Below are 180408 nucleotides of genomic sequence, written 5' to 3'. Positions count from 1 at the left end.
GGGGCTACTGGCGCTACTGGTGCTCAAGGACCTCAAGGCGTTCAAGGGCCAGCAGGGGCTACTGGCGCTACTGGTGCTCAAGGACCTCAAGGCGTTCAAGGGCCAGCAGGGGCTACTGGCGCTACTGGTGCTCAAGGACCTCAAGGTGTTCAAGGGCCAGCGGGGGCTACTGGCGCTACTGGTGCTCAAGGACCTCAAGGTGTTCAAGGACCAGCGGGGGCTACTGGCGCTACTGGTGCTCAAGGACCTCAAGGCGTTCAAGGGCCAGCAGGGGCTACTGGCGCTACTGGTGCTACTGGTGCTACTGGTGCTCAAGGACCTCAAGGTGTTCAAGGGCCAGCAGGGGCTACCGGGGCTACTGGTGCTCAAGGTGTTCAAGGACCTGCAGGGGCTACTGGCGCTACTGGACCTCAAGGGCCTCAAGGTATTCAAGGGCCAGCAGGGGCTACTGGCGCTACTGGACCTCAAGGGCCTCAAGGTATTCAAGGGCCAGCAGGGGCTACTGGCGCTACTGGTGCTCAAGGACCGGCAGGCGCAACAGGTGCTACTGGTGCTACTGGTGCAACCGGACCAGCGGGTACACCAATTCCTGTAACAATCGCGGCAATCGGAAACTCAAATCCACAAACTATATCACCTGGAACAAACCTTCAATTCAATCAAGTGTTTGAATTAACTAATATCTCTTTCAATGATACTTCAGATACTTTAACAATTTTAGAAACAGGCGTATATGATATTAGTTTCTCAGCGTCTACAACTTTCCCAGGGTCTTCACCATTTGGATTCGGTATTTCATTCAATGGTCAACCACCTACTCGTAATTTCTCAACTAACGTTATCGGTAGTGCTGTTTCTTTCTCTACAATTGTTACTTTACAAGCTGGTACAACGATTGCTATACAGCCTACAGCAAACACTATTTCTATTCCTAACACAGGCGATACAACCGCAACACTATCTGTATTCCGAATTTACTAATTTTCGCTTAAAAAGTATATTTATAATAATATGTATCGTTTAACCGTGCATTAAATCTCTCTTTATATAGAAAGGAGCACTTATTTGGGAGGATAAGTGCTCCTTCTTTACGTTTCTTTACCTCAAATTTACTCTATCTTAATCCTTATTTTGTATGATAAATAGTGAAGTCAAAGATATGAAAGAGGGATGAAAATGAGAGTTATGTCACTAATACGTATTTGGTTTGCACTTATGGTATGCATTATTTTATGTGTAGGATTTTTCTTAACTCTAAAATATTCCACTATATCAAAAGCAGAGAAAAAAACTACTCCATACAAACTTCTATATACGAAACAAAGTAACATCCCTTATTCCAACGCCACAAAGAATGAAAAAAAAGTTATAAAAGGAATGCTTATTACGAAAGCTTCTAGTTCCGAGGCGTTGCTCCAGATTGCTGAAACGATTAAAAATCAGTATACAAATAAAAAAATCGATGAAATTACACTTTCTATCCACAATGAAAATAACGGTAATTACGAAGAAGAATTACCTTACGAACCTATTAGTAAAGGCAAAATAATTGTAACATACGATTCCGAATCCTTTGGCAGTACTAATATTGTACTTAACGAGTAATCTCATGTATCTCAACAGATATGGATTAATAGCTAATTAAGATAGACAAAAATCTCTACCGATTAAAATTTTATTTTGTTTTCATACAAAATAAGAGGCGAATTTTTTTATTCGCCTCTTTCTTTTACCAAAATGAAGGAATCCATTCTTTCACTTTATCAAGCCACTCTTGTTGCTCTTGTTTTCGTTGTTGTTCCTCTTCTTTCCTTCTCTTCTCTTCTTCTTTTCTTCGTTTTTCCTCTTCTATTGTAGTCAATTGTTTTTTATAATCAGCCTCAGATATGAGCGATAACTGGAATGCTTTTTGAGCTGGATTTGCGTTCGCTTTTTTCATAATATCCCGGAACATTGTCGTCGTAATTTGACTACCACCCGGAACATAATGATCGCTATCGGTTTTATCATATCCTACCCAAATCGCACCTACTAAATCTGGTGTGTATCCAACAAACCATGAGTCCTTTGCACCGGTGCTCGGGCCATTTACAATTTGAGTAGTTCCTGTCTTACCTGCCGTATCAACATTAGTAACTTTTGCCTTTTCGCCCGTTCCCTTTTCGACAACACCTTTTAATAAATATGTCATTTTTTGAGAAACTTTCTCACTCGTCACTCGTGTCTCTTTCTTATACCACTTTCCAAGCGTTTCACCTTCAGCATTTTGTATCTCCCTAATTGCATGAGCTTCCACTTGGACTCCGTCATTTGCAAATGTACTGTATGCTTGAGCCATTACAAATGGAGATGTCCCCACATGCATACCGCCTAAAGCAATCGGATACGTACGATCTTCTGGCACTAATGGAATACCAAATCGCTCTAAAGATTTCAATCCTTTATCTAATCCAATTTGTTCTAATAGCCACACAGCTGAAACATTATACGACTTTGCTACGGCTTCATACATTGTCACATCACCGTGAAAAGTATGATCGCTATTTTGTGGTTTATATTCTTTAATGTTAAATGGTTCATCTTTTAATATATCGTATACTTCATATCCTTGTTCTAACGCTGGTACATATACAGCCAAAGGTTTTAACGTTGAGCCCGGTTGTCTTTTTAATTGGGTTGCATGGTTAAACTGTAAAAACTGATACGGCCCTCTGCCTCCAACTAAAGCTGGTATACCACCTGTTTTGGGATTCATAAGAACTACACCCGTTTGCATGAGTTGGTCTGAGCCACTATCTTTGAAATAACTATCATTATTCACAACGTCTTCTACGGCCTGTTGTTTTTTCGGGTCAAGCTCTGTATAAATACGATAACCACCTGCTAAAATTTCATTTTGTGTTAATTCGTACTTGTCCATCGCCTCTCTAACAATATAATCTACATATTGAGAGTATTTTCCCTTGTATTTATCATCAACGCCACGTTTTAACACAAGTCCACTCTCTTTTTCTTTATTATACTGTTCGTCCGAAATATACCCTTGCTCTTTCATTAAACTTAATACGACATTACGTCTTTCAATTGACTTGTTAAAGTTTTTATAAGGTGAATACGCAGATGGTGCTTTAATCAAGCCCGCAATCGTTGCTGCTTCTGAAATTGTTAAATCTTTTACATCTTTATCAAAATAAGATTTAGCTGCTCTTTTTATACCCCAAGCACCTTCACCAAAATAAATTTGGTTCATATACATTTCAATGATTTCATCTTTCGTATACGTACGCTCTATTTTTTTTGTTAAAAAATATTCCTTAATTTTTCGAGAGTATGTGCGGTCTTGTGTCAGAAATACATTTTTCGCAAGTTGTTGTGTAATTGTACTTCCCCCTGCTACAACTTCTCCTGCTGTAATATTTTTAAAAACTGCACTTATAATTCCACTATAGTAAATCCCGTGATGGTTAAAAAATTCCTTATCTTCTACTGCAACAATGGCCTGAACCATAATATCAGGAATATCTTTCTTTTTTACGCCTTCTGTTTTAGAAGAAGCTAATTTAGTCGCAACTTCATTATTTGCATCATAAATTAAGGTCGGCTGCGGAACAGCTTGCTTTAATTCAGATATGTCTTGAATAGAAATTATTATATTTATAGCAATAAATAGAGTAGCGAGCAAACTTCCTAATACAATTAATGAATTACGAAGCTTCTTCCTCTTGTTGAACCACTCCTGCATTTTTTTTAAGTGAGTGTTCTTCAATTTCATTCGTTCACTTCCTTCGTTTGTTTACACTCTTCTTTTCAAAAGGAAGAATATACCTCCTTTTAAATTTATTATAATAACGTAGTCTTTCCTGTAGTGTAAAGCTTTTCTTTCACATTCATACTTTTTGCAAGAAAAGGACATTCTACAAGTAAGATATTCAATATTGATTATTAATATTATTAATACAACAATAAGAGTTATGTTAAGTTTTTGTAAACTTTTCGATAAAATGTTTTAAAAAACGACAGTTTTTTGTTAGAATTGACTAGCCAATATATTTTACATATATTACTTTTGTGGGGGTAACTAATAATGGTCTTTAAATCAAAAAAAGATAAATTTTCTGAAATGTTAATGAATGTTTCCGAAAATTTAAAAGAAGGCGCGCAGTTTTTCGTGGAGTATAAAATTAAAAATGCTAGCGATTTAAAAGAGTTTTCTATGCGCATGAAAGAGTATGAGTCAAAAGGTGACTCATTTATTCACGAAATCATTATGGAGCTAAACAAAGCGTTTATTACTCCTATTGAACGTGAGGACATCCTACAGCTTGCAATGAGTATGGATGATGTATTAGACGGATTAGATCATAGTGCTGGTCTATTCGAAATGTATTCTATTACAGAAGCTGATGAATACATGATTAAATTCGTAGAAGCAATTAATCAATGTGCGATTGAAATTGCAAACTCTGTTGAATTAATGTCTAACAAAAAATTAGTCGACATTCGTACAAATGCGATTAAGATTAAAGATTATGAATCACAATGTGATGATATTCGCCGTCACGCGATTAAGCACTTATTCTCTCGTGAAAAAGATCCAATTAAGATCATTCAATACAAAGAGATTTACGAAGAGCTTGAAGAAGTAGCGGATAGCTGCCAAAGCGTTGCAAACGTATTAGAAACAATTATTATGAAGAACGCGTAAGGAGTTTGATCATGGATACACTCTTGATACTGACCGTTTTAGTAGTCATTTGCGCTTTAGCTTTTGACTTTATTAATGGATTTCACGATACAGCAAACGCTATTGCAACGGCTGTTTCAACGAAAGCTCTAAAGCCTAGACATGCAATTATTATGGCAGCTATTATGAACTTTTTAGGTGCGATGACATTTACAGGTGTAGCAAAAACGATTACGAAAGATATCGTTGATCCGTTCGCTTTACAAAATGGTTCTCTTGTAATTTTAGCCGCTTTACTTGCAGCAATAGCATGGAATTTGATTACTTGGTACTACGGTATTCCAAGTAGTTCTTCGCATGCAATCATTGGCTCCATCGCAGGTGCAGCTATCGCTGCTGCTGGTTTTAGTTCATTAAACTTTAAAGGATTCATAAAAATTATTGAAGCTTTAATCATTTCACCAATTATCGCATTTGTTATTGGTTATATCGTATACAGTATTTTTAAAGTCGTCTTTAAAAACTTTAATTTAACGAAGACGAACAAAAACTTCCGTATATTCCAGATTTTCACTGCTGCATTACAAGCTTATACACATGGTACGAATGATGCGCAAAAAGCAATGGGAATTATTACAATGGCTCTTATGGCGAATAGTTATCATACTTCTAGCGACATCCCGTTCTGGGTACAATTATCTTGTGCCATTGCAATGGGTCTTGGTACTTCTGTCGGCGGATGGAAAATTATTAAAACTGTCGGTGGACAAATTATGAAAATTCGTCCTGTAAATGGTGTAGCTGCTGATTTATCATCATCTCTTGTTATTTTCGGGGCAACATTCATTCACTTACCAGTTAGTACGACGCACGTTATCTCCTCTTCTATTTTAGGGGTTGGTGCTTCTCATCGTGTAAAAGGTGTAAAATGGGGAACTGCAAAACGCATGTTAATTACTTGGGTTATCACACTTCCTATTTCAGCTTCATTAGCTGCTTTATTTTATTCTTTATTACACTTAATCTTTTAATTAAAAGTCGTCTTCCTTATTTTTCTAGGAAGACGACTTTTTTGTGAACAAAGCTTTTTCTCATGAAAAAGCGTGTATAATAATTGGTGGATAAGTTATATAGAGGAGTTGGCAATTTTGGAATACATCATGTTACTTTTCATCGGGCTAATCGCCGGGACAGTCGGGAGTCTAGTCGGACTTGGCGGCGGAATTATTATTGTTCCGTTATTAATCGGATTACATAGCCTGTCACCACAACTTGCAGTAGGAACTTCAATGGTAACAGTCGTTTTTACGGGACTATCTTCCACCCTTACTTATATGAAGCATAAACGAGTAGATTACAAAAGTGGACTTATTTTATTTATCGGGAGTGGCCCTGGTGGTATCATCGGCTCGTGGGCGAATAAATTTTTAAACCAAGATACATTTTCTTTATATTTTGGGATTTTTCTTATTTTTGTCTCCATTCTTCTTATGTTACGAGACAAATTAAAACCCCTTTCTTTATCAAATATGACTGTAATCAAGCGCTCTTTTACAGATAACGAAGGAAACACTGTACACTATCAATTCCCACCGCTTCTCGCTATCTTTATCGCCTTTATAGTTGGTTTTATATCTGGATTATTTGGAATTGGTGGCGGTGCTTTACTTGTTCCAGCAATGATGCTACTTTTTGCATTCCCAGCACATATTGCTGTAGCAACTTCGATGTTTATCGTATTTCTATCAGCAATTGTAAGTTCTGCAACTCACATCTCCCTTGGAAATGTCAGCTGGATTTACGCATTAATTCTTATTCCTGGTGCATGGATTGGTGGAAAAATCGGGGCATATATTAATACAAAATTAAGCGGTAACGCCGTAATTAATTTATTGCGTATCACATTAATTATTCTTGGGACTAGATTAATCATTACTTCTTTTTTATAACGCGTTCTTTTTAGAATGCGTTTTTTTTATACACATGAATATAAAAATCCTCCTAAGAGAACAAATAAAATTAGACAAACACATAATAACATGTAATTGGAAATATGTACTTTCTTCACGTTGACCACTCCTATGACTGCGACTGTTATCTTTATGATAGCGAAAAAATAATTCAGTTGCAGTTACAAAGTGCTAACAATGCAAAATCATTTATTACAAATTTTATCCTTATATTTCATTTCTTTGTATATTCTATCGGTTTAATAAAAAAAGATGTCATATTGACATCTTTTTTAATGAAGAAGTGACCATCCCATAAAATCTTCATGTACTTGGCACGCCCTCTTATCGTTTCGATCATATAATTCAGCATAACTATCTGTTTCTTCATCATAAGCCATCGTATAAATAATTTGGCCGTCTACTTCAACGGATAACACGACTCCACCTTTCATCTCTTCTACATGAATGATGGCATTCGCTGGAATTCTCATATCCGTCATTTTTATCGCATCTAACAATATACTAAACCCCCTACAGCGTATTCATTGCTAGTACTATTACACACTAAATAGTATACTACTGTAATAGCATATATTTCGTCAATGAAATTGCTGTTGTAAAGTATATTATCTTTATACATATACGCTAAAATAAAAGAAATAGAGATGTTTAAATGGGGGGCTAACATTGATTTTACACAAAGGAGATGTACTATTCCGTCAAGGTGAGGACGGTCCTTTATATTTTATAAAAACAGGTTTATTAAAAGTAGTAAGGTTAGAAGAAAATGGAACACCATTTCTATTCAATATTATCGTTCCAGGAGAAACGATACCTCACCATTCTTTAATTTCACCGAAGGAATATCACGGTACAGCAATCGCTTTAATGAAAACAGAAGTTGAACCTATAATGAGTAATGAATGGTATGATCAACTTCAAGCGGATCCTGCATCATATGCAAATATCGCTATGCAATTACAGTCAAAATTAAGAATGATGCAGCAACGTATCGACCAATTGACGACCGTCTCTCCGAAAGAACGCCTTCATCGCTTACAAGAATGGTTCACACTATATTTAGGTGACATTCCTATATATGAAATATTAACGCAAACTGAAATTGGTCAACTGATTGGTATACGCCGTGAAACAGTAAATCGACTATTACGAGAACAAATAAAAAACGAGGTAAAATAACACCTCGTTTTTTTTGCTTCTTAAAGCTCAATTTATTGTAAACTTGCTGCTGGACCGAAAAATTCATAATGAATATGTTCTTGTTTCACACCTAAATCAGTTAGTACAGCATTTATATGTTTCATAAATGGTATTGGACCACAGAAATAAAACTCTGCTTCAGTTGTCGGAATAATAGTTTGTAACCATTCTCTTTCAACAAAACCTTCTTTATCAAAGTTCTTCATTTCTAAATCTTTTTCAGTTGGTGCAGAATAACAAGTATATGCTTTAACTTGTTCATATTCATTATCTACTGCCTCAACGTGTTCTTTCATTGCATGTGTATTACTATTTATCGCTGCATGAACAAAACATACATTACGTTTTGAATCTTGTTCAATTAACGTATTTAGCATACTCATCATTGGTGTAATACCTACTCCACCACTAATTAAGACAACTGGTAAAGTTGAATCCATATTTAATACGAAATCTCCTGCTGGTGCACTTACTGGTAACATATCGCCTTCTTTTACATGATCATGTAAGTAATTAGATACTTTACCATCCGGCGTATCTATACCTTTTTCTTTCTTTACACTAATACGATAATATTCTTTTCCAGGAGCATCTGATAAGCTATATTGACGATTATGTGTATATGTTTCACCTTCGATATTTATTTGAACCGTTACATATTGTCCTGGGATGAATGAAGAAACTTTCCCTCCATCTTCAGGTTTTAAATAAAATGACGTAATAACATCGCTTTCCTTCACTTTTTTAACAACTACAAAGTTACGGAAATCTTTCCATCCACCTTCTTTATGTGCCGCTTCTTCATACATCTCTGCTTCAATGCTAATGAATGCATCAGCAATGACACCATACGCTTCTCCCCATGCGTTTAATACTTCATCAGGTGCACCTGCGACCTCTTTAATTGCACGTAATAAACATGTACCTACAATCGGATAATGCTCTGCTTTAATACCTAAACTTCTATGCTTATGACCAATTTGTTTTACAACTGGAATAATAGCTTCTAAATTATCAATGTACGTTGCAGCTGCATAAACAGCATTCGCTAACGCTTGTTGTTGTCTTCCCTTTTTCTGATTTGTATGGTTGAAAATATTCAATAACTCCGGATGTTCCGAAAATAAAATTTCATAAAATCTCGTTGTAATTTCAACGCCTTTTTCCTGTAATAATGGTACTGTTGACTTTACGATTTCAATTGTTTTTTCACTTAACATTGTATCCCACTCCTCTATTTCCTTAACTGTTTTTAGTTTAACTGAATTGTATAATACAGATTGTGATTTTAATCACTATTAACACGGTGTTTTTGTGAAAAATATATGAACATTGAACTTACAAAATAAAATAAGCCAACTAGAATGCTAGCTCGCTTATTATTTAGACTGTATCGCTTGTTCAATTACCCTTATATCTTTCCCATCTCCAACTTCTGTATACCCCCAGATGTTCGTTTCACCCCTATATTTATTTACAATAATGTCTAAATCATGGTATACGCGATGTGCATACACTACATACTCAATATTTTGGAGCTCCACACCTTTTTTTACAATTTCATAGCTTCTATTTACATCACGTTTTATTTTTTCATTCTTTATGTCTGTATGTATATTTTTTAACGATGATTCTTGTTGTTGAAACCATTGTTTAAATTGGTTCCAGTCCCCTTCTGTATAATTCTCTGCTTTACCATAATTTAAGAAATTATTATAACTTTCATGTGTCATACGAATAAAATCTAGTACTTTTGTCTCTTCTTGCACATCTTCTATTTCAGCTGTTGTACTTACCTCAGCGGGCTTATTCGCATAATGTAATAATACTTTCATAAGACTATAGCTCGCAATGATCATTACGATAATAATCACGAATACATTTAACAATTTCTTCATATACAGAACTCCTTCTCTACTAAAGATATTACAATGTATGACTATACTTGTAACATTCTCTCGTAGAAATATAATTCCTGTATAAATTCTTCCTATCATTTCGACAATATTCTTTTATACATTTCTCGTTGGCAAATGTTCTTGTAAAACAATATATCCTTCATAAGCTGCGTAGCCAAGTATAGCCATTAATCCGATATAACAAGCAAATACCGTCCATTTCGTTTTTGTATCCACTTTATAGTAGTTTTCCTGTTGTCTCTTTTCCGCATCCCATTCCTCTAATTTTCTTTCTGACATTTCAAATGCTTCTCTTATATGAATGGTATGTGTTTCTTTTTCATCTTCATACGGGACATAATCCAGTGGCTCAAACTTCGGTAACAAATACTCTAACACTTCAATCTTTTGAAATTCTCCTGTTTTTAATTCTTTCTCTCTTTCTTTTTGCCTTAATACATTTATTTCATGTTGCATCATATATATATTTCGATGCACAGCACCAGTTTCTTTTAACTCCTCTTCAAGCCTTGCAACATATTCTTTCATTCCATCAATTTTATATCCTAATTCCTTAATTGGCTCATCTCTTTTTATTACTCTATACAATTCCATACAGCCGATAATAACAATAAATCCTCCCAAAATACTTTTAAAATAAATTGAATACCCAAGTAATAAAACAAGCCCCGCTCCCCAAATTTTCGTACTTACAACTGAAATAATCCGTCCCCCGTCTAACGGAGAAACCGGAATTAAATTAAAGAAATTAATCATACTTCCGAGTAAAATAATGAGCGCCCAAAACGGCTCTTTCGTTATCATATAAAGTGGAATAGCCGGTAAAAATGAAAATAATCCGAAAAGAGGTCCCATATAGGCAATATATGCTTCATCTTTTGCATTTTTAGGCATCTCTTTCATCCCAATAAGAGCCCCCATAAATGGAATAAATATTGCTGGCGATGTTGGTATACCTTTCCTTTTCGCAGCCCATAAATGGCCCATTTCATGAATAAACAACAAATAAATGAGCGCTACCCCAAATTTCCAACCATATATAACCGCGTACGCACCAAGTGATAGAAACATACTAAATACCGTTGAAAACTTTGCTAATTTAAAAATTGCAAATACCCACTTTAACTTAGAAAGTAAAAATAGCCCTATTGCAACAAGAATTCCCCATAATCCTTTTTTATTATTTTTCATATTCCTCTCCTTTATCTTTCATTAATGAATCATATACATTCATCAAAGCTTGTTCTTTTCTCTATTATGACATATTTTTTTCTATTGTTAGAAATAATGTTTATATAATCCATTTTTAGCCAAAAATATAAATAAAAGGAGGTGCACACAATTGAATTTACAATCTCTCATAATAGGCGCTCTATCGTTTTTAGCTTCAACTCTTATTTTTTATACTGTTAGTTACGTATTATTATTAGATTTGTTGCCCAATCACGTATTTATTGCCCTTATCATCCTTTCCGCTCTTATGATTTCTTTTCTTATTACACGAAAATCAATGAATGAGCCATCTGCAAAAGCAAAGTAATAGAGAGGGGCGTCCCCTCTCTATTATCATTTCCTAGGAAAGTACATATAAAATTGACAAATTTTTATTCACCCCAATCCGTAAAAACTAAATAAAGATTCACTTTACCTTTGTAAATTCATTTTTTCACCATACTCTTTAACAATTTGAATAATATTTTGAAAAACACCTATTTTTTCTTGTTTACTATTTAATATTTTTAAATCATAATTTTCATAATATGTTTCTAATGACTTTAATTGTGATTCTGAAGCACCTTGTACCAGAACAGTAGCATGCAATTCATACTGTTTATATCCTTCCTTTACCTTTTCTCCTAAGATTTTTTCACTCTCTTTTGCTCCAATTAATTTTTGAACTTTTTCTGGAAAAATAACCTGCAAATAGTATTTTTGTTCCTTCTCTAACTTGTTGTATAGTGATTGTGAAATCGTATACCGTACTGTATAATTCACTTTTTGATCGCCCGCTTTAATATGAAACGCGGTAATCTGCAAATCTTTTTTCGTTACTTCCGTTAAAGGACCTACTTGTATCTCATCTTCTTTTTGTTCTGATACATTTGGAAATATAGCCAAAAGCTTTTCTGTATCTTTTTTATTCAGCATATACATAGCTTTCTTATGTTGTATCCATCCTCGTCTATCCTCTCCTCTTAGCCATGCATAATATGTTTCCTTTTTCCCATCTCTACTAATTTGTATTTCATATTCAGGTTCACCGAAGCTACCTGTTATTTCTTGTTTTTCAGCTTTATCTATAATGTCTATTACTACATTAGCTTCAGATTCCTGTAACTTTTTCTCTTTATCTTTTTTTTGTATAACGGTTACCTCTATTGTTTCTTTCACTTCATTCACCGTCTCTTCCACTTTTTTTGTTTCTTTTTTTTGCTCAACTTGACTACAAGATGCTAGTAACATAGCAAATAACAACAATACATATTTCCTTTTCAACTGAATCCTCCTTTTACAATAAGAAATTCTTATAATCTTCATATAAAAAACAAAAACGTGACACACTATAAAATACGCTATACTAAGCATTGAAAGGAGGTCTTTTTCATGCCCATTAATTTTCACGATGCAAATAATAAATACACATACGCACAGCGAAACGCCCATATTTCTTGGAGAGAAATGATAAAAAATATTACAGACATACAAAACAAACGAATAATTGATATCGGCTGTGGTGGCGGGATTTATACGAAAGAACTTGCTCTTATGGGAGCAAAAAGTGTTGTTGGGCTTGATTTTTCAAAAGAAATATTACAAGCTGCAAAAGAAAACTGTAATGGATTTTCAAATATTTCATTCATTCACGGTGATGCACATAGTACTCCATATCCTAACGATACATTCGACATTGTTATTTCGCGTGCGGTTATTCATCATTTGCAAGACATTCCTACATTTCTACGTGAAGCTTCTCGTATATTAAAGAAAAACGGTGTACTTATTGTACAAGACCGAACCATTGAAGATTGTACAATTCCTGGAAGCCCTGAACACATTCGTGGATATTTTTTCTCTATATTTCCGAAACTTATCGAAATAGAATCAAAAAGACGACCAAAAACCACCACGATACAACAAGAATTACAAAAATATTTTCTTCACGTGTTCCCCACTCAAACACAATGGGAAGTACGAAAAATACATGAGTCTGTCGAAGCATTATTGCAAGATTTATCCCCCCGAACAGGTCGATCCATTCTATACGAATTAACAGATTATGAACTTTCTCAACTTCTACAACAAGTACAGACTGCCTTACAAAACGTCTCTCCTATTATCGAAAGGGATAGGTGGACCATTTGGAGCGCCATGAAGTTGTAAGGAAGGAAGCCTCACAAAATAATGTGAGGCTTCCTTCTTTCATAATCTAATTTTGCAACACTCTTGATACCCTCCACTTCTGGCCTGTGCACTTCCACACTTCGGACATACTAAATATCTAGACTGATTTGTCAACAAACTACCTTTTTGAAAGAGTAAAACTTCTGCTTGTTTAAACGAACGCGAATAATATAACCACATAAAACCAATTATAGCAATAATGCCAAATAATACTCCCATCGCAAGCATTCCAGTCACCTCTTTTGGTTTGTTCTTTCCAGCAAGTGGATTGTTGTATTATTCTCTGTAAATTCAAATAATCCCTTCTTTACTCCTATAAATATCAACTTTCTCCGCAAACTTTACAATTCTCTACAACTTTTTACTCCCATTTTACAATCCAATTTACATCCCCCTTTACCTCAAAAAAAGAATATTATCTCAAATAATTCCGCATATAAATATATCTTTTCCAAAAAAATATTGACTTTCAAAAAAAAACATGTAACAATACTGTCAGAATACTTGAATAAAAATTCATTGACGAGAACGAGTACGTTATAGGACTGTCCCCCAGAGAGTTGGCGATTTGCTGAAAGCCAACGTTCAGTGCATAACCGAAAATCATCTCCGAGAAGTAGAACCGAATGTTATAGTAAGTTCTTACCGGCTGTCCCCCGTTACAAGGAACACGTATCATGTTGTACGTTGTAAAGCCGTATACATATAGACTCATTTCTACATGTATAAATTAGGGTGGTATCGCGGGTAAATATAACTCGTCCCTTTCTTTAGGGACGAGTTTTTTGTGTTCTTACAAATGAATGTAAAAAAGGAGGAAAAACAATGAACACTGTATCAAAAAAACATATTTTTTTCACGGGTCTTATGCTATTTTCTTTATTTTTTGGGGCAGGTAATTTAATTTTCCCTCCCATGCTTGGACAAAATGCAGGTGAAAACTTTTGGCCGGCAATGATTGGATTTTTACTAACAGGAGTCGGTTTACCACTACTAACTGTTATCGCAATTTCTCTATCAGGAAATGGTATGCAACAACTTGCAAGTCATGTTCACCCATTATTCGGAATATTCTTTACGGTAGTTGTATACATTGCCATTGGTCCTTCTATGGGTATTCCACGCGTTGCAAATGTCGCTTATGAAATGGGTGTAAGTTCTTTCTTACCAGAAACAATCCGTTCTAGCAGCCTAGTGCTATTTGTATATACAATCATATTCTTTGCTATCGTATATTGGCTGAGCTTGAATCCATCTAAACTTGTAGATCGCATTGGAAATATATTAACACCTATTTTATTACTCTCTATTTTCTTATTGTTTGTTAAAAGTGTATTTACACCACTCGGGCAATCAGGACCAGCGATGCAAGAGTATCAAACTTCCCCGATCTTCAAAGGATTTATGGAAGGATACTTAACGATGGATACCATTTCAGCACTTGCATTTGGAATTATCGTTGTAAATGCTATTCGCTCTAAAGGTGTGAATGATCGTAAATCCATTGCCATCGCAACAGCAAAAGCAGGACTTATTGCCGCTACTGGTCTCGTACTTGTATATGGTGCGCTTGGCTGGCTCGGTACAACTAGCGTCTCGCTCGGATATGCAAAGAATGGTGGACAATTACTTACTGTTATCGTACAACAATTATTCGGTCCATACGGCTTACTTCTACTAGCTCTAATCGTTACACTCGCTTGCTTAACGACATGTGTTGGACTCGTATCTGCATGTAGTCAATATTTCTCAACATTATTGACTAAATTTTCATACAAAACATTCGCAAGTATCATTTGTGCTTTAGGGTTACTAGTTGCTAACTTAGGTTTAACAAAAATCATTGCCATCTCTGTTCCAATTCTACTCGTTGTATATCCAATTGCAATCGTACTTGTTCTACTATCGTTACTTCATAAATATTTTGGTGGATATCGTTCTGTTTATGTAGGTGCTTTAATTGGAGCAGCTATAGTGAGCGTATTTGATGGATTAAAACAAGGAGGTATTTCAGTTTCATTTATCACATCATATTTTGAATTTATCCCTTTATATAATGAAGGCATAGGCTGGCTAGTACCTGCATTAGCTGGAGCTCTTATTGGCCTTGCAATCGCTAAGCTAAGTGGCGCGAAAAAAGTTCCCTTACTAACCGAATCTCGTGAAGTAAAAGCATCCTAAAAAAACTCCCAAAAGGGAGTTTTTTACTTTTGATAAGCAGTATGATTAAAACTGCTTATTTTATACGCTTTCGTATAATAGTCGATATTTGTATCCACTGTTTCTACTTTGACAACATCGTAGCACTCTTCTTGCTTTATTAAAAATAAATAGTACTCTTCTGTCGCCTCAACAATTGCAATTTTATCTGTTTCAACATTATATTGTTCACAAAGCGCTTGTAATGCGTTCACATAATCCCCTAATTTTTTTGATTTATCCATGCCAAATATCGTTTGAACTAGCATATACATTCTCCCCTTTGTATGTACTGTTAACAACTAAATGATAACGCTTACATTTATTAGCGTCAATAAAAAGATTTTGTACAAACTAATAACCAGTGGGGACCACCCCACTGGTTAAAATTTCACTTTCTCATTTCGTCAATTGATGTCGAAACGCATAAATAACTGCCTGTGTGCGGTCACTTACATTTAGCTTATTTAATATATTGCTCACATGTGTCTTTACTGTTTTGAGGGCAATAAACAACTCGTCTGCAATCTCTTGATTACTTTTCCCCTCTGCAATTAATAACAAAATTTCAGACTCTCTTTCTGTTAACTCCTCATGCAAAGGTTGTTCTTTCTTCTGACGCATACGAGACATCATTTTACCAGTAACTTTCGGCTCTAATACCGTTTCTCCATCATAAGTAGCTCGTACAGCGTCTGCTATATCACTCGCTCTTGATGTTTTTAATAAATAACTTGTCGCTCCGGCCTCAATAACAGGATACAATTTCTCATCATCTAAAAAGCTCGTTACAACTACAATTTTTGCTTCTGGCCATTCTTGAATAATAGCACGTGTTGCTTCAACACCATCCATCTCATCCATGACAAGGTCCATCAAAATAATATCCGGCCTTAATTGCAAAGCTAACTCTGAACCTTTTCTTCCATTTTCAGCTTCTCCAACTACTTCAATATCTGGCTGCGTTGATAAATATGCTGATACACCCATTCGAACCATTTCATGATCATCCACTAGTAATACTTTAATCATGATTCTCCCCCTCTCTCAATCATAATCGGTACTTTTACTTCTATTTGTGTACCTTTATTTGGAAAACTAAGTACCTTTAATGTCCCACCAATTTCATGAACACGCTCTTGTATTGACCTTAATCCGTAAGAACCAGCCTTATTCACTCCTACTTTAAAACCTACACCATCATCAATAATTTTCAATATTGCATATTGATCAATTTTTCGAAGACGCACTTCTGTTTTCTTTGCCTTCGCATGACGTAAAGTGTTAGATAGCGCCTCTTGTACAATGCGGAATAAGTGATCTTCTACACCTTTTTTTAATTGAATCGGTTCAATTAACCATTCAATTTTCATATGTTGCTTTCTAGATAGTTCTGTTAATAATTCTTCTATACCTTCTGTTAGTTTCTTACCTTCTAACTGTACTGGGCGTAAATGAAGAAGCAATGCTCTCATCTCTGATTGTGCATTTACAACCATATTTTCAACAAGTTGCAACTGCTTTTTCGTCGTTTCTGGAAATTCAGCTACTTGTTCATTAATAGCCGACATCATCATCGACATTGCAAAAAGCTGCTGACTTACAGAATCATGCAGCTCCCTCGCCAATCGATGCCTTTCTTGGGAAATCGCTTCTTGTCTCATCTCTTCATTCCAATGAGCTCGTTCATTCGTTACTTTTTGAAAGAGTCCAGCTTGCTCCTCTAATCGACGAGCCAGACCGATTACTTTTCGTTCCACTTCATGAAATTCATCATCTGCAGTAAACGAAACATCGCTTGGAAAATTCCCTCGCTCCACTTCAAATAGAAACGTATTTAACCCTTGTATACGCTGCTCTATATAGTAACCGATTGCATATCCTACAATTCCCCCGATAAGTAAACTTGTAGTCATAATAAACAAGCCAATTGGAACAGAAGCGATGGATTCCTTCCATAATAAATCATATACTTGTTGCTCACTTTTCCATACATATACAATTGTACAAATGAGTGCGATACTAACTGAGGACAACATAGAATAACGAATATACATCCACGAAATATTTTTTTGTTTCTTCATTATACTTTCCTCACTTCCGTATCGCCTACGACAAGCGAAGAAATAATTTTAATACGACGAGGAGCCTCTTTATACTGCTCTGTTCTAAATGTAACATTGCGGTTAAACCCTGTCTCCTCATGACCTGGCAAGAGCACACGTCCGACAATAACAGAATGATTTAAAGACAGTTCAATATCATATGGCACATATAAACGAATATTACCAACGACACCCCGAATAACAATTACCGTTTCTCCTTCTGGAATCATGGCAGTTGTTAAATCTATTTCCACATCACAAGCACCATATTGAACATTTATATCCTCAAGTTCATAAATATGATCCATCATTCGTACATTGCCTACAAACATATTTTTCAAATATGGTTCTGTACGATATATTTGCTTCTCTTCGTCTATAATCCCTTTTTCTTTAATTTCAACCTTCATTGCCTTTTGCTTATGTCCTTGTTGAATCAATTGATAACCAATTAAAGCTAAACAAGCAAATACGACAAGAACAAATGCTGCTGATGAAAATAAGAAGAATAAAAATACGATACCACCAATAAATAAAAATACATTTCCCCGTACATAACGATTCTTTTTACGATAATGTCTTCCAAACATAAGCATAATAAATGCAAAAATGAGACCACCTGGTTCAAAATGTCCAAGTATCATATCAAGAAAAAGACCGAATCCAAATATGATGAGGAGCATCCCCATTAATTGTGTCTTTGAAAAATGTTTCTTCATTTCAGCTCCCCCCTTCTTGTCACATATACATAGAAGAAAAGGCATTGCTTTCCAACACCTTTTCTCCTATCACTATATCATAAGCCTGTTTTATAATATACTACTATTATTTTGTTAACTCTTTCGTTAACGATACATCATTCTTTTCTTTCATTTCACGCTCAAGCTTTGCAATCTTCATATCAAATGTATCACGTTCATGCTCCTCATTCATACGAGTTTCTAAGTCGCGAATATGATCTTCAATTTCTTCAAAGCGTAAGAATGGATTATTTTCATCCATTTTATGCATCGCAGTATTCATACGACGATTTGCATGTGCCATATTTTCACGTGCCATTAATTCCATACGTTTTGCGTGCATTTCTTTTAATTTATTTTTCATTTCAGAAAGACGACGCTCTAACTCATCAATTTGTTCTACAACACCTGTATACATTTCTTCTAATCGAGTTACTTGCCCTTCATAATAAGCTACTTCTTCTAATGCACGCTCATGTAGTTGTAATTCGCCTGCTTCTTGAGCGATGATCGCTTGCTTAGATCTTTTATTCACGAAATAACGTGCTTGCTCAAGCTCACGGGCAAAGTTAGATTTTAATGTTTTATGACGCTGAATTAACTTCTCAATTTTTGTTATTTCACGCTCACTATCACGTAAATATTGGTTTAACATAGCAATTGGATTTTTTCTTTCTTTCTCATCTAACACATTATGAAAATCTGCTAAAATTGCATCGCGTACACGTCCGAATAAAGATTGTTTCATTATAATCTTCCTCTCTTCTACTTTATAAATTTGATTGATTTTATATTAGTTTTTCATTAACTTGTTCCACTCATCTTCAAAGTTGCTATATGGTTTAGAACTTTCTGGAGCAGAATCAACAACTACATCTTTTTCTTTTTTCCACTCACGGTATCCGTAGTATAAAACTACTAATGCTGCAATACCAATTAATGCTGGGGAATGAGAAAGGGCGATGGACAAGCCGATCAAACCAACAATACCCCAAGCTAACTTTCCAAAAAATGATTGTGCTCGCACAAATGATTTATAGCTCCAGTACACAACTCCTGCTCCGATTGCGAATCCTACAATACCAGCAAGACTACCAAGAGCAATTAAAGCTAAAATACCAGCCGCGATAAACGTTAGAAATTGTTTCATCTTGTGCTTGCCTCCCTTCGATTTGATACTCTTATCTTAACTATTTTTTCTTTTTTCCATAACGAGCTTAAGAACCGTTTTTAACTCAGACTTAAGACCGAGTTGCATTCAGCCTTTTGTAAAAACATACGGTAGCATGGGATCATTCACTCTTTTCCCGCACATAAAAAGCCGTACAGAGAACATTCTCTGTACGGCTTTCGTTACTTTTCATACACTTCATTTTCATTATGCTGTTTTATGATACTCTTTCTTTTCCGCTACTTTAGAAAACCTCGGGAAACCAATTAATATAGAAATGATTCCACATACTCCAACTAAGATTGGATAAAACGCATATGGTAACAGTTCAATTGGAGATAACGCCGCAAATCCTGCTGCTGTTAACATTTGCGCACCATACGGAATTAACCCTTGCACACAGCACGAGAAAAGATCTAATACACTCGCTGATTTACGAGGATCAATTTCATATTGATCTGCAATGTTTTTCGCAAGCGGACCTGTAAATATAATAGAAATTGTATTATTCGCTGTACACATATTCGTCATACCTACTAAACCAGCTATACCGAACTCTGCTCCTTTTTTTGAACGAATGTTACGCGTTAAAATATTCATTAAATATTGAATGCCACCATTATATTGAATCAATTCGACCATACCGCCAATTAAAATAGCGAGTAATACTAACTCCATCATACCGCCCATTCCAGTCGTTACACTTTTAAAGAAACTCTCTAACGTATAACTTCCATCTAAAAGACCGATAACCCCAGATAGTACAGTTCCACCAGTTAACACGATAAGTACATTCCAACCAAGTAGCGCTGTAATAAGTACTCCTGCATACGGTAAAATCTTTATCCAGTCAAAGCTATGCGTTTTAATCTGCGTATCACTTCCTAAAGTAATGATTACTAATAGTACGATTGTAATAATAGCCGCTGGTAATACAATTAAAAAGTTCGTTTTAAACTTATCTTTCATTTCTGTTCCTTGTGAACGTACAGCTGCGATTGTTGTATCTGAAATAAATGATAAATTATCACCAAACATCGCTCCGCCAACAACAGTAGCCATCGTAAGTGCAATTGAGATATCAGTTTGCCCACTAATACCTACAGCAATTGGTGCTAATGCAGCAATTGTTCCCATTGAAGTTCCCATCGCTAATGAAATAAATGCTCCTATAACGAAAATGCCAGCTACGATAAATCCTTGTGGTAAAATTGATAGCGCTAAGTTAACTGTAGAATCAACGCCACCCATCCCTTTTGCTGTTTCAGAAAATGCTCCTGCCAGTACAAAAATTAGAACCATAATCATAATGTCTGGGTTCCCTGCACCTTTAGCAAATCGTTCCACTTTTACATGAAAACTTTCTTTACGATTCATTGCTAAAGCGACTCCTACAGCAATTGAAATTGCTACAAGTATCGGCAATTTATAGAAATCACCTGTAATAATTCCAGAACCAATAAATAGCGCCAAAAATATCCCAAGTGGTAATAATGCCAAACCATTTCCTCTCGTTTCTTTCAAAGTACCATCTCTCCCTAGTTTCAACCTTTTTCTAATGAATAACAAAAGACCTCTTCCAACGAGAAGAGGTCTTATACATCTATAAGAAACGCTCTTCTCATCTTTCAAGCATATGCTTGCTGGATTTGGCACAGCACTCTGAAATCGAGTCCGCTGCCGAGGCATCGTAGGGCCAGTCCCTCCGCCTCTCTTTATAAGAAGGTTTCATATTTATTTTTTAATAATAATTTCTTCCCTAACTTTACTCGCTTACAAAACAAAAGTCAATTATTTTTTGTATAGATTTTTTTGGTAATTATACAAAAATTTGAATACAATAATCATTTTAACTTTTTGATTTCTTCTTCCAATATTGAAATCCAATAAAATTCATTATTTTTTATTGCAGCTATAATCCACTTTGTAGTGTACCAAGCTAACTCATACTCTTCTTTTGTAACATCGCCACTTTTATAAGCATCCTCTAACTCATCTTCATCCAATACATAGATTTTACCATTCGGTAATAATACTACATCTAAATATAAATCATCAAAATACGGTAAACCACGCTCGTCTATTTCATAGTCTTTCGCCACATCGATATAATATTGCACTAATTCCTTTTGATCATCTAACATAGCGGTAATCGCAAAGTTTTTCTCGTCTATGAAATATTGAATCCACGTATACTGATTGCCAGCAATACATAGCTCTTTACCGTCATATTCTTTACAACTAGGTTCTCTCACCTTTTTTATTTCCAGTATTCCTAGCATTCCTTCTTCTATTTGCTTAACAGTATAATCCTTCTCTAGTAGTCGCTTCCACGAAGAACCGTCACCATATTTACGTTTCATTACGTCTGCTCCCCTTCTATATAGAAAAGCCCCCACATATTATGTGAGAGCTTGTTCAAATTATAATTAAGCTGCTTGCTTATTAGAAATTTCTTTCAAGTAGGCTTGTCCTTTTTCAGCGTCATATTGACCTTCCCATTTAGACATAACTACAGCTGCTAAAGAGTTACCTACAACGTTAACTGCTGTACGAGCCATATCTAGAATACGGTCAATACCTGCAATAAACGCTAAACCTTCAGGTGGAATACCTACTGTACCAAGTGTCGCTAATAATACAACGAACGATACGCCTGGTACACCTGCGATACCTTTTGATGTAACCATTAATACAAGCAATAATGTAATTTGTTGTGTAATGGATAAATCAATACCGTACATTTGCGCTAAGAAAATAGCCGCAATTGCTTGATATAAAGTTGATCCATCTAAGTTAAATGAATAACCTGTCGGAATAACGAAAGATGTAATTGCTTTCGGACAACCGAACTTCTCCATCTTCTCCATGATTTTCGGTAAAACTGTTTCTGAACTCGCTGTAGAATATGCTAAGATCAGCTCGTCTTTTAAAATCTTAAAGAATTGGAAAATGTTAATTCCAAATATTTTCGCTGTAAGTCCTAAGACAACTACAACGAAGAAAATCATTGCCCCGTATACTACAATTAATAATTTCCCTAATGGAATTAACGAAGCAAGACCAAATGTAGAAACTGTAACTCCAATTAGTGCAAACACACCAAATGGTGCAAATTTCATAACTTGATTTGTTACGTAAAACATCGCATCAGCTACACCTTGGAAAAATTGAAGAACCGGTCTTCCTCTTTCACCAATTGCTGCTACACCTAAACCAAATAATACAGAGAAGAAGATAATAGCAAGCATATCTCCGTCAGCTAATGACTTTACAATGTTTGTTGGAACAATATTTACAAATGTATCTGCAAACGAATGACTTTGTACTTGCTCTGTCGTATGTGTATATTTTGAAATATCTGTCTTTGTTAACTGCTCCATATTTACGCCTTTTCCTGGTTGGAAAATATTCGCAATTAATAGACCGACAATAATTGCAATTGTTGTAATAATTTCAAAGTAAATAATTGTTTTTCCGCCTAGTCGACCTAATTTTTTAACATCGCCAACACCAGCAACCCCAACAACAATACTTGCTACAACAATCGGTACTACAATCATTTTAATTAGTCGGATGAAAATATCACCAATTGGTTGTAAGTAACTCACCACTGCTGGATTGCCAAAGAAAATCGCACCAACCGCAATACCAAGCACAAGTCCTATTAATATTTGCCATGCAAGTCCTATTCTTTTCATATTTGTTGTAACCCCCTCTTCGATGTGTCACTCTACCTCTCATTCTATATCTATAAAACTTGAAATTAAGAGTATTACATATTATTCGACAATTCACTACATTTTGTCCCTGTTAAAAATCATAAATCAAAATTTAAAATCTGACAACAAAATAAGTTTGCCCGAACGCAAATAATTTTCTTGACAAAAATAAAACCCATGTCAGAAAACCTAACATGAGAACGATTCCTTACTAGTATTTTATTGAGTTTCCAAATTAAATTTCACTACATAAAATAGACCTATTTATTCCTTTATTTAACAAAACGTAATCCAGAACACACCTTTGTTACACAAATTAAGAAAGAGAATCACCATTACAATTACCGTAAAAAAATGATAAATTCCGACAAAACTTAGTAATTTTATAAAATTTTCTTTACATTATGGTTACAACGATAGACACTCTTCTTCTTATGATATATAACATTCATAGGGAAAGGAGCCAGACAACCATGAAAAAGAAATTTGTAGCGTTCAGCGTTTTAGCAGCAGGAACGATTTTTGCTTCCCCGTTACTTTCACCCGCATACGCTGAAACGAATCAAGATAAATTATCTAATATTCAATCTGAATTAGAAGGAAAACAAAATGACTTACAAAATAAATCAGCCGAGAAAGAACAAATAGAAAAAGAAATTCAAGAATTACAAAAGAAAATCGACGATTTAACTACTTCTATTAATAAAAACGAAGCTGAATTAAACGATACAAAAAAAGAAATTAGTAAGACACAACAAGTAATTACTGAAAAAAAGAAACATATAGAGCAATTACAAACAAACATAGATACGCGTCAGGAAGTTATTAAGCAACGACTGCAATCTATGCAAGAAAAACCTCGCACAAATATCATTACGGAAGTATTAACAAATTCTGCAAACATTGCTGATCTTGTTGATAATATGTACTCTGTCAGTTTAATTTTAAATAATGATACTGATATTGTGAAAAAACAAACAAATGACCAAGATGCTGTGACGAAAGAAAAAGAGGCTGTTGAGAAAAAAGAGCAACAACTGAAAGAATCCGAGCAAAAATTAGAACAAAAACAACAAGAATTACAAAACAACCAACAACAGCAACAAACTCTTATTAGCGATCTACATACGAAAGTAGCAAAAGTAGATTCAGAGATTGAAGGATTAGAAGAATCTAAAGGCATTTTAGAAAATCAGCGTCAAGCTGTTCAAAAGGCAATTGAAGAAGAAAAACGCGCAGAAGAAGCTCGTAAAGCTGAGGAAGCTCGCAAGGCGGAAGAAGCTCGTAAACAAGCTGCTACATCTGCTCAAACAGCTCAAGCGGCCCCAACACCACACGATACAAACATCGGAGGATTTATTAAACCAGCAGCTGGATCAAAAACTTCTGGTTTTGGCGTACGCTCTATAGATAACCATAAAGGAATCGATATCGCTGCTTCAGGAACTGTTCCAATTATTGCCGCTGCAGATGGCGTTGTTATTCGCTCAGAATTATCATCTAGTTACGGAAATGTTGTGTACTTATCTCACCGTATTAACGGAAAAACATATACAACAGTATATGCTCATATGAGTAGCCGTTCTGTATCAAATGGACAAACTGTAAAACAAGGAACTCAACTTGGATTTATGGGGAATACTGGCCAATCATACGGACAACATTTACACTTCGAACTTCATCTGGGAGAATGGAATGTCGGCAAGACAAACGCAGTTGATCCATCTCCTTATATAGGATTATAAAAAAAACTCGGTGCATACCGAGTTCTTTTATTTCCACTTCACACACTATAGGCATTCTACATAGACTATAACTAAATGCCTATAGTTTACGGGGTGAATTATATGAATACACAATTACAGCAAGAAATACAAGAAGCTAGAGAGACTTTTATTGGCCGGATATTTACATTTGGTGGCTCAGTTTTATTTTTAATCGGATCATTCCTCGCAGTCATCACAGCCTACAAAGCATATAATCGCTTACTAAATACACCTACAACATAATAAAAAGACGGAGATTTCTCCGTCTTTTTATTATGCAAACATTTTAAATACACCTATCACATTTAAAAATACAATAATTACAGTTACTGGAATAACATAACGAAGTAAGAAGAACCAAATATTAAATAATGTTTTCCCTTTCGTTTCCGTAACTTCTAATTCTTTCATTAACATTTCTTTACTCATTTTATTTGGTACGAATAGCGAAATAGCTAGTACCCCTAACGGCAGCAATACGTTACTTACTGAGAAGTCGACTAAGTCAAAGAATGTTTTCCCAAATATTTTCACATCACTCATAATACCAAACGATAACGCTGACGGAATTCCAACCGCAAAAATTAGAATACCAATTAATAATGATGCTGACGGACGCTTTTTCTCATTATCTTTCGCAACAGATGCTACTACAATTTCAAGCATGGAAATCGCAGATGTTAGCGTTGCAAAGAAGAATAACACCAAAAACATAATGAAGAAAAATTGTCCAAATGGTATTTTCGCAAATACCGCTGGAAGGACGATAAATAGTAACCCCGGTCCTTCAGTCGGCTTAACACCTAATGCGAAAATCGCTGGAAAAATCGCTAATCCTGCAAGTACTGTAATAAAAACAGTTAAACTTACAATAGATGTTGCTGATTTTGCTAAATGTTCTTCTTTCTTCAAATAAGAACTATACGTGACCATTACCGAGGCCCCAACTGTTAGCGAGAAGAATGATTGTCCCATCGCGTATAAAATCGTATCTGCTGTCAGCTTTGAAAAATCTGGTTTTAAGAAGAACTCTACCCCAGCAAAAGCACCATCCAGTGTTAACGCACGAACAATAATTGCAATAAACAAAATAAATAATAGCGGCATCATATACTTACTTGCTTTTTCTATCCCTTTCTCTACACCTTTACTTACAACAAAAATCGTACAAAGCATAAAGACAAATTGCGCTCCAATCGCGCTTACTGGATTTGAAATCGTCTCACCGAATAATTGCCCATAATCAGTCACTCCATTCCAGAAACTTCCTGTCACACTATAGTATAAGTAAAGTAAAATCCATCCACCTACAACACTATAAAAAGATAGTACACTAAAACAAGTAACAACTCCCATACGACCAATCCAAGGATATAACTTGCTATTTGGCACCAATACTTTATACGCTGTAACTGCCTCTTTTTGCGTACTACGTCCAATAACAAATTCAGCTAAAAGGAGTGGCATACCTATAAATAAAGTTAATAGTAAAAATACAAGGAAGAATGCGCCTCCCCCGCCATTACCTGCAACATATGGAAATTTCCATATTGCACCAAGACCTACTGCGGCTCCGGCTGCTGCGAGTACAAAGCCTATTTTCGACGTCCATTGCTGTGTTTCTTTCATCATAAATTCCCCTTTTCTGAATATTTAAACTTTTATCAATTATACACTTTCATTTCATACTCGCACACCTCCTTTAGAAAATAAAAAAGTCCCCTACACGCAAATATGCATGTAGAGGACGATATATGTAATGTTAATACCGTGGTACCACCTCAATTGGATTGATAAATCCCACTTGTTCAAGTACAGGAAAAACTCCGATACTCTATCCTTTTAACGGCGGAACCCGGGTTGCCTACTACAATGTTCAACATACCTCTCGCAAGCCCATTCTGTATATCTTATCGTACCGGGCTCACACCTTACCCCAGCTCTCTGAACGTATCAAATATACATACTCTTCTTGCTCATCGATTTCATCTATTGAAGTTACTTGTGATTATAAATTATATTTTTATAGTTGTAAAGTACAATTTACTCATTATCCTATATGAACTCTTCTCTCTAATTCTTGTAAAAACAATTCTCTTTTTTGTTCATTTTGAACATATATCGACTTCAATACCTCTTGCAACAATATATTTTTCTCTCTTTTCTCTATTTGTAATTCTTTCACCTTTATTCTAACTTCGTATAAAAAATCAAGATACGATTCATACGTCTCATCATATTTATTTGCGATATCATCTCGAATTTTTTTTGCAAGTTTTGGGCTCGCTCCGCCAGTAGAAACAGCCACATTCAGTAATCCACGATGAATCGCTGCCGGAAAATGAACATTACCACTTTCCGGATTCGTAATAACATTTACTAATTGATTCTCTGCGACATCTTCAGCAATTTGTTCATTCAATACAGCATCACTACTCGCTGCAACAACTAAAAAGGCGTCTTTAATATCACTTTTTTCATACTCCCTTTGATACCAACGAATTTTCTTTTCTTCTACAAGTTTCACTAAATTTGCATCCAATTCAGGACTTACCACGACTATATCTGCACCTTGTTTGAGTAAAGGAATAATTTTGAATCCCGCGACTTTCCCTCCACCAATGACAACAACACGTTTCTTCTCAACTCGCACTGTAAGTGGATACATATTGATCTCCCTTCAATAATTTCTTCGTTTTCTGAATTAACATATACTGAAACGCTTCATTCTTCCCTAAATATGGACTTATTTTTATCTCATCTAGCTCATATTGGCGTACTTCTTTTTCAATATGCTTCATAAGCAAACCTGTAAATAACAAGTAAGGCAGTACAACGATATTCTTTTCTTTTCGTTCTACAACTTCCTTTAACTTCTCCTCAAATTTCGGCTCGGCAGCTGCTAAATAACAAACTTCTACTTTTTTAATTTTCTCTTCCGTTTGAAATAAAGAAGCGATCCAGTTTATATCTTTTAGTACTTCAGGATCACTGCTCCCTCTTGCAACGAGAAGTAACGTCACTTCATTCTTATCTTCCTGTTCAATGCCACTTCCGCTATACACCGATTTAACAAGTGTTTCTGATACACCAAACGGATTACCATAGGTCACTTTAACATTCAAAAATTGATTAGTTAACTTTTCCAATTCAAACGGAATATCTTTTTTCACATGACCTGCCGCTAATAAAAAAACTGGAATAACAATAATCTCTGTAGCACCACGCTTCACACATGTACGGAAGCCTTCATCAATAGTTGGACTCGCTAACTCTAAAAAACAAATTTCTTGAATACTTGCCTCTACACGGTTCATACATGACGTAATAAATGCAACCGCTTCTTCTTTCGCTGCTTTCAAGCGACTTCCATGACATATATATAAGATGGCTTTCATTTTATAACACTCCACTTACTTGATACGTACTTTCTGTCTGTTTCTCAAACCAATGAATTTTTTCTCTAAAACGGACGACTTCTCCAATTACAATCATGCTTGGATTTTGGATTTGTTCTTTTTTCGCAACATCTACAATTGTTCCTAACGTCCCAACAACTGTGCGCTGCATAGATGTCGTTCCCCGCTCAATAATAGCAGCAGGCGTACTTTTATCTTTTCCATGCTTTATCAGTTGCTCACATATGTAGGGTAAATTGCTAACCCCCATATATACAGCTAAAGTCTCTACACCTTTCGCTAAATTTTCCCACTTCACTTCCTCTTCAGCATCTTCTTTTCTATGCCCTGTCACAATAGCAAAACTTGCACTTGCATCACGATGTGTCACTGGGATACCCGCATAAGCAGGTGCAGCTATTCCAGCTGAAATACCAGGAACAATTTCAAACGGTACACCTTGCTTTGCTAACGCTTCGGCCTCTTCTCCCCCTCTACCAAATACAAATGGATCCCCACCTTTTAGCCTCGTTACAATTTTTCCTTTTTTCGCATATTTGATAAGAAACGTGTTAATTGTCTCTTGCTTCATCGTGTGATAATTTGGTAGTTTTCCGCAATAAATTAAATCCGCTTCAGGCTTTGCATAAGAAAGCAATTCTTTATTCACGAGACGGTCGTATAAAATAACATCTGCTTTCTCAATGCATTTCAATCCTTTTACAGTAATTAAATCTGGATCACCAGGGCCCGCTCCAACGATATATACTTTTCCCATCATCTCTCCTCATTTCTACTATTAAAGTGAAACTTCCATCCTTATATAGGAATGGAAGTTTTCATTTCTTCATATTTCAATGTTCCTTACTCATGAATAACAAAGGCTGCGCTTTTTCGAATCTTCTTTTTTTCAAATAAAGCAATCTCCTTTACTTCTGGTAACGGTAAAAAATGTTTTTCAAGTTCAATCTCCGCCATCTTAAATGCCTTTTCTTCACTTTCAGCAACAACAACAATTGGAACAATACTATTCTCTAATACAGCTTCAAATCGATATAAATCCATATTGTCCCTCCTAAGACGCTATTACTTCTTCTAACACGTTATTTAACGCTGTTTGTAATGTCTCTACACCAACACGGCCTACAAAATCATAAAACGTTTCAGCTGGTAATTTATTTTCTTTGAAATAACTTATAAATGATGCGAGTACATCAGGTAGATCCTCGCCATCTATTTTTCCTTTTAACTTTTGATTATAAGCACCACCATCTAACAACGTTCCACCTACATATATTTCAAAGGCTTCAACAATTCCTTTTTCCTTCGTTTTCATTTTTACACCTTGTAATCCAATGTCAGCAATTTGACGTTGACCACATGAATTCGGGCATCCTACCATATGAATACGAATCGGAACATCGAGTGCAATTTGCGTATCTAAGTATTCGGCAATTTTTCGTAATCTTTCTTTCGTTTCTACTAAAGCAAGATTGCAATATTCAATACCAGTACAAGAAACCGCGTGACCAATAAACGATTTCGGATTTGCTGATATCGCTTCAAACAACGGCTCATTTAGCAAGCCAGTTACATTTTCTGGCGGAACATTCGGAATAATGAAGTTTTGTGAATTACATGTACGAATTTGTCCATTTCCATATTGTTTAGCAATTCTTGCAATCTCAAACATTTCTTCTGCATGTAGGCGTCCTACCGGCACATTAAAACCTACATATTTTAGTCCCTCTTGTTTTTGGTCTTGGACACCATAAAAGTATCCCGCATTCCAGCCTTTAAGAGCACTTTCTCCTTTACTTTGTAATGGTCCTGTATATTCTATTAGTTTCTCTTTAAACTTCTCTGCTCCCCAGTCTGCAACAAGAAATTTCAAACGAGCTAAATGACGTTTTTCACGATATCCAAAATCACGGAATATCGTAGCAATTGCAATCGCTACCGCTTTGACTTCTTCTGGCAAAACGAATACATCTAATTCATCAGCTAAATATGGACGAGCCGATAACCCACCGCCTACTTTTATATGAAAACCAACTTTTTTCTCACCATCTATTTCTTTCGTAGCAGGTGTAAATGCAACACAGTTAATCTCTGCGTTTGCTGCGTTATAAATGTTAGAACTAATAGACATTTTAAATTTACGTGGTAAGTTAGAAAACTCTTCATTATGTTGGAAGTAGTCATATACCTCTTTCACAATATGCGTTGTATCAAATAATTCATTTGCATCAATGCCAGCAAGTGGATTTCCCGTAATATTACGCGTTATATCACCACACGCCCCAGCTGAAGATAACCCAACTCTTGCTAACCTTTTAAAAATATCTGGAATTTGATGAATTTCTAACCAATGAAACTGAATCGCCTGTCTTGTCGTAATATCGATTACGTCACGTCCATAATCCTCAGCGATAGAAGCAAGCACTTCTGCCTGTGCATTCGTAATAATTCCAGAAGGAATATTTACGCGCATCATAAAATAACCCGCTTCTTTCGGTCTTTGCAAATACAACCCTGCCCATTTGAATGCGTCCCACTCTTCTTTCGGAATAGATTCGAAGCCATTCTCTGCATAGTAAGGAATATCATTAAAGATTTCCAATCCATCTTTTTTTAATTTATTTTTCTCAGTTTGATTTAATTTTTCATTGTTAGCCCATACTTTTTCATAACTCATTTTTTATCCCCCTATATAAAACTACGCTCTTGTAAGTATTTCACGATTTGTTCTGCACATTCTTCAATAGAATACTTATTCGTTTCTACAATTAATTCCGCTTTTTCTGGTTCCTCATACGGTGAATCGATACCTGTAAAGTCTTTAATATCACCTTTTCTTGCTTTTTTATAAAGCCCTTTCGGATCACGTTTCTCACACTCTTCAATTGGACATTTTACAAACACTTCTATAAATTCATCTGCAGCTAATAGATCTCTAACTTGTTTTCGGTCTACTCGAAACGGTGAAATAAACGCTGTAAGAACAACAGTCCCTTGATCTACAAATAACTTCGCCACTTCGCCAATCCGTCTTATATTTTCCATACGATCACTTTCAGAAAAGCCTAAGTCTTTATTTAAACCGTGGCGTATATTATCTCCATCAAGTACATAGTTTCCAATATTCTTTTCAAATAGTTTACGAGCAACCGCGTTCGCTACTGTAGATTTACCCGAAGCTGATAAACCAGTAAACCAAATTACAAAACTATGATGCCCATTCTTCACTCTTCTCTCATCTTTTGAAACAGAAGTTGTATGCCAAGTAATATTCGTATCCATCTCATTCTCTCCCTATTCTGTTACTACTTCTTTTTTCAAACCTTTAATTAGTACCTCTACTACCTCTTTACGACTAAATGTACTTGGCGGAATCTCACCGTTTCTTAATAGTTCTCTTACTTTCGTACCCGATAAAATAACATGATCTTCTTTTCCGTGCGGGCATGTTTTTGTCGAAGCCATCGCTTCACATTTCGTACAGTAAAAACTATGTTCAAAAAATAACGGTGTAATCCCTAACTCTTCCACTGTAAAGTTTGTAAAAATTTCTTGTGCTTCATAAGTTCCGTAATAATCTCCTACCCCAGCATGATCGCGCCCTACGATAAAGTGGGTACATCCAAAATTCTTTCTAACTAACGCATGGAATATTGCTTCCCTCGGTCCTGCGTAACGCATTGCCGCAGGAAATACACTTAAAAAGACACGATCTTTCGGATAATAGTTTTGAAGTAATACTTCATAGCTTTCCATCCTTACATCAGCTGGAATATCATCCGACTTCGTTTCCCCAACGAGTGGATTTAAAAAGAGTCCATCTACAATTTCAAGGGCAGATTTTTGAATGTATTCATGGGCACGATGCACCGGGTTCCTCGTTTGAAATCCTACTACTGTTTTCCAACCACGTTTTTTAAATTCTTCTCTCGTTTCAATTGGGTCTAAATGATAAGCAGGAAACGGATTATTTCCAAAGCGTTTCGTAAGAACAATAGCCCCACCGACATAAACGTTCGGTCGTTCATATAATTTTTTCACTCCCGGATGAGCCTCATCCGTCGTTTTATATACTAGTAACGCTTCTTTTTCCTTATCAGGCACAAAAATATCTTCTATTTGAATGACACCATATACATTTCCACCGTTAACAAGTTTTACTTCCTCTCCAACTTTTAGCGTCTCTGCTACTTCTTCTGTTACTGGTAATGTAATGGGTATACTCCAAATGCTCCCATTAGCTAAACGAAGCGTTTCTACAACCGAATCATAATCTTTCTTTCCTAAAAAACCAGTAAGCGGGCTATATCCCCCTGTCGCTAATAGTTCTAAATCACTTAACGCAATGTTATCTAGCCCAATTTCTTTTTCAATTTGTAATACGTCATATGTCTCGTCTACACGGTTTACTAATTCGTTTACTGTACTCATGTTCTATATCCCCTCTTAGTTTTATTTCAAGATTCATCTTATTGATAATGAAGACCACATTCAGTTTTCACTTTCCCAGCCCATCTACCATCTCTTGAATCGCCACCCTCTCCTACAGGCAACGTACACTTCTCACACCCAATACTTGGATATCCAATATCATGTAATGGGTTATACGGCAAGCTATGCTTGTATACATATCGCCATACCTCTTTCCACGTCCAATGAATGAGCGGACAAACTTTAATAGATTGAAAGCGATGATCTTGATTTATAAACTTTGTATGCTTACGCGTTTCTGATTGTTCCCTCCTCAACCCCGAGATCCACGCTTTTTCATTCGCTAATGATTCTTCTAACGGTAAAATTTTCCTAATCTTACAACAAAGATTAGGATTGCTTTCCCATAGCTTGTTACCATGCAATTTGGCTTGTTCATCAAGTGTAAGTTTTGGCTGTTTTTCTATAATATTTAATGAAGGAAATCGTTCCCGCACTTTTTGAATTAATTCATACGTTTCTTGAAAATGTACGTTAGTATCTAAAAAAACAACTTTAGCAGATGGATTTACTTGGTTAATAAGATGCAGCAGTACCATCCCTTCCACTCCGAAGCTACATGCGTATACAATTTCATTTTCATATTCTTTATACGCCCAACTTAATACTGATAGCGCGCCTTTCGTTTCATCTTCTTCTGAAAATGAAACATCATTTTCTTCCCACGTTTCATACGTCAACATGTTTTTTCCCCCTGTAAAAGCAAAAAGACGGTTTTAACCTAATAAAATAGGTTAAAACCGCCTCTAGTTTTTCTAGTCAGCGCTTTTTACTTTAAACGTACTTTTTCACTTTTCTCTAATTGAATGACTTTTCCATCTTGCACAACAATTGTAATTGAACCATATTTCATATCAGCAAGCATCGCTTCAATTTTCTCAGATACTTCCTCAAAATGTTCCCGTACGCTCACGCGAACAGCCCCCCTTTTTATTCATAAAAAAAATCTTTCCCATTTCGAAAAGACTGTTCGGTAATATATTTTACCTTATCTTTCAAAATGGATTCCATTTTGCTGGATTTAGCACCTTGCTTTCTATAAGCAGGTTGCCGAGCTTCGCCGGGCCAGTTCCCTCCGCTTCTCTTGATAAGCTTTGTATTTGTATTTTATCACAATTCTGATTTTTTTCAATCCTAGTTTTCCGATATATTTTAATTATTTTATTTTACAAAAAAGGAATTGCCCATCCGAACAACTCCTTTTTCCTCATTTAAACAAGTTCTTTAATACGTATGCGATCGTTCCCAATAATATTTTCATATGTTTCGCGCTCTACAACAATTTGTGATGTACCGCCTTTCACGAAGACGACAGCTGGTCTACGAATCCGATTATAATTATTCGCCATCGAGTACCCGTATGCCCCTGTACAAGAAATCGCTAGTAAATCGGCAGAGGCAACTTTCGGTAAAGTAATATCCCAAATTAACATATCTCCACTCTCACAGCATTTCCCTGCAATCGAAACAACTTCCTCGTTCTCATCATTCCCTCGATTCGCTAACATCGCTTCATAACGAGCGTTATATAAAGCAGGTCTTAAATTATCAGTCATCCCACCATCCACTGATACATATTTCCGAATACCCGGAATGTCCTTCACAGATCCGACTGTATAAAGTGTCGTTCCAGCATCACCTACAATGCTACGGCCTGGTTCAACCCATATTTCTGGCAATGGATAATTACATAACGTAAATTGTTCTCTCACCGCACTTGTTACAGCTCGCACATACGTCTCAAGAGTTAATGGTGTATCGGACTCTGTGTAGCGTATTCCGAATCCTCCCCCTACATTTAGCACTTTTACTACATAGTTTGTTCGCTCTCTCACTGCTTCTAAAAATTGACGAAGAACTTCAATCGCTCGCACAAAGCCAGCCGTTTCAAATATTTGTGATCCGATATGTGAATGAATTCCTAACACGTTATAATTTGATTTTTGTAAAGCAAGCTCAATTGCCTGCATCGCTTGACCATTTGACACGCCAAATCCAAATTTTGAATCATCTTGACCTGTTGTAATATATTCATGTGTGTGCGCCTCTACTCCGGGCGTTACACGAATTAATATGTTCACAAATTTCCCATGTTGCACTGCTAAATCATGCAAAATTTCTAATTCTAAGAAGTTATCTACGACAAAACAACCAATATTCGCCTGAAGAGCCATCACAATTTCTTCATCTGTTTTGTTATTGCCATGAAAATGAATGCGCGATGCAGGAAATCCTGCTTGTAGTGCAGTATATAATTCTCCTCCTGAAACAACATCTAATGACATATTCTCTTCACGAGCTACTCGGCACATCTCCATGCACAAGAACGCCTTGCTTGCATATGCTACTTGATAAGAGAACCCACTTTCTTTAAAAGCACGATGAAACGCGCGGCACTTTCCTCGAATTGACTCTTCATCGTATACATAAAGTGGTGTTCCATATTGTTTTGCTAGCTGCGTCGTGTCGCACCCTCCAATTTCTAAGTGTCCTTGCCCATTGATTCGGCTTGTGCCGTGTAAATACATTTGAATTCCTCCCTTATTTCCTCTAAAACTCATAACCCCAATCTTCTATTCATTGCAGCACGCTTTTAGATAGACAAAAAACGCGCGGAACAATGTTCACACGCGTTTCTTATTAGGAAAAATATATATTGAAAAAATAAACGAGTTGTTATCTCCTCAAAATAAGAAACCGCATCAACATCTCCAAATAGCTCTCCATAAAATAAATCTTATGACAGTACTACATTTATTCAATGCAGTCCCAATATATGAATAAGATGGTTATTCTTATATTTCGGCAATAGTCCCTTTCAACCTATGATCACAGATTCCATTAAATCTCCCATAGCTTACTCTTTCCTATCGCGGCCTCTACCTTTGAGAGTAGATGAGGTAAGTCTATTTAATTTTCAAACATCTAATTGTTGCTATTAACAATACCAAAGGACCATTTTATTTGTCAAACAATTTTTTATATTGCTTTTTGACAGTTTAGTTTCGTATCGTTTGGTAAGCGCTTTACTGAAACCTTTGTCACTTCCCATTCACCTTCTTCGTTATTAAATGTAATCGTTACCTTCTCAAATGGTGGCGCAATTTTCCCTGCAACACGTTCATACTTAGTCACTTCAATACTCGCTTGAAATAAATATGTACCGCTATACACTTTTTTTAAACTAATAATTTTCGGGCATTGATAAGGCTTCAAGCTCCCATATTGTTTTTCGATTGCTTTATTTATTTTCGGAAATAACACAGAATAAAGGGCATCTTCCATAAGAGGTGCATCATACTCTGCTACCGACACACTTGGTGAAGCAAAAAGTATAACACTACTGCATACTATAAAATATAATAATTTTCGCATTATAACCTCCGTATTGTTACACGATTCTTTCCGCGCACGATAATAATCATACATAGACACTTCATTTTATTGTCTCCTACTGCCCTTTTTCTACTCAATTGTTATAAAAAAGTCCACAACTCTCTTTTATTTTCGTATAATGATACTCATAGTATAATAAACATAATAATAAAGGACTGTTCGTATATATAAAATGAGGCGCTAATCAAATAGGCCCACAAGAACCGTCATGCTTTTTAGGAGAGGAGTATATTATGCTACAACGTCTGTTTCCAAAACTTCGATTCGCACTCGTTGCAGTCGTTTTATTATGGATAAAAACATATATTGTGTACAAGCTAGCGTTTGATATTAAAATTGATAATTTCTTTGAAGAATTTATGCTTTTTATGAATCCACTAGCTGCGTTACTTTTATTTTTCGGTTTTGCATTATTTGCATCTAAACACCGAAATCGCATTATAGTTGGAATTAGTTTTATACTGTCATTCATTTTATTTGGAAATGCAATGTTTTATGGGTTTTATAACGATTTCGTTACGTTCCCAGTATTATTTCAAACAAATAATATGGCTGATTTAGGGACGAGTATAAAAGAACTCTTTACGTATAAAACATTACTGTTATTCGCAGATGCGATCATCTTAATGTTTCTTTCGCGTAAATTCCCATCATTTTGCGACAAAACGCCGCTTTCTCGCTCTGAGAAGAGAACTTTCTTTAGCGGTGTAACAGCTCTATTAGCACTACAAATTGTTGTTTCTGTTATTTATAAACCACAAATGTTCTCACGCTCATTCGATCGTCAAACTGTCGTGAAAAATTTAGGTTTATACACATATCATCTATTTGATATTACACTGCAATCAAAATCTTCAGCTGAACGTGTATTTGCAAGTGGGGACGGGTTCTCTGAAATTAAAAACTATACAGACTCAAAAGATAAGCAAGTTGATAAGAACTTATTTGGATCTGCAAAAGGTAAAAATGTCATTTTGATTTCAATGGAATCTACACAAAGTTTTGTTATTAATAAAAAAATAAATGGAAAAGAAATTACTCCATTTTTAAACGAATTTATTAAAGATAGTTTTTATTTCGATAACTTCTATCATCAAACAGGACAAGGTAAAACTTCTGATGCTGAATTTATCGTTGAAAATTCACTTTATCCGTTAGATCGCGGTTCTGTATTCTTTACTCACGCAACAAATGAATATACAGCTACACCCGAACAATTAAAAAAATACGGATATTCTTCTGCTGTCTTCCATTCAAACGATAAAGCGTTTTGGAATCGTGATGTAATGTATCCTGCACTTGGATATGATCGTTACTTTAATTTGAATGATTACGTAGGCACAGAACAAATGTCTGTCGGTTGGGGATTAAAAGATAAAGAGTTCTTTGAACAATCTATTCCAAAGTTAAAATCCTTACCACAGCCGTTCTATACAAAATTCATTACTTTAACAAATCATTTTCCATTTCTTCTAAATCCAGAAGATCAATATGTTGATGAGTTTAATTCGGAAAGTGGCGTTGTAAACCGTTACTTCCCAACCGTTCGTTATACGGATGAAGCTCTTAAACAATTTATTAAACAATTAAAAGCAGAAGGACTGTATGACAACTCTGTTATTGTCATTTACGGAGATCATTACGGTATTTCTGAAAACCATAACGCAGCTATGGCTCAGTTCCTTGGGAAAGACGCTATTACACCATTTGATTCTATGCAATTACAACGCGTCCCTCTCATTATTCATGTACCTGGTCAAGAAGGAAAAGTCATTTCTAAAGTGTCTGGTCAAATTGATATTAAACCAACGCTACTTCATTTACTTGGTATTAAAACAAATAAATCAGTTGAATTTGGAACTGACTTATTTATTAAAGAAGAAGATCCACTTATGGTAATGCGTGATGGTAGCTTCGTTTCGGAAGATTATGTGTATACAAAAAACATGTGCTATAAACGAAACACAGGTGAAGAAGCAGACATCTCATTATGTCAACCGAATATTGAAAAAGCAAAAACAGAATTGAAACTTTCCGACAAACTCATTTATGGAGATTTGTTACGTTTCGATCCTAACAATCGGTATAAAACTGGAACTATGATAACGAACTTTGAATAATACAAGAAGAGGCTGTCCCAAAAAGTGCTTTTTAGCCAAAATCGAATAAAAAGTGAAGGGCAGAAATGTTAATTTTATAACGTTTCTGCCTTTTCAATTTCATGTGATCTTACTTCGAAAGAGACTTATGAGACAGCCCCTTCTTTTTTCACTTATTTTTCAAATCATTCTGATATGAAATCTTTCACAAATTGGGAATTTCTTTCGTGTGAAGAAGAAATTTATGGTATGATAAAATAAGTAAAATTTCATACACTAATTAAGAATTTATTACAGAAAGCAAGGGATCAGATTTTGTATAGAGCAGCTATTCCAAACTTATTTACGCTCGGAAATTTATATAGTGGATTCTTGTCAATCGGCTATGCATCTTTAGGATATTATAAATCAGCTGCTATTTTAGTACTTATCGGGATGATGTTAGATAGTCTTGATGGGCGTGTTGCTCGTTTATTACGTGTTGATTCACAAATGGGAAAAGAGCTTGACTCGCTTGCGGATGTCGTAACATTTGGTGCAGCACCTGCTGTTCTCATGTATTACACATCTTTCTCTAATTATGGAATCATCGGACTATACATAGCGGGGCTATTCCCTCTTTTCGGAGCATATCGTTTAGCACGATTTAATGTAACACCATCTTCTACTTCAATGAAATATTTCACTGGGGTACCGATTACAGCAGCGGGAGGGCTTGTTGCTTTCTTAACATTATTTTCACATACCATTCCAAAAATCGTTCTTATTACAGTATTTGTAACGTTCGCATTTTTAATGGTGAGCCGCATTCGTATCCCAAGTTTAAAAGATGTACCAATTCCACGATATAGCATCATTATTACACTATTTTTAGTGGGCATCATTATCACAATGTACCAAACAGGGTTCGGTAATTTTTCTGTTTTCTTATTCATTGCTATTCCACTATATATTTTGTACATGCTATCTCAATTCCTTAGACAAAGACCATCAAAAAGAGCAAATAAAGAAAAATAAAAAGAAACCTTCCGATTCCGGAAGGTTTCTTTTTATTTTGTAACGAATACTTTTTGATTGACAGGCGTTACAGCTTCTTCGCCATTTAATACAGCTAAAATATTTCTTACCGCCGTTTCGGCCATCGCATCACGCGTTTCAAATGTTGCATTTCCTACGTGAGGAGCAAGTACCACATTCTTTAATCCTTTTAGCTCTTCAGTAATTTTCGGCTCAAATTCAAACACGTCAAGAGCTGCCCCTTCAATTTCATTTGTTTTTAAAGCATGAGCAAGTGCCGCTTCATGCATAATTGGTCCACGTGAAGCATTTATAATATACGCTGTTTTCTTCATCATTTTGAACTGTTCTTCATCAATCATATGGTGCAATTTCGGATTATACGCACAGTTAATTGTAATAAAGTCTGCTGTTTGTAATAATTCTTCCAATGTTACATATGTTGCTTCCAGTTCACTTTCAGCTTCAGGCTTTCGATTTGGTCCTGTATATAAAACATTCATTCCAAACGCTTTCGCACGCTTTGCAACTGCCTTTCCGATTTCTCCAAGGCCGATAATTCCAATTGTCTTACCATGTACTTCGCGGCCTAAGAAAAATAACGGTGCCCATCCGTTAAATCCAGTTGTACGACATAGCGTATCACCTTCAGGAATTCTACGTGCCGCTGCTAAAAGAAGTGCAAATGTTAGTTCTGCAGTAGCTTCCGTTGATACTTTTGGTGTATTCGTTACCGCAATCCCTTTTTTTTCGGCATATGAGTAATCAATATTATCGTAACCAGCACCGTAGTTTGCAACAATCTTCAAATTAGGTGCCGCATCAATCACTTCTTTTGTCACCTTTGTAGAAAGTAGGCTTAACAATGCATCTTTGTCTTTTACACGCTCTGTTAATTCATCTAAAGAAATTAACTCCTCTTTATCGTACATTTCTACATCATGATCCTTTAATAGTTCTAATCCGATTGCTGGAATTTTCCCTGCTACTAATATTTTTGCCACTACTAACACCTCTTCTATAGAAAATAAGATCTCTCTTATCTTTCATTGTAAGAAATCCACATATAAAAACCAAGGAATTTGATTATAGTTTTGAAAATCGACACTTTTCCACAAAAAAAGAGGAGATGCAAGTCTCCCCCTCTTCTTATGCTTTTTCTTGCGATTGTTTTCCAAGCTTCACATCGATCGTTCCTTCTGCAACTGTATCACTAATTTGTTCCTCAATAACGGATTGAGATGTAGCATTCGTTTCAGAAGTATACGCTTGTTGCTGTGCACCTTGTACATTTTGTTTATTTTGCTGTTTCGACATTTCTTACCCTCCTTTTTATTCTTTCTTATTTTGAACAAAAAGATGGGTTTTCATCAAAAAATCGTGATCATTTTGAAATTGTTACTTCTTCTAGTAATCTCATCGTTCTAACTCGTTTCGTAAATGTAGCTAAGTAAGCAATATCATGATTACGTAACGTCTTTATATTCTCTTCCACATATTTTCCTAAATCATTCGGATAATGAGCATCTGAAGAGAGTGTGATCGGAACTTCGTGTTTAGCTAATACTTGTAAATATAGCGGACTCGGACACATTTCGCGCACAGGATAGCGATAGTACAATCCCGCATTTATTTCCGTTGCTGTATTTGTTTCTACTAATGCACGCGCAATTTTCTTATAGTAAGAAAGTTGTTCATTCTCATTTAATCGATAATTAAATACTTTTATGTTGTCAAGATGAGCAATAATATCAAATAACTCAGAACGAACTGCGCACTCAACCGTTTTGAAAAACGTATCATATAAAACATATAAGTCATGTTCCTTAAAATATTCTTTCGTATCTGGATTATCAAATCCCCAGCCATTTAAAAAATGAACAGAACCAATTACATAATCAAAATCTCCTAATGCGAGTAAAGATTGTAATTGTTGTTCACCACCAATAAAATAATCTGCTTCAATTCCAAGTTTAAGCGTAACACCTCTTTTACTCCACCGTTCTTTCGCCTCTTCAATTGCCTTTGTAAAATCATGTAGTGAAGCTACCCTTACTTGGTCTAACCATTCCTTTTGTAAACGTCCAAGCCCCGAATCACTAATATCAACATATGTTTCATAGTATTCTTTCGCTTCATAAAAACGATATAAATGATCGACAATACCAACTTCTTTTATCCCTTTTCGCAAAGCTTCTTCTAAATATAAATCAATCCATTTCATTGTAAATGGCCCTTCATTCACACGTCTTTGCAGGCGTTCTTGTGTTTTCACAAGCCATTCCATAGAATGTTTTTCTTCTTTTAGCGGTTCATAATGTTGTAATGATTCATTTATTTTAGCTAGCCATCCTATTGAATATGGCCCTTCTTCTAAATGAATGTGATAATCCACCTTCATACATATTCCCCCTATAATGTATCTATTTCTCTTCTGTCCCCTACTCTCGAAAGCTTCCCATTTCTTTCTGTCACTTCCTCCATAATATCTTCTAATGATATATTTTTTTCGGCTAATAAAACGAAGCAGTGATACATTACATCAACCATTTCTTTCACTAGCTCTTCGTTATCATTATTTTTGGATGCAATAATTACTTCCGTACATTCCTCACCAATTTTCTTTAAAATTTTATCTTCTCCTTTTGAAAACAAGTAATTTGTATATGATTCCGAAAGTGGATTTCTCTTTCGTTCTTTAATTGTTTCGAATAGTAATGTAAAGGCGTTTTTCATATGTATCCCCCTATATAATTTTGTAATGAAAACACGTTTTTTCTCCCGTATGGCAAGCAGGCCCTACTTGCTTTACGACAACAACAATTGCATCTTGATCACAATCTAAATAAAGAGATTGCACATGTTGGACATTACCTGATGTTTCTCCTTTATTCCATAACGACCTTCTTGAACGAGAATAAAACCATGTTCTTTTCGTTTCTATTGTTTTTTCATATGCCTCTTCATTCATATAAGCTAGCATTAAAACTTCTTTTGTATCTTCTTCAATTACAACTGCTGGTAATAGTCCTTTTGAAAAGTTAGGTTTCATAGCCGCACCTCAACATTTGCATTTCTTAACTTTCTCTTTACGTCCCCTATTGTCGCCTCACCGTAATGAAAGATTGATGCCGCTAATGCTGCATCAACTGTTGTCTTTTGAAACACTTCTATAATGTGATCAGCATGACCGCATCCACCTGACGCGATGACAGGTACGGAAACACTTTTTGAAATTTCTTCTGTTAAACGAAGGTCATATCCATTTTTCGTTCCGTCTGCATCCATACTCGTTAATAAAATTTCGCCTGCGCCTAGCTCTGTAACGCGCTTTGCCCACCCGATTGCATCCATTCCCGTATCAACTCTTCCGCCGTTCACATATACATTCCACTTATCCTCTGCTACTTTTCTAGCATCAATTGCTACAACAATACATTGTGAGCCAAAATGCTCTGCCCCTTCTTCGATTAATTTTGAATTTCGCACTGCTGCTGAGTTAATTGAAACTTTATCTGCTCCAGCTCTTAGTAAATTGTACATATCTTTCACACTTGAAATTCCTCCGCCAACTGTAAGAGGAATAAATACTTTTGAAGCCGTTTTTTCTACAACATCTATAATCGTTTTTCGTCCTTCATGCGTTGCCGTAATATCTAAAAATACTATTTCATCTGCTCCCGCATCATTATATAAAGCTGCTATTTCAACAGGATCCCCGACATCTTGTAGTCCTATAAAATTTACACCCTTTACGACTCGCCCTTCTTTCACATCTAGACATGGAATAATGCGTTTCGCTAACATAACTTTGTTACCTCTAGCACTTCTTCTAAATCAATCGTTTTCTCGTAAAGAGCCTTACCAATTATGACGCCGTATATGTTCATATCATTTAACTTTTTCACATCTTGTATAGATGCAATTCCTCCAGAAGCAATCAGTCGAGTAGCAACGTTCTTTTGTAGTAACTCCAATTGCTCTACATTCGGTCCTGCAAGTGTTCCGTCTTTCGAAATGTCTGTAAACACAATCGTTTGAACACCTATCTTCTCCATTTGTTTTGCTAAATCAATGTAAGAAATTTCAGACACATCAAGCCAGCCTCTCGTTGCTACAAAACCATTTTTCGCATCAATTCCGACGATGATTTTTTCTTTATATAGACGAACTGTCTCTTCTAAAAATGGCTTATCATAAAGAGCGGCTGTTCCTAAAATCACTTTATCTACTCCTACTGAAAATAATTTCTCTACGGATACAAGTGATCGAATTCCTCCGCCAACTTGCACTGGAATACGTACTGCCTTGCAAATTCTTTCAATGACGGACAAGTTTAACGACTCACCAGCAACTGCACCATCTAAATCAACAATGTGCAACCGTTTCGCTCCAAATGTTTCAAATATAATCGCTTGCGCAACTGGGTCTTCATTCATTACTGTTTCTTTACTAAATTCTCCTTGATACAGTCTAACGCATCTCCCTTCTTTTAAATCGATAGCTGGGAAGATTTCCATGTTTCTACCACTCCTTTAAAATTTTTCAACATTTGCATGCCAATGTCACCACTTTTTTCAGGATGAAACTGCGCACCGTATATATTTCCTTTTGCTACAAAACCAGGTACTTTCACTCCATATTCACTTATTCCATATACAATTTCATTTGGACAATCTGCGTAATAAGAGTGGACATAATATACGAAAGAACCGTCCTCTACTCCATTCCAAAGCGCTATTTCTCCTTCTTTCTTTAACTCATTCCATCCCATATGAGGAATTTTATAAGGAACCTTTAACTTTCGAATAACGCCTGGCAATAAACTTAACCCGTTACAGTCTTGTAGTTCCTCACTTTTTTCAAATAAAAGCTGCATTCCTAGGCAAATACCTAGAAGTGGTTTTCTGGAACGCCCAATTTCTTGTAACACACGTACTAAATCTTTTTCTTCCAATACATCCATTGCTTTTGGAAATGCACCTACTCCTGGTAAAATCACTCCATCACTTCTAAAAATCTCTTCTTTATCACTCGTTACGATATACGCTGCTCCAATATGCTTTAATGCTTGTTCTACACTACGAATGTTTCCCATTCCATAATCTATAATGGCAATCAATTACAACATCCCTTTCGTTGAATTTACACCAGTAATATTGGCATTTCTTTCGACTGCTTCTCTAAGCGCTCTACCAAACGCTTTAAATAACGCTTCAATTTTGTGATGTGTATTGCTTCCGTATAAAATACGAGCATGTAATGTAATATTGGCAGCATGAGCAACTGCTCTAAAAAATTCTTCCGTTAGTTCTGTATCAAAATCCCCAAGCTTCGGATTCGTTAATTCTCCTTGAAATACAATATATGAGCGTCCACTTATATCAATTGCAACAAAGCCTAAAGACTCATCCATCGGTACATATGCTGAGCCGTACCTGTTAATCCCCTCTTTACTGTGCAATGCTTCTTTCAAACAATTTCCGAGTACAATCCCAACATCCTCAACTGTATGATGTGCATCAACGAATACATCCCCTTCTGCCTCCACTTGCAAACCGAATCTTCCATGCCTTGCAAATAAAGTTAGCATATGATCAAAAAAACCAACTCCCGTTCGTACAGAAACGTTCTTCCCATCATCAAGCTGTAAACTTAATTTTATTTTTGTCTCTGTCGTCTCACGTATTTGACTAGACTCACGCATTATTCTTCCTCCTCAAATCTTATTTGAATTGCTCTCGCATGCGCATGTAACCCTTCTTTATTGGCAAGCTCTACAATATGATGTTGGACATCTCTTAATGCTTCCTCTGTATAAGACAGAAAGCTTGATTTTTTCACAAAATCATCGACTGATAACGGTGAGAAAAACCTTGCCGTTCCACTTGTCGGTAACACGTGATTCGGTCCTGCTAAATAATCCCCGAGCGGTTCTGGTGCATATGGTCCAAGAAAGATAGATCCTGCATGTTTCACATAAGCTAGAGCATTCATCGGTTCTTTTATATGTAACTCTAAATGTTCCGGGGCAATTTCATTCGATAAATTTAGCGCCTCCTCTAAAGAAGGAACGATAAAAATGGCCCCATTTCTCTTTATTGATTCACGTGCAATTTCGCTTCTTGGTAATGTTTCTAACTGCCTTTCTATCTCTTTTTCTACTTTTTTTGCTAAATCTATATTTGTTGTAATACAAATTGCTGTCGCTCTCTCGTCATGTTCTGCTTGTGATAATAAATCAGCAGCAATATATTTTGCATTGCCGGTTTCATCTGCAATAACTACAATTTCTGACGGTCCAGCAATCATATCGATATTTACTATTCCATATACTTCTCGTTTCGCTAGAGCGACGTACAAATTTCCTGGTCCAACTATTTTATCCACTTTCGGAATCGATTCCGTCCCGTATGCTAAAGCAGCAATTGCTTGCGCACCACCTATCGTATAAATTTCATCTACTCCTGCAAGACTTGCAGCAACTAAAATATGTGGATCAATTCCTCCTTCTCTTGGCGGTGTTGCCATTACAATCTTTTTCACACCAGCGAGTTTTGCTGGCAATACATTCATTAATACTGACGAAGGATACGAAGCAGTTCCGCCTGGCACATATACGCCTACATTCTCTAATGGCCGAATGATTTGTCCTCTCATGATGCCTTTACTCGCGCAATCGAACATCGATTGTCTTTTTTGCTTTTCATGGTACGAAATAATGTTTTTCTTCGCCTCTTGTAACGCTTCTAAAAATGAATTCTCTACAAACATACTCGCTCGTTTTATTTCTTCTTCACTTACACGAAACTCTTTCATCTTTACACCATCAAACTTTTTTGTATAAAAAGATAAGGCCTCATCCCTACTCTCCCTTACATTTTGAACGATTTCACTTACATTTCTTTGAACAGTTTCTTCTATTATATTAGCGTTTTCTCGTAGCAATTTTATTTTCGATAACGCCTTTTGAAAATCTTCAAAAACGATCTCCATTACAAGTCCCCCTATTTTCCTGACAAAATTTCTTGCTCCATCATATTTATAATACTGAATATTTCGTCTTTTTTAGTTTTTAATGCAGCCTTATTTACAATCATTCGAGCAGATATAGAATACATTTCCTCAAATACAATGAGTCCATTTTCTTGTAATGTTTTTCCTGTTTCAACAATATCAACAATCGCATCTGCCAATCCAAGAATAGGAGCAATTTCTACAGAACCTTCTATTTTAATAATTTCTACATCCTCTCCTTTATCATGAAAATAGTTAGAAGTAATATGTGGATATTTCGTCGCAATGCATTTCTTCCGGTAGCTCTTCGGATTATAAGTAGGAATAGAAGCGACACAAAACTTACACACGCCTACTCCTAAATCTAACATTTCATAAATATCTTTCTCGTTTTCCATTAAAATATCTTTTCCAACGACTCCGATATCCGCTACTCCATGTTCTACATAAGTAGCAACATCTACTGCTTTCACTAAAATAAATGAGATATCCGTATTTTTACTTTGAAAGACAAGTTTTCTTCCTTTATTTTTGAGCTCTGAACAATCAATTCCAATCTGCTCAAAGAGCGGAATCACATGTTTTTCTAATCTCCCTTTCGTTAACGCAATTTGAATGTTACGCATGAAGTTTCTCCTTCTTTCTGGACGACCCATTTCTCTTTCCATACATATTCCACTAATGATTCGTTCTTTGCCTCAACGACCGTTACAATTTGATTTTTTCTAGCAAATTGAAAAGTATCATTTAAATTAGAGAATAAAGATAGCGCTACTTTTTTCCCGTCCTTTTGAAGTAAATTTCGTAATCGTTCCGCTTCTGCTAATCTATTTAACTCGTAATGAATCATAATATCTATTCTCTTTCGTTCATATGGCTCTTGCTGCTCTTGCAGCGCCTTTACAATTTGATTAACTTGCACCGCGAGTCCAACAGCCGGTAACATTTCTCCAAAATTTCCAATTAACTCATCATATCTTCCGCCACTAACAATTTCTTCCCCAATTTCATATATATACCCTTTGAAAATAACACCTGTATAATAGTCCAAATGTTGAATTATTCCTAAATCAATTGATATGTAAGATCCATAGCCTAGTTTTTCAATTGCTTCATATATTTCTTTCACTCTTGTAATAGCCATTTTCATTTCATTACTTGAGGCGAGTTTTTCTGCTTCCTCAATCACTTCTAAATTCCCGAATAACCTCGGTAATTTCTCCAGTAACTTTACTGTTTCATCACATCGATCTAATTTCTTATCTCTAATAAAATTGGATAAAGCGGCATAATTTTTACTTTCAATATATGTTCTAAGAACTTTCTCTTCTTCCTCATGAATGGAGAGCTTTTTGACAATACATTTATATAACTGTACTTGCCCAATCTCTATTGTAAAAGATTGCACCTTCAACTTTTGAAGTGATTGAATGACGCTTATAACACATTCAATTTCAGCTCTTACATTATCAATACCGATAATTTCAATACCACTTTGCACGATCTCATTATATTTTCCAGTAAGGGACTCATTCGCTCGAAATACATTTCCGCTATACGTCACTTTAAGTGGTGTATCACACCTCTGCGTTCCGATCACTCTCGCTAAAGGAATTGTCATATCTGGACGCAATACGATAATCCTTCCCTTTTCATCAAAAAATTTATACATCTTTTCTTCATCTATCGGCCTGCTTTGAAAGGCGAACACATCATAAAATTCAATTGTTGGTGTCCTTATTTCTTCATAACCTCTCTCTAAAAAAGTACGCCTTAATTTTTGCTCCACTTCTTCAATTAACGTACATTCTTCGAATAAATAATCTCTCGTTCCATTTGGATTTGCCCGTTTCCATTTTGTCATCGAAATTCTCACACCTTTCCCTTTCTAATGTATGCTTATTTCATGCACCTAAACCGAAAATAAAAAGAGCCTTGTAGATAAAATATACCTACAAGGCTCTTTAGTAGCGTGTAGGTACAACGGGAATAACCCTTGCACCTACACGTTTTCACGCTAGGTTCAAGGGCTTTATGTATGATGATGTAGTTGTGTAAGCATTTTAATAGATTGCATTGTTTTCATAATACTTACTCCCTTTCTCCTCTAATTTTTACATAGTATATAATACTTAATTCTGAATGTAAATACATTTTAAATATTCCGTTATCTTTTAATATACAGCTATCCTTCTTTCATACTCTTTTATTTCTTGTTCATATTGCATTGTAATACTAATTTCATCTAAACCATTTAATAATTTCTCTTTCCACATTTTCTCGATTGTAAAATGAAACCTGTGCGTACTTGTTGTAATTACTTCATTCTCTAAATCTACTTCTATTTGTTCTCTTGCATCTGTTTTGGCAAGCTTTTCTCGCATTTCTTTATCCATTACAATTGGTAACATACCGTTCTTCATACAATTCATATAAAAAATATCTGCAAACCCTCCCGCGATAATTACGCGGAAACCATAATCAGCAAGTGCCCACGGTGCGTGTTCTCTTGAAGAACCACATCCAAAATTATCACCTGTAATTAATATACTTGCTCCTTTTCTATCTGGTGCATTTAGTGGGAAATTAGGGTTTTCGTGTCGTTCATTATCATATCGCCACTCATCAAATAAAAACTTTCCAAACCCAGTTCTTTCAATTCTCTTTAAATATTGCTTCGGAATAATTTGATCCGTATCAATGTTATTATTCATAAGTACTGCGGCAGTACCTTTATGAATACGAAATGGCTCCATCATAACTCTCCTTTCTTGTATCAACAAAATGACCATATAACGCAGCTGCTGCCGCCATTGCTGGGCTAACTAAATGCGTTCGTGCTCCTTTTCCTTGTCTTCCTTCAAAATTACGATTTGAAGTTGAAGCGCAATGCTCTCCTTCAGGTACTTGATCTGGATTCATTCCAAGACACATGGAACATCCAGGTTCTCTCCATTCAAATCCTGCTTCTTCAAATATGTGATGTAGTCCTTTTTGCATCGCCGCGTCTCTTACTCTTTTCGATCCAGGTACAACGAGTGCTCGCACACCTTCTTTTACCTTTCTCCCTTTCACAACAGATGCAGCAATTTCTAAATCAGAGAGCCTGGAATTTGTACAAGATCCAATGAAAACATGCTGAACTGGAATGTCATACGTACTTTGTCCAGGGCTTAATCCCATATAAGAGAATGCTCTTTCGTCATTTACATCATGCTTTTCTGGCAATTTCTCATCAATACGAACTCCCATACTCGGGTTCGTTCCCCACGTAACGTACGGCGCTAAATCCGTCACATCTATCGAAATATGTAAATCATAAATTGCATCTGCATCTGTATACAGTTCAAACCATTTCTTCTCGAAAGTTTCATAGTCTCTCGGTGCATATTTACGTCCTTTTACATAAGCAAATGTTTTTTCATCCGGCGCGATAATACCCGCTTTTGCTCCTCCTTCAATCGCCATATTACAAAGCGTCATTCTCTCTTCCATCTCCATAGCCCCAATCGTCTCTCCGTAAAATTCCATTACGTATCCAGTTCCAACTGCTACACCGTACTTTGAAAGGAGATGCAAAATAATATCTTTTGCGTAAACGCCTTTCTGTAATTTTCCTTTTAACTCAATTCCCATCGCTTTCGGTTTTCTTTGCCATAACGTTTGCGTTGCCAATACATGTTCCACTTCACTCGTACCAATACCAAATGCTAGCGCGCCAAACGCACCGTGCGTTGCTGTATGACTATCACCACAAACAATTGTTTTTCCTGGCTGCGTGAGCCCAAGTTCTGGTCCGATAACATGAACGATCCCTTGCTCTTCATCTCCGATATCTGCTAACGGCACCTGAAATTGTTTACAATTTTCCCGAAGTGTATCTAATTGCTGCTTCGCAATGCGATCGGTAATATTCCAAACATCTTTCGTTGGAATATTATGATCCATCGTTGCGAATGTTAAATCTGGTCTGCGTACCGTTCGATTTGTAAGCCGCAAGCCTTCAAAGGCTTGCGGTGACGTTACTTCATGAACAAGGTGCAGATCGATATATAATAAATCTAATCCATTTTCATTTGTCGCAACTACGTGTCTTTCCCAAAGTTTATCTAGCAACCTTTTCCCCATTATCTTCCTCTCCCTACTAGCGCTTGCTCTTCCATTTCTTGCATTACTGCCTTCGTAAATGAAGTTGTCGTTTCAGTCCCCCCGATATCTGCTGTACATTTTCCTAATTTAAGGACTGCTGAAATCGCTTCTTCAATTGCACACCCTTCTCTCGTTAATCCGAACGATTGTCCAAGCATCATGGCAACAGAGCGCATCATCGCAATTGGATTCGCCTTATTTTTCCCGGCAATATCCGGTGCCGATCCGTGAATAGGCTCGTATAATGAAGGACCCTTTTCCGCGTGACTTGCTGACGGAAGCATTCCTAATGATCCAGCTAATACGGAGGCTTCGTCACTTAAAATATCCCCAAATAAATTTTCTGTTACAATTACATCAAACCGTCCTGGATTCCGAATTAACTCCATAGCAGCTGCATCTACTAAAATATGTTCTAGTTCAACATCTGGATAACGAAGTGCTACTTCTTCTGTTACAGTTCTCCATAGTTTACTAGATTCTAAAACATTCGCCTTATCAATAGATGTTACTTTTTTCTTCCGTTTACTCGCTAATTGAAAAGCATAAGAAACGATACGTTCAATTTCATGGCGATGATACGTAAGTGTATCCGTTGCTACTTCGTCGGTTCGTTCTTTCGGATAAGAAAAATAAATCCCACCTGTTAATTCACGAACGACAACGAAATCAATTTCATCAGCCTTTTTTAATGGCGATAAATGTGCCGTTGCACTTTCTACCGTTACAGGGCGAACGTTCGCAAATACACCGAGCCCTTTTCTTAAAGCTAATAATCCTTTCTCTGGTCTTTCTTTCGCACTATCCCACCTTGGTCCACCAACTGCTCCTAGTAAAACCGCATCACTTGCTAAACAAGCGGCAAGCGTTCGTTGTGGTAATGGTTGCCCATTTAAATCGATAGCACTCCCGCCGAAGTACTCATCTTGCAAATGAAAATGATGACCATATAACCTTTCTACCATATGCAATACTTCCTTCGCACTTTCCATAACTTCCGGTCCAACCCCATCACCAGCTAAACAAACGATACGTTTTTCCAATTTCAACACTCCTTTTAACAGAATTTTCAGAACTTTAATTTGATAGGTGAGAATAGCCCCTCTCACCTATCAAACACTTATTTCACAAGCTGGATAAAAGATTTCAATTTCCCCGCTGCGTGGACATATGCTCTCGCCGACGCTTCCAATACGTCTTGCGCAACACCAAAACCTGATACTTGATGTGTTCCTTCTTTTAATTCAACATGAACATGAGCCAGTGCATCTTGACCTTGTGTAATAGATTGTATGCGATAATCCGCCAATTCACATTCTAATCCTAAAATTCTTTGGATTGCATTATAAATTGCTTCAATACTACCAGAGCCAGTAGCTGCATCTTCGAATACATTTCCTTCCTCATCTTTTAGTACAACTGTCGCACATTGTGTACTATTTGATACGAAATGTACTTGCAGTTGCGTAATATTATATTGCTGAGCCGCAAATGCTGCTTCACCAAGCATAAGTGCTCGTAAATCTTCCTCCGTAATTTCCTTCTTACGATCAGCTAATTTTTTAAACGCTTCAAACACTGCATCTCGTTCTTCCGTTGTAAATTCATAGCCAAGCTCTTTCATTTTTTCTGTAAACGCGTGACGTCCAGAATGTTTTCCAAGTACAAATAGGTTTTGAGATTCGCCTACTAACTCTGGTTCAATAATTTCATACGTTGTCACTTCTTTTAAAACGCCGTCTTGATGAATTCCGGATTCATGAGCGAATGCATTCGCTCCCACGATTGCTTTATTCTTCGGTACAACCATACCTGTTAATCTGCTTACTAATGTACTTGTCGCTTTAATTTCTTTTAGCGTCATAGAAGGCTCTGCTTGATAGAAATCTTTTCTAATATGAAGAGCAACTGCGACTTCTTCTAATGCCGCATTCCCTGCTCTCTCTCCAATTCCATTAATTGTTCCTTCTACTTGCAATGCTCCCCCTTCAACTGCAGCTAACGAATTTGCTACAGCCATTCCAAGGTCATCGTGACAATGACAAGAGAAAATTGCTTTTTCATATGAAGGAACGGATTCTTGTAAGTACTTAAAAAGAGAATAATATTCTTCTGGATTCGTATATCCAACTGTATCTGGAATGTTAATTACATTGGCTCCTGCACGAATCGCAACTTCTACTGCCTCAGCTAAAAAATCTCTTGCTGTTCTTGTCGCATCTTCTGCAGAAAATTGTACTGTTGGAAATAATGATTTTCCAAGTGTAACAGAACGATGAATACTATCTAACACATCCTCTTTTGACATACAAAGTTTATATTTCATATGAATATCACTCGTAGCTAAAAATACGTGTAAACGAGGAGATACCGCACCTTTCACAGCTTCATATGCTCTTCGAATATCGCTTTCTTTCGCTCTAGCTAAACTCATAACTGTAGCATTTTGAATTGTATTCGCGATACGTTTTACCGATTGAAAATCCCCTTCGGAAGCTGCTGCAAAGCCAGCTTCCATAACATGAATCCCTAGTCTTTCTAATTGCCTTGCAATTTGCAATTTCTCTTGTTCATTTAAATTCACTCCTGGTGATTGTTCGCCATCACGTAGCGTCGTATCCATGAACAAAATCTGCTTCATATTATTTCATCCCTACCTTTACTCGCGGCTGTACGAAAGGCATCATTTCACGTAATTTACGTCCAACTACTTCGATTTCGTGTTCATTCTCTTTCTCATTTGTCGCATGGAAATTCGGTCTTCCTGCTTTATGCTCTGCAATCCAACCTCTTGCAAATGTACCATCTTGAATTTCTGCTAGCACTGTACCCATCGCTTTCTTCGTATCTTCCGTTACAACGCGTGGCCCTGATACGAAGTCGCCCCACTGCGCTGTATCTGAAACTGAATATCTCATATTTTCAAGTCCACCTTCATACATAAGGTCAACAATAAGTTTCAGTTCATGTAAACATTCAAAATATGCAAGTTCCGGCTGATATCCCGCATCAACTAACGTTTCAAATCCAGCTTTTACTAGCGCAGTTACTCCGCCGCAAAGTACAGCTTGCTCTCCAAATAAGTCTGTTTCTGTTTCTTCTTTAAATGTCGTTTCTAATACACCAGCTCTCGTCGCTCCAATTCCATCGGCATAAGAAAGTGCCTTTTCAGTCGCAACTCCTGTTGCATCTTGGTATACTGCAAATAATGCAGGAACAGCTCCTCCTTCAGCAAACGTACGACGAACTAAATGTCCCGGCCCTTTTGGTGCTACTAAAAATACATCTACATTCGCTGGTGGTTTCACTTGATCAAAGTGAACGTTAAATCCGTGTGCAAAAACGAGAGAATTTCCTGCCTGTAAATTTGGCGCAATTTCCGCTTCATATACTTCTGGTTGCAGTTCATCTGGCAGCAAAATCATTACTACATCAGCCTGCTTTGCTGCTTCTGCTACTGTATATACAGAAAATCCATCTTCTTTCGCTTTATCCCAAGACTTACCTTTTCTTAAACCTACTACTACATCAAATCCGTTATCACGTAAATTTTGCGCATGCGCATGACCTTGCGAGCCATATCCAATGATTGCTACTTTCTTTTCCTTTAATACATTTACCGTTACATCTTTTTCATAATAAACTTTTGCCATTTTCATTTCCCCCTATATTTAAATGATTATTGAATTAACATTACTTGCTTATCTTGCTTTTTCATACTACGCGTAAAGGCTGTTACACCTGTTCTTGCAATTTCTTTCAAACCGTATGGACGAAGTAATTCAATTAATGCTTCTACTTTTTCCTGCGTACCTGTTACTTGCACAACTATGGAATCCTTCCCAACATCTATTACAGCGGCTCGAAACGGTTCAATTAAACTGTATAATTCTGCTCTTGCTACTGATGTTGCTACTTTAATAAGTGCGAGTTCTCTTGCAATCATCGCTTCTTCTGTAATATCTGATACTTTCAAAACATCAATTTGCTTATGAAGTTGTTTAATTAACTGCTCAACTTGCTGTTCATTTTCAACGTGTACAACAATCGTCATCCGCGATATGTCCGATGATTCCGTATGACCTACTGAAATACTTTCAATATTAAAATGTCTTCGTGTCATAACACCTGTAATTCGGTTTAACACACCACTTTGATTTCGAACTGTTGCTGTAACAATTCTCTTCACCTTTTTTCCACTCCCTCCATTTGGTGAACACCTTTCCCTGGCGCAACCATCGGCATTACCTTTTCTGATTGAAGTACACGGCAATCAATTACGACTGGCTCTTGTAATTGAATTGCATGCTGCAATTGTTTCTTTGCAAGAAGTGGATCATCTATGCGAACCCCTTTTATGCCATACGCATTCGCAAGAGCAACGAAATCTGGTTGACACGATAGTAAAGAGTGCGAATATCTTTTGTTATAAAATTCATCTTGCCATTGTCTTACCATTCCTAAAGCTTCATTATTTAAAATAAATACTTTAACAGGTAAAGAGTGTTCTTTTAACACACTTAATTCTTGCAGAGTCATTTGAAATCCAGCGTCACCAACAATTGCAATAACTAATTCATCAGGCTTTGCAATTTGGGCACCAATTGCTGCTGGAAATCCGAAGCCCATCGTTCCTAGTCCTCCTGAAGTTACCCATTTATCTGGAGTTTTCAGCGGATAATATTGGGCTGCCCACATTTGATGTTGCCCCACATCTGTTGTTACAATCGCTTCTCCCTTCGTAATTTCATATAACATATCAATTGCATATTGAGGCTTAATACTTTCAGAATTTCGTTTATAAGAGAATGGATACTTTTCTTTTCTATTCTTTAATAAAGAGATCCACTCATGATGATTTTCTTTCCTTCCTTCTGGTTGAAGTAATACTTGGAGCGCTTGCTTAGCACTTGCAACAATAGGAATTTCAGTCGGTACATTTTTTCCGATTTCTGCTGGATCAATATCGATATGCGCGACAGTCGCCTCTTTCGCAAAATAAGCTAAATTTCCAGTAAGACGATCATCGAATCTAGCGCCTATATTAATGAGTAAGTCGCATTCATATAACGCCATATTAGCTGTGTAAGAACCATGCATTCCTCCCATCCCTAGAAATAGTTCATCATCTGGTGGAAACCCACCAAGACCAAGTAATGTATGCACAACAGGAATTTCATATTTACGAGCAAAACTTGTTAATTCCTTTGAAGCTTTCGCATGCAATACACCTGCTCCAGCTAAAATTAATGGCTTGTTTGCAACCTGAATTGCTTGTAATAATTTGTTTATTTGCAGTAGATTCGGTTCATAATTAGGGTTGTATCCTGGTAAATCCATTTGCACATCACTACATCGTTCGCCTTGCTCTACTACCATATCTTTCGGAAGGTCAATAACGACTGGGCCTGGTCTTCCTGTTCTAGCAATATGAAATGCCTCTTTAATAATTCGAGGTAAATCGGAAGCCTTTCGCACTTGATAGTTATGTTTTGTCACTGGCATCGTAAGCCCCATAATATCCGCTTCTTGGAAAGCATCGCTTCCAATTAACGTTGTTGCTACTTGCCCTGTAAATACAACAAGTGGCAATGAATCAATCATCGCATCTGCTAGACCAGTAATCACATTTGTAGCACCTGGTCCACTCGTTGCAATGACAACCCCTGGATTGCCAGTAATTCTGGCATATCCTTCAGCAGCGTGAATAGCACCTTGTTCATGCCTTGTTAAAATATGCGGAATTTCACAGTCATAGAGTGCATCATAAAGAGGTAAAACAGCACCACCAGGATAACCGAAAATCACTTCTACTCCTTCCTTTTCTAGCGCTTCTAACAATAGCTGTGCACCAGTTGCCAGTTTCTCTTCCGTTTTTGAAGACATTGTTCTTATAAGCCCCCTTTTAAAAACTTTTATCAATAAAAAAAATCCTACGTCCACACTCCAGCTATGTGCTGAAGGGACGAAAGATTTCGCGGTACCACCCTTCTTTGCAAGAATACTCTTGCCTCAGTGACCCATAAAATGAGTCTAGCTAATAACGGAGCTACCGTCTAAGCCTAGACAAATGCTTCAGCTTAGCACTCAAGGGCGATGTTCGTCGACGTGAACCATCGGTTTCCAGCAACCACCGACTCTCTGTGAGGCTTCACAATCAACTACTCCTCCCTATCAACGCTTTCTTATGTTATAAAAAGTTGTTATCCAACTTTATTTTCTTCGTAAATTTTCTCTCCATCTTCTATAACTAACTTTCGGAATTCTTCTAATAAACGATTCGTATGTGGACCCGTTTGCCCTAAACCAATCGTTCTACCATCTACTGTCGTAACAGCAATTACTTCCGCTGCTGTTCCTGTTAAAAATACTTCATCAGCTACATATACGTCATGTCTTGTAAATAACTCTTCTCTAACGTCATATCCAAGTTTTTCACCAATTTCTAAAATAGCATTTCGTGTAATGCCTTCTAACGCTCCAGCAGAACTTGGTGGTGTAATTAATTTATTTCCTTTTACAATAAATACGTTATCCCCTGAGCCTTCAGCTACGTATCCTTGATCATTTAACATAAGCGCTTCTTGTACTCCAGCCAATTTCGCTTCGATGCGAACTAAAATATTGTTTAAGTAATTTAAAGATTTTACTTGAGGCGACAATACATCTGGACGGTTTCGGCGCGTTGCAACTGTTACAACTGGAATCCCTTTTTCATAATATTCTTGTGGGAATAAAGATAGTTGCTCTGCAATTACTACTACATTCGGTTTTTTACAAGAATCAGGATCTAACCCAAGATTTCCTGCTCCTCTCGATACAACTAGGCGAATGTATCCATTAGATAATTTATTTTGTCGAATCGTCTCAACAACAATATTCGTTACTTCATCTAAAGAATATGGAATTTCTAACATGATGGATTTTGCTGATTCATATAACCGGACAAGATGCTCTCTCAAACGGAAAACATTACCGCTATAAACTCTAATTCCTTCAAATACTCCATCTCCATATAAATAACCATGATCATATACTGATACTTTTGCCTCGTCTTTTGGAACAAATTCTCCATTTAAGAAAATCCATTGCTCGTTCACTGGAAAGCGCCTCCTATGTTCTATGAATTTTTTATTGTTTCCTAGTTTACTCTCCTTTCTAAATAAATCAAGTGAATTTTTAGAAAATTTATAATTTTTATTCGTACGTACATCTTTAATTATATTGATTTAACAACATTGTTAACGTTTACAAAAAGTCAAAAAAATTTTTTCGTCAATTTCCATTAAAAAAATATTTGTTTAAAAGAAGGATTTTCGTCAATTGATACGAATCTATTGTATTCAATAAACGGACGTCCGTTTTTATAAATTCGGGAATATACAACGACTTTTGCTGAAAAAGGGGGAAAATAATAAAAATAACACTGTCTAAAAATAACATTCATATTTTTCATTTCGGAATCATAATCCTATTTTTAAAAAACAATTTGTCAAAATGAAGGAGGAAATCAATATGGCGTGTGTACAAATTAAAGGAACGAGACAAGAGGTAGTAGAGATGCTTCAACTATTTGATCTAATGGATACGAAAGGTTTTTGTAAATTTGATAATTATGTAGAGGTAGAACCAAATAATAAAGAATATAACAATTTCATTGCTTCAATCGACATTCATTCAAATACTTCTTCCGCCCAAGATACTCTAAACGATCAATTCGTAAGTCAAATGCTTACTGGTGTATATAACGACTAAATAAAGTCGTACTTTAATCAGGCTACCCGTAAATAACAGATAAATATATGCTTCCTACCGTCTTTATATAAATATATACGATGAACTTGAGCATACTAACAACTAGATGGTAGGAGGTGAGAATTATGGCTAAAATTGGTGTTGAAAATTCGTTAACAGATGTCCAACAAGCTCTTCAGCAACAGGGGCATGAAGTCATTACAATTAACTCGGAACATGACGCACAAGGATGCGACTGTTGCGTTGTAACTGGGCAAGATTCTAATATGATGGGTATTGCAGATACATCAATAAAAGGATCGGTAATTAACGCCCACGGTTTAACAACAGATGAAATTTGCCAGCAAGTTGAGAGCCGCATTTAAATTCAATACAAAAAAGAAAGAGGACCCCTTTTGAAAAGGAGTCCTCTTTTTTATATTCACCTAACGGGAAAGTAACATATACTGGATGAAAGCCCTACCTCTCTCTCATCATTACGGTTCCACTGACCGCTCCTTGATTCACTAGTATACCTATAAAGCCTATAATTATAATTTATAGGGTTTGTTCACAAAAGTTGTTGGTAAAACTACCCGATCTTTCGCAAACTTTTCGTATTATATTTATAAGATTTATTTACTTTACACTAGCTGTAACCGAGACACGAATTAAAATTCTAACATCAATATAGCAACTTGTCAACATTTTTCACAAATTTAAAACAGACAATAACGGTTTGTCTGTTTTAGAATGGAGCTTTTTCTTTTATTACATATACAACAAAACCGCTTACTAACATACATAAGCCAACTACTAAGTTTTTGATATTAATCATAAATTCCTCTCCCTTATTCCACACATCATATATATTTACAGTTCAATTATTCCGATCATCCTAAAGCGCACTTTTTCTAATATATCATAATTCCTAAAAAATGCAAGTTCACCTTTAGCGACCATTTACAAATTTATCTACAGTGCTTGGTACGGTATTTAAAGCTTTTTCAATTAAATGTGTACTACTATTGAGATGCAATACTTGCACACCGTTAGAACCAACTACTAAAAAAGCAACTGGGCTAATAGAAACCCCAGCCCCGCTTCCGCCTCCAAATGGATGACTTTGCTTATTCTCTTTATGCTGCCCTTGTCCATTATTATGTTTTTCGGAAATAAATTCACCTTTAAAGTCACTTCCTCCAGCTCCAAAACCAAAGGCTACTTGAGATACTGTTAATACTACATTTCCGTCAGCTGTTGAAACTGGACTTCCAACAATCGTATTTACATCTACCATCTCTTTTAAATTTGTCATTGCTGTTTTCATTAAATTTTCAATTGGATGTTCCATTATGTATTGCACCCTTTCCTCATTATTCTTTTTTATACTTTCCAAAATAGAGGAAGTCATACTAACTTTTCCTATTTCAAAAAAACAATCTTCACCTTTTAAATGGATATTACTCCCTGTACATACTCGGATAAAAAGGAAAAAGAGATACATACTACTATTGAACCTTGTTATGAAAGGAGTCATGACTTTGACTGAGAAATTTGATGAGTATAAAAAAAGAGATAGAATAGATAGTGATTATAGTGACTATAAAGAAGAATATGCAGCTGAGGTTGCACCACAGCGCATTGATTATGATTACGATGAGAAGGAACATAAAGATGATGTAAGATCGTCCGCTGCTGGATCAACGGCTGGCTTTATCGCTCTTGCCTTATCTATCTTATCACTTTTCACCTTCCCAACATTATTCGGTCTTGTTTCTGTACTACTAGGTATTTACGCTTATAACCGCGGAGCTACTGTAACTGGTGGTATCGCTGCGATTGTCGGTGGAATTGCAGCACTCATTGCAATTTTATTCCGAGTAGCGCTTATCGGCTTATTGTTCTCCCTCTTTTAAAAAGAAAAAGGTATCTCGCTTATGCGGGATACCTTATCCTGTAAATACATCTTCTGACGGATATTTAATTTTTTGTTTTGCTGGTCGCGCTAAAGAAAATACAAGTGTTAACGGTCCGATTAATCCACAAAACATAACAAACATAATCATACATTTTCCAAACGCTGATAACTTTGCAGTAATTCCCATCGTTAATCCTACTGTTCCAAACGCTGAAATTGTTTCAAATAGTAACTGAATAAAACTGAAGTCTTCTGTAAGCATTAACATAAATACTGCTGCAAAAATAAGGATTTGACTAGCAACGGCAATTGCTAATGCTCTCGTTACTGTCGACATTTTAATTGTGCGCTGAAATAATACGATTTCCTCTTTCTTTCTAAAGAAAGAAAGAACAGATGTAACTAAAATAACAAACGTTGTTAATTTAATCCCTCCACCTGTTGATACACTTCCTGCACCAATAAACATTAAAACCATCGTAAATAATATAGATGATTCTTCCATTCCCCCGTAGTCAACTGTATTAAATCCAGCCGTACGAGGAGTAATCCCTTGGAAAAAAGAAGCCCATAACTTTTCATTTAACGGTAAATTCCCTAACGTCTTTACATTATTATATTCCAATACAAAAATCACAATCATCGCTATCACATTTAGCGCTACCGTTCCAATAATCATGATTTTGGAATGAAGCGATAGTTTTCGAAAACTCCGGCTATACCATATATCAATTAGTACGGTAAATCCGAGACCGCCTATTACGATTAAAGAGCAAATCCCAATATTAATAATCGGATCGCCTACATACCTTGTTAAATTATCCGGCCATAGAGCAAATCCAGCATTATTATAAGATGCGATCACGTGAAAAATACTATAGTATACACCTTTTCCAAAGCCAAACTCTGGAATAAAACGAAATGATAAAAAGATGACTCCAATAAACTCAATACAAATTGAAAATATAAAGACACGTTTTACTAATTTTACGAGACCACCTATATTTGTCTGATTAAATGCCTCTCCAATTAATAAGCGATGACGTAATCCGATTTTTTTACCTAATACCCAAACAATTAAAATGGCAATTGTCATAAGACCTAAACCGCCCGTTTGAATTAAAAACATAATTACAATTTCGCCAAACATCGTAAACGTACTTGCAGTATCTACTACTCCCAATCCCGTTACAGTCGCTGCTGACGTTGCCGTAAAGAAAGCATCTACCCAACTAATATGTACTTTCGTTGCGAATGGTAACTTTAATAACAAACCGCCAACCACAATTAAGCAGAAAAAACCTAATGCTAATATTTGTGGTGGATTTAATCGTATAAAACGATTATACAGCCTTTGTCTTTTTGTTACTTCCATATTCACTAACTCCCTTTTTGCCCCTCATAACTAAAGGCTTATAAAAAACCTTAAATAGCAGGATAAACCTTATATTCTTATAATATAGTTGAGCATAATCCTTTTTTTCATAGTTTTCAACTTTTATTTATACTCGAACTTCACTTCATTTATGAAAAGACTCTTTCTATTATAAATACCCTTACTCTATAACTCTCACAACAATCATTTTATATGTATCATTGCTTAAATCCTCATACCTTTCACTCTATGTTCACATAGGGGTCACATCTATCTTTTATAGTATATGTATCGGAGCTGTTCCTCCCTAATTTATAAGACATTCCCCAGTGTCTTTGAACAGCTTTCCATCCCTAATTAAATTGACATAAATTGTCCCCTTCCTTAGGCCATCATATGTGATGGTCTTATTTTTTGTCTTTCTATCTTCTATTTAAAACTCCCTCTCTCTTTCACTCTATGTTCACACCCCGGTCACATCTATCTTTTATAGTATATGTATCGAAGTTGTTCCTCCCTAATTTATAAGACATTCCCCAGTGTCTTGAACAACTTCCATCCCTAATTAAATTGACATAAATTGTCCCCTTCCCTAGACCATCCTATGTGATGGTCTATTTTGTTTTCTAAATAGTTTATTTAGCTTTTTCTGCTTACTTTAGTAAAAGCAATCTATATTTAAATAGATACTTTTTGTACTAAATATTCAGAAAATATTGTCAAAATAGGTAGTTTTTCGGTACAATTAATGTAGAAAGCTATTTTACAAAAAATAAGGGGGGATTTTATTGAAACAAACAAAAGCAATCTTAATTGCATTATTTCTCGGTTTAGTTGTCGGACTCACTTTAAATTTAGCTGCACCATCCATTTTTGAACCATTAAATCAATATGTGTTCAATCCACTTGGTCAATTGTTTATTCGCCTCATTAAAATGCTAGTTGTCCCTGTTGTATTCATTTCTATCGTACTTGGAGCTGCTGGTCTTGGAGATCCGAAGCAACTTGGAAGAATTGGTTTAAAATCAATTTCATTCTTTCTTGTAACTACAGCCGTTGCCATCTCTATTGCAGTTACATTTGCACTGATTATACAACCAGGATCTGGTGGTAATTTTAAAACCGAAGGGCTTAAATATGAAGGTGCAAAAACCGAAACATCTTTCGTCGATACATTGCTAAATATCGTACCAGATAATCCAGCAAAAGCGATGGCTGATGGAAACATGTTACAAATTATTGCCTTTGCCGTATTAATTGGACTTGGTATAGCTATTTTAGGAAAACGTGTCCAAAGTATTCATTCATTACTTGAACAGGGCAACGAATTAATGATGTATCTCGTTAATCTCGTTATGAAATTAGCTCCAATCGGAACATTTGGGTTGCTTGCTTCATCCGTCGGTAAAATGGGTCTTGCAGGCGTCGCTGCGATGTTCAAGTATATGATTGTCGTTATGCTAGTACTTATTATTCACGGTGTCTTCGTATATGGTGGCTTATTAAAAGTATTGGCAAAAGAAAGCATTGTCCGTTTCTTTAAACATTTCGGACCAGTAATGGCGATTGGATTTAGTACATCTAGCTCTAATGCATCTCTTCCATTTGCAATGAAAACCGCACAAGAGAAGCTTGGTGTTCCAAAAGCAATTAGCTCTTTTGTACAACCACTAGGTGCAACAATTAATATGGATGGTACTGCCATTATGCAAGGTGTAGCAACTGTATTTATCGCTCAAGTATACGGCGTTGAACTTACTATTTCCCAACTAGCTGTAGTCGTATTAACTGCTGTACTAGCTAGTATCGGCACTGCTGGTGTACCAGGTGTTGGGCTTGTAATGCTGACGATGGTTTTAAATCAAGTAAATCTACCGGTAGAAGGTATTGCCTTAATTATCGGTATTGACCGCATTCTAGATATGTCAAGAACAGCTGTAAATATTTCTGGTGATGCAATTTGCGCAATGATTGTCGCAAAATCAGAAGAAAAATATAATACAGATCAATCTGCCGCATCTTAAATCAAAAAAGGAGTGAAATGATTCACTCCTTTTTTGATTTACTTCCCTTTTTCGAACGATATTCTTTTCCTTTATTATCGTTACCAGTTTCAAATTCTGCACTAAACTCTTGTTGAAATTGCCCTGATTTCGGTGAGCCTTGATTTCCGCTCCCTTTACTACCATTTCGATTTGTCATATTTCTGCCCCCTTCCTTTATTAGTAGTATGTTACATATTTTCTTTTTTATAATCTTTTACATACGAAAAAAGACCTTCCTCATATAAGGAAAGTCTTCTTTTTCGAAGTGTAAGCGTTTTCTTGCTTATAATGACTTAAATAAGTTTTTTAGAAATAGATATCATTATATTCATTTCTTCTTCTGAGAGCGTAGAAAATCTTTCTTGCAAATATTGTTTTTTTGCACCTTCCATTTTTGCAACTAAATCTTTTCCTTGTTCAGTAATCTCCAAATATACAACTCGGCGATCTGACGTAGAACGTGAACGAGTTACAAAACCTTTATTAATTAATTTTTCTGTAACAGCTGTAATATGACTATTCGACACATTTAACTCATTCGCCACACGTGATACCATTTCTTTATTCGTACGATTCAATATTCTAAGGACGATGAACTCATTCCACGGTATGTAACCACCAAATATTTTTCCAATATCATTACGCAACGTGCGGAACATAGCAAAAACATTTGTCGATAGTTCTTCCATTAATTGCTCTCGATTTTGAGACAACTTTGACAGCCCCTTTTATTTCATTTGATTAAATAAAAACCTTATTAATAATTTTACATGAAATCTTACTTTTTGTCACCTTATTTTCCCATAATTCGTAGTTTTTTAATAGATATTTCATGATAAAATGAAGTTAAATTTCCAAAAAAAGGAGTTGGGATAGTGGGTGAAGAAGACAAATTTTCGAATTTCAATCTAAAAGATAAAACTTTGATCATTGGTTTTGTTATTCTGTTCCTCATTGTAATTTTTGCATTTATATTTTTTATATATGTAGGAATCTTTCATATTACTGGTGTAGAGTATCGATCGCGCACTGCCTTACTTCTATTTTTTTTATTAATTACTTTCTTAGACGGTATTATATTTTTCATCTTCGTTTTCTTCAAGGCACTGCTATATCCAATGACACAAAACATGCCAAATTGGCTTTCTATTACTCTTTTTGCAATCATTGAAATTACGCTAGATTGGTTCGTCATTCATACCGCTGACGATTGGATAGAGAGCGTGCAACTATCCAACATAGCTGAATTATGTGTCGTACTATTCTTTTTCCTATTAAGTAAATTATTAAGTGACAAGAAAGAGTAAGAATACAAGCTTTTCTATATAAAAATTGGTACAATGAAAACAAATCATACTAAAGAGGTGTTACTTATGAACTTACAAAAATGGGCTGATAAAGGTATGTCCTTTGATACATATGTGAATGAAATGAAAGTAAATCAATACGAGCTACTGCACATTTACAATAACTTTTTAATTCCAAATGAATTACTTCCTGTATTAGAAGAACGTCAAAATGATGGCTGGCGTGTTATTGTATTAACAGCTGATTGGTGTGGCGATGCTCTTTTATGCGTACCTGTTATGAAACGAATTTCTGAAGTTGCAAATATTGATATGTCATTATTAATTCGCGATGAAAACTTAGAATTAATGGATCAATATTTAACAAACGGAACAGCACGTGCGATTCCAATCTTTATTTTCATTGATAAAGATGGAAACGAACAAGCCGTTTGGGGACCACGTGCTCCAAAAGTACAAGAGTTAGTAACTTCAATGCGCGCTACATTGCCTGAAAAAGAAGATCCAACATTCGAAGAGAAACAAAAAGAAATGTACGCTAATTTCCGTGCCACATTAGCTGATGACACTTCTCTTTGGGAACATGTAATGGAAAGCATGATGGAAAAAGTAGTAAAATAAAAAAAACTGCCGAACTCGGCAGTTTTTTTATTACATAATGAAGAAATAAAATACCGCAGCTAAAATGAAACGGTAGTAAGCAAACGGTGTTAGTTTTACACGAGATAATAATTTTAAGAATGAAACAATTGCAAGCATTGCAACAACGAACGCCGTAATAAATCCTGTTGCAAATAGCGGTATATCAGCCGCACTTAATATATCCCAGCTTTTAATTAAATCTAAGCCACTTGCAGCTACCATCATTGGTACTGCTAAAATGAATGTATATTCAGCTGCCGCTGTATGTGACACGCGAGCTAATAAACCACCACTTATTGTAGAACCAGAACGAGAAAATCCTGGCCAAAGTGCTAAACATTGGAACATTCCGATTGTAAATGCTTGCTTATATGTGATTTCATCTAATGTTCTTGCTGTACTTGGTTTTGAAAACTTCTCAGCAACAATCATTAAAATACCACCAGCCACTAAGCTAATGACAACTGGGCCTGGCCCAAATAAAACTTCTTTAATCGCACTATGGAACAATACGCCAAGTACGCCGGCAGGAATCATTCCGATAATAATATGTAATAAATTTAACGATGGTCCGTCTGTTACTTTCCCTATACCTACTAAAGACCATAGACGCTTCCAAAATATAACTACAACTGCTAAAATCGATCCCAATTGAATAACAACTTCGAAAACTTTCGCTCTCTCATCGTCAAATCCAAGTAAATGACCTGTTAAAATCATATGCCCTGTTGATGAAACTGGTAAAAACTCTGTTAAACCTTCAACAGCACCCATGATTATTCCAATTAACCAATCAGCCACGAGTAGTGCCTCCTTAATAACTAATAATATGTAATTTTTTCATACCTTACCATAATACCTTATCCCCTTTCAAAGTGCATCCTTTTTTATAGTCAAACCGTAGTTTTAATAAGCTTATTCCTTTTCTATTTTTTGATTAAATTGTATGATAGTAAGAGTTTTCTTTTTTACGTAGAAAGGGGATTTTATGAAAGAAACTAGTACATTCTCACAAAAATTAAAGCAATTTGTATTACTATTTTTCCCGATTTTTGTTACGCAAATGTCATTATTTGCAATGAGCTTTTTTGATACAACAATGTCAGGACATGCAAGCCCTATTGATTTAGCAGGGGTTGCTATCGGAACGAGTATATGGATTCCAGTTAGTACGGGATTAACAGGTATTTTGATGGCTACAACTCCAATTGTTGCGCAACTCGTTGGATCCAAGAAAAAAGAAGATGTTCCCCAAGTCGTCATACAAGCAGTCTATTTAGCAATTTGCGCTAGCTTCGTCGTTATGCTTATTGGATTTTTCGCTGTTACACCCATTTTAAATGGCATGCGATTAGAAGAACCGGTAGAACGTATTGCAGCACAATTTTTAAGTATTATTGCAATTGGAATTATTCCTTTATTTACTTACACTGTTTTACGTGGATTTATTGATGCATTAGGAAAAACTCGCACAACGATGATTATTACGTTACTATCATTACCTATTAACGTAATATTAAATTATGTATTAATTTTTGGGCATTTCGGTTTTCCAAAACTCGGTGGTGTCGGAGCAGCAATTGCTTCTACAGCAACCTATTGGTGCATTTTAATTATTACCGTTATGATTATTCGTACGAAAGAGCCTTTTGCATCTTTCCATATTTTTAAACAGTTATATCGCCCTTCTCTTTCTAGTTGGAAAGAGTTCTTAAAACTTGGCGTCCCTATCGGATTTGCTATCTTTTTTGAAACGAGTATTTTCGCTGCAGTAACACTTATGATGAGTAATTTTAGTACGACAACAATCGCAGCTCATCAAGCAGCTATGAACTTCGCTTCCTTGCTATATATGACTCCTTTAAGTTTAGCAATGGCCATGACCATCTCTGTTGGATTTGAAGTTGGAGCGAAACGATATAATAACGCAAAACAATATGGATTTATCGGGATTGGCTTAGCACTTGCATTCGCCCTATTATATTCCATTCTTCTTTACTTCTTTGATGATGAAATTGCTTCTATTTATACGACAGATATACAAGTTCATCATTTAGCAAAAGAATTTCTTATATTTGCGATTTTATTTCAAATCTCAGATGCAATTGCAACTCCTGTACAAGGGGCACTACGTGGTTATAAAGATGTAAATGTCGCCTTAATTATGACATTAATCGCCTATTGGGTAATTGGTCTCCCTCTCGGTTACATATTAGCAACCTATACTGATTGGGCAGCAAAAGGATATTGGATCGGTCTTATTATCGGTCTAGCATTTGGAGCAACCTTCCTCCTTATCCGTCTCTTTCAAGTTCAGAGAAAATATACAACGCAAAACAGCCGCTCATAATATAGCGGTTGTTTTCTTTATGCATATTTTTTCTTGTAACGTATAACATAATGAAAAAGAAAGGTGGATACATATGGACGAAAAAGAAAAAAAGCAATCATTCGACGAAGAATTCGCCCCTGAAATTTCACCTGGATATCGGCAAGATGTACATAAACAACCTAAATATAAAAACACTTCGTTTTTAATGGGGATTACCATTTTTGCCGCTGTATTGCTTGTGCTTATCATTTTCGTTTATTTTTGATGGAAGGTGATTTATTATATGAAGAAACAAAATTCCAATCGTTCAAAAAGAATTGTGAAAACAGAAAAAGGGTATGCAGGTGATTCGGTTCTTACTCAGAAACAAGTCGAGCAAGGAAATTTATATATTGCTCAAAAAGAACTTGGTCAACAAAATGAAAATCTTTAAAATCCCTCAAAGAACTGGGGGATTTTTTATACCGCTATTTATGGTACTGGTTCATATTTCTCTTTATTGTACGTACTGTTTTTGTTCTAATACCTTAAATGTATGATTAACCTTTACAATTTTCATTTCATAATTCAATTTCATTTCGCTTCTCTTACCATTTTCAGTACCCGCCACGTACGCTACAGTTTGATAGAGAAAACTTCCATCCGTCACTTCACGTATCTCCTCGTTTATAAATTTATACTCTAAATCCTGAAAACGATTTGGATAATAATTTTTCATTAATTGTTCATAACCTCTATTTAAAAATAGTTCTTCACCTTTTCGTTTCACATCTTCTTTATTAGTAAACTCAAAAACTGATAGTTGCTCGGTCACAAAATGTTCTCCTACCTTTTTCATTTCATTATGAGTTAAAGTTTCTATACCTTTGTTTTTTAATTCCTTATTTAATCCGTACTGATCAATCGGTTTATAGCCCGCAAAAACCTCTTCTTTATATGACCAAAACAATCCAAAAGCGATACAGGGAGAAGTGATTAATAGTCTTTTCTTTATAACACTCCCGCCCCTCTTCATAATGATAATTATATTTTAACATATAGAAAGAAAATTCTGATATCATAAAGTGGAATAACTTAGAAACGAGGAACAATTATGGACTCTTACAAACAATATATAAAAGAAGCTTTGCCTAATCTTTCTATACATTCCTATAAACAAAATGAAGAAGGATGGGATAATGTAGCGATTATAGTAAATGATGAGCTACTGTTTCGTTTCCCGCGAAAACAGGAATATGCAATGCGAATTCCGTTAGAAAAAGAACTGTGCACAATTCTCACTCAATCACTACAAGAAATCGAAGTTCCACAATATCACCTAATTTATACAAATGAATCTGATGAGGTTCCTCTTTGTAGCTACTATACTCTCATTCATGGTGAACCGTTAAAAACAGAAATAGTTGCGAACTTAGATGAAAAAGAACGAAAAATAATTATTACACAATTAGCTACTTTCCTTGCGGCTCTACATAGCATTCCTCTAAAAAGTGTTACAGCGTTAGGGTTCCCTACCGAAAAAACACTTACCTACTGGAAAGAGCTACAAACTAAATTAAATGAGTATGTTACTAACAGTCTAACTTCGTTCCAGAAATCAACCTTAAACCGTTTATTCGAGAATTTCTTTGCCTGTCTAGCTACATCCAAATTTCAAAATACAATCATTCACGCTGATTTTACACATCATCACATTTTATTTGATAAACAAAATAAAACCATTTCAGGAATCATTGATTTTGGTGATGCTCAAATTGGAGATCCTGCCTTTGACTTTGCTGGGCTATATGATGATTTCGGACATGAATTTACTACATCAGTATATGAACAATACTGTACACTTACTTCACACCATGATCCATTACTCATTCACCGCATCACGAGTTTTTATCAATACAGTCCTTTACTACATAATATAATTTATAACTTTGAAACAAAGAATGAACTTGAATTTTTAGCTGGTATAGAACAACTGAAAGCAATACTACAGGGATGAGATTACATTCTCTCCCTATATTCTCTCTCCTCATATAACATTAACTTTTTATCCATTTCAACAATGACTTTATACAGTTGAAATGCCTGTAAAATTTGCAGTTGAATTCCAAAAGGGGCATTCTGTTCTTTTAACCATTGAAATACTTTCGTTTCATCTTTCATTGATTATTCCTCCCTTTATTAAAATCTGCTACAAATATACGGTACATGATGAAAAGCTTTTCATGTCAACAACAAAAAAGGATGCAAATTTGCATCCTTTAATGTACGATATTTTTCTTCTGTTTCGCTTCTTTCTTTACTTCTTCCCCTTGGCATTCACTACGAAATGCACAACTTATACACTCAGAACGAAAATGACGCTCTGTATAATGCTCTGGTTGCTGTAACATTTCTTTCATTCTAGATAAATGAGCCATTCCAGTTATAATATCTTCCTGTTTCGGAGTGTAGTCATACTTAGTTCCTTCTATTAAATTAATAACTTCAATTTTCCCTGGAAGAATGCCAAAAGCTTTATAACTAAATACTGTCATTAGCTTTTGACAAAGAGCAAGCATTTCCTCATCCGCATCGACAACATACTTTTTAATTACAAACGACTCAGTACTCCACTCACCAACTTCTAATGTCAATGACATGTGGACACCTAACTCTTCCATATATGTTTGAAATTTTTCATATAAAAATAACGGTGGTGTCTGACTATCATCTCTTTCAACAAACTGTAATAAGTGATCCGTTAGCTTCGCTAACACAATGTAATACTCCATCTTCGAAGCAAACATATTCACCCTTACTTTTTTCCAATACTTTTCTATTAATATTAAAAGTACAATTTTCGTTTGTTGGCCTGCCGGTAATGTGTAATATTCGTTAATAATTCGATTCACAATCATTTGTGCGATTTGTTGCCATTCAAACGAAGAAGGTTCTCTTCTTTTGATATGACGAAAATAAAATTTATGTGGACAACGCATAAAATCATACAAATGATAATCTGTCATCGTTTTAATTGCGATTTTCTCATGCACTTGCTCTTCATCTCCCTTCTGCCATTAAGAAAGGTGTTTTACAAATTCAGCTCCAAACTGTAAACATTTTTCTACATCTTCATCTTCTGGCGTTAATTCTACTTTTAATCCTTCTAACACAACTTCTGCCCCGCGTTCTTTTAGCTTTTCTATTAAAATGTCAACTGCCACGCCATATTTTGGATAAGCCGAATCACATGATCCGAATACTGCCGCTTTTTTCCCAGTTAAATCAATAGAATCCATTGCGTCATAAAAATCTAAGAAATCATCCGGAAGGTCACCATCTCCCCAAGTGTATGCACCTAAAATAATTCCATCATACTGTTCTAATATAGAAGCTTCTGGTGAATCCATAATATCAATCACTTCAATTTCATTTTCAGTTTCACGAATCACGCCGGCAATATGATCAGCCATTTCCTCTGTATTTCCACTCATACTTGCAAAAATCATTACTAACTTACTCAACTGAACCTCTCCCCTTACTTTGTATCTCTTTTTCTGTTTGAATGCTCTTCTTCTCATCTACATATTCCGAACGAATTACATTTCGTTGCCATTCCATATGCTGATCAACTTCTTTATTTTTATCTTTTAATCCCCTCCGTAGAAGGTGAAATTTTTTTCTCATTAACATGTCGCATCCATCCTATTGATAATAATTATCAATTTCAACTATTTTTAGATTAATTGATATTGATTATCACTGTCAACAACTTTTTTTAAAAAATGATTAAAATGTACAAGCTTGTCCGTTAGCTATTCATATACTATAAATGAGCATAGTTCTTTCTCAGCCCTCTCTGACGGAAAGAAATAAAAGCAACTGCGATAGAGCGCAGTTGCCTTTTTTTATCCCACTTTAATGGGCAGTAAAACCCCCACTGATTAAAGTTGCACTTTATACTTTTCTATGATTTCAATAATCTCATTGTTGTTTCTAAAAATAATTCCACTCCATAAATGAGAGCTGATTCATCTACATCAAATTTTGGATGATGATGCGGGTAGCAAGTATCTATCTTTTTATTACCAGTCCCTAATTTAATAAAACAACCAGGTGCTTTTCTTAAATATGCCGAAAAATCTTCTCCTCCCATAGAAGGTTCAAGCTTCACAACACGCTCATTTCCAAACAAATGTAGTGCACTTTCTTCTACTACTTTCGTAATATATTCATCATTAATAACCGGATCATATCCATATCGATACGAATATGTATACGACCCTCCATGTGCTTCTGTAATTCCTTTCACGATTTTCTCAATTTTCTCTTCTGCTTCCAACCTTAATGCTTGATTAAATGAACGAACAGTGCCCATTAAAGTTGCTGCACTAGGAATAATATTATCAGCCATTCCCCCATGAAACTGCGTAACTGAAACGACTCTTTGCATGAAAGCACTTGTATTTCTTGATACAATATGTTGTAGATTTGTAATAATCTGCGCTCCGATAGCAATAGGATCTATCGTTTCCTCCGGCCTCGCCGCATGTCCCCCTTTCCCTTGAATTTCAACTGTAAATACGTCTGGTGCCGCCATCATCGGCCCATACGCAATGCCTATCTTTCCGCTCTCAAGTCCTGACATAACATGTAAACCTATTACATAATCAACACCGTCCATTACACCTGCCTCAACCATTTCTTGTCCCCCGCCGGGATATACCTCTTCTGCGTGCTGAAAAAATAGACGAATCTCCCCTGCAAAATCTTCCTTTATATTTGACAGTACTTCTGCTGTCCCCAACAAAATAGCTGCGTGAGCATCATGTCCACATGCATGCATTACACCTTTATTCACAGACGTATAAGATTTACTCGTCTCCTCTTGAATTGGCAGAGCATCTATATCAGCTCGAATCGCAACTACTTTCCCTTGTTCCGTTCCTCTTTTAATTGCTAGTACACTATACTTCGTCGGTCTCGTTACTTCAAAAGAAGAAAATGTGCATAATGTATCATATATAAATTGTGAAGTTTCTTTTTCATGAAACGATAATTCTGGATACTTATGGAAATATCTTCTCCATTTCACGATATTTTCTTCCGAAATTAGATTCTTCCACACTCTATCCATGATAATTTCCTCCTTTTTAAAAGGGCTAGAAATGTAAAAGTTTACTTTGTCTCGAATGACTCATAAGCACAAATACTATATTTTACGTATTCTTCTAGTCCACTTTTATGTATTCACACAATCCACTTCCTATTTACATATCAAATCCATTACAAATTGATGCTGAATGTAATATAATTGCTAAGTTAGGGATTTTCTTTTTTAGTATTTAGTGCTAATATCAGAAAAGAGCCTTTTGACTTATTTTTACCTAAAATGTGGAATTTTGTTTTTTTCACAATAATGTAGGACATGATACCTACAAAGAGCTATTATTTCATTAAGAGAGGGAAAGACATGGAAAGATTAAAAGAGATATGGTCTCGACCACTCACACAATGGGTTGCAAAGACGGTTTATTACCTTGCAATTTTATTTGCATTACTTTGGTTGTATGGATTCCATGATACAAACACAAGTACATTTATTTACAATGAATTCTAGGGTGGGAACGTTATGAAGTTATTAGAACAAATTGAAAAGTGGGCTATTGAAACGCCTGATCAAACTGCTTTTGTTTGGCGAGATGCGAAAATTACGTACAAACAATTAAAGGAAGATTCTGATGCGTTAGCACATTGGATTTCTTCTGAGTATCCAGATGATCGTTCACCAATTATGGTGTATGGCCATATGCAACCTGAAATGATTATTAACTTTTTAGGATGTGTAAAAGCTGGACATGCTTATATTCCTGTAGATTTATCTATCCCAGCTGATCGTGTACAACGTATCGCTGAAAATTCTGGTGCGAAACTACTTTTATCAGGAACTGAAGTAACTGTAACTGATTTACCAGTTCGCATTGTAAGTGAGGACAACTTAAAAGATATTTTCTTTACTCATAAAGGGAAAACTCCAAATCCTGAACATGCGGTAAAAGGTGATGAAAACTTCTACATTATTTACACATCAGGAAGCACAGGTAATCCGAAAGGGGTTCAGATTACTTATAACTGCCTTGTAAGTTTTACAAAATGGGCTGTAGAAGATTTCAACTTACAAACGGGGCAAGTATTCTTAAACCAAGCACCTTTCTCATTTGATTTATCTGTCATGGATATTTACCCATCATTAGTAACAGGTGGTACACTTTGGGCAATTGATAAAGATATGATTGCACGTCCAAAAGACTTGTTTGCTTCTTTAGAGCAATCGGATATACAAGTATGGACTTCCACACCATCTTTCGCAGAAATGTGTTTAATGGAAGCATCTTTCTCTGAGAGTATGCTACCAAACATGAAAACATTCTTATTCTGCGGTGAAGTGTTACCAAATGAAGTAGCTAGAAAATTAATTGAGCGTTTCCCAAAAGCAACAATTATGAATACGTACGGTCCAACTGAAGCTACTGTCGCTGTAACAGGTATTCACGTTACAGAAGAAGTGCTTGATCAATACAAATCACTTCCAGTTGGCTACTGTAAATCAGACTGCCGCCTTCTTATTATGAAAGAAGATGGTACGATTGCGCCTGATGGTGAAAAAGGTGAAATCGTAATTGTTGGTCCAAGCGTAAGCGTTGGATATTTAGGAAGCCCTGAATTAACAGAAAAAGCATTTACTATGATTGACGGTGAGCGCGCCTATAAAACAGGCGATGCTGGCTATGTTGAAAATGGTCTTCTATTCTATAATGGTCGTCTTGATTTCCAAATTAAGCTGCATGGTTATCGAATGGAATTAGAAGAAATTGAGCATCACCTTCGTGCGTGTTCTTACGTAGAAGGAGCAGTTATCGTTCCAATTAAAAAAGGTGAGAAATACGATTATTTATTAGCGGTTGTTGTTCCTGGAGAACATTCATTTGAAAAAGAATTCAAATTAACATCTGCAATCAAAAAAGAACTCAATGAGCGATTACCAAACTACATGATTCCACGTAAATTCATGTATCAATCTTCTATTCCAATGACACCAAATGGAAAGGTAGATCGCAAAAAATTATTGAGTGAGGTTACAGCATGACCGCATATGGATCATTTTATTTTTTCGCTATAGTGGGCATTTTATTAATACCTACTATCATAGCTGGACTAAAAGGTAAAATGTTGCGTAAATATAATGCCGTTTTAACATTAGTCATGATTGCTATTATCTTCTCGGATAAACCGAAGCAAGCGATTATGTTAGCTGCATTTATTATTTGGCAATATGCCCTTATTAAAGGCTATTTACTTTTAAGAAAACAAAACAATAGTACATTCATGTTTTGTATAGCTGTTATTTTATCGATTTTGCCACTTATTTTGGCAAAAATCGCACCATTTGTACCTGAATTGCATTTTATTGTTTTCGCAGGTATGTCTTACGTAACATTTAGAGCTGTACAAATGGTCTTTGAAGTTCGTGATAATTTAATTAAAGAACTTTCCTTCTTTAATTTCTGGGAGTTTGTTTTATTCTTCCCTGCGATTTCAAGTGGACCTATTGATCGTTACCGTAGATTCCAAAAAGATATTCAAAAGCCGCCTAGCGCTGAAGAATATCAAAAGTTACTATATACAGGACTTAACCGTATTTTCCAAGGTTTTCTGTACAAATTTATAATCGCGCACTTAATAACAACATATCTTGTAAAGGCCGTATTCGCCAATCAAGATACACTTTTATCTAACGTGATTTTTATGTACGCTACTAGCATGCAATTATTCTTTGACTTTGCAGGTTATAGTGCGTTCGTAATTGGTATCAGTTATATGATGGGAATTAAAACTCCTGAAAACTTTAATAAACCGTTCCTTAGTCGTAATATAAAAGACTTCTGGAACCGTTGGCACATGAGTTTATCATTCTGGTTCCGTGATTTTATCTACATGCGTTTCGTCTTTTTTGCAACGAAGAAAAAGTTAATTAAGAACCGTTACACTATTTCGTATATCGGTGCATTTTTAAACTTCTTCATTATGGGAATTTGGCACATCCAAGGAAGCGCTGTTGCGCAGTATGTTATTTATGGTCTATATCATGCCGCACTGTTTATTCTATTCGATATTTTCGAACGAAAAAACAAAAAGCATAAGTTTTGGCCAAACAACAAATTTACACACGTCCTTGCGATCGTAATTACGTTCCACGTTGTATGTTTCGGTTTCCTAATTTTCTCTGGACACCTTAACAGATACTTTTAATGCACCCTTCTTATACCATTAAGAAGTTGCACATATAATATATTTCGGATATAAAGGAGATTTTAAAAATGGCAGAATTTAAAGAGCAAGTATTAGATATTTTAGAAGAAGTATGTGAAAACGATATTGTAAAAGAAAACTTAGATGTTCAATTATTTGAAGAAGGTATTCTTGATTCTTTCGCTGTAGTATCTTTATTAGTTGAATTCCAAGAGCGTTTAGATATTGAAGTTTCTATTTCTGATTTTGATCGTGACGAGTGGGCTACTCCAAACATGGTTATTAAGAAGTTGGAAGAAATCCGATGAACAAAGCAAAATTTGGTCCGATGCTTTTAGCATTGGCCCTTTTTGCTGTATTCCTACTTATTCCGACGCGCTTTCTACTCCCGCTTTTAAGTGACGAAAAAGTAGAACAAGCTGCAACTTCTTTAAAAGAAGAAAAGATTCAAAGTATGATTTTACAGCAAAAGATGTTAGCAGACTCGAAATACCTTCCGATGTATGGTTCATCGGAATTCGCACGTATGGATGCTTACCATCCATCAAATTATTTCAAAGTAAAGCCTGAAGGATTCACACCATTCCTACTTGGACGTGGCGGAACACAAGACCTTGTACATGTATTAAACTTTGCATCTACGATGGATCAATTGAAGGATAAGAAAATGGTATTCGTTCTTTCTCCGCAATGGTTTGTGCCACAAGGTATTGATGAAACACACTTTGCACCTAACTTTTCAAAGCAACAAGGTTACCACTTCATTTTCAACGATGATGTAAAACCTGAAATGAAAAAGCAAATTGCAAAGCGGTTATTGAACTTTGAGATCGTTAAGAAAGAAACTTTATTAAAAATTTCGCTTGAAGGTATCGTTTACGATGATACAAAGCATAAAGTAAAAGCACTTGCTGCTAAACCTTTCGCTTATATTTATCGTAACATTTTAGATCGTAAAGATTTATTTACAGCTATGTTTAATATTAAACCGCATAAAGAAAAACTTGACCCTTCATTAAAACAAATGAACTGGGAAGAGGCTCGTAAACATGCAGATCAAACAGGTGCAGCAGAATCTGGATCTAACAATTACGGTATTGAAGATGGTTACTTCAACAGCAAAATCAAGAAAAAATTAAAGCAACGTGAAGGCTACTTAAAAAATGATGCTTATGATCAATCGCCAGAATATGAAGATTTACAAATTGCACTTGATTTATTAAAACAATCTGGTGCAAAACCACTCTTCATTTCTGTTCCTGTAAAAGGTCCTTGGTACGATTACGCTGGCTTCCCGAAAGAACGCCGAGAATTGTACTATAAGAAAGTTCATGAGCAAATTGAGAAAGCTGGCTATCCAATTGCCGACTTCTCAAATCATGAGTATGATAAATACTTCTTAAAAGATCATATGCACTTAGGTTGGAAAGGCTGGGTTTATATTGATGAAGCCATCCAACAATTTTATAAAGCAAACTAAAGAAAAGACCGCTTGAATTATTCAAGTGGTCTTTTTCTATATACATTTTGCAATTGTTCAATTACATTATCTGCTTCTTTCATCACTCTCTCCACTACATGCTGAGCTGATTCTATTCGTGCTAATGATGACGCTTGTCCTGCCCAAAGTGACATATATTCTCCATTATTTTGCTTTGCTGCTTGTTGGCGTATTTTAGAGGTTAATACATTTTGCACCGGATACATCGGAAGGTCTTCTTCTTTCCCTTCATGCTTCTCTATAAATTCATTACGAATACCTCGTGCATATTTCCCGGAAAACGCACGAGTCACAGTTGTACTCGTATCTGTACTACGTAAAACCGCTTTTTTATACACGTCATGCGTAATACTCTCTTCACTCGTTAAAAAGGCTGATCCCATTTGAACAGCTTCTGCTCCCAGTGTAAATGCAGCAACAAGCCCTTGCCCGTTCATTACACCACCTGCTGCAACAATCGGGATATGCGGAACTGCTGCTACTAGCTGCGGAATTAATGCAAACGTACCAATCATAGCGTCCTGTTCTTTCCCGATAAACGTTCCTCTATGCCCTCCTGCCTCGCTACCTTGACCGACAATAATGTCTACTCCTAATTCAGCAAGCACTTTCGCCTCTGCCACATGAGTAGCTGTGCCGATGACTTTTATTCCACTTCTTTTCAAATCATTTATCTCTTCTTTTTCTAACGTTTGAAACGCAAAGCTAACGACTGGTACTTTTTCTTCTACTAACACTTGTAATTGTTCTTTATAACTTTTTGGAAACTTTACATGCTCTTCTTCCTCTATACCGAATTCTCTATTCACTCCGCTAAGTAATCTCTTTGCCAAGTTTATCTTCTCTTCTTCTATCTGTATCTCTTTTGTTAAAAGTAAATTAACACCGAAGGGCTTATCTGTTAGCTCCCTTATTGTATAAATTGCTTCACGAATTTGTTCTGGGCTCATATAGCCTGCTCCAAGCGTTCCTAATCCTCCGCTATTACTCACAGCTGCAACGAGTTCTGGCGTCGTAATCGCACCCGCCATACCGGCTTGAATGATGGGATACTTAATTTGTAATGTATCTATGACTCGACTTGTAAACATTGTTTCTCCTCCTATTCTCTTTATATCTTCTTTATTTGACAAACTTTTCCCTTCTTTTACAAGGATTGAACTTCCTATGAAGCGAATATATTGAAAGTGAAGGAGGCTGAAAACAATGATATATCCAAATGCATTACAACAAGGTGATACAGTAATGATTATTGCACCGTCCGGGCCACCAACAATTGAAAATGTATTAAAAGGTGTAAAGGTATTACAAGAAATGGGTTTATCTGTAGTAATCGGGAAGAGTGTTTATGAGAAATATGGATATTTAGCTGGAAGGGATCAAGTCCGGCTTGATGATATACATGAAGCATTTTCAAACCATGAGGTAAAGGCCGTTTTCTGTGCACGGGGTGGTTACGGTAGCGCTCGTCTCCTCCCTCACATTCAATATGAAATCATTCGGCAAAATCCAAAAATCTTTTGGGGATATAGCGATATTACAGCTTTACATACTGCCTTTTCACGTTATGCAAAGCTTATTACTTTTCATGGCCCAATGGTTGAAGAATTAGGGAAAGGGGTAGATTCTCTTTCTTTATCTTCTTTCAACCAACTATTTCATCCGTATTCAACCATCTTATCTGCTTCAGAATGTATCGTACCTAGCTCTTCCCGTACAGTTACAGGTCAGTTAGTTGGAGGCAATTTAGCGGTGTTAACGAGTATCATTGGCTCCTCCTACGAGATAAATACAGCCAATAAACTTTTATTGCTTGAAGACATTGGGGAAGAACCGTATCGCGTTGATCGTATGTTAAATCAGCTACTTTTATCTGGAAAGTTTCATGAATGTAGTGGTGTTATTTTTACAAGTTGTCATGACTGCACTCCTTCTAAACCATCTCAATCATTGCAAACAATACTATATGAATATTTCACTTCATATGCTATACCTGTCCTATTCGGTTTACCGATTGGACATATAAGCCCAAACATCGGAATCCCTCTTGGAGCTACAGCGACAATAAATACAAATAATAAAACACTCTCTATTTCTTCTGGCATAGCCACTCCGTGTTCAAATTAAAAAGGAAAAGCAATTCAGCTTTTCCTTTTATCCCGCTTTAATGGGCAGTAAGACCCCCACATCAAAATTCAGCGAAAGTAAAGAAGTTAGGTGGGGGTCGGGCTGCCCATTAAAGCCCGATTGGTTCAACTAATAATCAGTGGGGGATGAAGAAAACCCCCACTGATTAAAGCTTCACTTTATTTATAATAGTTAAAAATTCGTCCAGATGCGATATCTGCAATTTCTTCTGGAATAAATGTTTTACTTATATCAGTACCGACATTTAATACTGCTGTAGCATCTTTCTCAATGCTACCAAATAATTCTTTCCCACGTATCGTAATAAGGGGTGTTCCTTCTGGCAACACATCTTTTACAAATTCCATTTGTGTAAAGAACGGAACGATCCATCTACCCTCTCCTTGGAAATGACGCAAACGAAGTATCCCTTCTGTTGCACCTTCCTCTGCTTCTAATGAGCCAGCAACATAAAACTCAGTAGATAAGAGCAATTCATAAAATTCCTTTTGCTTTTGTTTGTCATCCCCTGCTACAACAAGTACTTCTTCTATTCTCTTTACCGGAATTTGCTCCATACGATGCCACCCCTATTTTTAAAATGATTGTACTTAGATTATACGAAATATTCTTATTTTTTTCTACATAATTCGCAATTATTTTCTTAAAATAATTTCAATACTTCTTTTGTCGTCATAATTGTAGCAAACTCTTCATGTAAATTTACAAGTGTCATATTATGAATATCTTCTGCACTATACTCTTTACCATCTAGACCATTACGGTTAAAAGTAGCCGTCGCATCACTCACTAAATATGTTTTAAATACTAAATTCCCTGCCATTCGTGTCGTAGTCTCCACACAATGATTTGTCGTTAATCCTACAATCACTACTGCATTACATTTGTTCTCTCTTAATTGCTCTTCTAAATTTGTCCCAATGAATGCGCTATTAACAGATTTTTGAATAACCACTTCACCTGGTAGTGGTTGCAACTCTTCTTTAAAGTTGACTGTTTCCGCTCCCTCATAAAACATCGACTGATCATTTTCTTTATTTACATGTTGAATATGAAAAACTGGTCGTTTCCTTTTTCTCCATTCTGCTAACAAAATTCTCATATTTTCTTCAGCAAAAAGATTATTTCTCTCACCCCAGTATGGTAATTGAAACGCCTTTTGTACATCAATTATAATAAGTGCTATTTGATTATTCATCATTTTCTCCTTCTTTCGGCTGTAATTGAAATAGAAAACCAAATTGTTGTGACGCAGTAATAAAACAAATATACGCACAAAGCTCTACAATTTCTTTTTCCGTCCAGTATTGTTTCAATACATGAAACATATTATCATCTATCGCCTTTTTGTCATGAATAAATGTATGCGCAAAAGTAACTGCTACACCAATTTCTTCTACCTTTTGCATATCATCAGGCCTTCCCTTCGCCATACAGTACGGGCATTCATTCCCATACGCTAATGTTCTTCTCACTTGCTCCTTTAACTCTGCTGAAAGAGTTCCTTTATTGTATAATGTATTTTCTAATGTACTCCACGAATGTAATATTTCCGGATTATGACCTAATAACCTTTGAAACTTTGTATCTCCTACATTTGATAATGAAATTCTCTCCATTATTTTTCCTCCTATTCCCTTCAGTTTTATTGTAAAATAAATAAAGTTCTCTTTACATTTCATATGAATCTTAATTTATATTTTTCCTTTACAAAAATTATCATTTTACTGGAGGTATATTTACACATGCAACTAGATCGTGTTGATCGAAAAATTTTAAATGAATTATATAATGATAGTCGCCTTTCCATGCGTGAATTGGCGAAACGAGTAAACTTATCTGCTCCGTCTACTGCAGAACGTGTTCGTAAGCTCGAAAGTGAAGGCGTTATCCAAAAATACACAATCGATATCGATTATAAAAAAGCAGGACTTGTTTTAGACTGTATTTTAGAAATCACTTTAAAAAACGGGGATACAACGCGTATGCAACAGTTTATTCAGTCTTATCCGTCCGCAAGTTTTTGTTACCGCGTAACAGGAAGCTTATGCTACATTGTAAAAATTTCTGTTCCTTCACTCGTTGAACTTGAAGAATTTATTAATGATGTTTCTTCATATGCAACGACTGTTTCTCATATCGTATTATCAGAAATATCTCTTACTCCTGATATTGAACATATCTTTCCAGAAGATTAATTAATTTTTATTCATAAAATATATAAAAACCCCTTACAATAAGAATAAAAATAATATATTATGTATTAAAATACATATAGTTCGAGAAAGGGGTTTTACATTGAAAATCTGGTTTTATGAAAAAACGGCACAATTAGATGACTTGCTTGGCATTTGGGACAATGTTCCGACTATCCCTCGAATTGGTGAAAAAGTTGAGATTTTAAAAGCAGTCCGCACTGTTACAGATATTAAATATGTAAAGAACGGCAATAATTTTCGTGTGGAAATTATTACAAAGTAAAAAGTAGCTCACAAGGAGCTACTTTTTACTTATCTATCATGCGCTTTCTTTATAACGATTTTATCGTCTTCTACAGATACTGTTACATAATCATTTTCTTCTAACCCGAGCTTATTTACAGCCTCATCTGGTAGCTCTACAGCCATCAATCTATCTGTTACAATCACTTGACTATACACTTCATTTTCTTGTGATGCACTCACTACTTTTTCCTCATTTATGAAGCGCACTGGTGGCACACCCACTTCTTTTACCGTACGCCATTGTTTCCAAACGTAAGGAATTAACCAAAGTAATCCAACAACTGTAAGACCGATACCGATCCATAAATTACTTTGCGCTTGTAATTCAGGAATTGAAATTGCGCTACTCTCTTCTCCGCCAACAAATTGCATACTTGTTGCAATTAAATTATTTAGAGCGTGTACAGCGATATTCGTCCATATATTTTGTGTCTTTATGTATAAAAGACACATAACAACACCAAACATGAACGCACCAATAACATCAAAATGTCCTAAGCCAAAAATAATGGAAGATATAATGACAGCTTTTTTAATCCCCCATTTATAAGCCATTCGCTGTAAAAAGAAGCCCCTAAAAATAACCTCTTCCATAATTGGTGCTAATACACATGCTGAAACGAAAGTAAATATCGTCATATATATGTTACTCGTATTAATAACATTTCCGTCTTCTAACATAGTAACTAAGAAATTCGGTAACGTATGTGCTAATATGTAAAATTGAATATGAGATATACCGACTGAAAAAATCATTCCCATTATCGTTGCTAATACAATTAATCCCCACGGTAAACGTCCTGACTTATCAAAAAAACTATTAAATACAACATTATTTTTATTGGTTTTTACGTATAACCAAAATAACGGAAATACAAAAAACAAAGTTATTTGTGAAATAACCTCCGTTGTATTCTCAGAAACATTTGATAGACCTAATGGGATCATCGTAAGGAACAGCCCTATGATCATCCATCCAAAAAAGCTACGTAGCCTTATACGTGAAAATGCATAGTGCATATAGAACACCTCCAAAGTTAGTAAAAGTAAATGGGCGGATAACTACATTATAATATGAATATAGTTGAACTCTTCCTATTTTTCTCAATTACTTTCAAACAACATATCTATTAAAATACTATATTACTGCTCTTCAAGTTGCACTACCTGAGCAAGTTATGTAATAAAAATCCCCGTTTTTACAAGCGGGGATTTCTTTTATTATAATACGTCACGTTTTTGGAATAATGCACTTGATGCTACAAGCAATACAACAAAGTATGCAGCTACAAGTAATAATGAAGTTGTAAACGTAAATTCTGTGAATGTAGGTTCTACTCCGCCACTAATTAATTTATTGCCATCGTAAGCTCTTAAATCCAAATGGAAGAATACTATAAACTTCGCTACGCCTTTTGCAAACATCATTAATACCATATTAATTGCTCCTTGTAAGAAGAACAGGAACATCGTAATAATTAATGGTAATACAGATTTTCTAAATACGTTTGCTAAGAAAAATGCAAGCGTCGCAAAGAAGAGCGGTGAAAGTACTTGATATAAGGTAGATTTCATTACGATTCCTAACGTTAATTCTGTTTTACTACCATCCATTACAATTAATCCAATAATCATAGCAATTAACGTACTAGCAAATATGATAAATACTATAGTAAGTAACACTGTAATATATTTAGAGAATAAAACTGTCATTCGTTTTCTTGGACGGATTAATAACTGCTTAATTGTACCTTTTTGGAACTCATCCGTAATCATACGCGAAGCAATCGTAATGCCAAAAATTGTTGCAAACAAAGTAATTAAACCAATCTCTGAACTTGCAAAATCTAAATAGGATCCTTTAAATTCACTTCCATCTCCCCATTTCAGCATCGCTAAAACTCCCAAAATCTCCAATACTGCAATAACACCAATTAAAATATACATTCCTTTTTTCGCATGCAGCTTTAAAAATTCATTTTGAATTAATTTAAACATTACGCTTTCACTCCCCCTGTAATCGCTAAGAACTCATCCTCTAACGTTTTATTTTGAACAGTAACTCCGTATACAAGCACATCGTCATTCACAAGTTTCTTTACAAGTTGCGGAATTTCTTCTTTCGTTACAGATACTACAATGACATTTCCTTGCGCCTTACCTTTAATGATTTCATTTGCTTTCTGTACTTGATCTACTTCAAACGCTACAACTACTGTCTCATCATGTTTTGCTTGTTCATGTAAGTTGTACTCTTGTACAAACTCACCTTGCTTAATAATAACGACGCGATCACACATGAGTTCAATTTCACTTAATAAGTGACTTGATACGATTACAGCAATATTCTCTTCTTTCGCTAGACGTTGTAAATAATCACGAATTTGGCGAATACCAGCTGGATCTAATCCATTTGTTGGCTCATCTAAAATTAAAATTTTCGGCTGATGTAGTAATGCCTGTGCAATTCCTAAACGCTGTTTCATACCAAGTGAATATGTTTTCACCTTTTTATGAATCGCATGCTCTAATTCAACCAGTTTTACAATTTCAGCAATGCGCTCTTTACTAATTGGTGTAATTGCCATGTTCGCAAAATGCTTTAAGTTTTGCATTCCTGTCATATAATCATATAGTTCAGGATTTTCTACAATCGCTCCAATTTGCTCTAACGCCTTTTCACGCTCCGTGCGGATACTATGGCCACAAATTGTAATATCGCCCTCTGTCATTGAAATAAGACCTGTCATCATACGAATTGTTGTCGTTTTACCACTACCATTCGGTCCAAGGAACCCGTACACTTCCCCTTCACGAACTTCAAATGATAAACCGCGAATAATTTCCGTTCCACCAATCTTTTTTCGAACATTCTCTAACTTTACTACTACGTTTCCCAATGCTGATTCCTCCTTTAGACTTCTAGTTTTTTATCGATTATGCGACCTGTTATATAAACAAGTAGAATAAATATTCCTATAGAAAAACTAAGGCTATATAAATTCATAAGTTTTTCCGGATAGAGAAACACATCCGCTCCTGATGATTCATCTATATATACTAATTTTTTTATTAGAGGTGCAGCAGGTGCAAGACCGCCCAACATTCCATATATAGTACCTAATAATTTTGTTACTAGTAAAAATAAGAAAAATACCATTGGATATTTTAACTTCTTCTTTTTCAAAGAAAACACTTTAACGCTTGCTACTGAAAAAAGTAATACTAGCAATATGCTAGATAAATTAAATACATATAACATAGTACTAAAGAGGTGCTTTAGTGGATTGAATACACTTTGAGTAAATAATACTTCATAGAGCTCTGTACCTTTTATTATTTTCATAGAAATACCATATAAAAAAATAGAACCCATTAATTCAAAAATAAGTAAATAAATTACAACGTATAACAATATTGCTAAAACAATCTTTTTACCCGATATCGATGTTAACCGAAATAATGTGCTTTCAGTCATTTTTCCAAATGCAGACACCGCCTGAATAACTATCATTGCTAAAAAAGTTATATATACTAGAATAACGAAACTAACTATAATTGTTTGTCTTACTTCTCCTGATTCTTGCTTAATATAATTCCCCAAACTTACGAAAGCTACAGCGATAACGAATATAAATGATAGCAACGAAATAATAATTTGCTTTTTATTTATATTGTACATGTATATTAAGCTCGGCTTCATCTACTAAACACCTCCTTAAACACATCTGTGACCGCTTTCCCTCTTTGAAAACGTAATTCTTCTACATTTTCATACAATACAATTTCCCCATCTTTTAAAAAGATTACTTCATCAAAAATATTTTCAACTTCATTTATTAAATGAGTCGAAATTAGGATTGTACAATCTTCTCTATAAAATTGTAGAATAAGTTCCAGTACGTGTTCCCTAGAAATGAGATCAATCCCTCCCAACGGTTCATCTAGTACGTATAACTTCGCTTTCCTCGAAAATGTTAAAATGATTTGTAGCTTTTCAACCATCCCTTTTGATAAAGCTGTAATTTTTTCTTCTAACGGTATTTTAAACTCCGCAACCGTATCTACCGCTTTTTGAATGTCGAAGTCTTTATAAAAATCGCGGTAGAAAAATATAGAATCTTTTACTGTCATCCAATCATCAAATACTGGTTTATCAGACATAAAAGAAACGATTTCTTTCGTTTCTAACCCTACCTTTTTACTAGCGATTGTAATACTACCTTCAGAAGGATGCTGCAGACCAGCAATCATTTTCAATAACGTCGTTTTCCCGCTCCCGTTATCTCCAACAAGCCCAACAATTTTCCCTTCGGTAATCTCTATGTTTAATTCACGAATCACTGCTTTTAATCCGTATCTCTTCCATAAGTTTTCTATTTTTAATAGCTCTGTCATTCGCTCTCCTCCCTTTTCTCATGTAATGAAGAACGAAGGATTGTAAGAATTTCTTCTTCTGAAAAACCTAAATTGTCCATTCCATCTATAAAAGAATGAAGTAATTCTTTCGCCATCTCTTTTCGCAGCTCCATAATTTTCTCCCCTTCATTCGTTACATATCGTCCCATTCCCCTACGTGTTACAACAACCCCATCTCGTTCTAGCTCTTGAAATGTACGCTGGATCGTATTTGGATTTACTTGTAATTCACTCGCTAATTCACGTACAGAGGGAATTTTATCACCAGGCAACAAATGTCCTGTTACGATTTCTTTTTTTATGTATTCCATTACCTGAATGTAAATTGGTGTATTTGGAGAAAATTCTATTTTCATTTCTTCCCTCCTTTTGTATTGGTGTACTAGTTAAATAATACACCGATACAAAAGGATTGTAAATACCCATTTAATTACAAAAAAGTTCTATCCATTAGCCAGATAGAACTTTCCAAACAGAAATCGTTATACAAAAATAATAATGTTATGTAAACAAATCCATAAAGAAAAGCTGCCTTATCAATGAATAAGACAGCTTTTCTTTATGATCATATATTAAAAATTAAACACAAAGTCATCATCAGATAACTTTTCAACGTTCGTTGCTTTTACGTAACCATTTCCTTTTACAGAGAAGAAATCATGGTTTTTCGTATCTGTACGTAAACCATTTAAAACGATTGGGTTAATTTCTTCTTCTTCAAACTTCGGCTCAAGTCCTAAGTTCATAAGTCCTTTATTCGCATTGTAACGAACGAAACGATTTACATCCTCTACAAGACCAATAGAAGTGTAAATTTCTTCTGTGTATGCCATTTCAATTTCATATAGTTCCATTAATAACTCTTGCGTTTCTTTTTGCACTTCTTGTTGATCTTCTGCAGAAAGTTCCGCGAAGATTTGTTGTGCTAAAATACCGACGAATACGCCGTGAATTGACTCATCACGAATTATTAAGTTAATAATCTCACCACTTGCCGTCAGTTTACCTTGACCAGCTAAGTAAAGCGGATAGAAGAATCCACTATAGAATAAGTAACTTTCTAAGAACACACTTGCTACCATTGCCATGTATAACTCTTTTTTCGTCACTTCAGGTTTTAATAAACGACGATAGTAACTCGTAATAATACCAGCCTTTTTCTCAAGTAACGGATGAGTATCTACCCAGTCAAAAATCTCATCGATTTCTTCTTCAGTAGCTAACGTCGTGAAAATATGACTGTAACTCTTCGCATGTACTTCTTCCATTGCACCCATGAAAGCTAATACACTTTTCGCTTGTAAATTTTCAAGGTGAACAAGTACAAGTGGCATCCCTTCGCCGCCTTGTTTCGTATCTAAAAGTGTTAAACCACCTAATACACGCTTATAAGCAACCTGCTCTTCTTTTGATAATTGCGCCCAAGTATTTTTGTCAGAAGACACTGCGATTTCTTCTTCTGTCCAAAACTGAGCGATGTTTTGCTTCCAAAACATTAAACTAAAATCATCTTCTTTTTTGTTCCAGTTTACCGCACGCATTCAATCGCCCCTTCTCTAAATATGATAACTAAGCATGAGCAGGGTTCAGAAAACCCTGCTCATCATGTCTCACTTTTTATATTAAACGGTACAAGCCACACACTCTTCCACGCTTAATTTACGCGTTCTCGTATAATACAGACTCTTTAAGCCTTTTTTATGTGCATAGATGTAGTAACGTGCTAATTCACGTGTTGAAATATCACTATTAACGTAAAGAATTGTACTAATCCCTTGGTCAATATGTTCTTGAATTTCTGCGATTAAATCAATTAATTTAAACTGATTCATATCGTAAGAAGATTTATAGTACCAGAACGTATCTTTTGATAAATACGGCATTGGATAATATGTTGTCGCATTCGCATACGTTCTTGATTCGATTTGACTTACGATCGGCATTACGCTTGAAGTTGCATTTTGAACGTAACTGATTGATTGTGTTGGAGCGATAGCAAGACGATATGAGTTATATAAACCATTCTTCTGTACTTGCTCTTTTAAACTTGTCCAATCTTCTTTTGTTGGAATATGAATTCCTTCAAATAATTGCTGAACTTTTTCAGTTACTGGACTGTAATCTGTCGTTTCATACTTTTCAAAGTATGTGCCGCTCGCATAATCAGATTTATCGAAGTCTTTAAATGTCTCGCCTTTTTCTTTAGCGATTTCCATACTTTTCTCAATAGAGTAGTAATTTAACATCATAAAGAATGTACGAGCGAATTCTTTCGCTTCTGCACTTTCATAAGCGATTTTATTTTTTGCTAAATATCCGTGTAAGTTCATTGCGCCAAGTCCAACGGAATGAAGCTCATCATTAGCTTTTTTCACAGTTGGTGCATTCGGAATAATCGTCATATCAGAAACAGCTGTTAAAGCTTCCATTCCCGCATGAACCGCTTCACGAATTTCTTTGTTTTCCATTACATTTACGATATTTAACGATCCTAAGTTACAGTTAATATCACGACGAATAATGTCATCTGTACCGTAATCATTTATTTCAGAAGTTTCTTGAAGCTGGAAGATTTCTGTCTCGAATGTTCAACCGAGTTCGCTACTCCTCAGTCCGTTGCTCATGCAACTGCTGTATGTCACCATACAGGACAGACTATATCATCACCTACAGCATTACCTGATTAGGTGCTCCGCTTTTCGAACGCCAATCGCTTGCGCTCTACTCCCATAAGGGATAGTCGTTAGGCTTTTACTTATCTTAATCTTTCAGAAAGTCTCTTATTACTTTATGTTGTCCCATAACTCTGCTATACAAAATAATAAGATACATTCTGAACTTTTATATTTTCATTCTAAGATAAGATTTAGCACGGTAGGTTACCTCAAATTTGAGGCTTTCCCCGTTTAACGGAGTTTTCGACTAGCATTTCTACTAGAAGGTGCTACATATTTAACACAAGTTCGACATCTTCACAGTTCCAATATCCTTCAGTGGATGTTGATTATTTGCATTTGATTTAAACATTAAGTACGGATAACCCGACTCAAGCTGAATCATAGCAATTTTAATAAGCATATCACGTGCACTAATATCTAGCGGCTTCTTCTTCACTTTCGGATTGCTCATTAATTCATCGTACATTTCATCGATATCAATGTCATCTAAATGCTTTCCGTATTCTTTATACACCGTATAAGGCGCGAAAACATGGAAAGGTTCGTTTTTCTCAGCAAGCTCAAAGAACTTACTTGGAACGATAATTCCGATTGATAGAGACTGAATACGGCTCTTCTCATCGGCATTTATTTTTTTCGTATCAAGGAATTCAATAATATCCCAATGGAAAATGTTTAAGTATACTGCGCCAGCACCTTTTCGTTGGCCAAGTTGATTCGCATATGAAAACGAATCTTCAAGTAATTTCATAACAGGTACTACACCACTTGCAGCGTTGTCGATACCTTTAATTTGCTCACCGCGTGCGCGTAGCTTAGATAAGTTTAAAGCTACTCCTCCGCCGATTTTTGATAATTGCATTGCAGTATTAATGTTAAAGCCGATTGAATTTAAGCTATCATCCATCTCTAACAAGAAACAAGACACCATTTCTCCTCTTCTGCTTCTTCCCGCATTTAAAAAGGTTGGTGTCGCTGGTTGGTAGTTTTGTTTGACAATCATGCTTGCGAATTGTTTTGCCTTCGCAACATCACCGCGTCCTAAGTATAATGACACAATTGCTACACGATCTTCATAGCTTTCTAAGTATTGTTTTTGATCATTTGTTTTTAACGCATAATCTTTGTAGAACTTAGATGCTGCCATATAAGATTGGAACTCGAAGTTTTCACCATAAGCGATGTTATATACCTCTTCTACTTCCTCCAAGTTATACTCGTCCAGAACGTTGTAATAGTAATCATGTTCTTTCATATACTCCATTCGCTCTGCCACGCTATTAAAATGAACGGTATTCTCTCTAGCTTCTTCCATAAAGACTTCTAATGCCTCTTTATCTTTATGAAGCTGATAAAAACCGTCCTGCATTTGCGTGATTTCATTATTCAGTTCAATGTGTCGCAATCTCCCGCACCCTTTCCTTAAAATATTCTACATCGTTATTTGTTCCTGATAACTCAAATTTTGATACAATAGGCACTTCATATTTAGCAGAAATTTTGTCAGCACTTGCACCGAACATGTCTCCCCAGTTACGATTGCCGCTTGCAGATACGCCTTTTAATTTTTCATTATTGCGCTCTAAAAATTCTAAAACACGTTCTGGTACATTGCCAAAACCTGTTGTATACGTAATTAAAATAAAGTCTTCATCTATTACTAGATCTTCACCAATTTGAACGGCCGGCATATTTAATTTGTGAATGAAACGCTTCACGTTTCCTGTCATAGAATCATATGCAACTAACATTTCCGACCCTCCCTTTTCAATCTATACTCTCTGTATGTTGTTTCTTGATTTCTCTATATATTGTATTACGTTTCAAAATAAGACACAAGATATATGTATAAATTCTTTCTTTTTTTAACTTTTACTTTTCGACAAGACCGTCGTTTTTTTTCAATACAATGACTATGAAACAACATTCTAAAACTCATGTCAATAAAGTGCTTTTCAAAAAAGTTGTCAACGAATTTAACCTTATTTTTAAAAAAGTTACCAATATATTTTGTCATAAAACGGCAAATGCTGGAGGAATATATTTCTCCAGCATCACGCAAAAAAGAACAGACATGAAACGATAATCTGTTCTAAAAAACGATTACATTTATCAATTTTACTTTATTAAATATTATACATATACTTTCGATTCGCGTTACATACTAAAAGATAACTATTATAGAAAAAGATTATTATTATGGAAATGCAGCTTATTTATGAAAAGATTATTCAGAGTGCTCAATACGCAAAATATCTTTTACAAATATATGATGTGGATTTTCATCTTTATCAATCATTGTACATACAGGAGCTTCTTCATCAAAGTATACAATCATTCCTTCTATGTACTGATACGTATGTTGAACTTGTACAGTTATTTTAATTTCTACAGCCTCTTCATATGCTCTTTTTATTTTCTGAAGCATTTTTGTCGAACACTTTCTTTTCTCTGGATACATGACCATTCCCATAAATCGGTTGCCGGCTCTATCTTTCCACATATAATCCCAATGCGGTAATATGCCTTGTTTAAAATCGCCCATAAATCTCCTCCCTATATTCTTCTAGTTACGAACGTGGCGTTTCTGAGTATGTATAAATGACTTGTCCGCCGCGCTGTGCGTTACCAATGAAATGTTTAAAGTCTTCTCGATTTACTAAAACTTCTCTGAACGTATAAAATACATCTTTCGTAACAACATACTCCTTTATTTCACCATTTTTCAGCTGATCCAAAATTGTATTTGCTAATTCTTTATCCATGTATTTCACCTCTATGCAATATTTTATTTTAACTTATATTCTATAGGTCAACAACTGTAAAATTATCCAGATGCTATACCTTCATTTCATTTTCATTATTTTTCAAAAGATATCTCTTAATTATATGTCCACTAAATATCATATACTAACATAGCTACTTCTCTATATCAAACATTTCGACATGCAATTATGCAAAGTTCCATACCACTATGCTACAATATATAAATAGAACTAGGAGGGATACTATGATTCGGAAAGCAAAAAAGACAGATGCGAAACTGGTAGCACCTTTATTGTATAACGCTCTGCACGAAATTGCTGAAAAAATCACAGGTAGCACAGTTGAGACAGAAGTATTACTAGGACTTGAAACATGGTTCTCAAAAGAGAGAAATCGACTGAGCTATGAAAACTGTTTTGTATATGAGCAAGACGGGGGTGCAGTTGGAGTTATTGTCGCTTATCACGGTAGTGAAGCAACAATGCTTGATGCACCAATTGTACATCACTTAAGAGAATTACATAAAGATGAATCAATTACGTTAGAAAAAGAAGCTGAACTTGATGAATATTACATTGATACATTATCTGTTTCAAATGCATATGGCGGAAAAGGAATTGGTTCTAAATTAATTGAAGCTGCTGAAATTTATGCAACTGAAAAGGAGCATAAAAAAATCGCATTACTTGTTAATTTAGAAAACAAACGTGCCTATTCACTATACGAAAAACTGGGTTACAAAAAAGATCAAATCGTTATGCTTGTAGGCGAACCTTATGCGCATCTCGTAAAACCATTGAACATCAAAATTTCTATATCTTAAAAAGAAAGCACACGATTTATATAAATCGTGTGCTTTTATGTTAAATTCGTATTTAATACATTTCCATTCATCGCCTCATGAAACGTATATGTTGTACATCCCCATGGCTCTCTGTGCAAAATAGGAGAACCAGACCATCCCATCGCTCTCAGTTCGGCACCAATCATTACATTCACATAATTATGACCTACAAGAGCAATACTTCCATGTACGAGAGCGTAACGATGTAATAAGTAAGCCGCTTGTCTCGCCCTCTCTCTTACTTCCTTATAAGACTCAACATCTTTATGGTAACCAAGTATCCATAATGTTCGTCCGATGAACATCCATACGTTAGGTTTACACTTCAACCATTTTGGAGCATAAAAGCTCGTCGGAACTGTAGCTTCTCTAAAGAGAGAATTTTGTATAAACGATAAAGAATCCATTAATTCAGCTGCTGACTGTACAGCGCACTTTTGATCACTCGTTACAATCAATTTTGCCGCTTCAACCGCTTCCCTTGTTTCCGTAGGTATTGGTACTTTTTTTGTTATAGTATGTAAGTCATATCCTTTCATCCATTCATGAAAGGATGTAACCGTCATTGGTTCTATAGTACGATCTAAGCGACCATGACGAATAAAAGAAATCTTCATTCTTTCCACTCTCCATTCATCACTTACGAACTCTATTATGTACTATTTTTACATATCATACCACGCAAAAAAAGAAAGTTATACACCTTTACATATCCCCGCCACTCTCATGTGTGACCCCAGCATGTATACCATCCATCCCATCAAAATATGTAGTCGTTTCATGATGACGAATCTTTTTTAAATGTATATAAGAAAATACAAATAAAATTAATGCTATAACACTCCCCACAAATTCAAACATCATTTTACCGCCTCTAATTTCTCCCACTTTAATAGGTTATTGTATTTCTTTATTATAACTCTATATAAAGATTTTTGCATTTCTCCTATTTTTTCTCAAAAAACATGGCTTTTCTACATATTTTCTTACAAAAAGTGAATATTTTTCGAATTTTTACTTTGAAAACATTTACAAAACAGGAAACATAGTTCAAAATAAAGGAAAATAAAAAATCCCAAATTATTCTTTTTTGGAAAAACTGTAACAAGGAGAGTTGCTTATGCAGATCGCAGAAACTGGAGATATCATTGAATTTAAAGGTGGAATGCAAGGCCGTGTTCAAAAAGTAAATCAAAACTCTGTTATTGTGGATATAACAATTATGGAGAATTTTAGAGAACTAGATATGGAACCTCTTACAGTTGTTAGTCATAAAAACTATACTGTCATTAATCAAAATGCATAATATAATAGAAAGAAAGGATCTGTATGTTATACAGATCCTTTCTTTCTATTATATATTAACGATTATCAATTGTTTCTGGATATAGATCATGGTTCATCATGCGATAGTCTGCCATTTGTTCATATTTCGTTCCTGGACGACCGTAGTTACAGTAAGGATCAATTGAAATCCCTCCACGTGGTGTGAATTTACCCCATACTTCAATGTAACGTGGATCCATTAATTTAATTAAATCATTCATAATAACGTTCATGCAATCTTCGTGGAAATCACCGTGATTGCGGAAACTAAATAAATATAGCTTTAGCGATTTACTCTCTACCATTCTTTGTTCTGGAATGTAGCTAATATAAATTGTTGCAAAATCCGGTTGACCCGTTTTCGGACATAAGCTTGTAAATTCAGGACAATTGAATTTAACAAAATAATCACGGTTTGGATGATTGTTATCAAATACCTCTAAAATTTCCGGGCTATATTCAAATAAATATTTTGTATTTTGATTTCCTAATAATGTTACATCTTTTAAATCTTCATCTAATCTTCCTGCCATTTTAAACATCCCTTCTCATTATACTCCGCGTTTATTTCCCCATACTAACGCATGAAGCTGCGGCAATACTTTTGCATTATTCATTTCTTTACGGTTAACCGCTTTTTCAATAAGCCACTCATACTTATCTAATAACTTTTTAATCAACATCGCATCATCCACAGTTTTTGTATCATCATTCCCTACTTGTAAGAAAAATGGCACATCTGGATAACGTTCGTGCATCTTAACTGCATACTCGAAATCATAATCGTCAAATACTACTACCTTTAAACTAATATCTTTTCCTGATAGTTTCTGAATAATAGCATCTAACTTCTGAAAATCAGTTTTCATTGTCGAACTTGGTGGTTTTGGAGAAATCGTTACCTCATCAATTTGAAGTAACCAATCTTGCCATTTACTCCCTTGCGTTTCGATTGCCGTTCGCATTCCATTCTCTTTTAATATAGAAAGAAGAAACTCAATATTTTTCAGCAATGCCGGATTTCCACCTGAAATCGTAACATGAGAAAAATTTTCGCCGCCAATTTCTACAAGCTCATTCCAAACGTCTTCTGCTGTCATCTGTCTAATTTGATCTTTAGCCGATCCATCCCACGTAAAAGCAGAATCACACCAAGCACAGCTATAATCACAGCCAGCTGTACGGATAAACATCGTCTTTTGTCCTACAACCATTCCTTCACCTTGAATAGTCGGACCAAATATTTCTAAGACTGGAATTTTACTCATCGAGCATCCACTCCCGTCTTACTTCCGCATAACTAGTTGGCGTCTCAAACAGACGAACAAATTCAACACGAGCTCCTTTATATTCGTTCGCACGATTGTCTTTTGTTAACGCTTCTGCCATCTTTTCATAAATCCAAACGACCATATTTTCAGCAGTTGTATTCATCGCTGGTAACGTTTCGTTTAAATAACGATGATCTAAATAAATTTCTATTTCATTCTTCCAAATTTCTTTTATATCTCCAAAGTCAATTGCAAGACCTATTTCATTTACATATCCACTAATCCCAAATACAACTTTATATGTGTGACCATGTAAGTTTTTACATTTCCCTTCATAACAGTGTAAATGGTGTGCTGCATCAAATGTAAATTCCTTGCTGACCATTACTCTTTTATTATGATATTTGAGCTGTTTACGCTGAATATCCTTGTCCATTTTTTGCAAATTTTCTACGATGCGAAATCCAAAGAAATTATCCATTAGTTGCTCGCTCCTTCGCGTTCTTGTAGGTACGTATCTAATCCTGCTTTACGAAGTTGACATGCTGGACATTCACCGCAACCATCACCAATGATTCCGTTATAACATGTTAATGTTTTTTCTCGAACAAACTCGAACGCTCCAAGTTCATCTGATAATTTCCATGTTTCCGCTTTATCAATCCACATAAGTGGTGTATGAATCACAAACGGATAATCCATGGATAAATTTAAAGTAACGTTTAACGATTTCACAAACACGTCACGGCAATCTGGATAACCACTAAAATCAGTTTCACATACACCCGTTACAATATGACGTGCTCCAACTTGTTTTGCTAATACAGCAGCAAATGACAAGAATAGTAAATTTCGTCCATCTACAAACGTTGATGGTAATTCACCTTCTTCATGTGTAATCTCCATATCCGTTCTCGTTAACGCATTTGGAGCAAGTTGATTTAATAGACTCATATCTAGTACCGTATGTTTAATTCCTAGCTCTTTTGCAATTTCCGTTGCACAATCAATTTCTAGCTTATGACGTTGATTGTAATTAAACGTTACAGCCTCTACTTCTGCAAACTGCTCTATTGCCCAAAATAAACATGTCGTACTATCTTGTCCCCCACTAAAAACAACAACTGCCTTTTCTTTTTTCATTTCACTCATTCTCCTTCTCTACTACGAATAAGAAGAAAGAACGTTCTTGAACTGTCACAATAAAAAAACAAAACAATACCTAAAGATATTGTTGTTTCCATAGTTTTTTATAGAGGGAGTTCGCGAACCTCTCCCGTGCATTGCACGGAATTCCTTCTTTCATTGACAAAGCTTATTGTAACATATTGTATACTACCAGAAAAAATTTCTGATTTTTCCGCTATTTCTCATTTCATTTCTCGCATTTTATAGTATGATTAATCTAATGTGAGAAGAGAGGAGGCACTCCGCTGAAACCCTTTATTATTTATCTCTTTTTAAATATATTATTCATCCTTGTTACAATGCTCGTATACCATTTATTTTGGAATCAAAAAGGGAAACGTTCTCCTAAATTAAATTCAACTATATTTATTACATTATGTTGCCTCGCTACCATACTATGTATTACTTTCGGAGCAAAAACAAGTTATGGATTTCAATTTGATATGCGCCATATCGTATTAATTGTCGGTACATTAACAGGAGGTCCTATTGCTGGTGGATCTATATTAGTTGTATTAAATATATACCGCTTCTTATTAGGAGGAATAGGTGTTTTCCCATCTCTTATCGGTTCTATCCTTCTATTTATAGTCCTACTATTTACATACAAAGTTTTCAATCGAACTTCTAATCGTATAAAAATAACACTTGCTATCATCTACAGTCTCACATATGGATTTAGTTGGATACCTTTCTTCCTTTCAAAGGTTACAAATAAGACTGATTATATACCACATATTATTGTGTATGAGTTATGTACAATACTTGGTACGATCCTTATTTTATATTTACTACACATATTGCAAACTCAAGTTCGTCTTCAAAACGAACTTATGAATGCTGAAAAATTTCATTTAATTGGTGAAATGGCAGCATCTATCTCTCATGAAATTCGCAATCCATTAACTTCAACGAAAGGATTTTTGCAACTTTTACAATCAAATACATGCACTGAGGAGGAGCGAAAATTATATATCGACATTGCCATCAACGGAATCGAACAAGCAAATCACGTTCTTACAGATTATTTAACCTTTGCAAAACCAAGTATTGAAAAAGAACAAAAATTACAGTTAGAAGAAGAACTATTGCATGCATTATCGTTAATTACACCGCTTGCTAATTTAACAAATGTGCGTACACATTATATAAAGCAAAGCACTTCTTTTTTTATCGCGGGAGAAAAGCAAAAACTAAATCAATGCCTATTAAATATTTTAAAAAACTGCATTGAGGCCATGCCAAGAGGCGGTGATCTTTATTTCACATTAGTTCCTGATCATAAGCATATTCAGTTATATATAAAAGATACAGGAATCGGTATGGATCAAGAACAAGTAAAACGCCTTGGATCCCCTTTCTACTCAACAAAAGAAAAAGGTACTGGTCTTGGAATGATGGTCGTATTCAGCGTTGTTCAAGCTATGAATGGAAAAATTGATATTATAAGCGAAAAAGGTACAGGTACAACCTTCTTATTAACTTTTCCACTCATACAAAAAACGTGATGAAATACTCATCACGTTTTTTCTGTTCCTTCAACTAATTCAGCAAAAGCTTTCACTTTGCCATGTGGTTTTTGATTTTCTTTACGTGCTTTCCATGCGCGCTCTTCTTCTTTCTTTTTCTTGGACATACTTTTCAACTCCTTCTTATCTTTCTCCATGTAGTATTCCAAAATAAGAAAGAAAACTATACACGTATGAAAAAGAAGTGGTCTCCCACTTCCTTCTGATTATCGCTGTAAAATTGCGTGTTTCGCCTCTTTTAACTGCGTAAGATGTCTTTGTTCGTGCAAATCAAGAAATTGAACCCACTGATACAAATTCAAATCATTAAAAACAGGATGCTTTAATCCATTTTCAAATAGGTCTTTTTCATCTATAACACTATGAAGCGCGTGTAATAGTTCTTGTCGTGAATGTTCTAGTAATTGGATTCCTTGCTGTTTTTTCATTAGCGTTTCTGTTGGTTTCATTTGCTGAGGAGCTTCTCGTTTATGTGTGCGATCCAGCGTAAGTTGGAGGTCTTTAAATGGAGTCGTGTTTCTTTCATTTTTTTGTAAGGCATATGCAAGGGCAGACGTGACAGATTGTTCAACTAAATGCAAGTGATGCAAAATTTGAATAATACTCCATTTATCACGACGTGGCTTTACATTCACTTCTGTATCATTTAACATTTCAATTTCTGATAATAGCGTGCTTCGGGTAGACTGTAATGAGTTCACCAAACTTTCTAAACTCACATCCATATTAGATTGAAGCATACTTCTTTCCCCCCTTTTGTTGGTGAAAAGAGGTGCTCCTTATTAGAAACACCTCTTTAGTATTCTGAATTTTCTTTTATTATCTCATCATTTTCTCGTTATGTCGATGTTAAACATGTGAAAAAAAGCGCATGTTTTTTACAATTTTGTGTCGTCAATTGCTTGTAGCCATGCTTCAATTTCTGTAATAACACTTTTCACACAGCCTTCAGCAAATGGTGATGTTAAATTTGCAACTTCTACTAATTCCAAGAATGATTTACTTCCACCTTGTTGGCACAGATTCACATAATCTTCCCACGCCTCTTGTCTATTATCTCTTGCACGTTTCCAAAATTGCAGTGCGCAAATTTGGGCTAACGTGTAGTCAATATAGTAGAACGGCGAGCTATAAATATGCCCTTGACGTTGCCAGAATCCACCGCGCTCTAAATAATCGTTATCTTCATAGTCACGATGTGGCAAATACTTTTTCTCTATATTACGCCATGCTGTCTTACGCTCTTCTGGTGATGCTTCAGGATTTTCATATACATAATGTTGATATTCATCAACAGATACACCGTACGGTAAAAACAGAAGTGCTGAACTTAAGTGAGAGAAGTAATATTTATCTGCATCTTCTTCAAAGAATAACTTCATCCATGGCCATGTGAAGAATTCCATACTCATAGAGTGAATTTCACACGCTTCATATGTTGGCCAATTATACTCTGGAATTTCAAATTTACGACTTTCATATACTTGGAAAGCATGGCCTGCCTCATGTGTTAATACATCAATATCACCAGATGTTCCGTTAAAGTTTGAGAAAATAAATGGTGCTTTATAATTCTCAATATATGTACAATATCCACCGCCAGCTTTTCCTTTTTTTGCAACTAAATCTAATAAATCATTATCTAACATGAAATTGAAAAATTCATCTGTTTCAGCCGATAACTCTTTATACATCGTTTTCCCATGATTAACAATCCAATCCGCATCTCCTTTTGGAGTTGGGTTACCTGTAGGAAATTCAAAGTTTTCGTCGTAATACGCTAACTTCTCTACACCAATACGTGCTTGTTGGCGTTTTCTTAATTCCGTTGTGACGGGAACGATATAATCTAGCACTTGCTGACGATAATTCGCCACCATTTCCGCATTATAATCTGTACGGTACATTCTTGCATATCCAAGTTCAACAAAGTTTTTGAAACCTAAAGATTTGGCGATTTTTGTTCTTACTTTAACAAGCTCGTCATAAATACGATCTAACTCTTCTTCATTCTCAGCTAAAAATCCGTAATACGCCTCACTTGCTGCTTTACGTTCACTTCTTTCTTTCCCTTGCATAAATGGAATAAGCTGTGATAACGTTCTTTCTTCTCCTGCAAAATCAATTTTTGCAGATGCTAATAATTGTGTATATTGTGAAGATAATTTATTCTCTAATTGTAAATCCTTCACGACTTCATCAGAATATGTTTTTAAATCACACTCCGCAAGAGCAAATAATTGCTTCCCATAATACGCTTCTAATTCTTCACGGAATGGAGAATGAATTAACGCATTATAATACTTTGTACCATATCCTTGTACAACTGGAGAGAATTCATCAAAGAAATCTTGCTCTTCCTTATAAAAAGCATCTGTCGTATCAACAGAATGACGAATGTAACAAAGATTCCCCATTGTACCAAAATCGTTACGAATTTCGTTAATTGAATGAATGACTTGTTTTTGTTCTTCTACAGTTTTTACGTTATTAAACTTCTCTAAAGCAACTGTAAACTTCTCTTTTAATTCTTCAATATTTGGCCTTTTATATTCATAGTCTTTAAATGACATGAACGAGCCTCCTCTCCATTATATGCATCCTTACTATAATTCAATGCTTACTTACAAATCTCCTCTTATTCTTCAACAAAATACGGCATATGCCGTCATAATTACATGTAAATAAAAAAAGCTTTGGATTTTTTATCCAAAGCTCCTTTGGAACATACTATTATTTTTCATACTTTCCAATTTTTTTTAATAAATCAAGTAATTCATCCTTTTCCTCTTTCGTTAACATTTCAAAAGACTGATGTATAACTTGCTCATGTCCAGGAAAAATAGAAGCAATAAAAGTCTCTCCAGACTCAGTTAATTGTGCATAAATAACACGTCTGTCATTCGGGCACGGAATTCTCTTTACTAGTCCCTTTTTCTCTAGCTTATCTACAACATATGTAATGCTGCCACTAGCTATTAAAATACGCTCACCAATTTGCTGAAGTGGTTGACCTCCTTTATGATATAGCAGTTCTAATACAGCAAACTCAGTTGGATTTAAACCGTTACTTTGTATAGATTTATTTGTAGTATCCATAACAGAACGATGTACACGAGATAATGCAATAAATACTTTTAAAGATTGAGAAATATCTTCTCGTTCATTATTTGATGTCATACAACTTTCAACCCTTCACTTAAATTCTCAGTAATAAAAAGAACAAACTAGTACTTCATATAAATTCCGAATGAGCATTCACTCATTCATTACCTCTCCCAAATATATTATGAATGATTCTTGAATAAAAACATGACAATTTTAACATAGTTTATATATAATGATAATAAAAAAGAAGGAGTACCAAATTTGAAAGTCAAATTCCACAGCATAGTTTTATATATATTGCTTGTTATCCTACCAACTATAGGGATTGGTGCTACATTTTATTCATATCATTCATATAAAATGAAACAAGAAAACAAACGAGTTGCCCATACGGTTCTCTTTTTATACAGAGACTATTTAGATCACCACCTTGGCGAAGCAATTTCTGCATTGGAAATGCTCTCAAAGGTCGTAGGAACCGAGACTGGAAATATTAATGGAATGAAAGAAATTGTACATGATACAGATGGAAACGATGCACGTTTTTCTGGTCTATATTACGCTACACCAGAAGGTATCATTACAATCGCATCAGAAGGCGACCGACCACCTGTTGATGTCTCAGATCGTAAATATATTCAAAACGCATTACAAACTAAGAAAACAACTGTATCATCCGTCATTACAGATCGTGTTCTTGGTCATCAAGCCATTATGATTGCTTCTCCTATTTTCAATAAACAGAAGGAACTCTCAGGCTTATTGTTAGCAAGTTTACGCTTTGACTACATTTCATCATCTTTAAATGCCATTAAGCCACAATACCATTTTGAAGTAACTGATAAGTATGGTGTAGTTTTTCTAAACGATGATAATAACGAAACAAGTGATGCGCATTCTAATATGCTTACTACTCCACTCCAAAGATTAGATTGGAAGGTTTCTGTTTCTCCGTTACCTATTCACCAAAAAACTTTAAACCAGTGGGTTGCCGTAGAATGTATAGCTACTTTATTTTTAATGTCAATTTTATTTTTACTCGCTCAATATATGTTGTTAAAACGACAAACAAAACTGGAAAGACAACAAAATGAACTACAAAAAATTGAATTAGTTGGAACTTTTGCAGCTAGTACAGCCCACGAAATCCGTAATCCACTTACCGGAATTAAAGGGCTTGTCGCTCTATTAAAAGAGAAATATAAAGATGAACAAGATCAGTTCTATTTTTCCATCATCGAACAAGAAATAGAACGAATTAATGAAATTGTAAGCGAATTTCTTATTCTTGGAAAGCCAACTGCAATCATTGAACAAACATATGATGTGAGAACTATTCTAAATGAGGTAGCATTAATTATTCAATCTGAGGCGAATCTACATAACATTGTATTCCATTTACATTTGCCAGACCATCCTGTTCATATCCGTTGCTCAAAAGACCATATGAAACAAGTGGTTTTAAACATTACAAAAAATGCAATTGAAGCTATGACTTCTGGTGATACACTAACTATTTCCGTAACAAACAATGCAACACACTCACAATTGCAAATTATAGATACTGGAAAAGGAATTCCAAAACATATTCAAAAACACCTCTTTCATCCGTTCTTTACTAATAAAGATACTGGAACAGGTCTTGGACTTGTCATCTGTAAACGAATTGTAGAGATGTACAATGGGCAAATTTTTATTAACAGTATAGAAAACGAAGGAACGACAGTTCATATCGAAATTCCATTACACATAGTATAATTATCCTTATCCTTAAAGGGTAATTATACTTATTTCATAAAACCCGCCACAAGCATTCGCCAAAAATTACTTGATTTCCGTTCATACCCAATTTGAAAAATAGGTACCTTTATAATTGATAACCATTTTGGTGTTTGTTTTTCTTTATAACGCTGGTACTGTAAAATAAGCTTGTCCAATTCTTGACTAACTTGAATCGTCTCCGTACTATTTAACCCACTCGTTAAACCTAATTGAATCATCTCTTCACGTTTCATATGAATATCACGTGAAAGCTTTTCTAGTGTGTACTTCCTTTTTACAGTAAACATTCATATCCCCCTTATTATACTTCCATGCTCTCTACTTCACTTCTCCATCGGACTTTTAACTGCTTAATCATATTTGAATTTGAAGAATCAGAAAATTTAACATTTTCTCCCTGTAATTTACAAATCTTTACCCTCACTTTGAGAATTATTACAAATTATTCTATCTTTGTAAATACATTCGCAATAATAGACAATTTTTTCATCTTCTTTTTTTACAAACACCAATTAAATAGCGGATTCTCTATTTTCCATATACTTTTCTTCGACATTTTTTGTTTAATTTATATAAAAAAGCAAATCATAATGATGATTAATAATATAGAAAGGAACTATTTATATGCGCAAATATACGATTGCATTGCTTATTTTGACTATGTTCTTGCCATCCTTCTTGTTTCCTGTTCAAGCCAAGGCCCATACAAACAAAGTAGCTATTGTCATTGATGACTTCGGCAATAATATGAAGGGGACTGATAAAATGTTATCACTTCCTATTCCACTAACTGTTGCTGTTATGCCTTTTCTTCCTTCCACAAAGGAAGATGCGATAGCGGCTCATAAGAAAGGACACGAAGTTATTATACATATGCCAATGGAACCGATTAAAGGTAAAAAAGAATGGCTTGGACCAAAAGCAATTACAACTGATTTAAGCGACGAAGAAATAAACAACCGACTCGAACAAGCGATTCAAGAAGTACCACATGCAATTGGGATGAATAATCATATGGGATCAAAAGTGACTGCGGACGAAAGAATTGTACGACTTATACTTGCAGCTTGTAAAAAACACGGTTTATTTTATTTAGATAGCAAAACAAATCCTAAGAGTGTCGTCCCAAAAATCGGGAAAGAATTAGGAGTGCCAATTATTGAAAATCAATTATTTTTTGATGACGTGTACACAGCGGCACATATTTCAAAACAAGCCCAATTACTCATTAAAAAACTTCAAGAAAAACCGATTATGGTAGCTATCGGACATGTTGGGCCTCCAGGTGAAATTACATCACGTGTTATAGAAACTTCTATTCCTAAAATTCGTGAACATGCAGATTTTATTTTTTTATCCGATTTAGCATTATCTCCACCTCCTGTTTCAAAATAAGATTCATGACTCAAACTAAAAAAGGAGCAATCTGCATATAGCAAATTGCTCCCTTGCCTTTTCATCTTAAATATAATCTACATGACTCACCCTGAATCCTTTTTTCTCTATTTTTTCGATTAATTGCTTTAATCTTTTTTCATTTAACTCATCTGTTATATTTACGATAACGCGGCGAATATATTGATCGCCGTTATCTAGCGTAAATAGTCCACCGATATGAAATGATTTCAACAATGTCCCAAGTTCTTTAATCGTTCCCTTACAATCTTGTGTTGCAATCGTTAATATATAACCACCCGTCCGCATACCAAATGAGTCTTCAATAACATCAAATATATTGGAATGCGTTAAGATGCCAACAAATTCATTATAATCATTTAATACAGCTAAAAACGGAAGACGACGAATAACATAAAATGCTCTGAAAAAAGAGTCCTTTTCAAAAATAAATGCAGTGGAATCTTCCAGCATATGTTCCGTACTTAATTCCTCTAATCCACCATTACACTTCTTTTCTAAAAGATCCACTTTATAAATAATCCCCATGAATTTCTTTTCATCTTCTGCTAATACAGGGATTGCTCGAAATCCCGTTTCATTCATAATTTGCAGAGCCTTCTTACCTGAATCGTTCATTTTGCAAAATGTTACTTGCTGTTTTGGCAGAAAATGATATTTAACTCGCAAAATATGTTCCTCCTTACATGTCAACATGTAATCTATATATAATAAGGAGACCTATATTTTATGAGTAAAATTATTTTTAAAACGCTTTCATTTGCTTATTGACTTGTAACGACATCACAAACATTTCATATAACAGAGCTCTTTGCACCTTTTATCATTAACAATTTTACATGGTAGTTCATTAAATATTCTATACCCTCCAACCATTTTTTCGCGTATTCTGGGGTTTTTCCCCACACAATCATGCCATAATTATGAACGAGAACTACTCCTCCACCTTCAATAAAATTCGGCACATTATTCTCTAATAAATCTGCGAATTTTTTCTCATCTTCTACAATGGGAATTGTCATTTCTGTTATACCTTCTTTTCCAAAAACACGTTCCACGGTACGTTTATCGAATGTTACTTCCCCTTCTTCTCCATACAACTCTGATATTAAATGACTATCTACAGTCTGTACTTGTAAAATACATTCTGCACTACTTTTTTTATAAATATCCGCATGCATAAATGATTCCGCAGCTGGTTTTTCTTCATTTTCAAATACTGGTTCACACATACAGTTTACAACAATAAAATCTTCTTCTGAAAATAACCCTTTATCCCTTCCCTCAACGTTTACTAAAAAAGTTAACGGCTCTTTTGACGTACAGAGTGATAAACTAATTTTTGTACCATAAAACCAATCACGAAGTGCTAGTTCAGATTTCACATCTTTTAATTCATTCCATTTCTTTAGAAAAAATAACATTTCGTCACCCCCGGCGTAATATTCATATAATGTTCGAATCCTTTCTATGTAAAAGGAGTATTTTTTGATTATTCTAAAAATTTAATTGAATTATCACATGAGAATGCCTTTTTGTCAATATAGTTTCACAGCTCTTCTTTAAAATGGGCCCTTCATATATCTATACTCCTGTCTATTGACTATTTCATTTTATACATAAAAAATACGTTATTCTTTTTCAATCAAAGAATAACGTATTTTCTCATCTTTTATTTCGTTATTGCGTTATATAAGAACTGTGCATATTGTTCACGTGTTACAAAATCATCACCTAAAAAGTTTCCTTTTCCATCACCTTTTGATATGTTATTATCCGCTAACGCTTTCACATATCCTTCTGCCCAATGACCAGTTGATATATCATTAAAGTTCACTTTATTATTTTCATCTTCTTTTAACTGAAATACTTTATATAATACTACAGACATTTCGTATCGAGTTAATACTCCATCTGGACGAAACTCACCAGTACCATCTCCTTGCATAATTCCAGCTTGCGCAACTGTAGCAATATCTTGTTCAAACATATGCCCTTTCGTATCTGTAAATCTCTCTTTCTGCTCTACTTTATTTTCTAATTTCAAGTACCTTTGTACTAAAGACGCAACTTGTCCACGAGTAATACTATCCCCAAATCCAAATTGTCCATTTCCATATCCCTTGAAAATATTTTCTTTCGCTAAATAGTTAATTGCTTCTTCTGACCAATGTCCTTTTGGTACATCTTTAAATTCTACTGCTTCTACTTTTTCATCTTCTTTAGAAGTGTTATCTCCTTGGCTTTCTACCACATTTTGAATTACAGATCCTGTGAAGAAGATTCCTGTATCCGCAAATGGATCTTTCACACCAAATTCGTATATTTTCTCGCCTGATGTACTCCACTTAACTGCATCATTACTATACGTACCACCTTCGCTCTTCAAACGAATTTTTGTAGAAATTTTACCATCTTTTTCGTATATAGGTACTTTTACTTCTTTATTTACTTCTGTTTCCTCTAAAAATACTTTTTGATTTTGAACATTGATGTAGGCTGTTTTACTTAGTTCTATCACTGGTCGAACATCACGAATTTCATTTGCAACAAAACTTAAGAATACTAACTTTTTCAAATTACTAGCTGGTGTTAAGTCTGAAATATAATTCGCTTCTAAATCAAGTTTTTGTAAGTTTACTAGACTTGATAATGGCGTAATATCCTTTAACTCATTGTTAGGTAAGTGTAATTCTTTCAACTGTGTCATCTTACTTAGCGGAGTAACATCTTTTATTTCATTTTTCCCGATCCACAATTCTTCTAATTGCTTCATTTGCTCAATGCCGGATAAATCTTTAACTTTATTACGTGTTAATACTAAGTCTGTTAAAGGTAATGAATATAACGGTTTAATATCTTCAATTTGATTACCTGCTAAAGTTAAGTATGTTACATTTTTCAACGCGCTTAATGGCGCAACATTCGTAATTTTATTATTTGCTAAATTCAAGTAATCTAGTTGTTCCATTTTCGCTAATGCTGTTACATCTTCTATTTGGTTACCTGATAGATATAAACTTTTTACATTTTTCATTTCAATTAGTGGTGCAACGTTTGTAATTTTATTATTACTCAAATCAAGAGACTCTAAATGGTCCATCTTAACAAGTGGCGTTACATCTGAAAATTCATTACCACGCAATGCTAAATGTTTCAATTGCTTTAAGCTCGTAAAGAATGATGGATCTTTTATCTTCGCATTCGCAACTGTTAAAGATTTTAAATTTGGCATATATTTTAATGCACTATAATCAAGTATCTCATTCGTATTTAAAAATAAATCCTTTACTTGTAATAACTCTTCTTTCGTAATTGGTGTATTTAAATCTTTTCTATTAAATACTTTTTTATTCACAAGTTCTCTTAATTTGTTATCTGTTATCATATTTTGATTATCAACTGGATGATCCGTTTCCGTATTGCCTGAATTAGAGTTATCATCTGGTTTCTCTGTTTCTTTGTTACCTACAGTTGGATCTTTAATTTCAAATTGAACTTGATATTTGTGATCATATCCAATAGCCGGAATAAGTATATGCATTTGCATATTGTGCTTCTTCTCAAACTCGCCAATTTCAAATTGAACTACTTTCGTTCCATTCTTCCTCTTATCTTCTGACAAAACTTTCACATCATGAAATACACCTGGCTGGTTTCTATCTTCTATTCTAAGATATTGAAAATAATCGCTATCCTGCATTGTTACAGTAACAATTTTTTTGCCAGCTGCAATCGTTACTTTAGGATCTTTTATATATTGAGAAACCATAGATGGCTCGTCTTTTTGGTCCTTATATATTTTAATCTCAGTAGCGTATGTACGTTCACTAGCTGCTACTACCGACTGATTTGCTTCAGCTTTTAGTGCTGCTAACGCTGGAGTAGAGTATGCAGCAAATGGAATTGCTAATGTTGTCGCTACTACTAGCGCCTTCATATAATTTTTTTTCAAAATAATATCCCCTATCATATATAATTTTTATAATTGATAAATGTTATCAATTATCCACAAACAAATGATAATGAATATCATTATCATTGTCAACGAGAATATTACATTAAATTTATATTTTTAAAGGTGAAAAATAAAAAAGCCCTTTATTCAAAGAGCTTTTTTACCTATCGTATGAAGAATTTCATTTTTTTCCTTCTCATTGATGACACCGATTTTTTGCAAAATATTCGCGTACAATACAAGTTTATTATATATTCGTTCTGACATATTCTCCCTTCTTTCCTTCGACCAACTTTTTTTGTATTGGTAAATTATATGAAAGAGATGAGAAAATGTGTCCACTTTTTGCATAAATACAAATCTTTTATCCCTCTGTTTGCTGGCAGTAGAACTCCCACCTTAAAATCGGGTAGGAGTTCAATGTATTTAGCAAATTGTCCATTGAATATTATGTTTTTTAACTTCCTCTTCAAAACTATAGGGCATTTTTTTATCACAAATAACATGCTGAATACGGGAAAATGCTGCTATTCGATAATTCCCTTTTACGCCTACCTTTGTATGATCACATAGAATATATGTTTTTTCCGCTAATTTCATCATCGCTTCTGACAGTTTCGCCTTTTCTAATTCAAAACTAGAAACTCCAAAACCAGGTAATAATCCATCAATCGAAACAAATGCTTTATGAAAATGAAATTGCTGGATTACTTGCTGTGAAATAGATCCTGATACGCGTGAATGTTTTGGAGATACTTTTCCACCAATAAATAAAACTTCACCGTGAAACATCTTTTTATTAATAGAAGAAATTAATTGCGTCGCTACTGGAAATGAACTTGTTACAATCGTTAAATTTTTGCGATGTACAAGATATGGTACCATTTGAAGTGGTGTACTTCCGTCATCAATCGCAATCACATCTCCATCTTCTACAAATGTTGCTGCTTTATATCCAATTCTCTTCTTCTCTTCTATATGCAGCATCTCTCGTTCCAACATTGGTGCCTCTATTCCAGCTCCCGGAAGTTGTACGGCTCCACCATACACTTTCTTCAACTTTTTTTCACGATCCAATTCTTCTAAATAACGGCGAATCGTCTCCGTTGATACAGCAAACTCTCTCGCTAATTCTGAAACTTTTACTTTCCCTTTAAACTCTACCTTCTCAAGGATAGTTCGCTTTCTTTCTTCACCTACTACAGACATAACCTCACCCCATTAATTTCTACCCCATAAACCGCCTTACTTATACAAAGTTATAACTTTCTTTGTAAGTAGAAACTTCCTCATGAATATGAATACCACGCTTTTTTAGTTCATCAAAAATAATTTGTGGTTTGACAAAAGCTTCCTCAGGTGTCACAACACCAACTTTATTTACATTCCCTTTTGCGATTAACTCTGTAGCAACCCCAAATGGAATGCCGACGTTTCTCGTATAAGCTCTTAATTTTTCCCATCCTACAACAGATCCGTCAGATAACGGGTGTGTATGATATAATACGCGTCTTTGTTTCTCATTATTTTTCATACCTATTACTTCTACATGAAGTGCATAACCGTAAATTTCTGTTTCTTGTCCTTCTTTCGATTGCAATAAATACTTCGAAATACAATCCATAATGCCAATCTCTTTCCCATTTATTTCAACCCGATCATTACGCAATATACCATAATCATATAAAGCACGTACGAGCTGCATATTTTGCTTTGGCCAAGTTCCTCTCGTCTCTATCAGTTTAACGCCTTTATTTTCTAATGCTTTTGCTAACGTAATCGTTTCAGAATGCGGTATGATATACTGCATTGCCTTACCATAAGGCGCCGGTAATTCAATTTCTCTTGGACGCGCAAACGGAGGTACTTGTTTAAACTCACCATCTTCATATACTGTACGCGATGGTAAATGTGGATCATATTCATATGTCGTTGTTTCTGTAATGGATGCAGAAAAAGCAATTGGACGATACGAGCCATGACTGACACGAACTGACTCTACAGTATCTAGCTGATTTGCTGCATGCATTGCCATCATTTGCGTTACACCTGGCGTCATACCAAAACCAGGTAAACACGTTTTTCCGTTTTGAACAAATACAGAATGAAATTCATTTTCTTCACCAAATCCATTCAAATTCACACCATGACAACCTGCTTCTGCAATACATCTAGTAGACAATCCATTTAATTTAATTGTCGTACCATCCATTACAATGTCATAGCCTTTCATTTTTGCAACCGTATCCCCGTGATTCGTTACATCTACTTTCACAAAATCAACACGAGGATCGTTGAGCCATTCTACTACTTTCAGGCCCTCTTCTTCATTAAAATCAGCTACTGTAATCGTCTCAAAAGATGAAAATTGCACTAAATCTAAAATTGCTTCACGACAAATTTTTCCTGCTCCACCTAAGCAAAATACTTTCAACCTATAACAACTCCTTTAGCGATACTATCAACTAAGCGATTAATATCTGCCTCATGTACATCACCGATATTTCCAATGCGGAATGTATCTACTTTTGAAATTTTCCCAGGATAAATAACAAATCCATAGCGTTTTAACTCGTTATATAACTGTTGAAACTCGAAGTTCCCTTCCGGGTAAATGAAAGATGTAATAATAGGAGATTGATATTTTTCATCTACGAGTGGCTTAAAGCCAATTTCCCCCATTCTATTCACTAATAGTTTTTGGTTATTGTAATATCGATTGTAACGTGCGCTTACTCCTCCTTCTTTTTCTAATTCAAGCAAAGCTTGATAAAAAGCATGTACAACATGTGTAGGTGACGTAAAACGCCATTTCCCATTTTGATTTTCCATCGTTTCCCATTGATCGTATAAATCTAAAGATAAGGAACGTGCCTGCCCTTTACACTTCAACAATTCTTCGCGCTTTGCAATAACAAATCCGAACCCTGGAACCCCTTGAATACATTTATTCGCACTACTAATTAGAAAGTCAATTTGCAACTCAGCGATATCTATTTCAATACCACCAAAACTACTCATTGCATCAACTAGTGTTACTTTTCCGTATTGCTTACCTAATTTACATACGTCTACAATTGGATTAATAATGCCTGTTGTTGTTTCACAATGAACAACTGCAATATGTGTAATATCTTTATCTTGTTGTAATATCTTTTCTACTTCTACAATATTAGTAGGCTCCCACTCTTCTGTTTGACTGACCACCACATCTATATGTAACATCTCTGCCATTTGTACAATTCGCTTACCGTACGCACCATTTGTACAAACGAGCAGCTTCCCATTTGCCGGAATAACAGAACCAATTACTGCTTCAACTGAAAACGTACCGCTTCCTTGCACTAACACTGTTGTATATCTCTCTTCTTCCTTCGTCGCTAACGATACAAGTTTAGCTCTTACTTCTTGCACCATCGTATTATATTCAACATCCCACGTACACCAATCGTATAGCATAACTTCTTTTACTGATTTTGTTGTCGTTAATGGTCCTGGCGTTAATAATAAGTAGTGATTTTCAGTCATGATCCTATTCCCCTTTTATGAAATAATAAGTTCTTGTTTTTCGATATGTTCCATTACGCTTTCGAGTTCCTGCATCGTTTCAATTGTAAAATGAGCCCCGTTTTCAACGAAACGCTTTCGAACTACTTCCATTTTTTCACGAAGTTCTACCGGATCCATAGTTTCAGCTGCCCACTCGCTTAAGCCGAGCTCACTACTACCGAGAATTACACCCACAGTCCACATACCAGCATTTCTGCCCTCTTTCATATCTGACACTGTGTCCCCGACTTTTATCATATGATTCATCGGATACACACCAAGTTCCATCGCATTTTTATAACACATCCAAGGGTACGGACGGCCTGCTGAAACATCATCTGGCGTCACAAGAACATCAGGTTTATATCCTTGTATTTCTGCTTCTTTTGCAACGATGTCCATCATTTCTCTCGTATAACCAGTTGTTGAGCCAATTTTAAGGCCTCTTTTACGTAATGAAGCAACCACTTCTTTCACCCCATCAATTGGCGTGGCATAGTGTGGCAAAATAGTAAAGAGTATTTCTTCAAACTCTTCATACATCTCGTGAATGTCTGCTTCTGTTGGTAAATGTCCGAAAACACGCTCCCACTCGTTCGCAATACGAGGCATTTCTGTTAGTGCCCTTACATGATCGATCTTTAATAATCCCATCGGTTTACGGGCTTCTTCATCTGTAATTTTAACACCACGTTTACGAAAAATTTTTATGAATACTTCCAGTGGTGCAAAACATCCGTAATCAACTGTCGTACCTGCCCAATCAAAAATAACTGCTTCTATTTTCATTCAATCCATCACCCTTCTCACTTATCTTTTTTGCCATTGTGAAGTTCGGTTACGAAGTGCTTTCGTTCCCCATTCATATACAACTCTTACTACAATATTTGTAACAACAATAAGTACACTCATTGCAGCTGCTGGCGCTACATTTCCTGCATCATCCATATTTACGATTGAGACGGCCGCTAGTTTAAAATCAGCTGCGTATAAGAATACAACCGCTGACACAGTTACCATCGAATTTACAAAATAGTACATGACCATTTCTAAAATTGCTGGTAAGCACATCGGTACCGTTACTCTAAAGAATGTTTTATAAAACGGAATGCCCATCGACTGCGAAACAAGCTCAAACTCTCGGTCTAATTTCTTTAAAGCAGTCGTTGCCGTAACGAATGTTACAGAATAAAAATGAATGATATTGACTAGTACTAACACAGCGATTGTTCCATATAAAGAATGAAACGGATTCGTTACTGAAAGTCCAAGTATTTGAATCGTTGGTTGACTAAAGAAAAAGACGTATCCCAATCCAAGTACTAGACCTGGGATTGCTAAAGGTACGATTGAGAAAAAGTAGCCTGTTTTTCGGAAAAACTTTAGCTGATCTATTTTCTCAATCGCATATGCGAACATAAATGTTAAAATTGCCCCAATAACTGCTGTAACTGCTGAGACAATCACACTATTTTTAAATGCTTCAAGCCCATCTCCTGTTAAACTCGAAAAATTAAAATGCTCAAATGTAAAACTCATATTATATGGCCATACTTTCACACTTGCCGCAATACCAACTGCCACAAATAAAAGAATAATCATAAGTGTAATCACACTACAATATATGAACGAGACTACATCTCTTTTCTTATTAGAAGTTATTCTATATGGCACCGCTTTTGAAGATAAGAAATTTGCCTGCTTTCTTTGCGTAATGCGATCAACTGCAAATGCAAATATAGCTGGAATTAATAAAATCATTCCGACAGTTGCACCCATCGGCATATTTTGTTGTCCAATTACTTGTTTGTATACATCAGTAGCAAGTACATTATATTGCCCACCAACAATTTTTGGTGCGCCAAAATCAGTAAAACTAAGTGTAAACACAACAAACATCGCACTAATTAATCCATACTTTACACTAGGTAAAGTAACAGTGAGAAATTGCTTTGTTTTACTCGCTCCCAACATATTAGAAGCTTCGTATAAACGATAATCAGAACCTTGGAAAGCAATTAATAATATAAGAAATGCTTGCGGAAATGTATACATGACTTCAGCCATTACAATTCCTACTGGTCCATATAAAGGGATTTGTATACCTTCAAATAAACCAAACATCCCTTTCGTTACTAATCCTTGATTACCAAATAAATATGTAAGTGCGATACCATGCATCATCGTTGGTGCGAATAATGGTAACAACGCGACATATTGAAATACACGCTTTCCAAATACATTCGTACGAGCGATCGCATAGGCGTAAGCGAAAGCAAGTGTCACTGCAATAATTGTTGTCGCGCCCGAAATCCATATCGTATTTTGTAATGATTGAACTAATGTTGGGGTTGTGAAATATTTACTGAAATTCGCAACACCAATGAAAGCTCCATCTTTATCATAAAAAGCTTGTGTAAACAATTGTAATAGTGGTAATACAAGCATAATCAAAAAAGCAAGAATCATACCAATAATTAATAGTCTTTGTATCCATTCTTCTTTACCGATACGTCTCTTAATCTTTTTTTTCGTACTTTCTACCTTTAAATTTTCTAACATCTCCATCTATACAACAACCTTCTTTCCATATGACAACATATGATTTTCTGAGAAAGAGATTTGAATCGGCTTTCCTTTCCTAATAGCTGTTTTTTCTACTTCTGATGCCAATATATCTACAACGATTTTCTCATTATATAGATGCGTTTTCTCATCTATAACGCGCACTTCTGTCCGGTATACAGATCCGCGAAACTCCATGCTTTCTACAATTGTTTTCATACCATTATTTTGTACGACTGTTACATGTTCCGGACGAATTGCATGTTCTTCGTTATTTTTCGAAAAGAAATTAATAGAACCAATAAAATCTGCCACAAACGGATTGGCTGGTCTTTGGTAAATCTCCTCTGGTGTGCCAATCTGCATAATTTCCGCATGATTCATTACAACAATTTTATCAGCCATCGTTAATGCCTCTTCTTGATCATGCGTGACCATAATAGTTGTCACTCCTACTTTTTCTTGCAAATCACGCATTTCTCTACGTAACTTTTCACGTACTTTTGCATCTAAAGCAGATAACGGCTCATCGAGTAACAAAATATCCGGAGACAGAGCGAGTGCACGTGCAAGTGCTACTCGCTGCTGTTGTCCACCAGACATTTGAGCAGGATATTTATCTTTTACATTCAGTAAATCAACTAGTTCTAACGCCGATAGCGCCTTCTCTTTTACTTCTGCTTTTCCATACTTTTTTGTCTTTAAGCCGTATTCAATGTTTTGAAGTGCTGTTAAATTCGGAAATAATGCATATGATTGAAACACCATTCCGAAATTCCTCTTTCCAGGAGGTAATGCTGTAATATCTTTTCCATTCACAGCTATACTACCTGTTGTCGCCTCTTCTAGCCCTGCTAAAATTCGAAGCAATGTTGTTTTCCCACAACCACTTGGGCCTAATAAACATACAAACTCATTTTTTTTCACAGTAAAAGAAATATCTTTTAACGCTGTAAATGCATCAAACTGTTTTTGAATGTGTTGAATTGATAAATATTCGCTCATTTTTTCTCTCTCCCACTCACTTACTTTTTCGGTTCTGCTTTTTGACCAAACTCTTTTTCCCATTTTTCTAAAATTTTGTCGCGATTTTCTGCTGCCCACTTAAAGTCGTTCTTTTTGTATAACTTTTCCGTCACATCTTTAGGGAATCCGTCTGGAAGTTTATAATCATTTTTAATTGTCGCAAATCCATTTTTCTCGAAGTATAACTTCATTACATCATCAGTAATTGCCCAATCTAAAAATGCTTGCGCTAATTTTTCATTTTTTTCATTATCTTTTTTAATAAGTGCGTTCGCTTCTACTTCCCAACCTAATCCTTCTTTTGGCAATACAACTTCAACTGGTGCACCTTTTTGTTTCTCTTTCAAAGCACTATAAACCATCGATACACCAACTGGATATTCACCCGCCCCCGCTAATTTCGCTGGTTTTGAACCTGAATGAGTATAAGTTGCCATATTATCATGAAGTTTCTTCATGTAATCCCAGCCTTTATCTTCACCCATAATTTGTAACCATGCAGAAACTGTTAAAAATCCTGTTCCAGAAGATGCTGGATGTGGCATAACAAGCGTTCCTTTATACTCTGGTTTCGTTAAGTCTTCGTATGATTCTGGCATCGGTAAATTTTTCTTCTTTAATTCTTCTTTATTTATAGCAACCCCCGTCATAAATGCAGTATTTCCTACCCATTTTTCTGGTTGTTTATCATCTTTAAATTGCGGTAAAACGCGATCCGCTCCTTTTGGAGAGTATCCTTTTAACATATCTTTTTTATCTAAAGCTAATAGACTTGAAGCTGCAGTTCCCCATACAACATCTGCTTGTGTATTTTTTCCTTCAGCTAGCAATTTTGCTGTAATAACTCCAGTTGAATCACGAACAATATTCAGCTTCACATCTGGATATTTCTTTTTAAAAGAATCAAGATAAATTGGTACAAGTTCTTCTTCAATTGCTGTGTAAACAGTTAATGATCCAGATAATTTATCACCTTTTACTTTTGCCCCAGCACTTTCTTCTTTCTTTGCACCACACCCCATTAATAACGAAAATACCATTCCAGTTGCTACAGCTTTAAAGATTGTTTTTTTCACTGTCTCTCTCTCCTTTTACAAATCTTATGTACAACTCAAATATAAACAACTAGTGTAAAAGCAGTATTAAACCAACATTAATCTTTTGTTTGTTGTTTGTTTTTGTGTAATACGTTGCTACTTCTATGTTTTTTCGCATTTTTCTGCTAATAATGAACACTAAATTTACAAATAATTAAAAAAACCTTTATAATCCCACAAAAAAATGAGGCGTTTGTAAAAAACGCCTCACTTTTGTTTACCTTTTTTTGAATTACGATTTGCATACTTCGCGCTATTTTCTCCTTCATACTCTAATGCAAATTCTGCATCTGGTAAGCTTTCTTTCGGAGTTTTATTATTGTTGATTGCCGCATTTTGTTTCACTTTTCTTTTTACCAATACATTCACCTGCTCTCAAAAATTCACTTTCTACTCTAGTTTGAAGCAAGCTAAAATAATTATTACTGGCAAGTGTTAACAAGTACATAAGAACTGTTAGATGGAAATACTACATATGAAGAAATCATAATAAAAAGGAGCTCTTATTTTGAAGAAGAAAGATAAAATCCAGTCACCCATTTTAGACGAAACGCTCCCGCATCAAATGAATTTCCCATCTTTTAAAGGAACAGGAAAGAAGATGCAACAACCTTTCATAAATCAATATGACGTCGTAATCGGAGACAGTAAATATGATTCCGAGAACAGTCCACTTCACAATTGGAGTGATGATGTAGATCCTGCCATTATGGCTGGAGAAGAATGGATCCATCCTACAAATGATATTGGTTGGATTTCAGAAGAAAATCAAGAGTTACTAAAAAAAGAAGGAGATAATAAGAAGGATACTTTTATGCATCCGCAATTTGGCATTAATGACTAAAAAACCATTCTACCTATGTTAGGTAGAATGGTTTCATACTATCCAATAATAATTCTCTCTTTCGGATATTTATAGCGAGGTGGCTGTTCTCTTCCGCCACTAGCTAGTATAAATGTTAAAATACCGACACGCCCGATAAACATAAGTACAATGAGTACAAGTTTACCAACAGTTGTTAAATCTGGCGTAATACCTGTCGATAGTCCTGTCGTCCCGAAAGCAGAACAGACTTCAACAATTAAACTCATAAGCGGTACATTTTCCGTAATAGATAAAATAAATAGTGCTGTGGCACATAATAAAATCCCCATTGTCATAACGACAGATGCTTTCAGCACGTCCTCTTCATGTAGCTGACGTTTGAAGACTCTAACCGTTCTCCCGCCTCTTGCAAAAGTGTATAGTGACAATATACTAACAGCAAATGTCGTTGTACGTATCCCGCCCCCAACCGAACTTGGAGATGCTCCTATAAACATTAATATACTCATAAATAAAAGCGTCGGTTGTGACAATTCAAGTATATCCATTGTAGCAAGTCCCCCGCTTCGCGTCGTCACAGATTGGAATAGTGTATAGAAAACTGTTTCATGCCATGACTTTCCTGCTAAAAAATGATTTCGTTCTAGTAAAAAAATCATAATCGTTCCAACGACCACGAGCGCAAAAAATGTTGTTGTCGTCAATTTTGTAAATAGCGAAAAACGAAATAGTTGCTGTCTCCTTTTACTAAGGAATTGTTTCACTTCCATTAATACAGGGAAGCCGATTGCTCCTAAAATAATAAGTAACATATGAATCATTTGAACAATGTAATCTTTTTTATACGGAATTAGCGATTGTCCTGTTAAATCAAATCCGCCGTTCGTAGTTGCACTAACAGCTGCAAAAAAACCGTGAAAATAAGCTTCTTGCCAAGTTGGAAAGTAAAGTAAGAATCTTGTACCTAATAATATCGCTCCAATAAGCTCTATTGAAATAATTACAATTAAAATAGAACGCATCAATTCTACAAGACCTGATAAATTCCCTTGATTATGGTCTGCCATAATGAGTCTTCTTCTCTGCAAACCAATCTTTTTTCCTGTTATAATCCAAACGAATGTACCTAACGCCATAATTCCTAAGCCGCCCAATTGTAAAATAAGGGCTAAAATAATAATTCCTGCCGTAGTAAATGTATCTGAAATCGTAACAACAGACAGGCCCGTAACACTTACCGCACTAACCGATGTAAAAAGTGCATCTATAAATGTCCATTTGACACCAGGCTTCGTAACAAACGGTAAACTAAGCAATATCACCGATACAACTACCGCTAATAAATAAAACAGAACAATGAGTTGTACAGGGCGTAATTTTTGTAAAAACTTTTTTATATCTCTCATTCCATCACTTCGCTACCTTTTTTCTATCGATTAAATAAAGAAAAATCTTTACTTTCTTTATTTGTAAATAACTGCTCAAATATTTTAGCAAATACCATTCCATACACAGTTCCATTACCTCCATATGGCAATGCATAAAATAAATTATGTATCTTATTATCTTCTTTTAAAATAGGGAGACCATCATGACTACCGCTAAATGCTGCCGCCCAATAGTAGTCTGCCTGTATATCTTTATACTGCGGGAACATCTCTTTTATAATGTTAATAAGGACATCACGCTTATGCAATAATTTCGTATCACCGATTGTTTGAATTTGCATTGCTTCATCTAATCCGCCTACAATAATACGGTTTTTATACGTTCGAAAATATAAATACGGCCGTGCTGTTTCCCAAATTAATGATCGCTCATACCAACCTTCAAACTGATCTATTTCATTTGTTACAATTGCATAAGAAGTTTCTACTATTGTATTTTTTTCTTTCTTTCCAAAAAGTGCTTCATAACCCGTCGCCATAATAATATTCTTTGCTACAATTTGATTTCCTGTTTTCGTATAACAAATTAAATCATTTTGACGTTTTTTTATATGTATGGCCTCTGTATGTTCATATATAGTAGCACCCATTTGATTTGCTTTATGCAAAAGGCTATGCGCTAATAAATACGGATTTACCTCAGCATCACCGTGTGTATATAATGCCGCTTGTTTTGTAAAAGGATACCGTTCCTTAATATCAGATGCTGTAAAATACTCAACTGGAAACTCATAATTCTGTAACGTTTTGTATTCCTCTTGTAAAAATGAGACATCTTCACTTTTACTTGCATAATATAAACTGTTTCGCGGAATAAACTGGGGATCGATATCGAGAGTCGGTACAACTTTCTCCATTGTTCGTAACGCTTCGTAACAAAGCTTATATGCTCGCACCCCTTTTTCTTCGCCAACTGTATGGATAAGTGAGGTTAACGATTTATCATGAAGAAATTGTAATAACCCTGTATTAGCAGCTGTGCTGCCACATGAAATCATATTTTTTTCAATAAGTGTAACGCACATTCCCATTTTCGCTAACGAATACGCTATTTGAGCACCCGCTTCGCCACTTCCAACTACAAGCACATCACATATCATATCATTTTCTAACGATGGATAACAAGGCATAGAAGCTCCTGTATCCCAAAACAACTTACCAATCATAAGCTTCATAATTATACTCCTAAAATATAAATTTCTCCTTTCTATGTTTTGTTATTTTACATAAAAAAATCCAACTAACATATGCTAGTTGGATTTTTTATTTTTACTTAGAGCGCTCGTCAAGCCAGTCTCCAATCGTCGGATACGTTTGTTTTACCGCTGTTCCACCGTAAACAATCGACATATGTCCCGTTGGTAAACATACATATTGTTTATCTGTGCTAGAAATATGATCTAGCAACGCTTCTACTTGGCACGGCAGGGCGATATGATCACGTTTCCCTGAAATATTTAAGACATTCGCCTTAATATTTGCAAGGTCTACCTTTTGTCCGCGAATCACAAGTTCACCCTTAACCAATTTATTATTTTGATAAAAATCACGAATCCACTGTCTGTATGATTCACCTGGGAACGGAATGCCATCGCCAACCCACTTTTGAACTAACCTCCAGCTTTCAACGAAGCGCTCATTCTCTGAACGATCTACTAAAGCAACATATGGACCAACAAAGTTCGTAATTGGTTTTAACATTTTGTTTCCGAAATCAATCATTTCTGGCGGAATATTTCCAAATGTATCAACCGCTTTATCTAGATTGAAGTATTTCTCATCTAATAAAGGGCCATATAATCCTGTTTCAGAGAAATCAAAAGGACTTGTCATAAAGATTAGGTTACGAATTGGCATGTGCGGATGAAGTGCCGCATAAATAGAAGTTAGCGTTCCCCCCATGCAATAACCAAGTAAAGAAATCTCGTCCGATTTTGCAGTTCGCATTACTTTTTTCACTGCTTTTGCAATATAATCAAACACAAAATCATCAAATTTCAAATGACTATCTTCTAAACCAAATGTGCCCCAATCAAGCATATACACATCAAAACCACGGTCCACTAAATATTCCACTAAACTATTTCCAGGAGTTAAATCCATAATATATGGTTTATTAATAAGAGCATATATTAATAGAATTGGGACTCTTTGTGTTTTTTCTTGTTTTGGAATGTAGCGATAAAGCTTCGTCTTATTCTTCGTCCAAATAACCTCTTTCGGCGTTAATCCTACTTGTGGCTCTGGTTCACGTAATAAAATTTCACTCGCCCTTTTCACTCGGCGATATGCTTTTCGGTACTCTTCTGGGTATAGCTCTAATTGCTTTTCCCATTCTGTTGCGAATGTAGTCATTTTTCTATCTCCTTTTTGGTCAATTTCCTTCTAAAAAAAGAAGTGCATTCCTGCTATGGATATGCACTTTTTTCTTACTTCATTACATATATAATCCGCCGTTAATGTTTAATTGCTGACCTGTGATATAAGCACCGTCACGGCATAGGTATACTACACCTTTTGCAATTTCATCAGCTTGACCAAAACGTTTTTTCGGGATTTTCGCAACGATTTTTTGGCGTACTTCTTCTGGTACTTCTGCTACCATTTCAGTATCAATAAACCCTGGGCAAATAGCGTTTACAGTTACATTTGTTTTTGCAAGCTCTAATGCTAATGATTTTGTAAATCCTAGCATACCTGCTTTCGCTGCTGAGTAGTTTGTTTGTCCAAATCCACCCGCTTGACCAATAATAGAAGAAATGCTAATAATTCTACCTTCTTCCGCTTCCGTTATGTATGGAAGTACCGCGCTTGTCGTATTAAACACACTGCTTAAGTTCACGTCAATTACGCGTTCCCAATCTTCACGATTTAACTTTTTGAATGTACGATCTCTTGTAATACCAGCATTATTAACAAGAATATCAACTTTACCAAAATGATTCACTGCTTCTTCTACAAGTCGGTTTGCGTCTTCTACTTTAGAAACATCTGCTTGAACTGCATAAACGTCATGTCCTTCTTTTCCTAGTTCATTTACTAAGTTTTCAGCTGCTTCTTTACTGCTGTTATAGTTAATAACAACTTTTGCGCCCTCTTGTGCTAACGCTACTGTGATTGCTTTTCCAATCCCTTTTGCCCCACCTGTTACGATTGCTACTTTGCCATTTAATTGAACCATTTCTTTTCCCCCTTAAATGAATTTGTGAACGACTATTATGAATCATTTTGGTACTCATACTATGGAGTCCCTATATAATTATGTTTCGCTGTTTATACATAGAAAAGAGATTCTCCCTTTCTCTTTCATATGTTATAAACAAGCGCTATTATCACTTTTTATTTTCTGGCTTATTCGTAGGTTTTACTTCTTCTTTTACAGGTTCTTGTAGTTTTGCTAGTACTGCATTTTGCTTTTCTAGCAATTCTAAAATTTGATCAACTTTCGTTTCTAATGTGCGAATATCTTGTTTTACTTTCGTAACATCGCGCTTTAATGTAGGAGCTTGTCCTACTGACTCTACCTTATCTTCTAGAAACTCCTCAATGTTATCCACTTTATTTTCTAAGTTAATAACAAGCGTAGCCACTCTAGCGATATCCTCTTTCGTAGGCACATTTACCTGCTCTAAATAATTTTTTGTCGTATCATTTAATGCTTTTTGATAAAACAAATTCAAATCTAGAACGCTGCCCATCCAAGCAGAATATTCTTCTGTTTTAATTGTTTCATTGAGCGCTTTTCCCCAAAATGTTTCGGTTTGTTCATAAGCATTTTTCCATGCTTGTAGTGGATCGAATTTTTGATCAATCACTTTACCTACACTCCCTTTTTCGTTTTTGAAACAATTCAACCTATTCATTATTTTCTAATATTCTGAATAAAACTTCAAGTCTATATTTTATTTTTTTCTATTTTCTAACAAATGTATTGACTTTAAAAACAGATAGGTGTAAATTGCACTTATAAGCAAAAAATTCCATCTAACTGATTCATGAGGTGATGCACAATCATGCTACATAATGAACCAGAACAACGCGAAAGTTTGGAGAACAACCAAGCAAAACAACCAAACTCCATGCCAAAAAACTTCTTAGTTCCCTTCTTACTTCTCTGTCTTAAAGACTGGAGTCTTCATGGTTACAAACTTATTCAAATGCTAATGGATATCGGCTTTTCTTCTGTTGACCAAGGTAATGTGTACAGAACACTACGCAAATTAGAAAAAGAAAACCTTATTTCTTCTACTTGGGATACAAGCGACGGAGGGCCAGCCAAAAGAATTTATTCTTTAACTGAATATGGAGAGCAATATTTAACAACATGTGCGACTTCTTTTGAGCATTATCAAAATATGTTGCGGACGTTTTTCACGTTATACACCAATGCATTCTTTCCATTTTCTACTTCTCCAGAAAAGGATGAAAAAGATTCTTCATCTTCACCTGGTGATACAGCAGAATAATCTGCGTTCACAATATGTAAAAAAACATTTGGGGGTCAAACAATGGAAACTAAACCATACGAATTAGTCGATGCATTTTGGAAAAACTGGTCTCAATCACTTTCCCTTTTCTCTTCAGCTGGGAAACAATTAGAGCAACTTACTTTAGAAACATTAAAACAACAACAAGATGCTTTGCATAAATTAACATCAGGAGTAGATGAACTAGAAAAAGAACTGCAACAATTTACTACTCAATTCAATAATCAGTATACAGATTACGTGAAGCAATTAACTGGAAACTCCTTAAATGATCAAATTAATGAGTGGCAAGACAAATGGAAAGAGCTTTCTGCTCATATGCAACAGCTAACTGTTTCTCCTACAAAAACATCTTTGTCTATCCTTACTCAAACAAGCGGTCAATTTGAAGAAACAACGAAGCAATTTATTGAACAACAACAATTACAACGTGAAGAGGCTCAAAAACAGTTAGAAGGTTTTTTGGAAGATTTCAAGACAAAACAGTTGGAACTCGCAAAAAAGTTCGAGGAAAACTCAAAAAATCTATTTACTTCCATCAAGTAAGAAAAATGTGGGAGCTAACTGCAGCACAAACAAAACTCTTTCTTCCTCCTACTACATCAAGATGGCTAGCATTTTTCGATATGGAAAAGAAGGAGGACAAAATGAATCCATTTCAAGAAGCACAAACCGTCCCGGAGCTTCGTTATGATGAGATTCAAGTCGGTGATCAAGCATCACTTACAAAAACGATTACGGATGAGGACGTTATCAATTTTGCAAAATTGACTGGAGATGTGAATCCTATTCATATTTTAGATTCTTTTGCAAAAACGACAATGTTTAAAGAACGTATTGCTCATGGTATGCTCGTTTCAAGTTTTATTTCTACCATCCTTGGAACGAAACTCCCGGGTAAAAATACGATTTATTTATCTCAAAACGTTTCATTCCGCGCTCCTGTCAAAATCGGCGATACACTTCGCGTTGTGGCAGAGGTCATCAAAAAACGTGACGATAAAAAAATCATTACGTTGCAAACAAATATATATAATCAATCGGATGATATTGTCGTGGAAGGTACAGCGACAATACTAAAAAAAGAGTAGCAAAAATTGCTACTCTTTTTTCTATCCAATAACTTCTAATCACACCGATTACTTCCGCGTATGAGCACGCCGGTTCCACATAAAATAACGGTACCAGTTCAGATACATACTTAGCTGAACTGGATTACTCATAAGGATGTGTATCATCATGGCAAAAACAAACAAATTACTAGTTCCAGGTGCTGAACAAGCACTTGATCAATTTAAATATGAAATTGCACAAGAATTCGGCGTAAGCTTAGGGTCTAATACTGCATCACGTTCTAACGGATCAGTTGGCGGTGAAGTAACAAAACGTCTTGTTTCTTTAGCTCAACAACAATTACGTGGATAACAATATAACATATGGCTTAGAGGCAGATATTCTCTGCCTCTTTCTATTTTTAACATACATAATGGTGCTTTTTCACATACTAGTAAAAGCAAACTGAAAGGAACGATATGTAACATGAAACGGATTAACATTCGCATGAGTCCTCCCCGTGTTCTTACTTTGTCTTTTATTATGTTATCAATTATCGGTACATGCTTATTAAAATTGCCAATTGCTACAACGACGTCTATTTCATGGCTCGATGCTTTATTTACAACCGTTTCTGCTTGTACGGTTACAGGGCTTGGTGTTGTGGACACCGGGAAAGTATTTACCTTATTTGGCCAATGTGTCATTTTAACACTTATACAAGTGGGCGGACTTGGCATTATGAGCTTTGCCGTTTTAATTGCGATTATGCTTGGCAGAAAAATTGGCCTTCAAAACCGAATTTTACTGCAACAAGCATTAAATCAAACGAATATAGGCGGTGTCATTCGTCTTGCCAAAGCATTATTTTTATTCTCTTTTACAGTCGAATGTATCGCTGCTTTCATTCTTTCTTTTGAATGGGTACCGAAATATGGGATTGCTAAAGGGATCTATTATAGCTTTTTTCATTCCATCTCTGCTTTTAACAATGCAGGTTTTTCTGTTTGGAGCGATAATTTAATGTCCCACTCTCACAGCATTCTTGTCAATCTCGTCATTTCCTCCCTCATTATTTTAGGTGGGATTGGTTTTACAGTAATCGTAGATATAAAAAGAAAGAAAAATTTTAAAAACCTTACATTACACTCAAAACTTATGCTCTCTTCTACTCTAATCATCAATATTATTGCGACTGTTTTTATTTTTATATTCGAGTTTCACAATTCTCTTTCTATGAGAGGCTTTACTCCATTTGAAGAAGGCATGGCTGCTTATTTCCAAGCTATTTCAACGCGTACTGCTGGTTTTAATACAGTTGATATTTCCGCATTATCAAAGCCTTCCCTTTTATTAATGATGCTTCTAATGTTTATCGGAGCCGGTAGTGCTTCAACTGGCGGTGGGATTAAATTAACAACCTTTTTAATCATGTTTTTTGGAGTATTTAAATTTTTACAAGAGCAAGATGATATTGTCGTGTTTAAAAAATCCATTAAAGATACTCTCATTGTCAAATCATTAACCATCGCTATTATTTCTATTTCATTTATTTTTTTTGCTATTTTAATTTTAAGCATTACTGAGCGAGTTCCTCTATTGATGAGTGCTTTCGAAGTATTTTCAGCATTTGGGACTGTCGGTCTCAGTATGAATTTCACACCACACTTAACGATGATTGGAAAAGCTATTATTATCTTTATGATGTTTTTTGGGAAGATGGGGCCTTTAACATTAGCTTTTTCATTTGCACGTAAAAAGAACCGGAAAATAAAATATCCGAATGAAGACCTTTTAACAGGTTGACAACCGTATAAATTATCCATATAATGAGAGTACAATAGCATATCTCCAAAGGGGAGTAGCGTCCAAGAATATTTCTTGGAAACAAAGTCGTCATTACGTAGAACTTAGTTCTTCCGGCTTTGTTGGCATTTTCATTACATATGTCTAGCAAGACCTTTGCCTATTAACGGCAGAGGTCTTTTTTGCATTCATTACCAAATTCTTCCAAAGTTAATAGGCAGGAGTATGGGGAAACTAAATAGTGGGGAAATTCTTCACTTATTTAGTACTTATAGAAATGAGAGGAGAATGTACATGGATGTATCATTATTATTGGAGTATGGTTGGGTATTACTCATCCTAATTGCACTAGAGGGGATTTTAGCGGCTGACAACGCTCTTGTTCTTGCAATTATGGTAAAACATTTACCAGAAGAAAAAAGAAAGAAAGCACTATTTTATGGATTAGCAGGGGCATTTGTTTTCCGTTTCGGATCGTTATTTATGATTTCGTTCCTAGTCGACGTATGGCAAGTGCAAGCAATCGGTGCCATTTACCTTATGTTTATCGCTGGTAATCACTTATTTAAAACGTATGTTAAAAAGAATACAGATGAAGAAACAGAAGAAAAAGAAGCAAAGAAAAAACAAGAGAACTTTTGGTGGACTGTATTTAAAGTTGAAGTTGCAGATATCGCCTTCGCAGTTGATTCTATTTTAGCTGCTGTTGCATTAGCAATGACTTTACCAAAAACAGGATTAGGTACAATTGGTAGTCTTGATACTGGACAATTCGTTGTTATCTTTGTAGGTGGACTTATCGGATTAATCATTATGCGATTTGCGGCAACTGCTTTCGTACAAATTTTAAAACGTAAACCAGGACTTGAAACTGCGGCATTCTTAATTGTAGGTTGGGTTGGTGTGAAACTAGCAGTTTATACGTTAGCACACCCTGCATTAAATGTAATTCCGCACTCATTCCCAGAATCTACACCATGGAAGCTTACATTCTGGATTGTATTAGTTGGAATCGCAGCTGGTGGTTGGTTCTTCTCAAAAGAAGTAGAAACAAAAGTAGAAAAGAATTTAGACGAAAAAGCGCTGTAATTACAGTGCTTTTTCTTTTTTCCTTGTCCCCTCTCAATGTCCAGAAAAAATTCTATTATACTATATTTTGTAAACGCTTTCTTAATATATGTATGTCCTTTTTGTGAAACATTGCACAAACTTATTGAAACTATAAAAGAATCCATGTACTTTATTCATATAAGGAGTATTTATAGATGATGTACTAAAGGAGCGTATTACTCATGCTAGAACAAGGATTAGATTATGTTGTCAAACTGGCTAAGAGCAAAAAACAAATGTTAGATACAAACCCGATGCAATATTTCATTCGTGCAGCACTTGCGGGTATTTATATCGGTTTTATTATTGTTCTATGCTTTAAATTAGGTAACTTTTTTCACATTGCAGATTCACCAGCAACTTATTTAGCTGCTTCTATGTTTTTCGGAATTGCTCTCGTACTTATTATATATGGTGGTGCTGAATTGTTTACTGGAAACACAATGTACTTCACTGTAGCAACATTAAGAAAAGAAACAACACTATCTGATACACTTCGTAACTGGTTTGCTTGTTATGCAGGCAATTTAGCTGGTGCTTTATTCTTTGCCTTACTATTTTACGCAACTGGCATTTTTGAAGCAATTGATCACGGTCATTTCATGAATAAAGTAGTAGAAGGAAAAATGAATACACCTACAATGCAACTATTCTTTAAAGCAATTTTATGTAACTGGCTTGTATGTCTTGCTTGTTTCTTACCTTCTCAAGTTAAAGGTGATACAGCAAAAATTATGATGATGATGATGCTCGTTTTCACATTCTTCTTATCTGGTTACGAGCATAGCATCGCAAACTTATCACTGTTTGCTTTATCTTTAGTTTCACCGCATCCTGAGACAATTTCTTTTGCAGGTGCTATTCATAACTTAATTCCAGTTACAATCGGTAACATTATTGGTGGGTCTGTATTTGTCGGTATGGTATACCATTACTTAACAAAGAAAGTACCTGACGTGAAACAAGAAGAAACTGAATTAGGAGCAGCTCAACAAGAAGAAATCATTCCGTTGCAAGCGCATATGAAACATTAAAAACTCCAAAGTTTTACTTTGGAGTTTTTAGCTCCCCACATATTTAACAACAAGATTAGGATTAATCTCTCCTTCTTCCTTTCCCTTATTCATTCTCTGTTTCATCTTATGCATACCGATGACATCATTCGTATGAAAGTGTATTTCATTTACATATAAACCCTCTTTACAAAAAGCTTCGACAAAATCTAATCCACTTTTTTCTCCCCATCCCATATTGAAATCAAGGGAAAGAACATTCACCTCATAATCTCGTACCATTTGCAAAGCACATTCTACTGTAGTTGCGAGCACGTAACCGTACGGACAACTTCTTTGATCATCCATATATACATTCATTTTCTATCCCCTCTCTATTTTGCATACGTGACCAACATGTAACATATTGCCCCAAGACTAATAAAAGGACCAAACGGTATTTGAGTCCTCATTTTCATACGTTTTAATACGAGACCAGCTCCAAAGAAACAAAGACTAAAGCAAGATGATAAAAATAAAACGATAAAAATCCCTTTCAGTCCCACTATAAATCCAAGTAACGAAAGTAATTTTATATCCCCTCCCCCAAGCCCTTCTGGATATATCTTTTGCATGCAGTATAACAAAATGAATATAACGCAACTACCAACTATACTATCTATCCAAGTGACTAACGGTATAAAAGCACATTCTAAAATGAGTAAACAAGCAAACCAAGCTAAAATACGATTTGGAATTAACATATATATGTAATCTGTAACTGAAATAATAAGAAGTAACGAAAAAAGTGATAAAACGATAATAAGCTCTCGTTCCACCCCAATCATATATACAGTAAGAAGGCATATCATTCCAGTTACAAGTTCAAATACTACGTACAAAATTGAAATTTTCCTCTTACAATTCGTACAACGCCCTCTTTGCATACAAAAAGAAATGATTGGAATCAATTCTTTTGGCTTTAGCACATACTTACAATAATGACAATATGAACGCGGGGTTATGATAGACTCCCCTAGCGGAACTCTCATCGCAATTACCATAAAAAAAGAACCAAACACCATCCCCGCTAACAATGCATATACATAAGTGAACATCCCTTCCTCTCCTTTCCAGAAGAACATAGCAAAAAAAGGAGAGAACTTCTACTTCATATTATCTCTATTCTATTAAAAAAGCAGGCCATTTTCTGGCCTGCTTTCCCCTATTTTATACGATGAAATATACTGCTTTTAATGGTCCATGTACTCCGACAACAAGATTCATTTCTATATCTGCCGAGTTACTAGGTCCTGTAATAAAGTTAATACAAGATGCCACTGTCTCGCCATTTTCTACACGCTTGTTCATATCCTCAACTGCTTGTGTAATACGAGGTACAAGTGTTTCACGTGGAATAATAGCAAGGTATACAGTCGGTAAAAAGTGTAAAGAACGGCCTTGGCCTTTATGACTTTGTACAACGATCGTACCAGATTCGGCTAAAGTATAATCACTAAATGCAATTCCAATATTCGTTCTTTCCGCGATACGCATATTCTCTTCTTTTTTCTCAGGATCCCATACGTTCACTTCAACATTTTGCTTTGGAAGTTCTTCTTTAAATAAAGAAGTCAATCCATAAGAATCAAAACGTTCATCTGCCGATAACATAATAGGTCCCCCGCCGTTTTCAACGATTACTTTTTGAATATCTTCACGTAAACGGTCATTTGTCGTTTCCACAACAGTTGTATGAATGTTTGTACATTGATTTTTAAATACTTCTAACAATTCTTCTTGTGAATAATTTTTTAACGTTTCTTTATTCACATTGTTTTTCCATACTGGACGTTTTACACCATCCGTTTTACGCGTGCGTCCAAGTTCTTTTGCAATATTTTCTAGAAAGGACTCACGGTTTTGAATTAATCCTGTCATTATTTGTCCCCGCCTTTCTTATGATCTTTATACCAATCACGGAATCGTTCTTTACTTGGAGCCGGGAATTCACGAATATCTGTCCAGTTTTTAAGTGGCCCAACACCTTTTGATACACGGTTACCAGATGTAAATGGACTCATTGCTGCTGGCGCCATCTTTGATCCCATTTTATATAAAGCTGCTGAAGATGCACCCATACTAAACATTTTCATTGCTAATTTTTCTGCAAGTGGAGCACGCCCTTCTTGCTCAACGATAACTTGACGATGTTTTAATAATAAATCATGCAATGGAATTTTTACTGGACAAGCTTCTGTACACGCTCCGCATAAACTAGAAGCATAAGGAAGCTCTTTGTAATCATCATATCCACCTAAAAGTGGTGTTAATACCGCCCCAATTGGTCCTGAGTATATAGAGCCGTATGAATGTCCACCAACATGTCGATATACAGGGCATACGTTCACACAAGCAGCACAACGAATACATTGCAAAACTTGACGGAATTCAGATCCGAGAATTTGAGAACGACCATTATCAACCACAACTAAGTGGAATTCTTCTGGGCCATCTACTTCCTCTTCTTGAATTGGTCCCGCTACCGTTACATAACTTGTTAACTTTTGACCTACTGCACTACGACATAGTAAACCAACTAAAACATCTAATTCTTCCATTGTCGGAACCATACGTTCCATACCCATAACCGCAATTTGTGTTTTTGGAATCGACATAACAAGGTCGGCATTACCTTCATTTGTTACTAAACAAAGAGAGCCAGTATTTGCAACAGCGAAGTTACAACCTGTCACACCAATTTCAGCATCCATAAATTTTTCACGAAGTTGTTTACGAACAAACTTTGTCATTTCGTATGGATCATCAGAATTTTCATAGCCAAGCTTTTCTTTAAATACGTCACGAATTTGCGTTCTATTTTTATGAAGAGCAGGCGCAATAATATGTGAAGGTGGATCGTTATCTACTTGCAGAATATACTCTCCTAGATCACTTTCTAACACTTCACAACCGATTTCTTCAAGCGCATGGTTCATACTAATTTCTTCTGTTACCATTGACTTTGATTTTACTACCTTTTTTGCCTGCTTCTTTTTTGCAACGTCTTGAATATACTTTGCTGCTTCCTCTTTCGTTTTCGCAAAGTACACATGTCCGCCTCTTTTGGATACATTTTCACTTAACTGCATTAAGTAATAATCAAGATTTTCTAACGTATGTTGACGAATTTCTTCACCGAGTTCACGCCATTCTTCCCAGTTTCCTAATTCATCTGCTGCTTTTAAACGATTCGTATATAAGCGTGTTTGTGCAGAAGATACTGCTCCGCGCATAAACGAATCTTGAATTCCATCGCCAACGCGATCATTAAATTTTTTCTCACTGATTTTCATAGACATAGCTTATGTTCCCCCTTCATGAGCGACTATTCAGTACCTCAGCAATATGCATTACTTTTATTTCTTTTCCTAAACGCTCAATACGTCCGCCAATGTTTAACAAACACCCACAATCTGCACCGATTAAATAATCAGCGCCTGTTTCCATTGCACTATCTACCTTTTCATCTACCATTTGCTCAGAAATTGGAGTCATCTTCACTGAAAACGTTCCCCCAAACCCGCAACAATTTTGCACATTTGGTAACTCTCTCACAGTTAACCCTTTTACATTTGATAATAAAATTCCTGGTGCCTCTGTTACTCCAAGCATACGTGTCATATGACATGATTTATGAATAGTAGCAATCCCTGGTAAACTTGCACCAACATCAGTAACCTTTAAAACGTCTACAATAAATTGTGTAAATTCATATGTTTTATCAGCAACTTTTTGTGCACGTTTAGCCCACTTCGGATCATCTTTAAAAACATGCGGATACTCATGAAACATTGTCGCACAAGAACCAGATGGCGTAACGATATATTCTGCATCTTCAAAAGTTTCAATCATATGTTTCATCGCTTCTTTTGCAGCTTCTACATGGCCGCTATTATAAGCAGGCTGACCGCAACAAACTTGTGCTTCTGGAAATTCAATTTCACAACCTAAACGCTCCAACACCTCAACTGTTGCTTTGCCGACATTTGTTTCAAACATATCGACTAAACAAGTAACAAATAAAGTAACTTTCATAATTATTACTCCCCCTTTTTACAACTCCACCAACAAACATATGGTCATCAGATGACTAAGGAGAGAAGAAATAGGCTCAACCATGGCCTATCCTCTCCCTCTTCTAAAGAAAACGCTTACTTAATCTCTCTCTATTTTATCAGAAAATTAGATTTTTAAAAGATTAAATTAAGAATTTATATCGTTGCTACCTGTGACAATATGTTCCACATTTGTTAAATGATCTAGCATTGCTTGCTGCGCTAATTCTACATCTTGCTTTAACACTGCATCATATATAACTTGATGCTCTTCTATAAGTCGTTCTGATGTTGTTTGTTCACCATATAAAATAATGCGTCTTGATTCACCAATCGTTTCAGCAATCATCTCTGAAACATGATTCATGAGTTCAAGCAAAATGTTGTTATGCGAAGACTCCGCAATTCCCATATGGAACTGAAAATCTGCTTTTTCGCCAGCCTTTTCATCTCCAATGCTCTTTGCCATTTCATCTAACCAATGCTTCATATTTTGCAAATTATCTTCCGTACGTTTTGCCGCAGCTGCTCGAACTGCCCCCACTTCAAGCACCTTTCGTACTTCTAATAAATTCAAAATATCTTCTTTCTTCATCAATAATCTATTGTTTAATGATTTTGTTAATGAAGAAGAATCAAAATTCTTCACATATGTACCTTCTCCTTGTTTCATCTCAATTAAGCCCATCGCTCTTAGCGCACTTAGCGCTTCACGAACAGCAGATCTGCCAACTTGAAACTGCTCAGCTAATTGATGTACAGGAAGTAGTTTGTCACCAGGTTTTAACGTACCATTTTTAATCATTGTTAAAATAGCTTCAGATACTTCTTCGTAAATTTTTTTCGGTTTAATAGATTTGTACTCCAGTTAAATCACCTCAGTATCTTCCAAACAACAATTGAAACGATTTATAAGAACTTTGCATCATAACCATTTTAGAACGAATTGGTAAGAAGTACAAATGTTTTGTTCATAAAATCGTCAAAATTTCGATATTTATTACATATTAATTAATACTTTTACGTATAACTGTTTTCTAAAGAAGAGCATGCCCTAAAAATTAGAACATGCTCTCCTCATCCTGTACTTTCAATTTAATACTAACCGTCGTGCCGTTCCCTTTTTCACTTTCAATTCGCCACTGTCCTTCATGTATATGAACAATTTGTCTTACAATTGCCAGGCCTAAACCTGTTCCACCATGTTGACGACTTCTCGCTTTATCAACTCTGTAAAAACGTTCACCAAGGTTTTCTAAATGCTCCGTATCAATACCGATTCCTGTATCTTTTATGTTCAATTCACAATAATCATCTATCTGCCTAAGCGTTATCATAATATCCCCGTTTTGATTTGTATACCGTATCGCATTATCTAACACGTTATGAAGCACTTGTTGCATACGATCCTCATCAATCATTACAATGATTTCTGGATTTAAATTTGTTGAAATACGAATTTTCTTTTCTATAAACTTAATCTCATACGTATCTAACACATCTTCAATTAGTTGTGAAAAAACGATAGGTTGTTTCTTTAAAGGGAAATGTTCCCCTTCTAGTTGTGCTAAATCTAATAAATCATGAACGAGACGCTGCATACGATCTGCTTCTTTATGAATGAGCTGTGTTACTTTTTCCTGCTGCGGTCCCTTCGCTACACCATCTAAAATAGCCTCGCTATACCCTTTTATATAACTAAGCGGTGTTCTTAGTTCATGCGAAACGTTAGCTAAAAACTCCTTACGCTTTACGTCTTCTGTCTCTAAAGAATTTGCCATCTTATTAAATGCTTTTCCTAATCGTCCAATTTCATCTTCAGAAGAAATTGTAATTCGTTCTGAGAAATCTCCCGTAGCCAAATGATTGGCAACTCGTTCCATTTGCGAAAGTGGTTTCGTAATAGCAATAATAATTTTTCTACCAACCCATATTGTCAGTAAAGTTATAGCAAGTGCTAACGGTGCTAAAATAAGACCCATATCATATATTAAGTCTTTTATACTTTTTAAAGGAATATAAGAATATACAATACCAACTAATTTTTTATTTTCTAAAACAGGGATGACAACCCCCATAATATTACGGTCAAAATGTTCCTCGTATCCTATCTTTGTCACAGTTTTTCCATCTAATAATGCTTGCCTGTCCCCTTCACTTATAAGAGAATGATGGTGCACATCAAATGGTAAACATGCACTTAAATCACGTGGGTTCGATACGAAAAGAACGTCTGAACTAGATATTTGATCAAATGCTCTTACTTTCTCTTCAAAAATTGATATTCCTTCGCGCTTATCATATTGCGCAGCAAGACGCTTCCCTTCCATTACTAATGAATCTTTTAAATTATCAACGTATAGTTTTTCATACGAATATAAAGATACAAAATAAAGAAAGGAAACTGTTACAAATACTGCACATACTACTGTCAGCCAAAGCTTCTGTACCATCGTAAACATACGTTACACCTCAAATTTATAGCCTACACCCCAAACAGTTTGAATGTAGTTTCCACTTTCTCCAAGCTTCAAACGCATCGTTTTCACGTGCGTATCTACTGTTCTTGTACTTCCGGCATAATCATATCCCCATACCTTTTCCAGCAATTGTTCCCGGCTAAATACTTGTCCTGTATGTTGGCAAAGAAAATAGAGTAAATCAAACTCTTTTACTGTAAGAGAAATCGTCTCACCATCCACCTCAATCTTCCTACTTTTTTCATTAATAAGGATCGGGCCAAACTGAATCTCCTCTTGTTGCTCTTGCTTTGTATAACGCCTTAATACAGCTTCCATACGAGCAATTAATTCACCAGGACTAAATGGCTTTACAATATAATCATCTGCTCCCATACGTAAGCCGTTCACCCTATTCCACTCTTCACCTTTTGCTGTTAAAAATATTATTGGTACATCTGACGTTTTTCTAATTTCTTTACAAACTGAAAGTCCATCCATCTCTGGCATCATAATATCTAGTACAACGAAATCATAATGATTTGTCTCTAATTTTTTTAGAGCTTCTTTTCCATTTTCAGCTTCTTCCCACTCGTATCCGAAATTATCTAAGTACATTCCAACAAGTTGCCTCATATCACTTTCATCATCTACAACTAGCACCCTATATTTACTCATTGTCCTTCCCTTCTCTCTCTATGAGTTGAAACGGTCCTTTTCCGACTTTAATTGTTTGTTTTATTTTCAAATTCTTCATATCCATGACGCAAACTTCATCACTATCATAGCTTGCTACGTATCCTTCTGCTCCGCTCTTCAAAAATGCAAATGGGTTTGATCCTACTTCTACAGAAGCCACCTCTTTATACGTGCTAACATCAAACTTTCTAAGCGTATTCGAACCGTGACTTAATGCATATACGTACTTATGATCCTTCGTAATATTCACAGGCATAAACGGAGCGTGTAAAGAACGTACCATTTCTCCGCTCTGCAAAGAATACACTAATACTTTCTCATTTACCTGATTTCCATCACCATGTCCGCCAATCCATATTTCTTTCCCATCTGGACTAATTGTCGCCCCCGTTGACGCTGGTGGAATCATAAAGGTTTGTATCACTTCTTTTTTCTTTGTATCAATTGTCGTTAGCTTCGTATCATAAAAGTTTAATACAGATAACTGGTTATGGTACTCTACCATCGTTATTGGCCCTTTTCCGGTTGACACACTTCCTGTCTCTTTACCTTTTATCGTAAAGAACCTTACCTTTTGGGCATTTTGATCGGCAGCAAATAATTGTTTTTTATCTTCGGATACGATTACATTTACAATACCTTTTCCAGTTTTATATTTCTCCACTTGTCTTCCTTCGACTAGTGAATATACATACATGTACTCTAACTGCTTACCATATACAAGTATGTCTTCACCATTTGGAAGTAGTAGGGTTCCTGCCATCGGCTCGTTAAGTTCCCATGTCGTAATTAACTTTTTAGTTTGCTTATCGACAAAACTAATACTGCCTTCTTTTATATTCGTTGTTATAATAACACTTTTATCTTTAGCAATCGGTGTATACGAGCTTCCTTGACACCCTACTAATAGAAATACAAAACAGAGAAGAAAAACAGACTTTCTCAAAAGATTCCCTCCATCTTCGGATGATTTCGTTATAATTGTAAAATAACAAATAAATGTGTGGAAAGTGTGAAATTTCCCTTTCCTACTTCATTTACATATATAATGTACAACAAATAGAATTTGAGGTGTGCCAATTATGCTTTTTCCTGATTTAGCAAATAAAATTGTACGAGAAGTACGCAGACTAATTAAAGAAAATATTATTATCATTAATATACAAGGCGTTATTATCGCAAGTACAGATATAGAAAGAATCGGTCAATTTCATGAAGGCGCACTCCGCTGTGCGAAACAAAAGAAAACTGTCATTATTACAAAAGAAGATGAACGACGTTTGCATGGCGTAAAAGCGGGTATGAATCTCCCTTTACTATTCCATGACGAAGTAATTGGTGTCATTGGAATTACAGGCGAACCTGAAAACATTTCCCAATACGGAGAAATATTACGTAAAATGACCGAACTACTCATTCACGAAAACTACTTTTTAGAACAGCTAGAACTTGAACACCGTTCTTATGAAGCATTTGTCTTTGATTGGCTCCAAAATACAGACTGGTCTCCAAGCTTTCTCGATCGTGCCAAAACACTTGGTATTGATTTATATAAGAAGAAACAACTTATTTTGTTCTCTATCGATCAAAATGACACGATGCTTCAGCGTAAGATTTGGCAACACGTACGCAATCTATTAACAAAGGAGCATCTATTTGTTCGCTGGGGAAATGATCGATTCATTTTATTTACAGCCACGAACTCCAAAGAGCAAACATATCAATTTTTAAAACGATTAAAACAAGACTGTGAAACTTTGTTTTCTATTCCTTTATATATCGGGATTGGCCAATCCGTTACACCAAGCAATATGAACTTATCATACGAACAAGCATTACAAGCTCTTTCCGTATCACTTGAAACGAAAAACATTGTATTTAATGAAGATTTACGTTTAGAAATGTGCTTACAAGATATTTCTGCGGAAACGCGGGAACAATTTCTAAAGCGCACCATCGAAAACTTATTATCATCGCCTGAACTTATGCACACTTTACGTTTGTTTATTGATTATAACCAATCCTATAAACAAACAGCGGAGCAATTACATATACACATTAACACATTGCATTATAGACTTAAAAAAATTGAGGAGTATACAGGACTTGATCCGAAACAATTCAAGGACTTAAATATTTTATATTTCTCGCTCCTCTTATTAGATAATCAAACAAAAAAGAATGATAAAATAGATTAATCTTTAGATGATTATACATAGAAAGAATCCCCCGACTTTTTTATCATTATAATGAAAGCACTGTGACAACGTTTTTTATTATGACTCATTACGTTAACAGTTTGAGGGGGATTTCCAATGTTAGAAAAACAAATTATTGATTCATTCGTATCCATTGTTGGCGAAGATAATGTAGATACATCCAATATGGGGCGTTTAACGTATAGTTATGATGCCACTCCAAACTTCCAAGCAATGCCTGATGCAGTCATTGCTCCTCGTAATACAAATGAAGTAGCTGAAGTATTAAAAGTATGTAACACTCACAAAATCCCTGTATATGTTCGTGGGTCTGGAACAAATCTTTGCGCAGGGACATGTCCACTTGAAGGCGGTATCGTCCTTATCTTCCGCCATATGAATAACATTTTAGAAATTGATGAAGAAAATTTAACAATTACTGTACAAGCTGGTGTTATTACGCTTGATATTATTAAAGCAGTAGAAGAAAAAGGTTTATTTTATCCACCAGATCCAAGCTCAATGAAAATTTCTACAATTGGCGGTAACATTAATGAAAACTCGGGTGGATTACGTGGATTAAAATATGGCGTAACACGTGATTATGTGATGGGGCTTGAACTTGTCTTACCAAATGGTGATATGATTCGCACTGGTGGTAAATTAGCAAAAGATGTAGCTGGTTACGATTTAACTCGTTTATTTATCGGTTCTGAAGGAACACTTGGCGTCGTAACAGAAGCAATATTAAAACTTGTTCCTATGCCTGAAACGAAGAAAACGATGCTTGCACTATATGAAGATATTAATGAAGCTGCACGTGCTGTTTCTTCTATTATTGCAAATAAAATCATTCCAGCGACACTTGAGTTTTTAGACCAGCCGACAATTGAAGTAGTAGAAGAGTTTGCTCAAATCGGTTTACCAACTGACGTAAAAGCAATTTTATTAATTGAACAAGACGGTCCACCTGAAGTTGTTAATCGAGATATTGAAAAAATGGCTAACGTTTGTCGTTCCATGAATGCAGTTGATGTTCGCGTCGCAAAAGATGAAGCGGAAGCAGATGCGCTTCGAACAGCTCGCCGTAGTGCACTGTCAGCACTGGCAAGATTAAAACCTACTACAATATTAGAAGATGCAACGGTACCACGCTCACAGATTGCTCCGATGGTTGAAGCTATTAATGCCATTGCCAAAAAATATAATATTCCTATTTGTACGTTTGGCCATGCTGGCGATGGCAACCTACACCCAACTTGTATGACAGATGCTCGCAACGAAGAAGAAATGCACCGAGCTGAACAAGCTTTTGCTGAAATATTTGCGAAAGCAATTGAACTTGGTGGCACGATTACTGGTGAACATGGTGTTGGTGCGATGAAGGCTCCGTATTTAGAAATGAAGTTAGGTAAAGAAGGTATTGCTGCTATGCAAGGAATTAAACAAGCCTTCGATCCAAATAACATTATGAATCCAGGAAAGATGTTCGCGAAGGACACTCGTAAAAGAGTGGTGGTTGAGCGATGACAACATTAAATAAAGAAAACATTCAAAAGGAATTTAAAGAACGATTAAGTGAAGATGAACTACTAAACTGTATGCGATGCGGTTTCTGCTTACCAACTTGCCCTACTTACATTCAATCTGGATATAAAGAATCACATTCCCCGCGTGGACGTATCGCATTAATGAAAGCGGTCGTTGACGGCTTAATTGAGCCAGATGAAGATGTTGAAAACACATTAAATGTTTGCCTCGGCTGCCGTGCTTGTGAACCTGTTTGTCCATCTGGTGTGAATTATGGACATTTATTAGAAGAAGCTCGTGATATTATAAATCAAAACAAAAAGTTTTCAATGCCAGTGAGAGCTGTTCGTAAAGTCGTTTTTGAAGGACTTTTCCCGCATCAAAATCGAATGAGAACATTAACAGGATTAATCGGATTTTACCAACGTTCCGGTTTACAAACGCTAACACATAAAACAGGGATTATGAAGTTATTCCCTGAAACACTTGCAACAATGGATCTCGTTTTGCCTAAGGTCCCTAAAATGAAAGCAATGAAAGATCGCCCTGAATTTTTACCTGCTGAAAGTACGAAGAAGAAACAAGTTGCATTCTTCACAGGTTGTTTAATGGATACAATGTTTTTAGAAACAAATAACGCAACGATGAAACTGCTTCAGTTAGCTGGTTGTGATATCGTTATTCCGAAAACACAAAGTTGCTGCGGGGCATTACATGGACATGCTGGTGAGAAAAATGGGGCAAAGGAATTAGCAAAACGCAATATAAAAGCATTCGAAGATTTAAACATCGACTATATTATTACGAATGCTGGTGGTTGCGGAGCTTACCTCGTAGACTACGATTACTTGTTAAAAGATGATCCACAGTGGGCTGAACGTGCAAAGCAGTTCGTTTCTAAAATTAAAGATATTACTGCTATTCTAGTAGAACTAGATTTCCATAAACGTAATGACTTACGAGTCACGCCGCAAGTTATTACGTATCAAGACTCTTGTCACTTACGCAATGTTATGCGAACATCTTCAGAACCTCGTATGTTACTAGAAGCAATTCAAGGCGCAACATACCGCGAAATGAAAGATGCAGATCGCTGCTGTGGTTCTGCTGGTATTTATAACATTGTTCATTCAGAACTATCTATGGAATTTCTAGATTACAAAATGGACCGTGTGCATGAAACAGAAGCAGCAACCATTGTTACTGCAAATCCAGGTTGTTTATTACAAATGAAATTAGGCATTGAACGAGAAGGTCTTTCTCATAAAATGAGAGGAATTCACATCGTTGATTTATTATTAGAAGCAATTGAAACCAACTCGTAATAACTCGTAACATACGTAATAATAGGAAAACGGCTATCTCCTTCGTCTATGTAAAGAGATAGCCGCTTTTTTGTCCGCTACAACATTAAAAATATGTTACTTTATTATAAAAAAGAACAACAGAAACATTACAGTTTTGTAAAAATCAATCCAGTATATTCCTCAAAAAAACGCTCAAACCATTGATACAATAGGATTCTTCATTTTCAATATAGGTACATTTATCCAAAAAACGCGTCTTATAACCAAGTATAAAAATGCTGAAAATTCCTTTTATACTCTATGTTTCTCTTATTTTTCCCCTTTTCCCCTCTTAGGATAAATTAGGTAAATTTTAAGTCTATGAATTTTTTTCCATCTTTTTTCTCACAAAATCTATGCTACGATGAATTTGTCAGTCAGACAGACTGTCAAAAACAAATCGTGTGAAAACAAATTAAAACTTTATATAGGGGGACACACATCATGAAAAAGCGTGTTTTATTATCTGTAGCTGCTGCAACAGCTCTTACTTTAGGAGTATCTTCTCTAGATGCACAAGCTGCAACAGTACAACCATCTAACATAAAGGTTCAAAATATTCAGCATTCAAAAGTGATGATGAAGCAAATGAGCCAACAAGAATTACAAGCATTCTTACAATCTATGGGCGTTGAGTCATTAGCACAATGGCAACAAGGAAACTTCCAACCAAATTGCATTATTCCTGGTCAACAACCTACTGAAAATGTTGTAACTGAGCAACCGACAGCTAAGCCAGAAACTCAAAAGCCTGCTGAGCAAAAACCTGCCGAGCAAAAGCCTGCTGAAGAAGTTCAAAAACCAGAAGCTCAAAAGCCTGCTGAAAACAATAATACGCAAAAACCGGCTGAACAAAAACCAGCTGAGCAAAAGCCTGCTGAAGAAGCAAAATCTTTAAGCGAGTTCGAACAACGTGTTGTTGAATTAACAAACGCTGAGCGTGCAAAACAAGGTTTACCAGCTTTAAAAATCGACACTGAATTAAGCAAAGTAGCACGCATTAAATCTGAAGATATGCAAAAAAATAACTACTTTGATCATAACAGCCCTACATACGGGTCTCCGTTTGACATGATGAAGAAATTTGGTATTTCTTATACATCTGCAGGTGAAAACATCGCCCAAGGCCAACGTACACCTGAAGAAGTAGTACAAGCTTGGATGAACAGTGCTGGACACCGTGCAAACATCTTAAATAATGGATTCACTCACATCGGTGTTGGCTATGTAGAAAGCGGCAACTACTGGACACAACAATTTATTACGAAGTAAATAGATTAAAAGAGTCTTCTCATAATGAGAAGACTCTTTTTTACGTTTCATAACTTTCTATTATGTATGAGTATAAAGCGTAGAACATAAACAAAATAGAACCACCACTTATTACGCTAAGTAACACATAAAATCCCCATTTCAAGTTCAAAAACAATGAAAACAATATACTACATGCCATCACTTGAAAAATCCGTCTACTCACTAAACGGATCTTTTTTAATTTGATTGGGTCTTTTTCCGTACTCTGAACTTTTTTAAACGCCTTACTAAGCATAAAAAGAAACATACTAATCCCTATTGTTAGTCCTGTTTGAAAGGATATCATGCTTCCAAAATTAATAAAGAGAATGAGCATATGGATAAACAACATAAATAAAGTAATCGTCTTTAGAAATCCACTTATAATGACATGCTCGTCTTCATTAAACTTATATATATTATGTGAAATAATATACATCAATCCATGTAAGAAAATAATAAGACAAGGAATAAGTGCTATAACAACTTGTTTACTCATAAACTCGTTTGGCCGACCATTTACATCCCAATGTACCGCCAAATGCTCTTGTAAATATGGATAGAGACATAGAGTAACTAAGAGACAAGCGAAAAATATTCCTAGTATATATTTATATTTGATCAAGTGATTCTCACCCCTCTTTTCTCTTAACGGCTTCGCTTCTTTTAGAGAAATTCCTGCAAAAATCTACTTTTCTCAACTTTAAACTTACACTTTACGCATTCACTCTTTGAAATTCTTTCATTGTGTCATTTAATTTTGTAGGAAATGGTACATCCACTTCAATCTCTTCTTTCGTAATTGGATGTAAAAAGTTTATCTTCATCGCATGTAACGCTTGCCTAGACATATATTTCGTTCCTCCACCATATAAAACATCCCCAACTAACGGATTACCATTATAGCTCATATGAACACGAATTTGATGGGTTCTACCAGTTTCTAATTGTAACGTTACAAGCGTAACATTTTGTTTTCTAAAATACTTCTCTACTTTATAATAGGTAATTGCTTGATCTCCCTTTGGAGAAACACGTCGTCTCGTCGCATGATGGCGATCTCTTCCGATAGCCGCGTCAATCGTTCCTTGCTTTTTTTTCACTTTGCCTTCTACAAGAGCTGCATATGTTCTTTTAATTTTTCGTTCCATTAATAAACGATCCATAATTGCACCAGCAATTCTATGTTTGGCAAACACGACACCACCTGTCGTATCTTTATCTAACCGATGAATATGACGAACCTTCGTCTCTAAACCTTGCATTTGAAAATGAAAGGCAACAAGATTTGCAAGTGTTCCCATCCCGCCTTTTTCAGAAGGATGCGTATCCATCTTCTCAGGCTTATTTACAATGAGTACATGATCGTCTTCATATACTACATGTAATTCACCATATTCAGGCTCTACATCGTATTCTTCCTCCATAAACATATGAACTTGCAACTTATCGCCTTCTTTTAAAAGCTCATTCCATCTTCTTTGTTCTCCATTAACGGTAACACCTTTTTCCATACGAAGCTGATGTAACAACTTTTTCGGTATTTCCCATTCTATTTTTAATAACGACTCAATGCTTATACCATTCCATTTCGCTGGCACAGTCATTTCGCACCATTCGCCCTTCTTCTTCGTTTCCATACTGTATCACCTTATTTCTATTGATTCTCTCATTGTAACGGAAAATACAATTTGATGCACCGTCAAAAATAGAGGACAGTCTTATAATAGACTGCCCCTCATGCTCTACGCCTTCTCATTTCCTGCAACACTTCTTCCGCTTTTTGTTCATATGATAAATCTTTAAAGAAATCCGCCAACCTCTTATAATCGTTATACGTATCTAATAAGTCATCCATCTTTTCTACTTTCATCACTTGTTGTTTTTGCTTCATTTTTACCGGATAACGATAGCCCGATACTTCTTGTATTTTGTAATACTCATCCTCTACTTGAATGACCTTTACAAGTTCCTCTTCTTCCGCATCCATCGTATACCCATCAAAATCTCTAAGCAATTCATAAATAATATGAGTCCATTCATCTTTTGGATAAAATCCTTTTTCTAACCGATAACCGACAATGCGATACATATGCCCATCGTTTTCTGCAAACTGTACTGTATCATTTAGCTTAAATTTAAAATAACGAAACATTGCCTTCACCTACTTATATGTAATGTTCTTATCACATACTATTTGCAAAATGTAGGTCTTGCTATTCATAAAAAAATACTCATCTATAAGATGAGTATTTTTTACGATGATTTTTCTTTTTTCTTTCGAAATGGTAACCACCAGTTCCAGTCTCCAAACAATTTCATTAAACTTGGTACGAGCATAAGACGAATAATTGTTGCATCAAGAAATATCGCTAATGCAACGCCAAGCCCCATTTGTCGTACTGGTAAAATATCAGTAAAAGCAAACGCACCAGTTACAACAATCATAATTAAAGCGGCTGACGTAATAATTCTACTTGTTGAAACAAGTCCTTCTAACGTCGCCTGATCGTTATCCCCTGTTTCTTCATACAGTTCATGAATACGCGAAATAAGAAAGACTTCATAATCCATGCTAAGCCCAAAGACGAGGCCGAAAATGAAGATTGGTAAAACAAATAGAACTGGACTTGCTTCTAAACCAAAATGACCACCTTCGAATAACCAAACAACAATTCCAATTGTTGCGCTTAAACTAAGTATATTCATAATAATCGCCTTAATTGGAATGAGTATAGATCGAAATGCAAATAATAATATAACAAAAGTCGATCCAAATATAACAGACATACCAATTGCAACTTTATCTTTAATTTCATCTTCTAACTCTTGTTGGAACGTCGTCATTCCGCCTAGATAATATGTAACGTTCGTTTCTTTATAATTTTGTTTAAAATCACGCACCCACTGTTTCGCAATTTCTGTACGTGGTTTTGTATGTAAAAAGACTTCGATTGTTGTCTTATTTCCTTTCGTATACGATTCAAATACCGGAGCTATTTTAGCAGCTTCTGGCGACTGTAACATCCCCGCAACTTGCTCTGATTTCATTCCATTTAAACTGTCGTATAAACTTCTTACTTCATATACTTTCTTATCATCTTTTAACTTTTGAACGACTTCTTCTACCTTTTGTAAACTTTCTTTTTCTTTCATATCTTTTTTCGTCTCTACCACTAACGTAACATCAGCATGTGTTTTTGCAGTTTTATTAAATGCCTCTTCGTACTTCTCATATGCAATTCTTGTATCACTTTGTTTAGGTAAAGCTTCTACGTCAGGGAACTGTAAATTAGCTGTACGTAATGGTAATAAACAAATCACAATAAATGTTGTAACAACAATAATCATCGCAATTGGATGTTTCATTACAAATTGTGCAAATGTACGCCATGCCTTTGCCGGCGTATGTGCTACTTGATTCTTTTTTAATATTCGTTTACCAATTAATGATAATAACGCTGGAAGAAGTGTGAGCGAGAATACAATACTCATAATCACAACAATCATTCCACTAATTGCGACAGACTGAATATAATCGATTTTAAAGAAAAACAAACCGGATAGGCCAACGAATACACATAATCCTGAAAATACGATTGCCCGCCCTGCTGTCTGATATGTAATTGCTATTGCTTCTTTTACCGTTCGCTTTGCAACTTCCTCTCGAAAACGATTTACAAATAATAGCGCAAAATCAATAGATAACGCAAGTCCGATCATCGGTGCAACATTTAGCACAAAGATAGATAGTTCCTTATCACTACCTATAAAATATAATATGCCCATCGTACTAATAACACTAAGTGCCCCATTTACAATTGGTAAAATAGATGCCAAAAGGCTACCGAATGAAAATAGTAATACGAGAAATGCAATTGGTAACCCAATCATCTCTGCCACTTTTAAATCATTTTGCGTTCTTTCATTAATCTCTTTATTAATTTTCGGAAACCCTGTAGGTGTTACTTTTAATGCTGTATTACTTTCCTTTTCAATTTTATCAGCAAATTGTAATGTCTTTTCCATTCGTTCTTTATTGGTTTTCCCGGAAAATAAAATTGTCGCATAGCCGATATCATCTTGTAACATTTCTTTATTTTGCACTGGATGATGGAAAGATTCATATGTCTCTTTCTCTTGAACATTCTTTACAATTTCCTCTAACTGCTTTTTAAATTCCTCATGTGAAACACCTTTATTTTTTTCAAAAACGAGTAGGAGCGTATCTTGAGACCTCTTAAAATCTTTATCTAAAATTTCTTTCGTTTTTTGATAGTCCCCTTCTGTTTGGAAACCGTCACCACCTAATACTCCCGGTAGCTTTGGAGCGAAAATACCGAGCGCTATCGCAACCAATAGTAATGCTACTATTACTGTATAACGGAACTGATACAAAAAAGCTCCTAATTTTCCCCACTTATCTACTTTATGTACATTTGTTTTCACACATTTTCACCTACTTTACATCATTCAATTGTTACTTATAATGTATCACATCTTCATGCAAACAAAAAACGTCTGGAAACACTATAATGATAGTTTTTCCAGACGTCTTTTTATCTCTCTTTATTAAGTCCCAATCTCTCGGTAAGTAAACGATGGCAATAAATCGCCATAATTAACAAAATACCACCTACACAATAACCTGCTAAAATATCAGTTGGATAATGTACATTTAAAATGACTCTACTTAATCCAATCGATACGATTACTATTCCCATGAAAAGCGTTATTACATATTTTCCGATCACACTCTTCAAATTTGCCACAATGATATAAGTAAGAAATCCAAATGTCATAATAGATAACATTGCATGCCCACTAGGGAAACTATATCCAAGCGCATCCAACGTTTCATTTAACGACGGACGATCCCTTTTCATAATTTCTTTTATCCCTTTATTCACAAGATGTGTTGTTAAAATGCCCATTGGATATACAATCATCGCAGCATAATAACGTTTTCTCCAAAAAACAAGTAAACTTATAATAAGCACAGTTACAATCCCAATGGCAGAACCTAATTTTGTATAGTGTGAGAAAAATGTAAGCGAACTTTCTGTTTGTAACCCTTTTACTACCCCTCGGACATATGTATCCATCACTGTAACGCCGCCAGCATGTACTCGCCAAGCAACAATGCCAAATACAGCAAATAATAAACCGATACACATTACCTCATATTGATGCAACTTCTTCAAACGATTTCCTCCTACTATGAAAAAATGCGATTTCTACTGTAGAAACCGCATTTTCTTACTTATTTACCTTTTGTTTTTAACTCTGTCCAGTAACGGTCGTAGTCTTTTAGCTTATCGTCTACATCAACAAGCCATTCTGTACGATCTAATTCTTCTTTCGTTAAGAAGATCATGTGGTTATCACGATATTCTTTACTATGAAGAGGGTGAGCTTTTTCATTTGGATTACTGTATCCAATTGACTCGTAGTTTTTCACACTTACTTTTTCATCTAATAAGTAGTTCATAAACTTCTCTGCAAGCTCTTTGTTTTTTGCACCTTTTGGAATTGCTAACGTATCAGCCCAAATTGTGCCGCCTTCTTTTGGTACAACGTACTCTACATCTTTATTATCTTTTGCGATAAATGCTGCATCCCCAGACCAAACTGTTCCGATCCAAGCATCTTCTGTAATGAATTTTTGTTTAATATTATCTGTATCAAATGCTAATAAGTTTGGAAGTAGCTTCTGTAAATCAGTTGCTGCTGTCTTTAACTGTGCATCGTCTTTCGTGCTGTTTGAGAATCCATGCTTCTTAAGACCCATTCCTAACACTTCACGAGAATCATTTAATAAAGTTACATGCCCTTTATATTTCTCATTCCATAAGTCAGCCCAGCTTGTAGGTGCTTCCTTCACATACTTTTTATTGTATGCAATACCTGTTACGCCCCAAGTATATACTAAAGAATATTTATTCTCTGGATCAAACGCAGGTGTTTTGAAATTAGAAACCATGTTTTCGATATTTGGGATATTCTTTTTATCTAACGGCGCTAATAAATCCATTTTCGCCATCGTTTTAACCATATAATCCGACGGCTGAATTAAATCATACTTCGCGCCACCTGCTTGTAATTTCGCAAGCATTTCTTCATTACTTGCATACTTATCATAGTTAATTTTCACGTTATATTTCTTTTCAAAATCTCTTAGCACTTGCTCATCAAAATTGTCAGCCCAGCTATAAATGTTTAACTCTTCTTTTTTTTCACCACAACCAGCAAGTACACCAGCAACAAGGCTAAAGCTAATTGCTGCGCCGGCTAATCTTTTCATTAATTTCATCGGTTTTATTACCTCCTCGTACTTTCTATATCGTTCGTATTATAAAGGAAGGTGTCCTCCAGAGTTTTCTTCACCATCTGCACCTTTGTTACGGAAGATTTCAGATAGAACCATTAATCCTACGATAGCCACAATTAAAATTGTAGAAAGTGCATTAATTTCTGGTGATACTCCGCGCTTAACCATACTGTAAATGTATAATGGCAATGTTGTTGATCCTGGTCCTGATACGAAGAAACTAATTACAAAATCATCAATTGATAATGTGAATGTTAATAATGCAGCCGAAATAACTCCAGGTGCAATCGCTGGGAACGTTACAAAACGAAACGTTTGCCACGGCGTTGCTCCTAAATCATTCGCAGCCTCTTCTAAATCACGTCCCATACCAGAAAGACGTGCTGCTAAAATAACGACAACAAATGAAATACTAAATGTAATGTGTGCAATAATAATTGTTGTTTTACCAAGTTCCATACCTAATTGACTAAATAAAATAAGTAAAGATAATCCCATTAAAATATCAGGAATTAAAATTGGTAAATACACAAGACCATTAATAGCACCTTCATAACGATATTTATAACGATGTAATGCAATTGCGAAAATCACACCAAGAACAGTCGTTACAATCGTCGTTACGACCGCAATCGTCATACTATTTACAAACGCATCAATAACATCTTGTTTTTGAAATAAATCTGTATACCAATGGAATGTGAATCCTTCCCATTCCGCATTAATGCGAGAATCATTGAAGGAATACACCATTAAAACCATCATTGGAAAATACAAGAACAATAAAATTAACCAAGAATAAGAAACTAAAAACTTCTTCATCTTTGCCTATTCCCCTCCGTTCCCATCATATTTATATACTTTCGTTGCACGATAATATAAGTAAATTAACAGAACAGAGAATAGAACAACAATCATAGATAACGCAGATCCAAACGGCCAATCACGCGCTCCTAAGAATTGATTTTGAATTACGTTTCCGATTAATGCTACTTTCGATCCACCCATAACGTCTGATACAACAAACATTCCGATAGAAGAAACAAACACTAAAATAGAACCGGTAGCAATCCCTGACATCGTCATTGGTACTGTAACATTCCAAAATGCTTTTACTGGTGTTGCTCCTAAATCATAAGCTGCTTCTAGCTTACGCTTATCAAGCTGCTCAATCGCTGCATACACTGGTAAAATCATAAATGGTAATAAAGAATATACCATCCCAAGTATTACAGAAGGTGTATTATATAATAAATTTAAAGGCTCACTAATAATACCTAGCTTCAATAGCAATGTGTTTACAAGACCTTGTGAACGTAAAATAACAATCCATGCGTAAGAACGAACAAGGAAGTTAATCCAAAACGGGATCGTTGCCAATAATAAAAGAATGGAACGATATTTACGATCAACAATTGTAATTGTATATGCAAATGGATAACCGATCAGTAAACATATTACTGTCGTGATAACCGCAATTTTCACTGTTTCCCATAACGTCCCCATATATAATGGGTCAAATACACGTGCTATGTTCTCTAATGTAAATTGCATTTCCACTGTCCCATATGCTCCGCGCTGCATGAAGGCAAATGCCAATACAAACAGAAGGGGAATTAGGAAGAATATTAACAGCCACGCGACTGTAGGTAGTGCGAGTAATTTCCCTTTTTTCAATTTAAGGTCACCTCGTCCTCTTGCTCCCAGCCTACGTATACATTATCTCCAATGCTCCACTGCGCTGCTTCTTCAGCAGTTTGATATGCCATTAGTAATTCTGATGTTTTCTCATCACGTACATAAAGCTTTTCCATATTTCCAACAAACTCAATGTCTTCAATATGTCCAAGGTGGTATTCTTTTAAAATCTGCTCTTCAACCGAACGCACTTTTACATTTTCAGGGCGAATTGCTACATAGCCTTCCCCGTTTTTCACAATATTATTTTCACCGATAAATGTCGCAACGAACAACGTTTTCGGCTTATTATAAATTTCTTTCGGCGTTCCAATTTGTTCAATATGGCCTTTATTCATAACAACGATACGATCACTCATGCTCATCGCTTCTTCTTGGTCGTGCGTTACGTATATGAACGTAATTCCTAAATTACGTTGTAAGTTTTTCAATTCACGTTGCAAGTCTTTTCTTAACTTAAAGTCTAATGCTCCAAGTGGCTCGTCTAGTAATAATACACGCGGGTTATTTACAATCGCTCTCGCAATTGCTACACGCTGCTGCTGTCCACCAGAAAGCTTTGCAGGTTTACGATTACGGAACTCAAGTAACTGCGTTAAACGCATTGCCTCTTCAGCACGCTCTTTTTGCTCTGCTGCCGGTACTTTCTGCATTTTCATACCGAAACAAATATTTTTCTCCACATTCATATGTGGGAATAACGCATAGTGTTGAAACACTAAGTTCATATGACGCTTATATGGTGGCAAATCGTTAATCTTTTCATCATCTAACAAAAGATTCCCTTTAGTTGGTGTTTCAAACCCTGCGATCATACGAAGTAACGTCGTTTTCCCGCAACCACTCGGCCCTAAAATCGTTAAAAATTCCCCTTCTTTAATATCTAAAGAAAGCGGTGGGATAATCACTTGATTTCCAAAATGTTTTTCTACTGCTTCAACTTTAATAATCTTTTTCATTTTCCCGTCCTATCTACCTCAAATTTAAATTTTTATATTCATGAATACATATTTATGTTCTATAGACTATTTTTTGTTTCGATCCAAACAAAAATGGTTATTTAGCAAGCGTTCACTTCTATTCTTTATGTAGTATGTTTGATTCATTTTCGCATGATACATAATGTCGAACAGAAAAACCCCTTCCATTGCGAAGGGGCTTTTATCATACGGCTACGCCTACTGATAAACACCATCATCATTTTAACAACTTTCGTATGAATTTTAAAGCACTTTTTGTAGAAGAGTAGCGAATTTTCATATCGAATGCCGTAGATTGGGCTAAAATGCTTTTATAATGTGAAAAAGTCCGAAAACTTTCTTCCCCATGATAACTCCCTAATCCACTACTTCCGACGCCACCAAAAGGTAAATATGGCGTTGCAAGATGATAGACGACATCATTAATACAGCCTCCGCCATATGAAATATTACTCGTCACTTTCTTTTGTACCTCTTTATCTTCAGAAAATACATATAACGCTAACGGCTTCGGATGTTGCTGGATTGTGCCAATTACATCTTCTATATTGTCATACTCTATGATTGGTAAAATCGGACCAAAAATTTCATCTTCCATAACGGAACTTTTCCATGTAACATTAGTTAACACTGTTGGTTCTATATGTAAAGTCTCTTTTTTATGGTTCCCGCCAATTACAGTTTTACCATCTTTCAAAAACGTACATAAACGTTCAAAATGACGCTCACTCACAATTCTTACATAATTATCATTGTGCAGTGGCTCTTTTCCATACTGCTCCTCAATTTCATGTCGCAACGCTTCAATTAACTGTTCTTTCACGGAAGCATGCACATACATATAATCAGGCGCTACACACGTTTGCCCTGCATTTAAAAACTTTCCCCACACAATCCTTCTTGCCGTTACATCTACTTTCGCATCTTTATGTACAATACATGGACTTTTCCCGCCAAGTTCTAACGTAAGCGGCGTCAACTGTTTTGCTGCTGCTTCCATGACAACTTTCCCAACGCCCACACTACCTGTGAAGAAAATATAATCAAATGGTTCTTTCAGCAAAGCTGTACTCTCTTCAACGCCGCCTTCTACTACCGCTACAAGCTCTTCTTGGAATAAATCCTCTAACATCCTTGTAATCACTTTGGAAACGTTTGGCGTTAACTCCGACGGTTTTAAAACGATTGTATTTCCAGCTGCTAGAGCTCCTACAAGCGGTGCAATTGCTAATTGAAACGGATAGTTCCACGGTGCAATAATAAGTGTCACACCGTACGGTTCAGGCACTACTTTCCCCTTTGATCCAAAATGAGTGAGTGCTGTTCGAACACGCTTCGGTTTACTCCACGATGAAATATGCTTCAATTGAAAAGAGATTTCTTTTAATACATATCCCACTTCCGTTGTAAATGACTCATGAACTGACTTATTTAAATCTAATTTTAACGCCTGAAATATTTCTTCTTCAAAACGCTGAATGCCTTCATAAAGCTTCTTCAAATTATTCTTTCTCACTTCTACACTTCTCGTATGGCCATTATAAAAATATTCCTTTTGTTTATTTACAATAGAAGAAACACTCATTCATTCACCTTCTCCCACTATTTTTATCCAATTCTTTCATTATTTATATAGACTTCATATATAATAAATTTCTATTCGTAAAGTTACATTATATATAATTTCTTTTTGTATATAAAATTCATTGCTCACAAAAAAACTACCGAAAGAAAACCTCTCGGTAGTTTTACTGTATTAACGATATAAACGAACAGCACCTGCAGAATTATCATCAGCTTGTCCTACTACTTCAAACTTCAGGCCAAGGTTCGGTAAAATACGTCCTGCATCTGGAATCTGTTGATTAATATACGTTTTTGAATCATCAAACTTCGGTACACCCGCTAAGCCATCATACGTAAATGTTCCACGCGTTGGAGATACAACTTTCCAAGCTGGTGTTTTGTCGAATGAGAACGCCGCATCAGCAATTTGGAATCGTGTACTACTCTTAACTGTCGGTTTACCATTTAAAGTTCCTACAATTGCTTCTGGATGAGAATCTACTACACCAAGGAAACCGTGTCCTGGATGTACGCCAACCCAGTTATCTGTGTAAGCTGAGTCCGCATACCATACAACCATACCAGTGTTAAATACTGGACCACGAGCAAATTTCAATGCGTTATCTGCACCAGCATAGTTTCTCCACTCTACATAATAGTTATGTTTTTTCTTCTCAGTTCCGTTAGATACAACAAAACCATCTAACTTTAATTGTGGTGTCCCTTCTGCATCATCAGAGAATACTACTTTACCATCTACTGTTAATGAAGCATTATCAAGAGCAAATCCATTTAATGCTAAACCACCATCAGTAATGTAATCAAATGTTAATTTTACTTTCTTACCTTTGAATTGGCTTAAGTCATATGATTTGTCAATCCATTTTCCATTTGTCGAATCTGCATTTCCACTATTAGCTTTCTCACCAAGTCTTTCAATTAACGTTTGTTTACCATCTTCTGTTACAGCATGTACTTCAAGGAAGTCATACTCTGCTTCAATTTCATATAATGATTTGAAATCAAATTTTGCAGTAGTTGCATTCGTTAAATCGAACAGTGGTGTTTCCATCTTCGTATGAAGATCGTCACCTTTTGTGCTGTAGTAATACTGTTTACCAAATGCTGGGGCAATTGTTTTTACATCTTTATCAGGTAAGTTTACACGAATCATACCTGGACGGTTAGATTTCGTAACACTTTGGTCTAAATATGTTGCTAGACCAATACCTTTATTTAATTTCTCGTAATCTACTTCTACGATATTTGCCCAGTTACCACCGATTGTTTTTTGGAAAAACTCTTTATTTTGCGGTGAGAAACTTGTTGGCGTTGTTCCTGCAATTTTACCAGCCCAGCTACCGCCACTCATAATAGACCAAGATTCAATCGGCTCACCTTGACCGCTATATTGTGTATCATACTCATCTGGAAGACCTAAATCATGACCGTATTCATGTGCGAATACACCAACTGCGCCATCTTCTGGCTCAATTGTGTAGTCAAATGCAGCCATCTTTCCTCCCCAATACGGAACTTTCGCTTGTGTGCCTTCGATTGGGAATGGTTTCGGTCCAACAGTCCAGCGATGTGACCAAATTGCATCATCACCTAATTTACCACCGCCTGCTTCTTGTCCAACACCTGCATGAATAATCATTAAGTGATCGATTAAACCGTCGGGTTGATTTTGATTTCCATCGCCATTTACATCGTATTGATCGAATTGGTCGAACTCTGATAAATCAATACCGCTATCTACAGCTGCTTTTAATGCATCTTTTACTAAATCACGTGGTCCTTTTGGTCCTTTATTATCATGACCGCCGCTTGCAGCATCCGCACCGTAATCAGCAGCTTTCCCAGGAACTGTTAACCATTTTGTAACTGTTCCGTCTACTGTATAACTACCGCCAGATTGCTCTTCATAATATTGTTTAAACGTTTCGATTTTACTTCCGTCATCTAATGTGAATGGCTCATTACCGAATAACATTTTTTCATAATGTTCTTTGTTAAAGTCTTCCGAATACATATAACCAGGTTCTTTATCGATATTGTTATGTTTAAAGTCAGCGTACTCTACAAGTAAAACGAGTACTTTATCTTTACGAACATCACCGTTATACGCTTTTTGCTTTGCCGGAGATGTTGGTACTTTACCATTTAGACCACCTTTAACTGGTCCTGTCGCTGCTGGTGTGCCTGTTGCTGGTTTGTCTAACTTTTCTTTCGTATCTGCTTTTGCATCTTTCACTTTCTTTAAAAAGTCCGATGCTTCTTTCGTAAGTGGGTCCCCATTTGATACTTCTTTCCCAGGATTTTCACCCTTTTTGTTCTCTACGTATTTTTCGACAGCTTTCTTTGTTTCTGTCTCTGAAGCCTTCGAATCAATTACCCCACGTTTTTTTAGAGCATCTGCTAAACGTTCTTCCGGAATTAAATGATCATCAACTGGGCTCGTAGCTGTCTTATTAACAGGCGTTTCAGCATATGCAGACTGACCACCTGCTCCGAATGAAAGACCTAATACAGCTGTCAAAGCGATCGATGATAAAACTTTGAACGGTTTCTTGTTCATCCCTTATTTCCTCCCCTAATAAATAATATGTATTACAAATTGAATTTTATTAAAAATTCAATATTTTTTCAATATTTAGTCATATTATGTAATGTTTTTAATATATTTGTAAAAATTTCATAGTTAGCATACGAATATATCACAATTCAACAATGTTTTCTGAAAATATTGAAAATATTTGTCAGAAACTTTATAATCGCCATAGAGGGAATTTAATGGGGATTTTATCTTTGTTTTATCTACAAAATATTTGATAATTCACTACATAAAAATACAAAATCTGATTGTATTATCACGTATTCTGTAGCAGCAGTTATGACCGATAATTAGGGAGGAATTACATTTGTACAAAGATAAGACTGACACATTGGATCAAGAATGGATTGATTTAATACTTGAAGCTCTAGACGCTGGTATCGCCTTGCAAGATATCGAACATTTTTTCCAACGTATGAGACCATCAAGCCAGGCTCAATAGGTTTGTTCTTTTTAGCGAAGTTTATGTTATAATAATGACATCATAAGACGACGACATATTGATAGAAAGGTGCGCAAATATGATTGGAGAACGTATAAAACGCCTGCGTTTACAAAAAGGCATTTCATTAACTGAACTTGCCGAAAAAGCCGGTGTTGCTAAATCTTACATTAGTTCTATAGAACGAAATTTACAAAAAAACCCTTCCATTCAATTTCTTGAAAAGATCGCAGCAGTTCTACAAATTCCAGTTGATACTTTACTTCATGATGAAACAACAATGGAAAATCACTTAGACTCTGAATGGACACAACTCGTTAAAGATGCAATGAGCTCAGGTGTCTCCAAAGAACAATTTCGTGAATTTCTTGAATTTACAAAATGGAAGCAAGATCAAAAATAATAAATAGAAAGAAGTGCTTACAACCAGCACTTCTTTTTTCTTTATAAAAAAGCGGGAAATCCCCGCTTTTGGGTTTATTCTTTTGCTTCGCCTTCTCCTTGATGAGCATTGAATGTCCATTCTAAGTTCAATGAATCACCTTGGAATTTATTTTGATCACCTTTATCTTCAAATTCAAATTCTACCCATAAGTAATCTTCAGTACCAGCTGCTAAACCACCATTTTCTCCCCATTCAGGAGCAAAGATTGCTTTAGCTAAAACATCTGGATTTTCTTTTTGTAAATCAGCTAATGTTGTTTCGTATACAGGCTCACTCTGTTTATCCCAATTCCAAATGAAATTCACCTTAATGTGCTGACCAAAGTCTTCACCAGCGTTATCATTTTTAAAATCATTCACAGTATACTTTGTCGCTAATTGTACGTCTTTAATTGCTAATGAACCGCTATTCTTTAATAAGAACTCTTTCTTTACTTTATCCCCTGGTTTTAAATCTTTAATATCTACAAGCGTTGTAGGGTCTAATGTAAGATCTAACGTTCCAGCCGCAAATGTGTTATTTGATACTTCTTTATCGCTAAAGTAAGCGAATGTTCCTCCACCAATTAAAGATAACCCCAATGCCGCTGATGCAACTCCCATACCTAATTTCTTTTTCAGACTCACAATCAATTCCCCCTAGCTGTTTTTTATATTTTTTATTGCTATCTCTTATTTAAAATAAGAGATGTAACTAAAACTATATTAGCTTAGCTAATATGTGTTCTTTTTTAAAAACCTTATGTTCATTATAACGAACATAACTATAGAAATACAACACATATTTATTAATATTTTCAGTTATTTTTATTTCTCAATATTATTCTGAAATTTCAGAATAAACGGTAGATAGAGAAAAACTTTAATTAATATTCCCTATCTATACTAATTATTAATCTTCACCATCATATTGCCAATTATTTTTCTCATATCTGTTTTTTGACGTAGATTGTTAAAATAAAGAAGACACACCGAATAGGCGAGTCGCAATACTCTCTCACCTACTCGGCTTTATAACCGCTATTCTCTCTATATGTTGCTGTATTTTACTTGCTATTCTTGTTTCTTACTCTCTTCTTGATTTTTTGCTTCCTCTTGTTTCTTCTTCTCTTCTAGTTTTTTCGTTTCCTCTTGTTTCTTCTCTTCTAGCTTTTTCGCTTCCTCTTGTTTCTTCTCTTCTAGTTTTTTTGCTTCTTCTTGTTTCTTCTCTTCTAGCTTTTTCGCTTCCTCTTGTTTTTTCTCTTCTAGTTTTTTTGCTTCTTCTTGTTTCTTCTCTTCTAGTTCTTTTTGCTTCTCAGCCTCACTCACTTGTTTTGCTGTTTCATCTACTAGTAACTTCTCAAAATCTTGAATTTGTTTATCAATCACTTGTAAATTAACTTCTTTATCAATATACTCACAGTTTTCTTTTACTATATGGAAGCCAGCATTCACATACGAGAATACTTGCTTATTCGATTCAGTTGTATTTCCTTTTAACTCTTCTTGTACTTGATTATAAGGTTCTTCTATTGATTTATATACTTTTTGTAACGATTCTCTCTCAGTAGCTATCTTCTCACGCCCTTGCTTCCATATAACAAGCGCCTGTTCTAATTCCTGAGTGGATCTAACATTTAATTTTGATTTCATCCCTTCGTACTCATGCAAAATAACTTCCTTATGCTGCTTAGCTTGTTCTATTAATTGATCAACTGTTTTTGGAAAAATACTTGCTGTAGAAATAGTAGCCGCTACTTTCGTTTCATGAACGAAAGCTGCTTCTGTATAAGTCATCATTTGAGAGCCTAAATAAAAAGTAATAGAACACAAACATGGCAATATAAGCATCTTTTTGAATTTACGCGGTTGCTTCAGCATTTTAATCTCTCCTATCGAACAACTTGTTCTTTATCAAGAACTATATCTTTATTATAATAAAGTGAATTACAAAATGATATAAAAATTATGTTTCTTTTTATATTTCACTTTTAGCAAAAAAGAGACTATCATTTTTGATAGTCTCTTTTTCTGCTTATTTTTTCTCCACTCCATCACCTTGTTGCGCTTCAAATGTCCATTTTAATTGAAGTTTGTCTCCTTGGAATTCATTTTGAGGCTCATTTTTATTAATAAAGTGGAATTTCACTTTAAATGAGTCATTAGTTCCTGCTTTAATACCTTTCTCAGGCCATAGCCAACTTACTAAATCATTTTCTGCAGCAGTCACTTTTTTATCCGTCAAATCTTTTAATGTCGTTCTCTTAATTACTTGATCTTTTTTATCAATATTTTTTAAGAAAACTACTTCAATGTCTTCACCAAAGTCTTTCTTATTATCCTTCTTCACATCTTCTACATCATATTCTGTAGTTAATAATACTTTTTTAATATCTAATGTACCTTTATTCTCTAATTTAAATTCTTTTTCAATTGTATCACCTGGTTTTAAATTATCCACTTTTACAATTGTTGAAGGATTCAGCGCTAAGTCAAGTGTCCCAGACGCAAATGTATTATTTGACACTTCTTTATCGCTAAAGTATGCAAACGTTCCTCCGCCAACTAATGCAGCCCCTAATACTGCTGATGCGATACCCATTCCTAATTTTTTCTTTAAAGTCATGTCCATATCCCCTTAATATATATTTGTTAATTTCCTAATAGGAAACTATAACCAAAATAATTAGACGGATTGTTCTACTTTTTTCTCTTTCTTTTCTCCATCAATGCTGCGAATCGCGCTAAAGATAGTAATAGCGGAATAGCCTAGTAAAAAGACTCCTGGAATAATAAGAAGCAAAGCAGCTCCCGCTTTTGAATTCGCATAATTTAATGCATACCCTGCATAAGGAACTGTAATATCTGCATATTTCCCAATAACATTCTCCGCAAGTACCGGTTCTAAATCTGGCCCGTTGTTGTTATCTCCTTTTGTTTCATACATTACTTTTCCATTTGTATCTTTTACACCGATAATACGGTGAGTGATAATTTTTTCATCTTTCTCTTTAAAGGTAATAACATCACCTTTTTGATATTTAGAACCATCTTTCGTCGGCTCTATCGCAATAATTGATCCTGTTAAAAATGTTGGTTCCATCGATCCTGAAAGAACGCTCTTAAATTGATATCCCATCACCGTTGGATCACCACCGCTCGCTTTTGAAGAAATAACTACAAAAGCTAAGCAAATCATTAATGCAAATAAAACAAATGAGATAACGTTGCTAATCACCTTCCAAATTAATTTCATCGTTTCTCTCCCTCTCCGTTGTTTTATATTATTTGAAGTATGCAATATCCATTCTCGTTCTTTAACAAGAACACAACTAAATAATATAACGAACATATTAGAAATGCAATAAGAAAATTTACAATTATTAGTTATTTACAATATAAAAAAAGGACTGTGACAAATTCTCTTCACAGCCCTTTAAACTAGTAATTTATTTTTCTTCTGCTTTCATTCCTTTTGTATTTCGGCGTAGTACTACAAATAAAATGGCTCCAAATAATATGGCGGCACCTATTCCAATGCTTATTATTTTCACGTTTGATTCGTTTACTTCAGGCTCGATCGTATCTTTTTTAGGCATTGCAAAAGTAACATCTTCTTTAGAAAGAACATTAACCGTCGCAATTGTTTGATTATTCTTTGTGATATCAACTGCCCCAACTACCTCACCACGATGAATTCCTTTATGATACAAAGAATCTTTATCTAATGAAGCCGCACGGAAAATCGTCCTCACATTTTTTCCTTCATCTTTCTTAAGCATCACTTCTGCACTTTTTTCAAGCTCGCTATCAATATCTTTATTTAAATACGTTGTCTTTTGATGCCAACTATGTTTATCCAGTACAGTTTGCTTCACAAATTGACCGAAAGAATAGTCCGCCATCTGCTTTAAATCTTCATAAATTTCAGGTCTTTGAGAAGCCATTACTACATTTATAATACGATTTCCATCCTTCTCATTTAATAGAACGAGCGTATTGCGCGCTTCATTTGTAAAACCTGTCTTACCGCCAATACTAAATGGATTTTCAAAATAAGTAGATTTATTAAAAATAGACACCGTCTGCCTAGATGTCGTAACTGTCGTCCTTTTCGTATTCATCGCTTGCAAAATCTCAGGGTACTTTTGCACACCTCTCGTAATCATAGCCATATCATATGGCGTAGTATAATGGTTCGGATCATGCAATCCATTTGGTGTTACAAAATGACTGTCGGTAGCGCCTAATTGCTTCGCTCTCTCATTCATCATATTAGCGAAATTCTCAACACTTCCGCCAATACGCTCCGCAATCGCATACGACACATCATTTGCACTCAGCACCATTAAAATCATAAGTGCAGTATTTCTATTAATCGTCTCACCAGGTTGAAACTCAATTTGATAATTACTCTTCTCTTGATCTAATGCTAATTGTGAAAACGTAAATTGATCCTCTGGTTTCGTATGCTCCATAAGTAAAATCGCCGTTAGTACTTTCGTCATACTAGCCGGAAATGCACGATGATGTGCGTTTTTATCATACAAAACATCTCCAGTTTTCGCATCAATCGTAGTTGCAAACTGACTAAAAACATTTGGTCCTTCCTTAGGTGGTGGCGCCACTTGTTCTGGATTCACTCCAATATTCGTCTCAGCACGTAACGTCATAGGTGTCAAAAAAAATAAACAAATAACGGTAACAAAAGCCAAAATTTTCTTTAAATTTACCATATGACTCTCCCTTTTCACTATACTCTCACAGTTTAAAAATTGAATCTACCAATCTATATGTAATTTGTATTAAATTGGAAGAATATTCACTGCTTTTTACTATATCATACTTTTACGATGAAGAACATAAATATACAATAAAAAATAAGAAAGAATTATTCTTTCTTATCCTTCTCATCAATTAATGAATCTATTAAATTTTGACTAGCTTCCTCAGGTGTAATCTCATCTGTCATCCCCATAAACGACCAACCTTTAGAATCGACCCACTCAACAAACTCTTGCAAAAACTCATCATGTGTAACATCCACATCAAGAATTGAGCCATTAATTGAAATCGTTCTATTTTTAGATACGCGCATCTTGAACGTCTTCCTTACCATTACGATAATTCTCCCTTTGCTTTTGAATATTTATAAAATAATCTTGTATCTCTGTTATACATGATTTTAAGTAAATTGTAAAAAGGATATATTGGCCAATTTAGATATTAAAAATGGAAATCGCTTATCCTACATACCTCTCGTTCCATATACAAATGGTCATATTATTCAATAATTAAACCATTTAGATGAATAAGCAATCATGGTCTTTTGGAAGATATCATGCAAAATAGTATAATTTGAACAAGAGAACTAAGGTAGCTCTATTTAGCTGGACTCTTTCGTTGTAGACTTAGAGACCGATGCGAAAATTACTATTTGGTTCCTATTTCTATACATAATATCTTTGGAAAGAAGGTAGTACGGTGAAAACAACAGAAAATTTTACTGACAAGGCCGATATATATGCGAAATATCGCCCTAGTTATCCTAATGAATATATTGATTATTTGCTTTCAGCTAACGAACTAAATGAGAATCAAATTGTGGCCGATATTGGTTCAGGTACGGGGATATTTAGCCGCCAGCTGCTTGAAAGTGGTTTACATGTTATTGGAGTGGAGCCAAATGATGACATGAGAAAAATGGCAGAACAATCGTTAAACCAATATCCTCGTTTTCAATCTATAAAAGCAACTGCTGAAAATACCACTTTAAAAGAAAATAGTGTAGATTTAGTGACCGTTGCCCAAGCATTTCATTGGTTTGATAAAGAAGCTTTCAAAATCGAATGCCAACGAATTTTAAAACAAAAAGCAAACGTTGCTCTTGTTTGGAATAGTAGAGATGTAACTAGTCCACTTATTAAAGAGAACGCAGAAATTTGCCAGAAAACCTGTCCAACCTTTAAAGGCTTTAGCGGTGGAATAGATGAAACGCCAGAAATGTTTAACAGCTTTTTTAAAGATGGAAAATACGAGTTTAAAGAATATCAAAATGATTTACTTTTTGATTATGAAGGCTTTTTAGGAAGGAATTTATCAGCGTCCTATGCTCCGAAAGAAAATGACGAAGAGTATAAAAGCTTTGTTCTTCTCCTATCAGAGTTATTCGACAAATACAGTAAGAATGGAAAAATTATTCTCCCAAACTTAACGCGAAGTTATTTGGGCAATGTGTAAACAGCCTGATACAAAGAGACTTTGATCGGAATTAAAACAAGCCTACCCCCTCCCTAAATGTAGAACGAGGTTAGGCTTGTTTTGCGTGTTGAAATGTAATCACTTTATTGTCTTTTTACAAAAAACAAAACAACTTGCATTTTACCACATCAAATTCAAATGACTTTCGTACAATAAAGTAGAATATATTAGAAGACACTTTAAAATGAGGAGGAACTCAATGGCGCACTGTACGTATTGTAAAACGAAATGGAAAGTAAAAGATGTATGGTCGATACTCGTGACATTTGAAAAAGATTGTCCCTATTGTTTCGGAAGGCAATACCTATCAAAGAGAACAATAAACGCTATGCCAGAACTTATAAGCTTACCTTTACACTTCGTATTTCCTTTTCTTGTTCATTTGAGTGATGAAGGTCCTTTAGATTGGTATCGAAAAAAATAATATAACCGCTTTATTCGAATCCACCTTTAATTAAACTTTCTACTTATATATTCCTTAATACACTACTAACTTGATTCCAAATTCTTTCCTTTCAAAAGATTACTATAAAAATATTGTAAATTTTCAGTTAATTATATATAATTGCTTTAACATAATGAGTAAAGATGCTATTACATAAGTATTTTTGAAGATCCCGTAGCTCAGCAGGGAGAGCGCCACCTTGACAGGGTGGAGGTCGTGAGTTCGAGCCTCTCCGGGGTCATAAAAAAAGAAACCATATCAACCTTCTACGTGATATGGTTTCTCTTTTTATGTAAGTCAATCACTTCCCACCAAACATCTTCTCCAAAGACTTCGCATTAGCAAACAATACTTCTTTCAAGTTATCATCTGCAACGATTTTATAGTCGCCATCTTTGTTTTTCTTTAAGTTCAATGTAACTTTGCGAGTTGCCATTGCTGCATCTTTATCCGCTAAGTTTTTGACGATAGTTGATGTCATTGTTTTTTCGATTGCTTTTTCAGATTGTTCTTTGTCTTCGCTAAATGCGCTAGCAAAGGCCATTGGCATAACTTCTCCCACTGCTTTTGTTACAGCAACGGATAGATCAGCAGATGTAATTTCCACTTGCACTTCTGCTTTGTCATCCTTTTTCGATACTTCTTCTAACTTTTCAAATTTAAAGTTTTTTGTAATTGCACTTAGCATTGCTTTTGCCTCAGCATCATCTGTTTTTTCATTTAGTTTGTTAAATTCCTTGTCACTCTCAACAAATGTACGACCCTTTTCTATATCACCTTTTTGTATCGCTGTTAAAAATTCTTCTGTCGTATCTTTCGGATTTGCACACCCTGCTAAAACACCTACTGTTAATCCTACTATCATCATTAACAGTAATAGTTTCTTTATCTTTTGCACGCTCATTCTCCTCTTATCTTTTCTAGTAAGTCAGCATTATATAATAGTATGAAACTGACATTACAAACATTTTTTAGTATAGCATTTATATGATTTATTTTCTATTCATTCCCAAAATATTAAGGGCCTTGCAGCTTTCCTACAAGGCCCCTCTTCTATCAATCCGTATCCGTAGCACAAATGAGCCACATTTTACACTCCTTACTATCTAACACCATCCAAGTAACATCCCACGCAACATCATAAAACCAATCTGTCCAAGGAGCATGACTTTCGAACACTATAATATCCTCATAACGATCTTGGAACATGCATTGACATACATCGCTCGCTAATTGCTTCGCCATTACCATTCTATCCGGAAAGCACTTATATGCTCCTCCTCTTATGATTTGAAATGCAATACTCCCATCAAGCATTACTGCGCTTCTATATTGAAATTGAAACTTATATTTTTCTGACGTATGTATTTTTAACTCTTCTAAGTTATGCATTATATCTAAAGAGTTGAAGATTCTTCTAAAGAAGTGATCGTATCCATCTTTCAAATGTGGTATTTCTTTGAAAAGATTTTCGTTATGTACTTTAAAACAGCTTATAACCGCTCCGCCATTTACGTTTTGTTCCTTGAATGTATGTATGAGTTTCTCAATAGATGAGTCATTCGTTTCAATTTCCTCAAACGTTCCCTCTTTCCATCTCATAACGCTCACTACTCTCTATTAAAAATTTGTTTCTTCATTATAAATAGCAAAATAAAACCCAGCAACTTTAAAATTGCTAGGTTATCTCTTATTTATATTTGAAAAAACAATCACAATTGCCCCAAGCACATAATGCCCTACTACCATCCACATACTCCGATCAAAGATCATAAGCGACAACCAAAGTGATATATTAATAGCAGCAAATAATACATATAAAATGAAGTCTCTTTTTTGTAGCGCCCCTCTATTCATTACAATGTAAATCGCACCGATAGGAGGAAGGATAAAACAAAGGAAAAAAACAAACATTTTTCTTAACGACCATGGATATGAAGTTACTGTCTGCATAGGAATCTCCTTTTCACTTTATAGTACTTTTAATATTGGCCTCACAATTCTATATTCTTCACCATCAGGCTCCTTTATGATTAAAGGTGAGTGGGGACCTTTTTCTTCTTCTATCATTGTGAATACTTCTGTTTTTTCCTGTACTATGTTGGATTCACTATTTTTAATAGGTTTTTCACTTGTTTCAATTTTCTTTGTTACTTCTCCTAGCCTTTGCCCGACTTCTTCTGCTTTGGCAGGTTCATTCGTAACATAATATTCTTGCCCCTCCCATACTAACATAGGTGGCACTTGTTCTCGTTTGTTACATATTATATAAGTAGTACTAGCTACAAGTAATAGACATATTAATAAAAAGAAGATAGTTTTTTTATTCATATACTATTCTCCCTATCTATCATTTTATTAAATTATATAATATCCATTATATGCAGTAAATGGATATCGTGGGAATTTTCCGATTTTATACAAAAAAGAAAAACCTTACTGATGTAAGGTTCCATTTTTATATTCTATAGTGACCGATTTATTAAAACGATCATTACGATAATCGCTATAAACATAACAACTAAACAGCCGATCATTTTATAAAAGCCTCTTTTCGTTAACGTCCCGCCTTGCACGTCTTTCCGAATAAATAAGAATACGGCTAAAAATAATACAAGCCCAATGCCAAAAGCATACATCATTTGCATATGTTAATCTTCCTTTCTCACTTCCATCTTAATATCTTTTTGCCAAAACAACAAATGAGATAAAGACGGTACTCATCGTAAGTGCCATAAGTATATTCAATAGTTCAGTAGCAGATAGTGTAAGTATTTTTAAGTTTAAGCCGATAGAGAAAAGAAGATAATACGCTGTTAATGCAAAAAAGCTGAAGAACATTCCTTTATAACGAATAAGTTTCATTCGCTCATCTTTTTCTTTAAATTGTGGGTGTAAATAACTTAAGCAAAAACACATAATCATCATACCAAGTAATGGATAAGTTGCTTCTGGCGGTGCGGAATGCGTCATTATACCTGTTAATATCATAAATCCACTCATGAATAGAAAAATAATTCCCATAATAACGAAGTACTTTTGTGAATAGTTCATCTTTATTCCTCCTCTTCTTTTCCTTCATAAATAAATACATGTTCTATCGTTGTCTGAAATGTTTTCGCGATTTCAAATGCTAACGGAAGTGACGGATCGTATTTTCCCTTTTCAATTGAAATGATGGTTTGTCTGGAAACGCCAAGTTTCTCAGCCAATTTTTCTTGAGATAGTCCAAATTTTTTTCGGTATTCGACCATTTTATTTTCCAAGGAAATTTCTCCCTCCTTCCTTATAACGAGTATATACGTAAAGGAAACTTTACGTCAAGTTTCCTTTACATCCATTTTGTTTATTTTTCGTTCTATTTATATAGAAGAAACTTTTTTAATTTCAGCACGTCTATTTTGAAACAAAATACGGAACACTGTAACTAACAGTTACTATATCTCCTCCTCTCTTTTTTTAAAATTTAATATCTCCATATTTGTTTTATCCTTTTAAAATATTTCATTTATCCCTTTATTCGGCGAAATGTGTTATTGGTTTTACGGTGTTTTTCGTCATATTTATAGAAACTAACTGTTTATAAAGCATTTTTTATGTTTAGCAACTTTTTTTGTAGAAATCCTTCACTTTCCTTTCAATATTTAACACTATCTAAATAAAGTTTACGCTAAATTCATAATTTTTTATTTTTTATACTATATTCCGTTATATTGTTGTATAATATCAATGAAAGCGCTTATTATTTCAATATACATAATTCGAACTTATTTTTATCGAAACATTCTAACTATTATACTTATATTTACATGCAACAATTTTAGTTATTCGTATAGGTATACCAAATATATCCACCCTATTTTTCTGTAAAATTACTTTATAACATGAAAGATTAACTTGGGTGATAAGTTATTGTGAATGTTTTTTTACAAAACAGATAAGTAATAGTGTTTGGTATTATGTAAATTATTGTAATAACATAAGAGTAAAGAAAAACATTTACATTGATTATTGGTTCATCAATTATTGAAAAGAGCAAAATGCACCTTTTTGTATGGAAAAAGGATTATATGCATTGGGAGGTTTAAACAAATGACGAGGAAGAATACAACGACAAACCCTTGGGCCAAGTTCCACGGTCCGAACCTTGGTTATGTTATTGAACAGTATGATCTTTACGTAACTGGAGCAGGTTCTGTTGATCCGGAATTACAAGAGCTTTTTGAAATTTTTGGAGCTCCTTCGTTTCAAGATGATGTCGTAACAGGGGACAACACAGCAACACATTTTTCTCCTCAAAACACAGGGAACATTGAAAAAATTCTTAAAGTCGTTCAGCTTGTTGAACAGATTCGTTCTTTCGGGCATACGTTGGCTCACATCAATCCGATGGAAGATGCTGCAAATGGACAATCTCTTCTTGAGAAAGCAATGAACGAACTGAGCGACGCTGATTTGAAAGCGATTCCAGCAAAAACAGTATGGCAAGATGCACCAGAAGGTATTCACACTGCACTTGATGTAATTCATAGATTAAAAGAAGTGTATACACAAACTTTAGCTTATGAATTTTCTCATATACAAGATAGTGAAGAACGCGCGTGGTTGCATCAAATGGTGGAATCAAATTCATTGCGTCAACCACTATCAAATCAAAAACGAACTGCTCTTTTAAAACGTTTAACAGCTGTTGAAGGTTTCGAGCAATTCTTGCATAAAACATTCGTTGGGCAAAAGCGTTTCTCTATCGAGGGCGTTGATATGCTTGTACCCGTTCTAGATGAAATTGTGCTAGAAGGTGCTAAAAACGGCGTAGAAGATGTCATGATTGGTATGGCTCACCGCGGTCGCCTAAGCGTACTTGCACACGTATTAGAAAAACCATATAGTCACATGTTTGCTGAGTTCAAACATGCAAAAATAGAAGGCGCAGTAGCAAACTCTGGTTGGACTGGCGACGTAAAATACCATTTAGGTAGAGAACAAGTCGTTAGTAACGAAGAAGTTAGTACTCGCGTTACATTAGCAAATAACCCAAGTCACCTTGAGTTCGTGAATCCTGTTGTAGAAGGTTTCGCACGTGCGGCTCAAGAAAATCGTAAAAAATCTGGTCTTCCAGAACAAGATACTTCAAAATCATTCGTAATTTTAGTTCACGGTGATGCTGCATTCCCTGGTCAAGGTATTGTATCTGAGACACTCAACTTAAGCAGATTGAATGCATATCAAACAGGCGGAACAATTCATGTTATCGCAAACAATGCAGTTGGTTTTACGACTGATAGCTATGATTCTCGTTCTACGAAATATTCAAGTGACCTTGCAAAAGGTTTCGATATTCCGATTGTTCACGTCAATGCTGATGATCCGGAAGCTTGTCTTGCTGCTGCTAATCTTGCGATTCAATATCGCATGTTGTTCAAAAAAGATTTCTTAATCGATTTAATTGGTTACCGCCGCTACGGTCATAACGAAATGGATGATCCAGCAGTTACACAACCACAAGTGTACAAAAAGATTAAAAATCACCCAACGGTAAGAGCAATTTATGCAGATCAATTACAAGCTGCTGGTGTTCTAAATGCAGATGAAATTGAAACAATTACACAGTTTACGCAAGAGCAATTAAAATCTGACTATGCACAAGTACCGCCAGCCGATACGAGCGATGCAACAATTCACGTTAAAGTGCCAGATGTCGTTGCAAAGGGCATTCAGTCAATTGATACTGGTGTTGAGCTTGATTCACTTCGTGCAATTAATGAAGGTCTGCTATCTTGGCCAGAAGGCTTTAACGTATATCCGAAAGTGAAGAAAATTCTTGAGCGCCGTAAAGACGCTCTTGAAGAGAACGGTAAAATTGAATGGGCACTTGCTGAATCATTAGCATTCGCTTCTATTTTACAAGAAGGTACACCAATTCGTTTAACTGGTCAAGATTCACAGCGTGGTACATTCGCGCATCGTCACATCGTATTACACGATACGGATACAAATGAAACATATTCACCATTACATCGCTTACCAAACATCAACGCTTCATTCTCTGTTCATAACAGTCCGTTATCAGAAGCTGCTGTTGTTGGTTACGAGTATGGTTATAACGTATTCGCTCCAGAAACGCTTGTTATGTGGGAAGCGCAATATGGTGACTTCTCAAATACTGCGCAAGCATTATTTGATCAATATGTTTCAGCTGGAAGAGCAAAATGGGGTCAAAAATCTGGTTTAGTTCTTCTATTACCACACGGTTATGAAGGTCAAGGGCCAGAGCACTCTAGTGCGCGTCCTGAACGTTTCTTACAGTTAGCTGCTGAGAACAACTGGACAGTTGCAAACTTAACGAGCGCGGCACAATATTTCCATATCCTGCGTCGTCAAGCATCTATCTTAGGAACAGAAGCTGTTCGACCATTAGTATTGATGACGCCGAAAAGTTTATTACGTCACCCACTTACGCTTTCAACTGCTAGTCAGTTAAGCGAAGGACGTTTCCAACCTGCTTTAGAACAAGAAAACCTTGGCATGAAACCAAACAAAGTAAAACGTCTTGTTTTAAGTACAGGTAAAATGGCGATTGACTTAGCAGCAGAAATCGAGTCTGGTAAGCATGAGTACAACTTAGATGAAATTCATATCGTTCGTATTGAACAGTTGTACCCATTCCCTGCTGAGAAAGTTCAATCTATTATTAAACGCTTTAAAAACTTAGAAGAAATTATTTGGGTTCAAGAAGAGCCTCGTAATATGGGCGCATGGCATTACATGGCTCCAATTCTGTTCGAACTAGCTGGAGATAAAGTGAAAACAGGTTATATTGGACGCCCAGATCGCTCTAGCCCATCTGGCGGCGATCCATTCGCTCACAAAGCTGAGCAAGAACTAATTGTTTCACACGCTTTAGACGTGAAGTATAACTTCCGTCAAGATAAACTAGAAATTGAAGTTTTCAGCAACTAAAAAGTAACAATGAAGATTTCTAGCTTGTTCCTTGGGCAGATATTCCGCCCAAGGTCAGGCTAACAAATGGAGATTACCGAAGACAAAAGAAGAAAAAACACACCGTTAGGCAAATAAGGGGAGGACATTTAAAATGATCGAAATTAAAGTACCTGAGCTTGCAGAATCTATTACTGAAGGAACTATCTCACAATGGCTTATCAACGTAGGCGACAAAGTTGAGAAAGGTGGCAGCGTTGTTGAGCTTGAAACTGATAAAGTCAATGTAGAAATCATTGCAGAAGATTCAGGTATTGTATCGAAGTTACTAGGCGAACCTGGGGATACAGTTGAAGTTGGCGCAACTATCGCAATTTTAGATGCAAACGGAGCACCAGTTGCAGTAAGTACACCTGCACCGTTAGCTGAGCAACCAAAACAAGAAACAACTGAAGCACCAAAAGCTGCGGCACCAAGTGCTGAACAAACTGCAACTCTACAAGGTTTACCAAATACAAACCGTCCTATCGCATCACCAGCTGCTAGAAAAATGGCTCGTGAATTAGGAATCGACTTAAACGACGTACGTAGCACAGATCCACTTGGACGTGTGAGACCACACGATGTACAAGCTCATGCTGTAGCACCAAAAGAAGCACCAGCTGCTCCAAAAAGTCCAGCTCCTGCTCCAGTTGCAAAAACTGAATTCGAAAAACCAGTTGAGCGCGTGAAAATGTCCCGCCGCCGTCAAACAATTGCAAAACGTCTTGTAGAAGTTCAACAAACATCTGCAATGTTAACAACATTTAACGAAGTTGATATGACTGCAATCATGGAATTACGTAAAGAGCGTAAAGATGCTTTCGAGAAAAAACATGATGTACGTCTTGGTTTCATGTCATTCTTCACAAAAGCAGTTGTTGCAGCATTAAAACAATTCCCATTATTAAATGCTGAAATTCAAGGCGACGAGCTTATCATTAAAAAATTCTATGATATCGGTATTGCAGTAGCAGCTCCAGATGGATTAGTTGTTCCAGTTGTACGCGATGCGAACCAATTAAACTTCGCTGAAATCGAAAGCGAAATTCGTGAATTAGGTAAAAAAGCACGTGATAACAAACTTTCACTAAAAGAACTACAAGGTGGTACATTTACAATTACAAACGGTGGTGTGTTCGGTTCTCTAATGTCAACACCGATCCTAAACAGCCCACAAGTTGGTATTTTAGGAATGCACAAAATCCAAGTACGTCCAGTTGCAATCGATAACGAACGTATGGAAAACCGCCCAATGATGTACATCGCTTTATCTTACGATCACCGTATTGTTGATGGTAAAGAAGCAGTTAGCTTCCTTGTTGCTGTTAAAGATATGCTTGAAGATCCAAAATCATTATTATTAGAAGGTTGATAGATTTATAATCTATTACAAGCTGTAGAATATATCATTCTACAGCTTTTTTTATTGCATTCATACGGGACAAATCGCATGACATAAGGTAATAATGTATGCCTAAAAAGTAAGGAGGATTAAAATGAGTAACCTTCCAGCACATGCAAAACTAAAAGCAAATAAAGATACTTTCTTCCTCCCCGACTCAAACGGGGGTGTCTATTTTCGAAATAACGCCAGTTCATTTCGTATGGACGGTGACGGAATTTATAACTGGATTGAAAAATTAATGCCAATGTTTAATGGTAATTATTCTTTAGCAGAAATAACGGATGGTCTCCCTCTCCCCTATCAAAATCGTGTATTTGAAATTGGAGAGATTTTATATACAAATGGGTTTGTCCGTGATGTAAGTCAAGATGCACCTCATGAATTAAACAGTGCATTACTTGATAGATATGCTTCGCAAATTGAATTTCTAGAAGCAGATTCTCATTCAGGCGCTTTAAAATTCGAAACGTACCGCAATGCAAATGTACTTATAATCGGCTCTGGAGATATGCTTACTTCCTTAGTTTCTTCTTTATTAGAATCCGGATTACCTACCTTTCATTACCTTGTGACAGATTATGAAGAAACGAATTACGACCGTATTCACGAGCTAGTAGAACTTGCGCATGAAGTAGATGATGCTGTACTTGTTCAAGAAATAGATACAACAATTGATCGTCCCCTGCATGAAGTGTTCGAGCCTTTCGACTGGATTTTATACGTTTCGCAAAATGGAGATATCGAAGGACTAAGAGCAGCTCACACGATTTGCAAGGAAGTAGGAAAGAACTTCATACCAGCCGTTTGTTTATCAACACTTGGTATAGCTGGTCCTGTCGTAATGGCTAATCGTGAAGAATGCTGGGAATCCGCATGGCATCGGCTACATGAAACAACTTTACAAAATGAAAATTCATCAGCCGCCTTCTCTCCTATTACATCTGCAATGCTAGCAAATATAATCGTTTTTGAATTATTTAAGCACGTTGCTAATGATTCTTACCGAGAAAAAGAACCTCAATTCTTTTTATTAAATTATGAAACACTCGAAGGAGCATGGCATCCTTTTATAAAACATCCTCTCGCCACTGATGAAAGTTTTACAATTGATACGATAGAAAACCTTTCTGAACAACTTGAGCATCGGTCTAACCAACATACCTCAACTGATTTATTCCGTTTTTTCGATTCATTAACTTCTAAAGAAACTGGTATATTCCATGTATGGGATGAACAAGATTTATATCAATTACCATTATCACAATGCAATATTCAAGTAGCTACACCGCTATCAGATGGTCCAACTTCCCTCCTTCCTCTTATGACTTGCGCTGGTTTGACTCATAACGAAGCGCGCCGAGAAGCTGGTTTAACAGGAATTGAAACCTATGTAACAGAAATTATGCACCGCCTTATCCCTGAACATAACGATATCGGTATTGGCGCTGGAGAAACGATGACAGAGGGTGTATACCGGGCACTACAACAACATTTAAATCACAAATTGTATGAACGACAAGCACATATGCTAGAAGAAATTACGACGGTCGACTTAACGGACATTTATGATAAACATTGTAGATTTTATTACGATGCCCTCGCTACCATTCATGAAACACCTAAAATCGCAATGGGTGAAGAGATTCTCAGCTTTCCAGTCGTTTGGGTTGGTATACATGATCGATGGTATGGTGCATCTAATATTAATATGACGTTAGCGTTACGAAACGCACTACAACTATCGCTTCTTCATATTCAAAATGAAGAAACTCCTTACAGAGCTAATATCTTGCCGGAATCCTCTATTATTTTATATGACACGGATTCTTTTAGGTTAGAAATACAAGCAGAAGAAGAAATTCCAAGTACGCAATCTGTACAGCTTGCCCTGCAACATTTAGAAGAACATCATTTTTATCCATTCGTGTTTGATTTAGCGATTGAATCATTTTTGAAAGAAAACTTAGATGGTGTGTACGGGGTATTAATTGCAAAGGAGGACGGTCTATGACTCAAAATATATTACTTATAGGGGATGGCATTCTTGCAGACTATGTACATGATCGATTATGCAAACAATATTCCATCGTTCGCCAACATACAATTGCAGACGAACTCCCTGAAAATATCGATCTCGCTCTCGTATTACACGACGGCTCTCCTTCTACTATTCATCATGACGCTGAGCTAATTTTCCGTTCAAATCATATTCCGTGGCTACGTGGTTTTACTTCATTTGGTGAAGGTATTATCGGTCCTTATATTCATCCTCTTGCAGCAGGATGTACTCATTGTGCCGATGGACGACGCTTTATCGCTGGATTTGATCAAAAAGAGATGTGGGAGCTACAACGAAAATATGCGGTAAAAGAAGAAAACGTAACAAGGCGTGATGTACGTGCCACCCAAAATGGCATTCTGCAAATGTGCCATCTTATTTGCGCAGAAACAGAGAAAATATTAACTCATACTCATTCTTCTTTAGAAAATGAACTCATTTTACTAAACTTACAAACACTGCAATGTACGCGGCATTCTTTTCTTCCAGATCCGCTCTGTCCTGTATGTAGTAATTTGCCTGATGACACGGCAGATGCAGCAGCGATTTCATTACAACCGAGCTTAAAAACAAGTGATGCAACATATCGCTGTCGTTCCATTCATGAACTAAACACATTTTTAACGAAGGACTATTTAGATTACCGAGTCGGTATGTTGAACGGAAAAATGCAGCATTCTTTATTACCATTTGCTGACGTTATTATAAACATGCCATTAATGTTTGGAAATGAAGGGGTTGCAGGCCGAACTCTTTCATTTGCAATAAGTGAAGCAACTGCTATTTTAGAAGGTTTAGAGCGATATTGTGGTATGTCACCTCGAGGGAAAAAGACAAATGTGCATGCTAGTTTTCATGATGTAGAGGATCATGCACTAAATCCCCTTACGCTCGGTGTACATACAAATGAACACTATAATCGTGATGGTTTTCCATTTAAACCGTTTGACCCTGACTATGAACAAAACTGGGTATGGGGATATTCATTGTCACAAAACCGTCCAATTTTAGTTCCTGAATCAATCGCTTATTATAGCCTCGGTCATCGAGATGCTTACGTATATGAAACATCAAATGGATGTGCCATTGGTGGTAGTTTAGAAGAAGCAATTTTTTACGGTATTTTAGAAGTTGTAGAGCGTGACGCCTTTTTGCTCACTTGGTATGCCGAATTACCTCTTCCCCGCCTTGATCTTAGTTCAGCAAATGATACGGAATTACAATTAATGATTCAGCGGCTGTACACGATTACCGGTTATGAATTGCATGCTTTTAACGCAACGATGGAACACGGCATCCCAAGCTTATGGGTAATCGCGAAAAATACGCGTGAAAATGGAATGAACGTTGTTTGTGCTGGAGGCTCTCATTTGGACCCAATCCGCGCTTTAAAGAGTGCCATTCACGAAATAGCAGGTATGTTACTTATAACAGACGATGAACTCGAACAAAAAAGAGAGCACTACGAAAATTGCTTACAAGACCCTTATCTCGTAAATAAAATGGAAGACCATAGTATGCTGTACGGATTGAAAGAAGCAGAAGAACGTCTTCACTTCCTTTTACGTGACGATGCTCCGGTGCAATCGTTCCAAGAAATGAACAGATTACAATCATTTGATCTCGATTTAACATCCGATCTTCATCAACTTTTAAACCGTCTAGGGCAAACCGGACTTGAAGTAATCGTTGTAGATCAAACAGTGCCTCTTATAGAAAAAAACGGATTGCATTGTGTAAAAGTCATTATTCCAGGCATGCTACCGATGACGTTCGGTCACCATCTCACTCGGATTACAGGACTGGATAGAGTGTATACTGTACCGATGACGCTTGGATATACCGCTGAGCCTTTAATGAATGAACAATTAAATCCACATCCGCATCCGTTTCCATAGTAAAGGAGGGATTCTATGCAGCTGGATACTTTTTTACATCATCTCCATTTTTCTATAGAAGAAATTATGCCAAATCATGAAATAGACTGGGAAGATGCACCGCTTCCTTATAAATTATATCGAAACTTACCTATTATCCCTCTCTCTTTAGAAATCCCATTATCTTTACCTAACTCTTCTACTACACCTACTTTGAAAGAGATTGGTCATTACCTTTGGTGTTCATTTGGTTTAACCCAGTTATGTCAGCTAAATAGCGAGAAAATTTTATTTCGAAGATCTATCCCTTCCGGCGGCGCTTTGTATCCAAATGAATTGTATATATATTTAAAAATTGACGATTATCCAGACGGCATCTACCATTACGACGCCGCGCATCACCGACTTATTTTACTTCGCGAAGGAAATTTCGATTCTTACCTTACAGAAGCACTCGGCAATCGTTGTAACATACAATCTTGTTTTGGTGCTGCATTCGTATCCACTATGTTTTGGAAAAACTACTTTAAATACAATAACTTTTCGTATCGGCTTCAAGGGTTAGATAGCGGTGTTCTCATCGGCCAATTACTGGAATGTGCCAAACAATTTGGTTACACAAATGGTGTATATTTTCAGTTTCTAGACCGTGCAATCAATCATTTACTCGGACTGTCAGAAGGCGAAGAAAGTGTGTATGCTGTCGTTCCTTTCAGTACAGAACCGCAATCTAATTGGTTTCACAATGATTACCGTGAACATAAAACAATTACTTCTCATGAGCTATTACAACAAATTCCGCCTTTAGCACATGAACATTTCGTTCGCTCAAAGCATGTAAATGAGTATCCGATGATAACAAAAATAAATGAAGCTTCTATGATCGAATCGACAGCACAGTTCCAAACACTAGCTCATGAAGAGCACTATCAACATCATGCGCACGCTGTACAACTGCCGAAAGTAGAGCGTTTATCTTATGATTTCTTACAACTTTGCCGAAAACGGTATTCCCCTGATGCTGACTTTATTTTTACAAAATGGGATGCAGCCGAGCTCGCTACTTTACTACAAGAAGCGAGCCTCTCCTTCCCTTATTACAACGACATTGATGGTACGTATGTAAATGAAAATGTGCGCGTCTCATTATATGGATGTTTCTATAACGTAAAAGATATAGAAAACGGCGCTTACACTTATAACAGTAAAACACATTCCATACAATCACTTCGATATGGGGACCTTCGTTATCCCCTTCAATCTAGTATGACGATGGATAACGTAAACCTTTTTCAAGTACCACTTTGCTTACATGTAGTCGGAAAGAAAGATTACTATACAAATGCATTAGGCTATAGAGGGTACCGTATTCATCAAATGGAGGCAGGTATACTCGTTCACAAACTCGTTTTTGCAGCGACCGCAATAGGGATGGGCGGGCATCCTTTACTTAGTTTTGATACAAATTCATGTGATCAGTTGTACGGAATAGATGCTGGGAATGAAACGTCACTTATTCAAATTCCTGTTGGAGCGTATCGAGCGCGGAATTGGTTAAAAGGGGATTTGCGTATTTAGAAGCACGCCGCTCATCGGCGTGCTTTTTTTAAAGGACTTACTTAATAAAAAGAGAAGTGAGTATATATTCTTACATAAAAGGAGAGTTTAACTTGAGCATTTTACAACGATTAATCCAGCAAGCAAAAAATCCTCGGGGGACAATTGGTTCTTCCATGCTTTGTATTATGAACAGTGCACATACGAGACTAACCAATTGGGCATTACAAAAAGTATATATAAAGAAAGAGGCAATTATATTAGATATCGGTTGTGGCGGCGGTAAAACGATACACACTCTTTCAAAACGAACTCCACTTGGAAAAATATACGGGATTGATTACTCCTATCAAGCTGTAAAAAATTCGATACAGACGAATATAAAAGATGTTCAAAAACAAAAAGTCATTGTTCAACAAGCAAGCGTTTCTTCTATTCCCTATCATACAAACTTCTTCGATCTCATTACCGCTTTTCAAACACACTACTTCTGGCCTGATGTGGAACAAGATATAAAAGAAGTATTTCGCGTCTTGCAACCGAAAGGATCCTTTTTATTAGTGGCTGAAACTTTCAAAATTCAATATCATATGGAGAAATGCAAAACGAATGAAGAATTAGTAAACCTATTTTATAAAACAGGATTTACAAGCGTGAAATGTTATGAAGAAAGAGGATGCCTTTGTGTAATAGGGACCAAGTAAAAAACAGACCCTTTGAGGTCTGCTTTTTTTACTAGATTAATTTGAAAATGCTCTTTATTTGTCTCGCAAATAACCAGTTTTTCGTACCGTAGTTATCATTTAAACTATCTAAATTGATAGATTGTCCGTTAGCAAACTTTAATTCTAACGTTGTATTTTTATCGTTTGTTTTTAAGTTACTATGTGTAATAGCATCATACTTTAATTTTTCAATTTCAACATATTCGTCTTTTTCTTGTCCGATCACGACATGGTCTTGGAAGAAGAAAAATACTTCTACTTTCTTACCGAAACAAAATACGTTTTTCGTATAAATTAATGTCGCGTTATCAAGTCCAACGCATACTTCTTTCATCTCTTCAATAACGTGTCCAAAGTCTTCTTCCTGTCTTGCGTTTGATTCAGCAATCCATTCTTCGATTGTTTTCATGTTAATTGCCATACTGTGCCCCCTGGTTCGTTCATTGCTTTGTTTAAAAACTAAATACTATATGACAATATAAGCGATACGTACTATGTTTTCAAGGGTGAACGGTATATTCAAAATAAAGTTAAATTTCAAAGTAATATACTAGGAGCACCAATCTCATTGTATTTTAAACGTTTGCACGAGGCATTCTTCATCGTCGATTAACTGTATTTTCTCATCAAATTCGATGTTTAGCTCCCTATATACTTTCTTCCAAAAAGAAACAGCTGGTACATTTTTCACAAGTTCGATAACGAAATATTGCCCTCGTTTCTCTTTTAGTACATTCTTAATAACTTGTTTACCGATTCCTTTCCCCTTGTATTGATTCAATATGAAAATGTCATTTATACCAAAATCGTTTTCCTTCTTCAAAAATGGACGTTCCAGTAGTAATAAAAATCCTACAATCTCATTATCACTTTTAATAAAATACGGAGTGATTCCATCATTTCCCCAAAACATATGTAAATCTTCGTATTCAAAAAATCCATTTGCTTCAATTGTTATATTGGGTGTGAACTTAGAGAGGTCATGCAGATATAGTGCATATAAATTACGCAATATTTCTTTTTCTGATTCTTGAACAGTTTGAAGTGTTACAAACATTTTTAATAATCCCCTTCCCTATATGTAACTATTTCCCAATCGTCTTCATTCGACAAAATTGATGATTACCCTTTAACGAAAAAAATAGCACTTAAAAAGTGCTATTCCGCTCGTCTTGCCGCTTGCTGAATTGGATCCCAAACGCTGTTATATGGTGGTGCATAACTTAAGTCCACATCTTCTAAATCGTGAATGCTCATTTTATTGAAGAGTGCCATTGCGATCACATCAATCCGTTTATCTACACCTTCTTCTCCAATTACTTGTCCACCTAATAATTGTTTCGTGTCAGAACGGTATAGTAATTTCAAGTAAAGTGGTTTCGCATTTGGATAATAGCCCGCCATATTTGTGGAATCTACTTTGACTGTTTTATACGGGATATGTAATCCTTTTGCTTCCTTTTCATTTAAGCCTGTTCTTGCGAGCGTCAAATTCATAAATTTAATAATGCCTGTACCCAACGTTCCTTTAAAAGCTCTTCGTTTATCCAGCATATTCAGTCCAGCAAGTCGCCCTTGTTTATTTGCAGTTGTTCCAATTGGAATATGATCATGAATTTCTTTTATAACGTGATAATGTGTCGCACAATCACCAGCTGCATATACGTCTTGCACATTCGTTTGCATATATGCATTTACCTCGATTGCCCCTTTATGATTTGTACGTATATTCGTTCCTTCAAGAAAATCAGTATTCGGCTTCACTCCGACAGATACTAGAACAAGATCCGCTTTATACGTACCTTTATCCGTTTCAACTGCTTCTACTCGTTCATTCCCTTTAAACGCTTTTACATTTTCATTCGTTAAAATTTCAATATGATGTTTATCTGCTTCTTTATGTATATATTCCGCCATATCTGCATCGTAAATTGTACCGATATGATCATTTCTCTCAATCATTCTTACTTTCTTACCGAGTTCGACGAATGTTTCTGCCATTTCCAGCCCAATTGCACCGCCGCCAATAATGGTTACATCTTCAACTTTATTCGTTTCTAGCGTTTTTAATATGCGCTCAGCATCCGGAATTGTTTTTAAAAGATGAACGCCTTGTAAATCTCGCCCTTCCCATTCTGGCATAACAGGACGTACTCCGGTCGCAATTAATAAACGATCATACGAAAATTCAAAGACATCTTTCGTCTTCGTATGCTCTGCGTATACCATTTTCTTTTCCGTATCTACTTTCGTTACTTCATGTCGTACTTTCGCATCAATCCCGTATTTATCACGAAACGTCTTTACATTACGCGCGATTAACTTTTCCGTTGAAGCGATAGCACCACTAATGACATATGGTAACCCGCACTGCGCGTACGAATAAATTTCACCTTTTTCTAACGTTACAACATTTGCATTTTCATCGTTTCTAACAATTTGCATCGCTGCACTCATACCAGCTGCATCTCCGCCAATAATGACATAGTTCACTTTACCACTCCTTCTTTTTTACATACTCTTTACGTTTTCCATATTTTACAGAAATAACACCTACTTCCATTGTAAAGAAAGAGAATTTCATCTTCAAATTTGGTGCACAAACCTATGCCTAAATAGGTAACTGTCGTGCCTTATAAACAACATGTTTAATATGCTATAACAGTTACTATTGAAAGTAGGTGAAATATATGTGCGCCGGCCTTCTCGCCCATCTTCCAGATGAACCGCAAGAACCAAAAGAACCGAAACCAGCCGTCTCACTTGACCAAGAATTTTCCATTAATGCAACAATATATAGCGCTCGTGCTTGGTTATCTAACGATGATACATTTGCGCAAGATATTTGGAAAGCTACCCAATTCGCTTCAGCATCACATGCTGGCAA

Annotated in this window: 196 protein-coding genes, 1 tRNA gene, 2 pseudogenes, 5 riboswitches and 3 other annotated features; of the genes and pseudogenes, 60 read left to right on the top strand and 139 right to left on the bottom strand. The window is 35.6% G+C overall.

Annotated features, from left to right (window positions below):
* The coding region (locus ACTFR9_RS24575) for a Gly-Xaa-Xaa repeat protein (protein ID WP_440049032.1) at positions 1-981 on the top strand (981 nt) is incomplete at its 5' end.
* 195 nt (positions 982-1176) lie between these two features.
* Positions 1177-1605, top strand: a complete 429-nt coding sequence (locus tag ACTFR9_RS24570; protein WP_001265559.1) for a hypothetical protein — start codon at positions 1177-1179, stop codon at positions 1603-1605.
* Between the two features lie 124 nt (positions 1606-1729).
* On the opposite strand, the gene ACTFR9_RS24565 is transcribed toward ACTFR9_RS24570, so the two are convergent.
* Entirely contained in the window at positions 1730-3772 is a 2043-nt protein-coding gene (locus ACTFR9_RS24565; RefSeq protein WP_000769282.1) for a transglycosylase domain-containing protein, read from the bottom strand.
* A gap of 312 nt (positions 3773-4084) precedes the next feature.
* Between ACTFR9_RS24565 and ACTFR9_RS24560 the strand changes: the two genes are divergently transcribed.
* The 3 genes from ACTFR9_RS24560 (at position 4085) to ACTFR9_RS24550 (ending at position 6633) form a co-directional block, all read left to right on the top strand.
* Entirely contained in the window at positions 4085-4705 is a 621-nt protein-coding gene (locus ACTFR9_RS24560) for a DUF47 domain-containing protein (RefSeq protein WP_000231448.1), read from the top strand.
* Between the two features lie 11 nt (positions 4706-4716).
* Positions 4717-5715, top strand: coding sequence for an inorganic phosphate transporter (locus ACTFR9_RS24555; RefSeq protein WP_000380271.1), 999 nt, complete (start codon positions 4717-4719; stop codon positions 5713-5715).
* A 117-nt stretch (positions 5716-5832) separates the two neighbouring features.
* Positions 5833-6633: a sulfite exporter TauE/SafE family protein gene (locus ACTFR9_RS24550; protein WP_000455758.1), complete on the top strand. Its 801-nt coding sequence runs from the start codon at positions 5833-5835 to the stop codon at positions 6631-6633.
* Between the two features lie 293 nt (positions 6634-6926).
* On the opposite strand, the gene ACTFR9_RS24545 is transcribed toward ACTFR9_RS24550, so the two are convergent.
* Positions 6927-7154 carry a hypothetical protein gene (locus tag ACTFR9_RS24545; RefSeq protein WP_000882907.1) on the bottom strand — a complete coding sequence of 76 codons (228 nt, stop codon included), beginning with the start codon at positions 7152-7154 and terminating at the stop codon, positions 6927-6929.
* A 169-nt stretch (positions 7155-7323) separates the two neighbouring features.
* On the opposite strand from ACTFR9_RS24545, the gene ACTFR9_RS24540 reads away from it, so the two are divergent.
* Positions 7324-7836 carry a Crp/Fnr family transcriptional regulator gene (locus ACTFR9_RS24540; RefSeq protein WP_000600590.1) on the top strand — a complete coding sequence of 171 codons (513 nt, stop codon included), beginning with the start codon at positions 7324-7326 and terminating at the stop codon, positions 7834-7836.
* A 32-nt stretch (positions 7837-7868) separates the two neighbouring features.
* Here ACTFR9_RS24540 and hmpA read toward each other — a convergent pair whose 3' ends face one another.
* The 3 genes from hmpA to ACTFR9_RS24525 form a co-directional block, all read right to left on the bottom strand.
* Positions 7869-9077, bottom strand: a complete 1209-nt coding sequence (gene hmpA, locus ACTFR9_RS24535; RefSeq protein ID WP_000947704.1) for an NO-inducible flavohemoprotein — start codon at positions 9075-9077, stop codon at positions 7869-7871.
* 159 nt (positions 9078-9236) lie between these two features.
* Complete coding sequence (locus ACTFR9_RS24530; RefSeq protein ID WP_000735216.1) at positions 9237-9755, bottom strand: hypothetical protein; 519 nt, start codon at positions 9753-9755, stop codon at positions 9237-9239.
* Positions 9756-9869: 114 nt separating this feature from the next.
* A complete protein-coding gene (locus tag ACTFR9_RS24525; protein WP_000794507.1) occupies positions 9870-10967 on the bottom strand; it encodes a site-2 protease family protein in 1098 nt (365 codons plus the stop codon).
* A gap of 151 nt (positions 10968-11118) precedes the next feature.
* Between ACTFR9_RS24525 and ACTFR9_RS24520 the strand changes: the two genes are divergently transcribed.
* Positions 11119-11316 (top strand): hypothetical protein, encoded by a 198-nt coding sequence (locus tag ACTFR9_RS24520; protein ID WP_001053353.1) that lies wholly within the window; start codon positions 11119-11121, stop codon positions 11314-11316.
* A 104-nt stretch (positions 11317-11420) separates the two neighbouring features.
* Here ACTFR9_RS24520 and ACTFR9_RS24515 read toward each other — a convergent pair whose 3' ends face one another.
* Positions 11421-12272, bottom strand: a complete 852-nt coding sequence (locus ACTFR9_RS24515; protein ID WP_142422997.1) for a hypothetical protein — start codon at positions 12270-12272, stop codon at positions 11421-11423.
* A 108-nt stretch (positions 12273-12380) separates the two neighbouring features.
* Here ACTFR9_RS24515 and ACTFR9_RS24510 point away from each other — a divergent pair, with 108 nt between their 5' ends.
* On the top strand, positions 12381-13157 hold the full coding sequence (locus ACTFR9_RS24510; RefSeq protein ID WP_001122121.1) for a class I SAM-dependent methyltransferase: 777 nt from the start codon (positions 12381-12383) through the stop codon (positions 13155-13157).
* Between the two features lie 39 nt (positions 13158-13196).
* Here ACTFR9_RS24510 and ACTFR9_RS24505 read toward each other — a convergent pair whose 3' ends face one another.
* A complete protein-coding gene (locus ACTFR9_RS24505; protein WP_000880630.1) occupies positions 13197-13406 on the bottom strand; it encodes a hypothetical protein in 210 nt (69 codons plus the stop codon).
* Positions 13407-13688: 282 nt separating this feature from the next.
* Positions 13689-13947 (top strand) — a binding site (T-box leader).
* Positions 13948-14003: 56 nt separating this feature from the next.
* Between ACTFR9_RS24505 and brnQ3 the strand changes: the two genes are divergently transcribed.
* On the top strand, positions 14004-15359 hold the full coding sequence (gene brnQ3 / locus ACTFR9_RS24500) for a branched-chain amino acid transport system II carrier protein BrnQ3 (protein WP_001099165.1): 1356 nt from the start codon (positions 14004-14006) through the stop codon (positions 15357-15359).
* A 23-nt stretch (positions 15360-15382) separates the two neighbouring features.
* On the opposite strand, the gene ACTFR9_RS24495 is transcribed toward brnQ3, so the two are convergent.
* The 9 genes from ACTFR9_RS24495 to gltP form a co-directional block, all read right to left on the bottom strand.
* Entirely contained in the window at positions 15383-15652 is a 270-nt protein-coding gene (locus ACTFR9_RS24495) for a DUF3992 domain-containing protein (protein ID WP_001997062.1), read from the bottom strand.
* Between the two features lie 124 nt (positions 15653-15776).
* Positions 15777-16409 carry a response regulator gene (locus ACTFR9_RS24490; RefSeq protein ID WP_000598709.1) on the bottom strand — a complete coding sequence of 211 codons (633 nt, stop codon included), beginning with the start codon at positions 16407-16409 and terminating at the stop codon, positions 15777-15779.
* The gene (locus ACTFR9_RS24485) at positions 16406-17461 is read right to left on the bottom strand and encodes a sensor histidine kinase (protein ID WP_000744320.1); all 1056 of its coding nucleotides are present in this window, start codon (positions 17459-17461) and stop codon (positions 16406-16408) included. The genes ACTFR9_RS24490 and ACTFR9_RS24485 overlap by 4 nt, the downstream gene beginning before the upstream one ends.
* The gene (liaF, locus tag ACTFR9_RS24480; protein WP_000716087.1) at positions 17461-18201 is read right to left on the bottom strand and encodes a cell wall-active antibiotics response protein LiaF; all 741 of its coding nucleotides are present in this window, start codon (positions 18199-18201) and stop codon (positions 17461-17463) included. Before liaF ends, ACTFR9_RS24485 begins: the two co-directional genes overlap by 1 nt.
* Before the next feature lie 106 nt (positions 18202-18307).
* Positions 18308-18970 (bottom strand): PspA/IM30 family protein, encoded by a 663-nt coding sequence (locus tag ACTFR9_RS24475; protein WP_000814144.1) that lies wholly within the window; start codon positions 18968-18970, stop codon positions 18308-18310.
* 45 nt (positions 18971-19015) lie between these two features.
* The gene (locus ACTFR9_RS24470; protein ID WP_000808814.1) at positions 19016-19372 is read right to left on the bottom strand and encodes a lmo0954 family membrane protein; all 357 of its coding nucleotides are present in this window, start codon (positions 19370-19372) and stop codon (positions 19016-19018) included.
* Positions 19373-19600: 228 nt separating this feature from the next.
* Positions 19601-20917, bottom strand: a complete 1317-nt coding sequence (locus tag ACTFR9_RS24465) for a Na+/H+ antiporter NhaC family protein (RefSeq protein WP_000665478.1) — start codon at positions 20915-20917, stop codon at positions 19601-19603.
* A gap of 94 nt (positions 20918-21011) precedes the next feature.
* Positions 21012-21117: riboswitch (SAM riboswitch) on the bottom strand.
* A 120-nt stretch (positions 21118-21237) separates the two neighbouring features.
* Positions 21238-21756, bottom strand: a complete 519-nt coding sequence (locus ACTFR9_RS24460) for a DUF402 domain-containing protein (RefSeq protein WP_000824677.1) — start codon at positions 21754-21756, stop codon at positions 21238-21240.
* Between the two features lie 66 nt (positions 21757-21822).
* Positions 21823-23094: a glutamate/aspartate:proton symporter GltP gene (gene gltP / locus ACTFR9_RS24455; protein WP_000821149.1), complete on the bottom strand. Its 1272-nt coding sequence runs from the start codon at positions 23092-23094 to the stop codon at positions 21823-21825.
* Positions 23095-23588: 494 nt separating this feature from the next.
* Between gltP and ACTFR9_RS24450 the strand changes: the two genes are divergently transcribed.
* Positions 23589-24860 (top strand): murein hydrolase activator EnvC family protein, encoded by a 1272-nt coding sequence (locus ACTFR9_RS24450; protein ID WP_000726431.1) that lies wholly within the window; start codon positions 23589-23591, stop codon positions 24858-24860.
* A 102-nt stretch (positions 24861-24962) separates the two neighbouring features.
* Positions 24963-25124 carry a hypothetical protein gene (locus tag ACTFR9_RS24445; protein ID WP_001095993.1) on the top strand — a complete coding sequence of 54 codons (162 nt, stop codon included), beginning with the start codon at positions 24963-24965 and terminating at the stop codon, positions 25122-25124.
* 30 nt (positions 25125-25154) lie between these two features.
* On the opposite strand, the gene ACTFR9_RS24440 is transcribed toward ACTFR9_RS24445, so the two are convergent.
* From ACTFR9_RS24440 to ACTFR9_RS24385, 12 genes are all read right to left on the bottom strand, one after another.
* Positions 25155-26510, bottom strand: coding sequence for a sodium-dependent transporter (locus ACTFR9_RS24440; protein ID WP_000665448.1), 1356 nt, complete (start codon positions 26508-26510; stop codon positions 25155-25157).
* A 111-nt stretch (positions 26511-26621) separates the two neighbouring features.
* Positions 26622-26870 (bottom strand) — a binding site (T-box leader).
* Between the two features lie 61 nt (positions 26871-26931).
* On the bottom strand, positions 26932-27549 hold the full coding sequence (locus tag ACTFR9_RS24435) for an NAD(P)-binding protein (protein ID WP_000283343.1): 618 nt from the start codon (positions 27547-27549) through the stop codon (positions 26932-26934).
* Positions 27524-28279 (bottom strand): sirohydrochlorin chelatase, encoded by a 756-nt coding sequence (locus ACTFR9_RS24430; protein ID WP_000644366.1) that lies wholly within the window; start codon positions 28277-28279, stop codon positions 27524-27526. Before ACTFR9_RS24430 ends, ACTFR9_RS24435 begins: the two co-directional genes overlap by 26 nt.
* A 1-nt stretch (position 28280) precedes the next feature.
* A complete protein-coding gene (gene cobA, locus ACTFR9_RS24425) occupies positions 28281-29057 on the bottom strand; it encodes a uroporphyrinogen-III C-methyltransferase (protein WP_000521270.1) in 777 nt (258 codons plus the stop codon).
* Between the two features lie 86 nt (positions 29058-29143).
* Positions 29144-29344, bottom strand: a complete 201-nt coding sequence (locus ACTFR9_RS24420) for a DUF3906 family protein (RefSeq protein ID WP_000366909.1) — start codon at positions 29342-29344, stop codon at positions 29144-29146.
* Between the two features lie 10 nt (positions 29345-29354).
* Positions 29355-30977: a nitrite/sulfite reductase gene (locus ACTFR9_RS24415; RefSeq protein ID WP_000119641.1), complete on the bottom strand. Its 1623-nt coding sequence runs from the start codon at positions 30975-30977 to the stop codon at positions 29355-29357.
* 11 nt (positions 30978-30988) lie between these two features.
* Positions 30989-31582, bottom strand: a complete 594-nt coding sequence (gene cysC / locus ACTFR9_RS24410; RefSeq protein ID WP_000380525.1) for an adenylyl-sulfate kinase — start codon at positions 31580-31582, stop codon at positions 30989-30991.
* Positions 31583-31594: 12 nt separating this feature from the next.
* Positions 31595-32731, bottom strand: coding sequence for a sulfate adenylyltransferase (gene sat / locus ACTFR9_RS24405; RefSeq protein WP_000108786.1), 1137 nt, complete (start codon positions 32729-32731; stop codon positions 31595-31597).
* A gap of 38 nt (positions 32732-32769) precedes the next feature.
* Positions 32770-33474, bottom strand: a complete 705-nt coding sequence (gene cysH, locus ACTFR9_RS24400; RefSeq protein ID WP_000958985.1) for a phosphoadenylyl-sulfate reductase — start codon at positions 33472-33474, stop codon at positions 32770-32772.
* Between the two features lie 86 nt (positions 33475-33560).
* Positions 33561-33704: a YezD family protein gene (locus tag ACTFR9_RS24395; RefSeq protein WP_000116161.1), complete on the bottom strand. Its 144-nt coding sequence runs from the start codon at positions 33702-33704 to the stop codon at positions 33561-33563.
* A 72-nt stretch (positions 33705-33776) separates the two neighbouring features.
* A riboswitch (SAM riboswitch) is annotated at positions 33777-33885 on the bottom strand.
* A gap of 117 nt (positions 33886-34002) precedes the next feature.
* On the bottom strand, positions 34003-35319 hold the full coding sequence (gene lysA / locus ACTFR9_RS24390; RefSeq protein WP_000280639.1) for a diaminopimelate decarboxylase: 1317 nt from the start codon (positions 35317-35319) through the stop codon (positions 34003-34005).
* A 180-nt stretch (positions 35320-35499) separates the two neighbouring features.
* A riboswitch (Lysine riboswitch) is annotated at positions 35500-35681 on the bottom strand.
* A gap of 89 nt (positions 35682-35770) precedes the next feature.
* A complete protein-coding gene (locus ACTFR9_RS24385; protein WP_002091837.1) occupies positions 35771-36220 on the bottom strand; it encodes a DUF3888 domain-containing protein in 450 nt (149 codons plus the stop codon).
* 200 nt (positions 36221-36420) lie between these two features.
* Here ACTFR9_RS24385 and ACTFR9_RS24380 point away from each other — a divergent pair, with 200 nt between their 5' ends.
* Together ACTFR9_RS24380 and pssA are read left to right on the top strand one after the other, a co-directional pair.
* Positions 36421-38307: an LTA synthase family protein gene (locus ACTFR9_RS24380; protein WP_000941733.1), complete on the top strand. Its 1887-nt coding sequence runs from the start codon at positions 36421-36423 to the stop codon at positions 38305-38307.
* Positions 38308-38601: 294 nt separating this feature from the next.
* Entirely contained in the window at positions 38602-39303 is a 702-nt protein-coding gene (gene pssA / locus ACTFR9_RS24375) for a CDP-diacylglycerol--serine O-phosphatidyltransferase (protein ID WP_000285422.1), read from the top strand.
* Positions 39304-39335: 32 nt separating this feature from the next.
* On the opposite strand, the gene ACTFR9_RS24370 is transcribed toward pssA, so the two are convergent.
* The 20 genes from ACTFR9_RS24370 to ilvE all read right to left on the bottom strand — a co-directional run bounded on the left by ACTFR9_RS24370 (position 39336) and on the right by ilvE (position 57569).
* On the bottom strand, positions 39336-40307 hold the full coding sequence (locus ACTFR9_RS24370) for an NAD(P)-dependent oxidoreductase (protein ID WP_001062823.1): 972 nt from the start codon (positions 40305-40307) through the stop codon (positions 39336-39338).
* Positions 40308-40452: 145 nt separating this feature from the next.
* On the bottom strand, positions 40453-40620 hold the full coding sequence (locus ACTFR9_RS24365; protein ID WP_000043572.1) for a YozQ family protein: 168 nt from the start codon (positions 40618-40620) through the stop codon (positions 40453-40455).
* Between the two features lie 67 nt (positions 40621-40687).
* Entirely contained in the window at positions 40688-41704 is a 1017-nt protein-coding gene (locus ACTFR9_RS24360) for a histidinol phosphate phosphatase domain-containing protein (RefSeq protein WP_000861819.1), read from the bottom strand.
* Between the two features lie 11 nt (positions 41705-41715).
* On the bottom strand, positions 41716-42039 hold the full coding sequence (gene hisE, locus ACTFR9_RS24355; protein ID WP_000786132.1) for a phosphoribosyl-ATP diphosphatase: 324 nt from the start codon (positions 42037-42039) through the stop codon (positions 41716-41718).
* Between the two features lie 10 nt (positions 42040-42049).
* Positions 42050-42355 (bottom strand): phosphoribosyl-AMP cyclohydrolase, encoded by a 306-nt coding sequence (gene hisI / locus ACTFR9_RS24350; protein WP_000803968.1) that lies wholly within the window; start codon positions 42353-42355, stop codon positions 42050-42052.
* Positions 42352-43110, bottom strand: coding sequence for an imidazoleglycerol phosphate synthase cyclase subunit (gene hisF, locus ACTFR9_RS24345; RefSeq protein WP_000880092.1), 759 nt, complete (start codon positions 43108-43110; stop codon positions 42352-42354). Before hisF ends, hisI begins: the two co-directional genes overlap by 4 nt.
* Positions 43104-43823, bottom strand: a complete 720-nt coding sequence (gene hisA / locus ACTFR9_RS24340) for a 1-(5-phosphoribosyl)-5-[(5-phosphoribosylamino)methylideneamino]imidazole-4-carboxamide isomerase (protein ID WP_000402310.1) — start codon at positions 43821-43823, stop codon at positions 43104-43106. The genes hisF and hisA overlap by 7 nt, the downstream gene beginning before the upstream one ends.
* Positions 43796-44425, bottom strand: coding sequence for an imidazole glycerol phosphate synthase subunit HisH (hisH, locus tag ACTFR9_RS24335; protein ID WP_000560333.1), 630 nt, complete (start codon positions 44423-44425; stop codon positions 43796-43798). Before hisH ends, hisA begins: the two co-directional genes overlap by 28 nt.
* A complete protein-coding gene (hisB, locus tag ACTFR9_RS24330; protein WP_001209290.1) occupies positions 44426-45010 on the bottom strand; it encodes an imidazoleglycerol-phosphate dehydratase HisB in 585 nt (194 codons plus the stop codon).
* Entirely contained in the window at positions 45010-46299 is a 1290-nt protein-coding gene (hisD, locus tag ACTFR9_RS24325) for a histidinol dehydrogenase (RefSeq protein WP_000407008.1), read from the bottom strand. Before hisD ends, hisB begins: the two co-directional genes overlap by 1 nt.
* A gap of 11 nt (positions 46300-46310) precedes the next feature.
* Complete coding sequence (hisG, locus tag ACTFR9_RS24320) at positions 46311-46946, bottom strand: ATP phosphoribosyltransferase (protein WP_001244470.1); 636 nt, start codon at positions 46944-46946, stop codon at positions 46311-46313.
* Positions 46922-48184 (bottom strand): ATP phosphoribosyltransferase regulatory subunit, encoded by a 1263-nt coding sequence (hisZ, locus tag ACTFR9_RS24315; protein WP_000170315.1) that lies wholly within the window; start codon positions 48182-48184, stop codon positions 46922-46924. The genes hisG and hisZ overlap by 25 nt, the downstream gene beginning before the upstream one ends.
* 310 nt (positions 48185-48494) lie before the next feature.
* Positions 48495-49076 (bottom strand): 3-isopropylmalate dehydratase small subunit, encoded by a 582-nt coding sequence (gene leuD / locus ACTFR9_RS24310; protein ID WP_000433210.1) that lies wholly within the window; start codon positions 49074-49076, stop codon positions 48495-48497.
* Positions 49054-50448, bottom strand: a complete 1395-nt coding sequence (leuC, locus tag ACTFR9_RS24305) for a 3-isopropylmalate dehydratase large subunit (RefSeq protein ID WP_000518106.1) — start codon at positions 50446-50448, stop codon at positions 49054-49056. The genes leuD and leuC overlap by 23 nt, the downstream gene beginning before the upstream one ends.
* Positions 50448-51512 (bottom strand): 3-isopropylmalate dehydrogenase, encoded by a 1065-nt coding sequence (gene leuB / locus ACTFR9_RS24300; RefSeq protein WP_000415369.1) that lies wholly within the window; start codon positions 51510-51512, stop codon positions 50448-50450. Before leuB ends, leuC begins: the two co-directional genes overlap by 1 nt.
* Positions 51513-51589: 77 nt before the next feature.
* On the bottom strand, positions 51590-53110 hold the full coding sequence (gene leuA, locus ACTFR9_RS24295) for a 2-isopropylmalate synthase (RefSeq protein WP_000809579.1): 1521 nt from the start codon (positions 53108-53110) through the stop codon (positions 51590-51592).
* Position 53111: 1 nt separating this feature from the next.
* Positions 53112-54122: a ketol-acid reductoisomerase gene (ilvC, locus tag ACTFR9_RS24290; RefSeq protein WP_001151733.1), complete on the bottom strand. Its 1011-nt coding sequence runs from the start codon at positions 54120-54122 to the stop codon at positions 53112-53114.
* A gap of 26 nt (positions 54123-54148) precedes the next feature.
* Positions 54149-54658, bottom strand: coding sequence for an acetolactate synthase small subunit (gene ilvN / locus ACTFR9_RS24285; protein ID WP_000822948.1), 510 nt, complete (start codon positions 54656-54658; stop codon positions 54149-54151).
* A complete protein-coding gene (gene ilvB, locus ACTFR9_RS24280) occupies positions 54655-56355 on the bottom strand; it encodes an acetolactate synthase large subunit (protein ID WP_000095855.1) in 1701 nt (566 codons plus the stop codon). Before ilvB ends, ilvN begins: the two co-directional genes overlap by 4 nt.
* 72 nt (positions 56356-56427) lie before the next feature.
* Positions 56428-56656, bottom strand: a binding site (T-box leader).
* A gap of 16 nt (positions 56657-56672) precedes the next feature.
* Positions 56673-57569, bottom strand: a complete 897-nt coding sequence (gene ilvE, locus ACTFR9_RS24275) for a branched-chain-amino-acid transaminase (RefSeq protein WP_001005497.1) — start codon at positions 57567-57569, stop codon at positions 56673-56675.
* A 415-nt stretch (positions 57570-57984) separates the two neighbouring features.
* Between ilvE and ACTFR9_RS24270 the strand changes: the two genes are divergently transcribed.
* Both ACTFR9_RS24270 and ACTFR9_RS24265 read left to right on the top strand, forming a co-directional pair.
* Positions 57985-58224 carry a DUF3911 family protein gene (locus ACTFR9_RS24270; RefSeq protein ID WP_000752508.1) on the top strand — a complete coding sequence of 80 codons (240 nt, stop codon included), beginning with the start codon at positions 57985-57987 and terminating at the stop codon, positions 58222-58224.
* A 125-nt stretch (positions 58225-58349) separates the two neighbouring features.
* A complete protein-coding gene (locus ACTFR9_RS24265; protein ID WP_001062580.1) occupies positions 58350-58589 on the top strand; it encodes a YkuS family protein in 240 nt (79 codons plus the stop codon).
* A gap of 362 nt (positions 58590-58951) precedes the next feature.
* Here ACTFR9_RS24265 and ACTFR9_RS24260 read toward each other — a convergent pair whose 3' ends face one another.
* Together ACTFR9_RS24260 and ytfJ are read right to left on the bottom strand one after the other, a co-directional pair.
* A complete protein-coding gene (locus ACTFR9_RS24260) occupies positions 58952-59041 on the bottom strand; it encodes a hypothetical protein (protein WP_000608225.1) in 90 nt (29 codons plus the stop codon).
* A 114-nt stretch (positions 59042-59155) separates the two neighbouring features.
* Positions 59156-59617, bottom strand: a complete 462-nt coding sequence (gene ytfJ, locus ACTFR9_RS24255; protein ID WP_001997038.1) for a GerW family sporulation protein — start codon at positions 59615-59617, stop codon at positions 59156-59158.
* A 112-nt stretch (positions 59618-59729) separates the two neighbouring features.
* On the opposite strand from ytfJ, the gene ACTFR9_RS24250 reads away from it, so the two are divergent.
* Positions 59730-60122 carry an imidazole glycerol phosphate synthase gene (locus ACTFR9_RS24250; protein ID WP_001997037.1) on the top strand — a complete coding sequence of 131 codons (393 nt, stop codon included), beginning with the start codon at positions 59730-59732 and terminating at the stop codon, positions 60120-60122.
* Between the two features lie 33 nt (positions 60123-60155).
* Here the strand turns inward: ACTFR9_RS24250 and ACTFR9_RS24245 are convergent, their stop codons facing one another.
* On the bottom strand, positions 60156-61499 hold the full coding sequence (locus tag ACTFR9_RS24245; protein WP_000454130.1) for a TrkH family potassium uptake protein: 1344 nt from the start codon (positions 61497-61499) through the stop codon (positions 60156-60158).
* A 788-nt stretch (positions 61500-62287) separates the two neighbouring features.
* Here ACTFR9_RS24245 and ACTFR9_RS24240 point away from each other — a divergent pair.
* Positions 62288-63523, top strand: a complete 1236-nt coding sequence (locus ACTFR9_RS24240; RefSeq protein WP_000814819.1) for a dicarboxylate/amino acid:cation symporter — start codon at positions 62288-62290, stop codon at positions 63521-63523.
* A 22-nt stretch (positions 63524-63545) separates the two neighbouring features.
* On the opposite strand, the gene ACTFR9_RS24235 is transcribed toward ACTFR9_RS24240, so the two are convergent.
* Positions 63546-63701, bottom strand: a complete 156-nt coding sequence (locus tag ACTFR9_RS24235; protein ID WP_000184931.1) for a hypothetical protein — start codon at positions 63699-63701, stop codon at positions 63546-63548.
* 136 nt (positions 63702-63837) lie between these two features.
* On the bottom strand, positions 63838-64257 hold the full coding sequence (locus ACTFR9_RS24230) for a MarR family winged helix-turn-helix transcriptional regulator (protein WP_000081439.1): 420 nt from the start codon (positions 64255-64257) through the stop codon (positions 63838-63840).
* Positions 64258-64419: 162 nt separating this feature from the next.
* On the opposite strand from ACTFR9_RS24230, the gene ACTFR9_RS24225 reads away from it, so the two are divergent.
* The gene (locus ACTFR9_RS24225) at positions 64420-64851 is read left to right on the top strand and encodes a YrvL family regulatory protein (RefSeq protein WP_000503434.1); all 432 of its coding nucleotides are present in this window, start codon (positions 64420-64422) and stop codon (positions 64849-64851) included.
* A 33-nt stretch (positions 64852-64884) separates the two neighbouring features.
* Positions 64885-65472 carry a thioredoxin family protein gene (locus ACTFR9_RS24220; protein WP_001997033.1) on the top strand — a complete coding sequence of 196 codons (588 nt, stop codon included), beginning with the start codon at positions 64885-64887 and terminating at the stop codon, positions 65470-65472.
* A gap of 30 nt (positions 65473-65502) precedes the next feature.
* Here the strand turns inward: ACTFR9_RS24220 and uppP are convergent, their stop codons facing one another.
* The gene (gene uppP, locus ACTFR9_RS24215) at positions 65503-66294 is read right to left on the bottom strand and encodes a bacitracin resistance undecaprenyl-diphosphatase (RefSeq protein WP_000796248.1); all 792 of its coding nucleotides are present in this window, start codon (positions 66292-66294) and stop codon (positions 65503-65505) included.
* A 187-nt stretch (positions 66295-66481) separates the two neighbouring features.
* On the opposite strand from uppP, the gene ACTFR9_RS24210 reads away from it, so the two are divergent.
* From ACTFR9_RS24210 to ACTFR9_RS24200, 3 genes are all read left to right on the top strand, one after another.
* Positions 66482-67843: an MATE family efflux transporter gene (locus tag ACTFR9_RS24210; RefSeq protein ID WP_000665527.1), complete on the top strand. Its 1362-nt coding sequence runs from the start codon at positions 66482-66484 to the stop codon at positions 67841-67843.
* Between the two features lie 73 nt (positions 67844-67916).
* The gene (locus ACTFR9_RS24205) at positions 67917-68090 is read left to right on the top strand and encodes a hypothetical protein (protein WP_000343560.1); all 174 of its coding nucleotides are present in this window, start codon (positions 67917-67919) and stop codon (positions 68088-68090) included.
* An 18-nt stretch (positions 68091-68108) separates the two neighbouring features.
* Positions 68109-68258 (top strand): hypothetical protein, encoded by a 150-nt coding sequence (locus ACTFR9_RS24200; protein WP_000744620.1) that lies wholly within the window; start codon positions 68109-68111, stop codon positions 68256-68258.
* Between the two features lie 63 nt (positions 68259-68321).
* Here the strand turns inward: ACTFR9_RS24200 and ACTFR9_RS24195 are convergent, their stop codons facing one another.
* Positions 68322-68840 carry a hypothetical protein gene (locus ACTFR9_RS24195; RefSeq protein WP_000820144.1) on the bottom strand — a complete coding sequence of 173 codons (519 nt, stop codon included), beginning with the start codon at positions 68838-68840 and terminating at the stop codon, positions 68322-68324.
* Between the two features lie 78 nt (positions 68841-68918).
* Between ACTFR9_RS24195 and ACTFR9_RS24190 the strand changes: the two genes are divergently transcribed.
* Positions 68919-69821 (top strand): aminoglycoside phosphotransferase family protein, encoded by a 903-nt coding sequence (locus ACTFR9_RS24190; protein WP_000378997.1) that lies wholly within the window; start codon positions 68919-68921, stop codon positions 69819-69821.
* Between the two features lie 2 nt (positions 69822-69823).
* On the opposite strand, the gene ACTFR9_RS24185 is transcribed toward ACTFR9_RS24190, so the two are convergent.
* The 5 genes from ACTFR9_RS24185 to amaA all read right to left on the bottom strand — a co-directional run bounded on the left by ACTFR9_RS24185 (position 69824) and on the right by amaA (position 72941).
* Positions 69824-69985 (bottom strand): hypothetical protein, encoded by a 162-nt coding sequence (locus tag ACTFR9_RS24185; protein ID WP_000651089.1) that lies wholly within the window; start codon positions 69983-69985, stop codon positions 69824-69826.
* Between the two features lie 98 nt (positions 69986-70083).
* Positions 70084-70857: a hypothetical protein gene (locus tag ACTFR9_RS24180; RefSeq protein ID WP_000544556.1), complete on the bottom strand. Its 774-nt coding sequence runs from the start codon at positions 70855-70857 to the stop codon at positions 70084-70086.
* Positions 70858-70881: 24 nt separating this feature from the next.
* Positions 70882-71328 (bottom strand): flavodoxin, encoded by a 447-nt coding sequence (locus ACTFR9_RS24175; protein WP_000041150.1) that lies wholly within the window; start codon positions 71326-71328, stop codon positions 70882-70884.
* On the bottom strand, positions 71321-71497 hold the full coding sequence (locus ACTFR9_RS24170) for a hypothetical protein (RefSeq protein ID WP_000929012.1): 177 nt from the start codon (positions 71495-71497) through the stop codon (positions 71321-71323). Before ACTFR9_RS24170 ends, ACTFR9_RS24175 begins: the two co-directional genes overlap by 8 nt.
* Before the next feature lie 274 nt (positions 71498-71771).
* Positions 71772-72941 carry an N-acyl-aliphatic-L-amino acid amidohydrolase gene (gene amaA / locus ACTFR9_RS24165; RefSeq protein WP_000376382.1) on the bottom strand — a complete coding sequence of 390 codons (1170 nt, stop codon included), beginning with the start codon at positions 72939-72941 and terminating at the stop codon, positions 71772-71774.
* Between the two features lie 336 nt (positions 72942-73277).
* Here amaA and ACTFR9_RS24160 point away from each other — a divergent pair, with 336 nt between their 5' ends.
* The 5 genes from ACTFR9_RS24160 to dltD all read left to right on the top strand — a co-directional run bounded on the left by ACTFR9_RS24160 (position 73278) and on the right by dltD (position 77594).
* Entirely contained in the window at positions 73278-73424 is a 147-nt protein-coding gene (locus ACTFR9_RS24160) for a teichoic acid D-Ala incorporation-associated protein DltX (RefSeq protein ID WP_000440293.1), read from the top strand.
* A 12-nt stretch (positions 73425-73436) separates the two neighbouring features.
* Positions 73437-74951, top strand: a complete 1515-nt coding sequence (gene dltA / locus ACTFR9_RS24155) for a D-alanine--poly(phosphoribitol) ligase subunit DltA (protein ID WP_000770523.1) — start codon at positions 73437-73439, stop codon at positions 74949-74951.
* Complete coding sequence (gene dltB, locus ACTFR9_RS24150; RefSeq protein ID WP_000127926.1) at positions 74948-76114, top strand: D-alanyl-lipoteichoic acid biosynthesis protein DltB; 1167 nt, start codon at positions 74948-74950, stop codon at positions 76112-76114. The genes dltA and dltB overlap by 4 nt, the downstream gene beginning before the upstream one ends.
* A gap of 68 nt (positions 76115-76182) precedes the next feature.
* Positions 76183-76422: a D-alanine--poly(phosphoribitol) ligase subunit DltC gene (gene dltC, locus ACTFR9_RS24145; RefSeq protein WP_000807310.1), complete on the top strand. Its 240-nt coding sequence runs from the start codon at positions 76183-76185 to the stop codon at positions 76420-76422.
* On the top strand, positions 76419-77594 hold the full coding sequence (dltD, locus tag ACTFR9_RS24140; protein WP_073536432.1) for a D-alanyl-lipoteichoic acid biosynthesis protein DltD: 1176 nt from the start codon (positions 76419-76421) through the stop codon (positions 77592-77594). Before dltC ends, dltD begins: the two co-directional genes overlap by 4 nt.
* A gap of 17 nt (positions 77595-77611) precedes the next feature.
* On the opposite strand, the gene ACTFR9_RS24135 is transcribed toward dltD, so the two are convergent.
* Positions 77612-78706, bottom strand: coding sequence for an NAD(P)H-dependent flavin oxidoreductase (locus ACTFR9_RS24135; protein WP_000495256.1), 1095 nt, complete (start codon positions 78704-78706; stop codon positions 77612-77614).
* A gap of 115 nt (positions 78707-78821) precedes the next feature.
* Here ACTFR9_RS24135 and ACTFR9_RS24130 point away from each other — a divergent pair, with 115 nt between their 5' ends.
* Positions 78822-79742 (top strand): S66 peptidase family protein, encoded by a 921-nt coding sequence (locus tag ACTFR9_RS24130; protein ID WP_000640088.1) that lies wholly within the window; start codon positions 78822-78824, stop codon positions 79740-79742.
* 179 nt (positions 79743-79921) lie between these two features.
* Here ACTFR9_RS24130 and ACTFR9_RS24125 read toward each other — a convergent pair whose 3' ends face one another.
* From ACTFR9_RS24125 to ACTFR9_RS24115, 3 genes are all read right to left on the bottom strand, one after another.
* A complete protein-coding gene (locus ACTFR9_RS24125) occupies positions 79922-80320 on the bottom strand; it encodes an SseB family protein (protein WP_000435208.1) in 399 nt (132 codons plus the stop codon).
* 86 nt (positions 80321-80406) lie between these two features.
* Positions 80407-80961 (bottom strand): cysteine hydrolase family protein, encoded by a 555-nt coding sequence (locus ACTFR9_RS24120; protein ID WP_440049031.1) that lies wholly within the window; start codon positions 80959-80961, stop codon positions 80407-80409.
* Positions 80954-81445, bottom strand: coding sequence for a carboxymuconolactone decarboxylase family protein (locus tag ACTFR9_RS24115; RefSeq protein ID WP_001997023.1), 492 nt, complete (start codon positions 81443-81445; stop codon positions 80954-80956). Before ACTFR9_RS24115 ends, ACTFR9_RS24120 begins: the two co-directional genes overlap by 8 nt.
* A 63-nt stretch (positions 81446-81508) precedes the next feature.
* On the opposite strand from ACTFR9_RS24115, the gene ACTFR9_RS24110 reads away from it, so the two are divergent.
* Both ACTFR9_RS24110 and ACTFR9_RS24105 read left to right on the top strand, forming a co-directional pair.
* Positions 81509-81961 carry an Lrp/AsnC family transcriptional regulator gene (locus ACTFR9_RS24110; RefSeq protein WP_001175495.1) on the top strand — a complete coding sequence of 151 codons (453 nt, stop codon included), beginning with the start codon at positions 81509-81511 and terminating at the stop codon, positions 81959-81961.
* A 100-nt stretch (positions 81962-82061) separates the two neighbouring features.
* Positions 82062-82244, top strand: coding sequence for a DUF3913 family protein (locus tag ACTFR9_RS24105; RefSeq protein WP_000707103.1), 183 nt, complete (start codon positions 82062-82064; stop codon positions 82242-82244).
* A 29-nt stretch (positions 82245-82273) separates the two neighbouring features.
* Here the strand turns inward: ACTFR9_RS24105 and ACTFR9_RS24100 are convergent, their stop codons facing one another.
* The 12 genes and pseudogenes from ACTFR9_RS24100 to ACTFR9_RS24045 form a co-directional block, all read right to left on the bottom strand.
* On the bottom strand, positions 82274-83287 hold the full coding sequence (locus tag ACTFR9_RS24100) for a CPBP family intramembrane glutamic endopeptidase (protein WP_000558793.1): 1014 nt from the start codon (positions 83285-83287) through the stop codon (positions 82274-82276).
* A 201-nt stretch (positions 83288-83488) separates the two neighbouring features.
* Positions 83489-84265 carry an ABC transporter permease gene (locus ACTFR9_RS24095; protein WP_000475445.1) on the bottom strand — a complete coding sequence of 259 codons (777 nt, stop codon included), beginning with the start codon at positions 84263-84265 and terminating at the stop codon, positions 83489-83491.
* Entirely contained in the window at positions 84265-85167 is a 903-nt protein-coding gene (locus ACTFR9_RS24090; protein WP_074532748.1) for an ABC transporter ATP-binding protein, read from the bottom strand. The genes ACTFR9_RS24095 and ACTFR9_RS24090 overlap by 1 nt, the downstream gene beginning before the upstream one ends.
* A gap of 14 nt (positions 85168-85181) precedes the next feature.
* The gene (locus ACTFR9_RS24085; protein WP_000804798.1) at positions 85182-85970 is read right to left on the bottom strand and encodes a hypothetical protein; all 789 of its coding nucleotides are present in this window, start codon (positions 85968-85970) and stop codon (positions 85182-85184) included.
* A complete protein-coding gene (locus ACTFR9_RS24080) occupies positions 85967-86665 on the bottom strand; it encodes an ABC transporter ATP-binding protein (RefSeq protein ID WP_000137737.1) in 699 nt (232 codons plus the stop codon). Before ACTFR9_RS24080 ends, ACTFR9_RS24085 begins: the two co-directional genes overlap by 4 nt.
* Positions 86662-87042, bottom strand: coding sequence for a GntR family transcriptional regulator (locus ACTFR9_RS24075; RefSeq protein WP_000687513.1), 381 nt, complete (start codon positions 87040-87042; stop codon positions 86662-86664). Before ACTFR9_RS24075 ends, ACTFR9_RS24080 begins: the two co-directional genes overlap by 4 nt.
* A 216-nt stretch (positions 87043-87258) precedes the next feature.
* Entirely contained in the window at positions 87259-88227 is a 969-nt protein-coding gene (nrdF, locus tag ACTFR9_RS24070; protein ID WP_001203021.1) for a class 1b ribonucleoside-diphosphate reductase subunit beta, read from the bottom strand.
* An 81-nt stretch (positions 88228-88308) separates the two neighbouring features.
* Positions 88309-89259, bottom strand: a complete 951-nt coding sequence (locus tag ACTFR9_RS24065; RefSeq protein ID WP_073536430.1) for a ribonucleotide reductase — start codon at positions 89257-89259, stop codon at positions 88309-88311.
* A 382-nt stretch (positions 89260-89641) separates the two neighbouring features.
* Positions 89642-90769, bottom strand: a pseudogene (locus ACTFR9_RS24060) (ribonucleotide reductase N-terminal alpha domain-containing protein); the annotation flags it as partial.
* Complete coding sequence (gene nrdI / locus ACTFR9_RS24055) at positions 90756-91115, bottom strand: class Ib ribonucleoside-diphosphate reductase assembly flavoprotein NrdI (RefSeq protein ID WP_000959450.1); 360 nt, start codon at positions 91113-91115, stop codon at positions 90756-90758. The pseudogene ACTFR9_RS24060 and the gene nrdI, both read right to left, overlap by 14 nt.
* Before the next feature lie 476 nt (positions 91116-91591).
* Complete coding sequence (locus ACTFR9_RS24050; RefSeq protein ID WP_000502209.1) at positions 91592-91909, bottom strand: hypothetical protein; 318 nt, start codon at positions 91907-91909, stop codon at positions 91592-91594.
* 25 nt (positions 91910-91934) lie between these two features.
* The gene (locus ACTFR9_RS24045; protein ID WP_000356683.1) at positions 91935-92129 is read right to left on the bottom strand and encodes a hypothetical protein; all 195 of its coding nucleotides are present in this window, start codon (positions 92127-92129) and stop codon (positions 91935-91937) included.
* A gap of 245 nt (positions 92130-92374) precedes the next feature.
* Between ACTFR9_RS24045 and ACTFR9_RS24040 the strand changes: the two genes are divergently transcribed.
* On the top strand, positions 92375-92953 hold the full coding sequence (locus ACTFR9_RS24040; RefSeq protein ID WP_000619538.1) for a GNAT family N-acetyltransferase: 579 nt from the start codon (positions 92375-92377) through the stop codon (positions 92951-92953).
* A gap of 35 nt (positions 92954-92988) precedes the next feature.
* Here the strand turns inward: ACTFR9_RS24040 and ACTFR9_RS24035 are convergent, their stop codons facing one another.
* Positions 92989-93591 carry a hypothetical protein gene (locus ACTFR9_RS24035; RefSeq protein ID WP_000703116.1) on the bottom strand — a complete coding sequence of 201 codons (603 nt, stop codon included), beginning with the start codon at positions 93589-93591 and terminating at the stop codon, positions 92989-92991.
* An 88-nt stretch (positions 93592-93679) separates the two neighbouring features.
* The gene (locus ACTFR9_RS24030) at positions 93680-93862 is read right to left on the bottom strand and encodes a hypothetical protein (protein WP_001997014.1); all 183 of its coding nucleotides are present in this window, start codon (positions 93860-93862) and stop codon (positions 93680-93682) included.
* 232 nt (positions 93863-94094) lie between these two features.
* Between ACTFR9_RS24030 and ACTFR9_RS24025 the strand changes: the two genes are divergently transcribed.
* Positions 94095-94280 carry a YkvS family protein gene (locus ACTFR9_RS24025; RefSeq protein ID WP_001165081.1) on the top strand — a complete coding sequence of 62 codons (186 nt, stop codon included), beginning with the start codon at positions 94095-94097 and terminating at the stop codon, positions 94278-94280.
* Between the two features lie 55 nt (positions 94281-94335).
* On the opposite strand, the gene queF is transcribed toward ACTFR9_RS24025, so the two are convergent.
* From queF to queC, 4 genes are read right to left on the bottom strand one after another with little or no spacing between them, the layout of a single operon-like run.
* Positions 94336-94833, bottom strand: a complete 498-nt coding sequence (gene queF / locus ACTFR9_RS24020) for a preQ(1) synthase (protein WP_000918895.1) — start codon at positions 94831-94833, stop codon at positions 94336-94338.
* 18 nt (positions 94834-94851) lie between these two features.
* Entirely contained in the window at positions 94852-95568 is a 717-nt protein-coding gene (queE, locus tag ACTFR9_RS24015) for a 7-carboxy-7-deazaguanine synthase QueE (RefSeq protein WP_000036281.1), read from the bottom strand.
* A complete protein-coding gene (gene queD, locus ACTFR9_RS24010; protein ID WP_000368412.1) occupies positions 95561-96052 on the bottom strand; it encodes a 6-carboxytetrahydropterin synthase QueD in 492 nt (163 codons plus the stop codon). Before queD ends, queE begins: the two co-directional genes overlap by 8 nt.
* Positions 96052-96714 carry a 7-cyano-7-deazaguanine synthase QueC gene (gene queC / locus ACTFR9_RS24005; RefSeq protein ID WP_000711599.1) on the bottom strand — a complete coding sequence of 221 codons (663 nt, stop codon included), beginning with the start codon at positions 96712-96714 and terminating at the stop codon, positions 96052-96054. Before queC ends, queD begins: the two co-directional genes overlap by 1 nt.
* A 93-nt stretch (positions 96715-96807) precedes the next feature.
* A riboswitch (PreQ1 riboswitch) is annotated at positions 96808-96851 on the bottom strand.
* A gap of 207 nt (positions 96852-97058) precedes the next feature.
* Here queC and kinB point away from each other — a divergent pair.
* The gene (gene kinB / locus ACTFR9_RS24000; RefSeq protein ID WP_003266545.1) at positions 97059-98267 is read left to right on the top strand and encodes a sporulation sensor histidine kinase KinB; all 1209 of its coding nucleotides are present in this window, start codon (positions 97059-97061) and stop codon (positions 98265-98267) included.
* Between the two features lie 11 nt (positions 98268-98278).
* Here kinB and ACTFR9_RS23995 read toward each other — a convergent pair whose 3' ends face one another.
* From ACTFR9_RS23995 to ACTFR9_RS23980, 4 genes are all read right to left on the bottom strand, one after another.
* On the bottom strand, positions 98279-98395 hold the full coding sequence (locus ACTFR9_RS23995; RefSeq protein ID WP_000038254.1) for a DUF6254 family protein: 117 nt from the start codon (positions 98393-98395) through the stop codon (positions 98279-98281).
* A 99-nt stretch (positions 98396-98494) separates the two neighbouring features.
* Entirely contained in the window at positions 98495-99028 is a 534-nt protein-coding gene (locus ACTFR9_RS23990) for a DinB family protein (RefSeq protein WP_000941964.1), read from the bottom strand.
* A 138-nt stretch (positions 99029-99166) separates the two neighbouring features.
* The gene (locus ACTFR9_RS23985; RefSeq protein WP_000008597.1) at positions 99167-100861 is read right to left on the bottom strand and encodes a M3 family oligoendopeptidase; all 1695 of its coding nucleotides are present in this window, start codon (positions 100859-100861) and stop codon (positions 99167-99169) included.
* A 160-nt stretch (positions 100862-101021) separates the two neighbouring features.
* Positions 101022-101468 (bottom strand): MarR family winged helix-turn-helix transcriptional regulator, encoded by a 447-nt coding sequence (locus ACTFR9_RS23980; protein WP_000203348.1) that lies wholly within the window; start codon positions 101466-101468, stop codon positions 101022-101024.
* A 189-nt stretch (positions 101469-101657) separates the two neighbouring features.
* On the opposite strand from ACTFR9_RS23980, the gene ACTFR9_RS23975 reads away from it, so the two are divergent.
* A complete protein-coding gene (locus ACTFR9_RS23975; RefSeq protein ID WP_000865029.1) occupies positions 101658-103154 on the top strand; it encodes a DUF3149 domain-containing protein in 1497 nt (498 codons plus the stop codon).
* 29 nt (positions 103155-103183) lie between these two features.
* Here the strand turns inward: ACTFR9_RS23975 and ACTFR9_RS23970 are convergent, their stop codons facing one another.
* A complete protein-coding gene (locus ACTFR9_RS23970) occupies positions 103184-103465 on the bottom strand; it encodes an aspartyl-phosphate phosphatase Spo0E family protein (RefSeq protein WP_000495541.1) in 282 nt (93 codons plus the stop codon).
* Positions 103466-103802: 337 nt separating this feature from the next.
* Here ACTFR9_RS23970 and ACTFR9_RS23965 point away from each other — a divergent pair, with 337 nt between their 5' ends.
* Positions 103803-104573 (top strand): divergent polysaccharide deacetylase family protein, encoded by a 771-nt coding sequence (locus ACTFR9_RS23965; protein WP_001234128.1) that lies wholly within the window; start codon positions 103803-103805, stop codon positions 104571-104573.
* Positions 104574-104639: 66 nt separating this feature from the next.
* Here ACTFR9_RS23965 and cbpA read toward each other — a convergent pair whose 3' ends face one another.
* The 11 genes from cbpA to ACTFR9_RS23910 form a co-directional block, all read right to left on the bottom strand.
* Positions 104640-105263, bottom strand: a complete 624-nt coding sequence (gene cbpA, locus ACTFR9_RS23960) for a cyclic di-AMP binding protein CbpA (RefSeq protein WP_001264220.1) — start codon at positions 105261-105263, stop codon at positions 104640-104642.
* Positions 105264-105388: 125 nt separating this feature from the next.
* Positions 105389-106018, bottom strand: coding sequence for a class II aldolase/adducin family protein (locus tag ACTFR9_RS23955; protein WP_098569106.1), 630 nt, complete (start codon positions 106016-106018; stop codon positions 105389-105391).
* Positions 106019-106266: 248 nt separating this feature from the next.
* Positions 106267-108567, bottom strand: a complete 2301-nt coding sequence (locus ACTFR9_RS23950) for an NEAT domain-containing leucine-rich repeat protein (RefSeq protein ID WP_081102042.1) — start codon at positions 108565-108567, stop codon at positions 106267-106269.
* 411 nt (positions 108568-108978) lie between these two features.
* On the bottom strand, positions 108979-109761 hold the full coding sequence (locus ACTFR9_RS23945) for a DeoR/GlpR family DNA-binding transcription regulator (RefSeq protein WP_000117661.1): 783 nt from the start codon (positions 109759-109761) through the stop codon (positions 108979-108981).
* A gap of 40 nt (positions 109762-109801) precedes the next feature.
* Entirely contained in the window at positions 109802-110986 is a 1185-nt protein-coding gene (locus tag ACTFR9_RS23940) for a saccharopine dehydrogenase family protein (RefSeq protein ID WP_000862152.1), read from the bottom strand.
* Complete coding sequence (gene phnW, locus ACTFR9_RS23935; protein ID WP_229136491.1) at positions 110983-112080, bottom strand: 2-aminoethylphosphonate--pyruvate transaminase; 1098 nt, start codon at positions 112078-112080, stop codon at positions 110983-110985. The genes ACTFR9_RS23940 and phnW overlap by 4 nt, the downstream gene beginning before the upstream one ends.
* Before the next feature lie 15 nt (positions 112081-112095).
* Positions 112096-112890, bottom strand: coding sequence for a phosphonoacetaldehyde hydrolase (gene phnX / locus ACTFR9_RS23930; RefSeq protein ID WP_229136489.1), 795 nt, complete (start codon positions 112888-112890; stop codon positions 112096-112098).
* Between the two features lie 21 nt (positions 112891-112911).
* Complete coding sequence (locus ACTFR9_RS23925) at positions 112912-114669, bottom strand: putative 2-aminoethylphosphonate ABC transporter permease subunit (RefSeq protein WP_139303319.1); 1758 nt, start codon at positions 114667-114669, stop codon at positions 112912-112914.
* Entirely contained in the window at positions 114670-115671 is a 1002-nt protein-coding gene (locus tag ACTFR9_RS23920) for a putative 2-aminoethylphosphonate ABC transporter ATP-binding protein (protein WP_076856617.1), read from the bottom strand. It lies immediately after the preceding gene.
* A gap of 20 nt (positions 115672-115691) precedes the next feature.
* Complete coding sequence (locus ACTFR9_RS23915) at positions 115692-116768, bottom strand: putative 2-aminoethylphosphonate ABC transporter substrate-binding protein (protein WP_229136488.1); 1077 nt, start codon at positions 116766-116768, stop codon at positions 115692-115694.
* Positions 116769-116996: 228 nt separating this feature from the next.
* A complete protein-coding gene (locus ACTFR9_RS23910) occupies positions 116997-117149 on the bottom strand; it encodes a hypothetical protein (RefSeq protein ID WP_000240799.1) in 153 nt (50 codons plus the stop codon).
* Positions 117150-117297: 148 nt separating this feature from the next.
* Between ACTFR9_RS23910 and ACTFR9_RS23905 the strand changes: the two genes are divergently transcribed.
* Positions 117298-117633 (top strand): DUF3905 domain-containing protein, encoded by a 336-nt coding sequence (locus ACTFR9_RS23905; protein ID WP_000725962.1) that lies wholly within the window; start codon positions 117298-117300, stop codon positions 117631-117633.
* Positions 117634-117671: 38 nt separating this feature from the next.
* On the opposite strand, the gene ACTFR9_RS23900 is transcribed toward ACTFR9_RS23905, so the two are convergent.
* The 5 genes from ACTFR9_RS23900 to phaR all read right to left on the bottom strand — a co-directional run bounded on the left by ACTFR9_RS23900 (position 117672) and on the right by phaR (position 122878).
* On the bottom strand, positions 117672-119021 hold the full coding sequence (locus ACTFR9_RS23900) for a TrkH family potassium uptake protein (protein ID WP_001204709.1): 1350 nt from the start codon (positions 119019-119021) through the stop codon (positions 117672-117674).
* Positions 119022-119044: 23 nt separating this feature from the next.
* The gene (locus ACTFR9_RS23895; protein WP_076856619.1) at positions 119045-120238 is read right to left on the bottom strand and encodes an NAD(P)/FAD-dependent oxidoreductase; all 1194 of its coding nucleotides are present in this window, start codon (positions 120236-120238) and stop codon (positions 119045-119047) included.
* Positions 120239-120332: 94 nt separating this feature from the next.
* Complete coding sequence (gene phaC / locus ACTFR9_RS23890; RefSeq protein WP_000206335.1) at positions 120333-121418, bottom strand: class III poly(R)-hydroxyalkanoic acid synthase subunit PhaC; 1086 nt, start codon at positions 121416-121418, stop codon at positions 120333-120335.
* Positions 121419-121500: 82 nt separating this feature from the next.
* Complete coding sequence (locus tag ACTFR9_RS23885; protein ID WP_000250412.1) at positions 121501-122244, bottom strand: acetoacetyl-CoA reductase; 744 nt, start codon at positions 122242-122244, stop codon at positions 121501-121503.
* 151 nt (positions 122245-122395) lie between these two features.
* Positions 122396-122878 carry a polyhydroxyalkanoic acid synthase subunit PhaR gene (gene phaR / locus ACTFR9_RS23880; protein WP_000566940.1) on the bottom strand — a complete coding sequence of 161 codons (483 nt, stop codon included), beginning with the start codon at positions 122876-122878 and terminating at the stop codon, positions 122396-122398.
* A 198-nt stretch (positions 122879-123076) separates the two neighbouring features.
* Here phaR and phaQ point away from each other — a divergent pair, with 198 nt between their 5' ends.
* From phaQ to ACTFR9_RS23845, 7 genes are all read left to right on the top strand, one after another.
* The gene (gene phaQ, locus ACTFR9_RS23875) at positions 123077-123529 is read left to right on the top strand and encodes a poly-beta-hydroxybutyrate-responsive repressor (protein WP_000903020.1); all 453 of its coding nucleotides are present in this window, start codon (positions 123077-123079) and stop codon (positions 123527-123529) included.
* Positions 123530-123571: 42 nt separating this feature from the next.
* Entirely contained in the window at positions 123572-124096 is a 525-nt protein-coding gene (phaP, locus tag ACTFR9_RS23870; RefSeq protein WP_000448589.1) for a polyhydroxyalkanoic acid inclusion protein PhaP, read from the top strand.
* A 101-nt stretch (positions 124097-124197) separates the two neighbouring features.
* Positions 124198-124641, top strand: coding sequence for a MaoC family dehydratase (locus ACTFR9_RS23865; RefSeq protein ID WP_001067916.1), 444 nt, complete (start codon positions 124198-124200; stop codon positions 124639-124641).
* A 148-nt stretch (positions 124642-124789) separates the two neighbouring features.
* Positions 124790-124975 carry an alpha/beta-type small acid-soluble spore protein gene (locus ACTFR9_RS23860; RefSeq protein ID WP_001140707.1) on the top strand — a complete coding sequence of 62 codons (186 nt, stop codon included), beginning with the start codon at positions 124790-124792 and terminating at the stop codon, positions 124973-124975.
* A 114-nt stretch (positions 124976-125089) separates the two neighbouring features.
* Positions 125090-126409 (top strand): TrkH family potassium uptake protein, encoded by a 1320-nt coding sequence (locus tag ACTFR9_RS23855; RefSeq protein WP_076856620.1) that lies wholly within the window; start codon positions 125090-125092, stop codon positions 126407-126409.
* Positions 126410-126447: 38 nt separating this feature from the next.
* A riboswitch (yybP-ykoY riboswitch) is annotated at positions 126448-126613 on the top strand.
* A gap of 90 nt (positions 126614-126703) precedes the next feature.
* Positions 126704-127498 carry a TerC family protein gene (locus ACTFR9_RS23850; protein WP_000383322.1) on the top strand — a complete coding sequence of 265 codons (795 nt, stop codon included), beginning with the start codon at positions 126704-126706 and terminating at the stop codon, positions 127496-127498.
* Between the two features lie 203 nt (positions 127499-127701).
* The gene (locus ACTFR9_RS23845) at positions 127702-128553 is read left to right on the top strand and encodes a formate/nitrite transporter family protein (RefSeq protein WP_000893048.1); all 852 of its coding nucleotides are present in this window, start codon (positions 127702-127704) and stop codon (positions 128551-128553) included.
* Between the two features lie 27 nt (positions 128554-128580).
* On the opposite strand, the gene ACTFR9_RS23840 is transcribed toward ACTFR9_RS23845, so the two are convergent.
* From ACTFR9_RS23840 to ACTFR9_RS23800, 9 genes are all read right to left on the bottom strand, one after another.
* On the bottom strand, positions 128581-128892 hold the full coding sequence (locus ACTFR9_RS23840; RefSeq protein ID WP_001103780.1) for a cyclic-phosphate processing receiver domain-containing protein: 312 nt from the start codon (positions 128890-128892) through the stop codon (positions 128581-128583).
* Positions 128893-128906: 14 nt separating this feature from the next.
* Positions 128907-129629: a prepilin peptidase gene (locus ACTFR9_RS23835; protein WP_440049030.1), complete on the bottom strand. Its 723-nt coding sequence runs from the start codon at positions 129627-129629 to the stop codon at positions 128907-128909.
* A gap of 112 nt (positions 129630-129741) precedes the next feature.
* Positions 129742-130452 carry a LutC/YkgG family protein gene (locus ACTFR9_RS23830; protein ID WP_000147210.1) on the bottom strand — a complete coding sequence of 237 codons (711 nt, stop codon included), beginning with the start codon at positions 130450-130452 and terminating at the stop codon, positions 129742-129744.
* Positions 130452-131873, bottom strand: a complete 1422-nt coding sequence (locus ACTFR9_RS23825) for a LutB/LldF family L-lactate oxidation iron-sulfur protein (protein ID WP_000061914.1) — start codon at positions 131871-131873, stop codon at positions 130452-130454. Before ACTFR9_RS23825 ends, ACTFR9_RS23830 begins: the two co-directional genes overlap by 1 nt.
* A gap of 16 nt (positions 131874-131889) precedes the next feature.
* On the bottom strand, positions 131890-132609 hold the full coding sequence (locus tag ACTFR9_RS23820; protein ID WP_000869149.1) for a (Fe-S)-binding protein: 720 nt from the start codon (positions 132607-132609) through the stop codon (positions 131890-131892).
* A 168-nt stretch (positions 132610-132777) separates the two neighbouring features.
* Positions 132778-133467, bottom strand: coding sequence for a FadR/GntR family transcriptional regulator (locus ACTFR9_RS23815; protein WP_255256540.1), 690 nt, complete (start codon positions 133465-133467; stop codon positions 132778-132780).
* Positions 133468-133690: 223 nt separating this feature from the next.
* The gene (locus tag ACTFR9_RS23810; RefSeq protein ID WP_048557209.1) at positions 133691-135091 is read right to left on the bottom strand and encodes a sensor histidine kinase; all 1401 of its coding nucleotides are present in this window, start codon (positions 135089-135091) and stop codon (positions 133691-133693) included.
* 3 nt (positions 135092-135094) lie between these two features.
* Entirely contained in the window at positions 135095-135766 is a 672-nt protein-coding gene (locus ACTFR9_RS23805; RefSeq protein WP_000049874.1) for a response regulator transcription factor, read from the bottom strand.
* On the bottom strand, positions 135759-136733 hold the full coding sequence (locus ACTFR9_RS23800) for a YncE family protein (RefSeq protein ID WP_001232401.1): 975 nt from the start codon (positions 136731-136733) through the stop codon (positions 135759-135761). Before ACTFR9_RS23800 ends, ACTFR9_RS23805 begins: the two co-directional genes overlap by 8 nt.
* A 136-nt stretch (positions 136734-136869) precedes the next feature.
* Here ACTFR9_RS23800 and ACTFR9_RS23795 point away from each other — a divergent pair, with 136 nt between their 5' ends.
* The 4 genes from ACTFR9_RS23795 (at position 136870) to ACTFR9_RS23780 (ending at position 142133) form a co-directional block, all read left to right on the top strand.
* Positions 136870-137985 carry a CdaR family transcriptional regulator gene (locus ACTFR9_RS23795; RefSeq protein WP_000898624.1) on the top strand — a complete coding sequence of 372 codons (1116 nt, stop codon included), beginning with the start codon at positions 136870-136872 and terminating at the stop codon, positions 137983-137985.
* A gap of 117 nt (positions 137986-138102) precedes the next feature.
* Entirely contained in the window at positions 138103-139515 is a 1413-nt protein-coding gene (glcD, locus tag ACTFR9_RS23790) for a glycolate oxidase subunit GlcD (protein WP_000890742.1), read from the top strand.
* Positions 139512-140840 (top strand): (Fe-S)-binding protein, encoded by a 1329-nt coding sequence (locus tag ACTFR9_RS23785; protein ID WP_000209638.1) that lies wholly within the window; start codon positions 139512-139514, stop codon positions 140838-140840. The genes glcD and ACTFR9_RS23785 overlap by 4 nt, the downstream gene beginning before the upstream one ends.
* A gap of 465 nt (positions 140841-141305) precedes the next feature.
* The gene (locus ACTFR9_RS23780; RefSeq protein WP_000747582.1) at positions 141306-142133 is read left to right on the top strand and encodes a CAP domain-containing protein; all 828 of its coding nucleotides are present in this window, start codon (positions 141306-141308) and stop codon (positions 142131-142133) included.
* Between the two features lie 40 nt (positions 142134-142173).
* Here ACTFR9_RS23780 and ACTFR9_RS23775 read toward each other — a convergent pair whose 3' ends face one another.
* The 11 genes from ACTFR9_RS23775 to inhA1 form a co-directional block, all read right to left on the bottom strand.
* Positions 142174-142779: a DUF1648 domain-containing protein gene (locus ACTFR9_RS23775; protein WP_000598992.1), complete on the bottom strand. Its 606-nt coding sequence runs from the start codon at positions 142777-142779 to the stop codon at positions 142174-142176.
* Positions 142780-142870: 91 nt separating this feature from the next.
* Entirely contained in the window at positions 142871-143794 is a 924-nt protein-coding gene (locus ACTFR9_RS23770; protein ID WP_000448363.1) for an RluA family pseudouridine synthase, read from the bottom strand.
* Positions 143795-143892: 98 nt separating this feature from the next.
* Positions 143893-144309, bottom strand: a complete 417-nt coding sequence (locus ACTFR9_RS23765; RefSeq protein ID WP_000490297.1) for a hypothetical protein — start codon at positions 144307-144309, stop codon at positions 143893-143895.
* Positions 144310-144410: 101 nt separating this feature from the next.
* Positions 144411-146603 (bottom strand): MMPL family transporter, encoded by a 2193-nt coding sequence (locus ACTFR9_RS23760; protein WP_061185641.1) that lies wholly within the window; start codon positions 146601-146603, stop codon positions 144411-144413.
* Between the two features lie 110 nt (positions 146604-146713).
* A complete protein-coding gene (locus ACTFR9_RS23755) occupies positions 146714-147331 on the bottom strand; it encodes a phosphatase PAP2 family protein (RefSeq protein WP_001996991.1) in 618 nt (205 codons plus the stop codon).
* An 86-nt stretch (positions 147332-147417) separates the two neighbouring features.
* Positions 147418-148467, bottom strand: a complete 1050-nt coding sequence (gene potD, locus ACTFR9_RS23750) for a spermidine/putrescine ABC transporter substrate-binding protein PotD (RefSeq protein WP_000772498.1) — start codon at positions 148465-148467, stop codon at positions 147418-147420.
* Between the two features lie 39 nt (positions 148468-148506).
* Positions 148507-149307 carry a spermidine/putrescine ABC transporter permease PotC gene (gene potC / locus ACTFR9_RS23745; protein ID WP_000714204.1) on the bottom strand — a complete coding sequence of 267 codons (801 nt, stop codon included), beginning with the start codon at positions 149305-149307 and terminating at the stop codon, positions 148507-148509.
* A gap of 6 nt (positions 149308-149313) precedes the next feature.
* A complete protein-coding gene (potB, locus tag ACTFR9_RS23740; protein WP_000715494.1) occupies positions 149314-150162 on the bottom strand; it encodes a spermidine/putrescine ABC transporter permease PotB in 849 nt (282 codons plus the stop codon).
* Positions 150159-151142: a spermidine/putrescine ABC transporter ATP-binding protein PotA gene (gene potA, locus ACTFR9_RS23735; protein WP_000720320.1), complete on the bottom strand. Its 984-nt coding sequence runs from the start codon at positions 151140-151142 to the stop codon at positions 150159-150161. The genes potB and potA overlap by 4 nt, the downstream gene beginning before the upstream one ends.
* A 238-nt stretch (positions 151143-151380) precedes the next feature.
* Positions 151381-152748 carry an aldehyde dehydrogenase gene (locus ACTFR9_RS23730; RefSeq protein ID WP_000116809.1) on the bottom strand — a complete coding sequence of 456 codons (1368 nt, stop codon included), beginning with the start codon at positions 152746-152748 and terminating at the stop codon, positions 151381-151383.
* 171 nt (positions 152749-152919) lie between these two features.
* Positions 152920-155310 (bottom strand): M6 family metalloprotease immune inhibitor InhA1, encoded by a 2391-nt coding sequence (inhA1, locus tag ACTFR9_RS23725; protein WP_001035920.1) that lies wholly within the window; start codon positions 155308-155310, stop codon positions 152920-152922.
* 343 nt (positions 155311-155653) lie between these two features.
* Here inhA1 and ACTFR9_RS23720 point away from each other — a divergent pair, with 343 nt between their 5' ends.
* Positions 155654-155788, top strand: a complete 135-nt coding sequence (locus ACTFR9_RS23720) for an anti-repressor SinI family protein (RefSeq protein WP_000276223.1) — start codon at positions 155654-155656, stop codon at positions 155786-155788.
* Positions 155789-155867: 79 nt separating this feature from the next.
* Positions 155868-156191, top strand: coding sequence for a helix-turn-helix domain-containing protein (locus ACTFR9_RS23715; RefSeq protein WP_000578886.1), 324 nt, complete (start codon positions 155868-155870; stop codon positions 156189-156191).
* Between the two features lie 74 nt (positions 156192-156265).
* Here the strand turns inward: ACTFR9_RS23715 and calY are convergent, their stop codons facing one another.
* The 6 genes from calY to ACTFR9_RS23685 all read right to left on the bottom strand — a co-directional run bounded on the left by calY (position 156266) and on the right by ACTFR9_RS23685 (position 161330).
* On the bottom strand, positions 156266-156859 hold the full coding sequence (calY, locus tag ACTFR9_RS23710; RefSeq protein ID WP_000053738.1) for a biofilm matrix protein CalY: 594 nt from the start codon (positions 156857-156859) through the stop codon (positions 156266-156268).
* A 426-nt stretch (positions 156860-157285) separates the two neighbouring features.
* Entirely contained in the window at positions 157286-158092 is an 807-nt protein-coding gene (locus ACTFR9_RS23705; RefSeq protein WP_440049029.1) for a DUF4047 domain-containing protein, read from the bottom strand.
* A gap of 154 nt (positions 158093-158246) precedes the next feature.
* Complete coding sequence (locus ACTFR9_RS23700) at positions 158247-158837, bottom strand: TasA family protein (protein ID WP_000172843.1); 591 nt, start codon at positions 158835-158837, stop codon at positions 158247-158249.
* A 60-nt stretch (positions 158838-158897) separates the two neighbouring features.
* Positions 158898-159467, bottom strand: a complete 570-nt coding sequence (gene sipW / locus ACTFR9_RS23695; RefSeq protein ID WP_000767808.1) for a signal peptidase I SipW — start codon at positions 159465-159467, stop codon at positions 158898-158900.
* A gap of 193 nt (positions 159468-159660) precedes the next feature.
* Positions 159661-160947, bottom strand: a complete 1287-nt coding sequence (locus tag ACTFR9_RS23690) for a D-alanyl-D-alanine carboxypeptidase family protein (RefSeq protein WP_229136484.1) — start codon at positions 160945-160947, stop codon at positions 159661-159663.
* Positions 160948-161102: 155 nt separating this feature from the next.
* A complete protein-coding gene (locus ACTFR9_RS23685) occupies positions 161103-161330 on the bottom strand; it encodes a hypothetical protein (RefSeq protein ID WP_000251858.1) in 228 nt (75 codons plus the stop codon).
* 365 nt (positions 161331-161695) lie between these two features.
* On the opposite strand from ACTFR9_RS23685, the gene ACTFR9_RS23680 reads away from it, so the two are divergent.
* From ACTFR9_RS23680 to ACTFR9_RS23670, 3 genes are all read left to right on the top strand, one after another.
* Positions 161696-162451: a class I SAM-dependent methyltransferase gene (locus tag ACTFR9_RS23680; protein WP_074607982.1), complete on the top strand. Its 756-nt coding sequence runs from the start codon at positions 161696-161698 to the stop codon at positions 162449-162451.
* Positions 162452-162671: 220 nt separating this feature from the next.
* Positions 162672-162896 carry a hypothetical protein gene (locus ACTFR9_RS23675; protein ID WP_000929656.1) on the top strand — a complete coding sequence of 75 codons (225 nt, stop codon included), beginning with the start codon at positions 162672-162674 and terminating at the stop codon, positions 162894-162896.
* A gap of 189 nt (positions 162897-163085) precedes the next feature.
* Positions 163086-163158: transfer RNA gene (locus ACTFR9_RS23670), tRNA-Val, on the top strand.
* Between the two features lie 60 nt (positions 163159-163218).
* Here ACTFR9_RS23670 and ACTFR9_RS23665 read toward each other — a convergent pair.
* From ACTFR9_RS23665 to ACTFR9_RS23635, 7 genes are all read right to left on the bottom strand, one after another.
* Positions 163219-163815, bottom strand: coding sequence for a DUF5105 domain-containing protein (locus ACTFR9_RS23665; protein ID WP_229136482.1), 597 nt, complete (start codon positions 163813-163815; stop codon positions 163219-163221).
* Between the two features lie 158 nt (positions 163816-163973).
* Positions 163974-164519, bottom strand: coding sequence for a hypothetical protein (locus ACTFR9_RS23660; RefSeq protein WP_229136481.1), 546 nt, complete (start codon positions 164517-164519; stop codon positions 163974-163976).
* A gap of 81 nt (positions 164520-164600) precedes the next feature.
* A complete protein-coding gene (locus ACTFR9_RS23655) occupies positions 164601-164870 on the bottom strand; it encodes a hypothetical protein (protein WP_001195382.1) in 270 nt (89 codons plus the stop codon).
* Positions 164871-164888: 18 nt separating this feature from the next.
* Entirely contained in the window at positions 164889-165248 is a 360-nt protein-coding gene (locus ACTFR9_RS23650) for a hypothetical protein (RefSeq protein ID WP_086707397.1), read from the bottom strand.
* Between the two features lie 134 nt (positions 165249-165382).
* Positions 165383-165565 (bottom strand): DUF3976 domain-containing protein, encoded by a 183-nt coding sequence (locus ACTFR9_RS23645; RefSeq protein ID WP_001178301.1) that lies wholly within the window; start codon positions 165563-165565, stop codon positions 165383-165385.
* 28 nt (positions 165566-165593) lie between these two features.
* On the bottom strand, positions 165594-165971 hold the full coding sequence (locus tag ACTFR9_RS23640; RefSeq protein ID WP_001109908.1) for a hypothetical protein: 378 nt from the start codon (positions 165969-165971) through the stop codon (positions 165594-165596).
* 2 nt (positions 165972-165973) lie between these two features.
* Positions 165974-166183, bottom strand: coding sequence for a helix-turn-helix transcriptional regulator (locus tag ACTFR9_RS23635; protein WP_002202726.1), 210 nt, complete (start codon positions 166181-166183; stop codon positions 165974-165976).
* 826 nt (positions 166184-167009) lie between these two features.
* On the opposite strand from ACTFR9_RS23635, the gene odhA reads away from it, so the two are divergent.
* The 6 genes from odhA to ACTFR9_RS23605 all read left to right on the top strand — a co-directional run bounded on the left by odhA (position 167010) and on the right by ACTFR9_RS23605 (position 177500).
* On the top strand, positions 167010-169877 hold the full coding sequence (gene odhA, locus ACTFR9_RS23630) for a 2-oxoglutarate dehydrogenase E1 component (RefSeq protein ID WP_000197153.1): 2868 nt from the start codon (positions 167010-167012) through the stop codon (positions 169875-169877).
* Positions 169878-170010: 133 nt separating this feature from the next.
* Positions 170011-171270, top strand: coding sequence for a 2-oxoglutarate dehydrogenase complex dihydrolipoyllysine-residue succinyltransferase (gene odhB / locus ACTFR9_RS23625; RefSeq protein ID WP_229136480.1), 1260 nt, complete (start codon positions 170011-170013; stop codon positions 171268-171270).
* A 124-nt stretch (positions 171271-171394) separates the two neighbouring features.
* Positions 171395-173314, top strand: coding sequence for a putative thiazole-containing bacteriocin maturation protein (locus ACTFR9_RS23620; RefSeq protein WP_061185267.1), 1920 nt, complete (start codon positions 171395-171397; stop codon positions 173312-173314).
* Positions 173311-175260 (top strand): TOMM precursor leader peptide-binding protein, encoded by a 1950-nt coding sequence (locus ACTFR9_RS23615; protein WP_440049028.1) that lies wholly within the window; start codon positions 173311-173313, stop codon positions 175258-175260. The genes ACTFR9_RS23620 and ACTFR9_RS23615 overlap by 4 nt, the downstream gene beginning before the upstream one ends.
* Positions 175261-175275: 15 nt before the next feature.
* Complete coding sequence (locus ACTFR9_RS23610; RefSeq protein WP_229136477.1) at positions 175276-176817, top strand: SagB family peptide dehydrogenase; 1542 nt, start codon at positions 175276-175278, stop codon at positions 176815-176817.
* A gap of 92 nt (positions 176818-176909) precedes the next feature.
* Entirely contained in the window at positions 176910-177500 is a 591-nt protein-coding gene (locus ACTFR9_RS23605) for a class I SAM-dependent methyltransferase (protein ID WP_000025740.1), read from the top strand.
* Positions 177501-177531: 31 nt separating this feature from the next.
* Here the strand turns inward: ACTFR9_RS23605 and ACTFR9_RS23600 are convergent, their stop codons facing one another.
* The 3 genes from ACTFR9_RS23600 to ACTFR9_RS23590 form a co-directional block, all read right to left on the bottom strand.
* On the bottom strand, positions 177532-177942 hold the full coding sequence (locus ACTFR9_RS23600) for a DUF3908 family protein (RefSeq protein WP_000996789.1): 411 nt from the start codon (positions 177940-177942) through the stop codon (positions 177532-177534).
* A gap of 144 nt (positions 177943-178086) precedes the next feature.
* On the bottom strand, positions 178087-178578 hold the full coding sequence (locus ACTFR9_RS23595) for a GNAT family N-acetyltransferase (protein WP_000498238.1): 492 nt from the start codon (positions 178576-178578) through the stop codon (positions 178087-178089).
* Positions 178579-178679: 101 nt separating this feature from the next.
* The gene (locus ACTFR9_RS23590; RefSeq protein ID WP_001110224.1) at positions 178680-180014 is read right to left on the bottom strand and encodes an FAD-dependent oxidoreductase; all 1335 of its coding nucleotides are present in this window, start codon (positions 180012-180014) and stop codon (positions 178680-178682) included.
* Between the two features lie 197 nt (positions 180015-180211).
* On the opposite strand from ACTFR9_RS23590, the pseudogene ACTFR9_RS23585 reads away from it, so the two are divergent.
* Positions 180212-180408: pseudogene (locus ACTFR9_RS23585) on the top strand (hypothetical protein); the annotation flags it as partial.

Origin of the sequence: Bacillus cereus group sp. MYBK222-1, assembly GCF_051916425.1 — a bacterium.
Classification (GTDB): domain Bacteria; phylum Bacillota; class Bacilli; order Bacillales; family Bacillaceae_G; genus Bacillus_A; species Bacillus_A paranthracis.
The sequence above is the reverse complement of the archived record's forward strand: the minus strand, read 5'-3'. Positions and strand labels throughout refer to the sequence as shown.

Bases quoted from the DNA above. Each gene is read 5' to 3' on its own strand.
- cysC (WP_000380525.1), bottom strand. From the start codon at position 31,582: ATGGATACGAATATTACTTGGCATACAACTTCTGTTTCAAAAGATGAG.
- hisB (WP_001209290.1), bottom strand. From the start codon at position 45,010: ATGCGTGAGTCTAGTCAAATACGTGAGACGACAGAGACAAAAATAAAA.
- queC (WP_000711599.1), bottom strand. From the start codon at position 96,714: ATGAAAAAAGAAAAGGCAGTTGTTGTTTTTAGTGGGGGACAAGATAGT.
- inhA1 (WP_001035920.1), bottom strand. From the start codon at position 155,310: ATGAACAAGAAACCGTTCAAAGTTTTATCATCGATCGCTTTGACAGCT.
- phnW (WP_229136491.1), bottom strand. From the start codon at position 112,080: ATGACTGAAAATCACTACTTATTATTAACGCCAGGACCATTAACGACA.
- ACTFR9_RS24200 (WP_000744620.1), top strand. From the start codon at position 68,109: ATGAAGAAACAAAATTCCAATCGTTCAAAAAGAATTGTGAAAACAGAA.
- ACTFR9_RS23615 (WP_440049028.1), top strand. From the start codon at position 173,311: ATGACTCAAAATATATTACTTATAGGGGATGGCATTCTTGCAGACTAT.
- ACTFR9_RS23885 (WP_000250412.1), bottom strand. From the start codon at position 122,244: ATGGTTCAATTAAATGGCAAAGTAGCAATCGTAACAGGTGGGGCAAAA.
- ACTFR9_RS24270 (WP_000752508.1), top strand. From the start codon at position 57,985: ATGGCGTGTGTACAAATTAAAGGAACGAGACAAGAGGTAGTAGAGATG.
- ACTFR9_RS24195 (WP_000820144.1), bottom strand. From the start codon at position 68,840: ATGAAGAGGGGCGGGAGTGTTATAAAGAAAAGACTATTAATCACTTCT.
- ACTFR9_RS24565 (WP_000769282.1), bottom strand. From the start codon at position 3,772: ATGAAATTGAAGAACACTCACTTAAAAAAAATGCAGGAGTGGTTCAAC.
- liaF (WP_000716087.1), bottom strand. From the start codon at position 18,201: ATGAAGAAACATTTTTCAAAGACACAATTAATGGGGATGCTCCTCATC.
- hisG (WP_001244470.1), bottom strand. From the start codon at position 46,946: ATGCGTAACATTCAAATTGCGTTAACGAAAGGGAGATTAGAAAAACAT.
- amaA (WP_000376382.1), bottom strand. From the start codon at position 72,941: ATGGATAGAGTGTGGAAGAATCTAATTTCGGAAGAAAATATCGTGAAA.
- ACTFR9_RS24040 (WP_000619538.1), top strand. From the start codon at position 92,375: ATGATTCGGAAAGCAAAAAAGACAGATGCGAAACTGGTAGCACCTTTA.
- ACTFR9_RS23860 (WP_001140707.1), top strand. From the start codon at position 124,790: ATGGCAAAAACAAACAAATTACTAGTTCCAGGTGCTGAACAAGCACTT.
- ACTFR9_RS24025 (WP_001165081.1), top strand. From the start codon at position 94,095: ATGCAGATCGCAGAAACTGGAGATATCATTGAATTTAAAGGTGGAATG.
- ACTFR9_RS24130 (WP_000640088.1), top strand. From the start codon at position 78,822: ATGATATATCCAAATGCATTACAACAAGGTGATACAGTAATGATTATT.
- ACTFR9_RS23980 (WP_000203348.1), bottom strand. From the start codon at position 101,468: ATGACATCAAATAATGAACGAGAAGATATTTCTCAATCTTTAAAAGTA.
- ACTFR9_RS24450 (WP_000726431.1), top strand. From the start codon at position 23,589: ATGAAAAAGAAATTTGTAGCGTTCAGCGTTTTAGCAGCAGGAACGATT.
- ACTFR9_RS24265 (WP_001062580.1), top strand. From the start codon at position 58,350: ATGGCTAAAATTGGTGTTGAAAATTCGTTAACAGATGTCCAACAAGCT.
- hisA (WP_000402310.1), bottom strand. From the start codon at position 43,823: ATGGAAATCTTCCCAGCTATCGATTTAAAAGAAGGGAGATGCGTTAGA.
- ACTFR9_RS24360 (WP_000861819.1), bottom strand. From the start codon at position 41,704: ATGAAGGTGGATTATCACATTCATTTAGAAGAAGGGCCATATTCAATA.
- leuC (WP_000518106.1), bottom strand. From the start codon at position 50,448: ATGGGGAAAAGGTTGCTAGATAAACTTTGGGAAAGACACGTAGTTGCG.
- ACTFR9_RS24160 (WP_000440293.1), top strand. From the start codon at position 73,278: ATGGAAAGATTAAAAGAGATATGGTCTCGACCACTCACACAATGGGTT.
- ACTFR9_RS24470 (WP_000808814.1), bottom strand. From the start codon at position 19,372: ATGAAACAATTTCTAACGTTTATCGCGGCTGGTATTTTAGCTTTAATT.
- ACTFR9_RS24050 (WP_000502209.1), bottom strand. From the start codon at position 91,909: ATGGGCGATTTTAAACAAGGCATATTACCGCATTGGGATTATATGTGG.
- hisD (WP_000407008.1), bottom strand. From the start codon at position 46,299: ATGGAGATCGTTTTTGAAGATTTTCAAAAGGCGTTATCGAAAATAAAA.
- ACTFR9_RS24485 (WP_000744320.1), bottom strand. From the start codon at position 17,461: ATGAAGAAACAAAAAAATATTTCGTGGATGTATATTCGTTATTCTATG.
- hisI (WP_000803968.1), bottom strand. From the start codon at position 42,355: ATGAAACCTAACTTTTCAAAAGGACTATTACCAGCAGTTGTAATTGAA.
- ACTFR9_RS23965 (WP_001234128.1), top strand. From the start codon at position 103,803: ATGCGCAAATATACGATTGCATTGCTTATTTTGACTATGTTCTTGCCA.
- ACTFR9_RS24120 (WP_440049031.1), bottom strand. From the start codon at position 80,961: ATGAATAATCAAATAGCACTTATTATAATTGATGTACAAAAGGCGTTT.
- ACTFR9_RS24190 (WP_000378997.1), top strand. From the start codon at position 68,919: ATGGACTCTTACAAACAATATATAAAAGAAGCTTTGCCTAATCTTTCT.
- ACTFR9_RS23705 (WP_440049029.1), bottom strand. From the start codon at position 158,092: ATGCTGAAGCAACCGCGTAAATTCAAAAAGATGCTTATATTGCCATGT.
- dltA (WP_000770523.1), top strand. From the start codon at position 73,437: ATGAAGTTATTAGAACAAATTGAAAAGTGGGCTATTGAAACGCCTGAT.
- ACTFR9_RS24095 (WP_000475445.1), bottom strand. From the start codon at position 84,265: ATGTTTAAATTAATTCAAAATGAATTTTTAAAGCTGCATGCGAAAAAA.
- ACTFR9_RS23810 (WP_048557209.1), bottom strand. From the start codon at position 135,091: ATGTTTACGATGGTACAGAAGCTTTGGCTGACAGTAGTATGTGCAGTA.
- sat (WP_000108786.1), bottom strand. From the start codon at position 32,731: ATGAGTACAGTAAACGAATTAGTAAACCGTGTAGACGAGACATATGAC.
- ACTFR9_RS23700 (WP_000172843.1), bottom strand. From the start codon at position 158,837: ATGACTTTAAAGAAAAAATTAGGAATGGGTATCGCATCAGCAGTATTA.
- ACTFR9_RS23995 (WP_000038254.1), bottom strand. From the start codon at position 98,395: ATGTCCAAGAAAAAGAAAGAAGAAGAGCGCGCATGGAAAGCACGTAAA.
- ytfJ (WP_001997038.1), bottom strand. From the start codon at position 59,617: ATGACTTCCTCTATTTTGGAAAGTATAAAAAAGAATAATGAGGAAAGG.
- potA (WP_000720320.1), bottom strand. From the start codon at position 151,142: ATGAAAAAGATTATTAAAGTTGAAGCAGTAGAAAAACATTTTGGAAAT.
- ACTFR9_RS23920 (WP_076856617.1), bottom strand. From the start codon at position 115,671: ATGAGCGAATATTTATCAATTCAACACATTCAAAAACAGTTTGATGCA.
- ACTFR9_RS24035 (WP_000703116.1), bottom strand. From the start codon at position 93,591: ATGAAGATTTCTTTTATTCGTCATGGTCGCTTAGATCGTACTATAGAA.
- ACTFR9_RS23780 (WP_000747582.1), top strand. From the start codon at position 141,306: ATGAAAAAGCGTGTTTTATTATCTGTAGCTGCTGCAACAGCTCTTACT.
- ACTFR9_RS24365 (WP_000043572.1), bottom strand. From the start codon at position 40,620: ATGTCGAAACAGCAAAATAAACAAAATGTACAAGGTGCACAGCAACAA.
- ACTFR9_RS24460 (WP_000824677.1), bottom strand. From the start codon at position 21,756: ATGAAACGTAAATATGGTGACGGTTCTTCGTGGAAGCGACTACTAGAG.
- ACTFR9_RS24170 (WP_000929012.1), bottom strand. From the start codon at position 71,497: ATGTTAATGAGAAAAAAATTTCACCTTCTACGGAGGGGATTAAAAGAT.
- leuD (WP_000433210.1), bottom strand. From the start codon at position 49,076: ATGGAGCCATTTCGTATTCATAAAGGTACTGCCGCAGTACTTATGAAT.
- hmpA (WP_000947704.1), bottom strand. From the start codon at position 9,077: ATGTTAAGTGAAAAAACAATTGAAATCGTAAAGTCAACAGTACCATTA.
- cobA (WP_000521270.1), bottom strand. From the start codon at position 29,057: ATGGGAAAAGTATATATCGTTGGAGCGGGCCCTGGTGATCCAGATTTA.
- ACTFR9_RS23900 (WP_001204709.1), bottom strand. From the start codon at position 119,021: ATGAGAGATATAAAAAAGTTTTTACAAAAATTACGCCCTGTACAACTC.
- ACTFR9_RS23850 (WP_000383322.1), top strand. From the start codon at position 126,704: ATGGATGTATCATTATTATTGGAGTATGGTTGGGTATTACTCATCCTA.
- ACTFR9_RS23955 (WP_098569106.1), bottom strand. From the start codon at position 106,018: ATGTTATTTTTTCTAAAGAAATGGAATGAATTAAAAGATGTGAAATCT.
- phaP (WP_000448589.1), top strand. From the start codon at position 123,572: ATGGAAACTAAACCATACGAATTAGTCGATGCATTTTGGAAAAACTGG.
- ACTFR9_RS23835 (WP_440049030.1), bottom strand. From the start codon at position 129,629: ATGTTCACTTATGTATATGCATTGTTAGCGGGGATGGTGTTTGGTTCT.
- ACTFR9_RS24525 (WP_000794507.1), bottom strand. From the start codon at position 10,967: ATGAAAAATAATAAAAAAGGATTATGGGGAATTCTTGTTGCAATAGGG.
- ACTFR9_RS23855 (WP_076856620.1), top strand. From the start codon at position 125,090: ATGAAACGGATTAACATTCGCATGAGTCCTCCCCGTGTTCTTACTTTG.
- ACTFR9_RS24115 (WP_001997023.1), bottom strand. From the start codon at position 81,445: ATGAAATGTAAAGAGAACTTTATTTATTTTACAATAAAACTGAAGGGA.
- ACTFR9_RS23825 (WP_000061914.1), bottom strand. From the start codon at position 131,873: ATGTCTATGAAAATCAGTGAGAAAAAATTTAATGATCGCGTTGGCGAT.
- ACTFR9_RS24475 (WP_000814144.1), bottom strand. From the start codon at position 18,970: ATGAAACAATCTTTATTCGGACGTGTACGCGATGCAATTTTAGCAGAT.
- ACTFR9_RS23765 (WP_000490297.1), bottom strand. From the start codon at position 144,309: ATGTTTCGTTATTTTAAATTTAAGCTAAATGATACAGTACAGTTTGCA.
- ACTFR9_RS23985 (WP_000008597.1), bottom strand. From the start codon at position 100,861: ATGTCATTTAAAGACTATGAATATAAAAGGCCAAATATTGAAGAATTA.
- phaC (WP_000206335.1), bottom strand. From the start codon at position 121,418: ATGACTACATTCGCAACAGAATGGGAAAAGCAATTAGAGCTATACCCA.
- ACTFR9_RS23620 (WP_061185267.1), top strand. From the start codon at position 171,395: ATGAGTAACCTTCCAGCACATGCAAAACTAAAAGCAAATAAAGATACT.
- ACTFR9_RS24085 (WP_000804798.1), bottom strand. From the start codon at position 85,970: ATGAAGCCGAGCTTAATATACATGTACAATATAAATAAAAAGCAAATT.
- ACTFR9_RS24075 (WP_000687513.1), bottom strand. From the start codon at position 87,042: ATGAAAATAGAATTTTCTCCAAATACACCAATTTACATTCAGGTAATG.
- dltB (WP_000127926.1), top strand. From the start codon at position 74,948: ATGACCGCATATGGATCATTTTATTTTTTCGCTATAGTGGGCATTTTA.
- ACTFR9_RS23655 (WP_001195382.1), bottom strand. From the start codon at position 164,870: ATGCAGACAGTAACTTCATATCCATGGTCGTTAAGAAAAATGTTTGTT.
- ACTFR9_RS23945 (WP_000117661.1), bottom strand. From the start codon at position 109,761: ATGTCTGTAGTAGGTGAAGAAAGAAAGCGAACTATCCTTGAGAAGGTA.
- ACTFR9_RS24440 (WP_000665448.1), bottom strand. From the start codon at position 26,510: ATGAAAGAAACACAGCAATGGACGTCGAAAATAGGCTTTGTACTCGCA.
- ACTFR9_RS24420 (WP_000366909.1), bottom strand. From the start codon at position 29,344: ATGGATTTATATCGATTTGAAGCTGTATTAGAGAATAGTATTGTTCCA.
- phaQ (WP_000903020.1), top strand. From the start codon at position 123,077: ATGCTACATAATGAACCAGAACAACGCGAAAGTTTGGAGAACAACCAA.
- hisF (WP_000880092.1), bottom strand. From the start codon at position 43,110: ATGTTAGCGAAACGCATTATTCCATGTCTAGATGTGAAAGAAGGGCGA.
- ACTFR9_RS24555 (WP_000380271.1), top strand. From the start codon at position 4,717: ATGGATACACTCTTGATACTGACCGTTTTAGTAGTCATTTGCGCTTTA.
- ACTFR9_RS24250 (WP_001997037.1), top strand. From the start codon at position 59,730: ATGAAAGGAGTCATGACTTTGACTGAGAAATTTGATGAGTATAAAAAA.
- ACTFR9_RS24435 (WP_000283343.1), bottom strand. From the start codon at position 27,549: ATGTATCCACTTACAGTGCGAGTTGAGAAGAAACGTGTTGTTGTCATT.
- phnX (WP_229136489.1), bottom strand. From the start codon at position 112,890: ATGAAAATAGAAGCAGTTATTTTTGATTGGGCAGGTACGACAGTTGAT.
- ACTFR9_RS23640 (WP_001109908.1), bottom strand. From the start codon at position 165,971: ATGAACTATTCACAAAAGTACTTCGTTATTATGGGAATTATTTTTCTA.
- ACTFR9_RS23795 (WP_000898624.1), top strand. From the start codon at position 136,870: ATGCTTTTTCCTGATTTAGCAAATAAAATTGTACGAGAAGTACGCAGA.
- ACTFR9_RS24185 (WP_000651089.1), bottom strand. From the start codon at position 69,985: ATGAAAGATGAAACGAAAGTATTTCAATGGTTAAAAGAACAGAATGCC.
- queE (WP_000036281.1), bottom strand. From the start codon at position 95,568: ATGAGTAAAATTCCAGTCTTAGAAATATTTGGTCCGACTATTCAAGGT.
- ACTFR9_RS24110 (WP_001175495.1), top strand. From the start codon at position 81,509: ATGCAACTAGATCGTGTTGATCGAAAAATTTTAAATGAATTATATAAT.
- ACTFR9_RS23990 (WP_000941964.1), bottom strand. From the start codon at position 99,028: ATGCTTCAATCTAATATGGATGTGAGTTTAGAAAGTTTGGTGAACTCA.
- ACTFR9_RS24385 (WP_002091837.1), bottom strand. From the start codon at position 36,220: ATGTATGATTATTATCGTGCGCGGAAAGAATCGTGTAACAATACGGAG.
- ACTFR9_RS24245 (WP_000454130.1), bottom strand. From the start codon at position 61,499: ATGGAAGTAACAAAAAGACAAAGGCTGTATAATCGTTTTATACGATTA.
- ACTFR9_RS24045 (WP_000356683.1), bottom strand. From the start codon at position 92,129: ATGGATAAAGAATTAGCAAATACAATTTTGGATCAGCTGAAAAATGGT.
- dltD (WP_073536432.1), top strand. From the start codon at position 76,419: ATGAACAAAGCAAAATTTGGTCCGATGCTTTTAGCATTGGCCCTTTTT.
- ACTFR9_RS23830 (WP_000147210.1), bottom strand. From the start codon at position 130,452: ATGACAGGATTAATTCAAAACCGTGAGTCCTTTCTAGAAAATATTGCA.
- ACTFR9_RS24125 (WP_000435208.1), bottom strand. From the start codon at position 80,320: ATGGAGCAAATTCCGGTAAAGAGAATAGAAGAAGTACTTGTTGTAGCA.
- ACTFR9_RS24530 (WP_000735216.1), bottom strand. From the start codon at position 9,755: ATGAAGAAATTGTTAAATGTATTCGTGATTATTATCGTAATGATCATT.
- cysH (WP_000958985.1), bottom strand. From the start codon at position 33,474: ATGTTGACGTATGAAACGTGGGAAGAAAATGATGTTTCATTTTCAGAA.
- ACTFR9_RS23595 (WP_000498238.1), bottom strand. From the start codon at position 178,578: ATGTTTGTAACACTTCAAACTGTTCAAGAATCAGAAAAAGAAATATTG.
- ACTFR9_RS24560 (WP_000231448.1), top strand. From the start codon at position 4,085: ATGGTCTTTAAATCAAAAAAAGATAAATTTTCTGAAATGTTAATGAAT.
- ACTFR9_RS23950 (WP_081102042.1), bottom strand. From the start codon at position 108,567: ATGATAGGGGATATTATTTTGAAAAAAAATTATATGAAGGCGCTAGTA.
- queD (WP_000368412.1), bottom strand. From the start codon at position 96,052: ATGGATAATTTCTTTGGATTTCGCATCGTAGAAAATTTGCAAAAAATG.
- odhA (WP_000197153.1), top strand. From the start codon at position 167,010: ATGACGAGGAAGAATACAACGACAAACCCTTGGGCCAAGTTCCACGGT.
- ACTFR9_RS23925 (WP_139303319.1), bottom strand. From the start codon at position 114,669: ATGGAGATGTTAGAAAATTTAAAGGTAGAAAGTACGAAAAAAAAGATT.
- ACTFR9_RS23840 (WP_001103780.1), bottom strand. From the start codon at position 128,892: ATGAATGTATATATGGATGATCAAAGAAGTTGTCCGTACGGTTACGTG.
- ACTFR9_RS23805 (WP_000049874.1), bottom strand. From the start codon at position 135,766: ATGAGTAAATATAGGGTGCTAGTTGTAGATGATGAAAGTGATATGAGG.
- potC (WP_000714204.1), bottom strand. From the start codon at position 149,307: ATGAAGAAGTTTTTAGTTTCTTATTCTTGGTTAATTTTATTGTTCTTG.
- ACTFR9_RS23820 (WP_000869149.1), bottom strand. From the start codon at position 132,609: ATGAAAGTTACTTTATTTGTTACTTGTTTAGTCGATATGTTTGAAACA.
- ACTFR9_RS23895 (WP_076856619.1), bottom strand. From the start codon at position 120,238: ATGAAGCTTATGATTGGTAAGTTGTTTTGGGATACAGGAGCTTCTATG.
- ACTFR9_RS24135 (WP_000495256.1), bottom strand. From the start codon at position 78,706: ATGTTTACAAGTCGAGTCATAGATACATTACAAATTAAGTATCCCATC.
- dltC (WP_000807310.1), top strand. From the start codon at position 76,183: ATGGCAGAATTTAAAGAGCAAGTATTAGATATTTTAGAAGAAGTATGT.
- hisZ (WP_000170315.1), bottom strand. From the start codon at position 48,184: ATGACAAAATGGAAACGGGCAAATCCAAATGGAACGAGAGATTATTTA.
- queF (WP_000918895.1), bottom strand. From the start codon at position 94,833: ATGGCAGGAAGATTAGATGAAGATTTAAAAGATGTAACATTATTAGGA.
- ACTFR9_RS24235 (WP_000184931.1), bottom strand. From the start codon at position 63,701: ATGACAAATCGAAATGGTAGTAAAGGGAGCGGAAATCAAGGCTCACCG.
- kinB (WP_003266545.1), top strand. From the start codon at position 97,059: ATGCTCGTATACCATTTATTTTGGAATCAAAAAGGGAAACGTTCTCCT.
- ACTFR9_RS23770 (WP_000448363.1), bottom strand. From the start codon at position 143,794: ATGGAAACGAAGAAGAAGGGCGAATGGTGCGAAATGACTGTGCCAGCG.
- ACTFR9_RS23865 (WP_001067916.1), top strand. From the start codon at position 124,198: ATGAATCCATTTCAAGAAGCACAAACCGTCCCGGAGCTTCGTTATGAT.
- ACTFR9_RS24260 (WP_000608225.1), bottom strand. From the start codon at position 59,041: ATGATTAATATCAAAAACTTAGTAGTTGGCTTATGTATGTTAGTAAGC.
- ACTFR9_RS23730 (WP_000116809.1), bottom strand. From the start codon at position 152,748: ATGAGTGTTTCTTCTATTGTAAATAAACAAAAGGAATATTTTTATAAT.
- ACTFR9_RS23690 (WP_229136484.1), bottom strand. From the start codon at position 160,947: ATGGTAAATTTAAAGAAAATTTTGGCTTTTGTTACCGTTATTTGTTTA.
- ACTFR9_RS23755 (WP_001996991.1), bottom strand. From the start codon at position 147,331: ATGTGTATCGGTTTATTATTTGCTGTATTTGGCATTGTTGCTTGGCGA.
- ACTFR9_RS24380 (WP_000941733.1), top strand. From the start codon at position 36,421: ATGCTACAACGTCTGTTTCCAAAACTTCGATTCGCACTCGTTGCAGTC.
- odhB (WP_229136480.1), top strand. From the start codon at position 170,011: ATGATCGAAATTAAAGTACCTGAGCTTGCAGAATCTATTACTGAAGGA.
- ACTFR9_RS23715 (WP_000578886.1), top strand. From the start codon at position 155,868: ATGATTGGAGAACGTATAAAACGCCTGCGTTTACAAAAAGGCATTTCA.
- ACTFR9_RS23600 (WP_000996789.1), bottom strand. From the start codon at position 177,942: ATGGCAATTAACATGAAAACAATCGAAGAATGGATTGCTGAATCAAAC.
- ACTFR9_RS23660 (WP_229136481.1), bottom strand. From the start codon at position 164,519: ATGAGATGGAAAGAGGGAACGTTTGAGGAAATTGAAACGAATGACTCA.
- ACTFR9_RS23685 (WP_000251858.1), bottom strand. From the start codon at position 161,330: ATGGTAAGGAAGACGTTCAAGATGCGCGTATCTAAAAATAGAACGATT.
- ACTFR9_RS23645 (WP_001178301.1), bottom strand. From the start codon at position 165,565: ATGCAAATGATGTATGCTTTTGGCATTGGGCTTGTATTATTTTTAGCC.
- ilvB (WP_000095855.1), bottom strand. From the start codon at position 56,355: ATGTCTTCAAAAACGGAAGAGAAACTGGCAACTGGTGCACAGCTATTG.
- ACTFR9_RS24415 (WP_000119641.1), bottom strand. From the start codon at position 30,977: ATGAGTTATGAAAAAGTATGGGCTAACAATGAAAAATTAAATCAAACT.
- brnQ3 (WP_001099165.1), top strand. From the start codon at position 14,004: ATGAACACTGTATCAAAAAAACATATTTTTTTCACGGGTCTTATGCTA.
- ACTFR9_RS24510 (WP_001122121.1), top strand. From the start codon at position 12,381: ATGCCCATTAATTTTCACGATGCAAATAATAAATACACATACGCACAG.
- ACTFR9_RS24505 (WP_000880630.1), bottom strand. From the start codon at position 13,406: ATGCTTGCGATGGGAGTATTATTTGGCATTATTGCTATAATTGGTTTT.
- ACTFR9_RS24080 (WP_000137737.1), bottom strand. From the start codon at position 86,665: ATGACAGAGCTATTAAAAATAGAAAACTTATGGAAGAGATACGGATTA.
- nrdF (WP_001203021.1), bottom strand. From the start codon at position 88,227: ATGCGTGCGGTAAACTGGAACAAAAAAGAAGATGATTTTAGTTTAATG.
- ACTFR9_RS23675 (WP_000929656.1), top strand. From the start codon at position 162,672: ATGGCGCACTGTACGTATTGTAAAACGAAATGGAAAGTAAAAGATGTA.
- ilvC (WP_001151733.1), bottom strand. From the start codon at position 54,122: ATGGCAAAAGTTTATTATGAAAAAGATGTAACGGTAAATGTATTAAAG.
- ACTFR9_RS23650 (WP_086707397.1), bottom strand. From the start codon at position 165,248: ATGAATAAAAAAACTATCTTCTTTTTATTAATATGTCTATTACTTGTA.
- ACTFR9_RS23845 (WP_000893048.1), top strand. From the start codon at position 127,702: ATGCTAGAACAAGGATTAGATTATGTTGTCAAACTGGCTAAGAGCAAA.
- glcD (WP_000890742.1), top strand. From the start codon at position 138,103: ATGTTAGAAAAACAAATTATTGATTCATTCGTATCCATTGTTGGCGAA.
- ACTFR9_RS24570 (WP_001265559.1), top strand. From the start codon at position 1,177: ATGAGAGTTATGTCACTAATACGTATTTGGTTTGCACTTATGGTATGC.
- potD (WP_000772498.1), bottom strand. From the start codon at position 148,467: ATGAAATTAATGAAAAGATTAGCCGGCGCAGCAATTAGCTTTAGCCTT.
- gltP (WP_000821149.1), bottom strand. From the start codon at position 23,094: ATGAAAAGAATAGGACTTGCATGGCAAATATTAATAGGACTTGTGCTT.
- ACTFR9_RS24495 (WP_001997062.1), bottom strand. From the start codon at position 15,652: ATGTATATGCTAGTTCAAACGATATTTGGCATGGATAAATCAAAAAAA.
- nrdI (WP_000959450.1), bottom strand. From the start codon at position 91,115: ATGTTAGTTGCATATGATTCTATGACAGGAAACGTGAAGCGTTTCATT.
- ACTFR9_RS24210 (WP_000665527.1), top strand. From the start codon at position 66,482: ATGAAAGAAACTAGTACATTCTCACAAAAATTAAAGCAATTTGTATTA.
- leuA (WP_000809579.1), bottom strand. From the start codon at position 53,110: ATGAAGCAGATTTTGTTCATGGATACGACGCTACGTGATGGCGAACAA.
- ACTFR9_RS24445 (WP_001095993.1), top strand. From the start codon at position 24,963: ATGAATACACAATTACAGCAAGAAATACAAGAAGCTAGAGAGACTTTT.
- sipW (WP_000767808.1), bottom strand. From the start codon at position 159,467: ATGAAATTAATTTGGAAGGTGATTAGCAACGTTATCTCATTTGTTTTA.
- ACTFR9_RS23610 (WP_229136477.1), top strand. From the start codon at position 175,276: ATGCAGCTGGATACTTTTTTACATCATCTCCATTTTTCTATAGAAGAA.
- ACTFR9_RS23785 (WP_000209638.1), top strand. From the start codon at position 139,512: ATGACAACATTAAATAAAGAAAACATTCAAAAGGAATTTAAAGAACGA.
- hisE (WP_000786132.1), bottom strand. From the start codon at position 42,039: ATGAAAAACGCCTTTACATTACTATTCGAAACAATTAAAGAACGAAAG.
- ACTFR9_RS24430 (WP_000644366.1), bottom strand. From the start codon at position 28,279: ATGAAAGCCATCTTATATATATGTCATGGAAGTCGCTTGAAAGCAGCG.
- ACTFR9_RS24220 (WP_001997033.1), top strand. From the start codon at position 64,885: ATGAAAACAAATCATACTAAAGAGGTGTTACTTATGAACTTACAAAAA.
- lysA (WP_000280639.1), bottom strand. From the start codon at position 35,319: ATGTATTTACACGGCACAAGCCGAATCAATGGGCAAGGACACTTAGAA.
- ACTFR9_RS23970 (WP_000495541.1), bottom strand. From the start codon at position 103,465: ATGTTTACTGTAAAAAGGAAGTACACACTAGAAAAGCTTTCACGTGAT.
- ACTFR9_RS24490 (WP_000598709.1), bottom strand. From the start codon at position 16,409: ATGATTAAAGTATTACTAGTGGATGATCATGAAATGGTTCGAATGGGT.
- ACTFR9_RS24100 (WP_000558793.1), bottom strand. From the start codon at position 83,287: ATGCACTATGCATTTTCACGTATAAGGCTACGTAGCTTTTTTGGATGG.
- ACTFR9_RS24205 (WP_000343560.1), top strand. From the start codon at position 67,917: ATGGACGAAAAAGAAAAAAAGCAATCATTCGACGAAGAATTCGCCCCT.